The 229715-nt window shown below is 73.0% G+C and carries 188 protein-coding genes and 5 tRNA genes (2 of these 193 only partly in view); 71 read left to right on the top strand and 122 right to left on the bottom strand.

All coding sequences use genetic code 11. The features are described from left to right. On the bottom strand, window positions 1–2339 hold the 5' portion of the coding sequence (gene ppdK / locus ACY0MR_RS24745) for a pyruvate, phosphate dikinase (RefSeq protein WP_361849779.1). 373 nt of this gene lie to the left of the window's left edge; 2339 of the gene's 2712 nt are visible here — the first part of the coding sequence; its start codon is at window positions 2337–2339; its stop codon lies off the left edge, out of view. Between the two features lie 366 nt (window positions 2340–2705). Beyond that, window positions 2706–3842 carry a tRNA dihydrouridine synthase DusB gene (gene dusB / locus ACY0MR_RS24740; RefSeq protein ID WP_361849781.1) on the bottom strand — a complete coding sequence of 379 codons (1137 nt, stop codon included), beginning with the start codon at window positions 3840–3842 and terminating at the stop codon, window positions 2706–2708. Window positions 3843–3894: 52 nt separating this feature from the next. Between dusB and ACY0MR_RS24735 the strand changes: the two genes are divergently transcribed. Continuing rightward, complete coding sequence (locus ACY0MR_RS24735; RefSeq protein ID WP_388799005.1) at window positions 3895–5349, top strand: MFS transporter; 1455 nt, start codon at window positions 3895–3897, stop codon at window positions 5347–5349. On the opposite strand, the gene ACY0MR_RS24730 is transcribed toward ACY0MR_RS24735, so the two are convergent. Further along, window positions 5336–6295, bottom strand: a complete 960-nt coding sequence (locus tag ACY0MR_RS24730) for an MmyB family transcriptional regulator (RefSeq protein ID WP_473561878.1) — start codon at window positions 6293–6295, stop codon at window positions 5336–5338. The genes ACY0MR_RS24735 and ACY0MR_RS24730 overlap by 14 nt on opposite strands. Window positions 6296–6402: 107 nt before the next feature. Between ACY0MR_RS24730 and ACY0MR_RS24725 the strand changes: the two genes are divergently transcribed. Continuing rightward, complete coding sequence (locus ACY0MR_RS24725; protein ID WP_473555411.1) at window positions 6403–7890, top strand: MFS transporter; 1488 nt, start codon at window positions 6403–6405, stop codon at window positions 7888–7890. A gap of 227 nt (window positions 7891–8117) precedes the next feature. Here ACY0MR_RS24725 and ACY0MR_RS24720 read toward each other — a convergent pair whose 3' ends face one another. Beyond that, complete coding sequence (locus ACY0MR_RS24720; RefSeq protein WP_361850443.1) at window positions 8118–8312, bottom strand: DUF6243 family protein; 195 nt, start codon at window positions 8310–8312, stop codon at window positions 8118–8120. A 297-nt stretch (window positions 8313–8609) separates the two neighbouring features. On the opposite strand from ACY0MR_RS24720, the gene ACY0MR_RS24715 reads away from it, so the two are divergent. Beyond that, window positions 8610–9647 (top strand): aldo/keto reductase, encoded by a 1038-nt coding sequence (locus ACY0MR_RS24715; RefSeq protein WP_473555408.1) that lies wholly within the window; start codon window positions 8610–8612, stop codon window positions 9645–9647. Window positions 9648–9663: 16 nt separating this feature from the next. Next, window positions 9664–10251 carry a TetR/AcrR family transcriptional regulator gene (locus ACY0MR_RS24710; RefSeq protein ID WP_388798997.1) on the top strand — a complete coding sequence of 196 codons (588 nt, stop codon included), beginning with the start codon at window positions 9664–9666 and terminating at the stop codon, window positions 10249–10251. A 210-nt stretch (window positions 10252–10461) separates the two neighbouring features. On the opposite strand, the gene ACY0MR_RS24705 is transcribed toward ACY0MR_RS24710, so the two are convergent. Beyond that, window positions 10462–11844, bottom strand: a complete 1383-nt coding sequence (locus ACY0MR_RS24705) for a glycine--tRNA ligase (protein WP_361850449.1) — start codon at window positions 11842–11844, stop codon at window positions 10462–10464. 177 nt (window positions 11845–12021) lie between these two features. Here ACY0MR_RS24705 and ACY0MR_RS24700 point away from each other — a divergent pair, with 177 nt between their 5' ends. From ACY0MR_RS24700 to ACY0MR_RS24685, 4 genes are all read left to right on the top strand, one after another. Then, window positions 12022–13026, top strand: coding sequence for a metal ABC transporter solute-binding protein, Zn/Mn family (locus ACY0MR_RS24700; RefSeq protein WP_473555405.1), 1005 nt, complete (start codon window positions 12022–12024; stop codon window positions 13024–13026). Between the two features lie 26 nt (window positions 13027–13052). Continuing rightward, window positions 13053–13832: a metal ABC transporter ATP-binding protein gene (locus ACY0MR_RS24695; protein ID WP_361850453.1), complete on the top strand. Its 780-nt coding sequence runs from the start codon at window positions 13053–13055 to the stop codon at window positions 13830–13832. 16 nt (window positions 13833–13848) lie between these two features. After that, complete coding sequence (locus ACY0MR_RS24690; protein ID WP_361850455.1) at window positions 13849–14742, top strand: metal ABC transporter permease; 894 nt, start codon at window positions 13849–13851, stop codon at window positions 14740–14742. Between the two features lie 71 nt (window positions 14743–14813). Next, the gene (locus ACY0MR_RS24685) at window positions 14814–15224 is read left to right on the top strand and encodes a Fur family transcriptional regulator (RefSeq protein ID WP_148004192.1); all 411 of its coding nucleotides are present in this window, start codon (window positions 14814–14816) and stop codon (window positions 15222–15224) included. 69 nt (window positions 15225–15293) lie between these two features. On the opposite strand, the gene ACY0MR_RS24680 is transcribed toward ACY0MR_RS24685, so the two are convergent. Further along, the gene (locus ACY0MR_RS24680) at window positions 15294–16118 is read right to left on the bottom strand and encodes an isoprenyl transferase (RefSeq protein ID WP_361850457.1); all 825 of its coding nucleotides are present in this window, start codon (window positions 16116–16118) and stop codon (window positions 15294–15296) included. A 17-nt stretch (window positions 16119–16135) separates the two neighbouring features. Continuing rightward, window positions 16136–16885, bottom strand: a complete 750-nt coding sequence (gene recO / locus ACY0MR_RS24675; protein WP_361850459.1) for a DNA repair protein RecO — start codon at window positions 16883–16885, stop codon at window positions 16136–16138. Window positions 16886–17031: 146 nt separating this feature from the next. Between recO and ACY0MR_RS24670 the strand changes: the two genes are divergently transcribed. Further along, window positions 17032–17304, top strand: a complete 273-nt coding sequence (locus ACY0MR_RS24670) for a hypothetical protein (RefSeq protein ID WP_473555401.1) — start codon at window positions 17032–17034, stop codon at window positions 17302–17304. Between the two features lie 71 nt (window positions 17305–17375). Here the strand turns inward: ACY0MR_RS24670 and ACY0MR_RS24665 are convergent, their stop codons facing one another. After that, window positions 17376–17591: a hypothetical protein gene (locus ACY0MR_RS24665; protein WP_015033506.1), complete on the bottom strand. Its 216-nt coding sequence runs from the start codon at window positions 17589–17591 to the stop codon at window positions 17376–17378. Between the two features lie 835 nt (window positions 17592–18426). On the opposite strand from ACY0MR_RS24665, the gene ACY0MR_RS24660 reads away from it, so the two are divergent. Both ACY0MR_RS24660 and ACY0MR_RS24655 read left to right on the top strand, forming a co-directional pair. Beyond that, window positions 18427–19797, top strand: coding sequence for an FAD-dependent oxidoreductase (locus ACY0MR_RS24660; RefSeq protein WP_388798983.1), 1371 nt, complete (start codon window positions 18427–18429; stop codon window positions 19795–19797). A 63-nt stretch (window positions 19798–19860) separates the two neighbouring features. After that, window positions 19861–21807: a LuxR C-terminal-related transcriptional regulator gene (locus tag ACY0MR_RS24655; protein WP_473555399.1), complete on the top strand. Its 1947-nt coding sequence runs from the start codon at window positions 19861–19863 to the stop codon at window positions 21805–21807. Between the two features lie 78 nt (window positions 21808–21885). On the opposite strand, the gene ACY0MR_RS24650 is transcribed toward ACY0MR_RS24655, so the two are convergent. Both ACY0MR_RS24650 and leuA read right to left on the bottom strand, forming a co-directional pair. Then, complete coding sequence (locus ACY0MR_RS24650; protein WP_361850469.1) at window positions 21886–22578, bottom strand: TerB family tellurite resistance protein; 693 nt, start codon at window positions 22576–22578, stop codon at window positions 21886–21888. Between the two features lie 339 nt (window positions 22579–22917). Further along, on the bottom strand, window positions 22918–24690 hold the full coding sequence (leuA, locus tag ACY0MR_RS24645) for a 2-isopropylmalate synthase (protein ID WP_473555396.1): 1773 nt from the start codon (window positions 24688–24690) through the stop codon (window positions 22918–22920). 294 nt (window positions 24691–24984) lie between these two features. On the opposite strand from leuA, the gene ACY0MR_RS24640 reads away from it, so the two are divergent. Next, on the top strand, window positions 24985–26037 hold the full coding sequence (locus tag ACY0MR_RS24640) for a M4 family metallopeptidase (protein ID WP_473555393.1): 1053 nt from the start codon (window positions 24985–24987) through the stop codon (window positions 26035–26037). Between the two features lie 21 nt (window positions 26038–26058). Continuing rightward, window positions 26059–26322, top strand: a complete 264-nt coding sequence (locus tag ACY0MR_RS24635; protein WP_388798971.1) for a protealysin inhibitor emfourin — start codon at window positions 26059–26061, stop codon at window positions 26320–26322. A 46-nt stretch (window positions 26323–26368) separates the two neighbouring features. Here ACY0MR_RS24635 and era read toward each other — a convergent pair whose 3' ends face one another. From era to ACY0MR_RS24605, 6 genes are all read right to left on the bottom strand, one after another. Beyond that, the gene (gene era / locus ACY0MR_RS24630; RefSeq protein ID WP_373313716.1) at window positions 26369–27319 is read right to left on the bottom strand and encodes a GTPase Era; all 951 of its coding nucleotides are present in this window, start codon (window positions 27317–27319) and stop codon (window positions 26369–26371) included. 21 nt (window positions 27320–27340) lie between these two features. Beyond that, window positions 27341–28309: a COG1470 family protein gene (locus ACY0MR_RS24625; protein WP_388798964.1), complete on the bottom strand. Its 969-nt coding sequence runs from the start codon at window positions 28307–28309 to the stop codon at window positions 27341–27343. A 61-nt stretch (window positions 28310–28370) separates the two neighbouring features. Next, entirely contained in the window at window positions 28371–29702 is a 1332-nt protein-coding gene (locus ACY0MR_RS24620) for a WxL domain-containing protein (RefSeq protein WP_473555390.1), read from the bottom strand. A gap of 214 nt (window positions 29703–29916) precedes the next feature. Further along, window positions 29917–30396: a hypothetical protein gene (locus tag ACY0MR_RS24615; RefSeq protein ID WP_388798958.1), complete on the bottom strand. Its 480-nt coding sequence runs from the start codon at window positions 30394–30396 to the stop codon at window positions 29917–29919. A 326-nt stretch (window positions 30397–30722) separates the two neighbouring features. Then, complete coding sequence (locus tag ACY0MR_RS24610; RefSeq protein WP_361850483.1) at window positions 30723–31085, bottom strand: cytidine deaminase; 363 nt, start codon at window positions 31083–31085, stop codon at window positions 30723–30725. Between the two features lie 52 nt (window positions 31086–31137). After that, a complete protein-coding gene (locus tag ACY0MR_RS24605) occupies window positions 31138–32025 on the bottom strand; it encodes a helix-turn-helix transcriptional regulator (RefSeq protein ID WP_404082351.1) in 888 nt (295 codons plus the stop codon). Window positions 32026–32116: 91 nt separating this feature from the next. Between ACY0MR_RS24605 and ACY0MR_RS24600 the strand changes: the two genes are divergently transcribed. Next, on the top strand, window positions 32117–33541 hold the full coding sequence (locus tag ACY0MR_RS24600; protein ID WP_473555387.1) for an MFS transporter: 1425 nt from the start codon (window positions 32117–32119) through the stop codon (window positions 33539–33541). 51 nt (window positions 33542–33592) lie between these two features. Here the strand turns inward: ACY0MR_RS24600 and ACY0MR_RS24595 are convergent, their stop codons facing one another. The 5 genes from ACY0MR_RS24595 to ACY0MR_RS24575 form a co-directional block, all read right to left on the bottom strand. Then, window positions 33593–33946 (bottom strand): MmcQ/YjbR family DNA-binding protein, encoded by a 354-nt coding sequence (locus ACY0MR_RS24595; protein ID WP_361850489.1) that lies wholly within the window; start codon window positions 33944–33946, stop codon window positions 33593–33595. Next, the gene (locus ACY0MR_RS24590) at window positions 33943–35238 is read right to left on the bottom strand and encodes a hemolysin family protein (RefSeq protein ID WP_404082359.1); all 1296 of its coding nucleotides are present in this window, start codon (window positions 35236–35238) and stop codon (window positions 33943–33945) included. The genes ACY0MR_RS24595 and ACY0MR_RS24590 overlap by 4 nt, the downstream gene beginning before the upstream one ends. A 5-nt stretch (window positions 35239–35243) precedes the next feature. Continuing rightward, on the bottom strand, window positions 35244–35741 hold the full coding sequence (ybeY, locus tag ACY0MR_RS24585; protein ID WP_148004175.1) for an rRNA maturation RNase YbeY: 498 nt from the start codon (window positions 35739–35741) through the stop codon (window positions 35244–35246). 29 nt (window positions 35742–35770) lie between these two features. Further along, on the bottom strand, window positions 35771–36814 hold the full coding sequence (locus ACY0MR_RS24580) for a PhoH family protein (RefSeq protein ID WP_404082363.1): 1044 nt from the start codon (window positions 36812–36814) through the stop codon (window positions 35771–35773). A 141-nt stretch (window positions 36815–36955) separates the two neighbouring features. Then, the gene (locus ACY0MR_RS24575) at window positions 36956–38074 is read right to left on the bottom strand and encodes a carbohydrate kinase family protein (protein WP_388798945.1); all 1119 of its coding nucleotides are present in this window, start codon (window positions 38072–38074) and stop codon (window positions 36956–36958) included. Between the two features lie 269 nt (window positions 38075–38343). On the opposite strand from ACY0MR_RS24575, the gene ACY0MR_RS24570 reads away from it, so the two are divergent. Further along, the gene (locus ACY0MR_RS24570; RefSeq protein ID WP_473555383.1) at window positions 38344–39669 is read left to right on the top strand and encodes an MFS transporter; all 1326 of its coding nucleotides are present in this window, start codon (window positions 38344–38346) and stop codon (window positions 39667–39669) included. A 27-nt stretch (window positions 39670–39696) separates the two neighbouring features. Here the strand turns inward: ACY0MR_RS24570 and ACY0MR_RS24565 are convergent, their stop codons facing one another. The 5 genes from ACY0MR_RS24565 to ACY0MR_RS24545 form a co-directional block, all read right to left on the bottom strand. After that, window positions 39697–40707: an adenosine deaminase gene (locus ACY0MR_RS24565; protein WP_404082370.1), complete on the bottom strand. Its 1011-nt coding sequence runs from the start codon at window positions 40705–40707 to the stop codon at window positions 39697–39699. A 10-nt stretch (window positions 40708–40717) separates the two neighbouring features. Next, the gene (locus tag ACY0MR_RS24560; RefSeq protein WP_388798936.1) at window positions 40718–41620 is read right to left on the bottom strand and encodes a ribonuclease Z; all 903 of its coding nucleotides are present in this window, start codon (window positions 41618–41620) and stop codon (window positions 40718–40720) included. 13 nt (window positions 41621–41633) lie between these two features. Continuing rightward, window positions 41634–41993 (bottom strand): histidine triad nucleotide-binding protein, encoded by a 360-nt coding sequence (locus ACY0MR_RS24555; protein WP_361861860.1) that lies wholly within the window; start codon window positions 41991–41993, stop codon window positions 41634–41636. Window positions 41994–42068: 75 nt separating this feature from the next. Further along, on the bottom strand, window positions 42069–43163 hold the full coding sequence (locus ACY0MR_RS24550; RefSeq protein ID WP_388798933.1) for a tetratricopeptide repeat protein: 1095 nt from the start codon (window positions 43161–43163) through the stop codon (window positions 42069–42071). Further along, complete coding sequence (locus ACY0MR_RS24545) at window positions 43160–44509, bottom strand: ATP-binding protein (protein WP_473555379.1); 1350 nt, start codon at window positions 44507–44509, stop codon at window positions 43160–43162. The genes ACY0MR_RS24550 and ACY0MR_RS24545 overlap by 4 nt, the downstream gene beginning before the upstream one ends. Window positions 44510–44584: 75 nt before the next feature. On the opposite strand from ACY0MR_RS24545, the gene ACY0MR_RS24540 reads away from it, so the two are divergent. Next, on the top strand, window positions 44585–44959 hold the full coding sequence (locus tag ACY0MR_RS24540; RefSeq protein ID WP_388798927.1) for a hypothetical protein: 375 nt from the start codon (window positions 44585–44587) through the stop codon (window positions 44957–44959). Between the two features lie 49 nt (window positions 44960–45008). Here ACY0MR_RS24540 and ACY0MR_RS24535 read toward each other — a convergent pair whose 3' ends face one another. From ACY0MR_RS24535 to hrcA, 4 genes are all read right to left on the bottom strand, one after another. Further along, the gene (locus ACY0MR_RS24535) at window positions 45009–45752 is read right to left on the bottom strand and encodes a 16S rRNA (uracil(1498)-N(3))-methyltransferase (RefSeq protein WP_392042935.1); all 744 of its coding nucleotides are present in this window, start codon (window positions 45750–45752) and stop codon (window positions 45009–45011) included. After that, on the bottom strand, window positions 45749–46828 hold the full coding sequence (locus tag ACY0MR_RS24530) for a nitronate monooxygenase (RefSeq protein ID WP_473555377.1): 1080 nt from the start codon (window positions 46826–46828) through the stop codon (window positions 45749–45751). The genes ACY0MR_RS24535 and ACY0MR_RS24530 overlap by 4 nt, the downstream gene beginning before the upstream one ends. A 167-nt stretch (window positions 46829–46995) precedes the next feature. Then, window positions 46996–48132, bottom strand: a complete 1137-nt coding sequence (dnaJ, locus tag ACY0MR_RS24525) for a molecular chaperone DnaJ (RefSeq protein WP_361849550.1) — start codon at window positions 48130–48132, stop codon at window positions 46996–46998. After that, a complete protein-coding gene (gene hrcA, locus ACY0MR_RS24520) occupies window positions 48133–49152 on the bottom strand; it encodes a heat-inducible transcriptional repressor HrcA (protein ID WP_361849548.1) in 1020 nt (339 codons plus the stop codon). It lies immediately after the preceding gene. A gap of 148 nt (window positions 49153–49300) precedes the next feature. Here hrcA and ACY0MR_RS24515 point away from each other — a divergent pair, with 148 nt between their 5' ends. The 3 genes from ACY0MR_RS24515 to ACY0MR_RS24505 all read left to right on the top strand — a co-directional run bounded on the left by ACY0MR_RS24515 (window position 49301) and on the right by ACY0MR_RS24505 (window position 52518). Beyond that, window positions 49301–50029, top strand: a complete 729-nt coding sequence (locus tag ACY0MR_RS24515; RefSeq protein ID WP_361849546.1) for an MBL fold metallo-hydrolase — start codon at window positions 49301–49303, stop codon at window positions 50027–50029. A gap of 124 nt (window positions 50030–50153) precedes the next feature. Further along, on the top strand, window positions 50154–50954 hold the full coding sequence (locus tag ACY0MR_RS24510) for a DUF3097 domain-containing protein (RefSeq protein WP_361849544.1): 801 nt from the start codon (window positions 50154–50156) through the stop codon (window positions 50952–50954). 328 nt (window positions 50955–51282) lie between these two features. Next, window positions 51283–52518: a Cmx/CmrA family chloramphenicol efflux MFS transporter gene (locus ACY0MR_RS24505; protein ID WP_473555372.1), complete on the top strand. Its 1236-nt coding sequence runs from the start codon at window positions 51283–51285 to the stop codon at window positions 52516–52518. On the opposite strand, the gene hemW is transcribed toward ACY0MR_RS24505, so the two are convergent. The 3 genes from hemW to lepA form a co-directional block, all read right to left on the bottom strand. Next, window positions 52515–53756, bottom strand: a complete 1242-nt coding sequence (gene hemW / locus ACY0MR_RS24500) for a radical SAM family heme chaperone HemW (RefSeq protein WP_473555369.1) — start codon at window positions 53754–53756, stop codon at window positions 52515–52517. The two genes, ACY0MR_RS24505 and hemW, sit on opposite strands and share 4 nt — an antisense overlap. 81 nt (window positions 53757–53837) lie before the next feature. Beyond that, complete coding sequence (locus tag ACY0MR_RS24495; protein WP_403313271.1) at window positions 53838–55715, bottom strand: AMP-dependent synthetase/ligase; 1878 nt, start codon at window positions 55713–55715, stop codon at window positions 53838–53840. A 196-nt stretch (window positions 55716–55911) separates the two neighbouring features. Beyond that, complete coding sequence (gene lepA / locus ACY0MR_RS24490; protein ID WP_473555366.1) at window positions 55912–57777, bottom strand: translation elongation factor 4; 1866 nt, start codon at window positions 57775–57777, stop codon at window positions 55912–55914. A 184-nt stretch (window positions 57778–57961) separates the two neighbouring features. On the opposite strand from lepA, the gene rpsT reads away from it, so the two are divergent. After that, window positions 57962–58228, top strand: coding sequence for a 30S ribosomal protein S20 (gene rpsT, locus ACY0MR_RS24485; protein ID WP_030317512.1), 267 nt, complete (start codon window positions 57962–57964; stop codon window positions 58226–58228). A gap of 770 nt (window positions 58229–58998) precedes the next feature. Here rpsT and holA read toward each other — a convergent pair. Then, the gene (gene holA, locus ACY0MR_RS24480; protein ID WP_388798908.1) at window positions 58999–59988 is read right to left on the bottom strand and encodes a DNA polymerase III subunit delta; all 990 of its coding nucleotides are present in this window, start codon (window positions 59986–59988) and stop codon (window positions 58999–59001) included. Between the two features lie 38 nt (window positions 59989–60026). Between holA and ACY0MR_RS24475 the strand changes: the two genes are divergently transcribed. Further along, entirely contained in the window at window positions 60027–60287 is a 261-nt protein-coding gene (locus ACY0MR_RS24475; RefSeq protein ID WP_388798905.1) for a hypothetical protein, read from the top strand. A gap of 189 nt (window positions 60288–60476) precedes the next feature. Here ACY0MR_RS24475 and ACY0MR_RS24470 read toward each other — a convergent pair whose 3' ends face one another. From ACY0MR_RS24470 to ACY0MR_RS24425, 10 genes are all read right to left on the bottom strand, one after another. Further along, on the bottom strand, window positions 60477–61370 hold the full coding sequence (locus ACY0MR_RS24470) for a YceI family protein (RefSeq protein WP_388798901.1): 894 nt from the start codon (window positions 61368–61370) through the stop codon (window positions 60477–60479). A 99-nt stretch (window positions 61371–61469) separates the two neighbouring features. Beyond that, the gene (locus tag ACY0MR_RS24465; RefSeq protein ID WP_473555364.1) at window positions 61470–62390 is read right to left on the bottom strand and encodes an arylamine N-acetyltransferase family protein; all 921 of its coding nucleotides are present in this window, start codon (window positions 62388–62390) and stop codon (window positions 61470–61472) included. Then, window positions 62387–63691 (bottom strand): MFS transporter, encoded by a 1305-nt coding sequence (locus ACY0MR_RS24460; protein WP_473555361.1) that lies wholly within the window; start codon window positions 63689–63691, stop codon window positions 62387–62389. Before ACY0MR_RS24460 ends, ACY0MR_RS24465 begins: the two co-directional genes overlap by 4 nt. A gap of 5 nt (window positions 63692–63696) precedes the next feature. Then, the gene (locus tag ACY0MR_RS24455; RefSeq protein WP_473555359.1) at window positions 63697–64320 is read right to left on the bottom strand and encodes a winged helix-turn-helix domain-containing protein; all 624 of its coding nucleotides are present in this window, start codon (window positions 64318–64320) and stop codon (window positions 63697–63699) included. A 72-nt stretch (window positions 64321–64392) separates the two neighbouring features. Then, window positions 64393–67005 carry a ComEC/Rec2 family competence protein gene (locus tag ACY0MR_RS24450; protein WP_473555358.1) on the bottom strand — a complete coding sequence of 871 codons (2613 nt, stop codon included), beginning with the start codon at window positions 67003–67005 and terminating at the stop codon, window positions 64393–64395. Further along, window positions 67002–67766, bottom strand: coding sequence for a ComEA family DNA-binding protein (locus ACY0MR_RS24445; RefSeq protein WP_473555356.1), 765 nt, complete (start codon window positions 67764–67766; stop codon window positions 67002–67004). The genes ACY0MR_RS24450 and ACY0MR_RS24445 overlap by 4 nt, the downstream gene beginning before the upstream one ends. 503 nt (window positions 67767–68269) lie before the next feature. Then, entirely contained in the window at window positions 68270–69115 is an 846-nt protein-coding gene (locus ACY0MR_RS24440; protein WP_361849518.1) for a DegV family protein, read from the bottom strand. Between the two features lie 121 nt (window positions 69116–69236). Continuing rightward, the gene (locus ACY0MR_RS24435; protein WP_388798880.1) at window positions 69237–69989 is read right to left on the bottom strand and encodes a hypothetical protein; all 753 of its coding nucleotides are present in this window, start codon (window positions 69987–69989) and stop codon (window positions 69237–69239) included. A 122-nt stretch (window positions 69990–70111) separates the two neighbouring features. Beyond that, the gene (gene leuS, locus ACY0MR_RS24430; protein ID WP_404082410.1) at window positions 70112–72997 is read right to left on the bottom strand and encodes a leucine--tRNA ligase; all 2886 of its coding nucleotides are present in this window, start codon (window positions 72995–72997) and stop codon (window positions 70112–70114) included. 317 nt (window positions 72998–73314) lie between these two features. After that, window positions 73315–73387: transfer RNA gene (locus ACY0MR_RS24425), tRNA-Ala, on the bottom strand. Window positions 73388–73508: 121 nt separating this feature from the next. Between ACY0MR_RS24425 and ACY0MR_RS24420 the strand changes: the two genes are divergently transcribed. Continuing rightward, window positions 73509–74729: a glycosyltransferase 87 family protein gene (locus ACY0MR_RS24420; RefSeq protein ID WP_388798874.1), complete on the top strand. Its 1221-nt coding sequence runs from the start codon at window positions 73509–73511 to the stop codon at window positions 74727–74729. On the opposite strand, the gene ACY0MR_RS24415 is transcribed toward ACY0MR_RS24420, so the two are convergent. Both ACY0MR_RS24415 and ACY0MR_RS24410 read right to left on the bottom strand, forming a co-directional pair. Beyond that, window positions 74708–74941: a hypothetical protein gene (locus ACY0MR_RS24415; RefSeq protein ID WP_017239283.1), complete on the bottom strand. Its 234-nt coding sequence runs from the start codon at window positions 74939–74941 to the stop codon at window positions 74708–74710. The genes ACY0MR_RS24420 and ACY0MR_RS24415 overlap by 22 nt on opposite strands. Window positions 74942–75078: 137 nt before the next feature. Continuing rightward, a complete protein-coding gene (locus ACY0MR_RS24410; protein ID WP_473555351.1) occupies window positions 75079–76512 on the bottom strand; it encodes an MFS transporter in 1434 nt (477 codons plus the stop codon). A 101-nt stretch (window positions 76513–76613) separates the two neighbouring features. Here ACY0MR_RS24410 and ACY0MR_RS24405 point away from each other — a divergent pair, with 101 nt between their 5' ends. After that, window positions 76614–77498 carry a helix-turn-helix transcriptional regulator gene (locus tag ACY0MR_RS24405; RefSeq protein WP_388798868.1) on the top strand — a complete coding sequence of 295 codons (885 nt, stop codon included), beginning with the start codon at window positions 76614–76616 and terminating at the stop codon, window positions 77496–77498. Window positions 77499–77542: 44 nt separating this feature from the next. Here the strand turns inward: ACY0MR_RS24405 and ACY0MR_RS24400 are convergent. The 7 genes from ACY0MR_RS24400 to ACY0MR_RS24370 form a co-directional block, all read right to left on the bottom strand. After that, a tRNA-Ala gene (locus ACY0MR_RS24400) sits at window positions 77543–77615 on the bottom strand. A 94-nt stretch (window positions 77616–77709) separates the two neighbouring features. Continuing rightward, window positions 77710–78363, bottom strand: coding sequence for a histidine phosphatase family protein (locus ACY0MR_RS24395; protein WP_392043425.1), 654 nt, complete (start codon window positions 78361–78363; stop codon window positions 77710–77712). After that, on the bottom strand, window positions 78360–78827 hold the full coding sequence (gene rsfS, locus ACY0MR_RS24390; RefSeq protein WP_361849505.1) for a ribosome silencing factor: 468 nt from the start codon (window positions 78825–78827) through the stop codon (window positions 78360–78362). The genes ACY0MR_RS24395 and rsfS overlap by 4 nt, the downstream gene beginning before the upstream one ends. Window positions 78828–78910: 83 nt before the next feature. After that, window positions 78911–80602: an LCP family protein gene (locus ACY0MR_RS24385; RefSeq protein WP_473555347.1), complete on the bottom strand. Its 1692-nt coding sequence runs from the start codon at window positions 80600–80602 to the stop codon at window positions 78911–78913. Window positions 80603–80621: 19 nt separating this feature from the next. Then, on the bottom strand, window positions 80622–81242 hold the full coding sequence (gene nadD / locus ACY0MR_RS24380; protein WP_361856380.1) for a nicotinate-nucleotide adenylyltransferase: 621 nt from the start codon (window positions 81240–81242) through the stop codon (window positions 80622–80624). A 51-nt stretch (window positions 81243–81293) separates the two neighbouring features. Next, entirely contained in the window at window positions 81294–81455 is a 162-nt protein-coding gene (locus ACY0MR_RS24375) for a hypothetical protein (protein ID WP_361856377.1), read from the bottom strand. Between the two features lie 83 nt (window positions 81456–81538). Then, entirely contained in the window at window positions 81539–81775 is a 237-nt protein-coding gene (locus ACY0MR_RS24370) for a hypothetical protein (protein WP_404082945.1), read from the bottom strand. 127 nt (window positions 81776–81902) lie between these two features. On the opposite strand from ACY0MR_RS24370, the gene ACY0MR_RS24365 reads away from it, so the two are divergent. Then, on the top strand, window positions 81903–83027 hold the full coding sequence (locus ACY0MR_RS24365; RefSeq protein WP_473555343.1) for a M48 family metallopeptidase: 1125 nt from the start codon (window positions 81903–81905) through the stop codon (window positions 83025–83027). A gap of 83 nt (window positions 83028–83110) precedes the next feature. Here the strand turns inward: ACY0MR_RS24365 and ACY0MR_RS24360 are convergent, their stop codons facing one another. From ACY0MR_RS24360 to ACY0MR_RS24330, 7 genes are all read right to left on the bottom strand, one after another. Further along, window positions 83111–84196 (bottom strand): SCO2583 family membrane protein, encoded by a 1086-nt coding sequence (locus ACY0MR_RS24360; RefSeq protein WP_388798857.1) that lies wholly within the window; start codon window positions 84194–84196, stop codon window positions 83111–83113. A gap of 170 nt (window positions 84197–84366) precedes the next feature. Further along, entirely contained in the window at window positions 84367–84927 is a 561-nt protein-coding gene (locus ACY0MR_RS24355; protein ID WP_388798854.1) for an SCO2584 family spore wall biosynthesis protein, read from the bottom strand. A gap of 76 nt (window positions 84928–85003) precedes the next feature. Continuing rightward, entirely contained in the window at window positions 85004–86287 is a 1284-nt protein-coding gene (locus ACY0MR_RS24350; RefSeq protein WP_473555341.1) for a glutamate-5-semialdehyde dehydrogenase, read from the bottom strand. A gap of 113 nt (window positions 86288–86400) precedes the next feature. Then, the gene (locus ACY0MR_RS24345) at window positions 86401–86922 is read right to left on the bottom strand and encodes a hypothetical protein (RefSeq protein WP_355960877.1); all 522 of its coding nucleotides are present in this window, start codon (window positions 86920–86922) and stop codon (window positions 86401–86403) included. Window positions 86923–87076: 154 nt separating this feature from the next. Further along, window positions 87077–88213: a glutamate 5-kinase gene (proB, locus tag ACY0MR_RS24340; protein WP_388798848.1), complete on the bottom strand. Its 1137-nt coding sequence runs from the start codon at window positions 88211–88213 to the stop codon at window positions 87077–87079. Between the two features lie 87 nt (window positions 88214–88300). Further along, window positions 88301–88768: a GtrA family protein gene (locus ACY0MR_RS24335; protein WP_473555338.1), complete on the bottom strand. Its 468-nt coding sequence runs from the start codon at window positions 88766–88768 to the stop codon at window positions 88301–88303. Continuing rightward, complete coding sequence (locus tag ACY0MR_RS24330; RefSeq protein WP_361856358.1) at window positions 88768–89763, bottom strand: glycosyltransferase family 2 protein; 996 nt, start codon at window positions 89761–89763, stop codon at window positions 88768–88770. The genes ACY0MR_RS24335 and ACY0MR_RS24330 overlap by 1 nt, the downstream gene beginning before the upstream one ends. A gap of 290 nt (window positions 89764–90053) precedes the next feature. On the opposite strand from ACY0MR_RS24330, the gene ACY0MR_RS24325 reads away from it, so the two are divergent. The 3 genes from ACY0MR_RS24325 to ACY0MR_RS24315 all read left to right on the top strand — a co-directional run bounded on the left by ACY0MR_RS24325 (window position 90054) and on the right by ACY0MR_RS24315 (window position 95821). Further along, a complete protein-coding gene (locus ACY0MR_RS24325; protein ID WP_473555335.1) occupies window positions 90054–91664 on the top strand; it encodes a hypothetical protein in 1611 nt (536 codons plus the stop codon). A gap of 90 nt (window positions 91665–91754) precedes the next feature. Then, window positions 91755–94625: a bifunctional glycosyltransferase/CDP-glycerol:glycerophosphate glycerophosphotransferase gene (locus ACY0MR_RS24320; protein WP_473555333.1), complete on the top strand. Its 2871-nt coding sequence runs from the start codon at window positions 91755–91757 to the stop codon at window positions 94623–94625. An 89-nt stretch (window positions 94626–94714) separates the two neighbouring features. Then, window positions 94715–95821: a glycosyltransferase gene (locus ACY0MR_RS24315; protein WP_473561876.1), complete on the top strand. Its 1107-nt coding sequence runs from the start codon at window positions 94715–94717 to the stop codon at window positions 95819–95821. A gap of 118 nt (window positions 95822–95939) precedes the next feature. Here the strand turns inward: ACY0MR_RS24315 and galE are convergent, their stop codons facing one another. The 8 genes from galE to ACY0MR_RS24275 form a co-directional block, all read right to left on the bottom strand. Next, the gene (gene galE, locus ACY0MR_RS24310) at window positions 95940–96926 is read right to left on the bottom strand and encodes a UDP-glucose 4-epimerase GalE (protein WP_388798836.1); all 987 of its coding nucleotides are present in this window, start codon (window positions 96924–96926) and stop codon (window positions 95940–95942) included. A 15-nt stretch (window positions 96927–96941) separates the two neighbouring features. Then, the gene (locus ACY0MR_RS24305) at window positions 96942–98591 is read right to left on the bottom strand and encodes a glycosyltransferase family 2 protein (RefSeq protein ID WP_404082443.1); all 1650 of its coding nucleotides are present in this window, start codon (window positions 98589–98591) and stop codon (window positions 96942–96944) included. A gap of 184 nt (window positions 98592–98775) precedes the next feature. Beyond that, window positions 98776–100215: a GTPase ObgE gene (gene obgE / locus ACY0MR_RS24300; RefSeq protein WP_404082445.1), complete on the bottom strand. Its 1440-nt coding sequence runs from the start codon at window positions 100213–100215 to the stop codon at window positions 98776–98778. A gap of 105 nt (window positions 100216–100320) precedes the next feature. Beyond that, on the bottom strand, window positions 100321–100575 hold the full coding sequence (gene rpmA, locus ACY0MR_RS24295) for a 50S ribosomal protein L27 (RefSeq protein WP_073914109.1): 255 nt from the start codon (window positions 100573–100575) through the stop codon (window positions 100321–100323). A 13-nt stretch (window positions 100576–100588) separates the two neighbouring features. After that, window positions 100589–100909, bottom strand: a complete 321-nt coding sequence (gene rplU / locus ACY0MR_RS24290; RefSeq protein ID WP_015033583.1) for a 50S ribosomal protein L21 — start codon at window positions 100907–100909, stop codon at window positions 100589–100591. A gap of 249 nt (window positions 100910–101158) precedes the next feature. Next, window positions 101159–104962 carry an Rne/Rng family ribonuclease gene (locus tag ACY0MR_RS24285; RefSeq protein ID WP_473555328.1) on the bottom strand — a complete coding sequence of 1268 codons (3804 nt, stop codon included), beginning with the start codon at window positions 104960–104962 and terminating at the stop codon, window positions 101159–101161. Window positions 104963–105195: 233 nt separating this feature from the next. Beyond that, entirely contained in the window at window positions 105196–105987 is a 792-nt protein-coding gene (locus tag ACY0MR_RS24280) for a TIGR03936 family radical SAM-associated protein (protein ID WP_361863648.1), read from the bottom strand. Between the two features lie 133 nt (window positions 105988–106120). Then, a complete protein-coding gene (locus ACY0MR_RS24275; protein ID WP_473555325.1) occupies window positions 106121–107263 on the bottom strand; it encodes a hypothetical protein in 1143 nt (380 codons plus the stop codon). Window positions 107264–107487: 224 nt separating this feature from the next. Between ACY0MR_RS24275 and ACY0MR_RS24270 the strand changes: the two genes are divergently transcribed. Beyond that, window positions 107488–109464 carry a glycosyltransferase gene (locus tag ACY0MR_RS24270; protein WP_361859487.1) on the top strand — a complete coding sequence of 659 codons (1977 nt, stop codon included), beginning with the start codon at window positions 107488–107490 and terminating at the stop codon, window positions 109462–109464. A 93-nt stretch (window positions 109465–109557) separates the two neighbouring features. Here ACY0MR_RS24270 and ACY0MR_RS24265 read toward each other — a convergent pair whose 3' ends face one another. Then, window positions 109558–113169 carry a bifunctional glycosyltransferase/CDP-glycerol:glycerophosphate glycerophosphotransferase gene (locus ACY0MR_RS24265; protein ID WP_404082455.1) on the bottom strand — a complete coding sequence of 1204 codons (3612 nt, stop codon included), beginning with the start codon at window positions 113167–113169 and terminating at the stop codon, window positions 109558–109560. 417 nt (window positions 113170–113586) lie between these two features. Between ACY0MR_RS24265 and ACY0MR_RS24260 the strand changes: the two genes are divergently transcribed. After that, the gene (locus ACY0MR_RS24260; protein ID WP_388798819.1) at window positions 113587–115905 is read left to right on the top strand and encodes a bifunctional glycosyltransferase/CDP-glycerol:glycerophosphate glycerophosphotransferase; all 2319 of its coding nucleotides are present in this window, start codon (window positions 113587–113589) and stop codon (window positions 115903–115905) included. Between the two features lie 111 nt (window positions 115906–116016). Here the strand turns inward: ACY0MR_RS24260 and ACY0MR_RS24255 are convergent, their stop codons facing one another. From ACY0MR_RS24255 to folC, 10 genes are all read right to left on the bottom strand, one after another. Next, on the bottom strand, window positions 116017–117945 hold the full coding sequence (locus tag ACY0MR_RS24255; RefSeq protein WP_473555322.1) for a TIGR03960 family B12-binding radical SAM protein: 1929 nt from the start codon (window positions 117943–117945) through the stop codon (window positions 116017–116019). 52 nt (window positions 117946–117997) lie between these two features. After that, window positions 117998–119524, bottom strand: coding sequence for a CYTH and CHAD domain-containing protein (locus ACY0MR_RS24250; RefSeq protein WP_473555319.1), 1527 nt, complete (start codon window positions 119522–119524; stop codon window positions 117998–118000). Window positions 119525–119604: 80 nt separating this feature from the next. Then, a complete protein-coding gene (gene rodA / locus ACY0MR_RS24245; protein WP_388798813.1) occupies window positions 119605–120804 on the bottom strand; it encodes a rod shape-determining protein RodA in 1200 nt (399 codons plus the stop codon). Between the two features lie 4 nt (window positions 120805–120808). Continuing rightward, complete coding sequence (gene mrdA, locus ACY0MR_RS24240; protein ID WP_388798810.1) at window positions 120809–123049, bottom strand: penicillin-binding protein 2; 2241 nt, start codon at window positions 123047–123049, stop codon at window positions 120809–120811. A gap of 19 nt (window positions 123050–123068) precedes the next feature. Then, on the bottom strand, window positions 123069–123737 hold the full coding sequence (gene mreD / locus ACY0MR_RS24235) for a rod shape-determining protein MreD (protein WP_388798807.1): 669 nt from the start codon (window positions 123735–123737) through the stop codon (window positions 123069–123071). Then, window positions 123734–124723, bottom strand: a complete 990-nt coding sequence (mreC, locus tag ACY0MR_RS24230) for a rod shape-determining protein MreC (RefSeq protein WP_361857465.1) — start codon at window positions 124721–124723, stop codon at window positions 123734–123736. The genes mreD and mreC overlap by 4 nt, the downstream gene beginning before the upstream one ends. Window positions 124724–124801: 78 nt before the next feature. Further along, window positions 124802–125821, bottom strand: coding sequence for a rod shape-determining protein (locus ACY0MR_RS24225; protein ID WP_017239313.1), 1020 nt, complete (start codon window positions 125819–125821; stop codon window positions 124802–124804). A gap of 301 nt (window positions 125822–126122) precedes the next feature. Next, window positions 126123–126536, bottom strand: a complete 414-nt coding sequence (gene ndk, locus ACY0MR_RS24220; protein ID WP_361857468.1) for a nucleoside-diphosphate kinase — start codon at window positions 126534–126536, stop codon at window positions 126123–126125. 65 nt (window positions 126537–126601) lie between these two features. Beyond that, the gene (locus ACY0MR_RS24215; protein WP_361857471.1) at window positions 126602–126967 is read right to left on the bottom strand and encodes a DUF4233 domain-containing protein; all 366 of its coding nucleotides are present in this window, start codon (window positions 126965–126967) and stop codon (window positions 126602–126604) included. Window positions 126968–126972: 5 nt separating this feature from the next. Beyond that, window positions 126973–128475, bottom strand: coding sequence for a bifunctional tetrahydrofolate synthase/dihydrofolate synthase (gene folC, locus ACY0MR_RS24210; RefSeq protein ID WP_388798802.1), 1503 nt, complete (start codon window positions 128473–128475; stop codon window positions 126973–126975). 111 nt (window positions 128476–128586) lie between these two features. Here folC and ACY0MR_RS24205 point away from each other — a divergent pair, with 111 nt between their 5' ends. Then, complete coding sequence (locus ACY0MR_RS24205) at window positions 128587–129609, top strand: rod shape-determining protein (protein ID WP_392043022.1); 1023 nt, start codon at window positions 128587–128589, stop codon at window positions 129607–129609. A gap of 58 nt (window positions 129610–129667) precedes the next feature. On the opposite strand, the gene ACY0MR_RS24200 is transcribed toward ACY0MR_RS24205, so the two are convergent. Continuing rightward, the gene (locus tag ACY0MR_RS24200; protein ID WP_473555312.1) at window positions 129668–130807 is read right to left on the bottom strand and encodes a sensor histidine kinase; all 1140 of its coding nucleotides are present in this window, start codon (window positions 130805–130807) and stop codon (window positions 129668–129670) included. A gap of 200 nt (window positions 130808–131007) precedes the next feature. Beyond that, window positions 131008–133656: a valine--tRNA ligase gene (locus ACY0MR_RS24195; RefSeq protein ID WP_473555310.1), complete on the bottom strand. Its 2649-nt coding sequence runs from the start codon at window positions 133654–133656 to the stop codon at window positions 131008–131010. Between the two features lie 137 nt (window positions 133657–133793). Here ACY0MR_RS24195 and ACY0MR_RS24190 point away from each other — a divergent pair, with 137 nt between their 5' ends. Further along, window positions 133794–134732 carry a hypothetical protein gene (locus ACY0MR_RS24190; RefSeq protein WP_392863555.1) on the top strand — a complete coding sequence of 313 codons (939 nt, stop codon included), beginning with the start codon at window positions 133794–133796 and terminating at the stop codon, window positions 134730–134732. 69 nt (window positions 134733–134801) lie between these two features. Here the strand turns inward: ACY0MR_RS24190 and clpX are convergent, their stop codons facing one another. The 5 genes from clpX to ACY0MR_RS24165 form a co-directional block, all read right to left on the bottom strand. Then, complete coding sequence (gene clpX / locus ACY0MR_RS24185) at window positions 134802–136085, bottom strand: ATP-dependent Clp protease ATP-binding subunit ClpX (protein WP_024755522.1); 1284 nt, start codon at window positions 136083–136085, stop codon at window positions 134802–134804. Between the two features lie 156 nt (window positions 136086–136241). Next, window positions 136242–136904, bottom strand: coding sequence for an ATP-dependent Clp protease proteolytic subunit (locus ACY0MR_RS24180; RefSeq protein WP_361851363.1), 663 nt, complete (start codon window positions 136902–136904; stop codon window positions 136242–136244). A gap of 61 nt (window positions 136905–136965) precedes the next feature. Continuing rightward, window positions 136966–137583, bottom strand: coding sequence for an ATP-dependent Clp protease proteolytic subunit (locus ACY0MR_RS24175; protein WP_046905582.1), 618 nt, complete (start codon window positions 137581–137583; stop codon window positions 136966–136968). 239 nt (window positions 137584–137822) lie between these two features. Next, window positions 137823–139208, bottom strand: a complete 1386-nt coding sequence (gene tig, locus ACY0MR_RS24170; RefSeq protein ID WP_473555306.1) for a trigger factor — start codon at window positions 139206–139208, stop codon at window positions 137823–137825. Between the two features lie 169 nt (window positions 139209–139377). Then, a tRNA-Pro gene (locus ACY0MR_RS24165) sits at window positions 139378–139454 on the bottom strand. 132 nt (window positions 139455–139586) lie between these two features. Between ACY0MR_RS24165 and ACY0MR_RS24160 the strand changes: the two genes are divergently transcribed. Further along, window positions 139587–139660 (top strand) — tRNA-Gly (locus ACY0MR_RS24160). Between the two features lie 147 nt (window positions 139661–139807). After that, window positions 139808–140260: an amphi-Trp domain-containing protein gene (locus ACY0MR_RS24155; protein WP_404082481.1), complete on the top strand. Its 453-nt coding sequence runs from the start codon at window positions 139808–139810 to the stop codon at window positions 140258–140260. Window positions 140261–140358: 98 nt separating this feature from the next. Here the strand turns inward: ACY0MR_RS24155 and ACY0MR_RS24150 are convergent, their stop codons facing one another. Beyond that, a complete protein-coding gene (locus tag ACY0MR_RS24150) occupies window positions 140359–140553 on the bottom strand; it encodes a hypothetical protein (RefSeq protein ID WP_015033610.1) in 195 nt (64 codons plus the stop codon). A gap of 155 nt (window positions 140554–140708) precedes the next feature. Further along, complete coding sequence (locus ACY0MR_RS24145) at window positions 140709–141854, bottom strand: PP2C family protein-serine/threonine phosphatase (RefSeq protein ID WP_361851349.1); 1146 nt, start codon at window positions 141852–141854, stop codon at window positions 140709–140711. A gap of 106 nt (window positions 141855–141960) precedes the next feature. Here ACY0MR_RS24145 and ACY0MR_RS24140 point away from each other — a divergent pair, with 106 nt between their 5' ends. After that, window positions 141961–143190, top strand: coding sequence for a GNAT family N-acetyltransferase (locus tag ACY0MR_RS24140; protein ID WP_361851347.1), 1230 nt, complete (start codon window positions 141961–141963; stop codon window positions 143188–143190). Window positions 143191–143215: 25 nt separating this feature from the next. Here the strand turns inward: ACY0MR_RS24140 and ACY0MR_RS24135 are convergent, their stop codons facing one another. Both ACY0MR_RS24135 and ACY0MR_RS24130 read right to left on the bottom strand, forming a co-directional pair. Beyond that, window positions 143216–144025 (bottom strand): Fpg/Nei family DNA glycosylase, encoded by an 810-nt coding sequence (locus tag ACY0MR_RS24135; RefSeq protein WP_473555301.1) that lies wholly within the window; start codon window positions 144023–144025, stop codon window positions 143216–143218. Continuing rightward, window positions 144025–144519 carry a ribose-5-phosphate isomerase gene (locus tag ACY0MR_RS24130; RefSeq protein ID WP_361851343.1) on the bottom strand — a complete coding sequence of 165 codons (495 nt, stop codon included), beginning with the start codon at window positions 144517–144519 and terminating at the stop codon, window positions 144025–144027. Before ACY0MR_RS24130 ends, ACY0MR_RS24135 begins: the two co-directional genes overlap by 1 nt. Window positions 144520–144716: 197 nt before the next feature. Between ACY0MR_RS24130 and ACY0MR_RS24125 the strand changes: the two genes are divergently transcribed. Next, the gene (locus tag ACY0MR_RS24125; RefSeq protein ID WP_361851341.1) at window positions 144717–146171 is read left to right on the top strand and encodes an amino acid permease; all 1455 of its coding nucleotides are present in this window, start codon (window positions 144717–144719) and stop codon (window positions 146169–146171) included. Window positions 146172–146250: 79 nt separating this feature from the next. Here the strand turns inward: ACY0MR_RS24125 and ACY0MR_RS24120 are convergent, their stop codons facing one another. Then, the gene (locus ACY0MR_RS24120) at window positions 146251–146862 is read right to left on the bottom strand and encodes a biotin transporter BioY (protein WP_388798771.1); all 612 of its coding nucleotides are present in this window, start codon (window positions 146860–146862) and stop codon (window positions 146251–146253) included. Between the two features lie 255 nt (window positions 146863–147117). Between ACY0MR_RS24120 and ACY0MR_RS24115 the strand changes: the two genes are divergently transcribed. From ACY0MR_RS24115 to ACY0MR_RS24105, 3 genes are all read left to right on the top strand, one after another. Continuing rightward, window positions 147118–148503, top strand: coding sequence for an amino acid permease (locus tag ACY0MR_RS24115; RefSeq protein WP_388798768.1), 1386 nt, complete (start codon window positions 147118–147120; stop codon window positions 148501–148503). A 117-nt stretch (window positions 148504–148620) separates the two neighbouring features. After that, window positions 148621–150039, top strand: coding sequence for an amino acid permease (locus tag ACY0MR_RS24110; protein ID WP_404082490.1), 1419 nt, complete (start codon window positions 148621–148623; stop codon window positions 150037–150039). Window positions 150040–150276: 237 nt separating this feature from the next. Continuing rightward, window positions 150277–150921 carry a superoxide dismutase gene (locus tag ACY0MR_RS24105; RefSeq protein ID WP_073913969.1) on the top strand — a complete coding sequence of 215 codons (645 nt, stop codon included), beginning with the start codon at window positions 150277–150279 and terminating at the stop codon, window positions 150919–150921. Window positions 150922–151062: 141 nt separating this feature from the next. On the opposite strand, the gene ACY0MR_RS24100 is transcribed toward ACY0MR_RS24105, so the two are convergent. Beyond that, window positions 151063–151698: a mycothiol-dependent nitroreductase Rv2466c family protein gene (locus tag ACY0MR_RS24100; protein ID WP_361851331.1), complete on the bottom strand. Its 636-nt coding sequence runs from the start codon at window positions 151696–151698 to the stop codon at window positions 151063–151065. A gap of 185 nt (window positions 151699–151883) precedes the next feature. On the opposite strand from ACY0MR_RS24100, the gene pepN (ACY0MR_RS24095) reads away from it, so the two are divergent. Together pepN (ACY0MR_RS24095) and ACY0MR_RS24090 are read left to right on the top strand one after the other, a co-directional pair. Next, window positions 151884–154445, top strand: coding sequence for an aminopeptidase N (gene pepN / locus ACY0MR_RS24095; RefSeq protein ID WP_388798763.1), 2562 nt, complete (start codon window positions 151884–151886; stop codon window positions 154443–154445). 188 nt (window positions 154446–154633) lie between these two features. Next, window positions 154634–155638: a hypothetical protein gene (locus tag ACY0MR_RS24090; RefSeq protein WP_473555294.1), complete on the top strand. Its 1005-nt coding sequence runs from the start codon at window positions 154634–154636 to the stop codon at window positions 155636–155638. Between the two features lie 4 nt (window positions 155639–155642). Here the strand turns inward: ACY0MR_RS24090 and ACY0MR_RS24085 are convergent, their stop codons facing one another. The 4 genes from ACY0MR_RS24085 to ACY0MR_RS24070 form a co-directional block, all read right to left on the bottom strand. Further along, window positions 155643–156800, bottom strand: coding sequence for a serine hydrolase domain-containing protein (locus ACY0MR_RS24085; protein WP_473555291.1), 1158 nt, complete (start codon window positions 156798–156800; stop codon window positions 155643–155645). Window positions 156801–156935: 135 nt separating this feature from the next. Beyond that, a complete protein-coding gene (locus ACY0MR_RS24080; RefSeq protein ID WP_404082497.1) occupies window positions 156936–157403 on the bottom strand; it encodes an NUDIX hydrolase in 468 nt (155 codons plus the stop codon). A 9-nt stretch (window positions 157404–157412) separates the two neighbouring features. Next, a complete protein-coding gene (locus ACY0MR_RS24075; RefSeq protein WP_473555289.1) occupies window positions 157413–158117 on the bottom strand; it encodes an HPP family protein in 705 nt (234 codons plus the stop codon). A gap of 34 nt (window positions 158118–158151) precedes the next feature. Continuing rightward, window positions 158152–159057 carry a pyridoxamine 5'-phosphate oxidase family protein gene (locus tag ACY0MR_RS24070; RefSeq protein ID WP_473555286.1) on the bottom strand — a complete coding sequence of 302 codons (906 nt, stop codon included), beginning with the start codon at window positions 159055–159057 and terminating at the stop codon, window positions 158152–158154. 179 nt (window positions 159058–159236) lie between these two features. On the opposite strand from ACY0MR_RS24070, the gene ACY0MR_RS24065 reads away from it, so the two are divergent. The 3 genes from ACY0MR_RS24065 (at window position 159237) to pepN (ACY0MR_RS24055) (ending at window position 163640) form a co-directional block, all read left to right on the top strand. After that, on the top strand, window positions 159237–159779 hold the full coding sequence (locus ACY0MR_RS24065) for a CGNR zinc finger domain-containing protein (protein WP_361861322.1): 543 nt from the start codon (window positions 159237–159239) through the stop codon (window positions 159777–159779). 103 nt (window positions 159780–159882) lie between these two features. Next, window positions 159883–160902, top strand: a complete 1020-nt coding sequence (locus ACY0MR_RS24060; protein WP_473555284.1) for an aspartate-semialdehyde dehydrogenase — start codon at window positions 159883–159885, stop codon at window positions 160900–160902. Between the two features lie 161 nt (window positions 160903–161063). After that, a complete protein-coding gene (gene pepN / locus ACY0MR_RS24055; protein WP_473555281.1) occupies window positions 161064–163640 on the top strand; it encodes an aminopeptidase N in 2577 nt (858 codons plus the stop codon). 200 nt (window positions 163641–163840) lie between these two features. On the opposite strand, the gene alc is transcribed toward pepN (ACY0MR_RS24055), so the two are convergent. From alc to ACY0MR_RS24035, 4 genes are read right to left on the bottom strand one after another with little or no spacing between them, the layout of a single operon-like run. Continuing rightward, the gene (alc, locus tag ACY0MR_RS24050) at window positions 163841–164968 is read right to left on the bottom strand and encodes an allantoicase (protein ID WP_388798740.1); all 1128 of its coding nucleotides are present in this window, start codon (window positions 164966–164968) and stop codon (window positions 163841–163843) included. Window positions 164969–165027: 59 nt separating this feature from the next. Continuing rightward, the gene (locus ACY0MR_RS24045; RefSeq protein ID WP_473555279.1) at window positions 165028–165954 is read right to left on the bottom strand and encodes a LysR family transcriptional regulator; all 927 of its coding nucleotides are present in this window, start codon (window positions 165952–165954) and stop codon (window positions 165028–165030) included. Between the two features lie 10 nt (window positions 165955–165964). Continuing rightward, a complete protein-coding gene (locus ACY0MR_RS24040; protein ID WP_473555276.1) occupies window positions 165965–167002 on the bottom strand; it encodes a DMT family transporter in 1038 nt (345 codons plus the stop codon). Between the two features lie 4 nt (window positions 167003–167006). After that, the gene (locus tag ACY0MR_RS24035) at window positions 167007–167972 is read right to left on the bottom strand and encodes an EamA family transporter (RefSeq protein WP_473555274.1); all 966 of its coding nucleotides are present in this window, start codon (window positions 167970–167972) and stop codon (window positions 167007–167009) included. Between the two features lie 133 nt (window positions 167973–168105). On the opposite strand from ACY0MR_RS24035, the gene ACY0MR_RS24030 reads away from it, so the two are divergent. Further along, window positions 168106–168618, top strand: a complete 513-nt coding sequence (locus ACY0MR_RS24030) for a MarR family winged helix-turn-helix transcriptional regulator (RefSeq protein WP_361858528.1) — start codon at window positions 168106–168108, stop codon at window positions 168616–168618. Window positions 168619–168825: 207 nt separating this feature from the next. Here the strand turns inward: ACY0MR_RS24030 and ACY0MR_RS24025 are convergent, their stop codons facing one another. The 3 genes from ACY0MR_RS24025 to ACY0MR_RS24015 form a co-directional block, all read right to left on the bottom strand. Next, a complete protein-coding gene (locus ACY0MR_RS24025) occupies window positions 168826–169053 on the bottom strand; it encodes a hypothetical protein (protein ID WP_361858532.1) in 228 nt (75 codons plus the stop codon). A gap of 103 nt (window positions 169054–169156) precedes the next feature. Continuing rightward, window positions 169157–171238: a 4-alpha-glucanotransferase gene (gene malQ / locus ACY0MR_RS24020; protein ID WP_473555271.1), complete on the bottom strand. Its 2082-nt coding sequence runs from the start codon at window positions 171236–171238 to the stop codon at window positions 169157–169159. 1 nt (window position 171239) lies between these two features. After that, on the bottom strand, window positions 171240–171437 hold the full coding sequence (locus tag ACY0MR_RS24015) for a hypothetical protein (protein WP_148004101.1): 198 nt from the start codon (window positions 171435–171437) through the stop codon (window positions 171240–171242). Window positions 171438–171676: 239 nt separating this feature from the next. On the opposite strand from ACY0MR_RS24015, the gene ACY0MR_RS24010 reads away from it, so the two are divergent. Further along, the gene (locus ACY0MR_RS24010) at window positions 171677–174859 is read left to right on the top strand and encodes a beta-N-acetylglucosaminidase domain-containing protein (protein ID WP_473555268.1); all 3183 of its coding nucleotides are present in this window, start codon (window positions 171677–171679) and stop codon (window positions 174857–174859) included. Between the two features lie 118 nt (window positions 174860–174977). On the opposite strand, the gene ACY0MR_RS24005 is transcribed toward ACY0MR_RS24010, so the two are convergent. Then, window positions 174978–175541 carry an HNH endonuclease gene (locus ACY0MR_RS24005; protein WP_361859672.1) on the bottom strand — a complete coding sequence of 188 codons (564 nt, stop codon included), beginning with the start codon at window positions 175539–175541 and terminating at the stop codon, window positions 174978–174980. 257 nt (window positions 175542–175798) lie between these two features. Between ACY0MR_RS24005 and ACY0MR_RS24000 the strand changes: the two genes are divergently transcribed. The 14 genes from ACY0MR_RS24000 (at window position 175799) to ACY0MR_RS23935 (ending at window position 194773) form a co-directional block, all read left to right on the top strand. Then, window positions 175799–176860 (top strand): mechanosensitive ion channel family protein, encoded by a 1062-nt coding sequence (locus ACY0MR_RS24000; RefSeq protein WP_404082524.1) that lies wholly within the window; start codon window positions 175799–175801, stop codon window positions 176858–176860. Between the two features lie 214 nt (window positions 176861–177074). Then, the gene (locus ACY0MR_RS23995; protein ID WP_388798720.1) at window positions 177075–178289 is read left to right on the top strand and encodes an ROK family transcriptional regulator; all 1215 of its coding nucleotides are present in this window, start codon (window positions 177075–177077) and stop codon (window positions 178287–178289) included. Window positions 178290–178349: 60 nt separating this feature from the next. After that, the gene (locus tag ACY0MR_RS23990) at window positions 178350–179693 is read left to right on the top strand and encodes an ABC transporter substrate-binding protein (protein ID WP_392863570.1); all 1344 of its coding nucleotides are present in this window, start codon (window positions 178350–178352) and stop codon (window positions 179691–179693) included. 19 nt (window positions 179694–179712) lie between these two features. Continuing rightward, on the top strand, window positions 179713–180672 hold the full coding sequence (locus ACY0MR_RS23985; protein ID WP_392043079.1) for a carbohydrate ABC transporter permease: 960 nt from the start codon (window positions 179713–179715) through the stop codon (window positions 180670–180672). 3 nt (window positions 180673–180675) lie between these two features. Next, window positions 180676–181572 (top strand): carbohydrate ABC transporter permease, encoded by an 897-nt coding sequence (locus ACY0MR_RS23980; protein WP_388798711.1) that lies wholly within the window; start codon window positions 180676–180678, stop codon window positions 181570–181572. Between the two features lie 8 nt (window positions 181573–181580). After that, window positions 181581–182846, top strand: coding sequence for a 6-phospho-beta-glucosidase (locus ACY0MR_RS23975; protein WP_388798708.1), 1266 nt, complete (start codon window positions 181581–181583; stop codon window positions 182844–182846). Beyond that, window positions 182837–183826: an N-acetylglucosamine kinase gene (locus ACY0MR_RS23970; protein WP_361859654.1), complete on the top strand. Its 990-nt coding sequence runs from the start codon at window positions 182837–182839 to the stop codon at window positions 183824–183826. Before ACY0MR_RS23975 ends, ACY0MR_RS23970 begins: the two co-directional genes overlap by 10 nt. Window positions 183827–184108: 282 nt before the next feature. Beyond that, window positions 184109–185569 (top strand): hypothetical protein, encoded by a 1461-nt coding sequence (locus tag ACY0MR_RS23965; protein ID WP_388798705.1) that lies wholly within the window; start codon window positions 184109–184111, stop codon window positions 185567–185569. An 11-nt stretch (window positions 185570–185580) separates the two neighbouring features. Next, window positions 185581–186618, top strand: a complete 1038-nt coding sequence (locus tag ACY0MR_RS23960) for a glutamate ABC transporter substrate-binding protein (RefSeq protein WP_473555262.1) — start codon at window positions 185581–185583, stop codon at window positions 186616–186618. 52 nt (window positions 186619–186670) lie between these two features. Continuing rightward, window positions 186671–187948 (top strand): coiled-coil domain-containing protein, encoded by a 1278-nt coding sequence (locus ACY0MR_RS23955; protein WP_473555259.1) that lies wholly within the window; start codon window positions 186671–186673, stop codon window positions 187946–187948. A gap of 62 nt (window positions 187949–188010) precedes the next feature. Then, window positions 188011–190530, top strand: coding sequence for a serine/threonine-protein kinase (locus ACY0MR_RS23950; protein ID WP_473555258.1), 2520 nt, complete (start codon window positions 188011–188013; stop codon window positions 190528–190530). 2 nt (window positions 190531–190532) lie between these two features. Beyond that, window positions 190533–191945: a PP2C family protein-serine/threonine phosphatase gene (locus ACY0MR_RS23945; protein ID WP_404082535.1), complete on the top strand. Its 1413-nt coding sequence runs from the start codon at window positions 190533–190535 to the stop codon at window positions 191943–191945. A gap of 61 nt (window positions 191946–192006) precedes the next feature. Next, window positions 192007–193341 carry a vWA domain-containing protein gene (locus ACY0MR_RS23940; RefSeq protein WP_388798694.1) on the top strand — a complete coding sequence of 445 codons (1335 nt, stop codon included), beginning with the start codon at window positions 192007–192009 and terminating at the stop codon, window positions 193339–193341. Between the two features lie 40 nt (window positions 193342–193381). Further along, on the top strand, window positions 193382–194773 hold the full coding sequence (locus tag ACY0MR_RS23935; RefSeq protein WP_473555254.1) for an FHA domain-containing protein: 1392 nt from the start codon (window positions 193382–193384) through the stop codon (window positions 194771–194773). On the opposite strand, the gene ACY0MR_RS23930 is transcribed toward ACY0MR_RS23935, so the two are convergent. Further along, the gene (locus ACY0MR_RS23930; protein WP_473555251.1) at window positions 194754–195728 is read right to left on the bottom strand and encodes a methyltransferase domain-containing protein; all 975 of its coding nucleotides are present in this window, start codon (window positions 195726–195728) and stop codon (window positions 194754–194756) included. The genes ACY0MR_RS23935 and ACY0MR_RS23930 overlap by 20 nt on opposite strands. Before the next feature lie 85 nt (window positions 195729–195813). Between ACY0MR_RS23930 and ACY0MR_RS23925 the strand changes: the two genes are divergently transcribed. The 5 genes from ACY0MR_RS23925 (at window position 195814) to ACY0MR_RS23905 (ending at window position 204371) form a co-directional block, all read left to right on the top strand. Next, window positions 195814–196218, top strand: coding sequence for a globin (locus tag ACY0MR_RS23925; RefSeq protein WP_388798685.1), 405 nt, complete (start codon window positions 195814–195816; stop codon window positions 196216–196218). A 219-nt stretch (window positions 196219–196437) separates the two neighbouring features. After that, a complete protein-coding gene (locus tag ACY0MR_RS23920; protein WP_473555247.1) occupies window positions 196438–199791 on the top strand; it encodes an FtsX-like permease family protein in 3354 nt (1117 codons plus the stop codon). Between the two features lie 86 nt (window positions 199792–199877). Next, window positions 199878–202700 carry an FtsX-like permease family protein gene (locus tag ACY0MR_RS23915; RefSeq protein WP_473561873.1) on the top strand — a complete coding sequence of 941 codons (2823 nt, stop codon included), beginning with the start codon at window positions 199878–199880 and terminating at the stop codon, window positions 202698–202700. Continuing rightward, entirely contained in the window at window positions 202697–203683 is a 987-nt protein-coding gene (locus tag ACY0MR_RS23910) for an ABC transporter ATP-binding protein (protein ID WP_392863581.1), read from the top strand. The genes ACY0MR_RS23915 and ACY0MR_RS23910 overlap by 4 nt, the downstream gene beginning before the upstream one ends. Before the next feature lie 97 nt (window positions 203684–203780). Next, window positions 203781–204371, top strand: coding sequence for a hypothetical protein (locus ACY0MR_RS23905; protein WP_473555244.1), 591 nt, complete (start codon window positions 203781–203783; stop codon window positions 204369–204371). Window positions 204372–204438: 67 nt separating this feature from the next. Here ACY0MR_RS23905 and ACY0MR_RS23900 read toward each other — a convergent pair whose 3' ends face one another. From ACY0MR_RS23900 to ACY0MR_RS23870, 7 genes are all read right to left on the bottom strand, one after another. Beyond that, window positions 204439–205113 (bottom strand): DUF8010 domain-containing protein, encoded by a 675-nt coding sequence (locus tag ACY0MR_RS23900; protein ID WP_392204219.1) that lies wholly within the window; start codon window positions 205111–205113, stop codon window positions 204439–204441. Continuing rightward, window positions 205110–205532 carry an acyl-CoA thioesterase gene (locus ACY0MR_RS23895; protein WP_189829675.1) on the bottom strand — a complete coding sequence of 141 codons (423 nt, stop codon included), beginning with the start codon at window positions 205530–205532 and terminating at the stop codon, window positions 205110–205112. The genes ACY0MR_RS23900 and ACY0MR_RS23895 overlap by 4 nt, the downstream gene beginning before the upstream one ends. A gap of 2 nt (window positions 205533–205534) precedes the next feature. Then, complete coding sequence (ettA, locus tag ACY0MR_RS23890) at window positions 205535–207199, bottom strand: energy-dependent translational throttle protein EttA (protein WP_361858088.1); 1665 nt, start codon at window positions 207197–207199, stop codon at window positions 205535–205537. A 294-nt stretch (window positions 207200–207493) separates the two neighbouring features. After that, window positions 207494–208939 carry a Cys-Gln thioester bond-forming surface protein gene (locus tag ACY0MR_RS23885; RefSeq protein WP_388798671.1) on the bottom strand — a complete coding sequence of 482 codons (1446 nt, stop codon included), beginning with the start codon at window positions 208937–208939 and terminating at the stop codon, window positions 207494–207496. Window positions 208940–209174: 235 nt separating this feature from the next. Further along, window positions 209175–209687 (bottom strand): single-stranded DNA-binding protein, encoded by a 513-nt coding sequence (locus ACY0MR_RS23880; protein WP_361858094.1) that lies wholly within the window; start codon window positions 209685–209687, stop codon window positions 209175–209177. A gap of 153 nt (window positions 209688–209840) precedes the next feature. Then, window positions 209841–212087: a GTPase gene (locus ACY0MR_RS23875; RefSeq protein WP_473555239.1), complete on the bottom strand. Its 2247-nt coding sequence runs from the start codon at window positions 212085–212087 to the stop codon at window positions 209841–209843. A gap of 1 nt (window position 212088) precedes the next feature. Next, complete coding sequence (locus ACY0MR_RS23870) at window positions 212089–213699, bottom strand: dynamin family protein (RefSeq protein ID WP_388798665.1); 1611 nt, start codon at window positions 213697–213699, stop codon at window positions 212089–212091. A 303-nt stretch (window positions 213700–214002) separates the two neighbouring features. Between ACY0MR_RS23870 and ACY0MR_RS23865 the strand changes: the two genes are divergently transcribed. Continuing rightward, a tRNA-Arg gene (locus ACY0MR_RS23865) sits at window positions 214003–214075 on the top strand. Window positions 214076–214437: 362 nt separating this feature from the next. On the opposite strand, the gene ACY0MR_RS23860 is transcribed toward ACY0MR_RS23865, so the two are convergent. Continuing rightward, complete coding sequence (locus ACY0MR_RS23860; RefSeq protein ID WP_473555236.1) at window positions 214438–214839, bottom strand: DUF6193 family natural product biosynthesis protein; 402 nt, start codon at window positions 214837–214839, stop codon at window positions 214438–214440. A gap of 104 nt (window positions 214840–214943) precedes the next feature. Between ACY0MR_RS23860 and ACY0MR_RS23855 the strand changes: the two genes are divergently transcribed. Beyond that, window positions 214944–215090, top strand: coding sequence for a hypothetical protein (locus ACY0MR_RS23855; RefSeq protein WP_473555234.1), 147 nt, complete (start codon window positions 214944–214946; stop codon window positions 215088–215090). A gap of 42 nt (window positions 215091–215132) precedes the next feature. Here the strand turns inward: ACY0MR_RS23855 and ACY0MR_RS23850 are convergent, their stop codons facing one another. Continuing rightward, on the bottom strand, window positions 215133–215573 hold the full coding sequence (locus tag ACY0MR_RS23850) for a pyridoxamine 5'-phosphate oxidase family protein (RefSeq protein ID WP_388798659.1): 441 nt from the start codon (window positions 215571–215573) through the stop codon (window positions 215133–215135). Between the two features lie 159 nt (window positions 215574–215732). Then, on the bottom strand, window positions 215733–216710 hold the full coding sequence (locus ACY0MR_RS23845; RefSeq protein ID WP_473555231.1) for a GNAT family N-acetyltransferase: 978 nt from the start codon (window positions 216708–216710) through the stop codon (window positions 215733–215735). Between the two features lie 350 nt (window positions 216711–217060). On the opposite strand from ACY0MR_RS23845, the gene ACY0MR_RS23840 reads away from it, so the two are divergent. The 3 genes from ACY0MR_RS23840 (at window position 217061) to ACY0MR_RS23830 (ending at window position 220410) form a co-directional block, all read left to right on the top strand. Continuing rightward, window positions 217061–217678, top strand: coding sequence for a hypothetical protein (locus tag ACY0MR_RS23840; RefSeq protein ID WP_473555229.1), 618 nt, complete (start codon window positions 217061–217063; stop codon window positions 217676–217678). Window positions 217679–217917: 239 nt separating this feature from the next. Next, window positions 217918–219180: an MFS transporter gene (locus tag ACY0MR_RS23835; RefSeq protein ID WP_473555226.1), complete on the top strand. Its 1263-nt coding sequence runs from the start codon at window positions 217918–217920 to the stop codon at window positions 219178–219180. 285 nt (window positions 219181–219465) lie between these two features. Further along, window positions 219466–220410 (top strand): class E sortase, encoded by a 945-nt coding sequence (locus ACY0MR_RS23830; protein ID WP_473555224.1) that lies wholly within the window; start codon window positions 219466–219468, stop codon window positions 220408–220410. Window positions 220411–220524: 114 nt separating this feature from the next. Here the strand turns inward: ACY0MR_RS23830 and ACY0MR_RS23825 are convergent, their stop codons facing one another. Continuing rightward, a complete protein-coding gene (locus ACY0MR_RS23825) occupies window positions 220525–221868 on the bottom strand; it encodes an esterase-like activity of phytase family protein (protein ID WP_473555221.1) in 1344 nt (447 codons plus the stop codon). 159 nt (window positions 221869–222027) lie between these two features. Here ACY0MR_RS23825 and ACY0MR_RS23820 point away from each other — a divergent pair, with 159 nt between their 5' ends. Continuing rightward, window positions 222028–223179, top strand: a complete 1152-nt coding sequence (locus ACY0MR_RS23820; protein WP_388798645.1) for a winged helix DNA-binding domain-containing protein — start codon at window positions 222028–222030, stop codon at window positions 223177–223179. 21 nt (window positions 223180–223200) lie between these two features. Here the strand turns inward: ACY0MR_RS23820 and ACY0MR_RS23815 are convergent, their stop codons facing one another. From ACY0MR_RS23815 to kdpF, 4 genes are read right to left on the bottom strand one after another with little or no spacing between them, the layout of a single operon-like run. Next, window positions 223201–223872: a potassium-transporting ATPase subunit C gene (locus tag ACY0MR_RS23815; RefSeq protein ID WP_473555219.1), complete on the bottom strand. Its 672-nt coding sequence runs from the start codon at window positions 223870–223872 to the stop codon at window positions 223201–223203. 5 nt (window positions 223873–223877) lie between these two features. Next, window positions 223878–225983: a potassium-transporting ATPase subunit KdpB gene (gene kdpB / locus ACY0MR_RS23810; RefSeq protein ID WP_473555216.1), complete on the bottom strand. Its 2106-nt coding sequence runs from the start codon at window positions 225981–225983 to the stop codon at window positions 223878–223880. Next, on the bottom strand, window positions 225980–227644 hold the full coding sequence (gene kdpA, locus ACY0MR_RS23805) for a potassium-transporting ATPase subunit KdpA (RefSeq protein ID WP_473555213.1): 1665 nt from the start codon (window positions 227642–227644) through the stop codon (window positions 225980–225982). Before kdpA ends, kdpB begins: the two co-directional genes overlap by 4 nt. Window positions 227645–227650: 6 nt before the next feature. After that, window positions 227651–227740, bottom strand: a complete 90-nt coding sequence (gene kdpF, locus ACY0MR_RS23800; protein WP_033204243.1) for a K(+)-transporting ATPase subunit F — start codon at window positions 227738–227740, stop codon at window positions 227651–227653. A gap of 456 nt (window positions 227741–228196) precedes the next feature. Here kdpF and pucL point away from each other — a divergent pair, with 456 nt between their 5' ends. Then, window positions 228197–229114: a factor-independent urate hydroxylase gene (pucL, locus tag ACY0MR_RS23795; RefSeq protein ID WP_361850697.1), complete on the top strand. Its 918-nt coding sequence runs from the start codon at window positions 228197–228199 to the stop codon at window positions 229112–229114. Window positions 229115–229135: 21 nt separating this feature from the next. On the opposite strand, the gene crcB (ACY0MR_RS23790) is transcribed toward pucL, so the two are convergent. Then, complete coding sequence (gene crcB / locus ACY0MR_RS23790) at window positions 229136–229489, bottom strand: fluoride efflux transporter CrcB (RefSeq protein ID WP_404082586.1); 354 nt, start codon at window positions 229487–229489, stop codon at window positions 229136–229138. Then, window positions 229486–229715 carry the 3' portion of a fluoride efflux transporter CrcB gene (gene crcB / locus ACY0MR_RS23785; RefSeq protein WP_388798630.1) on the bottom strand. The gene runs 202 nt beyond the window's last position, so 230 of the gene's 432 nt are visible here — the last part of the coding sequence; the start codon falls outside the window, past its right edge; it ends in the stop codon at window positions 229486–229488. The genes crcB (ACY0MR_RS23790) and crcB (ACY0MR_RS23785) overlap by 4 nt, the downstream gene beginning before the upstream one ends.

Below are 229715 nucleotides of genomic sequence, written 5' to 3'. Positions count from 1 at the left end.
GCGATCTGACCGGCGGTCACGGCGGCGCGCGGCAGCTCGATCATGGTGCCGAGGGCGAGCTTGAGCTCGACGCCGGTGCGGGCCTGGACCTCCGCGATGACCTGCTCGGCCTCCTCGCGGACGATCTCCAGCTCCTGCACGGTGCCGACGAGCGGGATCATGATCTCGACCCGCGGGTCGCCCTTGGCGTCGAGGCGCTGGGCGGCGGCCTCGGCGATCGCCCGGACCTGCATGGTGAACAGGCCGGGGATGACCAGGCCGAGGCGGACGCCGCGCAGGCCCAGCATCGGGTTCTGCTCGTGCAGCCGGTGCACGGCCTGGAGCAGGCGCAGGTCGTTCTCGTGCGGCTCCTTGCGGGACTCGGCGAGGGCGACGCGCACCGACAGCTCGGTGATGTCGGGCAGGAACTCGTGCAGCGGCGGGTCGAGCAGGCGGACCGTGACGGGCAGCCCGTCCATGGCCTCGAAGAGCTCGACGAAGTCCGTCTGCTGGAGCGGCAGCAGGGCCTCCAGGGCCTCGTCGCGCTCGGCGTCCGTGTCGGCCAGGATGAGCCGCTCCACGAACTGGCGGCGCTCGCCGAGGAACATGTGCTCGGTACGGCAGAGGCCGATGCCCTGGGCGCCGAAGCGGCGGGCGCGGTTGGCGTCCTCGGCGTTGTCGGCGTTGGCGCGGACGCGCAGCCGGCGGACGCGGTCGGCGTAGGCCATGATCCGGTGGACGGCCTGGACGAGCTCGTCGGCGTCGTCGGCGCCGGCGTGCATGCGGCCCTCGAAGTACTCGACGACCGGGGACGGTACGACGGGTACCTCACCGAGGTACACCTTGCCGGTGGAGCCGTCGATGGAGACGACGTCGCCCTCCTCGACGACCTGGCCGTCGGACGTGGTCATCCGGCGGCGCTTGGTGTCGACCTCCAGCTCCTCGGCGCCGCAGACACAGGTCTTGCCCATGCCGCGGGCGACGACGGCGGCGTGCGAGGTCTTGCCGCCCCGGGAGGTGAGGATGCCCTCGGCGGCGATCATGCCGTCCAGGTCGTCCGGGTTGGTCTCGCGGCGGATCAGGATGACCTTCTCGCCCGAGCGGGACCACTTGACGGCGGTGTACGAGTCGAAGACGGCCTTGCCGACGGCCGCGCCCGGGGAGGCGGCGATGCCGCGCCCGATCTGCTCGACCTTGGCGGCCTCGTCGAACTTGGGGAACATCAGCTGGGCGAGCTGGGCGCCGGTGACGCGCTGGAGCGCCTCGGCCTCGTCGATCAGACCCTGGTCCACGAGCTGCGTGGCGATGCGGAAGGCGGCGCCGGCGGTGCGCTTGCCGACACGGGTCTGGAGCATCCAGAGCTGGCCGCGCTCGATGGTGAACTCGATGTCGCAGAGATCCTTGTAGTGGGTCTCCAGCGTGTTCATGATCTCCATGAGCTGGTCGTACGAGGTCTTGTCGATGCCCTCGAGGTCGGCCAGCGGCACGGTGTTGCGGATGCCGGCGACGACGTCCTCGCCCTGCGCGTTCTGCAGGTAGTCGCCGTAGACGCCCTCGTGGCCGGAGGCGGGGTCGCGGGTGAAGGCGACGCCGGTGCCGGAGTCCGGGCCGAGGTTGCCGAAGACCATCGAGCAGACGTTGACCGCGGTGCCGAGGTCGCCCGGGATGCGCTCCTGGCGGCGGTACAGCTTGGCGCGGTCGGTGTTCCAGGAGTTGAAGACGGCCTCGATGGCGAGGTCCATCTGCTCCCGCGGGTCCTGGGGGAAGTCGCGTCCGGTCTCGGCCTTGACGATCCTCTTGAAGTGCTCGACGACCCGCTGGAGGTCGGCGGCGTCGAGGTCGGTGTCGCTGGCGACCTTCTTCGCGGACTTCGCCTCGTCCAGCGCGTCCTCGAAGAGCTCGCCCTCGACGCCGAGGACGGTCTTGCCGAACATCTGGATGAGACGGCGGTACGAGTCCCACGCGAAGCGCTCGTTGTCCGCCTGGCGGGCGAGGCCGACGACGGAGGCGTCGGAGAGGCCGATGTTGAGGACGGTGTCCATCATGCCCGGCATGGAGAACTTCGCCCCGGAGCGCACCGAGACCAGCAGCGGGTCGTCGGCCTGGCCGAGCTTCTTCCCCATGCGCTGCTCCAGCGCGTCGAGGTGGGCGCTCACCTCGTCGCGGAGCGCGACGGGCTCCGAGCCGCTCTCGAGGTAGACCTTGCACGCCTCGGTGGTGATCGTGAACCCGGGGGGGACCGGCAGACCGAGGTTGGTCATCTCGGCCAGGTTCGCGCCCTTGCCACCGAGCAGGTCCTTCAGGTCCCTGTTGCCCTCGGTGAAGTCGTACACGAACTTCTGATCATTGTTTTCCGACACGGGTCCCGACTCCTCGATGACTCGGTTGGCTGCCCTGACGGCGAGGAACATACCCAGATCGAAGGCTTCTGGGGAGGTACGCCTAGCGGTCACGTGGCCTTAACCACCCGTCCGCCAGCACATCGAAAGTAACCGAGAAGTAGCTTCCGTTTTCAGACCCCGAAGACGCCATGACCGAAACCAGAGGAAAAACGCTCACATGAGCACCCATCGCGGCACTTGCATTCAAGTCTTGAACGCAAAAAGGGTGGCACCCGGTGCCACCCTTCAGGCGGTGCAGCCGTTCGTAACCTGCTCATCTGAGCGCCACCCCCCTCAAGGGTGGCGAGGATCACTCCCCCGGAACGGCCGATTCACGGCCGGATCTCAGCCGCCGGACGTGTCCAGCTCGGCGTCCTCGCTCACGCCTGAGCAGTCGTAGGGGTCCTTCAACCAGCCGTCCGGCAGGACAACCCGGTTGTTTCCAGACGTACGACCCCGAGGGCCGTCGGCGCCCGTCGGCCACGGCTGGTCGAGGTCGAGCTCGCTCAACTGAGCGCTCAGTTCGTCCAGCGACGAGGTGATCGCCAGCTTCTTGCGCATCTCGGACCCCACCGAGAAGCCCTTCAGGTACCAGGCCACATGCTTGCGGAAGTCGATGACACCGCGTGCCTCGTCGCCGATCCACTCGCCGAGCAGCCGGGCGTGTCGCACCATCGCCTCCGCGACCACCCGCAGACCCGGCGCCGCGTAGGCCCCGGTCCCCTCGAAGGCCGCCACGAGATCCGCGAAGAGCCACGGCCGCCCCAGGCAGCCGCGCCCGACGACCACGCCGTCGCAGCCCGTCTCTCGCATCATCCGCAGGGCGTCGTCGGCGGACCAGATGTCGCCGTTGCCCAGGACCGGGATCTCCGGCACGTGCTCCTTGAGCCGCGCGATCGCGTCCCAGTCCGCCGTGCCGCCGTAGTGCTGCGCCGCCGTCCGCCCGTGCAGCGCGATCGCGGTGACGCCCTCCTCGACCGCGATCCGGCCCGCGTCCAGGTAGGTGATGTGGTCGTCGTCGATGCCCTTGCGCATCTTCATCGTCACCGGCAGGTCGCCCGCGTTGCCCACGGCCTCGTTGAGGATCGCCCGCAGCAGCGGCCGCTTGTAGGGCAGGGCGGAGCCGCCGCCCTTCCGGGTCACCTTGGGGACCGGGCAGCCGAAGTTCAGGTCGATGTGGTCGGCGAGGTCCTCGTCGACGATCATGCGCACGGCCTTGCCGACCGTCACCGGGTCCACCCCGTACAGCTGGATGGAGCGCGGCTGCTCGGTCGCGTCGAAGCGGATGAGCTGCATCGTCTTCTCGTTGCGCTCGACCAGGGCCCGCGTCGTGATCATCTCGCTCACGAACAGCCCCTTGCCGCCGCTGAACTCGCGGCAGAGGGTGCGGAAGGGGGCGTTGGTGATGCCGGCCATCGGGGCGAGCACCACCGGCGGCTGCACGATGTGCGGGCCGATGGCAAGAGGGGAGAACGCGGTCATCGGACCATTGTCGCGCACTGCGCCGGTCATTAGTTAGCCGTACTATCCGAACATGCCAGAGCTCACACGCGCGGAGCTCCCCCGGCGCCGGCAACTCGTCGTCCTGGCGATCTGCTGCACGAGCCTGCTGATCGTCAGCCTGGACAACACCGCGCTCAACGTCGCCCTGCCCTCGCTCCGCGACGACCTCGACGCCTCCGTCTCCGGCATGCAGTGGGTCATCGACGCCTACACCCTCGTCCTCGCCTCCCTGCTCATGCTCGCCGGCTCCACCGCCGACCGGATCGGCCGCCGCAGGGTCTTCGTGACCGGCCTCGTCGTCTTCGCCCTGGGCTCGCTGCTCTGCTCCCTGGCGCCGAACCTGGAGGCGCTGGTCGCCTTCCGCGCGGTGCAGGCGGTCGGCGGCTCGATGCTCAACCCGGTCGCCATGTCGATCATCACCAACACCTTCACCGAACCCGCCGCACGCGCGCGTGCCATCGGCGTCTGGGGCGCGGTCGTCGGCATCTCCCTGGCCCTGGGGCCGCTGGTGGGCGGTGTGCTGGTCGAGTCGGTCGGCTGGCGGGCGATCTTCTGGGTCAACCTGCCGGTCGCCCTCGGGGCCCTGCTCCTGACCCTGCGCTACGTCCCCGAGTCGCGCGCGCCCCGCCCCCGCCGCCCCGACCCGGTCGGACAGCTCCTGGTGGCCGCGTTCCTCGGCTCCCTCACGTACGCGATCATCGAGACCGACCCGCTCTTCGCCGGGATCGCGGTGGCGGCGCTCGCCGGCGTCCTGGTGTACGAGCCGAGGCGCCGCGAACCCCTGATCGACCTGCGGTTCTTCCGCAGCGCCCCGTTCAGCGGCGCCACCGTCGTCGCGGTCTGCGCCTTCTCGGGCTTCGCCGGCTTCCTGTTCCTGAACACCCTGTACCTCCAGGAGGTGCGCGGCCTCTCACCGCTGGAGGCCGGCCTGTACGTGCTGCCGATGGCGGGCATGACCTTCGTCTTCGCCCCGCTGTCGGGCCGCCTCACGGGCGCGCGTGGACCCCGCCTCCCGCTGCTCCTCGCGGGCACGGCGATGGCGGCGGGGGCGCTGCTCTTCGCGGCCTTCGAGGCGGAGACCCGTGATCCGCTGCTCTTCACGGGGTACGTGGCCTTCGGCATCGGCTTCGGGCTGGTGAACGCCCCGATCACCAACACGGCCGTCTCGGGGATGCCCCGCGCGCAGGCGGGGGTGGCGGCGGCGGTGGCCTCCACGAGCCGGCAGGTCGGACAGACGCTCGGGGTCGCGGTCGTCGGCACGGTGCTCGCGACCGGGGTGGGCGCCGGGACGTCCCCCGAGGACTTCGTGGCGGCGGCGCGGCCCGGCTACTGGGTGGTGACGGCCTGCGGCCTCGCCGTCCTCGCGGTCGGCGCGCTGACCAGCGGGACCTGGGCCCGCCGCACGGCGGAGCGGACGGCCCGCTGCCTGGCGGACGAGGGGACGCGTCCGGCGGACGGGGCCGGCCTCCCGCTCAGACGGCGGTGAGGGACCGGTCCCGCGCGCTGCCCCGGCCCTCGCCGGCCCGCCGGTCCTCGTCCGCGGGCCGGTCCCGCGGCGCGCCGTGGGCCGCCGGGGCCCCTCCGGCCTCCTCGCGGACGACGAGCTCCAGGAGCCGTTCGAGCCGGGCCCGGGACTCCTCGTCGATCGGGACGTAGGTGCCGAGGCGCGGACCGGCGGCCGGGCCGAGCCAGAGGTTGGTGTGCTCCAGGTGGAGCACGCCGACCTCGGCGTTGCGGATGACCTTGGCGCGACCGGCGAGGTCGGCCACGTCGCGGCGCTCCCACAGCTCGCGGAACTCCGGGGAGGCGTCCTGGAGGCGCTGGACCAGCGCCTTCCAGGCCGGTTCGGCCAGGTGCTCGGCCATCGAGGCGCGGAGCTTGCCGACCATCGCGCGCAGGACCTCGGGGAGGTCGCCGAAGGCGGCCCGGAAGCGCTCGTCGGTGAAGGCGAGCCAGAGGGTGTTGCGGTCCTCTCGGGGCAGCGCGTCGAGATCGCGGTAGAGCCGTCCGAAGGTGCGGTTGTAGGCGAGGAAGTCGTACCGGCTGTTCTGGACGCAGGCGGGGACGGGCTCCAGCTGGCGGAGCAGGGCGCGGAGTGCGGGGGTGACGGCCGGGCAGGCCGTCTCGGGGTGCGGGTCGCTCTGCGCGGCGAGGGCGAAGAGGTGGCTGCGCTCGGTGGGGTCGAGCAGCAGGGCTCCCGCGAGGGCGTCGAGGACCTGCGGGGAGACCTGGATGTCGCGGGCCTGTTCGAGCCAGGTGTACCAGGTGACGCCGACGGCGGAGAGCTGGGCGACCTCCTCGCGGCGCAGCCCGGGGGTGCGGCGGCGGCGTCCCCGGGGCAGGCCGACCTGCTCGGGGGTGATGCGCTCGCGCCGGCTGCGCAGGAAGGCGGCGAGCTCGTGCCGCCGCGTGCCGGGTTCCGCCGTCGTCATCGTCACGCTCCCAGGGTGCCGGGCCGGTCAGCCCTGTGCCAGGTACTCCTTCTACCAGGATAAAGACACTCTGGTACCAGGCTGAGAGGCGGCGGATCGTCGGATGCGTGACTACGACCTCCGCTTCCCCCCGCTCCCAGGGACCCCAGGGTTCTCCGGCACCCGCCCCGGGCGGCACCCCGCCCGGGACCGGTGCCGTCGTCCACGGCCGGCCGGCACTGGGCCCGCTCGGCCTGTTCACCGTGCTGCTCGGCGCGGCCCTGCCGCTGATCGACTTCTTCATCGTCAACGTCGCCCTGCCGTCGATCGACCACGACCTGGCGGCGGGCCCGGCGCTCCTGGAACTCGTCGTCGCCGGGTACGGGCTGTCGTACGCCGTCCTGCTCGTCCTCGGCGGGCGGCTGGGCGACCTCTTCGGGCGCCGACGGCTCTTCCTCGCCGGCATGGCGGCCTTCGGCCTGACGTCGCTGGCCTGCGGTCTGGCCCCGGACGCCTGGACGCTCGTCGGGGCGCGGGTGGCGCAGGGCGCCGCGGCGGCGCTGATGCTGCCGCAGGTCCTCGCGACCATCCACTCCTCGACGGAGGGGGCCCGCCGGGCCCGGGCGCTGAGCCTGTACGGGGCGACCGCGGGGCTCTCCATGGTCGCCGGGCAGATCCTCGGCGGCGTCCTGGTGGCGGCCGACCTCGCGGGCTCGGGCTGGCGCGCGGTCTTCCTGGTGAACGTGCCGGTGGCGGTGGTCGGCCTGCTCCTGGCCTTCCGCACGGTGCCGGAGACCCGCTCGGACCGCCCGGCGCCGGTGGACGTGCCGGGCACCCTGCTGCTGGGCCTGGCGCTGACCACGCTGCTCGTTCCGCTCACGGAGGGCCGGGCGGCGGGCTGGCCGGTGTGGACGTGGGTGTCGCTGGCCGTGTTCCCTTTCGCGGCCGTGGCGTTCTGGCGGGTGGAGCGGCGGACGGACCGCCGGGGCGGCATGCCGCTGGTCCCGCCGAGCCTGCTGGGGCTGGTGTCGCTGCGGCGCGGGCTGGTGCTGCTGCTGCCGCTGTGCATGGGCTTCGGCGGCTTCATGTTCGTGATCGCGGTCGCGCTCCAGCAGGGGCTCGGTCTGGGGGCGGTCGCCTCGGGGCTGGCCCTGGTGCCGATGGCCCTGGCGTTCTTCGGCGCCTCGCTGGCGGGTCCCCGGCTGGTACGGCGCTGGGGCACGCGCGTGGTGACGGCCGGCGGCCTCGTCCAGGGGGTCGGCATCGCCCTGCTCGCGGTGACGGTGTGGCGCGCCTGGCCGGACCTGTCGGTGGCGGTCCTGCTCCCCGGCATGGCGATCGCGGGACTCGGCCAGGGCCTTCAGCTGCCGGTGCTCTTCCGCGTGATCCTCTCGGAGGTCCCCGGGGAGCGCGCGGGGGTGGGGAGCGGAGTGATGGTGACGACCCAGCAGTCGGCCCTGGCCCTCGGGGTGGCCACGCTGGGCTCCCTCTACCTGGGCCTGGCGGCCTCGCCCGCGGGGGCCGGCGCCGCCCTGACGACGACCCTCGTGGTCCAGCTGGCCATGGTGGCCCTGACGGTGGCCCTGTCCGCCCGCCTGCCGAGGCACGCGGGCTAGTCCCGCGCCGCGCACGGGGGCGGCGCGGGAGCGGGCGAAGGGCAACGGGGCGACGGCCAGGGGCGGGGTGGGGCCCGGACGGGGTGGGGCGTGCCAGGTGGGGCACGAGCGGGGTGGGGCGTGCCAGGTGGGGCACAGGCGGGGTGGGTACGGGCGGGGTGGGGCACGGAACGACGGAAGGGCCCGGGGCGCGACGGCGCTCCGGGCCCTTCCTCGTGCGGTGGTGCCTACTCCTGGCCGGTGGCCTCGGCCTCGCCGGCCTCCCGGGTGCGCTCGCGCATCCGCTTCAGGAGGTCCTGCTTGCGGTCGTCGGCGGACGGCCGGGCCGCGCCGCGGCTCCGCTCGTCGCCGTGCCGGTCGGCGCGGGACAGCTTCTTGCGCTGCCCTCCGACGCCGAGGAGGTTGTTGCGGCTCTTCGCCACGGTGTTCTCCCGTCGATGAGGTGGTCACTGGTCTGACTCGGGCTGCCCATGCGGGAGCTCACTCGTAGATCTGGAAGAACTGGGAGAACGAAGACATGGGGCCGACGCTACCCCCGTCCGGCGGGGCCCGGCACCCGGTTTTCCCCCGCCACGACGCCCCTCTTCCGGCCACCGCGGACCGAGCCCGACCGGCCCGGCACACCCGAGGGAATGACAGATGTTGAAATCTGTCATCGGTCATGCCATGGTTGTTCTGTCCGACCGATCCACCGCTTCCCGGACTCCGAGGAGACCGCCATGACCACCGCCAGCCGCCCCGTCCCCACCCGCCGCCTCGGCGCCACCGGCCCCGAGGTCTCCGCCCTCGGCCTCGGCTGCATGGGCATGTCCGCGCTGTACGGCGAGAGCGACCGCGCCGAGTCGATCGCGACGATCCACGCCGCCCTGGACGCGGGGGTGACCCTGCTCGACACGGGCGACTTCTACGGCATGGGGCACAACGAGCTGCTGATCGAGGAGGCGCTGCGCACGGCCCCCGCGGCCGCCCGCGAGCAGGCCCTGACCAGCGTGAAGTTCGGCGCCCTGCGCACCGTCGAGGGCGGCTTCACCGGATACGACGGGCGCCCGGCCGCCGTGAAGAACTTCGCGGCCTACTCGCTCCAGCGGCTCGGCACCGGCCACATCGACATCTACCGGATCGCCCGCGTCGACCCCGACGTGCCGATCGAGGAGACCGTCGGCGCCATCGCCGAACTCGTCGAGGCGGGCCACGTCCGGCACATCGGGCTCTCCGAGGTCGGCGCCGACACCCTGCGCCGGGCGGCGGCCGTCGCCCCGATCGCGGACCTCCAGATCGAGTACTCCCTGATCTCCCGGTCGATCGAGGAGAAGATCCTGCCCACCGCCCGGGAGCTGGGCATCGGCGTCACGGCGTACGGAGTCCTGTCACGCGGACTGATCAGCGGCCACTTCACCCGCGACCGCGAGCTGGCGGCCGGCGACTTCCGCGGCATGAGCCCGCGCTTCCAGGGCGAGAACCTCCGGCGGAACCTGGACCTCGTGGAGCGGCTCCGCACCCTCGCCGAGGCCAAGGGCGTGACCGTGGCGCAGACCGCGATCGCCTGGGTCCTCGCCCAGGCCGAGCGGCAGCGCGCGGACATCGTCCCGCTGGTGGGCGCCCGCCGCCCGGACCGGCTGGCGGAGGCGCTCGGCGCCCTGGACGTCACGCTCGACGCCGCGGACCTGGCGGCGATCGAGGAGGCCGTCCCGGCGGGCTCCGCCGCGGGCGAGCGCTACCCGGCGGCGCAGATGGCGCATCTGGACAGCGAGCACTGACAGGTACTGTCCTTCCATGGCCGCCACCGAGACCCTGACCGCCGAGCGCATCCTCGAAGCCACCGAGGAGGTGCTGCGCCGCTACGGACCGGCGAAGGCGACCGTCGTGGACGTGGCCCGGGTCCTCGGCGTCAGCCACGGCAGCGTGTACCGCCACTTCCGCACCAAGGCGGCCCTGCGCGAGGCGGTGACGGAGCGGTGGCTCTCGCGCACCGAGACCGCCCTCGCCGAGCTGACGGCGACACCCGGCCTGGCGGCGCCGGACAAGCTCCACGAGTGGTTCGCGCGCCTCTTCGAGGCCAAGCGGCACAAGGCGGGCGACGACCCCGAGCTGTTCGCCACGTACAACGTGCTGATCGACGAGAACAGCGGAGTGGTCGACCAGCACATCGACGTCCTGATCGGCCAGGTCCGGTCGATCGTCGAAGAAGGGGCCCGGGAGGCGGAGTTCGCCGCACCCGACCCCGAGGCGACGGCCCGCGCCCTCTTCCACGCCACCGCCCGCTTCCACGACCCGGGCTACGCCCCGGAGTGGCGGCGCCCCGCGATCGAGACGGAGTTCGAGTCCGTGGTGGGCCTGCTGCTGCGCGGCCTCCGCGCCTGACGGCCCCGCCCGAGGGCGCGGCCCCTCCTGTCGGCCCCTCCTGACGGCCCCGCCCGAGGGCGCAGCCCGACGAGCCCGGCCAGCCCCGGACGCCCGCCCGTCCGGTCCCTCCCCTCCCCCGGCGCCAGGTCGTGCCGGGCGCCCGACGCCACGGGAAAGCCCCCGGTTCCGCGGAGGAACCGGGGGCTTCGCCGTGCGCGGGGAGCGGACTCAGCAGCCGAGCAGGCGGCTGCCCAGGTAGCCCTGGATCTGGTCGAGGGAGACGCGCTCCTGCTTCATGGTGTCGCGCTCGCGCACCGTCACCGCGTTGTCCTCGAGGGTGTCGAAGTCGACGGTCACGCAGAACGGGGTGCCGATCTCGTCCTGGCGACGGTAGCGGCGGCCGATGGCGCCGGCGTCGTCGAACTCGATGTTCCAGTTCTGGCGCAGGTCCGCCGCCAGGCCCTTGGCCTTCGGGGAGAGCTGCGCGTTGCGGGAGAGCGGCAGGACCGCGGCCTTGACCGGGGCCAGGCGGTGGTCGAGGCGCAGCACGACGCGCTTCTCCATGACGCCCTTGGCGTTGGGGGCCTCGTCCTCGTTGTACGCGTCGAGGAGGAAGGCCAGCATCGCGCGGCCGACACCGGCGGCGGGCTCGATGACGTACGGCGTGTACGCCTCGCCGGACTCCTGGTCCAGGTAGGTCAGGTTGGCGCCGGAGGCCTTGGCGTGCGCGTTCAGGTCGTAGTCGGTGCGGTTGGCGACGCCCTCCAGCTCGCCCCACTCGCTGCCGCCGAACTGGAAGCGGTACTCGATGTCGGCGGTGCGCTTCGAGTAGTGGGAGAGCTTCTCCTTGGGGTGCTCGTACCAGCGCATGTTCTCCTCACGGAGACCCAGGCCCGTGTACCAGTTCCAGCGCTGCTCCATCCAGTATTCCTGCCACTGCTCGTCCTCGCCCGGCTTGACGAAGAACTCCATCTCCATCTGCTCGAACTCGCGGGTGCGGAAGATGAAGTTGCCCGGAGTGATCTCGTTCCGGAAGGACTTGCCCATCTGACCGATGCCGAACGGGGGCTTCTTGCGCGAGGTGGTCTTCACCTGGGCGAAGTTGGTGAAGATGCCCTGCGCGGTCTCGGGACGCAGGTACGCGACGGAGCCGGTGTCCTGGGTCGGGCCGAGGTGCGTGGAGAGCAGGCCGGAGAACTGCTTGGGCTCGGTGAAGGTGCCCTTGTTGCCGCAGTTCGGGCAGTTGAGGTCGGCGAAGCCGTTCTCGGGGAGGCGGCCGTGCTTCTCCTCGTACGCCTCCTCCAGGTGGTCGGCGCGGAAGCGCTTGTGGCAGGAGGTGCACTCGGTCAGCGGGTCGGTGAAGGTGGCGACGTGGCCGGAGGCCTCCCAGACCTCGGTGGCCAGGATGACCGACGAGTCGATGCCGACGACGTCCTCACGCGAGGTGACCATGTAACGCCACCACTGGCGCTTCAGGTTCTCCTTCAGTTCGACACCCAGCGGTCCGTAGTCCCAGGCGGCACGCTGGCCGCCGTAGATCTCGCTGCACGGGTAGACGAAGCCACGGCGCTTGCTCAGGCTGACGATGGTGTCGATCTTGTCGGCGGCCACGGTGCTCTCTTCATTACGACGACGAAGTGCGAATGCCTCAGGTTACCGGCGCCCGCACCCCCCGTATCAAATCGGTTCTACGAGCGGCTCCCGCCGCGGCCCTCCCGGGTCCCGCGTGCGGGGAGCCACACGTACGACAATTGACAATCGTTTCCAGTTTTGTTGAAAATGAGTGTCATGAACGTATGTCGCCTCATACCCGCCACCGCCGTCGCCGGAGCCGTCACGCTCGGCATCGTCACCCTCTCCGCCTGCGGCGGAACGTCCGACGCGGCCGACAAGGGAAGCGGCGGCAAGCTGGACGTGGTGGCGTCGTTCTACCCCATGCAGTACCTGGCCGAGCAGATAGGCGGCGGCCACGTCGCCGTCGACACCCTCACCAAGCCCGGCGTCGAACCCCACGACCTGGAGCTCAAGCCGCGGCAGATCGGCGCGCTCGGCGAGGCCGACGTCGTCCTGTACCTCAAGGGCATCCAGCCCGCCGTCGACGACGCGATCGCCCAGGCCGGCGTGAAGAACACCGTCGACGCCGCCACCCTCACCAAGCTGGAGGCCCACGGCACCGAGGTCGGCCACGAGGGCCACGACCACGCCGAGGGCGACCACGCCGGGGACGGGCACGCGGAGGAGGAGGCCGGGCACGACCACGGCTCCGAGGCCGGCGCCGACCCGCACATCTGGCTCGACCCCGTGAAGTACGCCGAGGTCGCCAAGGGCGTCGGAAGCGCCCTGGAGAAGGCCGACCCGGCGAACGCCGCCGACTACCGGAAGAACACCGACGCACTCGTCAAGAGGCTCGGCGACCTGAACACCGCCTTCGCCGACGGCCTGAAGAACACCACGACGAAGACCTTCATCACCACCCACTCCGCCTTCGGCTACCTCGCCGAGCGCTACGGCCTCGATCAGGAGGGCATCTCCGGCATCGACCCCGAGTCCGAGCCGAGCCCCGCCCGGATCAAGGAACTCCAGGACGTCGCGAAGAAGGACGGGGTCACCACCGTCTTCTTCGAGACCCTCGCGAGCGACAAGACCGCGAAGACCCTCGCCGGCGACGCCGGCCTCACGACCGACGTGCTCGACCCGCTGGAGGGAATCACGGACACGTCCAAGGGCGATGACTACATCGAGGTCATGCGCTCCAACCTCGCCGCGCTGCAGAAGGCCCTCGGCGCGAAGTGATCACCGCACAGCAGGAGGTACGAGCCATGGCAGCCCCGACACGTGAACGGGAAGCCGTCATCTCCGTCCGCGGAGCCACCGCGGCCCTCGGCGCCCGGCCCGTCCTCCGCGGCGTCGACCTCACCGTCCGGCGCGGTGAGGTCGTCGCCCTGCTCGGCGCCAACGGCTCCGGCAAGTCCACCGCGGTCCGCTCCGTCATCGGCCAGGTGCCGCTGACCGGCGGCACCATCGAGCTGTTCGGCACGGAGCGGAAGCGGTTCCGCGACTGGGCCCGGGTCGGCTACGTGCCGCAGCGGACCACCGCCGCGAGCGGCGTCCCCGCCACCATCCGCGAGGTCGTCTCCTCCGGCCGCCTCTCCCGCCGCAGGTTCGGCTGGCTGACCAAGGCCGACAAGGCCGCCGTCGAGCGGGCCATCGACCTCGTCGGACTCGCCGACCGCGCCCGGGACTCCGTCTCCGCGCTCTCCGGCGGGCAGCACCAGCGGGTGCTGATCGCCCGCGCGCTCGCCGCCGAGCCGGAGCTCCTGATCATGGACGAGCCGATGGCGGGCGTGGACCTCGCGAGCCAGGAGATCCTCGCCTCGACCCTGCGCGAGCAGGTCGCCGGCGGCACCTCCGTCCTCCTCGTCCTGCACGAGCTGGGCCCCCTGGAGCCGCTGATCGACCGCGCGGTCGTGCTCCGCGACGGCTGCGTCGTCCACGACGGCCCGCCCCCGGAGGCCCTCGGCCAGCACGCGCTGCCGGGCCACGACCACGTCCATCCGCACGCGGCCGGGGAGCCGCTCCGCACGGGTCTGCTGACCTGAGGAAGCTGACCTGATCATGGAAATGCTCGATCTCGCCTTCATGCAGCGCGCGCTCCTCGCGGCCGTGCTCGTCGGCATCACCGCCCCCGCCGTGGGCATCTACCTGGTCCAGCGCCGGCAGGCGCTGATGGGCGACGGCATCGGCCACGTGGCCATGACCGGCGTCGGCCTCGGCTTCCTGCTGAACTCCAGCCCGGTCTGGATGGCGACCCTCGTCGCCGTCGTCGGCTCGGTCGGCATGGAGCTGATCCGGGCGTACGGCAAGACCCGCGGCGACCTCGCGCTCGCGCTGCTCTTCTACGGCGGCATGGCCGGCGGCGTCCTGCTGATCAACCTCTCGCCGACCGGCTCCAACGCCAACCTCAGCTCCTACCTCTTCGGCTCGCTCTCCACGGTCTCCGAGGAGGACCTCACCGCGATCGGCGTCCTGGCGGCCTTCGTCGTCCTGGTCACGGTCGGACTGCGCCGGCAGCTCTTCGCGGTCAGCCAGGACGAGGAGTTCGCCCGGGTCACCGGCCTCCCCGTGCGCGCCCTGAACCTGCTGATCGCGGTCACGGCCGCGGTGACCGTCACGGTCGCCATGCGGGTCGTCGGCCTGCTCCTGGTCAGCGCGCTCATGGTGGTGCCGGTCGCGGCGGCCCAGCAGCTGTCGAAGTCCTTCCGCGCGACCTTCGTCCTCGCGGTGGTGACGGGCATCACGGTCACCCTGGCGGGCACGGTCACCTCGTACTACCAGGACGTGCCGCCCGGCGCGACGATCGTCCTGTACGCGATCGGCGTCTTCGTCCTGCTCACCCTGCTCGCCACGCCGCTCGCCAAGCGCCGGGCGAGGGCGGCCGAGGCGGACGCGGAGAGCTGCGACGCACCGGTTCCGGCGACCCGGCGGCCCTCGGACGACGTGAAGGTCTGATCCGGCCCGGACGCGGGGCCGCGGGGGGCTGGCAGAATGGCGGGGGCAGACAAGGATCCAAGGAGGCCCCCGTGGTGACGGCAGGACCCCCCGTACGAGGCCGCTCGACCAAGCAGCGTGCCGCCGTCTCCGCGGCGCTGAACGAGGTGGACGAGTTCCGCAGCGCCCAGGAGCTGCACGACATGCTCAAGCACCGCGGCGACTCGGTCGGCCTCACCACCGTCTACCGCACGCTCCAGTCCCTCGCGGACGCGGGCGAGGTCGACGCGCTGCGCACGAGCGAGGGCGAGACGGTGTACCGCCGCTGCTCGACCGGCGACCACCACCACCATCTGGTGTGCCGGGTCTGCGGCAAGGCCGTGGAGGTGGAGGGCCCGATGGTGGAGCAGTGGGCCGAGGCGATCGCCTCGGAGCACGGCTTCGTGAACGTGGCGCACACCGTGGAGATCTTCGGCACCTGTGCCGACTGCGCCGGGAAGTGACCCGGCGGGCACCGACCTGACATACGAGAGGGCCCGTACCCCCGGGGTACGGGCCCTCTCGCGTACCGCTCAGCCCTTGTCGAGGACCGCCAGGTCGGCCGGGTCGACGCCGCCGAAGCGGCGGTCGCGCTGGGCGTACTCGATGCAGGCGCGCCAGAGGTCGCGGCGGTCGAAGTCGGGCCAGAGCACGTCCTGGAAGACCATCTCGGCGTAGGCGCTCTGCCAGATCAGGTAGTTGGAGGTGCGCTGCTCGCCGCTGGGCCGCAGGAAGAGGTCCACGTCCGGCATGTCCGGGTAGTAGAGGTACTTCTGGATGGTCTTCTCGGTGATCTTCGCCGGGTCGAGGCGGCCGGCCTTCACGTCCTCGGCGAGGGCCTGCGCCGCGTCGGTGAGCTCCGCGCGGCCGCCGTAGTTCATGCAGAAGTACAGCGTGAGGCGGGTGTTGTCCTTGGTCTGCTCCTGCGCGACCTGGAGCTCCTTCGCGACCGACTTCCACAGCTTGGGCATGCGGCCGACCCAGCGCACCCGCACGCCGAGGGAGTCGAGCTGGTCGCGGGACTTGCGGATGAAGTCGCGGTTGAAGTTCATCAGGAAGCGCACCTCCTCGGGGGAGCGCTTCCAGTTCTCGGTGGAGAAGGCGTAGAGCGAGATCGAGCCCACGCCCATCTCGATCGCGCCCTGGAGCACGTCGAGCACCTGCTCGGCGCCGACCTTGTGGCCCTCGGTGCGGGGCAGGCCGCGCTCCTTGGCCCAGCGGCCGTTGCCGTCCATGACGATCGCGACGTGCTCCGGGACGAGCTCGGACTGGAGCTTCGGCGGGCGGGCGCCCGACGGGTGCGGCTCGGGGGTGCTGTACTCCCGGCGCTGTCGACCGAGCAGTCGTGCGATGGCCATGACGTGGTCTCTCCTACCTAGCTTTTCTCTACGTACCGCAGCGAGCGCAGGCCGCGCTCCAGGTGCCAGTGCAGATAGGCGGACACGAGTCCGCTGCCCTCCCTGACGTGACGCGGCTCGCACGCGTCCGCCGTCGCCCAGTCGCCGGTGAGCAGCGCGCTGAGCAGGCCGATGGCCTCCGCCGAGGGTACGACGCTTCCGGCGACCCGGCAGTCGCCGCATATGACGCCGCCCGCCGCGACCGAGAAGAACCGGTTGGGGCCGTGGATGCCGCACTTGGCGCAGTCCTCGAAGCTCGGCGCGTAGCCGTTCACGGCGAGGGAGCGGAGGAGGAAGGCGTCGAGGATGAGGTGGGGGGCGTGCTCGCCCCGGGCGAGCGTCCGCAGTGCGCCGACGAGCAGCAGGTACTGCTGCACGGCGGGCTCGCCCTCGTGGTCGGTGAACCGCTCGGCCGTCTCCAGCATGGCGGTGCCGGCGGTGTAGCGGGCGTAGTCGGTGACGATGCCGCCGCCGTACGCGGCGATGGTCTCGCTCTGGGTGCAGAGCGGCAGACCGCGCCCGACCAGCTCGCTGCCGCGGGCGAAGAACTGCACGTCCACGTGGGAGAACGGTTCGAGCCGCGCCCCGAACTTCGACTTGGTCCGCCGGACCCCGCGGGCGACGGCCCGCACCCGGCCGTGGCCGCGGGTGAGGAGGGTGATGATGCGGTCCGCTTCCCCCAGCTTCTGGGTGCGCAGCACGATGCCGTCGTCGCGGAACAGACTCATGCGGCCATTCTCGCGCACGCCGGAGGCGGCCCGGGCCGGAGTCGGGAGGCCCGCGGTGCGGGCCGGGGGCGCGCGCCCGCGCGGGAGGCCGAGAGTTCACCTCCCGTCCACCTCGGCGTGGGGGTGCCGGGGCTTAGGCTCCGGGCGTGGACATACCCGTCGCGTTCCGCTGGGTGCTCGCGGCCCTGCTGGTCCTCCAGCTCGTCGCCCTCGTTCCCGTCGCGCGCCGGATGCGGCGTCCCGATCCCGCTGTCAGGACCGACGCCCGGCTCGACCTGCTCGACGCCGTGAGCTCCCTGACGCTCCTGGCCGGCCTCGCCCTGGGCCGGAGCGCGCTGATGCTCGCGGGGTTCGTCCTCCTCGGCGCGGTCATCGCGGTGAAGGGGTTCCGGGCGCTCCGCGTCCGGCGGGAGGTCTGATCCGGCGTACGGCGAAAGCCCGGCCGGGAGGGGCTCCCGGCCGGGCGTTCCGTGTCGCGTGTCCCGGGGAGTCAGGGCACCTCGCCGCGGCTCCGCGCGTTCACGTGCGCCGTGGCGGCGCTCAGCCGCTCGGCCGAGGTCGCCTCGCGGACCCCGTCGGGCTCCACGTCCCACTCCCGTCCACCGCCCAGCGGTCGGATCTGGACGTAGGGCCCTTCGTGGCCCATGACCCTCCCGACCCGTCCGGTGCGGATCTCGACGACGTACGACCCGATGGGCAGTGTCATGACCGGTTCTCCTCCCCCGGCGGAACGGCGTCGGCGGGCAGCCGGGCCGAGTCCGCCGTGCGGCTTCGCAGGGCGACGGGCGGCCACGGAGGACCGGCGGCGAGGGCGACGGCTCCGGGCCCGGCTGAAGGACGCCGGATTCCGGCGTTCGCGAGCGGCTCGCTCAATTCCGTCACCACCTCGTGTGCGACTTCGATGGCCCCCGTGGTCCTCTTCATGATGTCTTCCTCACCAACGTATGCCTTTCTGAATCCATTTCCGGCTTCGCCTCACCAGAGGGGCGCCGGATCCGTAGGATCGACGGATCCGCGGTGCGTGCAACTGGCTCACACGGTCGACGAGTTAACCCCTGGCCGCAGGCGTGCGGCGGGATACGGGGGGCTTTGCCCGGAAGGGCATTCGGTTATCACGGAGAGGCCGCGGGGCCGAATGGAACACGCCGGGCGGACTGGTGTTCGCCCAGGGCGCACACCTCTTCCCGTTCGAATCGGGAAATACGAATGGCGAGGCCGTGAGCGGCCTCGATAATCGACGGGATCCCGCAATGCGACGGCATCGCCGAACGGGTGCGCCGCGCCCTCCCGGCACGCCCCCGCGGGGCCCCCGGATGTCCCACGGCCGCCGCCCGGGCCTACGATCGCGGGCGCACCGGCCCCGCCGTCAGCCCCGGTCCGGCCGCGCGTGACCGGACCCCCCCGGCGGCTCTTATGGAAGTCATAAGTCCGCCTTATGGGCTCATAGACCGGGGGCGGGTACCCGTTCGGCTCGCGCATTATTTAGGGTGACCTAAGTGTCGGCGGCCTCGCCGCCACGTCGCTTGCGAAGGGAACCAGTCATGCCCCGCCCCCTCCGGGTCGCGATCGTCGGCGCCGGCCCCGCCGGAATCTACGCCGCCGATGCGCTGCTGAAGTCCGAGGCCGCCGCCGAGCCGGGTGTGTCCATCGACCTCTTCGAGCGGATGCCCGCCCCCTTCGGCCTCATCCGCTACGGCGTCGCCCCCGACCACCCGCGCATCAAGGGCATCGTCAACGCCCTCCACCAGGTCCTCGACAAGCCGCAGGTCCGCCTCTTCGGCAACATCGACTACGGCACCGACATCCACCTCGACGACCTGCGCGCCTTCTACGACGCCGTGGTCTTCTCGACCGGCGCCATGGCCGACCGCCCGCTCGACATCCCGGGCGTCGAGCTCGACGGTTCGTACGGCGCAGCCGACTTCGCCTCCTGGTACGACGGCCACCCGGACGTCCCGCGCACCTGGCCGCTCGACGCGGAGAAGGTCGCCGTCCTCGGCGTCGGCAACGTGGCCCTCGACATCGCGCGCATCCTCGCCAAGACCGGCGACGAGCTGCTGCCGACCGAGATCCCCGCCAACGTCTACGACGGCCTCAAGGCCAACAAGGCCGTCGAGATCCACGTCTTCGGACGCCGGGGACCGGCCCAGGCCAAGTTCAGCCCGATGGAGCTGCGCGAACTGGACCACTCCCCCACCATCGAGGTCATCGTCAACCCCGAGGACATCGACTACGACGAGGGCTCGATCGCCGAGCGGCGCAAGAACAAGCAGACCGACATGGTCGCCAAGACCCTGGAGAACTGGGCGATCCGCGACGTCGGCGACCGCCCGCACAAGCTCTTCCTGCACTTCTTCGAGTCGCCCGTCGAGATCCTCGGCGAGGACGGCAGCGTCGTCGGCCTGCGCACCGAGCGCACCGAGCTGGACGGCACGGGCAACGTGAAGGGCACCGGCACGACCACGGACTGGGACGTCCAGGCCGTCTACCGCGCCGTCGGCTACCTCTCCGACGAGCTGCCCAAGCTCCCCTGGGACGCCGCCAGCGGCACCGTCCCGGACGAGGGCGGCCGGGTCGTCGAGGAGACCGGCGAGCACATGGCCTCCACGTACTGCACCGGCTGGATCCGCCGCGGCCCCGTCGGCCTCATCGGCCACACCAAGGGCGACGCCAACGAGACCGTGGCGAACCTCCTCGACGACTTCGCGAACGGCCGCCTGCTGACCCCGGACAACCCGGAGACGGACGCCGTCGTGTCCTTCCTGGAGGCCAAGGGGCTCACGTACACCACGTGGGAGGGCTGGTACGCCCTGGACGCCGCCGAGAAGGCGCTCGGCGAGCCGCAGGGCCGCGAGCGCGTCAAGATCGTCGAGCGCGAGGACATGCTGCGCGCGAGCGGCGCCATCGCGTAGGACCGCGCAGGCCCTCGCCCCTTCCCCGGCCTACCCTGAGAGGACCGGGAAGGGGCGAGAGCCATGTCCGTACCCACCACGACCAACCCGGTCGACCGGGCCAGGAGCGCCGCGGCCCGCGAGTCCTGGGCCGAGGCCTACGCGCTGCTCCACGCCAACGACCGGCACCCCTCGCGCGGCCTGACCGCCGACGACCTCTCCGTCCTCGCCGACGCCGCCTGGTGGTCCGGGCACGTCGACGAGTCCGTGGCGGCCCTCCTCCGGGCGCACGCCGCCTTCCTCGCGGCCGACGACCACCGGGGCGCCGGCCTCGCCTCCTGGCGGCTGTACGACGAGTACACCGGCCTCGGACGCCCCGCGGCCGCCGCCGGCTGGCTCCACCGGGCCCGGCACCACCTGGAGGACCTGCCGGACTGCCCCGAGCGGTGCTTCCTGGAGATGACGGCCTCCGAGGAGGCCTCGGACCGCGGCGACCACCGCTCCGCCCTCGCCGCGACCCGTCGCATGACCGCCCTGGCCCGCGCCTCCGGCAGCCCCGACCTCCTCGCCCTCAGCCACCAGGCCGGATCCCGCGCCCTCCTCGCGGCCGGCCGCAGGACCGAGGGCCTCGCCCTCCTCGACGACGCGATGAGCGCGGTGGCCGCGGGCGGACTCAGCGGCATCGTGACCGGCCGGCTCTACTGCCTGGCCCTGACCCGGTGCGGGGAGGCCGCCGACCTCGCGCGGGCCGTCGAGTGGACGAACGCGGCGATGGAGTGGTGCGCCCCGCCGTGGACCGGCCGCCCGCCGGACCGGAGCACGGACCACGGCACGGGCGCGGACAGCCGTACGGGCCCGAGGACGGACCGCGGCACGGATACGGACCACGGCACGGGCACAGACCGCGGCACGGTCCCGAGCACAGACCGCGGACCGGATACGCGTACGCGCACGGCGGAGCCGGAGACGGCCGGCAGCGCCCCTGTCCCCGCCCCGCTCCCCATGACCGTCCCCTCGGGCGAGAACCCCTTCCGTGGCGTCCTCCGGGCGCACCGTGTCGCCGTCCTCGATCTCCTCGGGGCCTGGGCGCTCGCCGAGGCGGAGGCCCGGCAGGCCTGCCGCGAGGTGCCGGTGGACCGCCTGGAGTCGGCCGCCGCCGCGTACTACGCCGCCGGGGACGTCCAGCGCCGCCAGGGCCGCCTCGAAGCGGCCGCCGTCTCCTACGGCCACGCCCACGAGCTGGGCCGGATCCCCCAGCCGGGCCTCGCGCTGCTGCGTCTCGCGCAGGGCCGGGCCGACGCGGCCGTGGCCGGTGTCGACCTGGCCCTGGCCTGCCGGAACGACCCCGACCACGACCTCCTGGGCCGGGCCCGCCTGCTGGCCGCCCGGACCGAGGTGGCGCTCGCCGTCCGCGACCTGCCCGGCGCGGCGCGGGCGGCGGAGGACCTCGACGCCCTCGCGGGGGCCGGCGGCGCGGGCGCTCCTCCCGCCGGGGACCGCGCCGAGGGCGCGCCCGCGGCGCTCGGGCGGCACGAGGACGTCCCCCTGCTGGGGGCCCTGGCCGACACCGCACTCGGCGCGGTGGCGCTCGCCGAGCGGCGCCCCGGCGCCCTGCCGGCCCTCCGCCGGGCCCTGGGCGGATGGCTGGGGCTGCGCGTGCCGTACGAGGCCGCACGGGTGCGGATGCTGCTCGCGGCCGCCTGCCGGGCCGCGGGCGACGAGGAGGCGGCCCGTCTGGAGCTCGGTACCGCGCGGGTGGTCTTCGAGCGGCTCGGGGCCGCACCGGACGCCCGGCGCGCGGCCGCGCTGGTCGCCGGCGGATCGCGCCGGCGGCTCCCGGGCGGGCTCACCGCGCGGGAGGCGGAGGTGCTGCGGCTGGTCGCCTCGGGAGGCACGAACAAGGACGTCGCCCGCGCCCTGGAGATCAGCGAGCAGACCGTCGCCCGGCACCTGAACCACGTCTTCGCCGCCCTGGGCGTCGGCTCCCGCGCCTCCGCCACGGCCTACGCGTACGCGCACGGTTTGGTCTGAACGACCGGTCAGGGGCCTGCGGACCTGGAGCGCGGGATCGTCCGCGGGGTGCGTCCGCGCGCCCCGGGCGGGGAGCCGCTACGCGACCGTCCGGGCCGAGTCCAGCAGCCGCGCGACGTCCTCCGGGGCGAGGGCCAGCGCGTTGCCGACGGTCCCCAGGACCTCGTGCTCGGCCGGGCTGTAGACCCCGTCGGCGAGGGCGATCCGGGCGGCCTGGAGCAGGATCGACTCCCGCCCGGAGGGCGCCAGGTGCGGGGTGAGGGGCTCCAGGGCCTCGTGCAGCTCGATGGCGAGGAGCGCGCCCTCGGGGTTCACCTCGGGCATGAAGCGGCCGGTGTCGGCCTCCAGGGCCTCGACGAGGTCGACGAGCTGGACGGCGGTGCACTCGGCGAAGCCGGCGGACCGGACGGCGCTCACGGCCCGGTCGAGGACCGCGCGGGAGCCGGTGCCGCCGGCCGCGAGCACGGCGAGGGCGACGGTGTGCACGGCGTCCCGCAGCATCGCGGAGAAGCGGCTGGTCGTGGGGTGGTCGAGCACCTCGGTGCCGAAGTGGGTGTGGCAGGCCGCGCACTCGACGACGGGCCCCGTACAGCCCCGGGGCAGGACCGGGACCCCGAGGACGGCGAACCGGCGGCGTCCGGTGCGGCGCCGGTAGTTCCGGTCGCCCCCGCACTCCTCGCAGAAGAACTCGCCGTCTCCGACCGTGTTCCAGGAGGTGCGGATTCCGCAGACGCCCACTTTCCCACCACGTGAATTCCGGGCAGACCGCACACGCACCTCCTCGACGGCCCGGCTGCACTGCCGGCGTTGGCGTGATGTTAGCCACATCCTTGATGTGGCGTCAGCACCCCGTCACGACTTCACCGCGGAGTTGGCCGAGACACGTCATCCTCCGTGCGGCGCGGCGGCGGGGCTTTGCTCAGGCCAGAAAGGCTCCGCCGGGCCCCCGGGCGGGCTCCACCGGGACGGCCGTGCGGGGAGCGATGGCCGAAGCGGTCCTCGCGAGATCACCCTCCGGGGTGGCGGCGGCCCGCGAAACGTCACCCGGCCCGGACGCGGGACGGCCCCCGCCCCCTCGGAGGGGGCGGGGGCCGTCCGCGGCACGCCGGTTCAGCGGACGGAGCGGTTGACCGCCGAGACGACCGCCTTCAGCGAGGCGCGGGTCGTGTTGGCGTCGATGCCGATGCCCCACAGGACCTTGCCGTCGATGGCGCACTCGATGTACGAGGCGGCCTGCGCGGAAGCGCCCTCGCTCATGGTGTGCTCCTGGTAGTCCAGCAGGCGGGCGTCCACGCCGATCTCCTGCAGGGCGGCGAAGAAGGCGGAGATCGGGCCGTTGCCGGAGCCGGACAGGACGGTCTCGGCGCCGTCGACGACCGCCTCGACGGTCAGCGTGTCCGTGCCGTCGGTGTCGGAGGTCGACTGGCCGGAGCGCAGCTGGATGCGGCCCCAGCGAGCCGCGGCGCCGTCGGGGCTGGGCAGGTACTCGTCCTGGAAGACGGACCAGATCGCGGCCGGCGTGACCTCGCCGCCCTCGGTGTCGGTCTTCTGCTGGATGATCTTCGAGAACTCGATCTGCATCCGGCGGGGCAGGTCCAGCTTGTGGTCGTTCTTCAGGACGTACGCGATGCCGCCCTTGCCGGACTGCGAGTTGACCCGGATGACGGCCTCGTAGGAGCGGCCGACGTCCTTCGGGTCGATCGGCAGGTAGGGCACGGCCCACTCGATGTCGTCGACGGTGACGCCCCGGGCGGCCGCGTCGGCCTCCATCGCGTCGAAGCCCTTCTTGATGGCGTCCTGGTGGGAGCCGGAGAAGGCCGTGTAGACCAGGTCGCCCGCGTAGGGGTGGCGCGGGTGGACCTCCATCTGGTTGCAGTACTCGCTCGTGCGGCGGATCTCGTCGATCTGCGAGAAGTCGATCTGCGGGTCGACGCCCTGGCTGAACAGGTTCATGCCCAGGGTCACCAGGTCGACGTTGCCGGTGCGCTCGCCCTGGCCGAACAGGCAGCCCTCGATGCGGTCGGCGCCCGCCATGATGGCCAGCTCGGCCGCCGCGACGGCCGTGCCGCGGTCGTTGTGCGGGTGGACCGAGACGCAGATGTGCTCGCGGCGGGTCAGGTTGCGGGACATCCACTCGAAGCGGTCCGCGTGCGTGGAGGGCGTCGAGCGCTCCACGGTGGCGGGCAGGTTCAGGATGATCTCGCGGCCCGGGCCCGGCTGCCAGACGTCGCAGACCGCCTCGCAGACCTCCAGGGCGAAGTCCAGCTCGGTGTCGGTGAAGATCTCGGGGCTGTACTGGTAGCCGAAGGTCGTCTCCGGGCCCAGCAGCTTCTCCGCGTACTCCATGACCAGCCGGGTGCCGTCCACGGCGATCTGCTTGATCTGCTCCTTCGAGCCGCGGAAGACGACCCGGCGGAAGGTGGGCGCGGTGGCGTTGTACAGGTGGACGGTGGCGCGCTTCGCGCCGACCAGGGACTCCACGGTCCGCTCGATCAGGTCCTCGCGGGCCTGCGTCAGTACGGAGATGGTGACGTCGTCCGGGATCGCGCCCTCTTCGATGATGGAGCGCACGAACGCGAAGTCGGTCTCGCCGGAGGACGGGAACCCGACCTCGATCTCCTTGTAGCCCATGCGGACCAGCAGGTCGAACATCTCGCGCTTGCGGGCCGGGGACATCGGGTCGATCAGGGCCTGGTTGCCGTCGCGCAGGTCGGTCGACAGCCAGCGCGGGGCCTTGGTGATGCGCTGCTCGGGCCAGGTGCGGTCGGGGATCCGCACGGCCTCGTACGGCGCGTACTTGTGGATCGGCATCCCGGACGGCTTCTGCAGCTGCGTCGCGTTGGTGATCGGCGTGGGGCGGCTGACGAACGGTGACTGGGACATGTGCGTTGGGCTCCTCGGGTCCGGCAAGAAGGACGGCCGACTGTCGAACGCAACACCAGGTCCCGCGGGGAGGGGGTCGGCCTACGACTACAGGCCCTCGCCGCGGCAGCTAAGGAGAAGCAGCCCGAAACGCATGATGTGCCGCAGCCTAGCCCAGGGACGCCGCACGCGGACGTCCTGTATCAGTATGCGGGACGACCCCCGCGTCAAGCCCGAACAGTGACGCATCACTCCATTTCGCCAATCCTCGTCTCAGCCGGTGACAGGGCGCTCACGCAGTGCCACATTGCGAGCATGAACCCCCAGACGCCCGTCTTCTGCTCGATCGTCCCCCCGCACCTCCTGGAGCACCTGGCGCATTCCGCGAACCCGGCCGTCGCCCGGGCCGCGCGCCGCACCCTCATCGCCGACGCCTCGGCCCGTACGTTCCGGATCCTGCCGCTGCCGGGCACCGCGCCCACGCTCGGACCCGCCGAGGCCGGCCGCCCCCACCGCACGATCTACGACTGCGAGCGCGGCACCGACCTGCCCGGGACGAAGGTCCGCGGCGAGGGCGACGAGGCGACCGGGGACGCCGCCGTCAACCGGGCGTACGCCGGCCTGGGCGCCACCTTCGACCTGTTCCTGAACGCCTTCGGGCACCACTCGATCGACGGCGCGGGCCTGCCGCTGCTCGCCTCCGTCCACTACGACGAGAAGTACGGCAACGCCTTCTGGAACGGCGAGCAGATGGTGTTCGGCGACGGCGACGACGAGGTCTTCCTCGACTTCACCCTCCCGGTGGACGTCATCGGCCACGAACTGGCCCACGGCTTCACCCAGTACTCGGCGAACCTGGAGTACTTCAGCCAGTCCGGCGCCCTCAACGAGTCCGTCTCCGACGTCTTCGGCTCCCTGGTCAAGCAGTACACGCTCGGCCAGTCCGCGGACCGGGCGGACTGGCTCATCGGCGAGGGCCTCTTCCACCCGAACGTGGAGGGGACGGCGCTGCGGTCCATGAAGGCCCCGGGCACGGCGTACGACGACGACGTCCTGGGCAAGGACCCGCAGCCCGGCCACATGGACGACTACGTCCGCACCGGCCGGGACAACGGCGGCGTCCACATCAACTCCGGCATCCCCAACCACGCCTTCTACCTGGCGGCGACCGAGCTGGGCGGCAACGCCTGGGAGCGGGCCGGGCAGATCTGGTACGACGTGATGACCGGCGGGACCCTCACCCCCGAGGCCCGCTTCTCCGAGTTCGCGGCGGCCACGGTCGCGGCGGCGCGGTCGCGCTACGGCGACGGGGAGGAGATCCAGGCCGTCCTCAAGGCCTGGTCCGCGGTGGGCGTACCGACCGGCTGACCGGGCTGGTAGACAGGTCCCATGCGGATTCGAGTGCGGCGCACGGGCGGCTTCGCGGGCATCGAGCGGTCGGCGGAGGTGGACACCTCCGGCCGGCCGGACGCCGCCGAGTGGCACGCCCTGGCGGGCGCGGTCCTCGCCGACGGCGACGACCGCGCCGAGGGGGTGCCGGACGGCTTCCGGTACGAGATCACCGTCGACGCCCACACGGTCCACTGCGGCGACCCGCGCCTGACGGAGGCCCAGCGGACCCTCGTGTCGAGGGTCCTCAAGGAGGGCGCGTGACCCGCGTGCGCCCGCCGGCGGCCCCGCCCGGGAGCCGGCGGCGGGACTAGAAGCCGAGCTTGCGCAGCTGCTTCGGGTCGCGCTGCCAGTCCTTCGCGACCTTGACGTGGAGGTCCAGGAAGACCGGGGTGCCGAGGAGGGCCTCGATGTGCTTGCGGGACTTCATGCCGACCTCCTTGAGGCGGCTGCCCTTCGGGCCGATGATGATGCCCTTCTGGCTGGGACGCTCGATGTACACGTTGGCGTGGATGTCGAGCAGCGGCCGGTCCGCCGGGCGGTTCTCGCGCGGGATCATCTCCTCGACGACCACCGCGATCGAGTGCGGCAGCTCGTCCCGGACGCCTTCGAGCGCGGCCTCGCGGATCAGCTCCGCGACCATGACCTGCTCGGGCTCGTCCGTGAGGTCGCCCTCCGGGTAGAGCGGCGGGGACTCCGGGAGGAGCGGGATCAGCAGGTCGGCGACGAGCTGCACCTGCTTGTTGCCGACGGCCGAGACCGGCACGATCTGCGCCCACTCGAAGCCCAGCTCCTTGCCGAGCTGGTCGATCGCGATGAGCTGCTCGGCGAGCGTCTTGGAGTCGACCAGGTCGGTCTTGGTGATGATGGCGACCTTGGGGGTCTTCTTGATCCCGGCGAGTTCCTTGGCGATGAACTTGTCGCCGGGGCCGAGCTTCTGGTCGGCGGGCAGGCAGAAGCCGATCACGTCGACCTCGGCCCAGGTGGTGCGCACGACGTCGTTGAGCCGCTCGCCGAGGAGGGTGCGCGGCTTGTGGAGGCCGGGGGTGTCCACGAGGATCAGCTGCGCCTCGGGGCGGTGCACGATGCCGCGGACGGTGTGCCGGGTGGTCTGCGGCCGGTTCGAGGTGATGGCCACCTTCTGGCCGACCAGAGCGTTCGTGAGGGTGGACTTGCCCGCGTTGGGGCGGCCGACGAAGCAGGCGAAGCCGGCCCGGTGGACGGCTTCGGTTTCTTGGTTGCGAGCGCTCATGGGGGCCATTGTCCCCGATGAGCGCCCGCCTCACGTACTCACGTGCGCCCGCGGCTCCGCGCGGGCCGCCCGGTGGCGCCGGATCCGCAGCCCGAAGGCGCCCGCGGCGCCTCCGACGAGCAGGATCGCGGCGGCGAGCCAGGGCAGGGCGAGGAAGGAGGCCGTGCCGGTCTCCCGGACGTCCTTCGCGGTGGCGGTGAGGGTGATGTCGCCCCAGTCGAGCTGCGGGGAGCCGGTCCACCGCGCGGTGAGCCGGATCCGCTGCCGGGGCAGCAGCTCGGACGGCACCTCCGCGAGGTCGCGGTCGAGCAGGGTGCGGCCGAAGAGGCCCTCCGCCCGGAGGGCGACCTTGGGGTTGAGGGTGACGTTGCCCCGGTTGTGCAGGGTGTACGAGACGAGCGCGCTGCTCGTGCCGGTGCCGGGGACCAGCGGCCGGTCCTGGTCGACGGTGACGTCCTCGACGCCGAGGGCGGGGACGGTCGGCCCGTTGACCCGGAGGTAGAGGCGGGCGGCGACGGCGCGCTGGACGCCGACGGCGACGGCGCCCCGCCCGCCGGGGCTGATCCGCTCGTCGAGGGCGACGAGGGCCCCCGGGTGGTCGCCGGGATCGGCGTCGGCGGGGACGGCCAGCGTGTACCGGACGGTGACGGCGGAGCGCGGCGGGACGGTGATCCGGGTCCGCTCGGGCCTGATCCAGGCGCCGGCGCCGGTCTGCCGCTCCCGCTGGGTGCGGACGGCGAAGCCGCCGTCCCGGTCGGTGTTGTAGGCGTCGGCGCCGTAGAGCCGGAAGGTGAGGGGGGCGGCGGTCTTGTTGGCGACGGTGACCCGGTCGGTGAGGGTGGAGCCCGGGTCGGCGGTCAGGAAGAAGTAGGGGCGGCTGCCCGGCCGGGCGGCCGCCGGGTAGACGGCCCACTCGCCGTTCTCGGCGGCCCCGGCCTGCGGGGCGGGGGCCAGGAGCAGCAGCAGGACGCTCAGGAGGAGTACGTAGGGCGTGCGCACGAGTCGGAACCCCCGGGGTGCGGAGCGGGCCGGCCGGGTGCGCGCCCGGCCCGCACGGTGGTCAGGACAGGGTGAGCGTGAGGACGCCCGCGTACGAGCCCGGCGCGGTGAAGGCCGGTACGTCGAGGGAGAGCCCCGCGTCGATCGTGAACTCGCCGCCCGTGAGGGCGCCGTTCGGCGTGGAGGCGAGGGTGGCGCCGGCGCTGCCCACCGGGCCCGGCGAGCCCGCCGCGCAGGCGCTGGGGCTGCCGGCCTTGGCGGTGCAGGCCGGGGTCCAGCTGAGGTTGCCGGCGCCGAGGGAGCCGCCGGTGCCGGTGAAGTCGGTGACCTTGCCGGTGAGGGACCAGCCCGCGGGGCCGCCGCGGAAGTCCTTCACGGTGACGGTCCTGAGGTCGCCGGTGGCCGCGCCGCCCTGGCCGAAGTCGACGGAGGTCAGTTCGACCGCGTCGCCCTCCTGGGTCATGGACAGCTCCCCGGCGGTGACCGCCGCGGTGATCGTCTGGCTGTTCGGCGGCGCCGGGACGACGACCTTGTACGCGGCGGGGCCCGCGCCCTTGTCGGGGTCCCATGCCGCACCCTCGTAGGCCACGATCCCGGTGGTCGCGACGTCGTTGACCTTCAGGCGGGCGGCGAAGGCGCCCTCGCCGTCGGTCGTGACGGTCATCCGGTCGGCGGTCTCCGCCGCTCCGGCGCGGCCGACGACGGTGACCTCGGTGAGCGGGGTGAACCGGGAGCCGTTGACGGCGACCCGGACGCCCGGGTCGCCGGACGCGGTGTCGAGCGACAGCGCCCGGGTGTTGGGGTTGGTCACGGGGCCCGCGACGACCGTCTCGGAGACCGGGGCGGGCGGGTTCAGCACCGTACAGGGGGTGTCCAGCTCCATGAGGTAGCTGGTGTGGATGTTGTAGTCGCCGGGCGAGAGGGTGATCGACCCGGCCTGGGTGACCGTGAAGGTGCCGGTCATCGAGAAGGCCGGGAAGGAGCCCTTGCCGGGGACCGGCGGGTTCTTCTTGGGGCCGTTCACGGTGATCGCGCCGCTCTGCGCCCCGCCGAGGACGACCTTGCCGCTGGGCGTCATGATGTCGGCCGGCAGCGCGAGGTCGACCGGGTTGGACGCGGCGGGCTTGGTGACGGTGTACGTGACCGTGACCGTCTCGCCGACCTTGGGGCTGGACTTGTCGACGGTGATCTCGGCGGTGGTGGTGCCCGTGATGGGCGGGATGCCGGCGATCGGCGGGGGGACGCAGCGGGTCTGGAATTCAACCGGCTGCGAGGTGGTGGTCGCGCCGGCCGGGGCCGCGAGCGCGCCTCCTGCGACCGCGAGGGCGGTGGCGCCGAGGACGGCGGTCCAGCGCCGTCTTCGGGCCGCCGCCCGGGATCGGGTGAGTGCCATGGGGTGCCCCCTCCTGAGGGTTGGGTGGGCGCCATTGACGGCCGCGCGCGGAGAGAAGTCAATGCACGCGGGAGACATCGACTGATGACCCATCAGATACTGTCAAGATCCCCGAATCGGAAGCGTTTCCGCAGGTCAGGGCAGCCCCTGGGAAGCCGGAACACGACGGAGACCGGTGCCGCCCAGGGCGGCACCGGTCCGGTCGGTACAGGGCTCAGCTGAAGACGAACGGCCCCGGCGACTGCGAGGTCACGGCGTCGCAGTTCACCGTGACCCCGAAGATCACCATCTTGAGGGCGACACCCGCGAAGTACGAGTTGAGGCTGTCGCCGGAGGCCACGGTCCCGCTCAGCGGGCCGATGACCACGGAGCCGCCGGCGGGGAGCGCGGGGTTCTTCTTGCCGGTGAAGACCCGTGTGCCGCCGCCGCCCTTCGCGAGGGTGAGCGTGGCGTTGATCTGGTTGGCGCCGACCGCGATCGGCGTCGTCACGGCGGAGGTGACGGTGACGGTCGCGGCCGTGCCGCTCTGCGTGGCGACGAGGGTGGCGCCGCCGCCGCCCCACGAGCCGCAGTCGTACGTCGCCGTCGCCGTGCCCGGCGTGACGGCGGCGGCGGTCGGCGCGAAGGCGAGCGAGGCGGCGGCGAGGCCTCCGGCGAGGACCGCGACGGTCCCTAAGGTGCTTCTGGTTCTCATGGCGAGTTCGAACCCCTTCCGATGGCGAACGCAGGGGTGCGGACACTGCGTGAACGGTGAAGATCTGACGGCCCGTCGGACGAACCGCAGTTCATTGAGACGCAGACGGCATGGGAAGGCAAGAGAAGACGCGGTGATCCTTCACAAGGACACAAGGACACAAGGACACAAGGACACGAGGACGCTAGGACGCTAGGACGCTAGGACGCGAACGCGGGCACACAGGGGCGGGGCGGGCAGGGACGCGACAGGGCGCGGGGGCCCGGCGTGGTCGCCGGGCCCCCGCGCCCTGTCTGTCGCCGCTCCCCAGGGGGCGGCCGTGTCGCTCAGCCCGCCGTGACCGCCACGCGGAGCTGTCCGTCCGGACCGGCCAGCAGGACCGGGGTCTCCGGGCCGCCGAGGTCCCGTACCGCCGCGCGGTCCTCGTCCGATGCGGACGCGGCGCTCGACACGACGGCCGCCGCCTCCAGGGACCGGGCGCCGCTGGCCACGGCCATCGCGACCGCGGTCCGCAGCGCGCTCAGCTTGAGCGACTCCAGCTCCACGGTCCCCGCCACGTAGGTGCGACCGGTCTCGTCCCGTACGGCCGCCCCCTCGGGCACGCCGTTGCGGGCGCGGGCGCTGCGCGCCAGCGTGATGATCTTGAGGTCCTCGGCGCCGAGGTCGCCGTGCTCGCTGCTGAGTGTCATGCCCCTGAGCATAGGTGCGGCCGGCGGCCCGGTCCGCGACGCCCCCGCGGCGTCAGCCCGCGACCGGGTACATCGCCCCGCGGCGCCCCTCGGGCGACACCAGCCACTCCAGCTTCTCCGCCGTGGCCCCTTCGGGCAGCGGGGTGTGGAGCACGATCACCAGGTCCGGGCGGGCCGGGACCCGGAGCTGCGTCGCCTCGACGTACAACGTGCCGACCAGCGGATGCTCCAGCTCCTTGCGGTTCTGCCCGCCGGGCAGGATGTCCCGCCGCTCCCACAGCTCCGCGAACTCCGGGCTCAGCCCCCTGAGCTCCTCCACCACGTGCCGGAAGCCCTCGTCCTCGGGGCTCTCCGAGCACGCCGAGCGGAACTGGGCGACGACCCGGGGCGCCATCTCCTCCCAGTGCCCCATGCGGGTGCGGTACAGCGGGTCGGTGAAGAAGGTGACCAGGCAGTTCGGCGCGCTGTCGGGGCTCATGCCGAGCACGACGGCCGCCGCGTCGTTGTACAGGACGGTGTTCCAGTACGCGTCCATGATGTGCGCGGGGAACGGCATCCAGGCGTCGATGAGCCGCCGCAGACCCGCGCACATGTCCCGGTCCTCGGGGGCCGTCTCCGGCGCCGGCGGGTTCAGCGCGGCCAGGACGTACAGATGGCGCCGCTCCGCCGGGCTCAGCCGCAGCACCCGCGCCACCGCGTCGAGCACCTGCGGCGAGACCGTGATGTCGCGGCCCTGCTCCAGCCACTGGTACCAGGAGACCCCGACGCCCGCGAGGACCGCGACCTCCTCCCGGCGCAGTCCGGGCGTCCGGCGGCGCTGACCGCCGTCCGGGAGACCGGCCTCCGCCGGACTGACCCGGGCCCGACGGCTCATCAGGAACTCGCGCAGCTCCGCGAGTCGGTGCTGCTTCGCCGTGGTGCTCTCGAGCGCGGTGGCCACGTGTGCTTCCTCCCCCTGGATGCCTGGTGGTACGACCAACAGGATAAGTACCCGCTCCCCAGCCTTGTTCCCGGACGCCGAGGGTGGGGGCATGCCAACCCTGACCTCCCCGCCCACCGGCACCGACCCCGACCACACCACCGCCGCCACGGCCGCCGCCGCGCCGGTCCTCACCGGCCGCACCCGGCTCATCCTCTTCGTGCTGTGCGCCGCCCAGTTCATGGTCGCGCTCGACTTCTCCGTGCTGAACGTGGCGCTGCCCGTCCTCGGCGCCGATCTCGAGCTCGGCAGGTCGGCCCTCCAGTGGGCGGTCACCGCCTTCGCGCTGCCCTCCGGCGGCTTCCTGCTGCTCTTCGGGCGCGTCGGCGACCTCTACGGCCGCCGGCGGCTGTTCCTCGCCGGGCTCGCCCTCTTCGGCCTCGCCTCGCTGCTCGCCACCTTCGCCTGGAACCCGGCCTCGTTCCTCACCGCACGCGCCCTCCAGGGCATCGGCGCCGCCGCGATCGTGCCCACCGGCATGTCCCTGCTGACCACGACCTTCCCCGAGGGACCCTTGCGCGACAAGGCGCTGGGCATCTCCGGCACCCTGCTCTCGCTCGGCTTCACCGTCGGCATGGTCCTCGGCGGTGTGATGACGGACGCCCTCGGCTGGCGCTCGACGATGGGTCTGCTCGCCCTCTTCGCGGTCGTCGTGCTGCCGCTGGCGCCCGGCCTGCTCCCCGAGTCCCGCACTCCCGAGCGGCCCCGGCTGGACGTGCCCGGCGCGGTGACCGTCACCGGCGGTCTGCTCTCCCTGATCTACGCCCTGTCGACGGCGGCGGAGCGCGGCTTCGGCGGCGCGGACGTACTGGTCACGCTGGTGGCGGGGCTCGTGCTGCTCGCGGTGTTCGTGCGGGTCGAGTCCCGGCACGCGGCGCCGCTGGTGTCGCTGCCGATGCTGCGGCGCGGCACGGTCGCCTTCGGGAACCTGGGCGGTCTGGTCACCTTCTCGATGATGTCGACCGTCGTCTTCGTCCTCACCCTCTACCTGCAGGAGACGCTGGGCCTGTCGGCCTTCGCGACCGGGCTGGTCTTCGGCGTGCAGGGCGCGGTGTCGGTGCTGGCCGGCATGCTCGCGCCGAAGGTGATCGGCCGCTTCGGGGCCCGCGCCACCCTGGTGGGCTCGCTGGCCGGCCAGGGCGTGCTGACGGCCGCGCTGCTCGGCCTGGGCGAGGAGTCGGGCGTGGTCCTGGCGACCGTCGCCGTCTCGCTGGCCTCGATGTGCCACCTCGGCGCGATCATCTCGTACGGGCTGACCGTCACCTCGGGCGTCCCGGACGAGAAGCAGGGCCTGGCGACGGGCCTGGTGACGACCACCCAGCAGGTCGGCATCACGATCGGCATCCCGCTGCTCGGGGTGCTCGCCACCACCGGCGGCGACCTGTACGGGGGCGTGCGCACGGTCCTCGTCCTGGACGCGGCGATCGTCCTCGGGACGGCGCTCCTGGTCGGCCTCGGCCTGCGGCGCAGGTCCTGAGCCGGCCGAGGGGGCGGCGGCCGGCAGGCCGCCGCCCCCGAAGGCCGGGAGCTACGGCCGGTCGAGGCGGAGCCGTACCGCCTTCGGCAGGCCCGCGACCACCAGGTCGTACGAGTCCTCGACGAGCTCCCGGACCATGCGGTCGGGGAGCTCCCCGACGGTCACCGTGTTCCAGTGCCGCTTGCTCATGTGGTAGCCGGGCGCGATGGCCGGGTGCTCCTCGCGGAGGCGCACCGCCTCGTCCGGATCGCACTTCAGGTTGACCCGCAGCGGGTCGGAGTCCAGCGCCGACAGCGCGAAGAGCTTGCCCGCGACCTTGAAGACGGAGGTCTCCGGTCCGAAGGGGAACTCCTCCGACGCGTCGTTGAACTCCAGGCAGAAGGCGCGCAACTCGTCCGGGGTCATGCCTGCTCCTCCTCGCGTTCCACCGGTTCCACGAGCACGGTGACGATCTTGTTGCGGCGGCCGGCCGGGGATTCGGCCGTGAGCCGGAGCGAGCGCCCGTCCGGCAGTTCCACGACGGCCTCCGCGCCGGCGATGGGGACGCGGCCGAGGGCCTTCGCGAGCAGTCCGCCGACCGTCTCCACGTCCTCGTCGTCGTACTCGTCGGGCCCCAGGCCGTACAGCTCGCCGAGGTCGCCGATGTCGAGGCGGGCGGTGACCCGGTGGCGGTCCCCGCCGAGCTCCTGGACCGGCGGGAGCTCCCGGTCGTACTCGTCGGTGATCTCGCCGACGATCTCCTCCAGGATGTCCTCGATGGTGACGATGCCGGCGGTGCCGCCGTACTCGTCGATGACGACGGCGACGTGGTTGCGCTCCTGCTGCATCTCGCGCAGCAGGTCTCCGGCGTTCTTGGTGTCGGGCACGAAGGTCGCGGACCGCATCGCCGTGGACACCAGGTCCGCCTCGGAGTCGCGGTTGATGTGCGTCTTGCGGACCAGGTCCTTCAGGTACACCATGCCGACGATGTCGTCCTCGTTCTCCCCGGTGACGGGGATCCGGGAGAAGCCGGACCGCAGCGCGAGGGTGAGGGCCTGACGGATCGTCTTGTACCGCTCGATGCTGACGAGGTCCGTGCGCGGCACCATCACCTCGCGCACGAGGGTGTCGCCCAGCTCGAAGACGGAGTGCACCATGCGGCGCTCCTCGTCCTCGATCAGCGACTCCTGCTCGGCGAGGTCGACCATGGCGCGCAGCTCGGCCTCGGAGGCGAAGGGGCCCTTGCGGAAGCCCTTGCCGGGGGTCAGCGCGTTGCCGATGAGGATCAGCAGCTGCGGGATCGGGCCCATGATCCGGGCCAGCGGCAGCAGGACGTACGCGGCGGCGGTGGCCGTGTTCAGCGGGTGCTGGCGGCCGATGGTGCGCGGCGAGACGCCGACGGCCACGTACGAGACGAGGACCATGACGGCGATGGCGACGAGCAGCGCCTCCCAGGTCTCCGGGAAGGCTTCGAGGCAGGCGTACGTGACGAGGACGCCGGCGGCCATCTCGCAGGCGACGCGCACGAGCAGGGCCACGTTGAGGTAGCGGGTGGGGTCGGAGGCGACCTGGGCGAGCTTCTCGGCCCCGCGCCGGCCGGACCGTACGGCCTCGGCGGCGCGGAAGCTGGAGACCCGCGCGAGACCCGCCTCGGCGCAGGCGGCGAGCCAGGCCACGACGACCAGGGCGACCGCCCCGAGGATCAGCGAGACGTCCATCGGGGTCAGGAGACGGTCGGCGCCGGGGACGGGCCGGTCAGGCCCTTCTCCTCGCGCCAGCCGTCGACGATCGCCGCCTGGAGGCCGAACATCTCGGCCTTCTCGTCGGGCTCCTCGTGGTCGTACCCGAGGAGGTGGAGCACGCCGTGGACGGTGAGCAGCTGCAGCTCCTCGTCCATGGAGTGCTCCGTCGGCGCGTCCTTGCCCTGCTGGGTGGCGACCTCGGGGCAGAGCACGATGTCGCCGAGGAGCCCCTGCGGGGGCTCCGCGTCGTCCTTCGCCGGCGGGCGCAGCTCGTCCATCGGGAAGGACATGACGTCCGTCGGACCCGGCAGGTCCATCCACTGGATGTGGAGCTGCTCCATCGCCTCCGCGTCCACGACGATCACCGAGAGTTCGGAGAGCGGGTGGATGCGCATGCGCGCGAGCGCGTAGCGGGCGATGTCGAGGATCGCCTGCTCGTCGACCTCGGTACCGGACTCGTTGTTGACGTCGATCGACATGGTGCGTGTGTACTTCTCTCGTTAAGTCGTCACAGCCCGTTGCGGCCGTTGCGGCTGTCGTACTGCTCGTACGCGTCGACGATACGGCCGACGAGCTTGTGCCGGACGACATCCTGCGACGTGAGCGACGAGAAGTGGACGTCCTGGACGCCTTCCAGGATGTCGCGGACCTGTCGCAGACCGCTCTTCGTCCCGTTCGGCAGGTCGACCTGGGTGATGTCGCCGGTGATGACGATCTTCGAGTCGAAGCCGAGGCGGGTGAGGAACATCTTCATCTGCTCGGGGTTCGTGTTCTGCGCCTCGTCCAGGATGATGAACGCGTCGTTCAGCGTCCGGCCGCGCATGTACGCCAGGGGCGCGACCTCGATCGTCCCGCTCGCCATGAGCTTGGGGATGGAGTCGGGGTCGAGCATGTCGTGCAGCGCGTCGTAGAGGGGGCGCAGGTAGGGGTCGATCTTCTCGTAGAGCGTGCCGGGCAGGAAGCCGAGGCGCTCGCCCGCCTCGACGGCCGGGCGGGTCAGGATGATCCGGGTGACCTGCTTGGACTGCAGGGCCTGGACCGCCTTGGCCATGGCCAGGTAGGTCTTGCCCGTGCCGGCGGGGCCGATGCCGAAGACGATGGTGTGCTTGTCGATCGCGTCGACGTACCGCTTCTGGTTCAGGGTCTTGGGACGGATGGTGCGCCCGCGGTTGGAGAGGATGTTCTGCGTGAGCACCTCGGCGGGGGTCTCCTCGCCGCCCTCCGCGCCGCTGCCGTTCGCCCTGAGCATGGCGATCGAGCGTTCCACTGCGTCCTCCGTCATCGGCTGACCGGTGCGGAGCACCAGCATCATCTCGTCGAACAGGCGCTGGATCAGCGCGACGTCAGCGGCGTCGCCGACCGCGGTGACCTGGTTGCCCCGGACATGGATGTCGGCCTGCGGGAACGACCGCTCGATCACGCGGAGCAGCGCGTCACCGGAGCCGAGCAGGCTGACCATCGGGTGCTTCGCGGGGACGGTGAAGTGGGCGCGGGCCTGTCCGGGCGCCCCGTCCTGGGGCGATCCGTCGTGGGCTGTGGGTGTCTGAGTCATGGGCCGGCACTGGGGCCTGCGCATACCTCCCGTTGCAGGGCCGTCGCCGCTCGACGACCTCTGGGCTACCAAGCCTACGACTTGGCGCGGACAAGCCCGTAGCGGTTTACGGGGCGCCTCGGGCGGCGGACCGCCCGGGGGCTAGGTGTGGGCCGCGCGGAAGCCGATGGTGGGGACGGCCCGGCGCAGCGGCCAGGGGCGGGCGGGGGCGGGCAGGAGCCGCTCCAGGAAGGCGTAGCGGTCGCGCAGCGCCTCGGGGTCCTGGCTCTCGTGGCCCTGGACGCGCTGCCACCAGGCGGCGATCTCGCCCCAGGTGGGGGCGGACAGGGAGCCGCCGAACTCCTGGACGGAGAGGGCGGCGGTGAGGCCGGCGAAGGCGAGGCGGTCGGCGAGCGGCCAGTCGGCGAGGGTGCCGGTGACGAACCCGGCGACGAAGACGTCCCCGGCCCCGGTGGGGTCGAGGGCGGAGACCTGGATGGCGGGGACCTCGGCGGTCTCGCCGGTGCCGCCGTCGACGGCGTAGGCGCCCTCGGCGCCGAGGGTGACGACGGCGTAGCGGACCTTGTCGGCGAGGGCGCGGGCGGCGGCCCGGGGGCAGTCGGTCCGGGTGTAGCGCATCGCCTCGGCGGCGTTGGGCAGGAAGGCCTCGCAGTGCGCGAGGTCGGCGAGGCCGGCCAGGTCCCAGCGGCCGGTGTCGTCCCAGCCGACGTCGGCGAAGACCTTGGCGCCGCCGCGGGCGGCCTGGGCGACCCAGTCCTCCTCGCGGCCGGGGACGAGGGAGGCGACGGCCGCGCGGGCGTGCGGCGGATAGGCGGGCAGGGCGCCGTCGAGCGGGGGCGCCTCGTGTCCGTGGGAGACCATCGTGCGCTCGCCCTCGTAGGCCATGGAGACCGTGACCGGGGAGTGCCAGCCGGGGACGGTGCGGGAGAGCGACAGGTCGATGCCCTCGCCCTGTTCGAGGGCGTCCCAGCAGTACTCGCCGTAGTGGTCGTCGCCGAAGGCGGCGGCGAGGGAGGTGCGGAGCCCGAGGCGGGCGAGGGCGGTGGCCATGTTGGCGACGCCGCCGGGGCTGGAGCCCATGCCGCGGGCCCAGGACTCGGTGCCGCGGACGGGGGCCGAGTCGAGGCCGGTGAAGATGATGTCGAGGAAGACCGTGCCGGTCAGGAAGACGTCGCAGGCGGGGTCGGTGGGCTCCCGCAGGCACACCAACGGGTCGACCCCGGCGTCCTGTTGCGGCTGGTCTCCCCTTGCTGTGGTCACGGCGGACTCCCCGGTCGTGGTGCGCGGCCCGGCACCGCGGTGCCGGTCTGGACAGTGTGCCCGATGGGGCTGGAGAGACGGGGGCGACGCCGCACGACGCTCGCGCGTTACCCGCCTCATCCACCCTCAAACCCATTGTGACCCGTATCACTGGCCGAATCGGGGGATTCCACCTTCTCCGCTCACTCGGATGCTTGATACACATGGTGCCGCGACCCCGTGGCTCACCGGGCGCCGTCTCACTTCCCTGTTCAGTTCCTGGAACGCCCATGTCGTCGCGCCCGCGCGTCCCGGGGGCCCTGGTCGCCCTCGTCTCCCTCTTCACCGCCGGCTACCTCGCCCCGTACCTGCTGCCGACCGTCGTCGGCCGGCTCTCGGCCGGACTCGGCCTCACCCCGGCCCAGGCGGGCCTGGTGGGATCCGTCCTGCTCCTCGGCTCCTCCACCGCCGGCTTCACGCTCGCCGCCCGCGGCGAGCGGATCGGGCCCCGCCGGGCGGCCCGCGCCGGCCTGCTCGCGATGGCGGTGGGATACGGCTCCGCCGCCGCGACCGGCACCGTGCCCCTGGTGGTCGCCGGCGCGGTCCTCGGCGGCCTCGGCTCGGGCACCGCGACCGCGGTGGCCGCGGCCGGGATCGCCGGGCAGCGGGACCCCCACCGGGCCTCGACCCTCGGTCTGCTGTCCGTCTCCGCCACCGCGGGCGCGCTCTTCCTGACGCTCCCGCACCTGTCCGGCGGGCACGCGCCGCCGCTGCTCGCGATCGCCTGCGCGGCGACCCTGGTCTGGCCGCTCACGGGCAGGCTGCCGGGCACGGTCCGGGACACCCGCGGGCCCGCCCCGACCGGCCCGCTCCCCCACCGCGCCGCGGGCGCGGTCCTGGCGGGCTGCATCCTCCTCTGGTCGCTCTCCCAGAACGCCCTGTGGGGCGTCAGCGGCCGCATCGGCCTGACCCAGGCCGGCCTCTCCGAGGTCACCGTCGGCGCGGTCTTCGCGGCGGCGCTCGGCGCCGGGCTCCTGGGCGTCACCGCGGCGGGGGCGCTCGGCTCCCGCCTGGGCCGGGCCGTACCGATCGGCGCGGGCACCGTCCTCATCGCGGGCTGTGTGCTGCTGAGCTCCGCGGCCGGGGGCCTGGCCTCCTTCGCGACCGGCGAGATCCTGTGGAACGCCTGCTACCCGGTGGTCCTCTCCTACCTCCTGGGCCTGGCCGCCTCGCTCGACCCCCGGGGCCGCTGGGCGGTCCTGGTCGGCGCGGCCTCGTCGCTGGGCGTGGCCTGCGGCCCGCTGGCGGGCAGTCTGCTGTCGGAGGGCGCCGGGTATCCGGGCATGGGCGCGGTCCTGTGCGCCCTGCTGCTCCTGGTCGCGGTCCCCATGACGGCGGTGGCCCGGCACGTCTCGGGCCGCCCGCTGGTCCCGGGCTCGGTGCGGCGCAGGGGCGGCGCGGCGGGCGCGGTCCTGGCGGGCACGGCGGCGGCGACACCGCCGACCGTCCCGCAGATGGGCGCCCCCGAGCAGGAGATCGCCCCGGTCCGGGTCCCGGCGGGCCGCCGCCTGGCCAAGTCGGCGTACCGGCTGGCGCGGCCGAGCGACCGGGGGTAGCGCCGCCGGGGCGCCCGGCCGCCCCGGCTACTCCCCGGCGAACTCGTACGCCTCGACCTCGGCCAGGTACCGCGCGCGGCGCGGCTCGTCGTCCTCCAGGAAGGACGCCTCGAAGGAGTTCCGCGCCAGCTCGCGCAGCTGCTCGGGCGTCAGCCCCAGGGCGTCCCGCACGCCGTCGAAGTTGTCGCCGACGTAGCCGCCGAAGTACGCGGGGTCGTCGGAGTTCACGGTGACGAGCAGCCCCGCCGCCATCATCGAACGCAGCGGGTGGTCGGCCAGCACGTCGACGGCCCGCAGGCGCACGTTCGACAGCGGGCAGAGCGTGAGCGGCACCCGCTCCCGCACGAGCCGGTCGACGAGGTCCGGGTCCTCCATGCAGCGCAGCCCGTGGTCGATCCGCTCCACGCCGAGGACGTCGAGCGCCTCGCGGACGTAGGCCGCCGGTCCCTCCTCGCCGGCGTGGGCGACCCGGCGCAGCCCGAGCGCCGCGGCGGCCTCGTACACCTCGCGGAACTCGGCCGGCGGGTGGCCGACCTCCGCCGAGTCCAGGCCGACCCCGGTGATCCGGTCCAGGTACGGCTTCGCCGCGTCCAGGGTCGCGAGCGCCGACTCCGCCGGCTCGTCGCGCAGGAAGCACATGATGAGCCGGGTGGAGACCCCGTACCGCTCCTCGGAGCGCTCCAGGGAGGCGCCGATGCCCTCGATCACGGTCCCGATCGGGACGCCGCGGGCGGTGTGCGCCTGCGGGTCGAAGAAGATCTCGGCGTGCCGGACGCCCTGGGCGGCGGCCCGCTCCAGATAGGCGTCGGTGAGCGCGGTGAAGTCCTCGGCGGTGCGCAGGACCGCCATGAGGCCGTAGTAGAGGTCCAGGAAGGACTGGAGGTCGCTGAAGCGGTACGCCTCGCGCAGGGCGGCGGTGTCGGCGTACGGCAGGGTGACGCCGTTGCGCGCGGCGAGCGCGAAGGCCAGCTCGGGTTCGAGGGTGCCTTCGATGTGGAGGTGCAGTTCGGCCTTGGGGAGAGCCGGGGGGAGGGGCATGGGTGGTGCTCTATCTCTTCGGTACGGGGACCCTCATGAGGTCCTGGGCAATGCTCAGTTCGCCGTCGAACCCGGCCGCCCGCGCCTGCCGCTCGAACTCGGCCGGGTCGGAGTAGCGCTGCGAGAAGTGGGTGAGGACGAGGTGGCGCACCCCCGCGTCCCGGGCGACGGCGGCGGCCTGTCCGGCCGTCAGATGGCCGTGGTCGGTGGCGAGGCGGACGTCCTCGTCGAGGAAGGTCGACTCGATGACGAGCAGGTCGGCCCCCTCGGCGAGCGCGTGCACGCCGTCGCAGAGCCGGGTGTCCATGACGAAGGCGAACCGCTGCCCGCGCCGGACCTCGCTGACCTGGTCGAGCGTGACGCCGTCCAGCACGCCGTCGCGCTGGATCCGGCCCACGTCCGGCCCCTTGATGCCGTGCGCGGCGAGCCGTTCGGGCAGGATGCGGCGCCCGTCGGGCTCGGTGAGCCGGTAGCCGTACGACTCGACGGGATGCGAGAGCAGGCGCGCGTCGAGGGTGTACGCGTCGGTGACCGCCAGCGGCCCGTCGGCGGAGACGGGCGCCTCGGTCAGCCGGACGGTCTCGCGGTACGCCGTGGCGTACCGCAGGCGCTCGAAGAAGTGCTGCCCGCTCGCCGGGTAGTGCGCGGTGACCGGGTGCGGGACCTGGTCGAGGTTGATCCGCTGGATCACCCCGGCCAGGCCGAGCGAGTGGTCGCCGTGGAAGTGCGTCACGCAGATCCGGTCGATGTCGTGCGCGGCGACCCCGGCGCGCAGCATCTGGCGCTGGGTGCCCTCACCGGGGTCGAAGAGGAGGCCCTGCCCGTCCCAGCGCAGCAGGTAGCCGTTGTGGTTGCGGTGCCGGGTCGGGACCTGGCTGGCGGTCCCGAGCACGACGAGTTCCCGTACGGACACGGCGGACCGGGGCCTAGCCGGGAGGCCAGTTGAGGCCGCGGCCGCCGAGCACGTGGGCGTGCGCGTGGAAGACGGTCTGGCCCGCGCCGGCGCCGGTGTTGAAGACGATCCTGAAGCCGCTGCCCTCGGTCTTCTCCTGGGCGGCGACCTCGCCGGCCTCGCGCAGCACGTCGGCGGCGACGTCCGGGGCGGCGGCGGCCAGCGACGGGGCGTCCGGGTAGTGGAGGCGCGGGATCACGAGGACGTGGCTGGGCGCCTGCGGGTTGATGTCGCGGAACGCGAGCGTCGTCTCCGTCTCGCGCACGATCGTCGCGGGCACGTCCCCCGCCACGATCTTGCAGAACAGGCAGTCGCTCTGCGGCTCTCCGGCCATGGCCCTGGGCCTCCTCGCTCGTCGGTCGCTACACGCGCATGCTATCCGCCGCCGGGAGGGCCGCCGTGTCCCTGGTCAGTCCTTCGGCGCGCGCCGGTTGAGGGCCGAGCGGCTCACCCAGTACGTGACGATCACGGCCCAGAACAGCGGCGTGCCGAGCCCGCCGACCACCCCGGCGTCGAAGGACCAGAGGGCCATCGACACCACCGAGTAGAGCGCGAGCAGCCCCACGGCGGCGGCCATCGCCACCACGGGCCGGCAGGAGCGCGCCACCAGGAGCATCGGACGGCGCAGCCGGGGCGGCACCCGGCGGCTCATCCACAGCACCCAGCCGCCCCAGGCGCCGACGATCACGGCCGCGCCGATCAGGAACGGCACGACGGCGGCGGCGCCGGTCTCCCCGTTGCGGGCGGGGGCCGCGCCGAACGTCGAGGCGATGAAGCCGAGCAGGGCGACCCAGCGCGCCCCCGCCACGGTGTTCCAGGCCATGGCCTCCAGGTTGTAGCGGGCCTTGCGGTCCTGGAGGTCCAGCGCGGCCGAGGCGACGAAGCCCTCGGCGGCCTGCGTCCAGGCCCCGCGCCGGAAGCGGCGCCGCCGCAGCTTCACCAGCGACAGGTTGTTGTGCGCCTCGCTGCTCTGCGGGTTGAGCCGGAGGGCGGCCTCGTACGCCCGCTGCGCGGTGGTGTGGTCGCCCCGGCGCTGCGCGGTGAGCCCCACCAGGAAGTGGGCGGCGTCCTCCTCGGGGGCGAGGCTGACGGCGGCCCGCGCGGCCTCGTACGCCTCGACGGTGCGCGCGGGCGTCCGCGCGTGCTCGGCGAACTGCGCGAGGGCGGTGCCGAGGGCGTAGTGCGTGCCCCAGTACTGCGGGGCGAGCCGTACGGAGTACCGGGCGGCGGTCTCGGCCTCGGGGAACCGCCGCAGTTCGAGGAGGATCTGGACGCGCATCAGCCAGGCCGAGAGCAGCTCCGGCTCGGCGCGCAGCGCGCCGTCCACGGCCGCCAGGGCGGCCTGGTGCTCCTCGGCGCGATGGTGGCAGCGGGCGAGGAGGACGAGCGCCCCGGCGTCCTCCGGTTCGCTCGCCAGGTGCTGGGCCACGAGCTCCCCGGCCTGCGCGAACCGCCCCGTGTCGTAGAGCGCTTCGGCGCGCAGGAGCGCCGTAGGCGTGGTCACAGCTTGCGCTTCCGCTTGAGGTGGGCGAGGAGGTCGTCGTACAGGCCGCCCTCGTTGGCGAACATGGCGACGTTCCGGGCGGCCGCGAACCACGGCTCGGTCGACGGCTTGAGCTGCTTGGCCGCGCCCAGCAGGTCCTTGGTGGTGATCAGCCGGACGGAGCCGCTGCGCGCGGAGTCGAGGAGCGCGGTCTCGGCGGCGGTCTCGCAGACGTGGGCGAGGTCGGCGCCGGAGAAGTCCTCGGTGGCCTTGACGAGCCTGCCGAGGTCGACGGCCTCGATGGGCCGCTCCCGCAGGTGGTAGCGGAGGATCGCCTCGCGTGCGGTGGCGTCGGGCGGCAGCACGAGGAGGGTGCGGTCGAGCCGGCCGGGGCGGCGCAGCGCGATGTCCACGTCCCAGGGGACGTTGGTGGCGGCGAGCACGAAGACGCCCTCGTTCCCGGCGCCGCCGGCGATGCCGTCGAGCTCGGTGAGGAGCTGGTTGACGACGTTCCGCAGCCCGCTGTGGTGGGTGCGGGAGCGCTTGGCGCCGAGGGCGTCGAGCTCGTCGAGGAAGACGACGCAGGGGGCCTGGCGGCGGGCCGTCTCGAAGATGTCGTGGATGTTCTTCTCGGACGCCCCGATCCACATGTCGAGGACGTCGGAGAGCGAGACGGTGAGGAAGTTGGCGCCCAGCTCGCCCGCGACGGCCCGGGCGATGAACGTCTTGCCGCAGCCGGGGGGCCCGTAGAGGAGCAGGCCGCCGCGCAGCGACTTGCCGTACAGCCTGCGCAGTTCGGGGTTGCGCATGGGCGCGAGGAAGGCGGCCTCCAGGCGGTCCTTGACCTCCTCCATGCCGCCGACGTCGGCGAGGCGTACGGCTCCGGGCGCGTCGACGTCCCAGGCGTCGGCGTCCCCGCCGGCACCGGCGCCCTCGGCGGCCTGCGGGTCCTCCAGGAAGCGGGGGCCGACGACGTCCTGGACCTGCTGCTCGGCGGCGTCCCAGTCGAAGCCGGAACCGGCGGGGGCCCCGCCCCCGGCTGCCGCGGCGGGCCCGGCGGGCGGCTCCGCGCCCGGCCCGGCCGGCTCGCCCGGCCTCGCCGGTCCGGCGGGATCGGCGGTGGCGGCGGTGGCGGCGGGCCCGGGCGGCCCGGCGGCCGGGGGCAGTCCCATGGCCCGCACCATCAGCGCCCGCGCGTCCGCGTCCCCCGGCGCGTGCTGGAGCGCGGCGGCCGCCTCCGCCACGGCCTCGTCGTTCCGCCCCTCGGCGAGGAGGAGTTCGGCGAAGTGGAGGCGCAGGGGCACGTCAGCGGGCGCGGCGGCCACGGCGGCGCGCAGACTGCGGATCAAGGGGGACTCGTCGGCCATGCGGTCAGCCTAAGGAGGGCGCGGGGCCCGCCGTCCACCGGGTGCGCCCCGGTGCCCCTCCGTACACTTCGCCGGATGAGACGGGACCGCGTGCCGCGCAGACTGACGGTCGGCTCCGAGGTGTGGCTGTGGACGGTCGGGCACCGGCACTCCCCGGGCTGCCTGACCTTCCTCACCCTGCGGCGGGCGGCGGACCGCCACGCCCAGCTCCGCCTGGTCTTCCGGGACGGCCCCGGGCGCATCGTGTCCGGCTACCCCTTCGGCGCCGGCGACATCGCCTCGACGGGCCCCGGCGCCGTCCTCAACCTGAACGAACCGGGGGTCGCCCGCCGCTTCCTCGACGAGGCCGCGGCCCGCGGCCTGCTCCCGACCGCCCACGGCATCCGCGACGAGGACGGCTGGCCCCTCTACGACACCCTCGCGGCGCCGTCCCCGCCCGCGAACGCCTGACTCCGGCATCGGCCCGGAAAGCACCGGCGCGTCCCGCGGGAGGTGCCGCTCAGCTCCAGCGGCCCGTGCGGCCCAGGACGAGGGCCGTCGCCGCCGTACCCGCCGTCGAGGTCCGCAGCACGCTCCGGCCGAGCCGGTACGGCTTCGCCCCGGCCGCCTCGAACGCGGCGAGCTCCTCCGGGGACACCCCGCCCTCGGGCCCGACGACCAGCACGACCGAGCCCTTCGCCGGGAGTTCGGCGGTGGCGAGCGCGCCGCTGGGGTGCTCGCGGTCCTCGTGCAGCACCGCCGCGAAGTCCGCGCCGGCGAGCAGCGCGGCGACCTGCTTGGTCGTCATGGCGTCCGCGACCTCGGGGAACCGGGACCGGCGCGACTGCTTCCCGGCCTCGCGCGCGGTGGACCGCCACTTGGCGAGCGCCTTGAGGCCCCGGTCGCCCTTCCACTGGGTGATGCAGCGGGAGGCGGCCCACGGCACGATCGCGTCCACCCCGGTCTCCGTCATGGTCTCCACGGCGAGCTCGCCGCGGTCGCCCTTGGGGAGCGCCTGGACGACGGTGATCCGGGGCTCCTCCTCCGGGTCCTCGTGGACCTCGTCGACCCGCACGGTGAGCTGGTCCTTGCCCTCGGCGGCGAGCACCGCGCAGGCGGCCCAGCGGCCGCGACCGTCGGCGAGGACGAGTTCCTCGCCGGCCCGGAGCCGCTTCACCGAGACGGCGTGGCGGCCCTCGGGTCCGTCGAGGAGGAAGGTCCCGGGGCCGGGGACGGCATCGACGACGAAGACGGGTGCGGTCATGAGGCGCTCCTGTGGGGCAGCTCGGAGAGAGCGGTGTCGAGTTCGGCGGCCAGCACCTCGACCAGCTGCCCGGCGGGGAGATCGCGGGCGAGCCGATGGCCCTGACCGGCCCACAGTGCCATGCCCTGGGCGTCGCCCGCGGCGGCGGCGGCCTTGCGGAGCGGGGCGGTGAGGTGGTGGATCTCGGGATAGGCCGCGGGGGCGTACGGTCCGTGCTCCCGGACGAAGCGGTTCACGAGGCCCCGCGCGGGTCTTCCGGTGAAGGCCCGGGTGAGGGCGGTCCGGGTGTACAGCGGGTCGGTCAGGGCCCGCTTGTGCAGGGCGTGGGCTCCCGACTCGGGGCAGCGGAGGAAGGCGGTGCCGAGCTGGGCCGCGTCCGCCCCGGCGGCGAGGACGGCGGCGATCTGCGCGCCGCGCATGATGCCGCCGGCCGCGACGATCGGCAGGGAGACGCTCTCGCGGACCAGGCCGAGCAGCCCGAGCAGGCCGGTGCCCGGGGCGTCCTCGGCGGGGTCGTCGCGGAAGCCGCCCTGGTGTCCGCCGGCCTCGGCGCCCTGCACGCAGACGGCGTCCGCCCCGGCCTGCTGGGCGGCGAGGGCCTCGTCGGCGGAGGTGACGGTCACGATCGTGAACGTCCCGACCCGCGCGAAGGAGGCCAGGACCTCGGGCGCGGGGCAGCCGAAGGTGAAGGAGACGACCCGGACCGGGTCCTCCAGCAGGATCGCCAGCTTCGCGTCGTACGCGTCGTCGCGGTGGTCGTCGGTCTCGCCGAGCGGGGTGTCGTACCAGGTGGCCTCGCCCGCGAGCTGGTGCCGGTAGACCTCGACGGCCGCGGGGTCGGCGGGCCGTCCGGAGTCCGGCAGGAAGAGGTTCACGCCGAAGGGGCGCGCGGTGAGTCCGCGCAGCTGCTTGATCTCCTGGTAGAGGCCGCCGGCCGTCTTGTACCCGCCGGCCAGGAACCCGAGCGCCCCGGCCGCGGACACGGCTCCGACCAGCTCGGGGGAGGAGGCGCCACCCGCCATGGGGGCCTGCACGATCGGGAACCGAGAGAGATCGTTCAGTGCGGTGGTGGACATATGGGCATCGTGCCATGCGCCTGCTTCCGGGCCGAATCCGTCCGTCAGGTCACGGAGGGGCCGGCTCCGGCGGCCCGCGGCGGGCGTCCGACCCGTGCCCGGGCCGACGGAAGGGGCGGTCGCCGCGATCCGCGGCCACCGCCCCTTCCGTCCGGAGATTCTCCGGCCTAACGCCCGTTGAACGCGTCCTTCAACCGCGAGAACAGTCCCTGCTGCCCCGGCTGGAACTGCCCGGTGGGCCGTTCCTCGCCGCGGAGCTTGGCCAGTTCGCGCAGGAGGCGCTCCTGCTCGGCGTCCAGCTTGCCCGGGGTCTGCACCTCGACGTGCACGATCAGGTCGCCCCGGCCGTTCCCGCGCAGATGCGTGACGCCGCGGCCGTGCAGCGGGATCGACTGGCCGGACTGGGTGCCCGGCCGGATGTCGATCTCCTCGACGCCGTCGAGGGTCTGCAGCGGCACCTTGGTGCCGAGCGCGCCCGCGGTCATCGGGATGGTCACCGTGCAGTGCAGGTCGTCACCGCGCCGCTGGAAGGTCTCGTGCGGCGTCTCGTGGATCTCGACGTACAGGTCGCCGGCGGGGCCGCCGCCGGGGCCGACCTCGCCCTCGCCCGCGAGCTGGATCCGGGTGCCGTTGTCGACACCGGCCGGGATCTTGACCGTGAGGGTGCGGCGGGACCGGACCCGGCCGTCGCCCGCGCACTCGGGGCACGGGGTCGGGACGACGGTGCCGAAGCCCTGGCACTGCGGGCACGGACGGGAGGTCATGACCTGGCCCAGGAAGGACCGGGTGACCTGGGAGACCTCACCGCGGCCGCGGCACATGTCGCAGGTCTGCGCGGAGGTGCCGGGCGCGGCCCCCTCGCCGGAGCAGGTCGTGCAGACGACCGCCGTGTCGACCTGGATGTCCTTGGTGGTGCCGAAGGCCGCCTCGTTGAGGTCGATCTCCAGCCGGATCATGGCGTCCTGGCCTCGGCGGGTCCGCGAGCGCGGGCCGCGCTGCTGGGACGTGCCGAAGAAGGCGTCCATGATGTCGGAGAAGTTGCCGAAGCCACCGGCCCCGAAGCCGCCCGCGCCGCCTCCGCCGGAGGCCGACAGCGGGTCGCCGCCCAGGTCGTAGACCTGCTTCTTCTGCGGGTCCGAGAGGACCTCGTAGGCGGCGTTGATCTCCTTGAAGCGTTCCTGCGTCTTCGGATCGGGATTGACGTCCGGGTGCAGCTCGCGCGCGAGCCTCCGGAACGCCTTCTTGATCTCGTCCTGGGACGCGTCGCGGCGCACGCCGAGTACGGCGTAGTAGTCCGTGGCCACTTACGACTCCGCCAGGATCTGTCCGACGTAACGTGCCACTGCGCGTACCGCTCCCATCGTTCCGGGGTAGTCCATGCGGGTCGGTCCGACCACGCCGAGTTTGGCGACTGCCTCGCCGCCCGAACCGTAGCCGACCGAGACGACGGACGTGGAGCTCAGCCCCTCGTGGGCGTTCTCGTGCCCGATCCGTACGGTCATGCCCGATTCCTTGGCCTCGCCGAGCAGCTTGAGGAGCACGACCTGCTCCTCCAGTGCTTCGAGCACGGGCCTGATCATCAGGGGGAAGTCGGGGCCGAAGCGGGTGAGATTGGCGGTACCGCCGATCATCAGCCGTTCCTCGTGCTCCTCGACCAGGGTCTCCAGGAGGGTCGCGAGCACGGACGAGACCGTGGCGCGGTCCTCGATCTCCTCGAAGGACTCGGGAAGGTCCTGCACCAGCTGCGGCACGTCGGCGAACCGGCGGCCGACGACCCGGCTGTTGAGCCGGGCCCGCAGGTCGGCCAGCGAGGTCTCGCCGAACGGCGCGGGGCAGTCCACGACCCGCTGCTCGACGCGTCCGGTGTCCGTGATGAGCACCAGCATCAGGCGGGCCGGGGCCAGCGAGAGCAGCTCCACGTGCCGGACCGTCGAACGGGTCAGCGAGGGGTACTGGACGACGGCGACCTGCCGGGTCAGCTGCGCGAGCAGCCGGACCGTGCGGCCGACGACGTCGTCCAGGTCCACCGCGCCGTCGAGGAAGTTGTGGATGGCCCGGCGCTCGGGCGTCGACAGCGGCTTGACGCCGGCGAGCCGGTCGACGAAGAGGCGGTACCCCTTGTCGGTCGGAATGCGGCCGGCGCTGGTGTGGGGCTGGGCGATGAAGCCCTCTTCCTCCAGGACGGCCATGTCGTTGCGCACGGTGGCGGGCGAGACGCCGAGCTTGTGGCGCTCGGTGAGCGCCTTGGAGCCGACGGGCTCCTCCGTCCCGACGTAGTCCTGGACGATGGCGCGCAGCACCTCGAGCCTGCGTTCGCTGAGCATCGCGCGCACCTCCAGCTGTCGACGTCGTTCCGGTTGCTCCGCTTTTGGCACTCGCCCTGTCCGAGTGCCAGCGATCCCCCGGCCAGTGTACGGCGGCGGGCGTCGCTCCTGGCAAGGTGGCGGCGCCCGCACCCGCTAGCGTCGCCCCATGGACATCGATTGGGAAGCGCACGGATGGGAGCGGCTCGCCGACGGGGTGGGGCGGCGACGGCTGCCGGGCTGGGACGCCACCGTGGGGCTGGTCCTGGGCACACGGGCGGTGCTGCTGTACGACACGGGGTCCTCGCTCGCGGAGGGGGCCGGACTGCGGGCACAGATCGCCGCGCTCACCGGTGGCCGAAAGGTGACGCACATCGCACTCAGCCACCCCCACTTCGACCACGTCCTGGGCACGGCCGTCTTCGCGGGCGCCGAGGTCTTCGGCGCGGTGGGCGCGGACGACCTGCTGGGCGGGGCGCGGGCCCGGGAGGAGATGCGTGCGGACGCGGTCGCGCAGGGCATGGACGCGGAGGCCGCGGAGGCGGCCGCGGACGTCCTGGTCGCCCCGCGGCACGTGGTCTCCGGCGAGTGGACGCTCGACCTGGGCGGCCGGCAGGTCCTGCTGGCCAACGTCGGCCCCGGCCACACGGGCCACGATCTGGTGCTCCTGGTGCCGGGCGAGCGGGAGGTGGTCTTCTGCGGCGACCTGGTCGAGGAGTCCGGCGAGCCGCAGGCGGGCCCGGACGCGATCCCCGCCCGCTGGCCGGACGCGCTCGACCGGCTGCTGCGGCTCGGCGGCGAGGACGCGGTGTACGTCCCGGGGCACGGAGCGGTGGTGGACGCCGCGTTCGTACGACTCCAGCGGGAGGAACTGGCGACGCGCTTCTCCGTCGCATAACGTCGCCCGGATGCGCAGCTACAACCCGGATCTGACACCCCCTTGACCGCACCTCCCGGGGGACGACCCCCGGACCCCCGGCAACACCCCTGACACCGCGCCGCCCCGGACAGGAAGCGACCCCATGCGCAGCTACAACCCGGATCTGACACCCCCTTGGAAGCGCTCGGCGCCCGTTCCCGAGGTCCCGGCCGACCGCGACCTGGTCGTCGAGGAGGTCACCACGGGCTTCTGCGGGGCGGTGATCGGCTGCGAGGCGGGGACGGTGACCCTGGAGGACCGCTTCGGCAAGCACCGCGTGTTCCCGCTGGACCCGCGGGGCTTCCTCCTGGAGGGGCGGGTCGTGACCCTGGTCCGCCCGTCGGCCGGGCCGGCCCGTCCCACCCGGACGGCCTCGGGCTCGGTGGCGGTCCCCGGGGCGCGGGCCCGCGTGGCGCGCGCCGGCCGGATCTACGTGGAGGGCCGGCACGACGCCGAGCTGGTGGAACGCGTCTGGGGCGACGACCTCCGCATCGAGGGAGTCGTCGTGGAGTACCTGGAGGGCGTCGACGACCTCCCGTCGATCGTCGCGGAGTTCGACCCCGCCCCGGACGCCCGCCTGGGCGTCCTGGTGGACCACCTGGTCCCGGGTTCGAAGGAGTCGAGGATCGCCGCCCAGGTGACCTCGCCGGACGTGCTGGTCGTGGGCCACCCGTACATCGACGTCTGGGAGGCGGTGAAGCCGGCGTCGGTGGGCATCCGTGCCTGGCCCCGCGTCCCCAGGGGGCAGGACTGGAAGACGGGCGTGTGCGAGGCCCTGGGCTGGCCCGCGAACACCGGCGCCGCCTGGCAGCACATCCTGTCGCGGGTGACCTCGTACAAGGACCTGGAGCCGGAGCTGCTGGGCCGGGTGGAGGAGCTGATCGACTTCGTGACGGCGCCGTAGGGATCCGCCGGAGCCGGCCCCGGGGGGGCTGAGTCCGGGCCCACCGGAACGGGGGTGCCCCGGCGGGGCGCGGTCGGGTAGCGTGCCCGGCATGTCGAGCCCCGAGTCGGACACGTCGGGGGCTTTCGGTCACGCCGTCAGCCCCCTCGCCCCCCGCCTTCTCCCGGACCAATGAGTCCGCTCCGTACGGCCCCGCCCGGGTCGTACGGCCGATGGCTCGCGCCCTCCCGCCGCACCACGCGGCCGGGCGTGGGGCCCGTGGGTGCTGACCGCGGTGACGAGATGCCTCTGCCGTCATTTCCTCACCACGGAACCCCGGAGCCACTCGATGCCCCTCACGCTCCCCCTGCTCGCCCTGGCGGTCTTCGCCATGGGCACATCCGAATTCATGCTCGCCGGCCTCGTGCCGGACATCGCCGCCGACCTCGGCGTCCCCGTCGGCAGCGTCGGTCTGCTCACCTCGGCCTTCGCGGTCGGCATGGTCGTCGGCGCACCGCTCCTGGCCGCGCTCGCCCGCTCCTGGCCGGTGCGCTCCGGCCTCCTCGGCCTCGTCCTCGTGTTCGCCGCGGCGCACGTGCTGGGCGCGGTCACGGGGAGCTTCGCCGTCCTCCTCGCCACCAGGGTCGTCGCCGCCGTCGCGAACGCCGGGTTCCTCGCCCTGGCCCTGACCACCGCCACCCGGCTCGTGCCGCCGGACCGGGCGGGCCGCGCGCTGGCCGTCCTGCTGTCCGGCACGACGCTGGCCACCGTGGCCGGAGTCCCCCTGGGGTCCCTGCTCGGCACCCTGCTCGGCTGGCGGGTCACGTTCTGGGCGGTCGCCCTCCTCTGCCTGCCCGCGGCCCTCGGCGTGCTCCTGGGCCTGCCCGCGCGCGCCGCGCGGGAGGACACGGCCGGGGTGCCGGACCTGCGCGCGGAGTTGGCACGGCTCCGGCGGCCGCGGCTGCTCGTGGTGATGCTGCTCGGTGCCCTGGTGAACGCGGCGACCTTCGCGGGCTTCACCTTCCTGGCCCCCGTCGTGACCGGGACGGCCGGTCTCGACGCGCTGTGGGTGCCGGTCGCCCTGGTGCTCTTCGGGCTCGGCTCCTTCGCCGGGATCACCCTCGCGGGGCGGTGGTCCGACCCGTACCCGGGCCGGGTCGTCGCGGTCGCCGGGCCGCTGCTGCTCGTCGGCTGGCCGGCCCTGGCCCTGCTGGCCGAGGAGCCGGCGGCGCTGCTCGCCCTGGTGTTCCTGCAGGGCGCGGGGTCGTTCGCGCTGGGCGGCACGCTGATCGCCCGGGTCCTGCACGAGGCCGCGGGAGCCCCCACCATGGCGGGCTCGTACGCGACCGCGGCGCTCAACGCCGGGGCCGCCGCGGGGCCGCTCGTCGCCGCCCTCGCCCTCCGGGCCGGAGCGGGCCCGCTCGGCCCGCCGTGGGTGAGCACCCTGCTCGTCCTGGTCGCGCTGCTCGTCGCCCTGCCGTCCCGCCGGATGCTGACGGCGGCCCGAGCGGTGCCGCCGGGTCCGGGGACGGCCGGGCGGGGCCACCCTGCCGCGGACCCGGCGCGCTCGCCGGAACGGCTCTAGTCGACGAGGTCCCGCACCACGGCGTCGGCGAGCAGGCGCCCGCGCAGGGTCAGCACCGCCCGGCCCGCCGCGTAGGGACCGGCGTCCAGGAGCCCGTCGGCGAGGGCCCTGCGGGAGGCTTCGAGGCCCGCCGGCTTGAGGAGGGACAGCTCGACGCCCTCCTTGAGCCGCAGTTCGAGGAGGACGCGCTCGACCCTCCGGTCCTCCTCGGAGAGCAGCTCACGGCCGGCCCCGGGGGTCTTCCCGGCGGCCAGCGCGGCGGCGTACGCCCCGGGGTGCTTGACGTTCCACCAGCGGACGCCGCCGACGTGGCTGTGGGCGCCGGGGCCCGCGCCCCACCAGTCGGCACCGCGCCAGTACAGCTCGTTGTGGAGGCAGCGGCCGGCTTCCGAGGTGGCCCAGTTGGAGACCTCGTACCAGGCGAAACCGGCCGCGGAGAGGACGTCCTCGGCGATCAGGTACCGGTCGGCGTGGACGTCGTCGTCGGTCATGGGGACCTCGCCGCGCCGGATGCGGCGGGCGAGTTGCGTGCCCTCCTCGACGATCAGCGCGTAGGCGCTGATGTGGTCGGGTCCGGCGCCGAGGGCCGCGTCGAGGGAGGCCCGCCAGTCGTCGTCGGTCTCCCCCGGGGTGCCGTAGATCAGGTCGAGGTTGACGTGCTCGAAGCCGGCGGCCCTCGCCTCCCCGACGCAGGCCTCGGGGCGGCCCGGGGTGTGCGTGCGGTCGAGGATCTTCAGGACGTGCTGCTTGGCGCTCTGCATGCCGAACGAGATCCGGTTGAACCCGCCGGCGCGCAGCTCCGCCAGGTAGGCCGGGTCCACGGAGTCGGGGTTGGCCTCGGTCGTCACCTCGGCGTCGTCGGCGAGCCCGAACTCCTCGCGGACGGCCCCCAGCATCCGTACGAGGTCGCCGGCGGCGAGCAGCGTGGGCGTGCCGCCGCCCACGAAGACGGTCCGGACCGGCCGGGGGTCGTCCCCGAGGACCTTGCGGGCGAGCCGGATCTCCTCGACGACCTGGTCGGCGTAGTTGTCCCGGGAGGCGAGCACGCCGCCGGTCCCCCGCAGCTCGCCGGTCGTGTAGGTGTTGAAGTCGCAGTACCCGCAGCGCGTCGCGCAGTAGGGCACGTGCAGATAGAACCCGAGCGGACGCTCCCCGGCCCCTTCCAGGGCGTGCGGGGGCAGCGCCCCGTCGTCGGGGACGGACTCACCATCGGGCAGTACGGAAGGCATGAGCCCCATTGTCCCGTACTGCCCGGGGTGGACGTCCGGCCTGTGGACAACCTCTCCACAGGGGGCGGGCCGGGCCCCGCGCGGGCGGCGTCAGGACTCCCGCGAGCCCGCGTACATCTCCTCGATGAGCGCCTTGTACTCGCGCTCCACCACCGGCCGCTTCAGCTTCAGCGACGGGGTCAGCTCGCCGTGCTCGATGTCGAGGTCGCGCGGCAGCAGCCGGAACTTCTTGATCGTCTGCCAGCGCTGGAGGCCCTCGTTGAGACGGTCGACGTAGCCCTGGACCATCTCGACGGTCTTCGGGTCGGCGACGACCTCGGCGTACGACCTGCCCGCGAGGTCGTGGTCGGCGGCCCAGCCGAGGAGGGTAGGCTCGTCGAGGGCGATCAGGGCGGTGCAGAAGTTCCGGTCGGCTCCGTGCACGAGGATGTTCGAGACGAACGGGCAGACGGCCTTGAACTGGCCCTCGACCTCGGCCGGCGCGATGTACTTGCCGCCGGACGTCTTGATCAGGTCCTTCTTGCGGTCGGTGATCCGCAGGTAGCCGTCGGCGGACAGCTCGCCGATGTCGCCGGTGTGGAACCAGCCGTCGGACTCCAGGACCTCGGCCGTCTTCTCGGGCAGGCCGTGGTAGCCCTCCATGACGCCGGGGCCGCGCAGCAGGATCTCGCCGTCGTCGGCGATCCGGACCTCGGTGCCGGGGAGCGGCTTGCCGACGGTGCCGGTGCGGTAGGCCTCGCCCGGGTTGACGAAGGAGGCCGCGGAGGTCTCGGTGAGTCCGTAGCCCTCCAGGATGTGGATGCCGGCGCCGGAGAAGAAGTAGCCGATCTCGGGGGCGAGCGCGGCGGATCCGGAGATGCAGGCGCGGAGGTTGCCGCCGAAGGCCTCGCGGATCTTGGCGTAGACGAGCGCGTCGGCGACCTTGTGCTTGGCGGTGAGGCCGAAGGGCGCGGAGGCGGTGCCGGTGCGGCGGAAGTTGTCCTGGCTGGTCCGCGCGTACTCGCGGGAGACGCCGGCGGCCCACTGGAAGATCTTGTACTTGGCCCCGCCGGCGGCGCGGGCCTTGGCGGCGACGCCGTTGTAGACCTTCTCGAAGATGCGGGGCACGGCCGCCATGTAGGTGGGCTGGACGACCGGCAGGTTCTCGATGATCTTGTCGACCCGGCCGTCGACGGCGGTGACGTGGCCGACCTCGATCTGGCCGGAGGTGAGGACCTTGCCGAAGACGTGGGCGAGCGGCAGCCACAGGTACTGGACGTCGGCCTGGGTGACGAGGCCGGTGGCGGCGATGGCCTTGGCCATGTACGACCAGTTGTCGTGCGGGAGGCGGACGCCCTTGGGGCGGCCGGTGGTGCCCGAGGTGTAGATGACGGTGGCGAGCTGCGTGGCGGTGATCGCCGCGACCCGCTCCTTCACGGCCTCGGGGTGCTTCTCCAGGTACGCCCTGCCGCGCGCCTCCAGCTCGGCGAGGGTGAGGACGAACTGGCCGTCGCTCTCCACCCCGGTCGCGTCCACGACGACGACGTGGCGGAGGTTCGGCAGTTCGGCGCGGCGCTCGACGGCCTTGGCGAGCTGGGCGGCGTCCTCGGCGATGAGGACCCGCGACTCGGAGTCCGAGAGGATGAACGCCGACTCCTCGGCGTTGGTCTGCGGGTAGACCGTGGTGGTCGCGGCGCCCGCGCACATCACGCCCAGGTCGGCGAGGATCCACTCGACCCGGGTGGAGGAGGCGAGGGCGACCCGCTCCTCGGCGGCGACACCCAGGTCGACGAGGCCGGCGGCGATCGCGTAGACCCGTTCCGCGGCCTGCCCCCAACTGAGCGACTTCCAGTCGTCCGGGCCGGTTCCGGAGGCGGCGGGCACCGGGTAGCGGTAGGCCTCCGCATCCGGAGTCCGCTCGACGCGCTCAAGGAAGAGGGTCGCCACGGAGGGCGGCCGGTTCTCGATCTGGGTCTGTGTGTCGCTCACGACGTCCTCCGGGCGGCGGCGGTGCCTTCTGGCGGTTCGTAACTAACTGGCGAGTAACCTTCGAGCCGGGATCAGACTAAAGGCCCGAGGTCCGGCGCGTAAGGGCCTGCAGCGCGTCGCTTGATAACGAACGGGCCCACGCGCACTAGGCACGTGGACCCGTTGCATGCACAGGGCAGCTTCGTGGGCGCCCCTGCTACTTCTTCTTGCCCGAGGACTCGTCGCTCGACAGGACGGCGATGAAGGCCTCCTGGGGCACCTCCACCGAGCCGACCATCTTCATGCGCTTCTTGCCTTCCTTCTGCTTCTCCAGCAGCTTCCGCTTACGGGAGATGTCACCGCCGTAGCACTTGGCGAGGACGTCCTTGCGGATGGCCCGGATGGTCTCGCGGGCGATGACCCGGGAGCCGATCGCGGCCTGGATCGGCACCTCGAACGCCTGCCGCGGGATGAGCTCGCGCAGCTTGGCGACGAGCCGCACGCCGTAGGCGTACGCGGCGTCCTTGTGGGTGACGGCGGAGAAGGCGTCGACCTTGTCGCCGTGCAGCAGGATGTCGACCTTGACCAGGCTGGAGGCCTGCTCGCCGGTGGGCTCGTAGTCGAGGGAGGCGTAACCGCGCGTCTTGGACTTCAGCTGGTCGAAGAAGTCGAAGACGATCTCGGCCAGGGGCAGGGTGTAGCGGATCTCGACCCGGTCCTCGGAGAGGTAGTCCATGCCGATCAGGGTGCCTCGACGGGTCTGGCAGAGCTCCATGATCGCGCCGATGAACTCGCTGGGGGCGAGGATCGTGGCGCGTACGACGGGCTCGTACACGTCGCTGATCTTGCCCTCGGGGAACTCGCTCGGGTTGGTGACCGTGTGCTCGCTGCCGTCCTCCATGACCACGCGGTAGACCACGTTGGGGGCGGTGGCGATGAGGTCGAGCCCGAACTCGCGCTCCAGCCGCTCGCGGATCACGTCGAGGTGGAGGAGCCCGAGGAAGCCGACGCGGAAGCCGAAGCCCAGCGCGGCGGAGGTCTCCGGCTCGTAGACCAGCGCGGCGTCGTTGAGCTGCAGCTTGTCCAGGGCCTCGCGGAGGTCCGGGTACTCCGAGCCGTCCAGCGGGTAGAGGCCCGAGAAGACCATCGGCTTCGGGTCCTTGTAGCCGCCGAGGGCCTCGGTGGCGCCCCTGTTCAGGGAGGTGATCGTGTCACCGACCTTGGACTGGCGGACGTCCTTCACACCGGTGATGAGGTAGCCCACCTCGCCGACGCCGAGACCGTCGGACGGCGTCATCTCCGGGGAGGAGACGCCGATCTCCAGCAGCTCGTGCGTGGCGCCGGTCGACATCATCTTGATGCGCTCGCGCTTGTTGAGCTGGCCGTCGACCACACGCACGTAGGTCACGACGCCGCGGTACGAGTCGTACACCGAGTCGAAGATCATCGCGCGCGCGGGGGCGTCGGCGACGCCCACCGGGGCGGGGACGTCCCGGACGACCCGGTCGAGCAGCGCGTCGACGCCGACACCGGTCTTCGCGGAGACCTTGAGGACGTCCTCCGGCTGGCAGCCGATGAGGTTGGCCAGCTCCTCGGAGAACTTCTCCGGCTGGGCCGCCGGCAGGTCGATCTTGTTCAGCACGGGAACGATCGTGAGGTCGTTCTCCATGGCCAGGTAGAGGTTGGCCAGCGTCTGCGCCTCGATGCCCTGGGCCGCGTCGACCAGCAGGATCGTGCCCTCGCAGGCCGCGAGCGACCGGGACACCTCGTACGTGAAGTCGACGTGCCCGGGGGTGTCGATCATGTTCAGGATGTGCGTACTGCCCTGACCCGGCCCCTCGGTCGGCGCCCACGGCAGCCGGACCGCCTGGGACTTGATCGTGATGCCGCGCTCCCGCTCGATGTCCATGCGGTCGAGGTACTGGGCACGCATCTGCCGCTGGTCGACCACACCGGTCAGCTGGAGCATCCGGTCGGCGAGCGTGGACTTGCCGTGGTCGATGTGCGCGATGATGCAGAAGTTACGGATCAGAGCCGGGTCGGTACGGCTCGGCTCGGGCACGTTGGTAGGAGTCGCGGGCACGCAGGGTCTCGTCTCGGGGCGATGTCGGATCGATACGTAGGCTCCATGGTCCCATGCCCGTCGCCCGGCGCCCGGTTTGGGCGGGCACGAGAGTGGCTGATACCGTGGACAGCTGTGCCTCGTGTGCCCTCTCAGCCTGCGAGACACATTCAGAAGGAACATCGAACCTGTAAAGGCTCTTTTCGTGGCGAACATCAAGTCCCAGATCAAGCGGAACAAGACGAACGAGAAGGCGCGCCTGCGCAACAAGGCCGTCAAGTCCTCGCTCAAGACCGCGATCCGCAAGGCCCGCGAGGCCGTCGCCGCGGGTGACGTCGAGAAGGCCACCGTGGCTTCCCGCGCCGCCTCCCGCGCGCTCGACAAGGCTGTCTCGAAGGGCGTCATCCACAAGAACGCCGCCGCCAACAAGAAGTCGGCGCTGGCCACCAAGGTTGCCGCTCTCCAGGGCTGAGCTCTGATGTAACCGGCCGCACGGGACCCAGCGGGCCCTCTCTCCCGCTCCCACCCGGCCACCCAGGACTCGCACGCGGACGCGTTCGCCACGCGGGTGCGAGCCCACCGGCTCAACACCGAAGGCCCCGCTCCCTCCTTCCCCAGGAGCGAGCGGGGCCTTCGGCGTGCGCGGGGGAAGACGGGGCGGGGGCGGGCTTCGACACCAGGGAACGCCCCGGGCCGACTCACGGAAACCGGGGGCAGGAGCGGGGCACGGACGGGCCGGGTCGGAGCCGGGGCCGGGAGGCTTGGCGCCGGGGCCGGAAGCGGGGCACGGGCGGGTCGGAGCCGCGGCCGGGAGGCTTGGCGCCGCGGCCGGGAGCCCGCCGGGGCCGGGAGGCTTGGCGCCGGGGCCGGAAGCGGGGCACGGGCGGGTCGGAGCCGCGGCCGGGAGGCTTGGCGCCGCGGCCGGGAGGCCGCCGGGGCCGGAAGCGGGGCGCGGAAGGCCCGAGGCCGGGAGCGGGCACGGAAGGCCGGGGGTGCCGGGCGGCGGCGTTCACGGCCGCCGGAGGCGGACGGCGGCACGCCGACCACCTCCGCACCACCAGCCCCACCGGGTCTCCCAGCCCCACCGGCTCGGCCTGCCCACCGGCCCGACCGACTCCACCAGCCCACCGGCCCACCAGCCCCCGGCAGGGTTTCGGGAAGGGGTGGGGTGGGGAATCCGCCCTGGCCACCGACCGCCCCGCCTCCCACCCCGCACCGAGGCGCCACGCGCCCCGGCACCACCTACCCGCGCCGCATCCTCGCCGCCCGGGCCACCGCGACCACCGCCTTCTCCAGGGCGTACTCCGGGTCGTCCCCGCCGCCCTTCACCCCCGCGTCGGCCTCCGCGATCGCGCGCAGCGCGAGCGCGACCCCGTCGGGGGTCCAGCCCCGCATCTGCTGCCGCACGCGGTCGATCTTCCACGGCGGCATGCCGAGCTCCCGCGCCAGGTCCGCCGGCCGGCCGCCCCGCGCCGAGGACAGCTTGCCGATCGCCCGTACGCCCTGGGCCAGCGCGCTCGTCACGAGCACCGGCGCGACCCCGGTCGAGAGCGACCACCGCAGGGCCTCCAGGGCCTCCGCCGCCCGGCCCTCGACCGCACGGTCCGCGATGTTGAAGGAGGACGCCTCGGCGCGGCCGGTGTAGTACCGCCCGACGACGGCCTCGTCGATCGTCCCGTCCACGTCGGACGTGAGCTGCGCGACCGCGGAGGCGAGCTCCCGCAGATCGCTGCCGATGGCGTCGACGAGCGCCTGGCAGGCCTCGGGCGTGGCCGAACGCCCCAGCGTCCGGAACTCCTGCCGCACGAACGTCAGCCGTTCCGCCGGCTTCGTCGTCTTCGGACAGGCCACCTCCCGCGCCCCCGCCTTCCGCGCGGCGTCGAGCAGCCCCTTGCCCTTGGCGCCGCCGGCGTGGAGCAGGACGAGCGAGATGTCCTCGACCGGGTCGTCGAGGTACGCCTTGACGTCCTTGATCGTGTCGGCGGACAGGTCCTGCGCGTTCCGCACGACGAGCACCTTGCGCTCGGCGAACAGCGACGGGCTGGTGAGCTCCGCGAGCGAGCCGGGCTGGAGCTGGTCGGACGTGAGGTCGCGGACGTCCGTGTCGGCGTCGGCGGCGCGCGCGGCCGCCACCACCGCCTGGACGACACGGTCGAGGAGCAGGTCCTCCTGGCCCACGGCGATCGTCACGGGGCCGAGGAGGTCTTCGGGGGAAGTCTTTCTGGTGGCCATCGCGGTCCAGCATCCCACGGACCACCGACAGCCCCGCGATGCCCGAGAATGACGGGGTGAGCGAACGACACGTACTGGTACTCCCCGACCGCGACGCCGCCGAGGAGGTCGCCGGCGAACTCCCCGACCGCTTCGGCGTCGCCGAGGAGCCGCAGCTCGTCCGAGACTCCCTGGCCGGGGAGGACGACGCCGAGGACGCCCAGTGGCTGGTGGTCGTCGAGGACCCGGACGGCCGGCTCGACCCGTCGGCCCTGGACTCCCTGGCGGCGGAGTACGAGGGCTGGCTGGAAGCCCCCTAGGCCGTCTCTTTCGGATCTTGCCGGTCAAGCCCGCGTCGTCCGGTGCCGTGCATCGCAAGGCGGAGAGGTACCCGCGTACTGGACGTACCCGGGTATCTCGACAACGCGGCGAGGTGCGGTGCCGGGCGGCGCGGGTCAGGCAAGATCCGGAAGAGACGGCCTAGACCATGGGGCGGCCCGCGCCGGCCCTCAGCCCCGCCCGACCCCCTTGGGCACGATCTGGACGTCCAGATCGATGCTGATGCTCGACCCCACCGCCGCGATCCCCCGCGCGAGCAGCGTCTGCCAGGTGAGGGTGAAGTCCTCCCGGTGCAGTTCGGTGGTGGCCCGGCAGGCGCACCGGGTCTCGCCCTCCAGGCCGCTGCCGAGGCCCAGGTACCGGGTGTCGAGGGTGACGGTGCGGCTCACCCCGTGGAGGGTGAGCGCCCCGGTGACGGCCCACCGGTTGCCGCCCCTGTGCGTGAAGCGCTCGCTGAAGAACTCCAGCGTCGGGTACGCGCCGACGTCGAGGAAGTCGCCGGACCTCAGGTGGTCGTCGCGCATCTGCACCCCCGTGTCGATGGAGGCCGCGTCGATGACGACGTGCATCGCGGAGTGCTCCATGCGGTCGGCGATCCGCACCGCACCGGCGAAGTCGTCGAACCGGCCGTGGATCCGCGCGAGTCCGATGTGGCGTGCGGTGAAGCCGATCCGGGAGTGCGTCGGGTCGATCTCCCACTCGCCCGGCTCGGGGAGCTGGGGCAGCGGCGCGACCTGCAGCAGCACGTCGTCGAGGCCGGTGTGCCCGCCCTCGGTGACGACGGCCCTCGCGTGGTGCGGGGTGTACCCCTCGGCGGTGACCGCGAGCCGGTACTCGCCCGCCGGCACCGTCGCGAGCGCGGTGCCGTACGGGTCGGTCTCCCCCGCGACCACCTTGCGCCCGGCGGCGTCGCTGAGGACGAACTCGGCCTGCCGGACGGGTTCGTGCACGGGGTCGAGGACCCGGCAGCTCAGCATCCCCGCCGAGGCGGGGACGGCGAGGCCGGCGAGCGGGCCGCCGCGCAACGCGCCCGTCGGCCGCTTCCCGAAGAGACGATCGAACATTCTTCACGCACCCCCGTGCGACTCGTTCACTATGCAACGAAGTCGCATTCGATCACCGTGGGGGCGTTCGACGCAAACCGGTCATGGGGTGAGCAACAGTTACCGAGGGTTCGAATCGGTAATTCCACCGCGAACGCCCGGCAGCACGTCGAGTTCGATCCCGAACAGGTCCCGGTACGCGCGCCGCGCCTCGTCCTCGCCGTCGAGGATCCGCTCGTCGCGCTCGCCGCCGGCCCGCGTGATCAGCTTCCGGTCGCTGAGGGTGATCCGGCCCTCCTCGGTCAGCAGGGAGCAGACGAGACTCCGCGGGAAGTGCGAGTCGGGCGAGGTCCGGTGGTACCAGGCGCCGGCCGTGAAGTCGGCGAGGCTGCGCGGCCGGACCTCCATCCGGTACTGGGGCTTGCCGTCCCGCAGGACGTCCACGTCGCCCTCGGGGGTGTCCACGAGGCGGAAGACGCCGCCCGGGTCCGCCTGGTCCCCGCGGTCGTCGTACCGGACCGGGAAGTGGCTGTGGTCGCCGAAGCCGACGTCGGCGATCAGGCGTTCCCCGTCCGCCGTCTCCACGAGCAGCGCCATGTGGTCGTACGGGATGCCCGGCCGCCCCTCGGGCCCGAAGACCCGCGCCTGGAGCAGCGACACCCGGTAGCCGAGACCCCGCAGCAGCACGGCGAACGCCGTGTTGACCTCGTAGCAGAACCCTCCCCGGTGCGCCCCGATCACCTTGTCGAGCAGGGCCTTCTCCTCCAGGACGATGTCCTCGCCGAGGTGGATCGAGAGGTTCTCGAACGGCACGGTGCGCAGATGGCGCAGATGCAGGTCGCGCAGGGCGTCCGCGTCCGCGCGGTCGGGTCGCTGCGCGCCGATGCGCCGGAGGTAGGCCAGGACGTCCGCGGGCGCGGGGACGAAGTCCTCGCCGGGAACGGGGGCGGAGGCGGGAGCCGGGGCGGCGGAGGGCGCGGAGGGGTCCGGGCGCCCGGAGGAGGACTCGGAGGGGACGGGAGCCGTCGGTCGCGTGGTCATTCCGCCAGTCTGCCCGGTCGGCCGTCCCCTCCCGCCGCCCGCGCGACGGGCTCCGACTCCTCTTTCGGGGAGGGGAGTTCCCGCATGCGGGGCAGCGGCGAGGGCAGCAGCCAGAGCACGGCGAAGACGGCCCCGACGGTGGCGATCCACAGCGTCGGGCGCAGCCCGATCGCGGTGCCGAGGAAGCCGCCGACGAGCGCGCCGAGCGGTCGGAAGCCGTGGTTGAGCGTGCGGAAGGCGCCCATCACCCGGGCTCGCACGGCGTCGGGTATCAGTGCCATCTGGAACGATCCCGCGGCGATGTCGACGATCATCACGCCGACGCAGGAGAGGAATTCGGCCACGAAGAGGACGAGCACCACGAGCGGCAGCGGCCCGGCGGCGAGGGGGATCAGGACGAGGGGCAGGGTGAACCCGAGGAAGCCGGCGACGAGCGACCCCCCGATGCCGATCCGCCGGACGACGGCCCCGCTGACGACCGCTCCGAGGAGGCCGCCCACGGCGCCCGCCCCGAGGACGAGGCCGAGCAGTCCGGCGCCGAGGTCGAGCGCGGTGGTCGCATAGAGCACGAAGAGGGTGTGGAACATGTAGTTGAAGAACTGGACCGTGCCGGAGGCGGCGAACAGCGCCCGCATCGAACGCTCCCGGACCACCCAGCGCAGCCCCTCCGTGAAGTGCCCCTTGGCCACGGGGGCCGGCGGGGGCTTGACGGGCTTGATCCGGGCCAGGTATCCCGCCGACACCAGGTAGGTCAGGGCGTCCGCGACCAGGGCGAAGGGGGCGGTGAGGAACTGCACGAGCAGTCCGCCGATCCCCGGACCCGCCAGCCAGGCCGTCGAACGGCTGCCGTTCACCAGCGAGTTCGCCTGCACATAGCGCTCGGCGGGTACGAGCGCGACGAACAGCGTGGTGTTGCAGACCTCGAAGAGCACGGTGAGCGCGCCGATCCCGAACGCCACCACGTACAGCTGGGTGAGGGTCAGCAGGTCGAGCAGGTGGGCCGCGGGAAGGCTCAGGACGAGTGCCGCCCGCCCGGCGTCGGCCGCGATCATCGCCCGTCTGCGGCTGGTCTGCCGGTCGGCCCATGCGCCGAACGGCAGGTTGAGCAGCAGCGCCGGCAGGAGCTCGGCGGCCTTGAGCCAGCCCATCGCGGCGGCGTCGGCGCCGAGCACGAGGACGGCGGCGAGCGGTATCGCCATGAGGGATATCTGGTCCCCGGCGAGGGAGACGGTCTGACCGGTCCAGTAGTTCCGGAAGGTCCGCTCGCGGAGCAGTGCCGGTATGCGGTCCACGAGAGCCATCCCGCTCACTCCTTCTCGCTGTCGGGGACGTCGGGGTCCAGGTAGGCGATCCGCAGGACGCTGACGGGTTTGGCGCCCTCCGGGCGGAGGGACGGGTCGGACGCGCGCGCCTCGTACGGCCGGAGCAGCGCGTCGATGCCCGCTCCGAGCTCGGCCAGTTCCTCGTGGGTGAGATGGAGCAGGGAGTCGCCGAACTGCTCGGCCTCGCGCCACTCCCTCGGCAGCAGGTGCCTCTTCTCCATGGCTCGGGCGACCCGCTCGAAGTACTGCTCGGCGACGGCGGCGCTCAGCGCGTCGGCGGCCTGGGCGACCGACGGGTCCTCGCTGTACTCCGGCCACTCCGTGTACCGGGCCGTGGCCTGCCAGGGCTTCTCCCGCCCCCGGCCGCCCGGCGCCTCCTCGACGAGCCCGTACTTGGCGAGTATCCGCAGGTGGTACGAGCAGCTGGCCACGGACTCGCCGGTCAGCTCGGCGGCCCGGGTGGCGGTGAAGGGGCCGCTGCTGCGCAGCAGCCCCACCAGCGACATCCGCAGCGGGTGGGCGTAGGCCCGCAGGGCTCGCGGGTCGGTGAGGCGGACGGTGCGGGGCTTTTCGCCTCCGGATCGCGGGTCGATGATCTCCTCCGGCATGATGAGAAGGTATCTTTAGAAAGACTTCTTTACAAGCATCTGTCCGCGGGACACCGCCCTCCCCGTGGACGGTCACCCTCCCCTCGGCACGGCCACCAGCCCCGGCCCCGCCCCGACGACCGCGATCGCCCCGTCCCGGTCGGTCCGCAGCACCCGTGCCCCGCCGTCCCGCAACGCCGCCACCGTCCGGGGCGACGGATGCCCGTACGGGTTGTCGCGCCCCGTCGACACCAGCGCGAGCCGCGGGCGCACGGCCCGTATCAGCCCGGGATCCTGATGGGCCGAGCCGTGATGGGCGACCTTGAGCACATCCACCGGCGCGAGTCCCGGGTGGGCCCGCAGGAGGTCCCGCTGAGCCGGCGGTTCGAGGTCGCCGAGCAGCAGGAGCGTCAGCCCGCCCGCGGCCCGGACCAGCAGCGCGACGCTGGCGTCGTTCGCCCCACCGGAACCGCCGGAACCGGAGCCACCGGAACCGCCGGGCGGTCGCCCGCGCCCCGCCGCCCCACCTCCCTCGGCGGGCCAGAGCACACTCCACTCCAGCGCCCCCACCCTGCGTCGCTCCCCCAGGCCCGCCCGGATCAACGGCACCCCCGCGGCCGCCGCCGTCCGCCGCACGAACGCCACCTGGGCCGGCGGCTCCTCCAGACCCGTCGTCTGGATCGCCCCCACCGCTCGCCCGCGCAACACCCCCGGCAGCCCGGCCACATGGTCCGCGTGGAAATGCGTCAGCACGAGCAGCGGCACCCTGCGCACCCCCAGGTCCCGCAGGCACCGGTCGACCGGCACGGGATCGGGCCCCGCGTCCACCACGACGGCCGCGTCACCGCCCGCGGCCAGGACCGTCGCGTCCCCCTGCCCCACCTGGCACATGGCGTACACCCAGCCGCGCGGCGGCCATCCCGTGACCCAGCGCGTCAACGGCGCCGGCCGCACGACCGCGAACAGCAGCAGGACGACGACGAGCCCGGCGACCGGCCCCCGGTACGGCAGTCTGCGCGCCGCGACGACCAGCAGCGCGGTCAGCAGGGCGAGCGCGAATCCGCCCCACCAGCCGCCCGGCCAGCTCACCTCCGCCCCCGGCAGGGCCGCACCCGTACGGGCGACCCGTGCGATCCACCCGGCGGGCCACCCCGCCACCCACGCCAGCCCCTCCGCCGCCGGCATCCAGACCGCCGCCGCGGCGAGGGCGGCGAAGCCGAACACCGTCGCGGGCGCCACCGCCAGCTCGGCGAAGAGGTTCGCCGGGATCGCCACCAGACTCACCCGGGCGGCGAACACCACCACGACCGGAGCGCACACCGCCTGCGCCGCCAGGGAAGCCGCCAGGGCCTCCGACAGACCCCCCGGCACCCCGCGCCGCCGCAGCGCCCCGCTCCACCGCGGAGCCACCGTCAGCAGCGCCCCGGTGGCGAGGACCGAGAGCAGGAACCCGTAACTCCGCGCGAGCCAGGGGTCGTAGAGCACCAGCAGCAGCACGGCCGCCGCCAGCGCCGGAATCAGCGACCGCCGCCGACCGGTGGCGATCGCGAGCAGCACCACGAGTCCGCAGGCCGCGGCCCGCAGCACGCTCGGATCGGGCCGGCAGACCACCACGAAGGCGAGCGTCAGCGCTCCGCCGGCCACCGCGGTGCCCCGCAGCGACATCCCCAGTCTCGGCGCGAGCCCGCCACGCTCGACCAGGTGCGCCCGCCCGGGCCTTCCGACCAGCAGGAGCAACACGACCGACAGATTGCTTCCAGAAACGGCCAGAAGGTGGGTGAGATCGGTCGCCACGAAGGCGTCCCGCAGCTCGGGGCCGATCCGCGAGGTGTCCCCGACCACCAACCCGGGCAGCAGAGCCCGGGCGTCCGGGTCGAGACCCTCGGTCGCCCGCCGCAAACCGGCGCGCAACTCCCCCGCCGTCCGCTGCAGCGTGCTCGGCGGCCCGATGATCCGGGGCGGCCCCGCACCCGCCTTGAGCACCGCGGCGAAGGGATCCCCGGAATCCCCGGGCAGCGCGACCCTGGCGGCGACCCGTAGCCGCGTGGAGGGCAGCAGCCGCAGCCACTCGGCCCTCCCCTCGCCCGGCGGCACGATCAGCAGCACCGGCGCCCGCGTCCGGTGGGCCGTCCCGTCCGAGCGCTCGACCCGCGTCACCTCGCCGTCCAGGACGACGGAGACCGGCACCGACTCGCTGCCCCGCACCCGTGGCCGGGTCAGCCGCGGATCGGAGGTCACCGTCACCTCCAGCTGCGCCCGCGCGTACTCCCGCGCCAGGACCGGCACGGGCCCCCGCCGCAGGTCCGCCGCGTGCAGCCCGGCCGAGGCGGCCCCGGCCGCGGCACAGAGCAGGACCCCGGCGAACGCCGTGGCCCCCCACCGCGATCCGCTCGCGCCCCGAAACCCCGTCCCCACCGTCCCGAGCGCCTCAGCGGGCCCGCCCGTCCCGCCGGCCCCGTCGTCGGCTCCACCGGACCGGGTCGCCCCGCCGAACCGCCGCGCCACCGCGGGCATCAGGAGGACACCGCCTCCCACCAGGCAGACCGCGACTCCCGCCACCGTCCACCACCCGGCGACCCCGACCGCGATCGCCGCCGCCGCCCACGCCGCCACCGCGAGCGGTACGAGCCGGAGATCGGCCGGCCCCTCCTCCCGGCGCGGAGGCCCGGCTCCCCGGTCGTCCTGATCCGCCCCGTCCGACTTCACGGCCGCACCAGCCGTTCGAGTTCGGCGAACCGGCGCTCGCCGATGCCGTTGACCTCCCGCAGCTCCCCCACCGAGCGGAAGCCGCCGTGCTGCGCACGGTGGTCGACGATGTGCCGGGCCAGGACCGGGCCGACGCCCGGGAGCGTGTCGAGCTGCTCGACCGTGGCCGCGTTGAGGCTCAACGGCACCCCGGGCCCGCCGCCGGCACCGCCTCCCGGTCCGACGACCCCGCCACCGACGACACCGCCGGAGCCACCGGCCGGCACCCCCGACACCCCCGGCACCCCCGGCACCCCCACGAGTACCTGCTCGCCGTCGAAGAGCACCCGGGCCCGGTTGAGTGCGGTGAGATCGGCCCCGGGCTCGGCCCCTCCGGCGGCCCGCAGCGCGTCCGCCACCCGCGACCCCGCCGGCAGCGTCAGCACCCCGGGCCTGCGCACCTTGCCCCCGACGTCCACGATCACCCGCGCCCCGCCCCCGGCGGAACCCGGCACGACCCCCGCCACCGCCCCCGGCCCGGCCCTCGTGCCAGGAACCGCAGGTGCCGCAGGGACCCCGGGAGCCGCAAGTCCCGTGGGCGCCGCGGCGACCGGCGCGGCCCGCACCACCTCCGGCGCGCGCACCGGCTCCGGCCGCCCCGCCCAGAAGTAGCCGCCCGCGAGCGCCGCGGCCACCACCAGAACCACCGTCAGCGCACCCAGCGCCCTCGGTTCGAGCCCGACCCGGGTCCGCACCCAGACCGGCGTCCGGTCCCGCAGCACCGCCGCCAGTCGGGCCCGCGCCCCGGGCGGCTTCCCCCGCTCCGCGGCTCCCGGCGGAGCCCCCGGCTCCCCGTACGCCGGCCCCTCGGCCCCCTCCTCCGCCGCGGCCGGTTCCTCCGGGGGCGCGGCCGCCGGAGGGAACAGCTCGTCCCCCCGCCGCCGTACGACCGCCTCGGGGGCCGTCCCGACCCTCCGAACCCGGGTCCGCCTCCTCACCCGCCCGGAGGGCGCGCCACGGGCTCCTGGACGGCTCCTCCCGTCGGAGCCCGGCGCCCTGCCTGGACCACTGGTCGGAGCGCCCGGCGCGCCGAGCACACCGGGAGCCGTGGAGGAGACGCGTGCACGGGCGGCGATGCCCGTACGGGATGCGATGCGTGTACGAAGAGTCATGCATGCGACGGTAGGAATCACCGCCGTGCCGTGCGGGCCTCAGCCCCGTTCCGTGGACGGCGCCCCCGCTGTGGACAACTCCGTCACTCCTCCGGGGGGAGGGGTCGCCCGGATCAGCGCGGTGAGACGACGACCGCGAGCAGCCCGGGCCCGGTGTGCGCGCCGATGACCGCGCCCACCTCGCTGACGTGCAGCTCCGCCACCCCCGGCACCCGCTCCCCGAGCCGTTCGGCGAGCGCGGCGGCCCGCTCGGGCGCGGAGAGGTGGTGGACGGCGATGTCCACGGCGCCGGAGCCGGCCCGTTCCACGGCGATCTCCTCCAGCCGCGCGATGGCCTTGGAGGCTGTCCGCACCTTCTCGCGCAGCTCGATGCGTCCGCCGTCGAGTTCGAGGAGCGGTTTCACCGCGAGCGCGGAGCCGAGCAGCGCCTGCGCCGCCCCGATGCGTCCGCCGCGGCGCAGATAGTCCAGGGTGTCGACGTAGAAGTAGGCCGAGGTGCCCGCGGCGCGCTTCTCGGCAGCCGCGACGGCCTCGTCGAGCGATCCGCCCGCCTCGGCGACCTGGGCCGCCGCGAGGGCGCAGAAGCCCAGGGCCATGCCCATCATCCGGGTGTCCACGACCCGCACGGGCACGGGAGCGTCCTTCGCGGCGAGCACGGCCGCGTCGTAGGTCCCGGAGACCTCCGCGGAGAGATGCAGGGACACGACGCCCCGGGCACCGGCCTCCGCGGCCTCGCGGTAGGCCTCGGCGAAGACCTCGGGGCTGGGCCGCGAGGTGGTGACGGACCGCTTCTTCTGCAGGGCCTCGGCGAGCGCCTTGGCCGAGACCTCCGTGCCCTCCTCGAGGGCCCGGTCGCCGATGACGACGGTCAGCGGGACCGTGGTGATCGCGTGCCGCTCCCTGGTCTGGTGTGGCAGGTAGGCCGTGGAATCGGTGACGATCGCGACATGCCGGGACATGAGCGGGAGGTTACCCGCCGAGACCGGCGCACGGGAGTCCGGCCCCCGCCGAGGAGCGTCCGCACGGCACCGGACGGCGCGCCGCTCGGTGTCCCGCCGGTCCGACGCGCCCGTGGTCGGGTCAGGTGGTGGTCTCCGGGCGGGCCGACTTCTCCCAGGGGTAGGAGGTCAGTCGGGGGTCGGGGGCCGTGATCGCGGACGGCTCGCTGCCGGCCGCCGGCGCGGAACTCCCGCTCGCCGCGCCCCTGCCGCCCTGTGCCGGGTTCCCGGAGGCCGCTCCCGGAACCGTCCCCGGGGTGCCGGACGCGGTGTCCGTCCCCGTCGTCGTCCAGTGCCGCAGGGCACCCGCCTCGACGTCGATCTGGGCGCTCAGGGAGGACAGGTCGTCCTCGGCGAACCGGAGCGCCCTCTCACGGGCGGCGCGGCGCAGCGCGTCGGCCGAGCTGGTGATCCGCTCGGTCCGCGCGGTGAGTTCGGGGAGCTGGCCGGCGACCCAGGCGCGGTCGGGCTCCCGCTCGATCCGCTTCATGTCCTCGTCCAGTTCGAGCCCGTGCGCGCTGAGCCGGTGGAACAGTTCCAGCGACTCCTTCAGCGAGGCGTCCTCGTGGACCCCGGCCTGCAGCGCCTCCTGGGTGGCCCGCATCGAGGTGCGCAGCGAGAGCCTCAGCCGGGCCAGCTCGCCCGCCGCCCCGGTCTGGCCGTAGCTCTTGGCGCGGAGCGTGGTGTCCTCGACGGTCCGCCGGGCCTGGTCGATGGTGCGGTCGACGCCGCGCTTGGCGGCCTTGGCCGCCCGCACCGTGGCGTAGACCCCCAGCGCCACGAAGGACAAGAAGAGCAGCGCCATGATCGTGATAATCGCGGCTTCGGCTTCCATGCTCGCCCCTCCGGCGTCCGTCCGGTCCCCACGGATGTGGTTCCTCCACGGTAAACGGAAAGGGCAGGCCGGGGGTTCCATCGGAACCCCCAACCTGCCCGTAGGGGACATCCCTGTGTGGGTCAGCCGGCGACGATGTTGACGAGCTTCGGAGCGCGGACGATCACCTTGCGGATCTCGGCGCCGCCCAGCGCGGCGACCACGTGGGAGTCGGCCAGTGCCAGCGCCTCCAGCTCCGCGTCGGTGATCGACGGGGAGACCTCCAGGCGGGCCTTGACCTTGCCCTTGATCTGCACGACGCAGGTCACGGTCTCGTCGACGACGTACGCCGGGTCGGCGACCGGGAAGGCCTGGTGGACCACCGAGTCGGTGTGGCCCAGCCTGCGCCACAGCTCCTCCGCGATGTGCGGGGCCAGCGGGGCGACCAGCAGGACCAGCTGCTCGGCGACCGGCCGGGAGAGCGCGCCACCGGACTTCGTCAGGTGGTTGTTCAGCTCGGTGATCTTGGCGATGGCGGTGTTGAAGCGCATCGCGACCATGTCCTGCGCGACGCCGTCGATCGCCTTGTGCAGGGCGCGGAGCGTGTCCTCGTCGGCCGCGGTGTCGACGACGGTGACCTCACCGGTCGACTCGTCGACGATGTTGCGCCACAGCCGCTGCAGCAGCCGGTACTGGCCGACCACCGCGCGCGTGTCCCAGGGACGGGAGACGTCCAGCGGGCCCATCGCCATCTCGTACAGGCGCAGGGTGTCGGCGCCGTACTCGGAGCAGATCTCGTCGGGAGTCACGGCGTTCTTCAGGGACTTGCCCATCTTGCCCAGGACGCGGCTGACCTTCTCGCCCTCGTACCAGAAGCCGCCGTCGCGCTCCTCGACCTCGGCCGCGGGCACGGCGATGCCGCGCGCGTCCCGGTAGACGAAGGCCTGGATCATGCCCTGGTTGTAGAGCTTGTGGAACGGCTCGGCCGAGGAGATGTGGCCCAGGTCGAACAGCATCTTCGACCAGAAGCGCGCGTACAGCAGGTGCAGCACGGCGTGCTCGGCGCCGCCGACGTACAGGTCGACACCACCGGTCGGCATGCCTTCGCGGGGGCCCATCCAGTACTGCTCGACGGCGGGGTCGACCAGCTGCTCGGCGTTGTTCGGGTCCAGGTAGCGCAGCTCGTACCAGCAGGAACCGGCCCAGTTGGGCATGGTGTTGGTCTCGCGGCGGTAGCGGCGCGGGCCGGCGCCGTCCCCGAGGTCCAGGGTGACGTTGACCCAGTCCTCGTTGCGGGACAGCGGGGTCTCGGGCTGGGTGTCCGCGTCCTCCGGGTCGAAGGTGCGCGGCGAGTAGTCCTCGACCTCCGGCAGCTCCAGCGGCAGCATCGACTCGGGCAGCGAGTGGGCGACGCCGTCCTCGTCGTAGACGATCGGGAAGGGCTCGCCCCAGTACCGCTGGCGGCTGAACAGCCAGTCGCGCAGGCGGAAGTTGACGGTGCCCTCGCCGATGCCGCGGTCGGCCAGCCAGGCGGTGATCCGCGCCTTGGCGTCGACGACGCCCAGGCCGTCGAGTGCGATGTCCTCGTTGGAGGAGTCGACCAGCTTGGCCTCGTACGACGAGAAGGCGTCGTCCCAGGTCGAGGTGTCGGTGCCGCGCTCGTCGCTCGGCTCGACGACGCAGCGCATCGGCAGCTCGAAGGCGCGCGCGAAGGCGAAGTCGCGGCTGTCGTGCGCGGGGACGGCCATGATCGCGCCGGTGCCGTAGCCCATCAGGACGTAGTCGGCGATGAAGACCGGGACCTGCTCGCCGCTGACCGGGTTGGTCGCGTACGCGCCGGTGAAGACGCCGGTCTTCTCCTTGGCGTCGGCCTGCCGCTCGACGTCGGACTTGGAGGCGGCCTGCTTGCGGTAGGCGTCGACGGCCTCGGACGGGGTGGCGTGCCCGCCGGTCCACACCTCGTGGGTGCCCTCGGGCCAGGCGGCCGGGACGATCTTCGCCGCGCCGTTGACCAGGGGGTGCTCAGGAGCCAGCACCATGTAGGTGGCGCCGAACAGGGTGTCCTGGCGGGTGGTGAAGACGGTGATGGCGTCGCCGCCGCCGACCTGGAAGTCGACGCGGGCGCCCTCGGAGCGGCCGATCCAGTTCCGCTGCTGCAGCTTGATGGCCTCGGGCCAGTCCAGCGCGTCCAGGTCGTCGAGCAGGCGGTCCGCGTAGGCGGTGATCCGCATGTTCCACTGGCGCAGCTTGGACTTGAAGACGGGGAAGTTGCCGCGCTCGGAGCGGCCGTCGGCGGTGACCTCCTCGTTGGCCAGGACGGTGCCCAGGCCGGGGCACCAGTTGACGGGCGCGTCGGAGGCGTAGGCCAGGCGGTACTCGCCCAGGACGTCGGACCGCTCGGCGGCGGTCAGCTCGCCCCACGCGCGCGTGTGGCCGGGGACCTCACGGGTGCCGTCCTCGAACTGCGCGATCAGGTCGGCGATCGGGCGGGCCCTGCCGGCCTCGCCGTCGTACCAGGAGTTGAAGATCTGCAGGAAGATCCACTGGGTCCACTTGTAGTAGTCCGGGTCGATCGTGGCGAACGACCGGCGCTTGTCGTGGCCCAGGCCCAGCCGGCGCAGCTGGACCTTCATGTTCTCCATGTTGGCCTCGGTGGACACACGCGGGTGCGTGCCCGTCTGCACGGCGTACTGCTCGGCGGGCAGGCCGAAGGCGTCGAAGCCCAGGGTGTGCAGCACGTTGTGGCCGCTCATGCGCGCGTGGCGGGCGAAGACGTCCGTGGCGATGTAGCCGAGCGGGTGGCCGACGTGCAGGCCCGCACCCGAGGGGTACGGGAACATGTCCATGATGAACTTCTTGGGCCGTGCGGCGATCGCGGGGTCGCCCGCCAGGTCGCCGGTGGGGTTCGGGGCCTCGTACGTGCCCTCGGCGTCCCAGAAGTCCTGCCAGCGTGCCTCGATGTCGGCCGCCATGGCCGCCGTGTAGCGATGCGGGGCCGCCGTCTCGGCGGCCGTATTGATCTCGGTCATGGTCCTTGAAGCTCCATCGATCGTCTCTGCCCACTGCCACGGACTGCCGTGAAATGAAAAAGCCCCTCGCACAGGAGGGGACGCCGCGCCGACTCCGGCGGATGTCTGTCGTCCGCCGGGACTGATCAGCGCGGCTCGGTAAGCAGAAGGCGTACGGCACGCATGGCGCCAGGGTACCGCAGGGCCCGAGCGGGCCGCACCGACGTTCCACGGAGCGGAGCCGGTGGCGGAGACGGTGGCGGTGCCGTACGGAGTCGGCAGGCGTGTCGGGAACGAAGAAGCGGGCCACCCGATCCGGGTGGCCCGCTTCTCTTCTGTGGAGCTAAGGAGAATTGAACTCCTGACCTCCTGCATGCCATGCAGGCGCTCTACCAACTGAGCTATAGCCCCTTGCTTTCCGTCTCCGTTCCGGTTTCCCTCGCGGCGACAGACAGAACATTAACCGGCTTCCCGGCAGATCTCCAAATCGATTCTCCGGGCCCCCCTGACCTGCCGGGTAGGGTCGCCGACTGTGTCCGTCTCCGTGCTCTCCAAGACCCGCGTCCGGCCGTGGCCCCTGGCCACCGCCGCGGCGATCTGCCTGCTCTCGTTCACGGCCTTCTGGGTGGCGCAACGCCTCGCCCACGTGAACATGCTCGACGTGATGGTCTACCGGGCCGAGGGCGAGACGGTCCGGGCGGGCGGCGACCTGTACGCGATGCGTGCGACCTCGGCGAACCTCGGGATGACCTACCCGCCCTTCGCGGCCCTGCTGTTCGTCCCGCTGACCCTGGTGAGCGTGCCCGTGATGCGGACGCTCGCCACCGCGGGGAACCTGCTCCTGGTGGTCGCGCTGGTGCAGCTCTCGCTCCAGCTGGTCCGCCCGTCCCTGTCGCGCACGGACCTGTGGCGCACGACCCTGTGGGTCGCCGCGGTGGTGGTCTGGTGCGAGCCGGTGTGGACGACGCTGCGGTACGGCCAGATCAACCTGCTCATAGCGGTGGCGGTGCTCTGGGACCTCACCCGGCGCCCGGGCAGCCGCTGGGCCGGCCTGGGCATCGGCCTGGCGACCGCGGTGAAGCTCACACCGGGGCTCTTCGTGGTCCTGCTGCTCGTCGCTGGCGTGCTGCTGTGGCGCCGGGACCGGACCTGGAACACCTGGCTGCGCACGGCGGCCACGGCGACCGGGGTCTTCCTGGGGACGACGCTCGCGGTGGCGCTCGCCCTGCCCGCGGACTCGAAGCGGTTCTGGACCGAGACGCTGTTCGAGACCGGCCGGGTGGGCTTCGCCGAGGAGACCGCCAACCAGTCGATCCGCGGGGTCCTGGCCCGGCTGATGCACACCGACGACCCCGGCATGTGGTGGGCGGTGACGGCGGCCGTCCTGGGCGGCCTGGCGATGGTCCTCGCGGTGCGGGCCGCCGTGCGCGGCGACAAGGCCGTCGCGGTGGTCGTCTGCGCGTTCACGGCGCTGATGATCAGCCCGATCTCCTGGTCCCACCACTGGGTCTGGTGCGTGCCCCTGCTGATCCTGCTCGCGGACCGCGCCACGCGCACGTGGCCGGTGACGGGAGCGGTGGCGCTGGCCTTCGCCTCGTTCGCCCTGTGGTGGGTCCCGCACGACCCGGGCCGGCCGGAACTGGACCAGAACGCGGGCCAGATGGTGCTCTCCGCGGTCTACCCGCTGACGACGGCGGCGCTGCTCGTGGGCTATCTGCTGACGCTCCGGCGTCAGGCCGTGGCGAAGGAGTAGAACCGCTTCAGGGTGCAGTGCTCGTCGAGGAGCCGGCCGTAGATCGGCTCCCCCTCCAGCTCGCGGTACGTCTCGATGGGGTCGCCTTTTATGATCAGCGCCCGCGCGCACTCCTCGCACCAGTACTGGAACCCCGTGTTGACGGGGTCCATGTCGCGCACGATGGGCGTGCCGCTGCCGCACCAGTCGCACTTCCGCCTGTGTGCACCCATCAGTCAGCTCCAGCTGTGGCCGCAGGCCGTGCACCCATAGGACACCCCGCCGTTGTCGCCGAGCACTTGGGCCACCCTCCCGTCCGGATCCTCGTCCCCCTCCGGCCGTCCGATTCTGCCATGGCCCCGCAAGGGGGTCAGCGTGCTCGGCGCCACGGTCCGGCCGACGCGCCGGCCAGGGCGGCGACGGCCAAGGCGATCATGGTCGTGCGCAGCGCCTCGGCCGAGTTCCCGGCACCGGATCCGTCCGCCGCGGAGAGGAAGAGCGTTCCGAACGCGGCGACCCCGATCAGCTGGCCTAGCTGGGTGACGGTGGCGAGCAGACCGCTCGCGTCGGCCGCGTCCTCCGGCCGTACGGCGGCCAGCGCGCCGGTCAGCGCGGGGCTGAAGGCCAGCGCGATCCCGGCGCCGAGCACACCCAGGGCGGGGTGGAGCCCCCAGCCGCCCGAACCGCCGTCCGCGAGCAGTCCGCCGATGGCGAGGGCTCCCGCGGCCGCGAGCACGAATCCGCCGGGGATCAGCGCGCGGTGGAAGCGGGCCGGCAGGCGACGCCAGGTGAGCCCGATGGCGCCGAAGACGACCGCGGCGGGACCGAAGGTGAGCCCGGCACGCAGCGCGCTGTGGCCGAGTCCGCCCTGCAGGTGCAGGGTGAGGGTGAACAGGAATCCGGCGTTGACCCCCATCGACACGGCGATCCACAGCACGGCCCGTCCCATGCCCGGGAGCCGCAGCACGCGCGGGGAGATGAGCGGGGCGCCGCCGCGCCGGGCCAGCCTCGACTCGTACGCGCCGAAGAGGGCGAGGAGCGCCGCGGAGCCGCCCAGCGAGAACCGTGACCACAGCGGCCAGTCCTGCTCCTGGCCGAGGACCAGGGGGACCGTGAGCAGGGACACGGCGCCGGCCAGGAGGACGAGGCCCGGCAGGTCGAGGGCACGCGCACGCGTGGGCGGGGTCCGGTCGTCCCGGGGCAGGACCCGGGCGCCGAGGACCAGCAGGGTGATGCCGATGGGGACGTTGACGAGGAAGACGGGCCGCCAGCCGGTGCCGAAGAGGTCGGCGGTCACCAGGATCCCGCCGACGACCTGCCCGGCGGCGGCGCCGGTGGCCAGGACGGCGGAGTAGGCGCTGAGGGCCCGCACCCGGCGCTCGCCGGCGAACTCGCGCTGGATGAGGCTGAGCACCTGGGGGATCATCAGGGCGGCTCCCGCGCCCTGCACGAACCGGAAGGCGATCAACTGGCCGGTTCCGGCGGCGAGTCCGCAGGCGAGCGAGGCCGCGGTGAAGAGAGCCAGGCCGCCGAGGTACATCCGGCGGTGCCCGAGGAGGGCGCCGAGGCGGGCCCCGGTGATGAGCAACACCGCGTAGGCGACGGTGTATCCGGCGACGACCAGCTGGAGCGCGGCTCCGGAGGCGGAGAGTTCGACCCGGATCGTGGGCACGGCGACGTTGACGATGAAGACGTCGAGGAGCGCCATGAACTGGGCGGCGAGGACCACGCCCAGCAGCAGTCCGGGGCGGTTGTCGGTGCCACCGTCTTTACTGAGTACGGGACGTGTCGTGGTCGAGGTCATACGCCGAGCGTGACCCCGACCGGATACGGGTAACGAGAGCCCGCTGATGCTGGTACTGACACCACCTGGCAGCGGCGGCACGGGGACTCGACCATGGGGGTGTGACGATCGTGGCAGCAGTACCGACACAGCGGCGCCGACGGCCGGAACTGGCCGCGTTCCTGCGCAGCCGCCGGGCCAGGGTGACACCGGAGGACGTGGGGATGCCACCGGGGCTCCGCCGCCGCACTCCGGGGCTGCGCCGCGAGGAGGTCGCCCAGCTCTCCGGCGTCGGCGTCACCTGGTACACGTGGCTGGAGCAGGGGCGCCCGATCAACGCCTCGGCACAGGTGCTCGACGCGGTGGCCAGGACGCTCCGGCTCGACCGGCCCGAGCGGGAGCACCTCTACCACCTGGCCGAGGTGCCGTACGCGCCGGAGCGGTCGGGTTCGGACGCGGCGGTGGTCAGCCCGGAGATCCAGGGCATCCTCGACGCCCTGGACCCGCACCCGGCGGTGCTCTACAACGCGCGGTACGACGTGCTGGCGACCAACGCCATGTACGAGCTGCTCTTCTTCCAGGAGGGCCGGGAGGGCCTGGACACCGGCCCGTACGGCGTACGCAACGTCCTGTGGGCGCTGTTCAGCGTGCCCGGCCCCGTCTGCCCGGTCGTCGACCGGAAGCGGGAGCTGCCGCTGATGGTGGCCCAGCTGCGGGGCGCGTACGGCCGCCACGTCGGCGAGCCCGCCTGGGAGGAGTTCGTCCGGGCGCTCGCGGAGGCCAGTCCGGAGTTCGCCCGGCTCTGGCGCAGCGGCGACGTGGTCCCGCCGGGGACCCGGGTGAAGGTCTTCCGCCACCCTCGGACGGGGGAGATCCGGCTGACCTCGGTGTCCCTCTCGGTGAACGGGATGCCGGAGTGCCGGATCGTGGCCTACACGCCGAACGACGAGGAGAGCCGCCGGGGGCTCGCGGCGCTGCGGGAGGTGACGGAACGGCCCGCCCGGTGAACGACGAATCCCGCCCCCTGCTGGGGACGGGATCCGGGTGATTGTGGAGCTAAGGAGAATTGAACTCCTGACCTCCTGCATGCCATGCAGGCGCTCTACCAACTGAGCTATAGCCCCTCGTGTTCTTCGCGCTCTGCGCTGCGAACAAGAAGAACTTTAGCCTGTGACCTGCCGGAAAGTGAAATCCGGGTCCGGCAGGCCGGTCGGGGGCTCAGTCGTCGTCGCCGAGGACCGGCTCGGGCAGCGTGCCCGCGTTGTGCTCCATCAGGCGCCAGCCGCGCGCGCCCTCGCCGAGCACCGACCAGCAGCAGTTCGAGAGGCCGCCCAGGCTCTCCCAGTGCTGCGCCTCCAGGCCGAGGAGCCGGCCGATGGTGGTGCGGATCGTGCCGCCGTGGCTCACCACGACGAGCACGCCGTCCTCGGGCAGCTTGTCGGCGTGCTCCAGGACCACCGGCGCGGCCCGGTCGGCCACCTCGGTCTCCAGTTCGCCGCCGCCCCGGCGCACGGGCTCGCCGCGCTTCCACGCGGCGTACTGCTCGCCGTACCGCGCCACGATCTCGTCGTGGGTCAGCCCCTGCCACTCCCCCGCGTACGTCTCGCGCAGGGCGGAGTCGTGGGCGACGGCGTGGCCGGTGAGCGCGGCCAGCTCGGCGGCGGTGGCCGCCGCCCGCTTCAGGTCGGAGGCCACGATGGCGTCCGGCTGCAGCGCGGCGAGCAGCCGGGCGGCCCGGCGCGCCTGGGCGACGCCGGTCTCCGTCAGCTCGATGTCGGTCGAGCCCTGGAAGCGGCGCTCCAGGTTCCACGAGGTCTGGCCGTGACGCCAGAGGACGATGCGGCGGCCGGTGCCGCTCTTGCCGGTGCTCAGCTCAGCTCACCATCCGGTCCGTCGGGCAGCCCGGCGGCGTGCGCGGAGAGGTCGACGCCGGTCAGCTCGGCGTGCTCGGCGCCCTTGCCGCGGGTCTTCGCCGCGTCCTCGGGGAGCGCGAGCTCGGGGCAGTCCTTCCACAGGCGCTCGAGCGCGTAGAAGACACGCTCCTCGCTGTGCTGGACGTGGACGACGATGTCGACGTAGTCCAGGAGGATCCAGCGCGCGTCGCGGTCGCCCTCGCGGCGGACCGGCTTGGCGCCGAGGTCCTTGTTGAGGCGCTCCTCGATCTCGTCGACGATCGACTTGACCTGGCGGTCGTTGGGCGCGGAGGCGAGCAGGAAGGCGTCGGTGATCGACAGCACGTCGCTGACGTCGTACGCGATGATGTCGTGAGCGAGTCGGTCGGCGGCCGCCTGTGCGGCGGCGTTGACGAGCTCGATGGAACGGTCCGTGGCGGTCACAAGCAGGCTTTCGTCGGCGGTCCAGTACCCCTCCAGGGTCTCACGGACCGCCGACGGCCCCGCCAACGTTTTCCGGAGCGCCGCTACCGGGCCCCCGGCACCTCGTAGTCACGGCCCAGGACCACGGTCACCGCGGCCGCTCCCGAGGGCTTGCCCTTGGTGACCGAGCCGTCCGGCAGGCCCAGGGTCTTGGCGACCTCGGCGGCCGTCGCCTTCTGGAGGTCGTCGGCGTAGACGACCTGCGACTTCTCCTGCGTGTCCGCCTCGCCGCCGCCCACGAAGGCGTAGCCGCCGTTGATCAGGACGATGCGGGCGGCCTCGGTCGCCTTCTTGCCGGAACCGTCGCGGATCGAGACCCGGGGCACGTCGCCGGCCTCGGGCGCGGTGACCTTTCCGCCGAGGATGTCCTTCACCACGCTGTCGCTCGCGCCCTCGGTCAGCGCGCCGTCCTGCCCCACCGGGAGCAGGGCCGTCTTGTAGTCGCCGACCTTGGCGTGCTCGGCGAGCTTGGCCAGGGCGGCGCCCAGGTCCTTCTCGGAGAGCGAGGGGTCGAAGATCTGCGTGAGGCTCTCGACGGTGACCGTGGCCGACCGGGGATCGTCCGAGATCTTGCGCAGGACCGCGTACATGACCTGCCCGAAGCGCTGGAGCTGCTTGGTCTCGGCCTCGCCAGGCGCCCGGTAGGTCGCGTAGGCGACGGCGGCCCGGCCGTTCAGGGACTGCTTCTCGCCCTTCTTGACCAGCGGGTCCGCGCCCTTCTTCGGGTCGGGGACCTCGGTGTCGGTGTCCGTCTCGATGCCGCTGACGAGGTCGACGAGGGTGTCCAGGTACGGCGTGTCCAGGCGCCAGGTGCCGGTGATGGGGGCGCCGAGGAGGTTGCCGATCGCCTCGCGGGTGCCGCTGGAGCCGTCGTCCTCGACCGACTTGCCGAGGGTGGTCGCGGCGCCCTCGCCGTCGGCGACGACGACGGAGTTGGGGAGCAGGACCGAGGTGCCTTGGCGGGTCGTGGCGTTGTTGACGAGCAGGACGGTGGAGGTCCCGCCGCCCGTGGTGTCGTGGAGGTGGACGACGATCGTGTCGCGCTTCTGCGGACCGGTCGCGGTGCCCCCCTTCTGCTCCTCGGTGGAGGCGCCCGGGAGCATGCCTGCGGACCAGAGGTAGCCGACGCCGCCGACCACCGCGAGGACGAGCACGACGACGAGGGCGACGATCCTGTTGCGGCCCCGGCGCCTGGCCTCCTCGCGCCGCTCGGAACGGCTCTCGGTGAACTTGAGCCAGTCGATGACGTCCTCGGAGTCCTCGTCCGGCTCCTCGATGAACGAGAACTGCTCGGTGCGGTACTCGCGGTCGTCGTCGCCCGCGGGCCGGGCCGGAGCGGGGCGCTCCGCGGCGGGGCTCTCGGAGGCGGGGCGCTGGCCGGGGACGCCGGGGGGCGCCGCGACGGGCGCGGCGGGGGACACGGGGGGTGCGGCCGGGGCGGCGGGCGCGGCGGCCTCGGGCTGGGCGGCCCACTGCTGCCCCGTGTCGTAGGAGGGGTAGGCGTAGCCCTGCTGCCCGTACGGGTCGTACTGCTGCTGGGGGGCCTGCTGCTGCTCCTGGTACGGCGGGGACTGCTGCCCCTGGTACTGCTGCTGCTGGGCGTACGGGTCGTACCCGTATCCCTGCTGCGGCTGCTGTTGCTGCTGCTGCTGGTACACCGGCTGCCCGTGCTCGTCGTAGCCGATGATCTGCGGCTGCGGATAGTACGGGTCGTACGGCTGCTGCTGGTCGTTCACCGGTGGCCCTCCCCGAAGCTCACTCGCCGCGGTACAGCTGGCGCTTGTCGATGTAGCGCACCACGCCGTCCGGGACCAGGTACCAGACGGGATCGCCCTGCGCGACCCTCGCCCGGCAGTCGGTGGAGGAGATGGCGAGCGCGGGAACCTCGACCAGCGAGACGCCGCCCTTGGGCAGTCCGTCGTCGGTGAGGTCGTGCCCCGGCCGGGTGACGCCGATGAAGTGCGCGAGCGAGAAGAGTTCCTCGGCGTCGCGCCAGGTGAGGATCTGCGACAGCGCGTCGGCCCCGGTGATGAAGAAGAGGTCCGCGTCGCTGTTGAGGGAGCGCAGGTCCCGCAGGGTGTCGATGGTGTAGGTCGCGCCGCCGCGGTCGATGTCGATCCGGCTGACCGAGAACTGCGGGTTGGAGGCGGTCGCGATGACCGTCATCAGGTAGCGGTCCTCGGCCGCAGACACGGCCCGGTCGCTCTTCTGCCACGGCTGCCCGGTCGGCACGAACACGACCTCGTCCAGGTGGAACAGGGCGGCGACCTCGCTGGCCGCCACCAGGTGTCCGTGGTGGATCGGGTCGAAGGTTCCGCCCATCACGCCGAGTCGGCGCTTACCGCGCCCGCCAGTAGGCATTTCCTGCTCTCCCATGCGTGCAGAGCCTACTGGCACGGCAGCGGACGCCTGATCAGGGTCGCCGGTTCAGCGGTCGCGGTTGAAGCGGGTGGTGATCCACAGCAGCAGGAGCAGCGCGCCGAGGGCGCCGAAGCCGGTGAGGTAGGGGCTGAGGCTGGCGTGGTTGCCGCCGTGCTCGGCGCCCTCGGCGAGAGAGACCAGGTTGGCGGCGGTGCTGTGGAGGCTCATCTTCGGCAGACCTATCGATCGGGGATGGGAGCGGAGACTTCGCGCACATCGTATGCGGGCGGTGCCGACGGGCTCACGCCGACTCAGGCACTCGCGTCACGGTCCGTGTTGCCGCCGGGGGCGCCGTCGGTGCCGCCGGCGGCCCGGTCGGCGGCGCCGGCGTCCCCCGTGCCGTCGGTGCGGTAGCCGCGCAGCAGGAACCAGGCGAGCAGCGCACCGCCCACGAGCGAGACCAGCAGCACGATACGGAGCGTGTCACCGGGCCCCTCCTGTGCGGCGGCCGCGAGCAGGGCGGCGGCGGTGTCGACGGTGTCCGGCATGTCGGTCGTGCTCCTCGGTCGTCCTTGTGCCCGAGTTATCCACAGGCTCCGGCACACGGTAGCGCCACCGCCTAGGCTGGGGTGCGTCAGGGGGACGAGCACCGACTCGTACGAACAGGGGGCATCCATGACCGAGAAGGACCAGGGGAACGTGCCGAGCAGGCAGCGGAAGCGGTTCCCCGGCATCTCCTCGCGGGCCTACGAGCATCCGGCCGACCGCTCGGCGCTGGTGGCGCTGCGCAAGCTCAGCGGTTTCGACACGGTCTTCAAGGCGCTCAGCGGACTGCTGCCGGAGCGCAGTCTGCGACTGCTCTTCCTCTCGGACTCCGTCCGGGTGAGCGACGCGCAGTTCAGCCATCTCAACGACATGCTGCGGGACGCCTGTTACATCCTGGACCTGGAGAAGGTCCCGCCGATGTACGTGACGCAGGACCCGAAGCCCAACGCCATGTGCATCGGCCTGGACGAGCCGATCATCCTGGTCACCACCGGCCTGGTGGAGCTCCTCGACGAGGAGGAGATGCGGGCGGTCGTCGGCCACGAGGTCGGCCACGCCCTGTCCGGGCACTCGGTGTACCGGACGGTGCTGCTCTTCCTCACCGGACTCGCGCTCAAGGTCGCCTGGATCCCGCTGGGGAACGTCGCGATCATGGCCATCGTCACGGCCCTGCGCGAGTGGTTCCGCAAGTCGGAGCTCTCCGCCGACCGGGCCGGGCTCCTCGTCGGGCAGGACGTGCAGTCCTCCATGCGGGGTCTCATGAAGATCGCCGGTGGCAACCACCTCCACGAGATGAACGTGGACGCGTTCCTCGCCCAGGCCGACGAGTACGAGAAGTCCGGGGACCTGCGGGACTCGGTCCTGAAGATCCTCAACGTGCTGCCGCGTACGCATCCCTTCACCACGGTCCGGGCCGCTGAGCTGCGGAAGTGGTCGGAGAGCCGCGACTTCCAGCGGATCATGGACGGCCACTACCCGAAGCGGTCGGAGGACAAGGACACCTCGGTCACGGACTCCTTCCGCGAGTCGGCCGGGCACTACGCCGACACCGTGCGGACCAGCAAGGATCCGCTGATGAAGCTGGTCGGCGACATAGCGGGGGGCGCCGGCGACCTGGCGGGCGACCTGGGCGGCAAGCTGCGCAGCGCCTTCGGCGGCGGGCAGGGCGCGAAGAAGCCCGACGCCACCGGGCCGGACGACACCACCGGCGACGGCGGAAGCGACCCGGACGGCGCCACCGGGGGCGCCCGGTAGCGGAGGCGGGCGGGCTCAGAGCCTCGGAGACTCAGAGCCTCGGAGCCTCGGAGACTCAGGGGCTCGGAACCTCAGGGGCTGGCTCAGAGGGAGGGCTGAGCGCTCGGTGCCAGTGCTCCGCACAGCGAGGGGGCGGCGGGCCGGGCCGTGGCGTACGGGTCGGTGACCGCGGGGCCGCCGCCCGCCTCGGGGGCCCGCGCTCCGGCCAGGAGCGGCTTCAGGGAGCCGGTGGTGTCCGCGCCGCACGCCTGGGGACCCGCCTCCACGGTGGAGGTCACCAGCTCGGTGCGGTGCATCCGCAGGTCCTCGCGGTCGAAGCGGAAGTGCACCTCGCGGTGGACGGTGAAGAGCGAGGCCTGAGCGACCGGGCCCGCGCCCTGGACGGCCGGCCGGACGGCGTAGGTGTACGTGTGGTCCGCGGTGACGTCCAGGGTGTCCGGGCTGGTCTCCTCGAAGCGGAGGGTGCCCTGGACGCGGGTGGCGGGGTCCGCGAGGACCACCTGGCGCGGGTCGAAACGGACCAGCCAGGCGGCGAGGGCGTGCCGGCCGTCGTCGGCGGGTGCCTCGACGCTCCGGTCGTACTGCTCCAGCTGGTCGGGGTCGAGCAGCAGCCGCGGAGGCCGCACGGTGGCCCCGGACAGCACGTCGGGCTCCAGGGAGGAGGCCACCAGGTACTCCTTGGCGATGCTCAGGGCGGTGACGACCTGGCTCTCGGCGAAATGGGTGGTGCGGCCCGTGAGGGGGAAGTTGATGCCCGCGGCCCCCGTGCGGTACTCGGCGGCCGGGCTGTGGTCGAAGAGCCGGGCGGGCTCGCCGCCGACGACGGCGCCCTGCGGGGCGAGCGGGACCACGGTGGTCCGCAGGGGCTCGGCCCGCTGGTCGGCGGGCGGCTGGTAGGGGTTGCGGACACCCAGATAGATGGCCGTGCCGAAGGCGAGGAGGATCAGCAGGACCAGCAGGATGGCCTGACGGGAGCTGCTGCGGCCCTCCCAGGCGGAGGGGCGGTTGCGGACGGCCTCGGTGTGCTCGCCCAGCCGTTCCCGGGCCGAGAACTCCTGGAGGTGGGCAGCGCGGACGAACGCCTCGTCGAAGACGACGGACCTGTACTCGTCCTCACCACCGGGGACGCCCTCGGGGGTCCCCTCAGGCGGGTCGCCACGCCCTGCCATACCTTCAGGGTAGGTCGGCGGGGGCTTCGGTAAACGCCCAGGTACACGACAAAGTCGGAAGAATTCCGCCGTCGGGGTGTGTGCGTGCCGCCAGGGAGCCGAACGGGCTCCGCCCCCTCGGAGGACACGGGCCGGGAGAGGCGGCGGCCGGGGGTCCCGAGGGGCCGGTGCTAGTTCGGGGACGCCGAGCTCGCCGCGGGCGCGTGGGCCGCGGGAGGGGCGGGGTTCGGGTTGGGTGTGTCGACGCCGGTCGTGGCCGGGGGCGGGACCTGGTCCTGGCGGTTGGCGGCCGCGCCCCGGTAGACGGCGCTGAACGCCAGGGCGACCATGCCGACGCCCATGACGAGGGCGAGGAGCCAGGCGACGGGCCGGTGCCAGCGGGCGCTGCCCCGGTAGGGGCGCAGGGCGCCGCCGTGGCGGCCGTAGGGGCTGGCGTCGTCGCCGACGTCGTCCGGCTCGTAGGTCGGGCCGGAGTGGTCGGGGAAGTCCTCGTAGAGGTCGTCGTCGCCCGATCCGCCGCCGGCTCGGGCGCGGGCCGACTCGGCCTCCGCGCGGGCCTGGGCGGCGGCGAGGAGCCGCTCGACCGCGGTGGGTTCGTGGATGGTCGCGGAACGCACGAAGTCCTCGTCGAACACCACGTCGGCGTAGACCTCGTCGGCGCCTCCGCGGTCGACAGAGTCCTCAGGGTCTCCGCCGTTCTGGAACGGCGTGCCCCCCACGTCGTCCGGCACGGAATCAGAGTAGACCCGCGAGGGGGTTCTGGGCAGGGAGAGTGCGAAGCCTCCCCGCCCGTAACGAAACGAGTGATTACCGCACGTGACCGTCACCGGTGACGATGTACTTGGTCGAGGTGAGCTCCGGAAGGCCCATGGGGCCCCGGGCGTGCAGCTTCTGGGTGGAGATGCCGATCTCCGCGCCGAAGCCGAACTGTCCGCCGTCCGTGAAGCGGGTGGAGGCGTTCACGGCGACCGTGGTGGAGTCGACCAGCTGGGTGAACCGGCGCGCCGCGGCCTGCGAGGTGGTGACGATCGCCTCGGTGTGGCCGGAGGACCAGGTCCGGATGTGTTCCACGGCCTTGTCGAGGGAGTCGACGACGGCGGCGGCGATGTCGTACGAGAGGTACTCGGTCTCCCAGTCCTCCGGGGTGGCCGGTACGACGGTGGCCTTGGAGCCCTCGGAGAGGGCCAGGACCCGCTCGTCGGCGTGGACGGTGACGCCGGCCTCGGCGAGCGCGTCGAGGGCCCTGGGGAGGAAGGCGGCGGCGACGTCCTGGTGGACGAGGAGGGTCTCGGCGGCGTTGCAGACGCTGACCCGGTGGGCCTTGGAGTTGATGAGGATGTCGACGGCCATGTCGAGGTCGGTCTGGGCGTCGACGTAGACGTGGCAGTTGCCGGTGCCGGTCTCGATGACCGGGACGGTGGACTCCTCGACGACCGTGCGGATCAGGGAGGCTCCGCCGCGCGGGATGAGGACGTCGACGAGGCCGCGGGCGCGCATCAGCTCGCGGACCGACTCGCGGGACTCGCCGGGGACGAGCTGGACGGCGTCGGCGGGCAGCCCGGCGCCGCCGACGGCGTCGCGCAGGACCTTCACCAGGGCGGTGTTGGAGGCGTAGGCGGAGGACGAGCCGCGGAGCAGGACGGCGTTGCCGGACTTGAGGCAGAGGGCGGTGGCGTCGACGGTGACGTTGGGGCGGGCCTCGTAGATGATGCCGACGACGCCGAGCGGGACGCGGACCTGGCGCAGGTCGATGCCGTTGGGGAGGGTCGAGCCGCGGACGACCTCGCCGACGGGGTCGGGCAGCGCGACGACGTCGCGGACGTCGGCGGCGATGGCCCGGACGCGCTCGGGGGTGAGGGTCAGCCGGTCGATGATCGCCTCGCTGGTGCCGGCTTCGCGGGCCTTGGCGATGTCCTCGGCGTTGGCCTCGACGATCTCGGCGGTGCGCACTTCGAGGGCGTCCGCGATGGCCAGCAGGGCGTCGTCCTTGGCCGCGCGCGGGAGTGGCGCGATTTCGGCGGCGGCGGCGCGGGCCCGGTAGGCGGCCCGGGTGACCGGGGAGAGGTTGTCGAGGGGCGTGAGCGAGGTCATGCCCGCAGGGTACTGGCACCCCTGCGGACATCCCTCACGTATCCCGCACTCCGAGACGTGCCCCGGCGGTTCCGAGACGCCCCGCTCGGGGAGGCGTCCGGAACCGGCCCGGCTCAGTAGGGGTGGACGCCGACCGGGGCGGCGGGCGGCGGGCCGTAGCCCTCCGCGATCCGCTGGTGGTAGGTCTCGCGGTCGATGACCTCCAGGCCGACGATCTCCCAGGGCGGCAGCTTGGCGGTCTGCCGGTGCTCGCCCCAGAGGCGCAGGGCGACGGCGGCGGCGTCGTGGAGGTCGCGGGCCTCCTCCCAGTACCGGATCTCGGCATGGTCGTTGGCGTAGCGGCTGGTCAGCAGGAAGGGGTGGTCGTGGGCCAGTTGTTCCAGCCCTCGGCGCACCTCCTTCAGCGGTGACTCGACACCCGACACGCTGAGCGTGATGTGCCAGAGTTTGGACACGGGCTGTTCCCTGGCGCGTGCCTCACGCGCCTCGCGAACCTCGCGTGTCTCGGTGGTGGTCTCGGTCTTGGTGTCCGTGGACCTGTCCCGTGCCTCGTCGAAGTCGGCTCCGGCCTCGACACTGGTCAGGGCGCGTTCGGCAGTCCCTCGGGGCGGCGCCCCTGGGCGCGCTCGTCTCACCGGCGGCCTCCTGTGTGATGCGTGTGCTGTACCCCGCCCTGCTCTCTTACCCCCGAGACAAAGTTGACCAGCCCGAGGCGGCACTTGGGGCGGTTTTGGTAAACGTCCCTTCCGGATGGCCGCACTTTCAGCCGTTTCAGCAGGGGCGGGCGGGTCAGCGGATGACGACCAGGTCGTCGCGGTGGACGACCTCGCGCTCGTACTCGGGTCCGAGTTCCCTGGCGAGTTCGGGGGTGGAGCGCCCGAGCATGCGGGGCATCTCCTTGGCGTCGAAGTTGACGAGTCCGCGGGCGACGGCCCGGCCGTCGGTGTCGCGGAGTTCGACCGGGTCGCCCGCCACGAAGTCCCCTTCGACTCCGGCGACACCGGCTGCGAGCAGGGACTTCTTGCCCTCGACGACGGCGTGCACGGCTCCGGCGTCCAGGGTGAGGGAGCCCTGGGGGGTGGAGGCGTGGGCGAGCCACAGGAGCCGGTCGGCGGAGCGGCGGCCGGTGGGGTGGAAGTAGGTCCCGGTGTCGCGGCCGGCGAGGGCGTCGGCGGCGCGGCTCGCGGAGGTGAGGACGACGGGGATGCCGGCGGCGGCGGCGATCCGGGCGGCCTCGACCTTGGTGACCATGCCGCCGGTGCCGACGCCGGCCTTGCCGGCGGAGCCGATCTCCACGTGGGCGATGTCGGCCGGGCCGCCGACCCGGGCGATCCGGGAGGTGCCGGGCTTGGACGGGTCGCCGTCGTAGAGGCCGTCGACGTCGGAGAGCAGGACGAGCAGGTCGGCCCGGACGAGATGGGCGACGAGGGCGGCGAGCCGGTCGTTGTCGCCGAAGCGGATCTCGTCGGTGGCGACGGTGTCGTTCTCGTTGACGACCGGCAGCGCGCCCATCGCGAGGAGCTGGTCGAGGGTCCGGTAGGCGTTCCGGTAGTGGGCGCGCCTGCTGGTGTCGTCGGTGGTGAGGAGGACCTGGCCGACGCGGACACCGTAGCGGGCGAAGGAGGCGGTGTACCGGGCGACGAGGAGGCCCTGGCCGACGCTGGCGGCGGCCTGCTGGCGGGCGAGGTCCTTGGGGCGGCGGGTGAGGCCGAGCGGTGCGAGGCCGGCGGCGATCGCTCCGGACGAGACGAGGACGATCTCCTTCTCGCCGCCGCTGCGGACCTTGGCGAGCACGTCGACGAGGGCGTCGACGCGGTCGGCGTCGAGGCCTCCGGACGCGGTCGTGAGGGAGGAGGAGCCGACCTTGACGACGATGCGGCGGGCCTCCGTCACGTGTCGCCTCGCGTCGTCCGTCTCTCCGGTCATCTGCGCCGTCACCTCTGCCGCCACCTGCGTCGTCCTCACTCGGCTGTCCCACGCGCCGTGTGTTCCCCGCCGCGACTGGGAGGCAATCTACGCGAGCCGGGAGGGCTGCCGCTCGTCCGTTTCGCTCCCTGGACCCGAGCCGCCGGTGCCCCGTCCGGAGTTACGGGGGACGAGGATCCGCTGGGAGATGAGGTAGGTGAAGGGGATGGCGACGACGGCCGCGACGAGTGGCGCGATCCGGTCGTCCAGGCCGGCCCAGGTGACGAGCGCGTAGAGGCCGACGCTCTGCACCAGGTAGTTGGTGACGTTGGTGAGCGGGAAGAGGGCGAACTTCTTCCAGGTCGGCTTGGTGCGGTAGGTGAAGTAGGTGTTGAGGAAGAAGGAGCCGATCATGCTGAGGACGAAGGCGAGGGAGTAGGCGGCGAAGTACGGCATCCACGGGTGGAGGAGCAGGTAACAGCCGAAGAAGGTGCCGGTGTTGACGCCGCCGACGAGGGCGAAGCGGAAGATCTCGGCGAGCCGTCCGCGCCGACCGGTGGGAGATTCCTCCCCCATCAGTGCTCCCCCTCGGTGGCGACGACGCGGATCCGTTCGGCGGCGGCGCGCTCGGAGGCGCCGCGGCCGAAGGAGCGGTGGGTCTCCTTGACGAGGAAGTGCGGCCGGCGCTTCGTCTCGTAGTAGATGCGGCCGATGTACTCGCCGATCAGCCCCAGCATGACCATCTGCACGCCGCCGAGGCCCGCGATGATCGCGACCAGGGTGACGTATCCGGGGGCGGTGACGCCCTGGGTGAGGGCGGCGGCGACGACCCAGACCGCGTAGAGGGCCGCGAGCCCGGTCAGGGTCATGCCGAGCCAGAGGGCGATGCGCAGCGGGCGGTTGTTGAAGGAGATCAGCCCGTCCATGCCGTAGTTGACCAGGGAGCTGAACTTCCACTTCGTCTCGCCGCCCTCGCGTGCGGCGTTCTGGTAGTCGAAGGTGACGGTGTCGAAGCCGATCCAGGAGAAGAGGCCCTTGGAGAAGCGGTTGTACTCCGGGAGCGAGAGCAGGGCGTCGACGGCGGGGCGGGACAGCAGGCGGAAGTCGCCGACGCCGTCGGTGAGTTCCACGTCGACCCAGCGGTTGACCGCCCGGTAGTAGACGCGGCTGAGGGCGGAGCGGAGCTTCTTGTCGCCTTCTCGGGTCCGGCGGGCCATGACCTGGTCGTGGCCCTGGTGGTGCAGGTCGAGCATGCGGGCGAGGAGCTCGGGCGGGTGCTGGAGGTCGGCGTCCATGATGACCACGGCGTCGCCGGTGGACTTGCGCAGGCCGGCGAGCATGGCGGCCTCCTTGCCGAAGTTGCGGCTGAAGGAGGCGTACTGGGTGCGGTGCGGGTGCCGGGCGGCGATCTCACGGAGCTTGGTCAGCGTTCCGTCGGAGCTGCCGTCGTCGACGTAGCAGATCTCGTATCCGACGGGAAGGCTGTCGAGCACCTGGCGCATCCGCGCGTCGAAGCGTTCGACGACGTCCTCCTCGTTGAAGCAGGGGACGACGACGGAAAGCCTGGTCATGAACGGTCACTCCAGTGGGATGGGCAAGAGTACGTCCTGAGGGACCGCCACCGAACTCGCCTTCGAGCAGCGCGGCCACGGTACGAGGGGGCGGTGACCGTCCGGCGTCGCCCGGGTGGCCGCGCCCGGTCGGCATGTCGTCCATGCGGCAAAGCATGCGGGGAAAATAGTGCTGTACGCGGCGTTTTCTGTCGTTTGTCACCCTAGAGACCTGTTGTGCCGATACCTTGGCGACGCCACGGAGGCGGCGCCCTCGTGCCACGGAACTCGGCCCCCTGGAGCAATGCCCCGTGAGTAGAACGACCCTGTCGGACCTCGGTGACGCACGGATGCCGGACGACGACGAGCAGAGCGGCGACGCGGCCCGCGGTCTGCGGCAGGCGGTCCCCTGGATCGCGCTGGTCATCGGCACCGGAGCGGGCGCGCTGCTGTCGGTGGGCGCCTTCCTCGGCCTGTACGTGCGGCCGACGTCGGACGACTGGTGCGCGCTGTGGAAGACCCGCGACATGGGGGTCCTCGGCATCACGTCGGACTTCTACCTGACCCAGAACGGGCGGGTCACCAACGCGCTGCTGACCGGGCTGCTCTACTCCGACGGCATGCGGGGCCCGAAGCTGATGCCGGCCTTCCTCATGGTCGCGCTGGGCGCGGGCCTGTTCCTCCTCGCGCGGGCGGTGCTGCGGGCGCTCCGGCTGCCGTTCCCGGCGGCGGCGACCGCGGCGGCGGTGCTGGTGGTCGAGGCGCTGCTGTTCTTCGCGGGGACCCGTTCGTACCAGGTGCTGCTCTGGGCTCCGGCCACCATCTCCCACACGCTGCCGAGCGTGCTCGGCGTCTGGGCGGTGCTGTCGGCCGTGTGGGCGGCCCGGAGCAGTCGGCGGTGGGCGCGGGGCGCCGCGGTCGGGACGGCGGCGGTGCTGGGCACGGCGGCCGGGATGCTCAGCGAGCCGTTCGTGGCGATGTCCGGGCTCGTCGCCGCGGCGGCGGGCGTGCTCTGCCTGCCGCGGTTCGGCCGGACGCGCGACCGGTTCGCGTCGACGTGGTGCGCGGCCTGGTGCCTGGGCCTCCTGGTCGGCCTGGTGCTGCTGACCACGTCTCCCGGGGCCCGCTGGCGGCGCGCCCAGCAGCCCAAGGAGCCGCTGACGCTGTCCGGGGTCGGGGAGGCGGTCCGCGACTGGTACCGGATCTGGGAGACGATCGGCGGGCAGTGGGCGTACGTGGGGGCGCTGGCGGCGGGGGTGCTCCTGGGCCTCGCGGTGTCGCTCTCGGTCCGCCGGCCGGGCGGCGGGGGCGCGGGGGCGGACGCGGAGGGGGCGGGCTCCGGCCGGGCCTCGGGCGGATCGTTCCGGGTGGCCGTCCTGGCGCTGCCGCTGCCGCTGATCGCGCTCGGGAGCCTGGTGGCGGCGTACGGACTGCGCAGCGGCTACGGGGTGGACGGCTGGACGTACGCCCGCACGTGGACCAGTTTCGTCGTGCCGTTCCTGCTCGCGCTCTGCGGCTACGGGGCCTGGCTGGGGTATCGCCTGGGGCGCGGGCTGGTCGCGTCGCAGGCCGGGGGCGAGGGCGACGGGGAGGGGGCCGGGCGCACGGCGCCGCCCCCCGGGGTGCGCGCCTCCCGGCTGGCGGCCCTGGTCGCGACCGGTGCGGTGGCGGTGGCGAGCACGGCGACCCTGGTGCCCGCGGTGCGGACGCTGACGACGGAGACGGTGGCGCGCAGTCTGGCCTGGGACCGGCAGGACGCGCGGATCCGGGCGGAGGTGGCGGCCGGCCGGAGCGAGGTCGGGTACCGCCCGCTGCACATCGGCAGCCTCGCCGAACCGTTCTTCACGAGGGTGTACGAGAAGGACTGGGCCGCCCGGTGTACGGCCGGGTACTACGGCGTGGACCGGATCAACCGATCCTGACCGAACGGCTCTGCGAGGGGTGACATTGCGTAACGGATCATGAACACCAGGTAGTTTGAGGAGGAGTGGACGCACGACAAGTGAATCGAGGTGCCTGTGCCTGACGTCTCCGTGATCGTCATCGCCTACAACGACGCAGAGCGTCTGCCGACGGCCGTCCGGTCGGTGCTGGAGCAGACCCTGCACGGCGTCGAGGTCGTCATCGTCGACGACTGCAGCAGGGACGACACCTTCACGGTCGCCCAGGCTCTCGCCGCCGAGAACCCGGACCGGGTCCGGGCCTTCCAGCTGCCGGAGAACAGCGGCGGCTGCGGAGCCCCGCGCAACCACGGCATCCGGCACGCCACCGGCACGTACGTCATGTTCCTCGACAGCGACGACGTGCTGGAGCGCAACGCCTGCCGCAACATGCTCGACGCCGCCGAGAGCACCGGCTCCGACCTGGTCTCCGGCCTGTGCGTCCGCGTCCACCTCGACAGCCGGCACCGGAAGACCACCGAGTGGTACCCCTGGCTCTACTCCCGGACCCGCACGATCGAGTCGATCACCGAGCTGTCCGACCTGCTGGTCTTCGACACCCTGTCGACGAACAAGTGCTACCGGCGCGCCTTCCTCCTCGAACAGGGCCTGGAGTTCCCGGTCGGCATCCACTACGAGGACCTGCTCTTCTCGGCCCAGGCCTACGTCGCCGCGCGCCGGATCACCCTCATCCCCAACCACGTCTACTTCTGGAACGTGCAGGAGAGCGCCGCCGCCAAGTCGATCAGCAACAGGCGCCACGAGATCGCGAACTTCGTGCACCGCATGGAGATCCACCGGCGGGTGGACGCCCTCCTGGAGAGCAGGGGGTACGACGAGCTCAAGTACCGCAAGGACATCAAGTTCCTCAAGCACGACCTCGTGCTGCACCTGCGCGACCTGCCGCTGCTCGGCGACGACTACCGGCGGGAGTTCGCCCGGCTGGCCAACGGCTACCTCGCCGAGATCGACCCGCGGGCGTACGAGGAGGTGCAGCGCATGCACGCCGTCTGCGCGTACCTGCTGAGCAAGGAGGACTGGGCCAACCTCCTCCCGGCCACCGACGCGCTCACCAACCCGGGCCGGCTCACCGTCCCGCTCGCCGAGCGGGACGGCCAGGTCTACTGGTGCGCCGAGCACCTGGACACCGAGCAGGGGCGCCAGATCCTGGACGTCACCTCCTCCCGCTACGACTCCAAGCCGCTGACCGCGCTGGCCCTGGGGAACCGGCTGACCTCCTACTCCAGTACGGCCGGGGTCGTCCGCATGGCCGGGCGCGTGGTCAACCCGCTGGGCCGGATCCGCCCGGAGGCCGAACTCGGCGCCGTGCTGGAGTTCTCCGCCCGACGCAGCGTCGGCGGCCGGACGGCCCGCATCCCGATCACCACGCTCCGGCACGCCGGCGCCTGGATCGAGTGGGAGGGCGAGGCGGACGTCGCCCGCGCGGTCCGCCCGCTCGGCATCATCGACGCGGTCTGGGACGTCCGGCTGATCCTCACGGTCGACGGGCAGACCCTCCGGACCCGGGTGTCCGCCGGCGGCACGCCCGTCGACGAGGCCGGCAGCCTCCGGATCCGCCCCCGGCTCACCACCCTGGTCTCCGACCGCTTCATGCCCCAGGTCACCAGGAAGGGCAATCTCTCCTACGTCCTCACCGCCGAGGGCAGGGCCGCCGTGCACACCACGGCGATGATCGAGGGCGCCATGCACGGCCGCCCCGCCCGGCTCGCGAAGACCGGCCTGCGCCGTCTGCTCCGGGCGAGGAAGGAGCTGAACTCGGGCGAGACCAAGCTGCGGGTCTACCACGAGGTGTACAGCCGGCTGCCGATCCGCAAGGGCCTGGTGGTCTTCGAGAGCCACCTCGGCAAGCAGTACAGCGACAGCCCGCGGGCCGTCTACGAGGAGATGCGGCGCCAGGGCGTCTCCTTCGGCGCCGTCTGGTCGTACTCGGGCGCCGCGCCGACCGGCTTCCCCGAGGACGCCACCCTGGTCAAGCGCTGGAGCTGGGCGTATCTGCGGGCGCTGGCCCAGGCCGAGTTCTGGATCGACAACCAGGGCTTCCCGCTGCGGCTCACCAAGCGCCCGGGGACCACGTACATCCAGACCTGGCACGGCACCGCCCTCAAGCGGATGGGCTTCGACGAGCCCCACACCAAGTCCCGCGGCCTCGCCGCGCAGGCCTCCTTCCAGCAGGCCCTGGACCGCTTCGACCACTTCCTGATCCGCGGCGAGCACGACCGGCGCACCCTCGCGCGGGCCTTCCGGCTCCGCGACGAGGTGCTGCTGCCCGTCGGCTACCCCCGCAACGACGTCCTCGTGGAGGCGCGGAGCGCGGAGGTGAGGACGGGCCGCCGGGAGCGCGGACCGCTCGCGGCCGAGCTGGGCATCGACCCCGAGAAGCAGGTCCTGCTGTACGCGCCGACGTTCCGCGCGGCGCCGGGCGGCAAGGTCCGGGCCTTCGAAGCCCCGTTCGACATCGAGGAGTTCGCGGACCGCTTCGGCGACACCCACACCCTGCTGATCAGGACGCACTACCTGAACAGCGTGTCGCTGCCGCCGTCGGTGCGCGGGCGGGTCGTCGACGTGTCCCGGCTGCACGACGTCACCCCGCTGCTCGCCCTCGCGGACGGGCTGATCACCGACTACTCCTCCGTGATGTTCGACTACGGGCTGCTGGACCGGCCGATGGTCTTCTTCGCGTACGACTACGAGGAGTACGCCCAGGAGAACCGGGGCACCTACTTCGATCTGAAGGAGCACGCCCCCGGTCCCGTCGTGGCCACGGAGGAGGAGCTCTTCGGAGTGATCGCGAACCTGCCGGACGAGGCCGACGCCAAGTACGCGGCGGCCCGGCAGCGGTTCAACGCGGACTTCAGCGAGTACGACCGGGGCGACGCGGCCCGCCGGATCGTCGGCACGTTCTTCACCGGGAGCGGGAAGTGACCATCGAGACCCACGAGATCCACGGGACGCCCGAGGCCGCCACGGACGGCGGCCGTGACCTCTTCATCGTCGCCAACAGCGTGGACGAGATGGGCGGGGTGACGACCTGGACGCACCAGATGGCCCGGGCGTTCACCGACCGGGGCCACCGGGTGCACGTCATCGGCATCCGGCCGGCCCCCGAGGGGCGCGAGCACGAGTTCCCCGAGCCCCTGCCGTACCCCACCACCACCCTGTACGACGCGCACCCGCCGCAGGTCCGCTCGCTGCGCGGCCTCCGGGGCCGGCTCAACGCCGCGGAGCGTCGGCGGCACGCGCTCCGCGCCGCCGGGATGCGGGAGCGGGCCGAGCGGATGACGGCCCTGTTCGCCGCCGCCCGGCCCGGTGCCGTCGTGATCGTGACCCAGGTCTGGGCGATGGAGTGGGTGGCCCTCGCCGACACCAAGGGCCTCGCCGTCATCGGCATGAGCCACGAGTCGTACGCGGCGAGCGCGGCCGCCTCCCGGCTCGCCCGGGTGAAGCGGCACTACCGGGACGTCGACCGGCTGCTCGTCCTCACCCCCGGCGACGCGGACCGCTGGATCCGGGCGGGCATGGACAACGTCGGCCACATGCCGAACGCCCTGCCCTTCATGCCCGCGGCGCCGGTGCGCCGCACCGGGAAGGCCGTCGTCTCCGTCGGCCGGCTCTCGCACGAGAAGGGCGTGGACATGCTGCTGGACAGCTGGGCCGAGGTCGCGCACCGCCACCCCGACTGGACGCTGCGGATCTACGGCGCCGGGGACGAGGAGCAGGCGCTGCGGCGGCGCACCACCGAGCTGGGGCTCGACGGATCCGTGGAGTGGCGGGGGCGCACCAACGACGTGCTCGGGGCCCTCGAAGGGGCCTCGGTCTTCGCCCAGGCCTCCCGGGCCGAGGGCTTTCCCATCACCCTGCTGGAGGCGATGGCGGCCGGGGTGCCCTGCGCGGCGTTCGACTGCGCGCCGGGGGTCCGCGAGATCATCCGGGACGGTGAGGACGGCCTGCTGGCCCGGCTCGGCAACACCGTGGAGCTCGCCGCCCGGATCAGCACCCTGATCACCGACAGGGAACTGCGGGACCGTATGGGCGACGCCGCCTTCGAGAACGTGAGGCGGTACTCCGCCGACCGGATCACCGACCGCTGGGAGGCGCTGTTCGCCTTCCTGGAGCGCTGAGCCCGCACCGCACCGGGCGACACGGGAGGGGCCGGGGAGTCGTGACTCCCCGGCCCCTCCCGTGTCGTCCTCCGGCGGCCCGCGCCGCCGGTCGGGCGCCCGTCGTGCTCCCGGCGGGTCAGACCGAGGCGCCGCGGCGGGCGACCCAGCCGGCCCAGGCCGAGCTGATCATGTCGCGCACGTCGTGGCGGGCCTTCCAGCCCAGCTCCGACGCGATGCGGTCGGCCGCGGCGACGACCCGGGCCGGGTCGCCGGGGCGGCGCGGGGTGACGAGCGGCTCGGCGGTGTGCCCGGTGATCTCGTTGATCAGCCCCACCATCTCGGTGACGGAGACGCCCTCGCCGCGGCCGATGTTGACCGTGAGGTCGCGCGGCTCGCCCGCCTCGGCCCACTCCGCGAGCTTCCGCGCGGCGACGAGGTGCGCGTCGGCGAGGTCCTCGACGTGGATGTAGTCACGGATGCAGGTGCCGTCGGGCGTGGCGTAGTCGTCGCCGAAGATCCGCGGGGCCTCCCCCGCGTCCAGGCGCTCGAAGACCATCGGCACCAGGTTGAAGACCCCGGTGTCGGCGAGCTCGGGCGTGGCCGCGCCGGCCACGTTGAAGTACCGCAGGCAGGCCGTGGAGATGCCGTGCGCCGCGCCCGCGGCACGCACCAGCCACTCGCCGGCCAACTTGGTCTCGCCGTACGGGCTCAGCGGCAGGCACGGGGTCTCCTCGGTGACGAGGTCGACGTCCGGCATGCCGTAGACCGCGGCGGAGGACGAGAAGAGGAAGTTGCGGACGCCCGCGGCGGCGACGGCCTCCAGGAGGACCGTGAGGCCGATCACGTTCTCGCGGTAGTAGTGCAGCGGCAGCTCGACGGACTCGCCGACCTGCTTCTTCGCGGCCAGGTGGACGACGCCGGTCACGCCGTGCTCGGCGATCGTGCGGTCCAGGACCTCCCGGTCGAGCGTGGAGCCGACCACCAGGGGGACGCCTTCCGGCACGCGCTCCTCGTAGCCCGTGGACAGGTCGTCGAGGACGACGACCCGCTCGCCGGCCTGCGTCATGGCACGGACGACGTGGGAGCCGATGTATCCGGCGCCACCGGTGATCAGATAAGTCACTGCCCCAAACCCCTTTCAATGAGAGCTGCGGGAGATCCTTCGGAGTTTCGCCCGGATCGCCCGGAGCCCGTCACGGACACCCGGCGCGAGCCGTACCGCCAGCGATCCGTTCGCCGTCGTGTACTGCCGCACCAGCAGTACACCGTACCGGCTGCTCGGCACGAGCGACCGACGCTGCCGTTCCGCCGGCAGCCGGAGGGCCGTCGTGAAGACGGAGCCGTCCGCACAGGTCACCGTCGTCCGGACGTCCCAGAGCTGCACGCCGCGGTTCCCCCGGCGGCGGCCCTCGCGGGCCAGTCCGGTGAGCCCGGCGGGGACCCGGCCGGACCAGCCGACGGGCCCCTCGGTCAGTTCGGTCCGCTCGGTGCGGGCGGGCGTGTCGGCCCCCCGGGGCACGAAGTCGACCCGTGCGGTACGGGGAACGGCGACGCTCAGCCGGCCGTACAGGTCGCGGACGGTGAACCGCAGCGAGCCGCCCGCCCCCGCCCCCGCGCCGCCGGTCGCGCCGGCCCGCAGGTCGCCGTCGACCAGCAGCGGGAGCCCGGCGAGCGGCAGCGTGTCCACGCCGTCCAGCTCCACGGGGAGGTCTTCGGACCAGACCGGGACGTCGCCGCCCAGGGCGTGCGGCGGCAGCAGCCGCGCGGGGTCCGCGGTGAGCCGGGACAGCCGCTCCAGGTCGCGCGGCTCCTCCGCGGCCAGCACGAACCGGGCGGCCCAGCGGGCGGGCGCGGCGGCCGCGGCGATCTCGCCCTCCCCGAAGGTGCCGAGGTACGCCCGGGTGAGCTCCCACCACGCGGCCCGGTAGCCGGCGTCGTGCGCCCGCAGGTCGCGGGCGTACAGCCGCAGGTCGTGTTCGAGGAACTTGGTGCGGCAGGCGGCGGCGAGCTCCTTGCGGCCGGCCGCCTCGAAGGTCTCCACGGCGGTGCGGTGGGCGGCGATCCGGGCCTCCCAGTTCGCGACGGCGTCCCGGTCCAGGGAGATCGACAGCCGGGCGCCGGCCCGGCGCACGTGCCAGATGTAGACGGTGTCGGGGACGACGGCGACGCGGGGCGCGGCGGCCAGGACGCGGGCGGTGAAGAGGAAGTCCTCGTAGACGCAGCGCCCGTCGGGGAACCGGATGCCGTGCTCGGCGAGGAACGCGCGGTCGTAGACCTTGTTGACGCAGAGCGTGTCGTGCACGAGCGGCAGGAGGTCGTCCGAGGACTCCAGGACGGCGGGCTCGCGGTAGAGCGCGGGCTGCCAGCGCACGTCGCGGCCCTCGGGCAGTTCGCGCCGGACGCAGGCGCCGACCGCGACCGGGGCGCCGTGCCGCTCGGCCGCCGCCACCAGCGTCTCGGCCGCTCCCTCGGGCAGCACGTCGTCGCTGTCGAGGAATATCACGATGGGCGCGGTGACCGCCCGGACGCCGTCGTTGCGGGGGGTGCCGCAGCCGCCGCTGTTGACCGTGCGGTGGACCACCCGCAGCCGGGGGTGCAGCGCGGCGAGTTCGTCGAGGACCCGGGCCGTCCCGTCGCTCGATCCGTCGTCGACGGCGACGACCTCGGCGACGACGGGCCCCTGGTCGAGCACGGACCGGATCGCGTCGCCCACCAGCGCCTCGTCGTTGTGCGCGATGACGACGACGCCGAGCTTTCCTGCCACCTCAGTGGACGTGATGCTGCTCACACCGAGGATGCTACGGGCCTCCGGACGGCCGAACGGCCTCTGCCCGGCCCGTCCAACAGGACGGGTGAGCAGAGGCCGTTCGGTTGACGCCGAGCGGGCCCGCCAGGGGGCCCGTCGTCGCACCGCCGCCGCCGGCGCGTGGCCGTCTTCGCCCGGAGGCGGACGGGACGGTGGCGGCAGGACCCTAGAAGGGGTCGAACTCGTCGAAGGCGCGCTGCGCCTCGTCCCGCTCCGCCTCGCGGTCGCGGCGGCGCTGCGCGGCCGGACGCGGGGCTTCGAGGCGGTGGTCCTCGCCACGGCGGCCGAGCATCTCGGCGCCCGCCATCATCGTGGGCTCCCAGTCGAAGACGACCGCGTTCTCCAGGGGGCCGATCGCGACCCCGTCGCCCGCACGGGCGCCGGCCTTCATCAGCTGGTCCTCGACGCCGAGGCGGTTGAGGCGGTCGGCCAGGTAGCCCACGGCCTCGTCGTTGTTGAAGTCGGTCTGGCGGACCCAGCGCTCGGGCTTCTCGCCGCGCACCCGGTACACGTCCTCGGCCTCGTCGTACGTGACGGTGAAGCCCGCGTCGTCGACGGCCTTCGGGCGGATGACGATACGGGTCGCCTCCTCCTGCGGCTTCGCCGCACGCGCCTGGGCGACGATGCCGGCGAGGGCGAAGGAGAGCTCCTTGAGGCCGAGCCGGGCCACGGCGGAGGCCTCGAAGACCTGGTAGCCGCGGGCCTCCAGGTCGGGGCGGATCATGTCCGCGAGGTCCTGGCCGTCGGGGATGTCGATCTTGTTGAGGACGACGATGCGCGGCCGGTCCTCCAGGCCGCCGTACTGCCGGAGCTCCTCCTCGATGATGTCGAGGTCGCTGACCGGGTCGCGGTCCGATTCGAGGGTCGCGGTGTCCAGGACGTGCACCAGGACCGAGCAGCGCTCGACGTGGCGGAGGAACTCCAGGCCCAGGCCGCGGCCCTGGCTGGCGCCCGGGATCAGGCCCGGCACGTCGGCGATCGTGTAGACGGTCGAGCCGGCGGTGACGACGCCCAGGTTCGGGACGAGGGTGGTGAAGGGGTAGTCCGCGATCTTCGGCTTGGCGGCGGAGAGGACCGAGATGAGCGAGGACTTGCCGGCGCTCGGGTAGCCGACGAGCGCCACGTCGGCGACGGTCTTCAGCTCCAGGACGATGTCCCGGGCCTCACCGGGCTCGCCGAGGAGCGCGAAGCCGGGGGCCTTGCGGCGGGCGGAGGACAGCGCCGCGTTGCCGAGGCCGCCGCGGCCGCCCTGGCCCGCGACGAAGGTGGTGCCCTGGCCGACGAGGTCGGCGAGGACGTTGCCCGCCTTGTCGAGGACGACGGTGCCGTCGGGAACGTTCAGGACGAGGTCCTGGCCGTCCTTGCCGGAGCGGTTGTCGCCGGCGCCGGGCTGGCCGTTGGTGGCCTTGCGGTGCGGCGAGTGGTGGTAGTCGAGAAGCGTGGTGACGGCCTGGTCGACGACCAGGATCACGTCGCCGCCGCGGCCGCCGTTACCGCCGTCGGGGCCGCCGAGCGGCTTGAACTTCTCCCGGTGGACGGAGGCGCAGCCGTGGCCTCCGTTACCCGCGGCGACATGCAGCTCGACGCGGTCCACGAAGGTGGTCATGGGTGTGCCTCCATCAGATACGTGCGGAATGTCTATCTAGTAACACGCGAAAGGCGGACCCGCTTCCCGAACGGGAAGTGAGGTCCGCCTCCGCAGTTGAACCGATCAGGCGACCGGAACGATGTTCACGACCTTGCGGCCACGGTGGGTGCCGAACTGCACCGAACCGGCCTGCAGGGCGAACAGCGTGTCGTCGCCGCCACGGCCGACGCCGGAGCCCGGGTGGAAGTGCGTGCCACGCTGGCGGATCAGGATCTCACCCGCGCTGACGACCTGACCGCCGAAGCGCTTCACGCCGAGCCGCTGGGCATTCGAGTCGCGCCCGTTCCGGGTGGACGATGCGCCCTTCTTGTGTGCCATGTCTCAGTCCCTCTTACTTCGCAGCCGCGGGGATACCGGTGACCTTGATCGCCGTGTACTGCTGGCGGTGACCCTGGCGACGGCGGTAGCCGGTCTTGTTCTTGTAGCGCAGGATGTCGATCTTGGCGCCCTTGTGGTGGTCCACGACCTCGGCCGTGACCTTGATGCCCGCCAGGACCCACGGGTCGCTGGTCACGGCGTCGCCGTCGACAACGAGCAGGGTCGAGAGCTCGACCGTGTCGCCAACCTTGGCAGTGGAAATCTTGTCAACCTCAACGATGTCGCCGACAGCAACCTTGTGCTGGCGACCACCGCTGCGCACGATGGCGTACACGCGGATCTCTCTCTCACTCGGGATCGAAACCTCTGAAGCCAGCCGCTCACACGGACCCGAGGGCCCGCGGCGTTCCGGAATCGGACGAGCGGCCTCTCCCGGCGAGCGGGAGGGAGGTGCTCAGAGGCGCGACGCGTCGATAGACACGCCGACGGTCTAGGTTACGGGCGGCTGCCTCGGAGGGTCAAATTCGCCCGTTCGGCACGGGCCGCCGCCCCGACGTGCGGAGCGGCGGCCCGTACCCACCGGTCAGTCCTGGGCCGGGGCGGCGGTCTTCTCGACCGCCTTCTTGGCCGTGGCCTTCTTGGTGGTGGTCTTCTTCGCCGCGGTCTTCTTGGTCGCCGCCGTCTTCTTGGTGGCGGCCTTCTTGGCCGTGGTCTTCTTCGCCGCGGTCTTGCGCGCCGCCGTCTTCTTGGCAGGGGCGGGCTCGGCCTCGGCGGCCTCGGCGCTCTCGGCGGGCGCCTCGGCCGGGGCCGCGGTCACCACGACGACGGCCGCGTCCTCGGCGCCCGACGGCGAACCGGCGGGAGCCGTGGCCTTGCGGACCACCCGGCGGCGGGCCCGCGGCGGGGCGGCCACGGGGGCCTCCTCGGCGACGGGCTCGGCGACCGGCTCGGCGGCCTCGGCGACCGGCGCCACGACGGGCTCCGGCTCCGGCGCGGCCTCGACGACCGGCTCGACGACGGTCGGCTCGGCGGCCGGCTCCGTGGTCGAGACGACCGGGGAGGTCACCCGGCGGGTGGCACGGCGGCGGGCGCGGGGGGCAGGGGCGGCGCTCTCCTCGACCACCGGCTCGGCGGCCACGGCGACCGGCTCCGCGACCGGCTCCGCCACGGGCTCGGCCTTGGGCTTCGCCTCGAACTCGACGGACTCGGTCTCCACGACCGGCCGCGCGGTGGCCGGCGCGGACACCCGGCGGGTCGCCCGGCGGCGGCCGCGACCGCGGGTCGCGGCCGCCTCCGCCTCGGCGACGGAGCCGTACAGCTCCTCGTCCGCGGCGATCGGCTCGGGCAGCGCCACCGGCGCGGCCAGCTCCGCTGCGACCTCGGCCTCGGTCTCGGTCTCGGCGGTCTCGGCGCCGGTCTCCGCGACCTCGGCGTGCTCGTGCTCGTGGAGGTGCTCGGCGCCGCCGCGGCCGCGCTTCTTCGAGCGCTTGCCGCCGCCACCGCCGCCGGCGGTGGTCGGCTGCTCCATGTGCACGATGACACCGCGGCCGTTGCAGTGGACGCAGGTCTCGGAGAAGGACTCCAGGAGGCCCTGGCCGACCCGCTTGCGGGTCATCTGCACCAGGCCGAGCGAGGTGACCTCGGCCACCTGGTGCTTGGTCCGGTCCCGGCCCAGGCACTCCAGGAGGCGGCGCAACACCAGGTCGCGGTTGGACTCCAGGACCATGTCGATGAAGTCGATGACGACGATGCCGCCGAGGTCGCGCAGGCGGAGCTGGCGCACGATCTCCTCGGCCGCTTCGAGGTTGTTCCTCGTCACGGTCTCTTCGAGGTTGCCGCCCTGGCCGGTGAACTTGCCGGTGTTGACGTCGACGACGATCATCGCCTCGGTCTTGTCGATCACCAGCGAGCCGCCGCTCGGCAGCCAGACCTTGCGGTCGAGCGCCTTCATGAGCTGCTCGTCGATCCGGTACGTCGCGAAGACGTCGACCTCGCTCGTCCACTTGGACAGGCGGTCGGTCAGGTCCGGGGCGACGTGGTGGACGTAGCCGTGGATGGTCTCCCAGGCGTCGTCACCGCTGACGATGACCTTGGAGAAGTCCTCGTTGAAGATGTCGCGGACGACCCGGACGGTCATGTCCGGCTCGCCGTAGAGCAGCGTCGGGGCGTTGCCGCTCTTCGCCTTCTTCTGGATGTCCTCCCACTGCGCCTGCAGACGCTCGACGTCGCGGCGCAGCTCGTCCTCGCTCGCGCCCTCGGCGGCGGTGCGCACGATGACGCCCGCGTCCTCGGGGACGATCTTCTTGAGGATGGTCTTGAGGCGGGCGCGCTCGGTGTCCGGGAGCTTGCGGCTGATGCCGGTCATCGAGCCCTCGGGGACGTACACGAGGTAGCGGCCGGGCAGCGAGACCTGGCTGGTCAGACGGGCGCCCTTGTGGCCGATCGGGTCCTTCGTGACCTGGACGAGGACCGACTGGCCGGACTTGAGGGCGCTCTCGATGCGGCGCGGGCCGTTGCCCATGCCGAGGGCCTCGAAGTTGACCTCGCCGGCGTACAGGACGGCGTTGCGGCCCTTGCCGATGTCGACGAAGGCGGCCTCCATCGACGGCAGGACGTTCTGGACCTTGCCCAGGTAGACGTTGCCGACGTACGAGGTGGCCTGCTCCTTGTTGACGTAGTGCTCGACGAGCACGTTGTCCTCGAGGACGCCGATCTGGGTGCGCTCGCCGCTCTGGCGGACGACCATGACGCGCTCGACGGCCTCGCGGCGGGCCAGGAACTCGGCCTCGGTGATGATCGGGACGCGGCGGCGGCCCTGCTCGCGGCCCTCGCGGCGGCGCTGCTTCTTGGCCTCCAGGCGGGTCGAGCCCTTGATGGACTGGACCTCGTCGGCGCCGGTGCCGGGCTCGCTCTTCTCACGGGCCGGGCGGGGCTCGCGGACCTTGACGACCGTGCGGACGCCCTCCTCGTCGGTGCCCTCGGCGTCGGCGGAGGCGTCCCCGCTGCGACGGCGGCGGCGACGGCGGCGGCGGGAGCTGCTGGAGCCGCCGGCGAAGGCCTCGGACTCCTCGTGCTCCTCCTCGCCGTCCTCGGCGTTCTCGGTCTCGTCCTCGGCGTGCGGCTCCTCGCCGTCCTCGGAGTCGGCGAGCTCGCCGCGGCGACGGCGGCGGCCGCCACGACGGCGGCGCCGGGACGGGCGGTCCTCGTACTCGTCGTTCTCCTCGGCCTCGTCCGCCTCCTCGGCCTCGTCGGCGGCGGCCTCGACCTCGGGCTCGTCGGCGACGGTGGCCGGGACGGGCTCGACGGCGACCGGCTCGCCGCGACGGCGGCGGCGACGGCGGGAGCCCTCGGGGCGCTCGGCGGGCTCGGGGGTCTCCTCGACCTCGGTCACGGCCTCGACGGTCTCGGTCTCCTCGACCGTCTCCTCGTCCTCGGGCTCGACCGGGGCGGCCGCGGCGGCCGCGGCGGCGGTCTCCGGGGTCTGGAACATCGGCTCGGTGAAGACCGGGGCCTGGAAGACGGCGACCGAGGGGCGCGCGGCACGGCGCGACTCGCGGGCCGGGGCGGCCTCGGAGGTGAACTGCGGGGAGGTCGCGCGGCGGCGGCCGCGGCCACGGGTGGCGGCGGTCTCGGCCGCGGCGACCTCGGCCTCGTCGGCGGTGATCTGCGCGACGGCGGCCGTCGGGAGGGTCTCGCCGGTGGCGGCCTCGGGGGCCGTCTCGGGCGAGGCGGTCTGGCGGGTCGCGCGGCGGCGGGTGCGCGGGGCGGGCGCGGCGGTCTCCTCCGCGGCCGGAGCGGGCTCGGCGGCGGGAGCGGCCTCGACGGCGGGCGCCTCGGCAGCGGCGGCCGCGGGCTCCTCGGCGGCGGCCGGGGAGGTGACCGGCGAGGTGGCCTTGCGGGTGGCGCGGCGGCGCGGACGGGCCGGAGCGGCCTCGGCGGCCTCCTCGGCGGCGGCCGGCTCGGGCTGCGCGACCGGGGCGGTCTCCTCGGGGGCCTCGGCGGCGGCCGGGGCGGTCACCGGCGAGGTGGCCTTCCGGGTGGCGCGGCGGCGCGGACGGGCCGGAGCGGCCTCCTCGGCGGGCGCGGGGGCGGCCGCCTCGGCGGCGGGGGTCTCCGCGACCGGCTCGGAGGTCTCCGCGGCGGGTGCCGCGGCCTCGGCGGCCGGTGCGGTGGCCTTGCGGGTGGCCCGGCGGCGGGTGCGGGGCGCGGGTGCGGCCTCGGCCGGGGCGGCCTCGGCGGGTGCGGTGGTCTCGGCGGCCGGGGCGCTCTCGGCGGCCTCGGCGGTGCCCGTCACCGGCGGACCGGCGGGGCGGGAGGCTGCGCGGCGCCTGCGGCGGGGCGGCAGCTTGTCACCGGGGGCGTTGGTGTCTTCGTTGGACTCGAGCATGCGGGGTTCTCCCGTCACGCTCCCGGGCGCCGCGCCTTGGTCCGGTCCGGCGGCACGGCCGCGCCTGGGGCGCGGTGCCGCCGTCCGGGGCGCGGGCGCCGCACGGGAGCTCTGTGTCTGGCTCGCCGGTTCCGTCCGCACGGTGCGGACGGCCTGGCGAAAGTCTCCTGGTCAGTGCGCTGCCCGACCCAGGTGGCTCCCGAGTACCAGGGCGGCGCTACGACGACCGCTCCCTACGCGGTGCCGGCACCCGGCGCCGTCGCTGAGGCGGTCGCGGCGGCCGTGCTTGATGCGGCCTTGACTGCCTCGCGGTCGGGCGCGAGCGGGTCGGTCACCGTGCCGGACTCCTCGTCGAAGAGCCCCTGCGCCAGCCTGGTCACCGCTGCGGGGACCGGCGGCGCCAGGTCGGCCACAGCTCGGAGACCGGACAGGACGTCGTCGGGTCGTACGGCAGGTGTCACGTGCCGAACAACCAGCCGCAGTATCGCACAGGCGCTGTCCAGCGGCCTATCACCCTGGGGATCGCCCTGGGGAGCGGCTGCCGTCAGCTCGGTGACCGCGGAGCGCGCGTCGAAGGTGCGGACGCCGTTCTTGGTCTTGCGCTGTACTTCCACGGTCTCGGCCGCGAGAAACGCGTCGGCGGCCTTCTCCGCGGCCTCGGGGGTGACGCCCTCCAGGCGCAGCTCCCAGACGGAGGCGGTGAGCCGGTCGGCGAGGCCCGAGGTCCGGGCCTCGACGGCGTCGGTGATGTCGAGGCCGGCCGGGAGGGACTCGTCGAGCAGGACCCGCAGGGTCTCCGGGTCGCGCGTCTCGGTGAGGGCGATCTCCAGGTACTCGGCCTCGGAGCCCGTACCCGTGGGGGCGGCGTTGGCGTACGACACCTTGGGGTGCGGGGTGAAGCCGGCCGAGTACGCCATGGGCACCTCGGCACGGCGCAGCGCGCGCTCGAAGGCGCGCTGGAAGTCACGGTGGCTGGTGAACCGGAGGCGGCCGCGCTTGGTGTAGCGCAGTCGGATGCGCTGCACCGCCGGTGCGGGCGGCGGGCCTTCGGGCTGTCGCTTGCCCAGTGGTTCTTCTCCTCGGTGCGGGGCGGGCGCGGGGGGCGCGCCGCCCTCGAATGTACGGGGGCTCTCTCGGGGGCAGCCGGCTCGTCCCCCCTTACGGGGAGATCTCGGACTCGGCCGCCGCGCCGGGAACGGTCTGTCGTGATGCAGCACCTCCCAGGTTACGCGCCCGACCGGGGATGGCGGGCACGGGCTCGGGCTCCCGGGGCACGCCGAAGAGCGCGCGCCACGCGTCGCGGCGGGCGGCGGTCACGGTCGCCCGGGCGGCGGCGAGGGCGGCGGACACCGCCCGGCCGGCCTCGGCGGCGGCCTTCCGGGCGGGTCGCCACAGGGCGTCGCGGACGAGGTGTCCGACCGGGGTGCAGACGCTGCGGTAGAACCAGGCGGCGGGTCGGCCGATCAGGTTGTGCGCGAGCAGGCGCAGGACGCGGCCGACGGCGCGGGAGACGTGGCCGGCGACGCGCCAGGCGACCGCGAGCGCGTCGACGAGTTCGCGGCCGAGCACGGCGAGGATCCGTCCGAGGGGGGCGAGGACGACGCGGTACAGGAGGACGGCGGGGGTGACGAGGAGGGTCCGCAGCAGCCACCCGACGCCCCGGGCGAGGAGCGGGAGGCCGCGGCCGAGCAGGACGAGGGCCTTCCCGGCCCCCCGGGCGAGCAGGGCGAGGCCGTGGCCGAGCGGGGTGAGGACCCAGCGGTGCGTCCCGGCCGCGACGGGCACGGCCACGTACCGCCACAGGGCGGCCCACGGCCGGACGAGCAGGGCGCGGAGCAGCGCTCCGGTGCCGCGGCCGAGCGGGGCGAGCAGCCGGGTGTACGCCCAGGCCGTGGCGCGGGCGAGGCCGCGGCCGAGGGGCGCGAGGAGGGTCCGGTAGAGCCAGGCCGCCGGGGTCGCGACGCCGTGGGCGGCGAGCGGCACGACCAGGTGGCGCCAGAGCAGGATCCAGGGACGGAGGAGGAGGGTCCTGAGCAGCCACCGGCAGGCGGTGACGAGGCCTTCGGCCGTCAGGGCGACGGCCCGGCCCAGGGGGGTGAGGACGTGGGCTCCGCACCAGCCGAGCGCGCGGCCCAGCGGGCGGAACGCCCTGCGCAGGAACGCGCCGGCCAGGACGAGCGCGTCCCAGGCGAGGCGCAGGGGGACGACGAGGACCAGCACCACGATCCGTACGGGGATCCTGACGGCCGCCGTGAGGCAGCCCTCGGGCTCCGCCGGTCGGGCTGCTTTCTCCGGATGCATGTGCGGGGAGACGCAGGGGGGCCACCTGTGGTTTCGTCCGGGTCCATCCGGGGTTCGCCCGCGGCGGCGCGGCCCGGGCGACCCGGCAACCGGACGGACGGACACCGCCTGGGGGGACGGCCCCGTAGCCTGAGTCCGTACGTCCGTCCCGCATACCCCCCGACACGCTGAGGCTTGGTATGAAAATATCCTTTCTTCTGGTCGATCGCTGCCACATCGGAGGCGTGGTCAGCGCGATCCACAACCTGGCCAAGGCACTCGCGGACCACCACGAGGTCGAGCTCGTCTCCCTGCGCCGCAACCGCGACCAGGCGTTCTTCCCCCTCGACCCCCGGGTGAAGACCCTCGCGCTCAGCGACATGCGGAAGCACTCGCACACCTACGACGGCGACGACCCGATGATCGAGGCGTTCCCGCACATCTACCCGAACGAGCCCACGGACAAGAAGCCGTGGATCAGCCGCCTGGCGGAGCGGCGCCTGATGGAGTACCTGGCCACCACCGACGCCGACGTCGTGGTCAGCAACAACCCCAAGATCACCATCATGCTGGCCTACGCGGACCGCGACTTCCTCAAGGTCGCCATGGAGCACTCGCGCCCCGCCCAGTACGGCCCGCACATCCGGGACGCCCTCTTCCGGGACGCGTACCCGAAGATGGACGCCATCACCGCGCCCACGCCGGACGAGTGCGGCACCATCTCCCGGGTCGTCCCCGGCGTGAGCCACCTGCTCTCCCCCATGCCCAACTGCATCCCGGCCCACGAGGGCCAGATGTCCACCGGCGACAACAAGATCGTCGTCACGGCCGGCCTGCTCAAGCCGCACAAGGGCTTCGACGACCTCATCGAGGCCTTCTCCTCCGTGGCACCGCGCCACCCCGACTGGAGCCTGCGGATCTACGGCTCCGGCCCCGAGCACGGCAAGCTGCGCAAGAAGATCAACGACTCGGGCAGCAACAACCAGGTCTTCCTCATGGGCCCCGCCACCCCGGTCACCCCGGAGTTCGCCAAGGCCTCCGTCTTCGTCCTGCCCTCGCGGCTGGAGGCCTTCGGCAACGTCACGGTCGAGGCGATGGCGGCCGGACTGCCGGTGGTCGCGTACGACGCCCCGCACGGTCCGCGCAACATCATCACGCAGGGCGAGGACGGCTACGTCGTGCCGCTCGGCGACAAGAAGGCGCTCGCCGAGCACATCGAGAAGCTGATCTCCGACGAGGACCTGCGCCGGAAGATGGCGGCCGCCGCGGTGGCCAACGTGGTCCGCTTCCAGGAGGCCGCGACCGTCGCCCGCTTCGAGCAGCTCGTCGAGACCATGCGCGCCCGCCGGGCCGTCCCCCGCTCGGCCGCCGCCGTGGTCACCCCGCAGGGCGACGTCCGGGTCCGGGTCGAGGGGCTGCCCGCGGGCAGCGACGCCGAGCTGGTCTGCAAGGACATCCGCAAGAAGGCCGACGAGGTCGTCCTCCCCTTCATCGGCGGCGAGGCCCTGATCGGCTCCGTCGGCAAGCTCGTCGAGGGCGACTGGGAGCTGGCCATCCGCTCCGCCGGCTTCGACCTGCCGCTGCGCTCGGCCGGCTGCGACACCCTCCACATGCTGGCGCTGCAGCGGCCCCGCACCGAGGGCCCCGCCCTGTCCCTGCTGCTCCCGCACGGCCACACGGACGGCACCCTGCGGGTGCAGAGCCGGGTGCGCGCCCAGCACGTCGAGGTCGCCGCCCTGAACGTGGGCGCCACCGAGATCGTCGTCGACGCCGCCGCCTGGGGCGTCGAGCCCGGCAAGGGCAGCGTGATCGAGGCCGTCCACCGCAAGCAGGCCGACAAGAACTTCAGCGTCCCGGTCGAGGCCGGCGCCGACGGCCGCTTCACGGCCTCCCTGGACAACGCCGCCGCGGCCCGCCTGCACGAGCCCGGCGGGGAGGACATCTGGGACCTCTGGCTGCTGCCGGACCGCGACTCCGCCCGGATCCGCGTCTGCAAGCTGGCCACGGACGTGCTCACCCCGATGAACGTCTTCACCTACCCGTACCCGGTGGTGAACGGTTCCGGCGCCCCGGTCGCGCCCGCGCAGCCCAAGGCGAAGAGCGGCTGGCGCGGACGCCTGTCCGCGTCCGTCCCCGCGGCCGTCACCGGTGCCAAGCACGAACTCCGCCCGTACTTCTCCAGCAACGGCCAGCTCTCACTGAAGATCATCGACAAGAAGTGACCGGCGGGCGTCGGCCGCCCCGCGCACGACGGAGCCCCGGCCCGCAGGGAGACCTGCGGACCGGGGCTCTCGCGTACTACCCGGGGGCACCGCCTAGAGCGGCGCACCCTCCTCGGCGATCTTGAACATCAGGTCGGCGAGACGGGCGGAGGCGTGGCCGTCGTCCAGGTCGCAGAACTGGTGGTGGAACTCGTCGTACTTCTCCTGGTACTCGGCCGCCACGTCGTCGATCTCGCGGATCGCGCGGAGCAGGTCGTCGGAGTTGTCGACCAGCGGTCCCGGCGCGTCGTTCTCGAAGTCGAAGTAGAACCCGCGGAGCTTGTCGCGGTAGTGCTCCAGGTCGTACGTGAAGAACAGCATCGGACGACGCAGGTGCGCGTAGTCGAACATGACCGAGGAGTAGTCCGTGATCATGATGTCGGCGGCCACGTAGAGGTCCGCGATGTCCGGGTACTCGGAGACGTCGTAGACGAAGCCGTTCCCGGCGCCGGGGATGCTGTCCACGATGTTGGAGTGGCGCCGGATGAGGAAGACGTGGTCGTCCCCGAGGCGGCGGCGGGCGTCCTCCAGGTCGACCCGGAGGTCGAACTTGAACTGGCCGCGGCTGTGCGACAGGTCGTCGCGCCAGGTCGGCGCGTACAGCACGACCTTCTTGCCCTCGGGCAGACCCAGCTTCTCCCGCACCTCGCGGGCCCGCTCGTCGCGGTCCTCCGCGTACAGGTAGTCGTTGCGCGGGTAGCCCGTCTCGGCGATCAGCCCGTTGTAGCCCATGGCGCGCTTCAGGATGGGGGTGCTGAAGCGGTTCGACGAGACGAGGATGTTCCAGTTCGCCGCCTCCTGGACCAGCCGCTCGTGGTAGTTCGGGTCGAACTTCGGCGCGTCGATGTCCAGGCCGATCTTCTTCAGCATCGTGCCGTGCCAGGCCTGCACGATCACCTGGCCCTCGCGCCGCTTGATCCAGTGCGGGAGGTGGGCGTTGGTGACGATGTAGCGCGAGCGCGCCAGCGCCTCGTACCAGTCGCGGCCCTGGAACTTGACGGCCTTGACGGTGTCGGGCAGCTCGACCTGGCCGTCCCGGACCAACCACAGGTGCTCGACGTCCGCACCCCGGCGGAGCAGCTCCTCGTGGACGGCGCGCGGGCTGTCCGAGTACTGCTTGCCGTTGTAGCTGATGTACAGCACCGAGTCGCGCAGCGGCAGTTCGCGGCCGGCCTCGTAGACCTCCTGGCGCAGCTGGTACTGGCGGTTCGCGCCCTTCTCCATGGCCGTGAGGTCGGTCATGCAGTTGAGCTGCGGGTGGTCCTGCCAGTGGACCTCCAGCTGGTACTCGCGGCCGTTGTGCGTGCCCTCCAGCGGGAACTGGGTCGCGGCGAGGCGGTCCACGACGAGCGGGATCGACGGCTCGTCGCCCGAACCGTCCAGGCGGAACACCCAGCGGCCGGCCTTCAGCGGCAGCCGGCCGCCGGAGCCCGACATCGTGGAGGGGCGGAAGGAGACCTCGAAGCCGCCGTCCGGGAGGGCGGTCAGCGGGACCGTCTTCTCGTCGAAGCGGTTCTTGGCACTGACCACCAGATGGTGCCCCGACAGGTCGACGGCGGCGACGCCGCGGATCGTGAAGGTGCCCTCGGACTCCGAGATGCCGGTGATCTTGGCACGCAGCGGGCGGCCGGAGAACTTCAGGTAGCCGTTGGCGCCGGAGAGGACGGCGACCTCGTTCAGCGGGGCGTCCTCGCCGAAGGATTCGGGCAGCCGGACCTGGAGGTCCTCCAGGCCGTCCCGGACGACGACCCGGACCTTGCGCGGCTCCTCCTTCGAGGGCTCCGCGATCTCGATCTGGGTGCTCCAGTTGCGGCGCATCAGCTTCGCCGGGTCGGCGCCTCCGGCGGCGCGGGCCTCGGCGGTGTCCAGGTGCTCCGGCAGCAGGGCGATGTCGCGCAGGGGCACGCGGACCCGCAGCGGGGTGCGGCCGCCGGAGGCCAGCAGGGTCTCGACGGGGTACTCGAGCTCCTCGCCGCTGTTCTGGTTGCTGACCCGGAAGAGGATCTCGGTGCCGGGTGCGACGGTCTCGCGGAGGTCGGCCTCCAGGAGGATGGCGTCGCCGTCCTGCTCGAAGCCGGTGATCAGGACGGGGACCTTCTCGATGCGCAGCTTGAGGGCCGCGCGCCGCATCTCCGGGACCATCCGGTAGTTCTCGTCGAGCCACTGGTAGGGCGGGTAGGTGAGCCGGTCGGAGCCGTACGAGTGCACCGAGCGGGAGCGCACCAGACCGCCGGACAGCACGCGCATGCCGACGTGCCAGAGGCCTTCCTGCCAGCCGTCGCCCTTGCGGAACCGGGCCGGGTCGATGACCGTCTCCCAGCCGGCCCAGTCGAAGCTGTGGCCGCGTCCCTTGTGGCCGGAGCCGGTGGTGGCCTCGGGGTCGAAGACGTTGCCCAGGGGCACCAGCATGCGGCGCTGGGTGCCGTCCTTCTTCAGCTGCAGCAGCTTCACGACGCTGCGCTTGCCGGTCTGGTCGACGTGGTCGATCCAGGCGTGGCCGGCCAGCCGCAGCTTGCCGTCCTCCCAGGACAGCTCCTTCAGCGGGGAGCGCAGCTGGAGGTCCCGGTCGACGCGCAGGACCTTCTTGGGCACCAGGTCCCCGTGGGACTCCAGCGAGGGGTACTTGGCGTACTTGCGGATGACGCCGCCGAGCTCGACGGGCTCGCCGAGCCGCTCCGCCTCGATGAACTCCAGGATCTCGGTCATCGCGTGCTTGCGGACGAGCAGCCACTTGACGCGGAGCGCGGTGGGCAGCCGGTCGAGGGTCTTGAGGTCGACCTGGTCGAGGTACTTGTTCGCCACACGGAGGAACTCGGTGCGGTACTCGTCGTCGCCGTCGGGCAGCACGTTGAGGAAGATGCGCAGGTCGCCGGTGAGGACGGTGTGGTCGTACTCACGCTTCAGCGAGTCGGCGAGGGGCTCCTTCTGCTCGGCGAAGAAGCGGCTGACGGACTCCACGGCGGACGCGCGGTCGCGGGCGGCCTTGGGCTCGTTGCGGCGCTGGGTGATCGAGGGGCTGGCCTCGCCCTCGCGCAGGCGCCAGTAGTACGTGGCCTGGCTGATGATGTCGACGGACTCGGCGAGGTACTGGGCCGGCACGATGACCGGGGTGTCCTCGTACAGGACGCCCTCGGGGAAGCGGAACGCGTGGCGCTCCCAGAAGTCGCGGCGGAAGATCTTGTTGCAGGCGATCCGGTCCGTGAGGAGCTGGCGCTTCTTGCTGACGTGCGTCCGCTTGACCGCGCCCCGGGAGAGGAACCGGTGCATCGGGGACTGCCACACCTTGGTCGAGTTGATGTGCTCGACGTTGCCGGTGGCGAAGGAGGAGCCGGTCTCGTCCAGGCTGCTGATCATCATCCGGTAGGCGTCCGGCGGGATCATGTCGTCGCTGTCGACGAACGCCAGGAACTCGCTCTCCGGGGCAAGGCTGTCGAGGCCCGTGTTGCGGGCGGCACCCAGGCCGGCGTTCTCCTTGCGTATGAGCCGGAAGCGGGAGTCCTTGGCCGCGAACTCCGCGGCTATCGCGTGGGACTCGTCCGTGGAGCCGTCGTCGATCATGAGGACTTCCAGGTCCTGGAAGGTCTGCACGGCCAACGAGTTGAGGCAGGCGGGCAGGTACTGCGCCACGTTGTAGATCGGGACGATGACGCTGAGCCGGGGTGCCATGTAGTTCTGCGTTCCTTTCCGTTTCAGACCCGCTCGACGAATGCGAGCGCCTGAGGATGACGGGGCGTGCTCTTCGTTTCTCCTGCGGACCGACGAGGACGTCTCCGTCCTCCGGGAAAAACCCGCCCAGCCCTCGGCAAGACCTGGTTCCGCTCGGCCTAGACGACTCTGCGGCGACCCCCCGGCCGCCGCAGCGCTCCAGAATAGTCGATCCGTACCACAGCGGTTTTCCCGCCGTTGTGTCCGGCATCACCCCCGCGACGCCATACCACCGATCGGACAGAGGGTCCCGCAGGGGGTGAAAACGGCGCTGACGTGGGCGGGAGCGGTGCAGGGGCGGCCGCCCGCGCTCCGGAGGCCGCGGAAGCGCTCCTGTCATACTTCATCTGAGCGGTTCGACTGAGGAGACGACAAGGCATGCCGGCTGCAGCTACCCCCAGATTCAGCGTGATCATCCCTGTCTACGGGGTCGAGGGCTACATCCGTGAGTGCCTCGAGTCGGTGACGTCCCAGGGCTACGAGAACTTCGAGATCATCGCCGTCGACGACTGCTCGCTCGACAGCAGCGGCGCCATCGTCGACGAGTTCGCCGCCCGCGACCCGCGGGTGCGCGCCGTCCACCGCGCCGAGAACGGCGGCATCGGCGCCGCCCGGAACACCGGCGTGGAGCACGCCCGCGGCGACTACCTGCTCTTCATCGACGGCGACGACTCGATCCGCCCCGGCTCCCTGCAGGCCATGGCCGACCGGCTCGACACCGCCGAGGACCCCGAGATCCTGCTGTTCGACCACGTCCGCACCCATGTGGACGGCAGCGTCGAGACCAGTAAGACCGGCCCGTACCTGGCCGCGATCCGCGACCGGGTGGTCCGGCCGGTCGACGAGCTGGAACTGCTGCGGATCTTCGCCGTGGTGTGGAACCGCGTCTACCGCCGCGACTTCTTCACCGGCGAGGGCTACACCTTCACCGACGGCCTCTACGAGGACGCGCTCATGGTCTACACGACCATGGCCGCCGCCGAGCGGGTCGCGGGCCTGGAGTACGTGGTCGTCGAGTACCGCCAGCGCCGCCAGGGCAGCTCGATGCGGAGCAGCTCCCCGCGCAAGCACTTCGTGATCTTCGATCAGTACCAGCGGGTCTTCGACTACCTGGAGGGCCGCCCCGGCCTCGACGCGTACCGCCGGCTCGTCTTCGAGCGGATGGTCGCGCACTTCCTCTTCACCTTCGCCCGCGGCTTCCGAATACCCCGTAGCCACCGGCGCGCCTACCTGAAGCAGGCCGGCAAGACCTACCGCCGGAACGAGCCCGCGGGCTTCACCCCGCCGCCCGGCATGCTCGGCCTGAAGTTCAAGGTGATGCGGACCGGTTCGTACGCCGCGTTCGAGGCCCTCAAGACGGTGAACGGCACCCGTGAGACGGCCTTCGGCGCCCTCGGCCGCACGAAGCGCTGGGGCGGCCGCAAGGCCCTGCGCGCCTACTACGGCGTGCAGCGCCGCCTCCCCCTGGACGAGAACCTCGCCGTCTACTCGGCCTACTGGGGCCGCACCCCCGGCTGCAACCCGCTCGCGGTGCACGAGGCCGCCAAGAAGCTCGCGCCCGCCCTGCGCGGTGTGTGGGTCGTGAACCAGGCGCACGCGGGCGGCGTGCCGGCCGGTCTGACCCGGATCGCCCCGGCGACCTTCGGCTACTGGAAGGCGCTGGCCCGGGCCAAGTACCTGGTCAACAACGTGAACTTCCCGGACTCGGTGGTCAAGCGGCCCGGGCAGGTGCACCTGCAGACCCACCACGGCACCCCGCTCAAGCGGATGGGCCTCGACCAGCAGCAGTACCCGGCCGTCGCCCGGAGCATGGACTTCGACAAGCTCCTGGAGCGCGTGGACCGCTGGGACTGGAGCGTCTCGTCGAACCTGCACTCCACCGAGCACTGGGAGCGGGTCTACCCGGCCGCCTTCCAGACCCTGAACACCGGCTACCCGCGCAACGACGTCTACTACCGGGCCACCGCCGCGGACGTCCGCCGGATCCGGGGGGAACTCGGCATCGGGCAGGGCAAGAAGGCGGTCCTGTACGCCCCCACCGTGCGCGACCACCAGAAGGACGCGTTCGTCCCGCGCCTCGACTTCGCCCGCTTCGCCCGCGAACTCGGTCCGGACTTCGTCCTGCTGGTCCGCGCGCACTACTTCTACGGCGGCGACCCGGAGCTGAACGCGCTCGCCGAGCGGGGCGCGCTGATCGACGTGTCGGGGCACCCGTCGGTGGAGGAGCTCTGCCTGGCGTCGGACGCGCTGATCACCGACTACTCGTCGATCATGTTCGACTACGCCAACCTCGACCGGCCGATCGTCACGTACGCCGACGACTGGGAGATGTACCGCACCTGCCGCGGTGTGACCTTCGACCTGCTCTCCGGCGAGCCGGGCGACACCCCCGGTGTGATCACCACCACCGAGGACGAGCTGATCGAGGCCTTCCGCGGCGGTGCCTGGGAGGGCGAGCCGGCCGCGGCCCTGCGGCAGGCCTTCCGGGAGCGGTTCTGCTCCTGGGACGACGGTTTCGCCGCCGAGCGGGTGGTCCGCCGCGTCTTCCTCGGCGAGGAGCGCCTGCGGCCGGCCGTGGTTCCCGTGGCCGAGCGCAGCCCGGCCCCGTCGCCGCGGGTGGCCGAGGCGTCGGTGCCGCGTCAGGCGGACGCGCAGGCGGACGCGGACACGCGCGCGGTGGCGCGGGCCGACCACTAGCGACCCCCGGCGGCCCCGCGGGGCCGGCCGCGGGCCGTGCGGACGAGAGAGGCGCCCGGAGCGGATTCGCTCCGGGCGCCTCTTCGTCGGTCCCGCGCGCGGGACCGGGGGCTACTTCACGACCGTCAGCGGCAGCAGCTTCTTGCCGGTGGGGCCGATCTGGATGTGGGTGTCCATCTGCGGGCAGACGCCGCAGTCGAAGCACGGGGTCCAGCGGCAGTCCTCGACCTCGGTCTCGTCGAGCGAGTCCTGCCAGTCCTCCCAGAGCCAGTCCTTGTCGAGACCGGAGTCCAGGTGGTCCCAGGGCAGGACCTCCTCGTAGGTCCGCTCGCGGGTCGTGTACCAGGCGACGTCGACGCCCATCTCGGGCAGCGTCTTCTCCGCGCAGGCCATCCAGCGGTCGTACGAGAAGTGCTCGCGCCAGCCGTCGAAGCGGCCGCCGTCCTCGTACACCGCGCGGATGACCGCGCCGATGCGGCGGTCGCCGCGGGACAGGAGCCCCTCGACGATGCCCGGCTTGCCGTCGTGGTAGCGGAAGCCGATCGAGCGGCCGTACTTCTTGTCGCCGCGGATCTTGTCGCGGAGCTTGCGGAGCCGCTCGTCCGTCTCCTCGGCCGACAGCTGCGGGGCCCACTGGAACGGGGTGTGCGGCTTGGGCACGAATCCGCCGATGGAGACGGTGCAGCGGATGTCGTTCTGGCCGGAGACCTTGCGGCCCTCGGCGATCACGTTCATCGCCATGTCGGCGATCTGGAGGACGTCCTCGTCGGTCTCCGTCGGCAGGCCGCACATGAAGTACAGCTTCACCTGGCGCCAGCCGTTGCCGTAGGCGGTGGAGACGGTCCGGATGAGGTCCTCCTCCGAGACCATCTTGTTGATGACCTTGCGCATGCGCTCGGAGCCGCCCTCGGGGGCGAAGGTGAGGCCGGAGCGGCGACCGTTCCTGGTCAGCTCGTTGGCCAGGTCGACGTTGAAGGCGTCGACACGGGTGGACGGGAGGGACAGGCCCACCTTGTCCTCCGTGTACCGGTCGGCGAGGCCCTTGGCGATGTCGCCGATCTCGGTGTGGTCCGCCGAGGACAGCGAGAGGAGGCCGACCTCCTCGAAGCCCGTCGCCTTGAGGCCCTTCTCGACCATCTCGCCGATGCCGGTGATGCTTCGCTCCCGCACGGGGCGCGTGATCATGCCGGCCTGGCAGAAGCGGCAGCCGCGGGTGCAGCCGCGGAAGATCTCGACGGACATGCGCTCGTGGACGGTCTCCGCGAGCGGCACGAGGGGCTGCTTGGGGTACGGCCACTCGTCGAGGTCCATGACGGTGTGCTTGGAGACGCGCCACGGCACGCCGGACCTGTTGGGCACGACGCGGCCGATGCGGCCGTCCGGCAGGTACTCCACGTCGTAGAACCGCGGGACGTACACCGAGCCGGTCCTGGCGAGGCGGAAGAGGACCTCCTCGCGGCCGCCCGGCCTGCCCTCGGCCTTCCAGGCGCGGATGATCTCGGTCATGTCGAGGACGGCCTGCTCGCCGTCGCCGATGATCGCCGCGTCGATGAACTCCGCGATCGGCTCGGGGTTGAAGGCCGCGTGGCCGCCCGCGAGGACGATCGGGTGGTCGACGGTCCGGTCCTTCGACTCCAGCGGGATGCCGGCCAGGTCGAGGGCGGTGAGCATGTTCGTGTAGCCGAGCTCCGTGGAGAAGCTCAGGCCGAACACGTCGAACGCGCCGACGGGGCGGTGGCTGTCGACCGTGAACTGCGGGACCTTGTGCTCCCGCATCAGCTCTTCGAGGTCCGGCCAGACGCTGTAGGTGCGCTCGGCGAGGACGCCCTCCCGCTCGTTGAGCACCTCGTAGAGGATCATGACGCCCTGGTTGGGCAGACCGACCTCGTACGCGTCCGGGTACATCAGCGCCCAGCGGACATCGGCGGACTCCCACGGCTTGACCGTGGAGTTCAGCTCTCCACCGACGTACTGAATCGGCTTCTGCACGTGCGGGAGCAGAGCTTCGAGCTGCGGGAAGACAGACTCGGCAGCAGACATCTCGAACCTTCGTGAGCTGGCAGGGGGGCGACTCTCAAGCGTACCCCGGTGCTCAGCGGGTCAGGGACGCCAGGAGTTCCGGGGCCGAGGCCCGGGCCCAGACCTCGGGGAGCCGGCGCTCGGCGTCCGCGGCGGCGGCTTCCTCGCGGCCGAAGAGAAGTCCCCAGGTGAAGGCCGATTCGCCGGCTCCGTGGGCGACGGCCGCGAGCTCGCGCAGGGCCTCGCGGGTGACGACCGCGTCCTGGTGCTCGCCGAGCAGGCTCTGGACGGCCTTCACCCGCTTCGCGAGCCGCTTGGCGGACTTCCCGAGGGTCGGGCGGGCCGCCTCGGCCGCGTAGCGGGCCCGTTTGGCGGCCTTGCGGGCCTCGTGGAGGGCGAGGTCCCGCTCGTGCCCGGGGTCGAGGCCGAGGGCGTGCCCGATCCGGTCGCCGAGCCGGTCGTGGTCCTTGCGTACGGCGCGGGCGAGGACCTCCGGGGCGTCCCCGGCGGCGTCCGCGCGCAGCGGCGGGTCGGCGAGGAGCGCGTCGAGGGCGCCGAGGAGGGCGAGGTGGCGTGCGGAGTCGAGGGCGGCGAGGGCCTGGCGCCGGGCGCTCCGGCCCAGCGCGGCGTCGCGGCGGCGCAGCCGGGCCTTGACGGGGCCGAGGGCCAGGGTGCGGGGCAGCGCGCCGATGCGGGCGCGCAGCCGTTCGTCGAGGACCTCCTGGTCGCGGGCGACGCCGAGTTCTCCGGCGAGCCACTTCAGCTCCTCGCCGAGGGGGTCGGTGACCTCGCGGTCGAGGACCTTCCGGTAGGTCTTGAAGGCGCTGCGCAGCCGGCGGCAGGCGACGCGCAGCTGGTGGACGGCGTCGGGCAGGTCGCGCCGGACGGCGGGGTCGTACGTGACGATCGCCTCGACCTGTTCCCGTACGTAGGCGAGGACGGCGGCGCCGGCCGTGCCGGGTCCGCCGGCCGCGTCCGTGGCGGCGGCGTCCTCCTGGGGACCGGCGCCGGTCTCGGCGAGCGCGCGCGACAGCTTCGACGGGGAGTCGGAGGGATGGATGCCGGCCTTCCTGAGGCGCTTCTCGACGGCGTCGAGGACGGCCGGGTCGGTGTCGTCGGCGAGTTCGACCTCGATCTCGGTCCAGGCGGCCTCTCCCCCGCCGGTGAGGCCCTCGGCGTGGACGGTGTCCACGGAGACCTCGGCGAGGACGGTGCCGTCGCGGTCCCGGAGGTGGCGGACGTCACGGGAGGAGCGGAGGCGGACCACGGGGACGACCTCGCCGTCCCGGACCCGGGAGCGCAGGAGCCCCGCCAGGGACCGCGGGAGCGTGTCCGAGAGCGGGGCTCTGATCTCGTCGCGGATGCCGGGGGCGACGGGGAACTTGAGGTGCCAGCCGGCGTCCGCGCCGCCGGTGCGGCGGCGCAGGGTGAGCGCGTCGGCGGCGAGCCGCAGGTCGGGGGTGTCGTAGTAGACGGCGTCGAGTTCGGTGACGCCCTCGTCGGTGACCGAGGCCACCCCGGCCGCCCGGGCCAGGTCCGGCAGGCCGGTCCGGGGGGTGGCTTCGTACTTCCGCTCGATCTCTCGCTTCGTGTCCGCCATGCAACGAATCTAGACGGGATGCCCACTCCGCGGGAGTACGCCCGGCGGCCCGGCCGGAAACCGGCCGGGCGGCGGGGCCGCTATGCCGTCATGGGCCGCTGGACCTTGATCGACTGGAGGAGTCCGATCGCGACCCAGACCGCGAACATCGACGAGCCGCCGTACGAGACGAACGGCAGCGGCAGGCCGGCGACCGGCATGATGCCGAGCGTCATGCCGATGTTCTCGAAGGACTGGAAGGCGAACCAGGCGATGATCCCGGCCGCGACGACGGTGCCGTAGAGCTCGGTGGTCTCGCGGGCGATCCGGCAGGCCCGCCAGAGGACGACGCCGAGGAGGACGAGGATGAGGCCGGCGCCGACGAATCCCAGCTCCTCCCCCGCCACCGTGAAGACGAAGTCGGTCTGCTGCTCGGGCACGAACTGGCCGGTGGTCTGGGAGCCCTTGAAGAGCCCGGCGCCGAGGAGGCCGCCGGAGCCGATCGCGATCCTGGCCTGGTTGGTGTTGTAGCCGACGCCGGCCGGGTCGAGGTCGGGGTTGGCGAAGGCCGCGAAGCGGTTGATCTGGTACTCGTCGAGCATGCCGAGCGCGGTGACCAGGACGGCGCCTCCGATGCCGGCGCCGATCAGTCCGAGGACCCAGCGGTTGGAGGCGCCGGAGGCGAGCAGCACGCCGAGCACGATGACCGCCATGACCATGACCGAGCCCAGGTCCGGCATCAGCATGACGATGCCCATGGGGAGCGCGGCGAGGGTGAGGGCCTTGGCGACCGTGCGGTGGTCGGGGTGGAGCTGGTCGCCGGCGTCGACCTTCGCGGCCAGCAGCATCGCCATCACCAGGATGATCGTGATCTTCACGAACTCGCTGGGCTGGAGCGAGAAGCCGCCGCCGACGACGATCCACGCGTGGGCGCCGTTGATGGTGGCGCCGAGCGGGGTGAGCACGGCGAGGATCAGCACGATCGAGAGGCCGTAGAGGACCGGGACCGCGCCGCGCAGGGTGCGGTGGCCGAGCCAGATCGTGCCGATCATCAGGGCGACGCCGATGCCGGTGTTGAGCACGTGCCGGAAGAGGAAGTAGTACGGATCGCCGTTGTTGAGCTCGGTGCGGCCGCGGGTCGCGGACCAGACGAGCAGCGACCCGATGAAGGAGAGCGCGAGCGCGGAGAGCAGCATCGGCCAGTCGAGCCGGCGGACCACCGAGTCGCGGGCGGCCAGCTTGGCGAGCGTGCCGCGTTCGGGGGCGTACCGGGAGACGGAGAAGCCGTGGGGTGCGGTCATCGTTTCAGTCCCTCCGCCAGGCGGCGGGCGGGCCCGCGAGTTCCTGCTGGTCGGGCTGGTCGGGGTCGGCCTGGCCGGGATCGGCCGGGTCGGGCTGCTGGGTGCCCGCCGGGGCGTCGGGGTCGACCTTGCCGACCTCCGGGTCGTACGGCGTGACCTTCGGGGCGTCGATGGAGCCGTCGGCCTCGATCTTGGGGAGGCTCTTCTGCGGCTGCGGCAGCAGGGCCCGCTTGAGGTCCTGGTTGCCGGCGTCGTCGAGTCCGTAGAGCGCGTCGTAGATGTTGCGGACGGCGGGGCCCGAGGCGCCGGAGCCCGTACCGCCCTGGGCGATCGTCATGACGATCGAGTAGTCCTTGGTGTACGTGGCGAACCAGGAGGTCGTCTGCTTGCCGTAGACCTCGGCGGTACCCGTCTTGGCGTGCATCGGGATCTTGTCCTGCGGCCAGCCGCCGAACCTCCAGGCGGCGGTGCCGCGGGTGGCGACTCCCGCGAGGGCCTCCTCTATCAACGCCTGCGTCTTGCTGTCCATGGGCAGCCTGCCATGGGACTTGGGCTTGATCTCGGTGACCTTCTTGCCGTCGGGGCTGATGATCGCCTTGCCGACGGTCGGGTTCCAGAGGGTGCCGCCGTTGGCGATGGCGGCGTAGATGGTGGCCATCTGGATGGGGGTGACGAGGGTGTCGCCCTGCCCGATGGAGTAGTTGACCGAGTCACCGGCGCGCATCAGGTTGCCTTCGAGGCAGTTCTCGTAGGAGAGCTGCTGCACGTAGGTGCCGCCGCGCTTGCCGATCTTGCACCAGTAGTCCTTGTTGGCCGCCCAGAAGTCCTGCTTCCACTTCCGGTCGGGGACCCGGCCGGTGACCTCGTTGGGGAGGTCGATGCCGGTCTCGGCGCCGAGGCCGAACTGGTGGGCCGTCTTGTAGAACCAGTCGTTGGCGTTCTTCTTCGGCTTCATCCCGCCGTCCTTCTGCCACTGCTGGTGGGAGAGGGCGTAGTAGACGGTGTCGCAGGAGACCTCGAGGGCCTGACCGAGGGTGATGGAGCCGTGGCCCTGGGACTCGAAGTTCTTGAAGACCTGGTTGCCGATGGAGTACGAGGACGGGCACGGGTAGCGCCCGTTGAAGTCGTATCCGGCGTTGACGGCGGCGGTGGTCGGGATGACCTTGAAGATGGAGCCGGGCGCGGCCTGGCCCTGGATGGCCCGGTTGAGGAGCGGGAAGTTGGAGTCCTTGCCGGTGAGGGCCGCGTAGTCCTTGGCGGAGATGCCGCCGACCCAGGCGTTGGGGTCGTAGTCGGGCTGGGAGGCCATGGCGACGATCCGCCCGGTCTTGTTCTCCATGACCACGACGGCGCCGGAGTCGGCCTTGTAGTTCTCGCTGGTGTTCTTGTCGTAGACCTTGCGGGCCTCGACCATCGCGTTGTGCAGCTCCCACTCGGCGACCGCCTGCACGCGGGCGTCGATGGAGGTGACGACGTTGGAGCCGGGGACCGCGGGGTCGTTCTTGGCCTGGCCGATGACCCGGCCGAGGTTGTCGACCTCGTAGCGGGTGACGCCGGCCTTGCCGCGCAGTTCCCTGTCGTAGGTGCGCTCGATGCCGGACCGGCCGATCTGGTCGGAGCGGAGGAACGGCGAGTCGGTGTCCTTGGCCTTCTCGATCTCCGCGTCGGTGACGGGCGAGAGGTAGCCGAGGACCTGCGAGGTGCGGGACTTGCCGGGGGCCGGGTAGCGGCGCACGGCGGTGGGTTCGGCGGTGATGCCGGGGAAGTCCTCGGCGCGTTCGCGGATCTGGAGGGCCTGCTGGGTGGTGGCCTCGTCGGTGACCGGGATCGGCTGGTAGGGCGAACCGTTCCAGCAGGGCTTCGGGGTCTTGGAGTCGCAGAGCCGGATCTTGTTGATGACCTCGTCGGGCTTCATGTCGAGGACGTCGGCGAGCCGGGTGAGGACGGCCTTGCCGCGGTCCTTCATCTTCATCAGCTCGGTGCGGGACGCGGAGACCACGAGCCGGGTCTCGTTGTCGGCGAGCGGGACGCCGCGGGCGTCGAGGACGGAGCCGCGCACGGCGGGCTGCACGACCTGCTGGACGTGGTTGTTCTTCGCCTCGTCCGTGTACTCCTTGCCGTTGCGGATCTGGAGGTACCAGAGCCGGCCCCCCAGGGTCAGCAGCAGCGAGAAGACGAGGATCTGGATGACGACGAGCCGGATCTGGACCCGGGGGGTCCGCCCTGTCTCGGGGATGTTGCTCATACGGCCGGGGCCCCCTCGATCACAGTCGCTTGACTCCCTTGATGCGTCCGGCCCGTGCGGCGCGGTTCCGGGCGGTCTTCACGCGCAGGCCGCCGCGCTGGGTCCCGATCCTCAGGCCGGTGCCGGAGGAGAGCCAGCCGGAGGCGACGTCGGTGCCGTTGCCGCCGCCGGCGTCCGCGAGCGGATCGTTCTCCGCGCGGCGGGCCAGCGCCATGATGAGCGGCACCGTGAAGGGCGCGAGGAGCAGGTCGTAGACGGCCGCGGTGAACAGCAGGGACCCCAGGCCGACATGGCGGGCGGCGGTGTCGCCGACCAGGGCGCCGACCCCCGCGTAGAGCAGGGTGGAGCCGACGGCGGCCGCGACGACGACGGCCATCGGGCCGGTCGCCGAGGTCAGCCGGCCGTTCTCCGGGCGGGCGAGGCCGACGAGGTAGCCGATGACGCAGAGCACGAGGGCGTAGCGGCCCGCGGCGTGGTCGGCGGGCGGGGCCAGGTCGGCGAGGAGGCCGGCGGCGAAGCCGATGAGCGAGCCGCTGACGGGTCCGTAGACCAGGGCCAGGCCCACGACGGTGAGCAGGACGAGGTCGGGGACGGCGCCGGGGAGCTGGAGCCGGGCGAGGACGGAGACCTGCACGACCAGGGCCACCACGATCAGGGTGGCGGAGAGGAGGATCCGGTTGAACTTCACGGTGTGGTGTCCCCCTGGTCCTGGCCCTGCTGGTTCTGGCCCTGCTGGTTCCGCTGTCCGTCGGCGGCCTGCTGTCCGTCGGTCGGCTTCGGCGTCACGGTGACCGTGACGGTCGGCGCCGGCTTGGGCTTCTGCGGCAGGACGGTGTCCCGCGGGTCGGCCGGGGGCGCCTGGACGACGACGCCGACGATGTCGAGCTTGGTGAAGCCGACGTAGGGGCGGACGAAGATGTTGCGGGTCAGGCCGCCGCCCGCCGGGTCGACGCGGACGACCTCGCCGACCGGGACGCCCGGGACGAAGGGCTTGTCGGCGCGCGAGCCGAAGGTGACGAGCCGGTCGCCGGGCTTCACCTTGGCCTTGCCGTTGAGGAGCTGCACGACCAGCGGGCGGTCGCCCTGCCCGGTGGCGAAGCCGAGTTCGTCGGACTTCTCCATGCGGGTGCCGACGGTGAAGTCGGGGTCGTTGGCGAGCAGGACCGTGGAGGTCGACGGGCCGACGGTGGTGACGCGGCCGACGAGTCCGGAGCCGTTGAGCACGGTCATGTCCCGCTTGATGCCGTCGCGCGCGCCGACGTCGACGGTGACGGTCCAGGAGAAGCCCTGGGCCGCTCCTATGGCGATGACCTGGGCGCCCTTGATGCCGTACTGCCCGGCGCCGGCGGTCTTCAGCATGGCGTCGAGCTCGCGCAGCCGGTTGCGGTTGCGGTCGTCGCTGCCGAGCTCGGCCTTGAGCTCGGCGTTCTCCTTCTCCAGGGCGGCGATCCGGGTGTGCCGCTCGCCGGAGTCCCTGACCGCGCCTATGGCGTTGCCGATGGGGTCGACGGCGGCCGCCACACCGTTCTCGACCGGCCCGAAGACCGCCGCTGCGGCCTGTCGGGCACCGTCGACGGGTGACTCCTGGCCGCCGCGGATGTCCACCGTGATCAGTGCGAACGCGATGGCGATCAGCAGCACCAGGAGCAGCCGGCTCTCTCGTGTGTCCCTCACGTGCGGCGGCCGTGCCTTTCCTCGTGGTTCGGTTGTTCGGCTGTGCGGTGGTGCTCTCGTGGGGCTGTACGGGTGGTGCTAGCGGCGCGGCTGGGCGTCGAGGACCTGCTGGAGGGCCTCGAACTCCTCCACGCACTTGCCGGAGCCGAGGGCCACCGAGTCCAGCGGGTCCTCGGCGATGTGGATCGGCATGCCGGTCTCGCGGCGGAGGCGCTCGTCGAGGCCGCGGAGCAGCGCGCCACCACCCGTGAGAACGATGCCGCGGTCCATGACGTCACCGGACAGCTCCGGCGGACACTTGTCGAGGGTGGTCTTCACCGCGTCGACGATGGCGTTGACCGGCTCCTCGATGGCCTTGCGGACCTCGGCGGCCGAGATGACCACGGTCTTCGGCAGGCCGGAGACGAGGTCGCGGCCGCGGATCTCGGTGTGCTCGTCCTTGTCGAGGTCGTAGGCGGAGCCGATGGTGATCTTGATCTGCTCGGCGGTCCGCTCACCGAGGAGGAGCGAGTACTCCTTCTTGATGTGCTGGATGATCGCGTTGTCCAGCTCGTCGCCGGCGACCCGGATCGACTGTGCCGTGACGATTCCGCCGAGGGAGATGACGGCCACCTCGGTGGTGCCGCCGCCGATGTCCACGACCATGTTGCCGGTGGCCTCGTGGACCGGGAGGCCCGAGCCGATGGCCGCCGCCATGGGCTCCTCGATGATGTGCACCTGGCGGGCGCCGGCCTGCGTCGAGGCCTCGATGACGGCGCGGCGCTCCACCCCGGTGATGCCGGAGGGCACGCAGACGACGACGCGGGGGCGGGCCAGGTAGCGGCGCTTGTGGATCTTGAGGATGAAGTAGCGGAGCATGCGCTCCGTGATCTCGAAGTCGGCGATCACGCCGTCCTTCAGTGGCCGGACGGCGACGATGTTGCCGGGGGTCCGGCCGATCATCTTCTTCGCCTCGGCTCCCACGGCGAGGATGCCACCGGTGTTGGTGTTGATGGCGACGACGGAGGGCTCGTTCAGAACGATGCCCCGACCCCTGACGTACACCAGCGTGTTGGCGGTCCCGAGGTCGACAGCCATGTCACGGCCGATGAACGACATTGAGTTCCCCTTGTTTCCCATGAGGATGCTTCGGGCCTTCCCCAGCGAGCGTTGACGGCTTCTCAGGTAGGCGAAACGTTGGCTGAAGTGGGTGGCTGAAGGTGGTGCGGCGTGGAGTTTTCCATCGTAGTGCCGCCCGCCCGGATACCGCGCGGTGGTCCACCTCTGTACAGGTGACGGTAGGACGCGGCGATCCGTTCCCGGGATCGGCGTTCATATGCCTGGGGGCGACCGAATTCCTTCGGTCGCCCCACAGGCTGCTGCTTTCGGCTGACGCCGGGTCAGCGCATCCGGGTGCGGCTCAGACCAGACCCGGGAAGAAGATCTTGAGCTCGCGCGCGGCCGACTCCTCCGAGTCGGAGGCGTGGATCAGGTTCTCCCGGACGATGGTGCCGAAGTCGCCGCGGATCGAGCCGGGCGCGGCGGCGATCGGGTCGGTCGGACCGGCCAGCTGGCGGACGCCCTCGATGACCCGCTCGCCCTCGACGACGAGCGCGACGACGGGGCCGGAGGACATGAAGCCCATCAGCGGCTCGTAGAAGGGCTTGCCCTTGTGCTCGCCGTAGTGCTGCTCCAGGGTCTCCTGGTCCAGCGCGCGCAGCTCCAGGGCCGCCAGGGTCCAGCCGGCCTTGCGCTCGATACGGCCGATGATCTCGCCGATCAGGCCACGGCGGACGGCGTCGGGCTTGAGCAGGACGAGCGTGCGCTGGCTCACGGGGGAACTCCTTCGGAAAAGCGGTGTGCGGGCCTCCGAGGCTACAGGCCCCGCACGCCCCTCGATTACGCAGCGTCAGGCCCTGCCGAGGCCCCTGCGGCCTGGGACTCGGCCCACCGTGCCTTGATGTCGTCGATCCGTCGCCCATAGTGAACGGAGGCCCACCACAGACCGGCGAAAACCGCCCCGAGGAAGAACATCGTGGGCACGAAGAAACCGCTCAGGATCAGACCGATCTGGAGGGCCCAGCCGAGCTGCACGCCGCCGGGGCGGGTGACCATGCCGCAGAGCAGCACCGAGAAGAGCATCGCGACGCCGCAGACCCACCAGACGGTGGACATCGCGAGGCCGTCGTCCTTCATGGCGACGAGACCGGCGAAGCCGATCACGAAGAACTCGCCGATCAGCGTCGAGGAACAGAGCGTACGCATCGGGTTCAGCCCCTTCGCAGCAGCAGCCGGGCGTCGCCGACCGTGAAGATCGAACCGGTCACCAGGACTCCGGCACCGCCGTACTCGGCCTCCTCCTCCGCGAGGGTGATGGCCGTTTCGAGGGCGTCGGGCAGCCGCGGCTCCACGACGACCCGGTCCTCGCCGAAGACCTCCACCGCGAGGGCGGCGAGCGCGTCCACGTCCGTGGCGCGGGGGTTGGAGTTCGCCGTGACGACGACCTCCGCGAAGATCGGCTCGAAGGCCTCCAGGAGGCCCTTGGCGTCCTTGTCGCCGCTGGTGGACACCACGCCGACGAGCCGGGAGAAGCCGAAGGCCTCGCTGACGCCCTCCGCCGTCGCCCGCGCGCCGTGCGGGTTGTGCGCGGCGTCCAGGATCACCGTCGGGGAGGAGCGGACGATCTCCAGCCGTCCGGGCGAGGCCACCTGGGCGAAGGCCTGCCGGACCGTGTCGAGGTCCAGGGTGCGGGCGTGCTCCGAGCCGATGCCGAAGAAGGCCTCGACGGCCGCCAGCGCCACGGCCGCGTTGTGCGCCTGGTAGGCGCCGTGCAGCGGCAGGAAGACGTTGTCGTACTCGCCGCCCAGGCCGCGCAGGGTGAGGAGCTGGCCGCCGACCGCGACCTCGCGGGCGACGATGCCGAACTCCATGCCCTCGCGGGCCACGGTGGCGTCCGCCTCCACGGCCTTCTTCAGCAGGACCTGCGCCGCGTCCACCGGCTGCTGGGCCAGGATCACGGTCGCGCCCTGCTTGATGATCCCGGACTTCTCGCCGGCGATCTCGGCGGTCGTCCCGCCGAGCCGGTCCGTGTGGTCCAGGTCGATCGGGGTGACGACGGCGACGGAGCCGTCGATGACGTTCGTCGCGTCCCAGGTGCCGCCCATGCCGACCTCGACGACGGCCACGTCCACCGGGGCGTCGGCGAAGGCCGCGTACGCCATTCCGGTGAGGACCTCGAAGAAGGAGAGCCGGTACTCCTCGCGGGCGTCGACCAGCTCCACGTACGGCTGGATGTCCCGGTACGTCTCGATGAACCGCTCGGCGGAGATCGGGGCGCCGTCCAGGCTGATGCGCTCGGTGATGGTCTGCACGTGCGGCGAGGTGTACCGGCCGGTGCGCAGCTCGAAGGCGCCGAGCAGGGCCTCGATCATCCGGGACGTCGACGTCTTGCCGTTGGTGCCGGTGACGTGGATCGACGGGTAGGCGCGCTGCGGCTCGCCGAGGACGTCCATCAGGGCCGCGATCCGGGTGACCGAGGGCTCCAGCTTGGTCTCGCCCCAGCGGGTGGACAGCTCCGTCTCGACCTCGCGCAGCGCCTTGTCGAGCTCGGGGTCCTCGGGACGGCTCGGCACCGGGTCGCCCTGGGGCCGGCCGCCCTGGGTGCGCAGGGTGCGGCTGCCGGCCTCGATCACCGCCAGGTCGGGGTCGCGCTGGGTCTCGGTGTCGACGATGTCGTCGAACTGCTCGTCGCTCTGGTCGCTCGGCTCACTCACGGGCCCAGTCTACGGACGGCCTCCGGCGTCACGACCGACAGGACCATGGACCCGCCCTTTCGGGACCTTCGGTCCGCCGTCCGCGACGGCGGCCGGGCAAACTTGGCGATCATGGACATAGGGATCGACCTCGGCACGGCCAACACGCTCCTCTACGCACGGGGCCAGGGCATCGTGCTCGACGAACCGTCCGTGGTGGCGGTCCAGGAGGGCTCGCGGCAGGCGCTCGCGGTGGGTGCGGAGGCGAAGGAGACCATCGGACGCACGCCGGGTTCGATCACCGCGATCCGTCCCCTCAGGGACGGGGTGATCAGCGACTACGAGGCGGCCGAGGAGATGATCCGGCACTTCGTGCGCAAGGCCGTCCCGGGCCGGCGGCGGCCCAGGACCCGGATGGTGGTCTGCGTGCCGAGCGGGGTGACCCAGGTCGAGCGGCGGGCCATCGTGCACGCCTCCCTCTCGGCGGGCGCGCGGGCGGTCCATCTGATCGAGGAGCCGATGGCGGCGGCGATCGGCGCCGGGCTGCCGGTCTCCGACCCGCGGGGCTCGATGGTCGTCGACATCGGCGGCGGGACCACCGAGGTGGCCGTGATCTCGCTCGGCGGGATCGTCACCGCCCGGTCGCTGCGGGTGGGCGGCGACCGGCTCGACGCGGCCGTGACCGACTTCGTCCGCCGGGAGTACGGACTGCTCGTCGGCGAGCGGACCGCCGAGGACGTCAAGATCGCGATCGGCACGGCCTGGCCGGTGCCGGGCGAGGAGGAGCGGGAGGGGCGGACCTTCACCGTGCGCGGACGGGAGCGGGTCGGCGGGCTGCCCCGGACGGTGGAGCTGACCGTGCCGGAGGTGCGGGAGGCGCTCGACGAGCCGGTCGAGGCGATCATCGCGGCGGTCCGGGCCACGCTGGAGGAGTGCCCGCCCGAGCTGTCCGGCGACGTCATGGAGCGCGGGATCGTGCTGACCGGCGGCGGGGCGCTGCTGCCGGGGCTCGACCTGCGGATGGCCTCGGCCACGGGCATCCCGGTCTTCGTCGCGGAGCGACCGCTGGACTGCGTGGTGCTGGGGTCGGGTCGGTGCGTGGAGGACTTCGACGGGCTGCAGCGGGTGCTGGGCAAGGCGGAGTCGGTGCGCTGAACTCGCGGGGGCGCGGACCGCGCGCCGGGGCCCCGCGGGGGGCATTCCCGGCGGGCCGTCAGCGCGGCAGACCGGCCGGCAGGAGGGCCGTCACCCGGTAGTCCCCGCCCTCCCGGCGGGCCTCCAGCGTGCCGCCCATGCTGGTGACCCGCTCCCCCATCGAGAAGAGACCGGTGCCGGTGGACACGGGCGCCGGGTCCGGCGGGCTCTTCGGCAGCGGGTTGCGGACCTCGATCCGCAGATCGGGCCCCTCCACCGTGATCGCGACCGTCACGGGCAGCCCGGGGGCGTGTTTCGCCGCGTTCGTCAGGCACTCCCGCACGACCCGGTGGACGGCCGCCTGCCGCAGCGGCGAGAGGGCCTTCGCCTCCTCGGCCACGGCCAGCCCGACGGCGCTGCCCATCCGCTCGCCCTCCAGGGCGAGCGCGGCGAGCCCTTCGAGGCCGGGGGTGTCCGCGTCGCGGTCGGCGCGGCGCACGATCGTCTCGTTCAGCATCAGATGGGCGCGCCGCGCGGTGTCGGCGAGCTCCTCGAAGTCCTTCCGGTGGGCCTCGCCCCTGGCCCGTACGGCGAGGACCTCGGCACGCACCGCGAGCACGGTCAGCTCCCGGCCGACCAGGTCGTGGACGTCCCGGCCGACGGAGATCCGCTCCTCCTGGACGGCCTGCCGGGCGGCCGCCTCGCGCCGCTGGACCTCCAGGGCCCGGACGAGGTCCTGCCGGTACGCCGCGATGCCGACGCCCGCCGCGAGGACCCCGATCGGGACCACCAGGCTCAGGAAGTCGCTGAGCGTGTCGCCGTGCCGGGCCGGCCACCCGGGCGTCTGGAAGAGTCCGTAGGCGACGCCGACGTACAGCAGGGTGGCGAGCACGGCGGCGCGCCGGCCCCGGTACCGGCCGATCGAGTACAGCGCGAACTGGATCATGGTGAGTTCGTGCAGCCAGCCCATCAGCCCGAGCGCCACCAGGTACGGGACCCAGGGCAGCCCGCGGCGGAGCACCAGGGTGGCGGCGCCGGCCGCGAGGACCAGGGTGGCGGTGACGCCGGTCAGGGAGTTGTCGGCGCGGGCGAGTCCCGGCACGTCCAGGCACATGAGGCCGAAGGCGCTGAGCGCGGCGACGGCGTCGAGGGCGCGGGGCGACACCGCCCACCGGTCCACGCAGCGGCGGAGCGCGGGGACGGTGGGGAGGCGGAGCATGCGTTCCATCATCCAGGGTCTTTCGTCCCGGCGACGGGGACCTGAAGTCCCGTCTGATGTGACATCGGGCACTTCGTCCGCTTCTGCTCCGGGCGGGTCCCGGCCGGTCCGCCGTCCGCCGCGCCCGGTCCCGCCGCGCCCCCGGCGGAAACGCAGGGGGCCCGGAACCGGCCGGCGGTTCCGGGCCCCCTCCGTACGGGTTACGCCTGCGGCAGGTTCGCCAGCTGCGTCTGGATGCGGGCGATGTCCTCGTCCGCCTTGGCGAGGCGGGTGCGGATCTTGTCGACCACGTTGTCCGGGGCCTTGGCCAGGAAGGCCTCGTTGCCGAGCTTGCCGTTGGCCTGGGCCTTCTCCTTCTCCGCCGCCGCGAGGTCCTTCGCGAGGCGCTTGCGTTCGGCGGCCACGTCGATCGTGCCCGACAGGTCGAGCGCGACCGTGGCGCCGGCGACCGGCAGGGAGGCGGTGGCCGAGAAGCCCTCGCCCTCCGGCTGGAGGCGCAGCAGCTGGCGGATGGCGGCCTCGTGCGGGGCCAGCGCCGTGCCGGTCACGTCGAGGCGGGCCGGGACCTTCTGGCCGGGCTGGAGGCCCTGGTCGGAGCGGAACCGGCGGACCTCGGTGACGACCCGCTGGACGAGCTCGATCTCCTTCTCGGCGGCCTCGTCGCGGAAACCGCCCGGTGCGTCGGCGCCGGGAACGGACACGGCCTTCGGCCACTCCGCGACGACGAGGGACTCGCCGCCGGTGAGGGTGGTCCAGAGGGTGTCGGTGACGAAGGGGACGATCGGGTGGAGCAGGCGCAGGGTCACGTCGAGCACCTCGCCGAGGACCCGGGCCGAGACCTTGGCCTGCTCGCCGCCGTCGAAGAAGGTCGTCTTGGACAGCTCTACGTACCAGTCGAAGACCTCGTCCCACGCGAAGTGGTAGAGGGCGTCGGCGAGCTTCGCGAACTGGTAGTCGTCGTAGAAGGCGTCGGCCTCGGCGACGACCTTGTCGAGCCGCGACAGGATCCAGCGGTCGGTCGCCGACATGTCCTCGACGGCCGGCAGCGGGCCCTCGACCGTGGCGCCGTTCATCATGGCGAAGCGGGTCGCGTTCCAGATCTTGTTGGCGAAGTTCCGGGACGCCTGGACCCAGTCCTCGCCGATCGGGACGTCGACGCCCGGGTTGGCGCCCTTGGCCAGGGTGAACCGCAGGGCGTCGGAGCCGTACTTGTCCATCCAGTCCAGCGGGTTGACCGTGTTCCCGAACGACTTCGACATCTTCTTGCCGAACTCGTCGCGGACCATGCCGTGGAACGCGATCGTGCGGAACGGCGGCTGGCCGTCCATCGCGTACAGACCGAACATCATCATCCGGGCGACCCAGAAGAACATCAGGTCGTAGCCGGTGACCAGGACGGAGTTCGGGTAGAACTTCTCCAGGTCCGGCGTCTGCTCGGGCCAGCCCATCGTGGAGAACGGCCAGAGGCCGGACGAGAACCAGGTGTCGAGGACGTCGGTGTCCTGCGTCCAGCCCTCGCCCGTCGGCGGCTCGTCGTCGGGGCCGACGCAGACCAGCTCGCCGTCGGGGCCGTGCCAGACGGGGATGCGGTGGCCCCACCACAGCTGGCGCGAGATGCACCAGTCGTTGAGGTTGTCGACCCAGTCGAAGTAGCGCTGCGACATGTCGGCCGGGTGGATGTCCACCCGGCCGTCGCGGACCGCGTCACCGGCGGCCTTGGCCAGCGTCTCGACCTTGACCCACCACTGCAGGGACAGCCGGGGCTCCAGCGTCGTCTTGCAGCGCGAGCAGTGCCCGACGGAGTGGGAGTACGGACGCTTCTCGGCGACGATCCGGCCCTCGGCCCGCAGGGCGGCGACGATGGCGGAGCGGGCCTCGAAGCGGTCCAGGCCCTGGAAAGGACCGTGGACGGTGATGACACCGCGCTCGTCGAGGACCTCGATGGACTCCAGGTCGTGGCGCTGGCCGATCGCGAAGTCGTTCGGGTCGTGGGCCGGGGTCACCTTGACCGCGCCCGTGCCGAACTCCGGGTCGACGTGGGTGTCGGCGACGACCGGGATGGTCCGGTCGGTCAGCGGCAGCTTGATCTGCTTGCCGATGAGGTGCGCGTAGCGCTCGTCGTCCGGGTGGACGGCGACGGCGGTGTCACCGAGCATCGTCTCGGCGCGGGTGGTGGCGACGACGATGGTGTCCTCGCCCTCGCCGTACTGCATGGAGACGAGCTCGCCGTCGTCGTCCTGGTAGTCGACCTCGATGTCGGAGATGGCCGTCAGACAGCGCGGGCACCAGTTGATGATGCGCTCGGCGCGGTAGATGAGGCCGTCGTCGAACATCTTCTTGAAGACGGTCTGGACGGCACGGGACAGGCCCTCGTCCATGGTGAAGCGGTCCCGGCTCCACGCCAGGCCCTCGCCGAGGCGGCGCATCTGGCCGGCGATCTGACCGCCGGACTCGGCCTTCCACTCCCAGACGCGCTCGACGAAGGCCTCGCGGCCCAGGTCGTGACGGGACTTGCCCTCCTTGGCGAGTTCGCGCTCGACGACGTTCTGGGTGGCGATGCCGGCGTGGTCCATGCCGGGCTGCCACAGCGTCTCGAAGCCCTGCATCCGCTTGCGGCGGGTGAGGGCGTCGATCAGCGTGTGCTCGAAGGCGTGGCCCAGGTGGAGCGATCCGGTGACGTTCGGCGGCGGAATGACGATGGTGTACGCCGGCTTCTCGCTCTTCGCGTCCGCCTCGAAGTAGCCGCGCTCTACCCAGCGCTCGTACAGCGGCCCCTCTACCTCGGCCGGCGCGTACTGGGTCGGCAGTTCGGTGGTGGGCGCTGTCTGCTGCTGAGTGTTCTCGGTCACGGGCCCAGTTTAGGGGTGTCTTCGCCTTGTCCTGAAACGCTTTGGTTCGGTAACGGTGTGGCCCCCGCCGCACTGAGGCCCCCGCCGTTCCGCCAGGATGTTCGGAGGCATAAACATCCTGTGAGGGGAACCAGTCGATGAGCTACAACCAGCCGGGGCCGTACGGCCAGCAGCCGCAGCAGCCCGGGCCCTACGGCCAGCAGCCGGGACCGTACGGCCAGCAGCCGCAGCAGCCGGGCCCGTACGGCGCGCAGCCCGGCTACGGCTACCCCCAGCAGGCCCCGCAGGGCGTACCGCCGCAGCAGCCCCCCTACGGCTACCCGCAGCAGCCCGGCCCCTACGGCCAGCAGCCCCCGTACGGCGCCCCCCAGGGCCCCGGCGGCTACGTCCCGCACCCCCCGGCCCCGAAGAAGTCCAAGACCGGCTGGATCATCGGTGCGGTCGCGGTCGTGGCGGCGCTGGGCGTGGGCGCGTACTTCGTGCTGGGCGGGGGCGGTTCGTCCGTCGCGGACGACGGCCCGCACAAGCTGATCACCCCGGAGACGGTGCTCACCGAGTACAAGAAGGCCCCGGACAGCGGCAAGGCCAGCGGCGACGACTCCCTCAAGGAGGCCCAGCAGAAGGGCGTCAAGAACGCCCAGCAGGTGCGCGCCTCCTACAAGGTGGAGGACAAGGCCAACCCGCTCGCGGGCAAGTTCATCTCCTTCAACGGCCTCTACGGCGAGATCGACGACCCGGAGGCCGTCGTCGACGGCGTCTTCGCCAGCGCCAAGGCCGAGGCCGACAAGGACGCGGGCAAGGCGGACGCGCCGCAGCTGATCGGCAGCCCGCAGGAGTACACGCCCGCCGAGCTCGACGGTGCCGTCCTCAAGTGCCAGCAGGCCCAGGGCAAGGCGGACACCTCCCAGGGCGTGCCCGCGTTCACCGTGACGATGTGCGTGTGGGCCGACCACAGCACGGTGGGCTTCGTCGTCCCGACCGACGCGGGCGCGCTGCTCTCGGGCAAGGCCGGCACCGCCGAGGACGCTGCCGCCCTGACCGCCAAGCTCCGCAAGGAAGTCCGCGTCAAGGCCTGATCCGGACCCCGCGCACGCGGAAGGGGCGCCCCGCCGACCGGCGGGGCGCCCCTTGCGTGTCCGTGCGCGTCAGGCCGACTTCTCGTGCCTGCCGTCGTTCTTCACGATCCGCGGGACCAGCGTCGGGTTGACGTTGTTGCGGACGACGTCCGCCGTGATGACCACGCGGGCCACGTCCTTGCGGGACGGGACCTCGTACATCACCGACTGGAGGACCTCCTCCATGATGGCGCGCAGACCGCGCGCGCCGGTGCCGCGGAGGATCGCCTGGTCGGCGATGGCCTCCAGCGCCGGGCGGTCGAAGTCCAGCTCCACGCCGTCCAGTTCGAAGAGGCGCTGGTACTGCTTCACCAGGGCGTTCCGCGGCTCGACCAGGATCTGGAGGAGCGCCTCGCGGTCCAGGTTGTGGACGGAGGTGAGGACGGGGAGGCGGCCGATGAACTCGGGGATCATCCCGAACTTCACCAGGTCCTCCGGCATGACCTCCTGGAACTGGTCGCTCGCCTCGATCTCGCGCTTGGAGCGGATGGTCGCCCCGAAGCCGATGCCCTTGGCACCCGCCCGCGACTCGATGATCTTCTCCAGGCCGGCGAAGGCGCCGCCCACGATGAAGAGCACGTTCGTCGTGTCGATCTGGATGAACTCCTGGTGCGGGTGCTTCCGTCCGCCCTGCGGCGGGACGGAGGCCGTCGTGCCCTCCAGGATCTTCAGGAGGGCCTGCTGCACGCCCTCGCCCGAGACGTCGCGCGTGATCGACGGGTTTTCGCTCTTACGGGCGACCTTGTCGATCTCGTCGATGTAGATGATCCCGGTCTCGGCCTTCTTGACGTCGTAGTCGGCCGCCTGGATCAGCTTCAGCAGGATGTTCTCGACGTCCTCGCCGACATAGCCGGCCTCCGTCAGCGCCGTCGCGTCGGCGATGGCGAACGGGACGTTGAGCATGCGCGCCAGCGTCTGGGCCAGGAGCGTCTTGCCCGAGCCCGTGGGGCCCAGCAGCAGGATGTTGGACTTCGCCAGTTCGATGGCGTCGTCCCGCCCCGCGCCGCCGCCGTTCTCGCCGGCCTGGACGCGCTTGTAGTGGTTGTACACCGCGACCGAGAGGGCCTTCTTCGCGGGCTCCTGCCCGACGACGTACCCCTCGAGGAACTCGTAGATCTCGCGGGGCTTGGGGAGTTCCTCCCAGCGCACCTCGCTCGTCTCCGCGAGTTCTTCCTCGATGATCTCGTTGCAGAGGTCGATGCACTCGTCGCAGATGTACACACCGGGACCCGCGATGAGCTTCTTCACCTGCTTCTGGCTCTTTCCGCAGAACGAGCACTTGAGCAGGTCGCCGCCATCACCGATGCGTGCCACGAGGTGCTTCCCCTTCGCCTGGGAGCGCCTGGTTCAGCGACTCCTGGTGCCTCATATTCGACGGTACCTTGCCGGGCCCCCCGTTCGGGCCCCCCTTGGCACGGTTCACATGGTCGCGATTCGGCCACGCGCACCGTGCCACGGGAAGGTCGGGCGTCAGTGCGCCGCGGCGGCCGTGCTCTTACGGGTCGAGACGATCTGGTCCACCAGGCCGTACGCCAGGGCGTCCTCGGCCGTGAGGATCTTGTCGCGCTCGATGTCGTCGCGGATCTTCTCGATCGGCGTCGAGGAGTGCTTGGCCAGCATCTCCTCGAGCTGGCTGCGCATGCGCAGGATCTCGTTGGCCGCGATCTCCAGGTCGGAGAGCTGCTCACGGCCGGTGCCCCCGGAGGGCTGGTGGATCAGCACACGGGCGTTCGGCAGGGCCATCCGCTTGCCGGGGGTGCCGGCGGCGAGCAGCACGGCCGCGGCGGAGGCCGCCTGGCCCATGCAGACCGTCTGGATGTCCGGCTTCACGAACTGCATCGTGTCGTAGATCGCCGTCAGCGCGGTGAAGGAGCCACCGGGGCTGTTGATGTAGATGGAGATGTCGCGGTCCGGGTCCATCGACTCCAGGCACAGGAGCTGCGCCATGACGTCGTTGGCCGAGGCGTCGTCGATCTGCACGCCGAGGAAGATCACGCGCTCCTCGAAGAGCTTGGCGTACGGGTCGTACTCGCGGATGCCCTGCGAGGTGCGCTCGACGAAGCGCGGCACGACGTAGCGGTTGTCCATCGGCGCGCCGGTGTAGAGGCCGCTCGCGGAGAGGTTGTTCTGCATCTGGGTGTTCACCGTCCTGGTGGCGTTCGGTGGGCTGGGGCTCTTGGGCGGGCGGTCGGGCTCAGGCGCCCGTGCCGCCGCCGCCCGGAACACCTGCGGCGTGGGTGATGATGTCGTCGATGAGGCCGTACTCCTTGGCCTCGTCCGCGGTGAACCAGCGGTCGCGGTCGCCGTCGCGGATGATCGCCTCGACGGTCTGGCCGGAGTGGTGCGCGGTGATCTCGGCCATGCGCTTCTTCGTGCGAAGGAGGTACTCGGCCTGGATCTTGATGTCGGATGCGGTGCCGCCGATGCCGGCGGAGCCCTGGTGCATCAGGATGTCGGTGTTCGGCAGCGCGAAGCGCTTGCCGGGGGTGCCGGCGGTGAGCAGGAACTGGCCCATGGAGGCCGCCATGCCCATGCCGATCGTGACGACGTCGTTCGGGATGAACTGCATGGTGTCGTAGACCGCCATGCCGGCCGTCACCGAGCCGCCGGGGCTGTTGATGTACAGGTAGATGTCCTTCTCCGGCTCGGCGGCCAGGAGGAGCATCTGGGCGGTGATCTTGTTGGCGATCTCGTCGTCGACCTGCTGGCCGAGGAAGACGATGCGCTCGCCGAGCAGCCGGTTGTAGACATGGTCGCCGAGGCCGCCACCGATGGACGGCTCACCCGCGGCGTAAGGCTTCAGATTCGTCACGTATCCACCTGCTCGTCTCCGACGGCCAAGCCGTCTCAGCGTCTCGTACCGAGGGCACTGCCCTCTCTTCATGGACCCTAACGCGCAGGTAGGACAACGCCATCCCGCTTCCCTGACTGTTCGCTGGGAGCGCAAGGTAGTTGGGGGCGCATGGACGGGTCCTCGTACGTCCACGGGCCCGTACGCACTGGAGTGCGTACGGGCCCGTGGAACGGGGTCCGCGCGGGGCGGAGGGCCCCTTACTTGTCCTCGGAGACCTCGGCCTCGCCGGTGACGGCCTCGACGGCCTCGGCGGCGGCCTCGACCTCGTCCTCGTCGTCGGAGAGGTCGACGACCTCGCCGTTGCTGTCGACGACCTTGGCGGCCTCGACGACGACCGCGAGGGCCTTGCCGCGGGCGACCTCGCCGACGAGCATCGGAACCTGGCCGCCCTCGGCCACGGCCTGGGCGAACTGGTCGGGGCTCATGCCGGAGGAGGCGGCACGGCGGAACAGGTGCTCGGTGAGCTCCTCGCGGGAGACGTCGAGCTTCTCCTTGTTGACGAGCTCATCGAGGATGAACTGCGTCTTGATGCCCTTCTCGGCCTGCTCCTTGGTCTCGGCCAGGAACTCCTCCTCGGTCTTGCCCTGGATCTCCAGGTACTTCGCGAGGTCGAGGCCCATCTGGCCGAGCTGGTGGTGCTCCAGGTTGTGCTTGCGGGTGTTGATCTCGTCCTCGAGGAGCTTCTCGGGCATCGGGACCTCGACCAGCTTGAGGAGCTCGTCGAGGACGCGCTCCTGGGCCTGGGTGGCCTGGTCGAACTGCTTCATGTTCTCGAGGCGCTTGCGGCTGTCGGCCTTGAGCTCGTCGAGGGTGTCGAACTCCGACGCCATCTGCGCGAACTCGTCGTCGAGCTCGGGGAGCTCGCGGGCGGAGACGGCGGTGACCTTGACGGTGACCTCCGCGTCCTTGCCCTCGGCGGAGCCGCCCTTCAGCTGCGAGGTGAAGGTGGCCTCGCCACCGGCCTCCAGGCCCTTCACGGCCTCGTCGATGCCGTCGAGCAGCTCGCCCGAACCGATGGTGTACGAGACGTCGCTCGCGACACCGTCGGGCAGGACCTCGCCGTCGACCTTGGCCTCGAGGTCGACGGTGACGACGTCGCCGTCCTGGGCGGCGCGCTCGACCGCGGAGGTCGAGGCGAAGCGCTCGCGGAGCTGCTCCACGGACTTCTCGACGTCCTCGTCGGTGACCTCGACCGCGTCGACGGTGACCTCGATGCCGGAGTAGTCCGGGATCTCGAGCGCCGGGCGGATGTCGACCTCGGCGGTGAAGGCCAGCAGCTCGCCGTCCTTCAGCTCGGTGATGTCGACCTCGGGCTGGCCGAGCGGGTTGACCTCGGCCTCGTTGACGGCCTCGGTGTAGAACTTCGGGAGCGCGTCGTTGACGGCCTCTTCCAGCACGGCGCCGCGGCCGAACCGCTGGTCGATCACGCGAGCCGGGATCTTGCCCTTACGGAAGCCCTTGACCGTGACCTGCTGGTTGATCTTCTTGTACGCCGCGTCGAGGCTGTCCTTGAGCTCCTCGAAGGGCACCTCGACAGTGAGCCGAACCCGGGTCGGGTTCAGGGTCTCCACGGCGCTCTTCACGGTTCGGTCTCCTTGTGGCTGATTCCTGGAATCCACCGGCTCCGCGTGTGGCGGTCCCGGCGGGTCGGCCCGGTCAGAAAGACACACAGGCACGCAGCTTGCATAGTAACCGCAAGCGGGATGACGCCCACAACGTGATCAAGAGCGCGGGCTGTGCGCGTGATCGTCATGGTCGGGGTGGCGGGATTTGAACCCACGGCCTTCCGCTCCCAAAGCGGACGCGCTACCAAGCTGCGCCACACCCCGTCGGTGCGACACGTAGGGTACATGGACGGAGACTGTGCGGCGCCCCCTGATTTCGGGGTGTGCGCGAAGGGCTCCCGAACCGCTACCATGCTCTTCGTGCCGCGGTCCCCGTGACCTGCGGCGCGATGCTGTGCGGGTGTAGCTCAATGGTAGAGCACTAGTCTTCCAAACTAGCTACGCGGGTTCGATTCCCGTCACCCGCTCCAGGTGCCCCGGGGCCGGTCAGGATTCTTCTCCTGACCGGCCCCGCGGCGTTCCACGGGTCCGGCCCGGGGCGCGCGAGATGCCGGGGCGGGCGGGCGGCCGCAGACTGGGCGGAGAGCGACCCGCCCTCTCCGCACCGGAGGCCGTCCATGAAGGACCTGAAGTTCGAGCAGAAGCGCTCGCTGTCCCGCGCCGAGGCGGCGGACCAGCTGACGGCACTCGCCGACGCCCTGCGCCGCGGCGGGGAGGCCGAGCTGGAGATGGGGGCGGGCACCCTGAGCCTCCGCATCCCCGAGGAACTCCGCTGCGAGCTGGAGTTCGAGGTGTCGGACGGGGAGATCGAGCTGGAGATCGAGTTCACGTGGCCGACGGGCCGGGCCCGGCGGAAGGCGGCCGAGCGGCCGGCGAGGAGCGCGTCGGAGTCGGTGGAGAGCAAGGCCGAGGGCACGGGGAAGACCGCGGCCAGGAGCGCGAAGAAGACGGCCGCGCGGTCGGCCGGGGCCGCCGCTTCGGGCACGACGAAGCGGGCCACGGCCGGGACGGCGGCCTCCGGTGGCGGCCGGAGGACGAAGCGGACGGCGGCGAAGAGCGCGACGGGCTGAGGCGGGTCCCCGCCGGGGTCCGGCGCGGCCCGGGGCGGGTCCCGCTCAGGATCCGGCCGGGGGCCGGCCCGGCACCGTCGTGGGGGCCGGGCTCCGCGTCAGAACTTGATCGAGGCGACCGTCTGCGTTATCGAGTCCAGGAAGCGCTGGATGTCGTCCGCCATGCCGGTCGAGGCGAGGAAGAAGCCGAAGAGGACCGCGACCACGGCCGGGCCGCCCTTGAGGTTCCCCCCGCGGATCAGCACCACCAGGATGATTGCCAACAGCAACACCACAGACAGTGAAATGGCCACAACTGATCACACCCTCGGTCGGTCCCGCCTTGCCCACCAGGGAGCCCGTGTCCCGGAACACCCCCCGCTGCCACCATCGTGCCACCAACCTCCCTGCCCCCGCTGCCTGGTGACGAATCGTCGTGGACAAGATCACGTCGCCGCGGGGCGGCCGGTCAGGCGCGTCGGGAGATGAGGAGCAGCGCCCGGTCGTCGTTGACGTCCTTGGCGACGGCCTCGATGAGGTCCCAGGCGACGCCGTCGAAGCCCTCGACGACGCAGCGGTCGGCCTCGCCGGTGAGGCGGTCGATGCCCTCGGCGATGTCCCGGTCGGCGGCCTCGACCAGGCCGTCGGTGAAGAGCATGAGGACGTCGCCGGGGCGCAGGTTGCCCTTGTCCGGGTGGAACTCGGCGCCGTCGTAGACGCCGAGGAGCGGTCCTTCGGCGGCCTTCTCCTCCCAGCGTCCGCTGCCGGCGTGGAGCTGGAGGGCGGGGAGGTGGCCGGCGGAGAAGAGCTCGTAGTCGCCGGACTCCAGGTCCAGGACGAGGTGGACGGAGGTGGCGAAGCCCTCGTCCCAGTTCTGGCGGAGGAGGTAGCCGTTGGCCGCGGGCAGGAAGCCGTGCGGCGGGAGCGAGCCGAGGAGTCCGCCGAAGGCGCCGGAGAGCAGCAGGGAGCGGGAGGCCGCGTCCATGCCCTTGCCGGACACGTCGGTGAGGACGACCTCCAGGGTGCGGCCGCCGTGGGTGCGGGCGGCGACGACGAAGTCGCCCGAGAAGGACTGGCCGCCGGCCGGGCGGAGGGCCATCTCGCGGTGCCAGCCCTGCGGGAGCCTCGGCAGCGCGCTCTGGACGCGGATGCGTTCGCGGAGGTCGAAGAGCATGGTGCCGCCGCGTCTCCAGGGCACGCCGACCCGGGCGCGGAACTGGGCGATGAGCAGTCCGAAGAGTCCGCAGGCGGCGACGACCAGGACGGTGCCGGGGGTCACGCGCGCGGGGCCCTGGGTGTAGGGGCCGAGGACGACGGACTCGACGATGAGGGCGCCGGCGGCGGCCGCGTACAGGCCGAGCAGGCTGGCGGGGCGCAGCAGGAGTCCGCCGGCCACGATCGGCAGGACGAGGGCGGCGGGTGCGCACCAGACGGGGTTGAGGACGGTTCCGAAGGCGATGGCCGGGATCATCAGCAGGAGTCCGGCGAAGGCGAGCCAGTCGGAGCCGTCCCCGCGGAAGTAGTCGACGCCGGATCTGCGCAGCGCGATGCGGGCCCGGCGTACGCGTCGGCGCATCCGGGCCGCGTACGTCTTCACTCCGGCGCGCTGTCCCATTGGCCTGGACCCTATCCATCCCGCCCGGGATCGTGCAGGGGTACCCCTGTGACAATGTGCGCGAAATCGGGTCGCCCCGGGCGGACGCCGCTGATATCGATGTCATATGACTACTGAACTGCGGGTTCTCGACCCGACCGAGTGGGACCGCTGGTACGGAGTCCTCGAACTCGCCTTCGGGGGTGTGGCCGAGGCTCCGGAGGAGCAGCGGCTGTGGCGCGACCTGACCGAGTTCGACCGGTCGCTCGGGGTGTGGGACGGGGATCTGTGCGTCGGTACGGCGGGGGCGTTCACGTTCCGGCTGACGGTGCCGGGCGGGGCGTCGGTGCCGGTGGCGGGCGTGACGATGGTGAGCGTGGCGGGCACGCACCGGCGGCGCGGGATCCTGACGTCGATGATGCGGCGGCAGTTGGACGACCTGCGGGCGGGCGGGGAGTCGATCGCGGTGCTCACGGCCTCGGAGCCGGAGATCTACGGGCGTTTCGGCTACGGCCTGGCCGTGTACACGGCGCGGGCGACGATCGACACCACGCGGGTGCGGCTCGCGGTGCCGGAGGGTACGGACGAGGTGCGGCTGCGGCAGGCGGATCCCGCCGAGTCGGCGGCGGCGTGCGAGGCCGTGTACGCGCGTCTCGTGCCCGGGCGGCCGGGGATGCTCGCCTCGATGCCCGGCTGGGAGCGGCTCGCGCTGATCGACCCGCCGGCCGACCGGGAGGGCGCGTCGCCGCGGCTCTGCGTCCTGGCCGAGCGGGACGGGGAGGTCGTGGGGTACGCCCATTACGCGATCAAGCCCGACTGGTCGTTCACGGGGTCGGCGGGGTCGGTGATCGTGCACCGGCTGTTCGGTCTCGATCCGGCGGCGGAGGCGGCGCTGTGGCGGTTCCTCTGCTCGGTGGACCTGACCTCGGAGGTGCGGATCCTCAGCAGGCCGGTGGACGACGGCTGGCAGCACCTGGTGAGCGACGTGCGGCGGTGTGCGCCGCGGCTGCGGGACGCGCTGCACCTGCGGCTCGTGGAGGTCGGGGCGGCGCTGGAGGCGCGGACGTACCAGGCGCCGGTGGACGTGGTGTTCGAGGTCGAGGACGCGTTCTGCCCGTGGAACGAGGGGCGTTGGCGGCTGGTCGGCGACCAGAAGGGTGCCACCTGTTCCCGGACCGCGGATCCGGCGGATCTGGCCCTGACCGTACGGGAGTTGGGCGCGGCCTATCTGGGCGGGGTCTCGCTGGCGTCGCTGGCGGGGGCCGGGCGGGTGCGGGAGCTGCGCGAGGGGGCGCTGGCCGAGGCGTCGACGGCGTTCGGGTCGACGGTCGCGCCCTGGCTGCCGCACGGGTTCTGAGGAGGGGGCTCCGGGAGGCCGCGCGTCAGCGGGACTGGCAGTCCGGGCACCAGAAGAGGTTCCGGGCCGCCAGGTCCGCGGTGCGGATCTCCGCGGCGCAGAGGTGGCACGGCTGGTGGGCGCGCCGGTAGACGTAGACCTCGCCGCCGTGGTCGTCGACGCGGGGCGGTCGGCCCATCGCCTCGGGGGTGTGCTCGGGGCGGACGGTGTCGATGCGGTTCAGGCGGACGCCCTCGCGCATGAGCGCGACGAGGTCCGCCCAGATCGCGTCCCATTCCCGGCGCGTCAGGTCGCGGCCGGCGCGGTAGGGGTCGATGCCGTGGCGGAAGAGGACCTCGGCGCGGTAGACGTTGCCGACTCCGGCGATGACCTTCTGGTCCATGAGCAGCGCGGCGATGGTGGTGCGGGACGCCGAGACGCGGCGCCAGGCCCGGTCGGGGTCGTCGCCGTCGCGGAGCGGGTCGGGGCCGAGGCGGTCGTGTATCGCCTGCTTCTCGGCGTCCGTGATGAGCGCGCAGGTGGTGGGGCCGCGGAGGTCGACGTACGACTCGGGGTTGGCGAGGCGCAGCCGGACGGTGTCGGCGGGCGGCGGGGCCGGGGCGTCGCCGAAGGCGACCTTGCCGAAGAGGCCCAGGTGGACGTGGATCCAGCCGGCGCCGCCGAAGCCGAGGAAGAGGTGCTTGCCGTGGGCCTCGGTGGTGTCGAGGACGGCTCCGTCGAGCAGGGCCGCGGAGTCGGTGAACCTGCCCTGCGGGCTGGTGACGCGCGCGGACCGGCCGCCGAACCGTTCCCGGTGGTCGGCGGCCAGTCGGTGGATCGTGTGCCCCTCGGGCATCAGGCGGTCGGCTCCTGCGGGTGGTGGGCCGGGATCGGGGGGAGCTCGCCGGTGGTCTCGTAGGCGGTGAGCATGTCGATCCGGCGGGTGTGGCGCTCGTCACCGGAGTAGGGGGTGCTGAGGAAGATCTCGACGAACTTCGTTGCCTCCTCCTGCGTGTGCATCCGGCCGCCGACGGAGATCACGTTGGCGTTGTTGTGCTCGCGGCCGAGGGCGGCGGTCTGCTCGCTCCAGGCGAGGGCGGCGCGCACCCCCTTCACCTTGTTCGCGGCGATCTGCTCGCCGTTGCCCGAACCGCCGATGACGATGCCCAGGCTGTCCGGGTCCGCGGCCGTCTTCTCGGCGGCGCGCAGGCAGAACGGCGGGTAGTCGTCGAGGGCGTCGTAGATGTGGGGACCGCAGTCGACGGGCTCGTGGCCGTGAGCCGTGAGCCACTCGACGAGGTGGTTCTTGAGTTCAAAGCCGGCGTGGTCGGAACCGATGTAGACGCGCATGGGACCGAGTGTGGCACGTCGGGGACCGGGTAGCAGGCAGCGGGGGTCGGGACCTTCGTCCGGTCTGGTACGGACCTTCGACTCTCGCGAAGTGGTCCACGCAACGTTCCGGAATGAGGTCTTCCGATCACCCCCGTTCCCGGTGTTCAATGCTCGGGCTCGCGATCCGAGCGACCCCCACACGCAAGGAAGCGTTCATGAACACGCAACCGACCCTGACCAAGGACGGCGAGGAGACCGGTACCCCCGGGGCACCGCACTCCGCCGACGGCCTCAAGGCCGGTCTCAAGAACCGCCACCTCTCGATGATCGCCATCGGCGGCGTCATCGGCGCCGGGCTCTTCGTCGGCTCCGGCTCCGGCATCGCCGCGGCCGGCCCGGCGATCCTGCTCTCCTACGCCCTCGTCGGCGCGATGGTCGTCTTCGTGATGCGGATGCTGGGCGAGATGGCCGCCGCGCGGCCGTCCTCCGGCTCCTTCTCCGCCTACGCCGACCAGGCGCTCGGCCGCTGGGCCGGCTTCAGCATCGGCTGGCTGTACTGGTTCTTCTGGGTCGTCGTGCTCGCGGTCGAGGCGACCGCGGGCGCGGTGATCCTGGAGGGCTGGGTGCCCGCCGTGCCGCAGTGGGCCTGGGCCCTCATCGTGATGGTGGTGCTCACCGCCACCAACCTGGGCTCGGTCGCCTCCTACGGCGAGTTCGAGTTCTGGTTCGCCGGCATCAAGGTCGTCGCGATCGGCGCGTTCGTCGTCATCGGCCTGCTCGCCGTCTTCGGCGTGTTGCCCGGCTCGGACAACGCGGGCGCCGGGTTCGCGCACCTCACCGACAGCGGGGGCTTCTTCCCGATGGGTGCGGGGGCGATCCTCACCGGTGTGCTGATGGTCGTCTTCTCCTTCATGGGCAGCGAGATCGTCACCCTGGCCGCCGGCGAGTCCGAGGACCCGCAGAAGGCCGTCACCAAGGCCACCAACAGCGTCATCTGGCGCATCGGCGTCTTCTACCTGGGTTCGATCTTCGTCGTCCTGACCCTGCTGCCGTGGAACGACAAGTCGATCACGGAGAAGGGCTCGTACGTCGCGGCCCTGGACTCCATCGGCATCGCGCACGCCGGTCAGATCATGAACGTGATCGTCCTCACGGCCGTGCTCTCCTGCCTGAACTCGGGCCTCTACACCGCCTCCCGCATGGCCTTCTCGCTCGGCCGCCGCGGTGACGCGCCCAAGGCCTTCGCCAAGGTCAACAAGCGGGGCGTGCCGGTGGCCGCGATCCTCGGCTCCGTCGTCTTCGGCTTCGTCGCGGTCTTCTTCAACTACAAGTGGCCGGACACCGTCTTCGCGTTCCTGCTGAACTCGTCCGGCGCGGTGGCGCTCTTCGTCTGGCTGGTCATCTGCGTGACCCAGCTGCGGATGCGCGGCATCATCCTGCGCGAGTCGCCGGAGAAGCTCGTCGTGAGGATGTGGCTCTTCCCGTACCTGACCTGGGCGACGATCGGCATGATCGTCTTCGTCCTCGGCTACATGCTGTACGACGGCGGCAGCGCCCGCGAGCAGGTCGTCCTGTCGCTGCTGGTGGCGGCGCTGGTGATCGTGGTCGCGCTGGTCAAGGAGCGGTTCGCGAAGCCCTCCCCCGAGGCCGAGCCGGCCGAGCGCGTCTAGCGCCGGGGCACCCGCACGAGGAGGGCCCGCCGTTCCCCGGGGAACGGCGGGCCCTCCTGGCGTCCGGACGGGCGGCGGATCAGCCCTTGCGGTCGAGCAGCTTCCAGGCGGTCGGCAGGACGCCCATGGCGAGCGCCGCCTTGAGGGCGTCGCCGATGAGGAAGGGGGTGAGGCCGGCGGCGACGGCCTGGCCGAGGCTCATGCCGGTGGCGAGCGCCAGGTACGGCACGCCGACCGCGTAGATCAGCGCGGAGCCCAGGACCATGGCACCGGCCGTGCGGAGCACCGAGCGGTCCGCGCCGCGGCGGGCCAGGGCGCCGACGACGGTCGAGGCGAGCAGCATGCCGAGGACGTAGCCGAAGGACGGCATGCCGTAGCCCGAGGTGGCCTGCGCGAACCACGGCACGCCCGCCATGCCCGCCACGGCGTACAGGGCCAGGGCGAGGAAGCCGCGGCGGGCGCCGAGCGCGGTGCCGACGAGCAGGGCGGCGAAGGTCTGGCCCGAGACCGGGACGGGGGAGCCGGGGACCGGGACGGAGAGCTGGGCGGCGAGGCCGGTGAGGGCGGCGCCGCCGACGACCAGGGCGATGTCGCGGGCGCGGCTCGCGGCCACGCTCCCGCTCGCGGGCAGCAGGTCGGCGAGGACGGTTCCCGCACGGAGGGAACGGACGGGGGCGGTGGCGGTGCTCATCGGTACTCCGCGGGGGGTGAGGGTGGGTGGGACGCCTTGACGGTATGCCAGGAGTGAACGCTCGATCACCGTCAGCCGCCGACAAAGCGACGGCCGACTGCTTCGTGGAGATCGAACAAACCCCGCCGGTCACCCTTCTCGCCACGTGACGCTTGTCACTGGGAAGTCCTGCATGGAGGTCCCTTTTGCGCCAGGGGTCCTTCACTGGAGAGACTGTGGGGTCTCCATAAACCGTCAGAGAGCACGAGCCCCCACATGCACGACTCCCTCGCCTCCGAACCGGAGCCCCTCTCCCCCGGTCTGAAGCAGCGTCATCTGACGATGCTGGGGCTCGGCGGCGTGATCGGCGCCGGGCTCTTCGTCGGCTCCGGCGCGGGCATCGCCGTCGCCGGGCCCGGCATCGTGGTCTCGTATCTGATCGCCGGCGCCCTCGCGATGCTGGTCATGCGGATGCTGGGCGAGATGTCGGCCGCCATGCCGGCCTCGGGGGCCTTCTCGGTGCACGCCGAGCGGGCGCTCGGCCGCTGGGCCGGCTTCTCGGTGGGCTGGCTGTACTGGTTCCTGCTCGTCGTCGTGCTCGCCGTGGAGGCGACGGGCGCGGCGCAGATCGCCCACGGCTGGGTGCCCGACGTGCCGCAGTGGGGCTGGGTGCTGGTCTTCATGGTCGTGTTCACCCTCGCCAATCTGGCGGCGGTGAAGAACTTCGGCGAGTTCGAGTTCTGGTTCGCCGCGCTCAAGGTCGGTGCGATCGTCCTCTTCCTGGTGCTCGGCGTCCTCGCGATCGTCGGCCTGCTGCCGGACACGGATCCGGTGGGCCTGGCCAACCTGACCGGGCAGGGCGGCTTCCTGCCGCACGGCTGGTCGGGGGTGGTCTCCGGCGTCCTCGCCGTCGTCTTCGCCTTCGGCGGTCTGGAGGTCGTCACGATCGCGGCGGCCGAGTCCGACGATCCGGCGCGGAACGTGGCGCGTGCGGTGCGCAGCGCGGTCTGGCGGATCCTCCTCTTCTACGTGGGCTCGATGCTGGTCATCGTGACGCTGCTGCCCTGGACGGCGATGCGACCGGGCGAGTCGCCGTACGTCGCCGTCCTGGACGCGATCGGGGTGCCGGCGGCGGGCCAGATCATGAACGTGGTGGTGTTCGTGGCGCTGCTCTCGGCGCTGAACGCGAACCTGTACGGCTCCTCGCGGATGGTGTTCTCGCTGGCCGAGCGCGGCGAGGCGCCGAAGGGCCTGCTGCGGGTCTCCGGCGGCGGGAACGCCTCGGGGGTGCCGCGCCGGGCGGTGCTCGCCTCGGTGGCCTTCGGCTTCGTCTCCGTGCTCCTCAATCTGAAGTGGCCGGACTCCGTCTTCCTCTACATGCTCAACGCGGTCGGGGCGGTGCTGCTGTTCGTGTGGGCGCTGATCGCGGTCTCGCAGCTGCGGCTGCGGCGCCGGATCGAGCGCGAGGCCCCCGAGACGCTGACCCTGCGGATGTGGGGCTTCCCGTGGCTGACCTGGACGGCGCTGGCCGCGATGGGCGCGGTTCTGGTCCTGATGCTGACGGACGAAGCGGCCCGGCCCCAGGTGCTGTGGTCGGGGGCGGCGACCGGGGCGGTGCTGCTGGTGGCCTGGGTCAGGGAACTGCGTACGAAGCGGGGTTAGATCTTCACCTTGTGTGAAGCTCGTGCCCGTATAGCGGACATGCGTTCCCTGTGAGCGGTCGTGGCCCACAGACTGTGGGCTTCCTCCCCCGTCTCAGCTAGTGAACAGGGCTCGCCCATGTCTCGGACCACCGCGCCCGCGCCGGACGACCGCAAGGACGGCGCGACCTCCACGGCCGAGGGCCTCGGCCACGGCCTCAAGCAGCGCCATCTCTCGATGATCGCCCTCGGCGGCGTCATCGGCGCCGGACTCTTCGTCGGCTCCGGCGCCGGCATCGCCGCCGCCGGGCCCTCGATCGTGATCGCCTATGCGATCTCCGGCATCCTCGTGATGCTGGTGATGCGGATGCTCGGTGAGATGTCCGCGGCGAACCCGGCCTCCGGCTCGTTCTCCGTCCACGCGGAGCGGGCCCTCGGCCCCTGGGCGGGGTTCACCGCCGGCTGGGCGTTCTGGTTCCTCCTCTGCGTCGCCGTCGGCCTGGAGGGGATCGGCGCGGCGAAGATCATGACCGGCTGGTTCCCGGGCAGCCCCGAGTGGGCCTGGGTCGCGCTCTTCATGCTGGTCTTCTGCGGCACCAACCTGGCGGCCGTGAAGAACTTCGGCGAGTTCGAGTTCTGGTTCGCCGCGCTGAAGGTCGGCGCGATCGTCGTGTTCCTCGGCATCGGCGTCCTCGCGATCGTCGGCGTCCTGCCCGGCACGGACGCCCCGGGCGCCACCCACCTCACCGGCGAGGGCGGCTTCTTCCCGCACGGCTCCGAGGGCCTGATCGTGGGCCTGCTCGCCTCCGTCTTCGCGTACGGCGGTCTGGAGACGGTCACCATCGCGGCGGCCGAGTCGGAGCACCCGGTGCAGGGCGTCGCCAAGGCCGTCAAGACGGCGATGTGGCGGATCGCGCTCTTCTACATCGGCTCGATGGCGGTCATCGTCACCCTCGTCCCGTGGGACGACGCGGCGGTCGTCGAGAAGGGCCCGTACGTCGCGACCCTGGACCACCTGGGCATCCCGGCGGCCGGCCAGATCATGAACGTCGTCGTGCTCGTCGCCCTGCTGTCGGCGATGAACGCCAACATCTACGGCGCCTCGCGCATGGCCGGCTCGCTCGTCTCCCGCGGCCAGGGTCCGAGGGCGCTCGGCCGCACCTTCGGCGGCGTCCCCCGCCCGGCGGTGCTCGTCTCCTCCGTCTTCGGCTTCGCCTGCGTGCTGCTGAGCTACTGGCGTCCGGACGACATCTTCGTCTGGCTGCTCAACACGATCGGCGCGATCATCCTGGTCGTCTGGTTCTTCATCGCCGCCTCCCAGCTGGTGCTGCGCCGCCGCACCGAGCGCGAGGCGCCGGAGAAGCTGGTCGTGCGGATGTGGGCCTTCCCGGTGCTGACCTGGGTGGCACTGGCCGGCATGGCGGCGATCTTCGTCCTGATGGCCCGCGAGGAGGGCACCCGGGTGCAGCTGTACTGGACGGGCGGCCTGACGCTGCTGCTGGCCGTCGTCGGCTTCGCGCGCCAGAAGCTGCGCGGGCCGGTGGCCGAGGACGCCTGACCCGCCCCCTCCTCCCGTTCTCACCTCCCCGAGCGCCCCGCCGAGCTTCCGCCCGGCGGGGCGCTCTGCCGTCTCCGTACGGGTGGGGCCCGTTCGGCCCAGGGCGTGGAAGCCGTACGAACGAACCAGGGACGTAGGACCGGCTTAGGACCAAGGGCTGATCAACTTCCGACGCACCTGCTGTTAGCCTGCACTTGCATAAGGGTTGCAAGAAGAGGTCAGGCGAAGGGCTCGGCAATGGCGATCTACACACTTCCGGAGCTGCCGTACGACTACGCGGCGCTGGAGCCGGTGATCAATCCGCAGATCATCGAGCTGCACCACGACAAGCACCACGCCGCGTACGTCAAGGGCGCGAACGACACGCTGGAGCAGCTGGAGGAGGCGCGCGACAAGGACCAGTGGGGGTCGATCAACGGCCTGGAGAAGAACCTGGCCTTCCACCTCTCCGGCCACATCCTCCACTCCATCTACTGGAACAACATGAACAGCCCGAAGGACGGGGGCGGCGGCGAGCCGCTGGCCGCCGACGGCGTCGGTGACCTCGCGGACGCGATCACCGAGTCCTTCGGCTCCTTCGCCAAGTTCAAGGCCCAGCTGACCAAGGCGTCCGCGACCACCCAGGGCTCCGGCTGGGGCGTCCTCGCGTACGAGCCGATCAGCGGCCGCCTGATCGTCGAGCAGGTCTACGACCACCAGGGCAACGTGGGCCAGGGCTCCGTCCCGGTCCTCGTCTTCGACGCCTGGGAGCACGCCTTCTACCTGCAGTACAAGAACCAGAAGGTGGACTTCATCGAGGCCATGTGGCAGGTCGTCAACTGGCAGGACGTGAGCAAGCGCTACCACGCCGCCAAGGCCTCGGTGCCGCTCATCTCCTTCTGAGGACCGGAGCCCGGCGGGCTCCCCCGACGTCCCACTCGTGATCGTCTTCTCAACCTTCACGTGCGGGCGGAATGACGAAGAACCCCCGTGATGACGTGAATCACGGGGGTTCTTCCATGCGGCCGGAGCGGCCGGAGCGGCCTACCGGAAGCTGGGCGCCTCCGTGCGCGTGCGCTTGATCTCGTAGAAGCCCGGCGTCGACGCCACGAGCAGGGTGCCGTCCCAGAGGCGGGCGGCCGCCTCGCCCCGCGGGGTCGGGGTGACGACCGGGCCGAAGAAGGCGACCTCGTCGCCGTCCGCGCCGGGCACCGCGATGACCGGGGTGCCGACGTCCTGGCCGACCTTCTCTATGCCCTCCGTGTGGGAGGCGCGCAGCTCGGCGTCGTAGGTGTCCTTGTCGGCGAACTCGACCAGGTCCTCGGGCAGGCCGGCGTCGGTCAGGGCTCCGACGATCGCCTCGCGGGTCGGACCCTCGCCGTTGTTGTGGAAGCGGGTGCCGAGCGCGGTGTAGAGCTTGCCGACGACCTCGTCGCCGTGCAGCTGCTGGGCGGCGATCACGACCCGGACGGGGCCCCAGGCCTGCGTCTCCAGCATCTCCCGGTACTCGGCGGGGACCTCGTCGAGGCGGTTCTCGTTGAGCACGGCCAGGCTCATGACCTTCCACCGCACGTCGACCGGGCGGACCCGCTCCACCTCCAGCATCCAGCGGGAGGTCATCCAGGCCCAGGGGCACAGCGGGTCGAAGTAGAAGTCTGCGGTGGTCCTGCTCTCGGACATGTCACTCCTCGGTACGGCCGTGGGGGCCGGCACGGGCCGGCTGATTCAGGAAAGACGGCGGAAAGACGACGGTGGTGCGCCGAAAGGAGGGAACCCCCGGAGCTCCGACGGCATTCCCGTGTCCCGGGTGACATCCGCACATGGGAGGATCGGTGCTGTTTCGAACGTGCCACGAAGGAGTGACCGTGCCCGGTGAGAATCTGTCCCGCGACGAGGCCCACGAGCGGGCGGCGCTGCTGTCCGTCGACGGGTACGAGGTCGTCCTCGACCTGCGGTCGGCGGTCGGCGACCCGACCGGGGCCGTGCGCACCTTCCGCTCCGAGACGACGATCCGCTTCCGCCGCACCGGCGCGGGCACGAGCACGTTCGTGGACCTGATCGCCCCGTCCGTGACCTCGGTCACCCTCAACGGGCGCCCCCTCGACCCGGCGGCCGTCTTCGACGGATCCCGGATCGCGCTCGACGGCCTCGCCGACGAGAACACGCTGGTCGTGGACGCGCAGTGCGCCTACAGCCGGACCGGCGAGGGCATGCACCGCTTCGTCGACCCCGAGGACGGCGAGGTCTACCTCTACACGCAGTACGAGCCGGCCGACGCCCGCCGGGTGTACGCCACCTTCGAGCAGCCCGACCTCAAGGCCCCGCACCTGTTCTCGGTGACCGCGCCCGAGGGGTGGACGGTCTGGTCGAACGGCGCGGGCGAGCGGGACGCCGACGGCGTGTGGCGGTTCGCCGAGACGGCGCCGATCTCCACGTACATCACCTGTGTCGTGGCGGGCCCGTACCACTACGTCACGGACGCGTACAAGCGGACGCTGGGCGACGGGACCGAGCTGGAGATCCCGCTGGGCGCGATGTGCCGCAAGGGGCTCGCGAAGCACTTCGACGCGGACGACGTCTTCCTGGTCACCAAGCAGGGCCTCGACTTCTTCCACGACAACTTCGACTACCCGTACCCCTTCGGGAAGTACGACCAGGCCTTCGTCCCCGAGTACAACCTCGGCGCGATGGAGAACCCGGGCATGGTGACCTTCCGCGAGGAGTACATCTACCGGGGCAAGGTGACGCAGGCGGCGTACGAGCGCCGGGCGAACGTCATCCTGCACGAGATGGCCCACATGTGGTTCGGCGACCTGGTCACCATGGTGTGGTGGGACGACCTGTGGCTGAAGGAGTCCTTCGCGGACTTCATGGGCTCCTTCTCGCTCGCCGAGGCGACCCGCTTCACCAACAGCTGGGTGACCTTCGCCAACAACCGCAAGGCCTGGGCCTACCGGGCCGACCAGCTGCCCTCCACGCACCCGATCACGGCCGACATCCGCGACCTGGAGGACGCCAAGCTCAACTTCGACGGCATCACGTACGCCAAGGGCGCCTCGGTCCTCAAGCAGCTCGTCGCGTACGCCGGCCGGGACGCGTTCCTGGAGGGCGCCCGCCGCTACTTCAAGCGCCACGCGTACGGGAACACCCGGCTCGCCGACCTCCTCACGATCCTGGAGGAGACCTCCGGCCGGGACATGAAGGCCTGGGCGAAGTCCTGGCTCCAGACCTCCGGCGTGAACACCCTGACCCCGGCCGTCACCTACGACGCGGAGGGCCGGATCACCGAGCTCGCCGTCCTCCAGGAGGGCGACGAGCTGCGCCCCCACCGGGCCGCGGTCGGCCTCTACCGGCTCGCGGACGGGCAGCTCACCCGGTACGCGCGCGCCGAGGCCGACATCACCGGCGCCCGGACCGTCGTCGCCGACCTGGCGGGCGCGGAGCGGCCCGACCTGGTCCTGGTCAACGACGACGACCTCACCTACTGCAAGGTCCGCTTCGACGAGGGCTCCCTGGCCGCCCTCCGCGCCCACCTCGGCGGGATCACCGACCCCCTGGCCCGCGCCCTGTGCTGGTCGGCGCTGTGGAACCTCACCCGCGACGGCCTGATGCCCGCCCGGGACTTCGTCTCCGTGGTCCTCGACTTCGCGGGCCGCGAGACGGACATCGGCGTCCTCCAGATGCTGCACGCCTGGGCCGGCTCGGCGGTCACCCACTACGCGGCCCCCGCGTGGCGCGAGGAGGGCGGGCGGCTGCTCGCCGAGGGCGCCCTGCGCGAGCTGCGGGCGGCCGAGCCGGGCAGCGAGCACCAGCTGACCTGGGCGCGGTTCTTCGCCGCGACGGCCTCCTCCGACGCCGACCTCCAGCTGCTGGAGGGACTGCTGGACGGCACGGCGAGGATCGACGGGCTCGACGTCGACCAGGAGATGCGCTGGTCGCTGCTCTCGCCGCTGGCCGTGCGCGGCCGCGCGGACGAGGCCCGGATCGGCGAGGAGCTGACCCGGGACGACACGGCGACGGGCAAGCGCCACCAGGTCCGCCTGCTGGCCGCGCGGCCCTCGGCGGCCGTCAAGGCGCAGGCCTGGGCGCAGGTCGTCGAGTCGGACACCCTGTCGAACGCGCTGGTCGAGGCGACGATCGCGGGCTTCGTGCAGCCCTCGCAGCGGGAGCTGATCGCCCCCTACGCGGAGAAGTACTTCACGGTCATCGAGCGGCTCTGGGCCGAGCGGTCCATCCAGATCGGCATGGACGTCGTCCGCGGCCTGTTCCCGGGGCTCCAGGACGACCCGGCGACGCTGGCCGCCACGGACGCCTGGCTGGCGGAGCACGCGACGGCCGCCCCGGCCCTGCGGCGCCTGGTCCTCGAATCGCGGGACGACCTGGCGCGCGCCCTGCGGGCGCAGGAGTGCGACCGCCTGGCCGGCTGACGCCCGGACGGAACGGCGGCGGGGGTCGCGGACGTCGGTCCGCGGCCCCCGCCGTGCCGTCCGGAGGGGCTCGGGGCGCGCCCCTCATCGGCACTCGAACGCGCGTACTTTAGGACGGTGTTGTCCCGTATTGTCGACGGGCGTGTAACAGGGGTTAGGGAGGCCTTCGGCAGCGGAAGACCCCCGGCATGAACCACAACGCCCCCATCACCCCCCGCCCCCTCCCCCTCTCCCCCCACACCGGCCGAGCGCAACGCCTTGCCTCCGCCGACCAGTTGAGGGCCCAGGGCATCCCCGCCGGCGAGGTGGCCGCGCAGTGCGCGCCCGGCTCCTGGCAGCAGCTCCTCCCCGGCGTCTTCCTGCTCCAGCCGGGGGCGCCCACCGGCGAGGACCGGCTCCACGCCGCCCTCCTGTACGCCCGCAGGAACGGGGCGGTCCCCGCGCAGGGTCCCGACCCGATGATCACCGGACTCGCCGCGCTGGCCCTGCACCGCTTCTCCGCCGCCCCCGTCCTCACCGCCCTGGAGCGGATCGACGTCCTGGTCCCCCGGACCCGGCGGCTGCGCTCCACCGGGTGGGTGCGGGTGGTGCGCGCCGCCGACTCCCCCGAGCCGGTGGAGCTGACCGGTGTCCCCGTGGCCCCGGTCGCCCGGGCCGTCGCCGACGCGGTGTCCGGGCTGTCGGACGCGGAGACCGTACGCCGGCTGCTGACCGAGGCGGTGCGCGGCGGGCACTGCGAACCGGGTTCGGTGGTACGGGAGTTGAGCCGCGCCCGGCTGCTCACCCGGCCGCACGTGGTGGACGCGGTGGACGCGCTGCTGGCCGAGGGGCGCTCGTGCTCCGAGGAGCGCCTGTACGAGATGGTGCGGGACTTCGCGCTGCCGGACCCGGTGTGGAACGTGGACCTGCGGCTGCCCGGCGGCCCGCACCTGGGCGGGGTGGACGCCTACTGGCCCGACCAGGCCGTCGCCGTCGAGCTGGACACCCGGGCACCGCGGCAGGACGAGGACGCGCTCTGGTCCGAGTACACCCGCAAGCGCGAGCACCTGGAGCGGCTCGGCATCACGGTCGTCCACCTCACCCCGCGCAAGCTGCGCGAGGCGATGGAGCAGCAGGCCACCGTGGTGCGCACGGCCCTGATGGCCGCGTCCGACCGGCAGCCCGCCGCGTACGTCGTCGTCCTGCCGCGGTGAGGGCTCAGCCCTTCGGCCGGACGCCGCAGAACTCGGCCTCCAGGACGGCCGTGCTGTCCCCCGCCCAGTCGGCGTTGAAGTTCATGGCGAGGGAGTGCTCGCCGTCGCGGGTGGTGTGGGCCTCGGAGAGGGAGCCGTGAATGCCTCCGCCGTGGCCCCAGACCTCCTTGCCGCAGCTCAGCCTCTGCTTCATGAGTCCGAGGCCGTAGCCGGCGCCGGGGAGTTCGGGGGAGATCGGGAGGGTGGTGGTCATCTCCCGCAGCTCGGCCTTCGGGAGCAGCCGCCCCTTGAGCAGGGCGCGGTAGAAGGTCTGCAGGTCGTTGGAGTCGGAGATCATCTCGCCGGCCGCGTAGGCGAGGGTGGGGCTCAGTTCGCTGACGTCGTGGACCGGCCCGCTCCCGTCGTCGGTGAGCTTGGACCAGGCGGGCGAGCTCGGGCGGGGCATGGTGACGTCGGTGCCGGGGACGCTCGTGGCGCGGAGCTTGAGCGGCTTGACGATGCGGTTCTCGACGGCCTTGCCGTAGGGGCGTCCGGTGACCTTCTCGATGACCATGCCGGCGAGGACGTAGTTGGTGTTGGAGTAGTTCCACCCGGCGCCGGGGGCGAAGTCGGGTGCGTGGGTCATGGCGATGCCGACCAGCCCGCGCGGGGTCCAGCGGTCGTAGCGGTGCTGGAGGAAGGCGGGGCCGAAGACCTTCTCCTGGAAGCCGGGGTCGGAGGTGACGTTGTAGATGCCGCTGGTGTGGTTGAGCAGCTGGCGGACGGTGATCCGCCGGCCGTCGTGGCCGTTGCCGCGGACGACTCCGGGCAGCCACTTCTCGACCGGGTCGTCGAGGTCGATCCGCCCTTCGGCCTGGAGCTGGAGCAGGACGGTGGCGACGAAGGTCTTGGTGATGGAGCCGACGCGGAAACGGTCCTTCCCGCCCCGCTCGCCGGCGGTGCCGGTCCAGTCGCCCCGGCCGTCGCGCGCCTGGGCGACGGCCCCGGGGACCCCGGCGTCGACGGCGGCCCGGAGCGCCGCCCGGGTGGCGGCGTGGTCGCCCGACGCGGCGGGGGCCGTCGGGGCGGGGGCGGCCAGGGCCGGGGTGGCGAGGGCCGTGGCGGTGAGCCCGGCGACCAGGACGGCGGCGAGGACGGTGCGGGTCGTGCGTACGGCTGGCATGCGGGCTCCCCTGGGATTCTGCTGCGGCGCGTGTGCCGCGGTCGGCGGGGAGGACCGCGGGGGCCTGCGGGACGGTTGACCGGGCCCGCACCGGTTGAGCGGTTTCCGGCCGATCCGGGGCGGCGCGGGCGGCGCTCAGGTGATCGACGGATCGGTGAGCCGGGATCGGCCCGCGGGGGGACGCTCGCGCCACAGGTCGAGACCGACGTCGACGAGGGCGACGCGGGGCAGTGCGGGGACGGCGTCGAGCGGGTGCCAGGCGGCGAGGTCGGTGGACCCGCCGGTCTCGTGGCGCAGTTCGCCGCCGGTGATGCGGGCCTCGTAGATGATCCCCAGGCCCTGGAAGTCGCCGGGGGCCCCGAGGCGGCGCAGCCATCCGCGGCGGATCGTGTCGACGCCGAGGAGGACGGTGGGTTCGGCCCGGTAGCCCGTCTCCTCCTCGACCTCGCGGACCACGGTGTCCACGGGCTCCTCGCCGTGGTCCATGCCGCCGCCCGGCAGCGTCCACCGCCGGGTGCCGTCGCCCGCCACCCAGCGGGCCAGCAGCACCTGCTCGTCGCGGACGCACACGGCGTAGGCCGAGACCCTCAACTCCTTCTTCATGGAACGAGGTTAGAACCAGTACGCGGGGTACGTCCGGCCGGTGGCGCGGGCGGCTCCGAGGCCGACGGCGACGAGGAGGAGGCAGGCGAGCGCGAGAAGGCCGAGAAACGACCAGAAGGCGGGTGCGGTGAGGGCGACGATGACGGCGGTCGCCGCGGCGGGCGAGTGCGGGCTCCGCGCCGCGGCCATCACTCCGAGGGCGAGGCCGCCGGCGACGGCGGCGGCCCAGGGGCCGGGACCCGCCACAGTGAGGACGGCGAAGCCGGTGAGGGCGGACAGCAGCTGGCCGCCGATCACCGAGCGCGGCTGGGCCAGCGGCAGGTCGGGGGCCCCGGCGACCAGGGCCATGCTCGCGGCGAGCGGCGGGACGAGCAGGGGGTGGCCGAGCACGGTGCCGACGGCGACCAGGAGGAGCAGCCCGGTGACGGCGGCGGCGGTGGAGAGGAGGAGGACCCGGGGGCGCGGTCGCGGGGGCGGGCCGGGGCGGCGGGGCGGTGCGGCGACCGCCGCCGGAGCCGTGGAGGGGGCGACTCCGGCGGCGTCGGGCCGGCCGGTGCCGGACAGGTCGGTGCCGGACACGTCGGCGTCGGGCCGGCCGGTGCCGGACACGTCGGCGTCGGGCCGACCGGTGCCGGACAGGTCGGTGCCGGAGAGGTCGGTGCCGGTCCGGTCCGTGGCGGGGAGGTCGGTGTCGGGGGCCGGGGTGGTGGTCACGGGGCGGTCCTCGGGGTGTGGGCGACGGGTGGGGTCAGGTCGCGGACGGGTTGGCCGGGGAGTACTCCGGCGGGGACCAGCGCAGCGGGCTGCCCGCCGGGGTCTCGGCGGTGCGCTCGACGCGGAAGCGGGTGACGCGTCCCTCCGGGCCGTACTCGGTGTGGGCGAGGCCGCTGAGCTGCAGCGTCGTCCCGGTCTCCCAGTCGAGCAGGAGCAGCCCCGCGCGGCCGTCCGCCTCCAGGTTCCCCAGGGTCAGGAACATCGCGTTGCCCGGGTAGTCGCGCCAGCTGAGCTCCCGCGGCGCGTCGACCCGGAGGAACCCGGGGGTGCCCCCGCGGTGGCTGGTGTCGACTCCGTCGGGTCCGGCGCTGGCGACGAAGAAGGTGTCCGCCGCCCGGACGCGGCGCACCTGGTCGGGGGTGAGCGTCTCGCCGTGCCGGACGGCGCCGGTTCCGCGGCCGGCCGGATCGGAGCCGTACCACTCCCTCTTCTGCAGGTACTTCGGGCAGTTCGAGAACACCCGCTCGGCCTCGACGGTGAAACCGCGGGCGCTGGGGCGTGCGGTGCCGTTGAGGCGCATGCGGCGGCGGGTGCGGGGGTCGAGGGCGAGGGTGCCGACGGGGGTGCCGTCCGGGGTGATCGCGTCGGCGAGCGGGTCGTCCGCGGGGACGCCGCCGGCGACGGAGACGGTGTGCGGGCCGACGGCGCGGGTGAAGCCGGGCGGGCCGGTGAGGAGGCTCGCCCAGACCCGGCCCTCTCGGTCGGCCGCGCCGATCGCCAGCATCGGCTGGGCCTCCAGGAAGGCGGCGGCGACGGGGCGGATGCCGGGGGCGATGGAGCGGCCGACGTGGGCCGCCAGGTCCTGGACACCGACGCGCTCCTGGACGTCGATCGAGCCCTGGTGGTAGGCGACCACGGGGTGCGGAGGACGGACGTTCATCGCGGGCCTCCCGGGGCGCGGGTGGCCAGTGCGCCGATCGCGGTCATGGCGGGTCCCTTCCGGAGGCGGCCGGCCCCCTTTCGAGCTAACCTCTCATCGAGACTTTAGAGGTTAGACAGAGAGGTCGTCAACCGCTCACGTACCCTTGAGGGGTTAGTTCATCGAGGAGGGTGAGCCCCATGACCGCCATCGACCCCCGGCCGCTCGTCGGCGAGCCCGTCTCCCTCGACCTGCTCAACACCCGATGGAACGAGGAGGGCGTCCGGCAGGACCTGCTCTCCGGCGTCGAGGGCCTCGCCGTCTGGCTCGCCGCCAACGGCCTCGACGAGCGGTTCGCCGCCGACGCCACCACCCTGCGCCACACCCTCACCGCCCGGGACGCGCTCCGCGCGCTCGTCGACCGGCCGGGCGACTCCGCCGCCACCGCCCGCGTCGACGCCGTCCTCGGCCACGGCCGCATCCGGGCCACGCTCACCGCCGAGGGCCCCGGCGAGCGGCCCGAGTTCGCGGACCCGGCCTGGGGCCCGGCCTGGACCGCCGCCCGCGACTACCTCGACCTGCTGCGCACCGCCCCCGACCGGATCCGGGCCTGCGCCCACGAGGCGTGCATCCTGCACTTCTTCGACACCTCGCGGAACGGCACCCGCCGCTGGTGCTCGATGGCCGTCTGCGGCAACCGCGCCAAGGCCTCCCGCCACTACGCCCGCACCAAGGAGGGCTGACGCCCCCTCGTCCCGTCCCTTGGACAATGGATTGGACAAGGCGACCCGGGACATACGCATCATGGACCGGCAGCAACCTGCACATACGTACGGAGGAGTCCCCGTGAAGGTCGGAATCGTCGGAGCCACCGGTCAGGTCGGCACAGTCATGCGCAGCATCCTGGCCGAGCGCGGCTTCCCCCTCGACGAGCTGCGGCTCTTCGCCTCCGCCCGCTCCGCCGGCACCGTCGTGGACGGCGTCACGGTCGAGGACGCCTCCACCGCCGACTACACCGGCCTGGACATCGTGCTGTTCTCCGCCGGCGGCGCCACCTCCCGCGCCCTCGCCGAGAAGGTCGCCTCCCAGGGCGCCGTGGTGATCGACAACTCCTCCGCCTGGCGCGGCGACCCCGAGGTCCCGCTGGTGGTCTCCGAGGTCAACGCGCACGCGATCAAGGACCGCCCCAAGGGCATCATCGCCAACCCGAACTGCACCACCATGGCCGCCATGCCGGTCCTCAAGCCCCTCCACCAGGAGGCCGGCCTCACCGCGCTGATCGCCACCACCTACCAGGCCGTCTCCGGCTCGGGCGTGGCTGGTGTCGCCGAGCTGCGCGGCCAGGCCTGCGCCGTGGCCGAGACCGCCGACCGGCTGGCCTTCGACGGCGAGGCCGTCGAGTTCCCCGAGCCCGGCGTCTACAAGCGCCCGATCGCGTTCAACGTGGTCCCGCTGGCCGGCTCCCTCGTCGACGACGGCTCCTTCGAGACCGACGAGGAGCAGAAGCTCCGCAACGAGTCCCGCAAGATCCTGGAGATCCCCGGACTCAAGGTCTCCGGCACCTGCGTGCGCGTCCCGGTCTTCTCCGGCCACTCCCTCCAGGTGAACGTCCGCTTCGACCGCCCCATCAGCGTCGAGCGCGCCTACGAGCTGCTCAAGGACGCCGAGGGCGTCGAGCTCTCCGAGATCCCGACCCCGCTCCAGGCCGCCGGCAAGGACGCCTCGTACGTGGGCCGCATCCGCGTGGACGAGACCGTCGAGAACGGCCTCGCGCTCTTCCTCTCCAACGACAACCTTCGCAAGGGCGCGGCGCTCAACGCCGTGCAGATCGCGGAGCTGGTCGCCGCCGAGCTCAAGGGCGCCTGACGCCCGGAGGCGGTACGAGGGCGGCCACCCGGAGACGGGTGGCCGCCCTCGCGCGTTCCCCCGGACGGCCGCCCGTGTTCGCCCTGGGAAATGTCCCGTGCGCTGCCGACTCACCCCGTGGAAGGATGGGCCAAACATCACAAAACCGAGGAGTTGACCGGGTGCCTGGCACGAACCTGACCCGTGAAGAGGCTCAGCAGCGGGCAGCGCTGCTCACCGTGGACGCGTACGAGGTCGAACTCGACCTCACCGGTGCGCAGGAGGGCGGCACCTACCGGTCCGTCACCACCGTCCGCTTCGATTCCGCCGAGGCCGGTGCCTCGACCTTCATCGACCTGGTCGCCCCCGCCGTCCACGAGGTCGTGCTGAACGGCCACGCGCTCGACGTCGCCGCCGTCTTCCGCGACTCGCGGATCGCGCTGGCCCACCTGGCCCAGGGCCGCAACGAGCTGAAGGTCGTCGCCGACTGCGCCTACACCAACACCGGCGAGGGCCTGCACCGCTTCGTCGACCCGGTCGACGACCAGGCCTACCTGTACACGCAGTTCGAGGTCCCGGACGCGCGCCGCGTCTTCGCCTCGTTCGAGCAGCCCGACCTCAAGGCCACCTTCCAGTTCACCGTGAAGGCCCCGGCCGGCTGGAAGGTCATCTCGAACTCGCCGACCCCGGAGCCCAAGGACGACGTCTGGGTCTTCGAGCCGACGCCGCGGATCTCCACGTACATCACCGCGCTGATCGTCGGCCCCTACCACTCGGTGCACTCCTCGTACGAGAAGGACGGGCAGAGCGTCCCGCTCGGCATCTACTGCCGTCCGTCGCTCGCCGAGTTCCTCGACGCGGACCACATCTTCGACGTCACCCGCCAGGGCTTCGACTGGTTCCAGGAGAAGTTCGCGTACGACTACCCGTTCGCGAAGTACGACCAGCTCTTCGTGCCGGAGTTCAACGCGGGCGCCATGGAGAACGCGGGCGCGGTCACCATCCGCGACCAGTACGTCTTCCGCTCGAAGGTGACGGACGCCGCGTACGAGCGCCGGGCCGAGACGATCCTCCACGAGCTCGCGCACATGTGGTTCGGCGACCTCGTCACCATGGAGTGGTGGAACGACCTCTGGCTGAACGAGTCGTTCGCCACCTACACCTCCGTCGCCTGCCAGGCCTCGGTGGCGGGTACCCGCTGGCCCCACGCCTGGACCACCTTCGCCAACGCGGAGAAGACCTGGGCCTACCGCCAGGACCAGCTGCCGTCCACGCACCCGATCATGGCCGAGATCAACGACCTGGAGGACGTGCTCGTCAACTTCGACGGGATCACGTACGCCAAGGGCGCCTCGGTCCTCAAGCAGCTCGTCGCCTACGTCGGCCAGGACGAGTTCTTCAAGGGCGTCCAGGCCTACTTCCAGGCGCACGCCTTCGGCAACACCCGCCTCTCCGACCTCCTCGGCGCCCTGGAGGAGACCTCCGGCCGCGACCTGAAGACCTGGTCGAAGGCATGGCTGGAGACGGCCGGCATCAACATCCTCCGTCCGGAGATCGAGACCGACGAGAACGGCTCGATCACCGCCTTCGCCGTCCGCCAGGAGGCGCCCGCGCTCCCCGCCGGCGCCAAGGGCGAGGCCGTGCTGCGCCCGCACCGCATCGCGATCGGCTTCTACGACCTCGACGAGGCCGGCAGGCTGGTCCGCGGCGAGCGCCTCGAACTCGACATCGAGGCGGCCGGGCTGACCCCCGTGCCGCAGCTCGTCGGCAAGGCCCGCCCGGCGGTCGTCCTCCTCAACGACGACGACCTGTCGTACGCCAAGGTCCGCCTCGACGACGTGTCCCTGCACAACGTCACCGCGCACCTCGGCGACTTCGCCGAGTCGCTGCCGCGCGCCCTGTGCTGGGCCTCGGCCTGGGACATGACCCGCGACGGCGAGCTGGCCACCCGGGACTACCTGGACCTCGTGCTCTCCGGCGTCGGCAAGGAGTCCGACATCGGCGTGGTCCAGTCGCTCCAGGGCCAGGTCAGGGCCGCCCTGGAGATGTACGCGGCGCCGGAGTGGCGCGAGACCGGTCTGGCCCGCTGGACCGAGGCCACCCTCGCCCACCTCCAGGCGGCCGAGCCGGCGAGCGACCACCAGCTGGCCTGGGCGCGCGCCTTCGCGGCGACCGCCCGCACCCCGCAGCAGCTGGACCTCCTCGCCGCCCTCCTGGAGGGCCGCGAGACGATCGAGGGCCTGGCGGTCGACACCGAGCTGCGCTGGGCGTTCGTCCAGCGGCTCGCGGCCACCGGCGTCTACGACGAGACGGAGATCGCCGGCGAGCTGGAGCGCGACCGCACGGCGGCGGGCGAGCGCCACGCCGCCACCGCGCGCGCGGCCCGCCCGACGGAGGCGGCCAAGGCGGAGGCCTGGACCACGGTCGTCGAGGAGGACAAGCTGGCGAACGCCGTGCAGGAGGCCGTCATCGGCGGCTTCGTCCAGTACGACCAGCGCGAGCTGCTGGCCCCGTACACGGCGAAGTACTTCGCGTCGATCAAGGGCGTCTCGGAGACCCGCAGCCACGAGATCGTCCAGCAGATCGTGGTCGGCCTGTACCCGAGCCTCCAGATCTCGCAGGAGACCCTGGACGCGACGGACGCCTGGATCGCCGAGCACGACCCGGCCCCGGCGCTGCGGCGCCTGGTGACCGAGAGCCGCGCGGGCGTGGAGCGCGCGCTCCGGGCCCGGGCGGCGGACGCCGCCGCGGCGAAGTGACGCACCCGTAGGCAAGGGGCCCCGGATCGCAGCGGTCCGGGGCCCTTCGTCCTGTCGGCGGCCCGGTCCGAGGGCGTGTCGGCGCCCGCCGGCCCCGGGCCGCCGCGTCACGTCCCGGTCCCGGAGGACCGGCCGTGGTGTCCGCCCGGCGGGCGGGCGTCGGCGCGCTGCCGCGCCGCCGGGCGGAAGTGCGGGACCGCTCAGCCGCCGAGCGCCGCGAACCGGGCGCGCAGATCGGCCGCGCCCTGCTCCGTCAGGGCGCCGTGCAGGCGCATCCGGGCGACGCCGCCGTCGGGGAAGGCGTCCAGGCGGACGTGGGTGACGACGGCCTGCGCCGGGAGCTTGAAGCGGTGCAGGGTGTCGGGCTGGAGGCGGGTGCGGGGGATGATCTCGAACCACTCCCCCGTCGCGCCGTTGCGGCCCTGGAGGGCGATCCAGCCGGCCGAGTTGCCCTTGAGGTACGCGGTGTCGATCTCGACGGCGCGGACCGCGCCCTGCGCGGCGAGCCGGAAGCGCACCCAGTCGTTGGTGCCGCGGACCCGGCGGCGCCGGTTCTCCCAGCCGTCGTCCATCTTGCGGGAGGTGCCCGGCAGGATGATCTGGGTCGGCGAGGAGTAGAACCTGTCCGAGGCGTCCTCGTACGAGCCGCCGTTGAGCACGGAGATCAGGTCGAGGGTGCCGAGCAGCTCCAGCCACTCGGGGTCCGGCACGACCTCGCCGTGGACGCGGAGGCGGGCGATGCCGCCGTCGGGGTGCTGGCAGACCCGGAGGTGGGTCCAGCGGCGCTCGGCGGTGACCGTGAAGCCGTTGGCGGCGTGGCCCCGGACGGGGGTCGGCGGGACGAGCTCCTCCCACTTCGCGTCGAGCAGCTCCGCCGGGCTCGGCGAGCCCTCCACCGCGGTGGCCTGGATGCTCACGCGCTGCGGGTAGTTGCCGCGGAAGTGGGCGGTGTCGACGATGATGCCGCGGATCACGCCGGGGGCGCCCAGGCGGACGATCGCCCAGTCGTGGTCCCCGGGGGCGGGGAAGACGTTCTCGGCGTCGGCGCCGCGGCGGCGGCGGGTCTCCCAGCCGTCCATGATCTTGCCCTTGTGCCCGAAGTGCTCCGGGTCGAAGACGGCCCGCTCGCGGACGAGGAGGTTCTCCCGCTCGGCGAAGAACTCGTCGTTCGCGGCGACGACCCCGGCGCCGAGGCGCCGGTCGGCGAGGTCGACCAGCTCGGTGAAGGGGAAGTCACCGGTCCGGTAGTCGGCGTACGGGTCGCCTCCCGAGTAGGGGGCGGCGTCGTTGGCGTGCGGGTCCTGGTCCTGGCTCGTCTCGAAGGTCATGGACCGACTGTGCGCCCCCGACACCTGACGGGTCCATCGAATGTTTTCGACGAATGGGTTCAGTTCTGCTGAACGGTATCCCGCTGGGCCGCCGCCTGGCGGAGCGCGGCGAGCACCCGTGCCACCGCCGGGCCCTCCTCCGCCCCGCGCCGGACCGCCGCGACGACGTGGCGGCGCGGCTGGTCGGCCGCGAGGACGCGCATGACGACCCCGGCGCCGCCCCGCCGTTCCGCGGACGCCATCCGGGGCACCAGGGCGATGCCCATCCCCGCCTCGACCATGGCGAGGATCGCGGTCCAGCCCGAGGCGCTGTGGGCCTGTTCGGGGACGAAGCCGGCGGCCTCGCAGGCGGCGGTGGTGATCTCCGACCAGGGGCCCGAGCCGCCGAAGATCCAGGGTTCGGCGGCAAGGTCGGCGAGCCGCAGCCCGGGCGCGTCGGCGTGCGGGTGCCCGGCGGGCAGGGCCACGTCAAGGGGGTCGGCGAGGAGCGGGATCCGGCTGAACTTGGGGTCGCGCACGGAGGGCGCGTGGGCGGCGAGCGAGAGCGCCAGATCGACCTCGCCGGCCGAGAGCAGCTCGTACGCCTCCGCCGCCTCGGCCTCCCGGATCCGGACGTCGAGCCCGGGGTGCGCGCTCCGCAGCTGCCGGACGGCGGGGACGAGGAGCGCGGGCACGGCCGTCGAGAACGCCGCGACCCGCACCTCGCCGGCCTCGCCCCGCAGATAGCCGTCGAGTTCGGCGTCGGCGCGCTCCAGCTGGGCGAAGACCGCCTCCGCGTGCCGCAGCACGAGGTGCGCGGCGTCGGTGAGCCGGACGCGGCGCCCCTGGGCCTCCAGGACCGGTACGCCGAGCTGCCTGGCGAGGTTGGTGAGCTGTTGCGACACGGCCGAGGGGGTCATGAGCAGCGCCTCCGCGGTCGCGGTGACGGTGCCGCGGTCGCGGAGGGTGCGGAGGATCTGGAGCTTCTTGATGTCCCACTCGGTCATGGGGCGCAACCTATCCGGCCGCGCGCGTCCGGGTCGCCGACGCCAGGGCCACCCCGCCGAGGACGAGGGCCATGCAGACCGCGCCGAGGACGCCGAGCCGCTCGCCGAGCAGGGTGGCGGAGAGGAGGGCGACGCAGACGGGCTGGAGGTAGTAGACGACGCCCGCGCGGGCCGCGCCGATGAGGGAGACCGCCTTGTTCCAGGCGAAGAAGGCGACGGCGGAGGACGCGACGCCGACGTAGAGCAGCGGGCCGACGGTGCCGGTGCGGGCGGTGAACCCGCCCTGGACGGCGAGGGACGCGGCGTAGCAGGGCGCCAGCATCAGCGCACCGAGCAGGAAGGTCGCGAAGAGGAAGGCGAGTCCGTCGATCTCCGCGGGCCTGCGCCGGAGCAGGGCGCTGTACGAGGCGAAGGACAGGGCCGCGGCGAACATCCAGAGGTCGCCCGCCGCGAAGTCGACGGCGAGGGAGCCCTTGCCGACGAGCAGCAGGACGCCGACGACGGCGGTCGCCATGCCCAGGACGCGGCGGGCGCCCAGGCGTTCGCCGCCGAGCCGGGACCACAGCGCCATGATCACCGGGGAGGCGGCCATGATCATGCCCATGTTGGTGGCGGAGGTGGTCAGTCCCGCCTGGTGCACCAGGGTGTTGTAGAGCGCGACGCCGAGCAGCGAGGCGAGCGCGACGAACCCGAAGTGCCGCCGGATGACCTTCCGCTGCCGCCAGAAGGGGCGGGCGGCGAACGGGGCGACCGCGACGAGGGCGATGACCCACCGCCAGAAGACGGCCTGGACGGGCGGGACCGAGTCGGCCATGCCCCGGGTGGCGACGAAGCTGCCGGACCAGACGACGGTGGCGAGCAGGGCGAGGAGCACGCCGACGCCGGCGCCTCGGGAGGGCGCCGGCGGGCGGGGGGCGGGGGTCGGCGGGTGGGTGGCGGCGGGGATCGGGGTGGCGGGTGCCGGGGTCGGAGTGGTGGGTGCCGGGGTCGGAGTGGTGGGTGCCGGGGTCGGAGTGGTGGTCGGGTGACGTGCGGTGATCGGGCTCATGGAGCTACCGTCGCATCGCCGCACCTTCCAGGTCCATCGAAACTTCCTGACCGTTCTTTTCAGTCGAACTGAACGGTTCACCCTCGGTCCCGGCGGTCGGCACGGGCTTCTCGGCGGTGCGGGGTGCCAGCTGGCCCGCCAGGGTCGCACCGAAGGCGATCACCATGCCGAGGAGCTGGACCGCGCCGAGCGCCTGGCCGAGCGCCGCCCAGCCGATGATCGCCGCGGTGATCGGCGAGAGCGGGCCGAGAAGGGTGGCGGAGGAGGCGCTGAGCCGCTCGATGCCGCGGAACCAGAGGAAGTACGAGATCGCGGTGTTGCCGAAGGCGAGGTAGGCGTAGCCGGCCAGGTTCACGCCCGTCAGGGCCGGCGGGGCGCCCTCGACCAGGAAGGCGATCGGCAGGATGACCAGGCCGCCCGCGGTGAGCTGCCAGCCGGTCAGCGCGAGCGCGCCGACCCCCTCGGGGCGGCCCCAGCGCTTGGTGAGGACGACGCCCGCCGACATGGAGAGCGAGGAGAGCAGCCCGGCGAGCACGCCGACGGTGTCGAACGCCGCTCCGGCCTTGAGCACCACGAGGCTGACGCCGAAGGCGGCGGCGATCGCGGTGAGCAGGGTCCTGACCGTGGGCCTCTCGCCGAGGAGGAGGGCGGCGAGGCCGACGACGAAGAGCGGGCCGACGGAGCCGACGACGGCGGCGACGCCGCCGGGGAGCCGGTAGGCGGCGAGGAAGAGCAGCGGGAAGAAGGCGCCGATGTTGAGGGCCCCGAGGACGGCGGACTTCCACCACCAGGCGCCCCGCGGGAGCTTGCGGGTGAGCGCCAGGAGCAGGAGTCCGGCGGGCAGGGCGCGCATCAGGCCGGTGAAGAGCGGCCGGTCGGGCGGCAGGAACTCCGTGGTGACGAAGTAGGTGGAGCCCCAGGAGATCGGGGCGAGGGCGGTGAGTGCGACGACGGCTGCCTTGCGGGACATGACGGTTCCCCCTTGCTGCGGATGCCGGTCCGGGCGGGCCGGACTGGCTTGGCGGTAATTAACTTAGCACTAAGCTACTTACTTGCAAGTGGCTTTCTTGCCATCGAGTCACGGGGGCGGGGAGACTGCCCGCATGGACACGAAGACCCCCGGCCCCGCCCATGACGCCGTCGACGCCATCGCCGACCAGTGGGCGGTGGTCCGCCCCGACCTGGACACCGTCCCGATGGCCGTCTTCGGGCGGATCTACCGGCTCGCGAACGCCATGCGCGGGCGCGTCGACAAGGCGTACGCGCCCTACGGCCTGGCCCTCGGGGAGTTCGACGTGCTCGCGACGCTGCGCCGTTCGGGCGAGCCGTACACGCTCTCGCCGCGCGAGCTGACGGCGACGCTGATGATCACCACCGGCGGGATGACCGGCCGGCTGGACAAGCTGGAGAAGGCGGGGCTCCTCACCCGCAGCCCCGACCCGCACGACCGGCGCGGGCTGCGGGTCACGCTGACCGAGCACGGGCGGGAGCTGGTGGACCGGTCCGTGTCGGCGGGGCTGGAGCAGCAGCGGGAGGCCCTGGAGGGCGCGCTCAGCGAGGAGGAGGCGGCGCAGCTGGCCGGCCTGCTGCGCAGACTGCTGGCGACGACGGCCTGAGCGGCCGACGCGGCGCCACGCGCGCGTGAGGCGTCACGGGAGGCACGGGCGCGGGGCGGGGACGCGGGCCCGGCACGGCCGGACGCCGGGACGGCGGAGGCGGCGGCGCGGGGCGGCGCCTCCGCCGGAGGGTGTTGCACGCACGCGAGGGCGCCGCACGGTACGGCGTACCGTGCGGCGCCCTCGGCGGAGCGGAGGAGGAGGCGGTCAGGCCTTCTTGGACTTGTCGAGCAGCATCACCAGGCCGACGATGACCAGGAACAGCACCAGCGGTGCGGCCACGAACAGGCCGAGGGTCTCGATGACCTCCAGCTTGGGGGCCGGGTCGTCGCCGTCGTCGCGGGTGAGCGCGAGCGCGGGGGACGACATGAGCAGCATCATCAGCGTCGTACCGGCCGCGATCGAGCCGGCGCGCAGTGCGTTCTTCTTGTCCACGGTGCAAACGTAGCGAACACCCGATCGGCCCGCGCGCCCGGGGGTGCCGTACGGGGGTCGGGGGGCCCGGCGCGGGCGGTCCGGGAGGCCCGCGCCGCACCCGTCAGACCGCTCCGTCCGCCTCCTGGACGGCCGTACGGGCGTGGAGTTCGCGGAGCAGGGCGTGCGCCCGCGGGGAGGCGGCGAGGCGCTCCAGGGACATCGGCTGCCCGTCCGCGTCCGCGAGCGGGAGCCGCCAGTTGGGGTACTCGTCCCAGGTGCCCGGCAGGTTCTGCGGCCGCCTGTCCCCCACCGCGTCCGGCAGCCAGACCCCGACCATCCGGGCCGGGGTGCCGAGCAGGAACCGGTGGACGGCGCCGATCGCGGCCTCCTCCGACCCCGGCCCCTCGGGGAGCAGCCCGAGCCGCTGGAACAGGCCCAGCCACTCGGCGGTCTCGGCCGCGTCCGCGGCCCGCTCGCGCGCCAGGTCGCCGGGGAGCAGCCCCAGGCGGTGGCGCAGGGCGACGTGGTCGCCGGAGAGGCGGGCGGCGGTCGGGGGCAGGTCGTGGGTGGTGGCGGTGGCCACGCAGTCGGCCCGCCACTCGGCCGGGGCCAGCGGGCGGCCGGAGTCCGCCCAGTCCCGCTCGAACCAGAGCACGGAGGTGCCGAACACCCCGCGGGCGGCGAGTCGCTCCCGTACGCCGGGCTCGACCGTGCCGAGGTCCTCGCCGATGACGAGGGCGCCGGCGCGGTGGGCCTCCAGGACGAGGACGGCGAGCATCGCCTCGGCGTCGTGGCGGACGTAGGTGCCCTCGGTGGGCTCGCGGCCCTCCGGCACCCACCAGAGCCGGAACAGGCCCATCACGTGGTCGATGCGCAGCGCGCCCGCGTGGCGCAGGAGTTCGCGCAGGAGTCCGCGGTACGGGGCGTAGCCGGCGGCGGCCAGGGCGTCGGGCCGCCAGGGCGGCAGGCCCCAGTCCTGGCCGCGGGAGTTGAAGGCGTCGGGCGGGGCGCCGACCGACATGCCGGCCGCGAAGGCGTCCTGCTGGGCCCAGGAGTCGGAGCCCTCCGGGTGGACGCCGACCGCCAGGTCGTGGACGATCCCGATCTCCATCCCGGCCTCGCGGGCGGCCGCGGCGGCGTCGGCGAGCTGCCGGTCCGTCAGCCAGGCCAGCCGGCAGTGGAAGTCGACGCGGGCGGCGAGGCCGGGGTCGTCGCGGACGGCAGCTTCGGCCGTGCGCGGGGTGCGCAGCTCCTCGGGCCAGGACCGCCAGTGGTGGCCGTGGCGCTCGGCGAGGGCCTGGTAGGTGGCGTGGTCCTCCAGGGCTCGGCCCCGCGCGGCGAGGAAGTCGTGGAAGTCGGCGCGTCTGCCGGGGCCGGGTTCGACGCCGGCCACGACGAGTTCGAGGGCCCGCCGCTTGACCTCCCACACGGCGTCGCGGTCGATGGCCGCGCCCTTGCCGAGGACCCGCTCGCGCAGGTCGGCGGCTTCGGCGAGGATCAGGTCGAGCTCCTCGCGGCGCTCGGGGCCGAGCAGCGCGTACTCGGGGATCGCCTCGATCCGCAGATGGACCGGGTCGGGGAAGCGGCGCGAGGACGGCCGGTACGGGGACGGGTCGCTGGGCGCCCCGGGCACGCCCGCGTGGAGCGGGTTGACCTGGATGAAGCCCGCGCCGTGGGTGCGCCCGGCCCAGGTGGCGAGTTCGCGCAGGTCTCCGAGGTCGCCCATGCCCCAGGAGCGGCTGGAGAGCAGCGAGTAGAGCTGGACGAGCAGCCCGTAGGCGCGCCGCTCGGGGGCGGGCACGCGCGCGGGGGCGACGATCAGGGTCGCGGTGGCGGTGCGGCCGTCGGGGGCCTCCGCCTCGGCCGTGTGGACGCCGAGCGGCAGCCCCTCCCAGTCGTCGCCGGTGACGACGGCGCCGTCCTCGGTGGTGACCCGGAGCCGGGTGCCGTCCGGCAGGTCCGCCGGCGGGCGGGCGGGTTCCGTGCCGCGCCACCGGACCAGGGTGGGGGCCAGCAGGCGCTCCCGGTCGGTCCGTTCGGCCGCGTCGAGGGCGGCGGCGACCGCGTCCGGGGTCGTCGCGTCCACGCCGAGCGCGCCGAGGACGGCCACCACGGTGGCGTCCGGCACGGGCACGGTGACGCCCGCGGAGGGGCTGTAGGCGGTGGCGACGCCGTGACGGGCGGCGAGGCGGGCCAGGGTCACTTCACACTCCGGGGGACTCCGTGCCCGCACTTCCTGGGGCGCTGGGTTCGCTGGTGAGGGGGGCCGCCACGGTCAGCGGCGGTTCGCTGGTGAGGGGCTCGGCGTCGGGCAGCGGCGGCTCGCTGGTCAGCGGTTCGCCGGCCGGTGCCGTCTGCTGCGGAATCCGTATCCGTCCGAGGTGCTGGGCGGTCGTGGTCACGGGGATCTCCCGGTTCGTCTCGACTGGTGGGATCTGGGTAACGACTGAGCCCTACCCACCGCATCTCGTTTTACCGGCGGAATGTGGCGGAGTGACGTCACCTCGCCGTCGAACGGCCGGGCAAAGCCGACACATCGGCCATGTGCATTGACACCCCAGTGCGACGGGTGGTGGGGTCGTGACCCAGTCGTTACCGAACCGGCGGGCGGCCGGCGGCCTCCGGTCGAAGGGAGACACCCGTGCACCTCGGGCACCTCGGGCGCAGCAGGCGCGCGGCGACGGCCGTCGCCGCCGCCGTCATCGGAGGGCTCCTCGGAGGCGCGGTGCCGGGAGCGGCGCAGGCGGTCCCGGGGGTGGTCCCGGCCGGGAGTCCGGAGGCGGCGCCGTTCGCGCCGGGAGACCCGGTCGCGCCCACGGCCTCCTCGACCCGGGCTCCTTCCGCGGTCCCCCGGACCGACGCCTCCGCGCGCGTGCCCGCGGTCTGGCCGCGTCCGCAGTCGCTGACGGCCTCCGGGTCCGCGGTGCCGCTCGGGGACGAGGTGACGCTGCTCGCCGACGAGGGCGCCGATCCGTACGCCCTCGCCGCCCTGCGCGAGCTGCTGCGGTCCGCCGGGGTGCGGACCGTCCACACCGGGCTGCCCGGCCGCGGACCGGTCCTGCGGGTCGCGGGCCCCTCCGGCGAGGGCGCCGAGGACGTCCTGAGCGCCCTGCGGGTGCCCGACCGCCTCGACCTCCCGCGCGGCGGCTACCGGCTCGCCACGGGCCGTCCGGGCGGCCGGGACACGGTCGTCCTGGACGGGGTGGGCGGCGACGGGCTGTTCCACGCCGTGCAGACGCTGCGTCAGCTCCTCGGCACCGGGCGGGAGGTCCCCGGCGTGGTCGTCCGCGACTGGCCCGGCACGGCCGAGCGCGGGATCGTCGAGGGGTTCTACGGGACCCCCTGGACCGCCGCGCAGCGCCTCGCGCAGATCGACTTCCTGGGGCGGACCAAGCAGAACCGCTACCTGTACGCGCCGGGCGACGACCCGTACCGGAAGGCCCAGTGGCGCGACCCCTACCCGGCCGAGCAGCAGGCCGGGTTCCGGGCCCTCGCGGAGCGGGCCCGGGCCAACCACGTGACGCTGGGCTGGGCCGTGGCGCCCGCCCAGTCCATGTGCCTGTCCTCGCGGGCCGACCTGGCGGCGCTGACCCGGAAGATCGACGCGATGTGGGAGCTCGGGGTGCGCTCCTTCCAGCTCCAGTTCCAGGACTCCTCGTACGACGAGTGGCACTGCGACCGGGACGCCGACGCCTTCGGGCGGGGGCCCGCGGCCGCGGCCGCCGCCCACGCGCGCGTGGCGAACACGGTCGCCCGGCACCTCGCCGAACGGCACCCGGACGCCGAGCCGCTGACGGTGATGCCGACGGAGTACTTCCAGGACGGCGCGACCGAGTACCGCAGCGGGCTCGGCGAGGAGCTGGACGCGGACGTGCGGGTGGCGTGGACCGGGGTCGGCGTCGTGCCCCGCTCCATCACCGGCGGCGAGCTGGCGCGGACCCGGGCGGCCCTGGGGCGTCCGCTGGTCACCATGGACAACTACCCGGTCAACGACTACGCGCAGGACCGGCTCTTCCTCGGGCCCGCGCGGGGCCGGGAGCCGGCCGTGGCCGCCGGTTCGGCGGCCTTCCTCGCACTCGCGATGGAGCAGCCCGCGGCCTCCCGCGTCCCGCTCTTCACCACCGCCGACTACGCCTGGAACCCGCGCGGCTACCGGCCGGCGGAGTCCTGGCGGGCGGCCGTCGACGACCTCGCCGGACCGGAGCCCGCCGCCCGCGAGGCGCTGCGGGCGCTCGCGGGGAACGGCGCCTCCTCCGTGCTCGACCCGGCGGCCGAGTCGGCGTACCTGAAGCCGCTCCTGGCGGCCTTCTGGGCCTCCCGTACGAGCGCGTCCGCCGACGCGGGCCCCGGGCGGGAGAAGGCGACCCGGGACCTGCGGGCCGCGTTCACCGTGATGCGCGAGGCCCCCGGGCGGCTCAAGGACACGGCCGGCGGCGCCTTCGACGACGAGACGGGCCCCTGGCTCGGCCGGCTGTCGCGCTACGGCCTGGCCGGCGAGACGGCCGTCGACATGCTGGTCGCCCAGGAGTCGGGGGACGGTGCGGCCGCCTGGCGGGCCCAGTTGGCCCTGGAGTCGCTGCGCGAGGAGCTGTCGGCCGGCCGGGTGACGGTCGGCGCGGGAGTGCTCGACCCGTTCCTCACACGCGCGGTGGACCGGGCGAAGGCCTGGACCGGTGCCGACCGGACGCCCCCGGCGCGGACCGACCGCGCCGCCGACTCGTACACCGTGCGGCTCGACCGGGCGCGGCCCGTGGAGACCCTGACGGTGATGACCGAGCCGGGTGCGGACGGCGCGGGGGACGCGCGCGTGGAGGCCTACGTCGAGGGCGAGGGGTGGCGGCCGCTCGGTCCGCTGTCGGCGTCCGGCTGGACGCAGGCCGAGCTGAAGGGGCTGCGGGCGGAGGCGCTGCGGGTCGTGTGGAGCGGCGGGGGTCCGGCCCCCTCGGTGCGCTCGCTGGTGCCGTGGTTCGCGGACGGGCCGCGCGCGGCGCTGGACCTGGCCCGGACGGAGACGGACGCGGAGATCGGCGGTCCGTCCCAGCGGGTGGACGTCGAGCTGTCGGGTGTGCGCGCGGGCGAGGTGCGGGGGCCGCTGTCGGCGAAGGCCCCCCGGGGGATCACCGTCCGGCTGCCGCGGCAGGCGGTGGTCGAGCGCGGCGCCCGGTCGACGGTTCCGCTGGAGGTGTCGGTGGCGGCGGACGCGCCCGCGGGCACGTACCGGGTGCCGGTGACGTTCGCGGGCGAGGAGCGGGTGCTGACGGTGCGGGCCTTCCCGCGCACGGCGGGCCCCGATCTGGCACGCACGGCGACGGCCTCCTCGTCAGGCGACGAGACGCCGGACTTCCCGGCGGCCCTGGCGGTGGACGGCGATCCGGCCACCCGCTGGTCCTCGCCGGCGGAGGACGGCGCCTGGTGGCAGCTGGAGCTGCCGGAGCCGGCCCGGATAGGGCAGGTGGTGCTGCACTGGCAGGACGCGTACGCCTCGCGGTACCGGGTCCAGGTCTCGGCCGACGGGCGGATCTGGCGCACGGCCGCGACGGTGGCGGAGGGCCGGGGCGGCCGGGAGTCGGTCCGGATGGACGCGGCGGACACGCGGTTCCTGCGGGTGCAGGGCGAGGAGCGGGCGACCCGGTACGGGTACTCGCTCTGGTCGGTGGAGACCTACGCGGTGGCCGGGGCGGAGCGGCCCGCGGGCGGGAAGCCGCCGGAGCGGCCCGCCGGGGAGCCGGCGGAGGGGTCGGCGGGCGGGTCGGCGGGCGCCGCCGCGGGTGCCGGACCGGGCGGTGCGCCGGCGGGCACGGCGGAGGAGCGGCCCGCCCCCTGAGGGGCGCACCGCTCCCTGTCGCACCCGGCCCGCGTCGCACCCGGCCCGCGTCGCCGCCCGCCCGGCCCCCGCGCCCGCGGGCGGAGGTCGGGGCGCGCACGGACGCGAAAGGCCCGGCTCAACCCGTCGCCAGCGCCCTCGCGGGGGCGTCGGCGGCGGAGTCGATCCGGGCCATCACGTCGTCGGCACCGTACGGCTGGAGGTAGGGCAGCCAGCGGGGGTCCCGGTGTCCGGTCCCGATGATCCGCCAGGCCAGACCGGTCGGCGGGGCCGGTTGGTGGCGCAGCCGCCAGCCGATCTCGCGCAGGTGCCGGTCGGCCTTGACGTGGTTGCAGCGACGGCAGGCCGCCACCACGTTCTCCCAGGCGTGCGTGCCCCCGCGGCTGCGCGGGATGACGTGGTCGACGCTGGTCGCCACACCCCCGCAGTACATGCAGCGCCCGCCGTCACGGGCGAAGAGCGCCCTGCGGGTCAAGGGAACGGGCCCCCGGTAGGGGACCCGCACGAAGCGCTTCAGTCGCACCACGCTGGGCGCGGGGACGACTTGGGTCTCGCTGTGCAGGAAGGCGCCGGATTCCTCGAGGCAGAGAGCCTTGTTCTCCAGGACGAGGACGAGTGCGCGGCGGAGCGGTACGACGCCGAGCGGCTCGTACGACGCGTTGAGGACCAGGACATGCGGCACGGATGCCTCCTATGACGCCGGCGGCGCGTGGCTCGCGCCGGGACGAACTGCTCTCAGTCTCCCCTCATGCCTGGTCGGAACGCCACCACGTGCCGGGATCGGGGTGACGGCCCCGGCGTGTTCTCGACCACATCGGCATGTCTTCTCTCTGTCTGCCCGGGTGAGGTCCGTCTCTCCCTCGAACAGCGCTACGGGACCACGTCCGACGCCCCGTTACTGTGGATGCTCTGCGTACGCGATGCCCTGGAGGTCCACCCGTGTCCTGGTCCGCCCTTGCGGCTGCCACCGAACCCGAGCCCATTCCGGTGACCCTCGACGAGGCGGCGGAGAAGGCCACGAGTGCGGCGAGCTGGGTGGAGGAGAACTGGTCCACCTGGCTGAACACGGGGCTGCGCATCCTGCTGATCCTGATCGTCGCGCTGCTCCTGCGGATGGCGGTCCGGCGGGCCCTCACGAAGCTGATCGAGCGGATGAACCGCTCGGCGCAGGCGGTGGAGGGGACGGCCCTCGGCGGACTCCTCGTCAACACCGAGCGGCGGCGGCAGCGCTCGGAGGCGATCGGCTCCGTGCTGCGCTCGGTGGCGTCGTTCCTGATCCTGGGCACGGCCGGGCTGATGATCCTGGGCGCCTTCAAGATCGACCTGGCACCGCTGCTGGCCTCGGCCGGTGTGGCCGGTGTGGCGATCGGTTTCGGCGCGCGGAACCTGGTGACGGACTTCCTGTCGGGTGTCTTCATGATCCTGGAGGACCAGTACGGCGTGGGCGACTCGGTCGACGCCGGCGTGGCCTCCGGCGAGGTCGTGGAGGTCGGCCTGCGGGTGACCAAGCTGCGTGGCGTGGACGGCGAGATCTGGTACGTGCGCAACGGCGAGATCAAGCGGATAGGGAACCTCAGCCAGGGCTGGGCGACGGCGGCCGTGGACGTGACCGTCCGGCCGACCGAGGACCTGGAGCGGGTGCGGGCCGTGATCGTCGAGGCGGCCGAGTCCATGGCCAAGGAGGAGCCGTGGAACGAGCGCCTCTGGGGCCCGGTGGAGGTGCTCGGGCTGAGCGAGGTGCTGCTCGACTCGATGACCGTCCGGGTCTCGGCGAAGACGATGCCGGGGAAGGCGCTGGGCGTGGAGCGCGAGCTGCGCTGGCGGATCAAGCAGGGCCTGGACCGGGCCGGCATCCGGATCGTGGGCGGGCTCCCGGCGCAGGCCGAGGAGGCGGCGGCCGATCCGACCGCGGGGATGGCGGCGCCCTCGGCCTTCGCCTCGGCGACCTCGCCGCAGTCCGCGGCGGCCACCCCGCTGCCGAAGACCGACCTCAACAAGTAGCAGCGCGCGGGAACGCGCACCCGGGACGCCCCCGGAGGTAACGCTTTGGTTGCCTTCGGGGGCGTCTCGCGTGCCCGGGTATTGACGCCCCCGTGACGGCCGCCTTATTTTCCTCTCACCAAATAGGAAACTTTCCTAACAGTGAAGTGGGAGAGGCGGGCCGCCGCGAGGCAGCACAATGGCCCGACCAGCAGCCGAAGGCAGGTGCGACCTCATGGCCGGTACGACCCCGGGAACCCCCGGCACGCCGCGCGTGCTCCGCGCCATGAACGACCGGGCGGCCCTGGACCTGCTCCTAGAGCACGGGCCCCTCTCGCGGACCCGGATCGGCAAGCTCACCGGCCTGTCCAAGCCGACCGCCTCCCAACTGCTCGCCCGCCTCGAAGCGGCCGGCCTCGTCGTCGCCACCGGCACCACCGCGGGCCGACCCGGACCGAACGCCCAGCTCTACGCGGTGAACGCGCGGGCCGCGTACGCCGCCGGACTCGACGTCAACCCCTTCCGCATCCACGCCGCCGTCGCCGACATCACCGGCGAGATCGTCGGCGAGTACGAGCTCCGCACCCCCGGCCGCGCCGCCTCCGGCGTCGTCCGCCAGGTCACCGACGCCCTCGACGGGGCCGTCAAGGCCGCCGGCATCACCCGCGAGGACGTCCGGCGCCTGGTCATCGGCACCCCCGGCGCCTTCGACCCGGCCACCGGACGCCTCCGGTACGCCTCGCACCTGCCCGGCTGGCACTCCCCCACCCTGCTGGAGGAGCTGGCCGCCGTCCTGCCGATGCCGTTCGAGTACGAGAACGACGTCAACCTCGTCGCCGTGGCCGAGCAGCGCGTCGGCGCGGCCCGCGGCCACGCGGACTTCGTCCTGCTCTGGAACGAGGAGGGCCTCGGCGCCGCCCTCGTCCTCGGCGGGCGGCTGCACCGCGGCTTCACCGGCGGCGCCGGCGAGGTCGGCTTCCTGCCCGTACCCGGCACCCCGCTCGTACGGCAGGTCACCAAGGCCAACTCCGGCGGCTTCCAGGAGCTCGCCGGCGTCCAGGCCGTGCCCCGGATCGCCCGCACCGTCGGGATCGACACCCCCGAGCAGCCCTACGTGCCGGTCGCGAGCGGGCTGCTCGCCCGGGCCGTCGAGACCCACGGCGAGGACCCCCGGTACGCGGACCTGCTCGACCGGTACGCCGAACGCGTCGCCATCGGGCTCTCCTCGATCGTCGCCGTCCTCGACCCCGAACTCATCGTGCTCTCCGGCGACGTCCTCGTCGCCGGCGGCGAACCCCTCCGCGCGCGCGTGCAGTCCGAACTGGCCGACCTCGCCGCCTCCCGGCCCCGGCTCGTCCTCTCGGCCGTGCCCCGGCGCCCGGTGCTGCGCGGCGCCCTCGAAAGCGCCCTCGCCACCACCCGGGCCGAGGTCTTCGACACCTCGCGCTGACCCACCGACCCCCGCGTTCCCCCTTCCCCCGTAAGCCCTCCGCCACAGGGAGACTCCGTCATGCCCGCACGTCCGCGCAGAGCAGCCGCAGCGCTCGCCGCCACCGCCTCGATAGCCCTCTTCGCCTCGGCCTGTACGGGCTCCGCGAACAACGCGGCCTCCGACGACCCCAAGGCCGAGACGACCATCACCTTCTGGCACGGCTGGTCGGCGCCCGCCGAGGTCAAGGCGATCCAGGACAACATCGACCGCTTCACCAAGGCCCACCCGAACATCAAGGTCAAGGTCGTCGGGAACATCAACGACGACAAGCTCAGCCAGGCCCTGCGCGCGGGCGGCTCCAACGGACCGGACGTGGCCGCTTCCTTCACCACGTCCAACGTCGGCAAGTTCTGCCACTCCGGCGCCCTGGCGGACCTCAAGCCCTTCCTGGAGAAGGACAAGGTCGACCTCGACAAGACCTTCTCGAAGGTCCTCCAGAACTACACCCAGTTCGAGGGCAGGCGCTGCTCCCTGCCGCTGCTCTCCGACGCGTACGGCCTCTACTACAACAAGGACGCCTTCCGGAAGGCCGGCCTCGACCCCGAGGCCCCGCCGAAGACCTGGTCCCAGTTCGCCGAGGTCGCCAAGAAGCTCACCAAGGCCAAGGGCGACGGCTACGAGCAGCTCGGCTTCATGCCGAACTACCTCGGCTACGAGACCGTCCCCAGCCACTACATGTCGCAGTGGAACCACCGGTACTTCGACGAGGACGGCAAGTCGCTCCTCGGCAAGGACCCCGGCTTCGCCGAGATGCTCACCTACCAGAAGTCGCTGGTCGACGGCCTGGGCGGATTCGCGAAGCTGGACAGGTACCGCACCACCTTCGGAGACGAGTGGGGCGCCAAGCACCCCTTCCACACCGGTCAGGTCGCCATGCAGCTGGACGGCGAATGGCGGCTCAACTTCATCAAGGACGCCGGCGTGACCTTCGACGTCGGCGTGGCGCCGCTGCCCGTCGCCGACGACGAGGCGGCCGAGTACGGCAAGGGCTACCTCTCCGGCACGATCATCGGCATCGCCCCGCAGAGCAAGAAGCAGAACGCGGCCTGGGAGCTCGTCAAGTACATGACGATGGACACCGAGGCCGTGGTGAACTTCGCCAACGACATCGGCAACGTCCCCTCCACCCTGGAGGCCCTCAAGTCGCCGGACCTGAAGTTCGACGCCCGCTTCAAGACCTTCCTCGACATCGCCCGCCACCCCGCGTCCACCACCTCGGACGGCGCGGTCAACGGCAGCACGTACCAGGACACCTTCCAGGACTTCGCCCAGAAGTACGAGAAGGGCCAGGTCCCGGACCTGAAGAAGGGCCTCGCGGACACCGCCGCCCAGATCGACCGCGACATCGCCCAGGCGAAGTAAGACCCGGGGCCGGTATCTCATGTCCGACACCCTCGCCGGGCGTCAGGCGGCGCTGCGGTCGAAGCGCGTGCGCAACGCGCTTCGCACCGCGGCGTTCATGTCGCCCTGGCTGATCGGCTTCAGCGTCTTCTTCGCGTACCCGCTCGTCTCCACCGTCTACTTCTCCTTCATGCGGTACGACGGGCTCAACCCGCCGACCTGGCGCGGCCTGGAGAACTGGGACTACGTCTTCTCCGACCTGCCGAAGTTCTGGCCGGCGATGCAGAACACCCTCTGGCTCGCGGTGGTCATGGTCGCCTGCCGGGTCGTCTTCGGCCTCGGCATCGGCCTGCTCATCACCAGGATCAAGACCGGCGCGGGGGTCTTCCGCACCCTGTTCTACCTGCCCTACCTGGCCCCTCCGGTGGCCGCGACGCTGGCCTTCGTCTTCCTGCTCAACCCGGGCACGGGGCCGGTCAACTCGCTCCTGGAGGGCATCGGGATCCCCGCCCCCTCCTGGTTCAACGACACCGCGTGGGCCAAGCCGGCCCTGACCGTCCTCGCCGTGTGGGGCGTCGGGGACCTCATGGTCATCTTCATGGCCGCGCTGCTCGACGTGCCGAAGGAGCAGTACGAGGCGGCGGAGCTGGACGGGGCCTCGGCCTGGCAGCGCTTCCGCTACGTCACCCTGCCGAACATCTCGCCGATCATCCTCTTCGCCGTGGTCACCGGGATCATCGGCGCGATGCAGTACTACACCCAGCCGATCGTGGCCGCGAAGGTCGCCTCGGGGGTGATGGGCGGCTCGGGCCAGACCTTCGAACCGGGCTACCCCGACGACTCCACGCTCACGCTGCCGCAGCTCGTCTACAACCTCGGCTTCGGCCGCTTCGACTACGGCGCGGCCAGCGTCGTGGCCCTCGTCCTGTTCGCCCTCTCCATGGCCTTCACGGCGCTGCTCATGCGCCGGCGGGGCGGCCTGATCGGCTCGGGTGACTGATCCATGACCTCCACGACCACCCTCGACCGGCCCGTCCGCCGGACGACCGCCGGCGCGGCCGAGAAGACGGCCCGCCGCAAGGCGCTCCTGCACTGGATCGCCGTGCACTCCCTCGGGATCGCCGCGGCCCTGTTCTTCGTGCTGCCGTTCGTCTTCGTCTTCCTGACGTCCCTGATGAGCGACCAGCAGGCCCTCACCCGCGACCTCACGCCGAACAGCTGGCACTGGGACAACTACGTCCGGGTCCTCCGGACCCCGGGCTTCCTGGACTGGTGGAGGAACTCGCTGCTGTACGCCGGACTCGGCACCGTCCTCGTGGTGGTGTCCTCGGTCCCGGTGGCGTACGCCCTCGCCAAGTTCCGCTTCCGCGGCCGGCACCTGTCGCTGCTGCTCGTCATCTCGATGATGATGCTGCCGCCGCAGGTGGTCATCATCCCGATGTACCTGTTCTGGGCCAAGCAGATGGACCTGTCCGGCACGCTCTGGCCGCTGATCGTCCCCATGGCGTTCGGCGACGCCTTCGCGATCTTCCTGCTGCGCCAGTTCCTGCTGACCATCCCGAACGAGTACATCGAGGCCGCCAGGATCGACGGGTGCGGCGAACTGCGCACCCTGCTCAAGGTCGTGCTTCCGATGGCGAAGCCCGGCATCGCCGCCGTGGCCCTGTTCCAGTTCTTCTACTGCTGGAACGACTACTTCGGACCCCAGATCTACACCTCCGAGAACCCGGCGGCCTACACGCTGAGTTACGGCCTGGAGTCCTTCAAGGGCGCGCACCACACCGACTGGAATCTGACCATGGCCGCGACCGTCCTGGTCATGGCCCCTGTGATCCTCGTCTTCTTCTTCGCCCAGAAGGCGTTCGTCGAGGGAGTCACACTGACCGGAGTGAAGGGCTGACTCACACCATGAAGCTCACTGTCGTAGGGGGCGGTTCCACCTACACCCCCGAACTGATCGACGGATTCGCACGACTGCGCGACACCCTGCCCCTCACCGAACTCGTCCTCGTCGACCCGGCGGCCGACCGGCTCGACCTGGTCGGCGGCCTGGCCCGGCGGATCTTCGCCCGGCAGGAGCACCCGGGGACGATCACCACCACCTCCGACCTCGACGCCGGGGTCGAGGGCGCCGACGCCGTCCTGCTCCAGCTGCGGGTCGGCGGGCAGGCCGCCCGCGAGCAGGACGAGACCTGGCCGCTGGAGTGCGGCTGCGTCGGGCAGGAGACCACCGGCGCCGGCGGTCTCGCCAAGGCGCTGCGCACGGTCCCGGTCGTCCTGGACATCGCCGAGCGGGTCCGGCGCACCAACCCGGACGCCTGGATCATCGACTTCACCAACCCCGTCGGCATCGTCACGCGCGCGCTGCTCCAGGCCGGCCACAAGGCCGTCGGCCTGTGCAACGTGGCCATCGGCTTCCAGCGGAAGTTCGCCGCCCTGCTCGGCGTCGCCGCGGCCGAGGTCCACCTGGACCACGTCGGGCTCAACCACCTCACCTGGGAGCGGGCCGTACGCCTCGGCGGCCCCGAGGGCGAGAACGTGCTGCCCCGGCTGCTCGCCGAGCACGGCGACGCGATCGCCGACGACCTGCGGCTGCCGCGTCCGGTCCTGGACCGGCTCGGCGTCGTCCCCTCGTACTACCTGCGGTACTTCTACGCGCACGACGAGGTCGTCCGGGAGCTCGGCACCAAGCCCTCGCGGGCCGCCGAGGTCGCCGCGATGGAGAAGGAGCTCCTGGACCTGTACGGGGACCCGGCGCTCGACGAGAAGCCGGCCCTGCTCGCCAGGCGGGGCGGCGCCTTCTACTCGGAGGCGGCCGTGGACCTGGCCGCCGGCCTGCTGGGCGGCGGCGGTTCGCCGTACCAGGTGGTCAACACGTACAACAACGGCACGCTGCCGTTCCTGCCGGACGACGCCGTCATCGAGACGCAGGCCGCGATCGGCGCGCAGGGCGCCGTGCCGCTGCCGGTCGCGCCGGTGGACCCGCTGTACGCCGGTCTCGTCGCGAACGTCACGGCCTACGAGGACCTGGCGCTCGAAGCGGCGCTGCGCGGCGGCCGGGACCGGGTGTTCAAGGCCCTGCTCGCGCACCCGCTGGTGGGTCAGTACGCCTCCGCCGAAGGGCTCACCGACCGGCTGATCGCGCACAACCGGGAGCACCTCGCGTGGGCGTGAACCTGGACGGCGTCCTCCTCGCGATCGACGCGGGGAACAGCAAGACCGACGCCGCGGTCCTCGCCCAGGACGGCACCGTCCTCGGCGCGGCGCGCGGCGGCGGGTTCCAACCGCCGGTGGTGGGGGTGGAGACGGCCGTCGACACCCTGGCGGAGATCGTCGGGCGCGCGTGGACGGAGGCCGGCGGAGCCGGGTCCTCCCCCGCGTTCGCCCATGTCGCGGCCTGTCTCGCCAACGCGGACCTGCCCGTGGAGGAGACCGCCCTCCGGGCCGAGCTCCTCCGCAGGGGCTGGAGCCGGTCGGCGCGGGTGCACAACGACACCTTCGCGATCCTGCGGGCCGGGATCGACGAGCCGCGCGGGGTCGCGGTGGTCTGCGGGGCGGGCATCAACTGCGTCGGCATGACCCCGGACGGGCGGACCGCCCGCTTCCCGGCGATCGGGAAGATCTCCGGGGACTGGGGCGGCGGCAGCGGCATGGCCGAGGAGGCGCTCTGGTTCGCGGCGCGCGCCGAGGACGGGCGCGGGGAGCCCTCCGAGCTGGCCCGCGCGCTGCCGGCGCACTTCGGCCTGGAGACGATGTACGCGCTGATAGAGGCGCTGCACCTGGGGCACGTGCCCTTCGAGCGGCGGCACGAGCTCACCCCGGTCCTGTTCCGGGTGAGCGCGGACGGCGACCCGGTCGCGCTGTCCCTGGTGCACCGGCTCGCCGAGGAGGTCGTGGCGCTGTCGGCGGTCGCCCTGGGGCGGCTCGGCCTCCTGGAGGAGGAGACGCCGGTGATGCTGGGCGGCAGCGTGCTCGCCGCGCGGCATCCGCAGCTGGAGTCGAGGATCCGCGCGCTCCTCGCCGAGCGGGCACCGAAGGCGGTCATCGGCTTCGTGACCGCCCCGCCGGTCCTCGGGGCGGGGCTGCTGGCCCTGGACGAGGTCGCGGCGGGCCCGGTGGCCGCGGCCCGGCTGCGGGAGCACTACGGGGCCTGAGGCGCCGACGGGTGCGGTCGCGGGGCGTCCCCTCCACCGGAGGGGGCGCCCCGCCGGCATGTTCACCTGTTCGAGCGATGCCCGGAACGGAACCGATCACGGCCGGGCGACGTATCCAGAGTGAGGGGGTTCGCCCCGCGATGCGAGGGGGTTCGCCCGCGGATGTGCCGGGGGCATACGGCACGATAAGAACAAGATCCAGTCAATCCCGGTGTGCGGACGGCCCCCTGCGGCCATACTGCAGGCCGGACCGGCCGATGTCGGCGACCAGGGGGAGGTCACGTGACACACCCGCCGAACGCACCCGCCGCACCGGCGGGCAGCGCGGCGCAGGCGCCCGCGCGCCCGGCCGGCGTGCCCGCGCAGCCGTCGCCCGCGCCGGGTGCCGCCCCGCCCGCGGGGCGGAGCGCCTGGTCCGTGGGACGGGAGCGGCTGCGGGTCGCCACGACGACCGAGCCCGGCCGGCTGCAGATCCTCGGAGCCGTCCTGGCGCTGCTCGTCGTCGCGTTCGGCGCCGTCACCGCCCTGCAGGTCGACGACCGGACCACCGCCGCCGACGACGTCGTGAGCCGCAGCCAGCCGCTGTCCGCCGACGCCGCCGCGATCTACCGCTCCCTCGCGGACGCGGACACCACCGCGGCGAGCGGCTTCCTGGCGGGCACCCTGGAACCGGCCGCGTCCCGCGCGCGGTACGACCGGGACATCGCCACCGCCGCGCGGCTGCTGGTCAAGGCCGCGGCGAGCACCGACGGTTCGGGCGCCTCGGCCCGCGAGATCGCCACGCTCAACGAGCAGCTCCCGCGCTACACGGGCCTGATCGAGCGGGCCCGCGCGGCCAACCGGCAGGGCCTGCCGCTGGGCGGGGCCTATCTGCGGTACGCGAGCCAGCAGATGACCAGCACGCTGCTGCCCGCCGCCGAGCGGCTGTACGAGGCCGAGACCGTACGGCTCCGGGAGGACGACGAGTCGGCCCGCACCTGGCCGCTGCTCGCCCTGGGCGTCGGCCTGCTGACCCTCGCCGTCCTGGTCTGGGCCCAGCGCCGCACCTACGCGCGGACGAACCGGGTCTTCAACCACGGACTGCTCGCGGCGACCGCGGCGACGGTGGCCGTGCTGCTCTGGCTGCTCGCGGCGCACACCGTCGCCCGGGCCGGGCTCGACACCGCGCGGGCGCAGGGCCAGGAGTCCCTCCAGGCGCTCAACACGGCCCGGATCGGCTCGCTCACCGCCCGCGCCAACGAGAACCTGACCCTGGTCGCCCGGGGCGCCGTCCTCACCGAGGACGGCAAGAACGACAAGTACGAGGCCGCGTACACGTCGAGCATGGACACCCTGACGTCCGCGCTCGCCACGGCGCGGGAGCACGCGGACGACGACGCCGGCCGCGGCCCCGTCGACGAGGCTGCCTCCCGCACGGCCGAGTGGAAGGAGCGCCACCGGGACGCCCGCGCCAAGGACGAGGCGGGCGACTTCGAGGGCGCCCTCGAACGGACCGTCGGTTTCGGGGAGTCGGGGTCGGCGGAGCAGGCGGAGCAGGCGGAGAAGTCGACGGGGCGGTCCTTCGACCAGGTCGACGCCGCCCTGGACCGCGCCCTCGCGCACGAGCAGGCCGAGTTCACCCGCGCCGCCGGGGACGCGAGGGACGCCCTGACCGCGCTGCCGCTCGGCGCCGCGGTCCTCGGGATACTGGGCGCGGCGGGTGCCGTGCTCGGCATCAACCGCAGACTGTCGGAGTACCGGTGAGAGGGGGCGGGATGCCGAACGGCACGTACCCGCTGGTGCGGCGGACGGCGCAGCGCTTCCGGGGCTGGGGCGGGGTGGCCGCGATGGCCGTGGCCTGCGGGCTCACCGCCTCGCTCACCCTGCTCCCGCTGGCCCACGACGGCGCCGACGCGGCGGCCGCCCCCGGCGCCGGGGGGCCGGGACCCGGCATCGGCACCGGGGTGCAGATCAAGGCGGACACCTGCGACCGGCCCTGGGCCTCCCTGCCCCCCTCGACGGCGGACGGACCGGCGATCGAGGCGATCAGGAAGCGCGGGAAGCTCGTCGTCGGCGTCGACCAGTCCAGCTACCGCTGGGGCTACCGCAATCCGGAGACGCGCGCGCTCGAAGGCTTCGACATCGACCTGGCGCGGGCCGTCGCCGAGGACCTGCTGGGCAGTGGGGACGCCGTCATCTTCCGGGCGATCCCCACGAACCAGCGGATCGCCGCCCTGGACAGCGGCAAGGTCGACCTCGTCGTGCGCACCATGACGATCAACTGCAAGCGGATCCAGCAGGTCGCCTTCTCCACCGCCTACTTCCAGGCCGGCCAGCAGGTCCTGGCGCCCAAGCTCGCCACCGACATCACCGGCTACGACACCTCGCTGAAGGGCAAGCGGGTCTGCACCGCCGAGGGCTCCACGGCCTACGAGGCCCTGGAGGAGAAGTCGTTCGGCGCCCTCTTCAAGGACGAGGGCGACGGCACCAAGGACGACAAGGACCTGCTGACCGTGCCCAACCAGCTGGACTGCCTGGCCAGGCTCCAGATGGGCGAGGTCGACGCGGTCGTCACCGACAACGCGCTGGCGGCCGGCCAGGCCGCCCAGGACCCGGCGGTCGAGCTCAAGGGCAGACCGTTCACCACCGAGTTCTACGGCGTGGCCGCCAAGCTCGGCAACGACGACCTGGTCCGCCGGGTCAACCAGGTCCTCGTCGGCTACCGCAAGGGGCCCTGGCAGCAGGCGTACCGCACCTGGCTGGAGAAGGACCTGCCCGGGATCACCGGACCGCCGGCCCCGCTGTACAAGTAGCGCCGGGCACCCCGTACGACCAGCCCCGTACACGGAGAGGAAGAGGTGATCGATGGGCGTCACGGGACCCCCTGGGCCGGTGATGGACCGGGACGAGGCGGACCGTGCGCTGGCGCGCCTCGGAGCCGAGCACAAGGCCGTCGAGGACTCGCTCCTCGCACTCCAGGACCACGCGGGCCGCAGGCTGCTCGAAGGGGCGGAGCTCACCGGCACCACCCGGGACCGCTGGGCGGCCACCGAGCGGACCATCACGCTGCTCTGGACCTGCTTCGACGTGTACACCGGGGCCCTCCGGGAGGCCCGCGAGGTGCGCGCCCGGCGGCGCTGGCCCGGCCGTGACGAGCTGGTGGAGCTGACCGACCGGCTGCGCGGGGAGAGCGTGCACGTCGCGGGCGGGACCGGCGAACAGGGGCTGCTCACCGAGCGGTTCACCCTGGAGGGCCTGGTCCGCCGGATGAACGAGCTGTACGCCTCCTCGCTCGACGTGGTGGTGACCGCCGACGCGGTCTGGTCCGCGCTGCCCGCCCGGATAGACCTCCTCGCCGCCGAGCTCGGCCGGACGCGCTCGCTCGCGCACTCGGTCGGGGTGCGGCCCGGGGAGCACCCGGCCGGGGACGAGCTGGAGGACATCACCACCGAGCTGGGCGCGCTGCGCTCCCAGGTCGTCACCGATCCGCTGGCGTTCTGGCGTCCGGCGACGGGGAGTTCGGCGCCCGGCGGAGGGCGTCCGGACACCGAGCGGTACGACCGGGCGGCGCTGGCCCTGGAGGACATCCGGCGGGAGATCGAGGCCGTGCTCGCGGTCCGGCAGGACTCCGAGGACCGGCTGCTCCGGCTGCGGGACGTGCTGTCCCGGGCGGACCGCACGCTCGCCGAGGCGCGGGCCGCGCGCGGCGAGGTCCTGGCGAAGATCGCGGCCTCCGAGGTGCCGGCGGTCAGCGGGCCTCCGACGGCGCTCCAGGAGCGGCTGGTGGCCGCCGCCGAGTACCGCAGGCACGCCCAGTGGCACCGGCTCTCCCCGCTCCTGGAGTCCCTGGAGCGGGACGCTGAGGACGAACTGCTGCGGGCCCGCGAGTCGCTGACCGCGGTCACGGCCCCGCTCGCGGTCCGGGCCGAGCTGCGCGGCAGGCTCGACGCGTACAAGGCGAAGGTGGCGCGGCTCGGCGCGGCGGAGGACCCGCTGCTGGTGGAGCGGTACGACGCGGCCCGCCGGATGCTGTGGAGCGCGCCCTGCGACCTGCGGGTCGCGGAGCAGGCGGTGCTGCGCTACCAGCAGGCGGCGGCGGACGTACTGTCCGGCCCGAGGGACGCGGAAGGACGGCAGTGGTGAGCGGCGGGGAGACGGGTGTGGGGAGCTGTCAGCGTCCTTCGTGCGAGGGGTCGTACGAGGACATGGGAGGCGGCGAGCTGTACTGCGACACCTGCGGCCTGGCCCCGGTGGTCGCGGCCGGCGGGCTGATCGGCTCGACGCCCACGGGGGTGGCCGTGCCGGGCCGGAACCCGGGCGGGGGCGGTGGCGCCGTCGGGGGGCCGGACTCGGCGTCCTCGCGGAGCAGTTCGCGGGCGTCGTCGCGGGCCTCGTCCCGCTCGTCGACCTCCCGCCGTTCGGTCTCCGGGCGGCTCTCGCGCTCGCTGTCCGGGGCCTCCGCGTCGCGTTCGGTGTCGGTGCGCAGCTCCGGCACCTCGACCGGCCAGTCCGCCCGGAACCGGCTGGGCGCCGGTCTGGTGTCGATCCCGGAGGTGCCGCGGCCGGACCCGCGGGCCGCGGTCATGGAGAACCCCGAGGTCCCCGAGCGGAAGCGTTTCTGCTCCCGCGCGGACTGCGGTGCGCCCGTGGGCCGTTCGCGGGGCGAGCGACCCGGCCGCACGGAGGGCTTCTGCACCAAGTGCGGGCACCCGTACTCCTTCGTACCGAAGCTGCGCGGCGGGGACATCGTCCACGGCCAGTACGAGGTCGCGGGCTGCCTCGCGCACGGCGGCCTCGGCTGGATCTACCTCGCCGTCGACCGGGCCGTCTCCGACCGCTGGGTCGTCCTCAAGGGCCTCCTCGACACCGGCGACCAGGACGCGATGGCCGCCGCGATCTCCGAGCGCCGCTTCCTCGCCGAGATCGAGCACTCCAACATCGTCCGCATCTACAACTTCGTCGAGCACCTCGACCAGCGCACCGGCTCCCTGGACGGCTACATCGTCATGGAGTACGTCGGCGGCAAGTCGCTCAAGGAGATCGCCAACGAGCGCCGGACCCCCGACGGCCGCCGCGACCCGCTGCCGGTCGAGCAGGCCTGCGCGTACGGGATCGAGGCCCTGGAGGCGCTCGGCCACCTGCACAGCCGCAACCTGCTGTACTGCGACTTCAAGGTGGACAACGCCATCCAGTCCGAGGACCAGCTGAAGCTCATCGACATGGGCGCGGTCCGACGGATGGACGACGACGAGTCCGCGATCTACGGCACGGTCGGCTACCAGGCGCCGGAGGTGGCCGAGGTCGGGCCGTCGGTGGCGAGCGACCTGTACACGGTGGCGCGCACCCTCGCGGTGATGACCTTCGACTTCCAGGGCTACACGAACGTCTTCGTGGACTCGCTGCCCGACCCGGGCAACATCCCGGTCTTCCGGACGTACGAGTCGTTCTACCGCTTCCTGGTCCGGGCCACCGACCCGGACCCGGCGCGGCGGTTCTCCTCCGCGCAGGAGATGGCGGAGCAGCTGACGGGCGTGCTGCGGGAGGTCGTGGCCCTCCAGTCGGGGCGGCCGCGGCCCGCGCTGTCGACGCTGTTCGGCACGGAGGTGCGGGTCACGGACACGGCCCTGTTCGCCGAGCAGACGGACGACGTGTCGCTGCTCGGCGCGCGGCGGGGCCGCAGGCAGCCGGTGGCGCCGGCGCCCGCCGCCGCACCGGGGGCCGCGGCCGGAGCCGTCCCGCCGGGCGGGCCGCGGGGCACGGGTCCCTCCGCTCCCGCCGGTCCCGGGCTCGGGGCCCTGCTCGCGCCGCTCGACACGCCCGCCGTCGCACTCGCCCTGCCCGTGCCCCGGGTCGACACGGGCGACCCCAACGCCGGTTTCCTCGCGGGTCTCGCCGCCGCCGCGCCCGGTGAACTGCTCGCCGCGCTGCACGCCGCGCCCGCCCCCTCCGCCGAGCTGCGGCTGCGGACCCTGCGGGCCGAGCTGGAGCTGGGCGACCTGCCGGGCGCCGCACGGACCCTGGCCGGTCTGGAGGAACGCGACCCGGACGACTGGCGGGTCGTCTGGTACCGGGGGGTGGCCTCCCTGGTGACCGGCGATCACGAGCACGCGGCGCTCTCCTTCGACGCGGTCTACGACGCCTTCCCGGGCGAGCCCTCGCCGAAGCTGGCCCTCGGGATCTGCGCCGAGGTGCTGGGCCAGCTGGACAACGCCGCCGAGTACTACCACCTGGTGTGGACGACGGACCCGAGCTTCGTCAGCGCGGCCTTCGGTCTGGCACGGGTGCAGCTCGCGGCCGGGGACCGGGCCGGGGCCGTAGGGACCCTGGAGTCCGTGCCGGAGGCCTCGATCCACTACACCCCGGCCCGGGTCGCGGCCGTGCGGGCGCGGCTGCGGCGGCGTCCGGCGGGGGATCCGCTCGCCGCCGACCTGACGGCGGCCGCGGCCCAGGTCTCGGCGCTCCAGGGCTTCGGTCTGGACGCCGTGCGTCGCGAGCAGTTGTCGACGGAGGTCCTCGGCACCGCCCTCGACTGGGTACTCTCCGGTAGTCCCGGTGCGGAACCGGGCGGCGGCGCGCTGCTGCTCGGAAGTGAACTGGACGAGCGCGGACTGCGCTTCGGCCTCGAACGCTCGTACCGGGTGCTGGCCCGGCTCGCCCAGCGGGGCGAGGAGAGGATCGAACTGGTGGAGCGGGCCAACCGCTTCCGCCCCCGGACGTGGGTGTGAGGATGTCCCAGAAGCCGAAGCCGTCGCACGGCCTCACCGTCTGCCCGGACTGCGCGGAGCCCCTGGAGTCGGGTGACCGGTTCTGCGGGGCGTGCGGCCACGACCTGGCGGCCGTGCCGGCCGCCGGGGTCGAGCCGGACCGCCCGACCGTGGCCATCGTCACCCCCGTGGCCTGGCCGGACGCCCCGTCCCGCGACCCCGGTTCGCTGTCGACCGCCACCCAGCACCCCGGCGACCTGCCGGGCACCGACTCGGGCGGCAGGGACCTGCCGACGATGGAGGTCCGCACGGACGGGCCGGTGCCCCCGGCCGCCGGACCCGCCGGCCGGACCGCGGCGGGCGGCGGCGACTTCGAGCTGGCCGCGCCCGACCCGCGGACGGCGGTACGGGCCGACCCGGCTCCGGCGGCCGCGGCCGCCCCCGCACCGCAGGCGGAAGCGGTGTCCGGACCGCCCGCCGGGGATCCGGCACCGGCCGCCGCCGCACCCGGCTCCGCCCTGTGCGTGGCCTGCCGGGCCGGGCGGGTCGACACCGACGGCTACTGCGAGAACTGCGGCCACGCGCAGCCCCGCGAGCGCGACCACATGGAGCGGGAGCTCGGCGGCGTCGCCGCCGTCTCCGACCGCGGGCTGCGCCACCACCGCAACGAGGACGCGTTCGCCGTGTCGGCGACCACGCTCCCCGACGGCTCCCCCGCCACGCTCGCGATCGTGTGCGACGGCGTGTCCTCGGCCACCCGGCCCGACGAGGCCTCCGCCGCGGCGGCGGAGGCGGCCGGCGCCTCCCTACTCGCCGCGCTGCCCCGGGGGACCCACCCGCAGCAGGCGATGCACGAGGCGATCGTGGCCGCCGCCGAGGCCGTGAACTCCCTCGCGGAGGAGCCGGGCGAGGACGGCGCCGAGCACGACCCGCAGCGCCACCGCAACGCCCCGGCCTGCACCATCGTGGGGTCCGTCGTCGCCGACGGCCTGCTCGTCGTCGGCTGGGTCGGCGACAGCCGGGTCTACTGGGTGCCGGACGACCGGGCCACCCCGGCGGCCCGGCTCACCGAGGACGACTCCTGGGCCGCGCAGATGGTCGCGGCCGGCCTGATGAACGAGGCGGAGGCCTACGCGGACGAGCGTGCCCACGCGATCACCGGCTGGCTCGGCGCCGACGCCTACGAACTGGAGCCGCACACGGCCGCGTTCAAGCCGGACCGGTCCGGCGTGGTGGTCGTCTGCACGGACGGCCTGTGGAACTACGCGGAGGGGGCCGAGGACATGGCCCGGGTCGTCCCGGCCGACGCCTCCGACCGGCCGCTGCACAGCGCCCAGGTCCTCGTCGGCCACGCCCTGGACGGCGGCGGCCACGACAACATCACGGTCGCGCTGGTGCCGTTCACCGCCGTCCCCCCGGGGGCAGGACCGGCCTGAGCGGCCTCCGGTGCCCCGTCCCTCCGTCGTCCGACCGTCGTTGCCCGAGGAGCCGTAACGAATGGCCAACTTCTCCAAGTCGACCGTGCCGCAGTTCTCGGTGGACGTCTACCAGAACGAGTTCCTGCCCGAGGGCGGCCGGGACGTCAGCGCGATCGTCACGGTCACCTCGACCGGCGGCGGCACCACCGGCCGGCAGCCGCTCACCCCGGCGGCCGGCAGCGCCGCCGGTGTCGTGATCATGGTCGACTGCTCCGGCTCGATGGACTACCCCGCCACCAAGATGCGCGGGGCCCGCGAGGCGACCGCCGCCGCCGTCGACACCCTGCACGACGGCACGTCCTTCGCCGTGGTCGCGGGCACCCACCTGGCGAAGGAGGTCTACCCGGGGAACGGCCGCCTCGCCGTCGCCGACGCCCGGACCCGGGCCGAGGCCAAGGAGGCCCTGCGCCGGCTCAGCGCGGGCGGCGGCACGGCGATCGGCACCTGGCTGCGGCTCGCCGACCGGCTGCTCTCCTCGGCCGACCACCTCACGATCCGGCACGGCATCCTGCTCACCGACGGCCGCAACGAGCACGAGTCGCCGGAGGAGCTGCGGGCCGCCCTCGACGCCTGCGCCGGCCGCTTCACCTGCGACGCGCGTGGGGTGGGCACCGACTGGGAGGTCAAGGAGGTCACCGGGATCGCCTCCGCGCTCCTCGGCTCGGCCGACATCGTCGCCGACCCGGCCGGCCTCGCCGCCGACTTCACCGCGATGATGGAGCAGACGATGGGCAAGGGCGTGGCCGACGTCACGCTGCGCCTGTGGACCCCGGTCGGGGTGGAGATCGCCTACGTGAAGCAGGTGGCCCCGACGGTCGAGGACCTGACCGCGCGGCGTACGGAGGCCGGGCCGCGTGCCGGGGACTACCCGACGGGCTCCTGGGGCGACGAGTCCCGCGACTACCACGTGAGCGTGCGGGTCCCGCAGGCCGCGATCGGGCAGGAGATGCTCGCGGCCCGGGTCTCGCTGCTCGCGCCGGACCCGCTGGGCGGCGACCCGAGGCCACTGTCCCAGGGACTGGTACGGGCGGTGTGGACCGACGACCTGGCGATGTCGACCTCGATCAACCCCCAGGTCGCGCACTACACGGGCCAGGCGGAGCTCGCGGACGTCATCCAGCAGGGGCTGGATGCCCGCAAATCGGGCGATCACGACGGCGCGACGGCGAAACTGGGCCGCGCCGTGCAGCTCGCGGCGGCCTCCGGCAACGCGGATACGGCGAAACTGCTTTCGAAGGTGGTCGACGTGGTCGACGCGGCGACCGGTACTGTGCGTTTGAAGGCGAAGGTCGCGGAAGCGGACGAGATGACACTCGAGACCCGCTCCACCAAGACCGTTCGCGTCAAGAGGTAGCCCGGCCAGGGGCCGGACGACGAGAGGGGGAAGCACCGACATGCCGACCTGCCCGAACGGACACCAGTCGGTCTCCGACGACTGGTGCGAGGTCTGCGGCCACCGCATGGCCGGGGCGGGTGCGCCGACGGGTGCCGTACCGCCGCCTCCCCCGCCGCCGCCCCCCGCCTACGGATACCCCGGCCCGGCCGGATCGAGCGGCCCCGGAGGCCCGGGGGGCTACGACGCGCCCGGTGCTCCCGGCGGCTTCGGCCCCGGTGGCGACCCGAACGCGACGGCCCAGGCCGAGTTCTGCCCGCAGTGCCGGACGCCGCGCGAGCACATGGCGCCGTTCTGCGAGGAGTGCCGCTGGAACTTCCTCACGAACACCGCGACCTCGTACACGCCGGTGGCCCCGCAGAACGTGCCGTCGGCGCAGCGCCCGTCGGGCCCCCCGCCCGGCCTGAACCTTCCGCCGGGCTTCCAGTCCACGCCGCCGGGCCGACCGGACCCGCAGGGACCGCCGGGGCCGCCGCCGGGCCAGGACCCGTTCGGCTACCAGGGTTCGCGGCCCTCGCAGGTCAACCGCCCGGCCGAGCCGCTGGGCGGTGAGCCCACCCACCACCAGGCCCCGCCGCAGCGCCCGCCGGCGCAGCAGCCGCCCGGCCCGCCCGGTCAGGGCGACCCCTTCGGTCCCCCCGGCGGGCAGCCGCCGGCGCCTCCGGCGTACCTCCAGACGCCGTCCGCTCCTCCGGGGGCCCCCGCCCAGGCCCCGCCGCCGCCCGCGCCGCCGCAGCCGCGCGCGGACGACGACTGGGTCCTCTCACCGCCGTCGCAGCACCAGGCGCCGCCGCAGCCTCCGCAGCACCAGGGGCCCCCGCCGCAGCAGCACCAGGCACCGCCTCCGCCACAGCAGCAGCACCAGGCGCCCCCGCAGGCTCCGCAGCACCAGGGCCCCCCGCCGCACATGGCACCCCCGCCGCCGCCCCAGCAGCAGCAGCAGTTCCAGGCTCCCCCGCAGCAGCAGTTCCCGCCGCCGCGGCAGCCCCAGTCCTGGACCGCGGTCATCGGCCCGGACCGCGAGTACTTCATGGCGATGATGCAGCGCAGCGGCCCGGAGGCCGGTGGGCTGAACCTGCCCGCGTACTCGCCGGACAAGCACCTGCCGCTCCGGGGCAACCAGGTCTCCATCGGCCGCCGCCGGCACTCGACGGGCGAGTCCCCGGACATCGACCTGGCGGTGCCGCCGGAGGACCCGGGCGTCTCGCACCAGCACGCCGTGCTCGTGCAGCAGCCGGACGGCTCGTGGGCGGTGGTGGACCAGAACTCCACCAACGGCACCACGATCAACGGCGGCGAGGAGCCGATCCAGCCCTACGTCCCCGTCCAGCTCCAGGACGGCGACCGGGTGCACGTCGGCGCCTGGACGACGATCACGATCCGGGTGGGCTGAAACCGCCGGCGGGCAGCGGCCAGGCGTAGGGCCCTCCGGGGTCGTCCAGCCAGGCCCACTGCCGCTCGCCGCTGACCGTCACACCGAAGCGCTCCCGCTCCGGCCGCCCCTCGCGCAGCCAGAGCGAGAGCGCTTCGTTCCGGTCCAGGGCCCGGTCGACCAGGCCCTGGAAGAAGCGGAAGCGCTCGTCGCCCGCCGGGCCGTGCCGCGGGACGCGGCCCGCCGCGCCCCGCAGGGCCACGAAGTAGGCGGAGGTCGCGAGGAACCGTCCCTCCGCGTGGCCTCCGTCGTGCACCCGCAGCAGCAGGAGCCCGGTGGAGACGGGGGCGAGCACCAGGGCGCCCGGCCTGCACTGGGCGAGCCACGGGGGCGGGACCGAGGGCATGGCGCAGGTCGCCACCACGCGGTCGAAGGGGGCGCGCTCGGGGCAGCCGCGGGCGCCGTCGGCGGCGACCACGGCCGGCCGGTGGCCGGCGGCGGCCAGATGGGTCCGGGCGGACTCGGCGATCTCCGCGTCCAGGTCGACGGTGGTGACGTGTTCCGCGCCGAGGCGGTGGCAGAGCAGGGCGGCGTGGTAGCCCGTACCGGCGCCGATCTCCAGGACGTCGTGGCCGTCGCGGACGTCGAGGGCGTGGAGCATCAGGGCCATCAGGGAGGGCTGGCTGGCGGAGGAGACCAGTTCGCCGTCCCGGACCCGGGTGGCGAGGGCGGTGTCCGCGTACGCCCCGCGCAGCCAGCGGTCCCGCCGCTCGGGGTCGGGGTCGCCGGACCAGAGCCGCTCGTATCCGCCGGTGCCGGGGACGTAGTAATAGGGCACGAAGAGATGGCGCGGGACCTCGGCGAAGGCCCGCCGCCAGTGGTCGTCGCCGAGCACGCCCTGGGCGTCGATCTCCCGCACGAGCGCCCGCCGCGCCCGCGCGCCGGCCTCGGCGAACTCGTCCCGCCGCTCACCCATGCCTCCACTCTCCCGCCGCCGGGGGGCTCCGGCGAGCGGTCCTGGACCCCCGGTCCTAGGACCGGGCGTCTGAGACGATGGAACGGTGAACGAGATTCCCGGGGAAGCAGTGCAGGAGCAGACCTTCTACGAGCAGGTCGGGGGCGAGGAGACCTTCCGCCGCCTGGTCCGCCGTTTCTACGAGGGCGTCGCGGGGGACCCGCTGCTCCGCCCGATGTACCCGGAGGAGGACCTGGGCCCGGCGGAGGAGCGGTTCGCGCTCTTCCTGATGCAGTACTGGGGCGGCCCCCGCACCTACAGCGACCACCGCGGCCACCCGCGCCTGCGGATGCGGCACGCTCCGTTCGCCGTGGACCGCGCGGCCCACGACGCGTGGCTCCGCCACATGCGCGCGGCGCTGGACGAGCTCGGTCTGGCCCCGGAGCACGAGGCCGAGCTGTGGCGCTACCTGACGTACGCGGCGGCCTCGATGGTGAACACGGCCGGCTGACGGCCCCTCACGTCCCCTCGTTCGCCCCCGTTCTCACGTCCGCCCCACGGACGGACACATTCCGGAGCAGGAACGCCGAATAACGGTCACGATCGGGTCAAGGTCGGACCGTAAGCGGTTTCCAGCGGCACATGCACTCTGAAAGCATCCAGGGGAAGTTTCGGAGCGTTCGGCACCCGCTCGACGTGCGCACCGTGATCCGGATGGCCAGGGGGATGGGTGACGGGGTTCGTATTTCTGCGTGTCAGGGCGCACCGGCTGCTGCTCGCCGCGGCACTGCTCGCCGTGCTCCTGACGACCTCGGTGCTCGCCACCCTCGCCTCCTTCTCCGGGGCGATCGGGGACGCCGCGCTCCAGGCGGGCCTGCGGGGGCGCTCCGCGGCCGCCGCCTCCGTGCTCGTGAGCGGGCAGGTGCCCGCCGCCAAGCGGGCCGAGGCCGAGCAGGCCGTCCGGGAGGGCATGCGGAAGACCTTCGACGGGCTGCCCGTGGACCTGCGCCGGCTGGAGCGCTCGGGGCCGTACGCGCTGCCCCGGAGCCTCCAGCCGCCCGCCGCCCGCAAGGGCGACCCCGATCTCGCCCACTTCGCCGCCGTCGACCGCTCGCGGCTCTCCCTCGTCCGGGGCGCCTGGCCCTCGGCCGCCGTCTCCGACGGGGTCGTGGAGACGGCGCTGCCCGAGGAGGCCGCCCGGCGGCTGAACGTCGCCCCCGGGGCCGTGCTCGACCTCACCGACCGGCTCGACGCCCGCAAGGTCAGGGCCCGGGTCACCGGCGTCTACCGGCCCGTCGACACCGGCGACCTGTACTGGCAGCTGGATCCCGCCGCCGGCCGCGGGGTGCGGACGGTCGCGTTCACCACGTACGGACCGCTGCTCGTCGACCCGGCCGTCCTGCGGGCCGGGGCCCTGACCACCGGCGAGACCGCCTGGCTGGGCTCCGCCGACTTCACCGGCCTCACCACCGACCGCATCGACGCCCTGCGCGCCGCCGCCACCGAGGGACCGAAGGCCCTGGCCGCCGACAGCGCCGCCTTCGGCACGACCGTCGCGGCCTCCACCGCGCTCCCCACGGTCCTGGAGCAGACCCAGCGGGCCCTGCTCGTCTCCCGCTCCACCCTGCTGATCGTCGCCGTGCAGCTGATCCTCCTCGCCGCGTACGCGCTGCTGCTCGTCGCCCGGCTGCTCAGCACCGAACGCTCCGGGGAGACCGCGCTGCTCCGGGCCCGCGGCGGTTCGCGGCGCCGGATCGCCGGACTCGCCGCCGCCGAGGCACTGCTCCTCGCCCTGCCCGCCGCGCTCGCCGCACCCCTCCTGTCCGGTCCGCTCACCGCGCTCTTCGCCGAGCGGTCCGCGCTCTCCGCCCTCGGCGTACGACTGGACACCACCCCCTCGGCCCAGGTGTGGCTGGTGGCCGCCGTCGTCGCCCTGTGCTGCGCCGCGGCCGTCGTCGCACCCGCGCTGGCCGCCGGGGACGACGCCGCCGTCTCACTCCGCACGGCCCGATCGGCCGGCCTGCCCGGCCCCGTCCGGGCCGGCGCCGACCTCGGACTGCTGGCCGTCGCCGCCGTCGCCTACTGGCAGTTGCAGCGCCCGGCGGCGTCCGGCGGCACCCTCGGCACGGACGAGCCCGGCGGCGGCTCCATCGACCCGGTCCTCGTCGCCGCCCCCGCCCTCGCCCTGCTCGCCGGCACCGTCCTGACCCTGCGGCTGCTCCCGCCCGCCGCCAGGCTGGCCGAGCGGCGCGCGGCCGGCGGGCGCGGGCTCTCCGCCGCCCTCGCCGGCTGGCAGTTCAGCCGCCGGCCGCTGCGCGGCGCCGGTCCCGTCCTGCTGCTCGTGCTCGCCGTGGCGATGGGCATGCTGGCCATCGGGCAGAGCGGCTCCTGGGAGCGCTCGCAGCGCGACCAGGCCGACTTCCGGGTGGGCGCCGCCGTCCGCGTCCTCGGCGCCGGGCCGGGCGAGCCCACCCAGACCGAGCAGCTGGGATCCGTCCCCGGCGTCCGCTCGGCGGCCCCGGTGCACCGGGCCTCCATGGACGTGGCCGGGAAGAACGCGACCGTCCTCGCCGTGGACACCCGCGCCGCCGCCGACGGCCTGCTGCTCCGCCCCGACCTCGCCGACGTCCCCGTCCGCTCCCTGCTCAGCCCGCTCGCCCCCGCGGCCACCGCCCGTCCCGGCCTCCCGCTGCCCGCTGGCACCCGGACGCTCACCGCCGACCTGCGGCTCGCCGAGCCGAAGGTCGCCGCCCGGGTCACCGCCGTCCTGGAGGACCCGAACGGCGTCCCGTACCGCCGGGCCGTGGGCCCGCTGCCCGCCGACGGGCGCACCCACCGGCTGTCCCTCGACGTCGGCGCCCTGGCCGCGGCCCCCGGCGCCGGCGGCGACCGGGGCTCCGCCGGACTGCTCACCCTCACCGGCCTGGAGATCACCGGCGAGGTCGCCGAGGGCGCGAAGGGCACCCAGACGCTCCACGTGGAGCGGTTCGGCGTCACGGGCGCCGACGGCGGCGAGACGGTCCACTCCCCCGCGACGGTCCTCGGTCCCTGGGCGCACTCCTTCGAGCAGACCTCGCAGGGCGACGCGCAGCGTCCCGTCCCCACCTCCGGTGTCCCCGGCGCCGCGGGGCCGGGCGGCCGTCCCGCCCCGTACGTCCTCACGTTCGCCGTCTCCGGCACCCCCGCCGGCGAGGTGTACTGGGGCGCGGAGGAGTTCGCCGTACGGATGAAGGCCCCCGGACCCAAGCCGCCGAGCCGCCTCTCCGCCGTCGCCACCCGCACCTTCATGACCGCGTCCGGCGCCGCGCCCGGCGACCGCGTCGAGGTCCCGCTGGGCGGCCGCCGCGTCGACGTGACCGTCGACCGCGTCGTCGACGAACTGCCCACCACCGGCCCGGGCGCCGCCGCGGCGGCCGCGGGCGCGCCGGCCGCCACCCCCGAGGACGGCGGCGCGATCCTCCTCGACCTCGCCTCCGTCAACCGGTACCTCTCCACCGACGAGGCCTCCACCGTGCCGGCCACCGAGTGGTGGCTGACCGTGGCGCCCGGCCGGGCCGGCGAGGTCGCCGCCGCCCTGCGCGCCCGCCCGAACGCCGACCCCGCCCAGGTCCTCGTCCGGGACGAGGTCGCCGCCGAACTGCTCGGCGACCCGCTCGGCGCCGGACCCGACGCCGCGCTCATGGCGGTGGCCGCCGCGGCCGCCGCGCTCGCCGCCGTCGGCTTCGCGGTCGGCTCGGCCGGCGCCATGCGGGAGAGGTCCGCGGAGTTCGGCGTGCTCAGGGCGCTGGGCGCGCCCCGCCGCCGGCTCGCCCGGCTGATCGCCGCCGAACAGGGCCTGCTCATCGGCATCGGCCTGCTCATCGGGATCGGACTCGGCGCCGTCCTGGCCCGGGCCGTCGTGCCGCTGGTCGTCCTGACCGGTCAGGCCGCCCGGCCCGTCCCCCCGGTCCTGGTCGAACTGCCCCTCGGCCAGGTGGCCCTGCTGCTCGCCGGCGTCGCCGCGCTGCCGCTCGCCATGGTCGCCGCGATCGCGCTGCGCCGCACCGACCCGGCCGTGACGCTGCGCCACCAGGCGGTGAACTGATGCCCGGCACCGCCGGGGAGCGCCCGGACGCGCACGAGCACCGGCAGCACCCCGAACCACCCGCCGTACGCAGGAAGGCACCCGACATGCCCCGGTCCCGGTCCCCCCGGTCCGAGAAGCCTGCCCGCGCCGTCGCGCCCTGGGTGCGGACCCGGCTGCGGACCGCGCCCTGGGCCGCCGTCTCCCTCACCCTCCTCGTCCTCGCCACCGCCTACCTGGCGGCCGCGCTGCCGCGCGCCGTCGACGCGTACGAGACCGAGGGGCTGCGGCACGACATCCGCACCGCCGCACCGCGCAGCAGCGTCCTCGAACTGACCGCCGAACCGCCGGGCCTCGAACTCTCCCCGCAGGTACGCGAGGCGGGTCTGGCCCCCGCCGTACTCGGGAAGCAGCGGGATCAGGCACGCGCCCTGCTGCCCGCCCCGCTGCGGACCGACCCCGAGCAGAGCGTCCACGGCGTGCGCACGGTCAAGCGGGTCGAGGGACTCGACCCGTGGCTGCCCCGGCCGGACGGCATCTCCCCCGAGTTCGTGCTCTCCTCCCCCTCGGACCTGGCGGAGCACGCCACGCTCCGCGCGGGCCGCCTCCCCGCGGGCTCCGCCCGCGCCCCCGAGGCCGTGGTCACCGCGCAGACCGCCGAGGCCCTGCGGATCAAGCCAGGCTCCGTCGTGCACGTGCCCGGCCGGGTCAGCGCCGAGCCCCTCGCGCTCACCGTCACCGGCATCGTGGAGCCGCGCGGTCCCGAGGGCCCGTACTGGGCGGTGGAGCCGCTGCTCCGCACCCCGGCGCTCGCCCCGCTGGTCGGCCAGGAGGTCGCGTACTACTGGCAGGGCGCGCTGCTGCTCTCCCCCACTTCGGCGCCCGCGCTGCTCTCCACCACCGGGGAACCCGAGGTCTACTTCCGCTACCTGCCCACCGCCGGCCACCTCACCGGCCGGGACGCCGGGCGCCTCGGCGCCGCGCTCGCCTCGGCGTCGGGCGGCCCCGACCTGGTGAGGCTGCGCGAGGTCGTGGGCCCCACCGGCGCGCTGACCACCGAACTCGACACCATCGTCGGCGCGTACGGATCGATGCGCGGGGCCATCGATCCGGTCGTCGCCGTCGCCGTCTTCGGGATCGGCGCGGTCGCGGCGGTCGTCCTCGCCATGACCGGCGGGCTCTTCGTCGCCCGCCGGGACGGCGAACTGGCGCTGATCCGCTCCCGCGGCGCCTCGCTCACCGGCATCGGACTGCGCCTGCTCGGCGAGACCTCCACGGTCGCCGTACCCGCCGCGCTGCTCGCCCTGGTCCTCGCGGTGCTGACCGTACGGGGTCCGGACGGCGGCTCCGGGAGCGTACTCGGCGGGATCCCGCTGCTGCCCTCGGTGCTCGCCACCGTCGCCGTCGCCCTCGTGGCGATGCTCGTCCTGCCGCTGCGGGCCGTCGTCCTGCACCGGCGCCCGCGCCTGCACGGCGGCCGCGACGACCTGCTCACCGCCCGCCCGTCCCGGCGCCGCACGGTCCTCGAACTCACTTTGCTGGTCCTGGCCGTGGGCGCGGTCGCCTCCCTGCGGCTCCGCGGCACCGGCGACTCCGGGGACCACCTGGTGAGCGCCGCCCCGGTGCTCGTCGGTCTGATCGCCGCCATGGTCCTCGTCCGGATCTACCCGCTGCCGCTGCGGTGGGCGGCCCGCCCGGCCCGCCGGCTGCGCGGGGCGGTGGGTCCGCTGGCGCTGGCCCGCGCCGGACGCGCCTCCTCGGCGGGCACCCTGCCCCTCCTCGCGCTCGTCCTCGCCCTGACCACCGCGGCCTTCGGCGGCTCCGTGCTGGCCGGCGTCGCCGCCGCCCGCGACCGGGCCGCGCTCCTGGCGACCGGCGCGGACGCCCGGATCGACGGCTCGGTCGAGTGGACCCCGCTGCCGGCCGGCCTGGTCGAGGCGGTGCGCGGGACGCCGGGCGTACGGGACGTGGCGCCGCTGCAGATCGAGTACGGGGTGTCGCTGCCGTCCCCCGGGAGCGACACCGCCCAGCCGATGAGCTCGGCCCTCGTGGGCGTCGAGCCCGAGACGTACACCCGGCTCGCGCGGCGGACCGACTTCGGCCCGTTCCCCGCGGCGCTGCTGGCCACGACGGGCAAGGGCGGCAAGGAGGTGGCGGCGGACACGGAGCGGGTGCTGCCGGCGATCGCCTCGCCCTCGGTCGCCGCGCGGCTCGGCGGCACGCCGCAGGAGATCGTGTCGGCTGCCGGGGTGTTCCGGGTGAAGGTCGTCGCCGTCCGGCCGGCCACCCCGGCCCTGCAGGGCGCGGACTTCCTCGTGGTCAACGCCGCGGACCTCACGCACCGGGCGGACACGGCGCTGCTCGTCACGGGCCCCTCGGACGGGGCCGCGCTGCGGGCGACGGTGAAGGCACGGTCCGACGCGCTGCTGGTGTCGACGCGGACCGAGGAGCGGGCCGGCTACGTCGACTCGCCGCTCCAGTCGGGCGCCGAGCGGATCTACCTGGGCGCGATCGGCGCGGGCGCCGGGTTCGCCGTGGTGGCCGTGCTGCTCTCGCTCCTGCAGAGCGCGCCCGAGCGGACCACGCTCCTCGCCCGGCTGCGCACGATGGGCCTGACCCGTCGGCAGGGACGGCGGCTGCTCGGCCTCGAAGCGCTGCCGCAGGCGGTCCTCGCGGCCGTCGGCGGCACGCTCGTCGGCTGGGCGACGGTGCCGCTGCTCGCCCCCGGCATCGACCTGTTCCGGCTGGCGCTCGCGACGACCCCGGGATTCGCCCCGCTGGACAGCGCGCCGCTGCGGGTGGACCCGTGGTCGCTGGCGGTCCCGGCGGTCGCGGTCGTGCTGATCACGGCGGTGGCGGCGGCCGGACAGGCCTGGTGGGCGGGACGCAGGGGCTCGATCAGGGAACTCAGGGCAGGAGACGCACGATGACGAGGACCGACACGCAGAGCCGGGCCGGCGCCGCCGGGTCCGCCTCCGACCCCACCACCCTGGAGGAGCTGGAGCGCCGGGCGACCGCGCGGCGCGACCGGCCCGACTACGGCCACGACGCCCTCATCGCCTGCGACCGCCTCGTCCGGATCTTCACCACGGACGGGGTGGAGGTGCAGGCCCTCCAGGGGCTCGACCTCCTGGTGAAGGAGGGCGAGCTGATGGCCCTGGTCGGCGCGTCCGGCTCCGGCAAGTCGACGCTCATGAACATCCTCGCCGGCCTGGACGTGCCGACCGCCGGCGCCGCCCGGGTCGCCGGGGCGGACCTGCTCGCGATGGACGGCAGGGCGCGGCTGCGCTACCGCCGCGAGGTCGTCGGCTTCGTCTGGCAGCAGACCGCCCGCAACCTGCTCCCCTATCTGACGGCCGCCCAGAACGTGGCGCTGCCGATGCAGTTGAAGGGCCGCGCGAAGCGGAAGGCGGAGCGCGCCGAGGAGCTGCTGGCCATGCTGGGCATCGCGGACGCCCGCGACCGGCGGCCGCACCAGCTCTCCGGCGGCCAGCAGCAGCGGGTGGCCATCGCGGTCGCCCTGGCCAACAACCCGGCCGTGCTCCTCGCCGACGAGCCGACGGGCGAGCTGGACTCGGCCACGGGCGAGCAGGTGTTCGCGGCCTTCCGCCGCGCCAACGAGGAGCTGGGCACGACCATCGTGATCGTCACGCACGACCAGGCGGTCGCCTCCGAGGTCCGCCGCACGGTCGCCATCCGCGACGGCCGCACCTCCTCGGAGGTCCTGCGCCGCACGGAGGTCGACGAGCAGGGCCAGGAGTCCCTGGTGGCGCGGGAGTACGCGATGCTCGACCGGGCCGGCCGGCTCCAGCTCCCGGCCGAGTACACGGAGGCGCTCGACATGCGGCACCGGGTGGCCCTGGAGCTGGAGCAGGACCACATCGGGGTGTGGCGGGACGACGCCGAGGGCTGAGGGGTACGCGGTTCCGTGAGGGTCGGCGCAACCGCGCACGCGCCCCGGGCGTCCCCGCCCACGGAACCGGCTGTCGATGTCGTCACGGGGGTGTCCGATGCGCAAGGCCGTGCCGTACGCCGGGGCGCTGCTCGTGCCCGCCGTCGCCGGAGTGCTGCTGTGGCGATGGGCCGCCTGGAGTCTCGGCGGACCGCACGGGCCGCCGACCGCCCTCGCCGTGGGCGGCGGCGTCGTGCTGGCCGCTGTCGCGCTGGTGGCGCACAACGCGCTCTTCCGCGAGGGCGGGAGCATCGCCGCGGCCGTCCTGATCCTGGCGGGCCTGACGGCGGTCTGGGTGGAGGCGCGGGACGACGCCGTCCGCGGCGCCGTCGCCGACTGCGTCGTCGTGGGGAAGCCCCGGGTGACCCACCACCCCACCTTCGGCGAGGGCGCGCCGGCCGCCAAGACCCTGTTCCACCACACGCTGAGCTGTTCCGGCGGCTACCCCACCGAGTTCTCCGCCGAGGAGCGGATCGCCGAGCCGGGCGGCGCGGTCCGCATCGCGTACGACCCCGCCCGCCGCATGGACCCCGTGCTCGAACGGGACGACGAGGCTCACGGCTCCGCCGTCGTCCCGGCCTCGCTGTTCGTGCTCTCGGCCGCCCTCTCGGCGGCGGCGATCGCCCGCGAGGGCCGCGGGGAGCGATGAGGAGGCGGGCTCCGGAGCCCCGGCCGCAGGGCCGGGTCCGGGTCGGCTCAGGCCGTCGGGGCGCCCGTCACGCCGGGCCGCCGGGGGTGACCGTCAGCGCCATCGACCCGGTGCGGACGACGATCGAGCCGTACGGGGTGCGCAGCCGCAGCCACGGGCCGGAGGCCAGGAGCGCGACCGGTGCGTCGGTGTCCGCGGGCGGCAGGAAGCCCAGCGACTGGGCCGCGTGCACCGCGCGCAGCGGGAGGCCGGTGGTGCCGAGGGTCCGGGACCAGATCTCGCGGCCGATGCCGTCCCGCTCGGCCCTGGTGCGCCGCTCCGCGGGCAGTTCCTCGTCCCGCGCACGGAACTCGGCGACGGCCGCGGCGACCGCGGCGCGCATGTCCGCGGCTCCCGGCAGTCCGGGCACCGGCCGCCAGCCGACGCGGGGCGGGAGGACGCCGGTCCACGGCGGCCCGGTGACGGAGTCCGGGACGACCGCCTTGCCCGCGGACTCCTCGACGCCGTCGAGGAGTTCACCGGCGGAGACGGTGACGTCGAGGTCGACGGCGTCCACGAGCCGGGCCGTCCGGACGGCGAGCACCTCGAAGGACGGCGGCCGGCCGAAGACGGCCAGTGCCCCGCCGCCCGCCTGGAGGCGGACGGCGGCGGCCCGGTCGTAGTGCACGAGCCGCGCCAGGAAGGCGGCGAGGGCCGCCGCCTCCCTGGCGTCGGCGAAGTGCAGCGGTGCGAGCACGGTCATGCGGCGGACGTCATCCCGTCGTCGACGTACTCCTGGAGGAACTCGCGCTCCTCGGCGGAGATCCTGCGCGGTCGCTGCGCCTCCAGGTCGAAGGGCACGACGACCGTGGACGCCCGCACGTAGGTGACCTCGGGGTCCTTGATCTCGTACGCGATCGTCAGCGACGCCGCGCCTATCTTCGTCACCCAGGACTCGATGGTCACCGGCTGGTGCCGGTGGACCAGCGGCCGCACGTAGTCGATCTCGTGCCGGGCCACGACGGACCCGCCGGAGAACGAGGGGGAACCGTCCCCCGGCGCGAGCCGGAACATGAAGTCGATCCGCGCCTCTTCCAGGTACCGCAGGAAGACGACGTTGTTGACGTGCCCGAAGGCGTCCATGTCCGACCAGCGCAGGGGACAGCTGTAGATGTGGCGCACGCTCAGCCTCGGGTCAGCTTCTTGTACGTGGCGCGGTGCGGACGGGCCGCGTCCGGGCCGAGGCGCTCGATCTTGTTCTTCTCGTAGGACTCGAAGTTGCCCTCGAACCAGAACCACTTCGACTCGCCCTCGTACGCGAGGATGTGCGTCGCGACCCGGTCCAGGAACCAGCGGTCGTGGGAGATGACCACCGCGGCGCCCGGGAACTCCAGGAGCGCGTTCTCCAGCGAGGAGAGGGTCTCGACGTCGAGGTCGTTGGTGGGCTCGTCGAGGAGCAGCAGGTTGCCGCCCTGCTTGAGGGTGAGCGCGAGGTTCAGGCGGTTGCGCTCACCGCCGGAGAGCACACCGGCCGGCTTCTGCTGGTCCGGGCCCTTGAAGCCGAACGCGGAGACGTACGCGCGGGAGGGCATCTCGACGTGGCCGACGTTGATGTAGTCGAGCTCGTCGGAGACGACGGCCCACAGCGTCTTCTTCGGGTCGATGTTGGCGCGGCTCTGGTCGACGTACGAGATCTTGACGGTCTCGCCGACCTTGACGGTGCCGGAGTCCGGGGTCTCCAGGCCCTGGAGCATCTTGAAGAGCGTGGTCTTGCCGGCGCCGTTCGGGCCGATGACGCCGACGATGCCGTTGCGCGGGAGCGTGAAGGACAGGTCGTCGATGAGGACCTTGTCGCCGAAGGCCTTGGAGAGGTTCTCGACCTCGACGACGATGGAGCCCAGGCGCGGGCCCGGCGGAATCTGGATCTCCTCGAAGTCCAGCTTCCGCATCTTGTCGGCCTCGGCCGCCATCTCCTCGTAACGCGCGAGACGGGCCTTGGACTTGGCCTGGCGCCCCTTGGCGTTCGACCGGACCCACTCCAGCTCTTCCTTCAGACGCTTCGCGCGCTTGGCGTCCTTCTGTCCCTCGACCTTGAGGCGGGTGGCCTTGGTGTCGAGGTAGGTGGAGTAGTTGCCCTCGTACGGGTGGGCGCGGCCGCGGTCGAGCTCCAGGATCCACTCGGCCACGTTGTCGAGGAAGTAGCGGTCGTGGGTGACGGCGACGACGGTGCCGGGGTACTTGGCGAGGTGCTGCTCCAGCCAGTTCACCGACTCGGCGTCGAGGTGGTTGGTGGGCTCGTCGAGGAGGAGCAGGTCGGGCGCCTCCAGGAGCAGCTTGCAGAGCGCGACGCGGCGCTTCTCGCCACCGGAGAGGTTGGTGACGGGCCAGTCGCCGGGCGGGCAGCCCAGGGCGTCCATGGCCTGCTCCAGCTGCGTGTCGAGGTCCCAGGCGTTGGCGTGGTCCAGGTCCTCCTGGAGCTTGCCCATCTCGTCCATGAGCGCGTCCGAGTAGTCGGTCGCCATGAGCTCCGCGACCTCGTTGAAGCGCTTCAGCTTCCCCATGACCTCGGCGGCGCCGTCCTGCACGTTCTCCAGGACGGTCTTCGACTCGTCGAGCGGGGGCTCCTGGAGGAGCATGCCGACGGTGAAGCCCGGCGACAGGAACGCGTCGCCGTTGGACGGCTGCTCGAGGCCGGCCATGATCTTCAGAACGGTGGACTTACCGGCACCGTTCGGGCCGACCACACCGATCTTCGCGCCCGGCAGGAAGCTCAGCGTCACGTCATCGAGGATGACCTTGTCGCCGTGCGCCTTGCGCGCCTTGCGCATCGTGTAGATGTACTCAGCCAAGAGAAACCGTCCGGCAAAGAGTGAGTGGGCAGATACACCCATCTTGCCTGACCGGAACCCCCGGGCGGAAACCGGTGAGGCGCGGGCGGGGCCCGACGGGGGCGGGGCGGGGGGGCCGCGGTGGCGCCGTACCGGGCGGTAGGGGGCGGAATCGAGCCCGGGACGTGCGACGACCCCGGACGCTGACGCGTTCCGGGGTCGTGCGGTGGTCACGGGGCGATCGCGCTGTGACGCGGATCACTCACGGGACCGGTGGCCTTCCGGTGCCGGCGGGGCCGGCACCGGGGCCGGGGATCAGGCGCCGGCGGTCTTCTTCTTGCGGAGGAAGAACACCGCGCCGCCGCCGATCACGACGAGCGCGGCGGCGATGCCGGCGATCATCGGGGTGGCGTTGGAGCTGCCGGTCTCGGCGAGGTCGCCGCCACCGGTGGTGCCGGTGGTGCCGGTGGTGCCGCCCGTGGTGTCACCGGTCGAGGGAGCGGTGGTGGACGGGGCGGGGCTCGACGGCTCGGTCGAGGGCTCCTTGGTGGGGGTCTCGGACGGCTTCGGGCCGGGGGTGGCCGTCTTGCAGTCCAGGACGCCCTCGAAGGTCTCCTCGAAGCCGTTCGGGCCGGTGATGGTGAACTTGTAGGCCTCGTCCTCGGCGAGCGGGACCGGGATGGTCTTCTTCTCACCGGCGGCGACGGTGTACGAGGTGCCCTTCAGGTCGAAGGTCCAGGCCTCGTCGCCCTCGTTGGAGGCGATGACCTCCAGGCCGCCCTTGGCGCAGTCCTTGGCGACCGTGACGGCCGGGACGGCACCCTTCTTCGCCCACGTGGCCGAGGCCTCGGCGGTGACGGTCGACTCGCTGGAGCCGGCCAGGATCAGGGTCTGGGACGGGCCGTCGATGGAGACGAACGCGCGGCCCAGGGAGACCTTGGTCGAGGCCTCGGCGGTCAGACCGGCGGTGCCGTCGGCGGTGCCGGCGGCGACGTCGAAGTAGACCTGGTCGCCGTTCTTGGCCTCGGTGACGGGCTTGCCGTCCTTGTCGACGATCTTGACGCCGTCCGGGGTGCCCGGGGCGGTCGTCAGCTTCGCGATCTGGGCGTTGGTGGAGACGGTGATCGGACCGAGGCGCTCACCGGCCTTGCCCGCGACGGTGGACGGGGAGAGCGAGAGGGAGGCCTTCGGCTCCTCCAGCTTGACCGCGTCGTTCAGGAGCTGCTTGGTGAGCTTCCGGGCGTCCTTGCTCTTCGGCGTCGCCTTCACGTCGTCCGAGAGGGTCCAGATGGCGGCCTGGGTGGCCGCGGCCGCCTCGCCCTTGGACAGGTCGACGCCGAGCTTCTGGCCGAGCTCCTCCGCGGAGCGCTTCGGGTAGCCGTTCTCGAGGATCCAGAGGATCTTCCCGGCGTTCTCGTTGTTGTGCAGGGAGGACTGGTCCCAGCCGACTTCCTTGTAGTCGAAGTCGTGCTTGGCCGGCGTCCGGAGATCGATGCAGTAGGTCTGGAGCGTGCCTCCGCCCTCGACCTGCATCTTGAAGAGGCCGCCGTCGACGCCCCACTTCTCGCCGTTCTTCTCGGCGATGACGACGCTGTCCCACTCGGTCATGCCACCGAGCTTCGCCGTCACGCCGCCGGTGCCCGGGGCACCGTCATCGGCCAGCGCCGGGCCGGCGGTCGCTATCGCACCGGCCATGACAAGGCCGGAGACGAGGGCGGCTGCGGCGAGGCGGGCAACGCCTCGTCCACGAACTGAATACATTGCTTTCCCCTCCGGGCGAGTCGCTCCACGAACAACGCACGAACAACGTCGGTTCGCGTGGGGGGAGCGCACGCCAGCAGATCACAGACCCGATGGGCTCACGTGCCACATGAGTACCCGGGAATCCTAGGGATGCGGAACCCCCCGGTGCCCGGCCATACGGTCAGATAACCATTCCGAATCGGAATCGTTATCACCCAGGGCGAGTTGGTAGACAAGTCGACACAACTCATGGTCAGGGCACCGTCACCAACCGCTCCGCCGGACCCTCCGCGGCCTCCGCGGCGATGGCCCACGGGTCCCGCGCGGGGGCCTCCACGAGCCCCGGCCCAGGCTCCTCCGGTGCCCCAGGGCCGGGCTGCGCCCCGGGTCCCTGATCGGCCCCGACGGGCCGCGCCGCACGGCGGAAGGCCGCCGTGCCACGGCTCAGATCATGGCCCACGGCCAGCGCGGCCACGTCGACGAAGGTCGTGCGCCGGCCGTCCCGCTCGTCCTCACGCACCCTCAACCGGCCGTGCACCACGAGCGGTTCCCCGACGGAGACGGAGGCCGCCAGGTTGGCCCCGAGGGAGCGCCAGGCCGACACCGTATAGAAGCTGGTGGGACCGTCCGACCAGAGGCCCCTCTCGCGGTCCCAGCGGCGCGCCGTCACCGCGAAGCGGAACCTGGCGACGCCTCCCGTCGCCGTGTCCCGGTACTCCACCGCCGTCGCCACGTTGCCGACGAGCGTCACCGTCGTGTCGTTCATGGTCCGTCCCCCCACCCTGCGTTCACGCTGCCGTGTCTTCACCGGTCGGGCACCATCGTGGCGCCCCGGAGGAGAAGCCGCCGGGGGCTGTGGACAACGGCGGTCATGGGGACGACTCCCCCACCCGGACGGGCGTACGACTCCGGCGCAGAACTACCTGCCCCGGGCCCCCGCACGGGTCGCGCCGAGCCGGCCCGTGCCGCCGCGGGCACCGCCGACGATCCGTGCCGACGGGCGCGCGCCCACCACCGTCGCGTACTGCTCGCGCACCTCGCGGTAGCGCACCAGTTCCGCCGCCACGGGGTCGAGCACCCGCGCCCGGCCGCAGGCCGCGGTCGCCTCGCGCAGCGTGCGTTCGGCCTCCTGCCCGTACCGCCGGGCGGGTCCCTTGACGGCACCCTCGCAGGCCCATTCGACGAGCGGTCCGCCGATGATGCCGCCGAGCATGACGAGGACCGGCGGGAGCAGCCCCGGTTCGACGACGCCCACGATCTGGCCCACCAGCCACAGCGCGCCGAAGATCTGCAGGAGCGTCATCACGGCCTGGGCGAGGACGGCGGCGGGCCACCACGCGGGGCGGGGAGGCCGGGCGGCCGCGTCGCCGATGCCGGCCGTGAGTTCGTCGAGGGCCTCGGGCAGCCCCTCCGCCCCGCGTGCCGCCGCCTCGCGGACGGCCTGCGCCCAGGGGGCGGGCAGGCCGCGGGAGGCCTCGTCGGCGACGATCCGGACGGCCTGCTCCACGCGTTGGCGGGCCGTCAGCTCGTCCTCGACCGGCGGGGTGGGGTGGGGGACGGCGGAGCCGTGCTCGCGGATCCGCTCGTACCAGCGGTAGAGGCGCAGCCAGGGGGTGCCGCAGGCGCGGATGGCGCCGCGGCGCCAGACCCGTTCGGCGGCCTCGCCGGCGGCCTGGGCGCCGACGGCGACGGCGAGCCGGTCGGCGAAGGCCTCGCGGGCGCGCTCGTCGAGTCCGGCGCGGCCCTCGGCGAGGTAGGCGGGGCGGAGCCGGGCCGCGGCGGCGTCGACGTCGGCGGCCAGCCGCCGCTCGGGAGCGGTGCGTTCCTGGACGAACCCGGCGATCATCTCCCGCAGTTCGGGGACGCCGTCGCCGGTGAGGGCGGAGACGGCGAGGACGGTGGCGCCGGGCTCGCCGTGCTCGCCGAGGGCCACGCCGTCCTCGTCGAGGAGGCGGCGGAGGTCGTCGAGGACGAGGTCGGCGGCCTCGGTGCCGAGCCGGTCGATCTGGTTGAGGACGACGAAGGTGACCTCGGCGTGTCCGGCGAGCGGCCGGAGGTAGCGCTCATGGAGGGCCGCGTCGGCGTACTTCTCGGGGTCGACCACCCAGATGACGGCGTCGACGAGGCCGAGGACCCGGTCGACCTGGTCGCGGTGGGCGGTGACGGCCGAGTCGTGGTCGGGGAGGTCGATGAGGACGAGTCCCTGGAGCGCGGTGTCGGCTGCGCCGCCCGCGAGGGGCCGGCGGCGCAGCCTGCCGGGGACGGCGAGCCGGTCGAGCAGTCCCGCGGCGCCCTCGGACCAGCTGAGCGCGATGGGCGCGGAGGTGGTGGGGCGGCGGAGCCCGGTCTCGGAGACGGGGACGCCGGCGAGGGCGTTGAAGAGGGTGGACTTGCCGCTGCCGGTGGCGCCGGCGATCGCGATCACGGTGTGCCGTGAGGAGAGCCGCTGCCGTGCTGCGGCCTCGTCGAGCACCCGCCCGGCCTCGGCGAGGGCCTCGCTCTCGACCCTCGTGCGGGAGAGCCCGACGAGTTCGTGGAGGGCGTCGAGACGGGCGCGGAGCGGTCCACCGTAGCTCCCGCCGAGGGGCGGCAGGGTGTCGGGCTCCCGGGACTCGTCCGCGCCGGGCAGGACGTCGGCGACGGCGGCGCGTTCGGCGGCGCGCCGGGCGATCAGCCCGTCGTCCCAACGGCCCGCCTGCTCACGGTCGTGGGGGTCGCCGGACCCCCGGGGGTCGCCGGCCGGGTGGGGGGCGCCGGCCGGGTGGGGGGCGCCGGCCGGGTGGGGGGCGCTGCTCCCTCCGACGCGGCGGTCCTCGGGGGCGTCGCCGCCGCCGGTGCGGCCGTCACCGCGGGCGCGGCGGTCCTCACGGAGGCGATCGTGCTGGCGGAGGCGGTCGTCGTCGCTGCGGCGGTCGTCCTCGCTGCGGCGGTCGTCGTCGCGAACCCGCCCATGAGTACCGGCGCGCCCCTGCGTGTCGGCGCGTCCACGCGCGTCGCCGCGTCCCAGCGCATCGGCGCGTCCCGGCGCGCCGGGGGTGTCCCGGTCTCGGGGGCCGCCCGAGGCGCCGGCACCGGGCGCGCCCGGGGTCTCACGGCCGCTCAGGGCGCCTGCGGCGGCGTCGGCGCGGGGGCCGTCGCGCGACGCGTCGTCGTCCACGTGCACCACGTCACTTCTCCTTCTGCAGTACGGAGAGCGCGGCGATGAGCTCCGCCTGCGGCTCTGGGGTCACGTCGAGCGCTTCGAGGGGCGCGAGGCGCCGGTCGCGTTCGGCGTGCAGGACACGGTCGACGTACGAGAGGACGAGGGCGCCGCCCTTGTCGCGCAGGCGCAGGGCGGCCTGGGCGCCGAGGAGTTCGGCGAGGCGCTCGCCCGCGGGCCGGGCGCGGCGGCCGCCGAGGAGGGAGGCGGCGAGGAGGGCGGCGACGGTGTCGGACTCGGGGAGGGCGGTGCGGGGGGCGGGGGGCCGGTCGACGGTCCCCGCCTCCTCGTCGGCGAGCTCCTCCAGGACGCGGCGCCAGCGCCGTACCTCCACGCCGATCCGCTCGGCCGCCTCGCGGTCGCCGCCGGTCCGGACGGGGCCGAGGGCGGCGGCCGCGGGTTCGCGGCGCCAGGCGTCGCGGACGCGCTCCTCGGCGGCGGAGACGGCGCAGTGGAGGAGGGCGGCGAGGGATTCGGCGAGGGCGTCGAGGAGTTCGTCGGCGGTGCTGTCGCGGGGGTAGGCGCGCCAGCGGGTGCGGGCGTCGCCGGCGAGGACGGCGCCGCGGCCGAGCTGTTCGCGCACCCGCTTGGCCTGGGCGCCGTAGGCGGCCGTGACGGCGCCGCCGAGCCGGACGGCGGCGGCGTACTGCGCGGCGACCGCGCCGGCCAGTTCGGGGAGCCGGGCGTCGAGGGAGTCGATGACGCCGGTGGCGGTCCGCTCGGCGGCCTGTTGGCGGGCGGCGGGGTCCTCGGCGCGGTGGGCGAGCCAGCCCCGGAGGGCGGCGACGGCGGAGTCGGGGAGGAGCCCGCTGGCGCCGTCGGCGGACTCGGGGAGCTCGGGGATGGTGAAGCGGGGCACGTCGCCGAGACCGGCCTTGTCGAGGAGTGCCTCGTACTGGCGGGAGACCTCGCCGATGACCTGGTGGGGCACCCGGTCGAGGACGGTGACGAGGGTGGCGTCGTACTCCTTGGCGGTACGGAGCAGGTGCCAGGGCACGGCGTCGGCGTAGCGCGAGGCGGTGGTGACCATCACCCAGATGTCGGCGGCGCAGATCAACTCGGCGGCGAGGAGACGGTTCTCCACGACGAGGGAGTCGATGTCGGGCGCGTCGAGGAGGGCGAGGCCCCGGGGGACGGAGGAGGCGGTCTCGACGCGGAGGGCGTTCTCCTCGGGGGGCGGGGCGTCGTCGGCGTGCTCGTCGTCGGCCTGGGGCAGCCAGACGCGGGTGAGCTGCGGGAGGACGCGCATCCCGGCGAACCAGTGGTGGTCCTCGGGGTGGCAGACGAGCACGGGGGTGCGGGTGGTGGGCCGGAGCACACCGGACTCGCTGACGCGCCGCCCGACAAGGGAGTTGACGAGGGTGGACTTGCCGGCCCCGGTGGATCCGCCGACGACGGCGAGCAGCGGGGCGTCGGGATCTTTCAGCCGGGGCACCAGGTAGTCGTCGAGCTGGGCGAGCAGCTCGGCCCGGGTCTGCCGGGCGCGTGGTGTGTCGGGGAGGGGGAGAGGAAGGCGCACGGCGGCGACACGGTCGCGCAGGGCGGAGAGTGCGTCGATCAGCTGAGGCCGTTCGTCCAAGGTCACCACATGCGAAGAATGCCCAATTTATGAGTGTTTTTGAAGCCTATTGCGGCCCTGCGCGCCGAAGAGAAGGGTGGTGGCGGGAAGCCCCAGGCATAACGAGTGCACAACACCCGCCGCGAGGGGCGTGAAAACCGCTGCGCGAATCGCACCTGCCTGCGATTATCGTTCCGCTTCACCGAACCTCCACATCGTGCCACGCAGGTGAAGCAACCGGGCCAAGGCGATCGGAGCCCTATCCTTGTCCCGGCAGGCCACACCCCACCCACAAGGGGCTCCTGGCCACACGGCCACCACCCGGCCCCCGTAGCTCAGTGGATAGAGCAGGTGCCTTCTAAGCACTTGGCCGCAGGTTCGAGTCCTGCCGGGGGCGCAAGACGGGACCCTCCTTCGGGAGGGTCCTTTTTGCTGGTCAGAGCGGGTTTCCGGAGAGCCGGGCGGAGCCGGATACGCCCCCTGGCGGGCAGCGGACGTGTCCGGCCGGCTCCGGCTCATCCCGCGTTTCTGCGGGTGGCCTCGGTCGACGCGCGTGCATCCTCTGCACGCGGCCTTCTTCATCAGTGTGCGGCCAGCAGGGTGGTGCTGGTCTGGATCAGTTCAGATCTGCACCCCAGATCTGTGCTGTTCCAGTGATCGGCAGGTTCGACCCGAGGTCCGTCCCATCGCCTGTCCCCTGGCTCTCACGGTCAGGCCCGTGCCCCACCCGTACGCACCGCGCCGGACAAGCCGGCCGACTCAGCTGAGCGGTTCGAGGACGTCGGCCGTGCCGTCCACAGCCGGGCCGCAGCCTGCGGGAAGGTGCGCGGCCACGAGCCTGACGGCCTCTTCGGCGGTGTCGGCTTCGCCGGCCCGCTCCCTTCCCGAACCTGCCGATCCATGCAGTCCCCACACCCTGAACCGTTCGCCGAGGAGAGGAAAGATCGACGGCAGGTCTTGCGACCAAGGGAAGCGGGTGCACCGACTGAACTGCAGCGACCCATGACTCACCAGCGGAAACAGGGCCCGAAGTTCAGGGATTGCGTATGCCGCCTCTACCAGGGCCTTGTCGATGAGCTTCTCGTCCATCTCCCGCACGACCTGCCACTTGGCGGCCACGGGGTCGTCAGACGCTGTCGTGAGGGTGCCCTTGTCTGTCATGCCGGGACATTAACCGACTCCGCAACCGCCGGTTCGTTCCTCGTCATTCGCCTTGCTCGCCGAGGCGGCTGACCGCTACCACGGGGTCGCTAGAGTCGCCTGGCATGGGGGATCGGACACGCGTCAAGCGCTGCAAGCAGTGCCATCGACCGCTCGACGAGGGGCGGCGGCGGGGGCCCAAGCGGTTCTGCAGTCGCCGGCATCGGCTGCGGTACTGGGTCGGCGAGGTCATGGAAGCCGTCCTCAGCTGACCGTCGCGGCCGCTGCCGGGGCGAAGAGCCCGCGCAGCGGGCTCAGTTCCCGGACGGGACGTCCAGGGCCGTCCCGTACAGGCGGGACACCCGGACGAGGATGACCACGCGTCGGTCCGGCAGCGGCTGCTCCCCTGCGGGCGCGTCGTCGGCCGGGTCCACGATCTCCGCCTCGCCCTCCGCCACCGCGAACGACCAGACGTCGGGCCCGTTCACATGCAGGGCCACATGCGGGTCGCGGCGCAGTTGGCGGACCTTGAGCCGGTCGGCGGTGGAGGAGATCCTCAGGACGCGCTCCTCCGCGCTCCATTCGTGGAGGACCGTCGACAGGTGCGGGTGACCGGTGCTCCTGACGCTCGCGAGGACGCCGAACCGCTGCCGCGACAGCAGCCGGGACAGCTCCCCGTCCGTCAGCGCGCGGGGCGCCGGGCCGTCGTTCGGGGTGGTGCCGGCGGGTGCGTCGACGACGGTGCGCTCACTCATGGGGCAGCCCTCTTCACTGGTCGGGGCGATGCGGCCGAGCGGGCGTGCGCCGTCAGCGCCGGCACCCGCCCCGCCGCACGGATACAGAAACCGTAGCAGATAGTTTCGTTGCAGACTATCTTTCACGGTTCCAGTCGTCGCCCCTTCCGCTCCGCTCCCTCAGTCGGCGAGGAGGTCCAACTGGTACTCGTGCGTACTGCGGTGGAAGCGGAAGCCCAGTCGCCGGTTCACGGCCAGCATGTGCGTGTTCTCCTGCGCGTTGTCCGTCTCGACCTCCCCGATCCCCGGGTGCTCGGCCCGGAGCCTGCGCACCATCTCCGCCTTGAGCCACAGCCCGAGCCCGTGACCGCGGTGGGCCGGCGCCACCGCCGTGTCGTACTGCTGCGCCCGCCGGGCCTCCCCCGACCTGATGACGATCTCCGTGTACCCCGCCATCTCCCCCTTGCCCAGCGCCGCGGTCGTCAGCAGCAGGTCGCCGCGGTCGGCCAGCACCTCGGCCATGGCGCGGACCCGGTCCGCCGTCCAGGTCTGGCTGCCGTAGTCCATGTCGCCCGTCGGCATGTCGTTCATCGCGTTCTTCGCCGCGGCGAACGCCTCCGCCAGCCCGTCCGGAACGGTCCCGGTCCAGCCGACCAGTTCGTACCCGGGATGCGCCGCGTCCGCCTCCGCGGTGTCCGCGTGCGCCACGTCCAGCAGCAGGTGGTCGAAGGCCAGCACGCGCCGGAAGCCGCGGGCGGCGCAGAAGGCGCTCGCCGGTCCCTCCCCCGGCGCGGCGGCGACCAGGCTCCGCCGCCCCTCGTCCCGCGCCGCCCGCACGGCCGTCGCCAGCAGGTGCGAACCGACGCCCCCGCGCCGCCGGCCCGGAGCCACGTGCAACTCCAGTTCCGCCAGGTGCCGCTGACCTGACGGGGTGAACAGGCGCAGTCCGGCCACCCCCACCACGGTGCCGTCGGCCTCGGCGGCCAGCCACAGCAGACGTCGGTTGTCCCGGCCGGTGACGGCGAGCCGGGCATGGGTCTGCTCGAACGTGGGACGGGGCTCCTCGGGCAGATCGGCGGCGAGCGAGGCCGCCACGACCGCGTGCCACGCGGTGGCGTCCTCGGTCGAGACCTGGGTGAGGGGGACTGCGTCGATCAAGTGGGCTCCTCGGTGAGGTGGGTGTGTGCCGAACCGCTGCTGTGAAGTGGGGGGGTGCTGGAGTGGGTTGTTGCTGGAGTGGGGGGTCTGGAGTGGGTCCCTGCTGTGAAGTTCGCTGGTCCTGCGGTGCGTGTTGTCGCTGCGATATCGGTTGTCGCGGTGCGTTCGGACCGTTGCGGTCCGAACGTTGCGGTGCCCTGCGGTCGGGCCGCCGTGTCGCGGACCCGACTGTGCCATCGCTCGCCCTCCCACCGTCGCGATTTATCGCCGGTCCCGGCCGCCCCTTTGTCGATCTTGATAGGTTCGAGAGGCCTCCCCGACCCGCGTACTCGTGACCCCGGAGTGACGGAATGCCGCGCACCTCCCCCGGCCCCGACGAGCCGACGAGCCCTCCCGCCTGGCGGGTGCTCGTCGTCGGGGGCGCCTCCGGGATGGGCAAGACCGGTGTCGCACGGGCCCTCGCGCGCCGGTACGACGTCCCCGTCGTCGAGGTCGACGACATCGTGGAGGCCCTCCTCGCGGTCACGCGCCCCGAGCACCTCCCGGAGGTCCACTTCTGGCGCACGCACCCCGAGGCCGCCCGGTGGGCTCCCGAGGCGGTCGCCGAGCGGCAGATCGCGGTCGCCGAGGCTCTGGCCCCGGCGGTCGAGGCGGTGGTCGCCAACCACGTGGGCACCGACACCCCGGTGGTCCTGGAGGGCGACTACCTCCTGCCCCCGGCGGTGACACCGGGAGGGCCGGTCCGCGGGCTCTTCCTCCACGAGGACGACGAGGCGCAGGTGACGGCCAACTACCTGCACCGCGAGCCGGAGGCCGGACCGCAGCGCCATCGCGCCCGCGTCAGCGTGCTCTACGGCCGGTGGCTCGCCGCGCGGGCCCGCGCGGCCGGCGTCCCCGTCCTCGCCCCGCGCCCGTGGACGGACCTGGCCGAGCGCGCCGGGAGGCGGCTCGGGGAGACGGTCGCGTAGCCCGCGACACGTGTGGTTCCCGCGCGCTCGACGCGTGGAGGCCTTTGTCCGGCGCGCGCCCCCTCCGCCCAGCACGCGCCGTCCCCGTCCGACGCATGTCGCCCTCCGTCCAGCGCGCGTCGTCCCCGCCCAGCGCGTGCCCTCCTCCACCCGCCCCGCGTCGCTCGCCGCCCGCTGCCGCCCGTCGCCCTCCCCGCTGCCCCGCCGCCCCTCCCGAGGCCGCTGTTAGCCTGCTGGACATGATCAAGGGGGGTCCGGTCGATCGCACGGCCCGCTTCGCGCGCGTCGCGGGGAACAACGGGCCCGAGCGCGTGCTCATCGCCGCCAGTTTCGTCAACCGGGTCGGCAACGGCCTCTTCAACGCCGCGTCCGCGCTCTACTTCACCCTGATCGTCGGCCTGCCCGCGGCCCAGGTCGGATCCGCGCTCACCATCGCCGGGCTGATCGGCCTGGCCGCGGGGGTACCCGGGGGCCGTCTCGCCGACCGCCGCGGCGCCCGCACCGTCATGATGGCGGCCCTCGCGGTCCAGGCGGTCTCGATTACGGCCCTCGTCCTCGTCGAGAGCTGGACCGCGCTCACCCTCCTCGCCACCCTCGACCAGCTCGCCGCCGCGGCCGGCGGGGCCGCCTGGGGCGCCCTCGTGGCCCGGGTCGGGACCGAACGCCCGGCCCTGTTCCGGGCGAAGCTGCGCACCTTCGTCAACCTCGGCGTCATCTTCGGCACGGTCGGCGCCGGCCTCGCCGTGGCCGCGGACACCCGCGGCGCCTACGTCGCCCTCATCTTCGGCAACGCCGCCAGCTTCGCCCTCTGCGCGGTCCTCCTGCTCCTCCTGCCCTCGTACCCGCCCCTGCCCGCGCCCCCGCGGGAGCGCCGGCTGCCCGCCCTGTCGGACCGCCCGTACCTGACGTTCACCGTCCTCTACGGCGCCATGGGCCTGCAGTACCCCGTGGTGTCCCTGCTCCTGCCGATCTGGATCTCCCAGCACACCGAGGCGCCCCGCTGGACGGTGGCGGTGCTGTTCGCCGTCAACGCGGCCTTCTGCGTGCTGCTGCAGACCAGGCTCGGCTCCCGCATCGAGACCCCCCGGCAGGGCGGCCGGGCGTTCCGCGACGCGGGGCTGCTCTTCCTCGTCAGCTGCCCGCTGATGGCCCTGGCGGGCCACACCCCGGTCTGGGTCGCGGCGGGACTGCTCCTGACCGCGATCTTCCTCCACAGCCTCGGGGAGATCGGGGAGTCCTCGGCGGGCTTCGCCCTGGGCTTCGGCCTCGCCCCCGACCACGCCCAGGGCCAGTACCAGGGCCTCCTCGGTCTCGGCTTCTCCGCCGGACAGGCCTTGGCCCCCGCGATCCTCACCACGGTGGTGCTCGGCCTCGGCACGGCGGGCTGGCTGGTCCTCGCGGTGTTCTTCGCCGGGATAGGCGCGGCCGGTCCCGCGGTCGCCCGCTGGGGCCTGCGCACCCGCCCCCGCCCACCGGCCGTCCCCGCGGACACGCCGGCCTGAGCAGGGGCCGAGCCGACCTGAGCAGGGGACACGCCGGCCTGAGCAGGAGCCGAGCCGACCTGAGCAGGGGCCGAGCCGGCCTGAGCAGGGGCCGAGCCGACCTGAGCAGGAGCCGAGCCGGCCTCAGCACAAGGAGCAGCAGCGAGGCTCATCGGCGCCCGCCCGACGCCCGGGGGCTTCGGACCGCAGGCCGTACGCCCCGGGACGCGGGCCGTCGGCCGTACGCCCGCACGGGTGAGGGCCGCCGTGGGTGCCGTGGCGGCCGAGGTACGTCATTCTGGGGACATGGCTGCCGTACGTGGCGGGTCCCCGTGGAAGGGGCGGAGCAGAGGCCGAGGGCCTCGCTCCGGTCTCGTCGCCGCCGTCGCCGCGGCCGTCGCGGGCCTCACCGCCGCGACCGGGTGCGCGACCGGCGCCGACACCGGAGCCGGTGCCCCGGCCGGGGCGCACGGACCGGTGACGCCGTCCGCCCCGCCGACCTCGTCCCCCGACCCGGCGCAGCCCCCGTCCGCCCCGCCGACCTCGTCCCCCGACCCGGCGCAGCCCCCGTCCGCCGCGCCGACCTCGTCCCCCGACCCGGCGCGGCCCGCGGCCGGCGCGCCGGCCCCCTCCCCCCTCCCGGCGAAGCCCCCCGGCCCCGCCGCGCCGGCCGCCGTCGGCGCCGCTCCCCCCTCGCCCTCCGGTACGCCCGCGACGCCGCCGCCCCCCTCGCCCCGCGGGCCCGTCGCCGCCGAGCTCTCCATCCCCTCGATCGGTGTCGAGGACCTGGACGTCCTGCCGTACGAGGGGACCACCGACGACCGCGCCGGCACCGTCATCCAGGACCGCGGTGTGGCGGCGAGTCCGCACGGCGCGCGCGGCGGCGTGGGGCCGGGGCAGGTCGGCAACTACCTGGTGACCGCGCACCGGCTCTCCGCGGGCGGACCGCTGCGCGAGCTGCCCGCGGTCGAGAAGGGGGACCTCGTGCACGTCACCGCGGGCGGCACCGTCTACACGTACGAGATCGTCGAGACGCGCTCGACGTCCTTCCGCTCGGCCCGTTCGCTGGCCGAGCAGCGGGCCGCCGTGCCCGGCGAACCGGGCCGGGAGCCCACCCGGGCCATGATCACCCTCTCCACCTGCGCGACGCCCGAGGACAACGCGGCGGGCAACTACTGGCGGGACGCGCAGAACAATCCCGAGCACCGCATCGACAAGATCGGCGTCCTCACGTCCGCGCGGCCCGCCTGAGCGACCGCGCGCCCCACCCGCGTCCCCGGAGATGCCTTCAGCATGCCCTCAGCCGCGGGTCGGCCTGGTAGTCGGTCAGCGCAGCCGGTCAGCGCAGCCGGTCGACGCAGTCGGTCAGCGCAGCCGGTGCGGCAGCCGGACGCGGACCAGGGTGGTCTCCACTCCGCTGTCGACCAGACGGCCGTTCGCGTCGAAGGCCCCGGGACCGTCCGTCATCCCGAAGTCGTTGTCGTTGAGGAGGACCAGGGTCGAGGAGCCCTCCACGGCGATCCCCTCGATCTTGCCGGGGACGCCCGCGACCGTGTTCAGGTCGACGACCAGGCGCTTCTCCAGGATCGGTGCGTCGGCGGCCGCCTCGTCGTCCAGCTGCTCCAGGGTCGGGCTCGCCGTCCCGTCCCACCGGGAGCCGAGGATGTCGGCGCCGCGACGGAGCCGTACCTCGTAGAGTCGGGAGGCCTTGTCCGTGCGCTCCTGGACCAGCAGCCGGTCGCCGCCCAGGGCGACGACGGAGGAGATCTTCAGCTCCGAGGTCTTCGTCTGGCCGGGCTCCACGACGCCCACCGGGTCGAAGCGGTACGCGTACTCCGCCGTGACCCGGTTCTTGCGGGGCGAGAAGCGCAGCAGGCGCGTGGTGCGGGAGTCCTCGCCGGCCGCCTTGTCGGGGTGGAGCAGGGGGCTCTGCAGCGCCATCACCAGGTCGCCGTCGGGCAACAGGGCCAGCCCCTCGAAGCCTCGGTTGATCTTGCGCTTGAGGAAGACCGACGGGAGCGACTCGACCACCGGGTAGTCGGCGCCGGTCAGGGCGAGGCCCCGGGGGACGTGGCGGGCCAGGACCCGGCCCGCGGCGGAGACGTGCACGAGGGACGGACCGTACTCGTCGACCAGCCAGAAGCCGCCGTCGCGGTCGCGGACCAGGCCCTCGGTGTCGAGGCCGTTCGGGTCGTACGCGAGCGGGGTCGTGGCGCTGTGGTCGTACGGGGCCTCGTCGCGGCCCGGCTGGTTGGGGAGACCCGTGACGGGCGCGCCGGAGGCCGTGGTCAGCGGGATGGACTTCAGCACCCGGATCCGGTCGCCGACCGCGCGGACCTTGACGATCGCCGGGTCGAAGCCGGGTACGGGGAACGTGCGCCGCTTGTCCTTGCCGACCGCTATCTGGCCGTTGGGGCCCCGGTCGGTGACAGTCCAGTATTCGCCGGGCCGCTCGGCCGGGTACAGGTCGCTGCCGATGCCGCCCAGGTCGACGTCCCGGTCGTCGTCGACGGTGCCGGGCAGCAGGGCGTTGCTGAAGGCGGCCAGCGGGATGTCCGGCAGGGTCGAGGTGGAGACGACCCGGGCGGCGGCGGAGCTGCCGTGCCGCGCCGGCTCGGCCTCGGCCGTCCCCACGACCGCCGTCAGCGCGAGCGCGGCGGACAGCGGCAGAACGACGGCGGCGGGCCGGCGCAGGAGGCGCGGATTCATCTGAACTCCCTTTGAACACCTGGAAAGTCGCCCGTGGAGGCGCCTCATGGTCCGATTCCGGCCACAACGGTGGGCGTCGGGTGGGCGACACGGGGGCGAGCCCTCGGTGAACGCACGGCTCCGCCCCCGGATGTCGGTACCGGGGAGGACAATCGCGCCATGGTGATCACCGCACGCGCCCTCAACCGTTCCACTCTCGCCCGGCAGCTCCTCCTCGACCGGGCGCCGATCGGCGTCGGGGACGCCGTGCGGCGGGTGGTGGCCGTGCAGGCGCAGCAACCGGGCTCGCCCTACGTGGCGTTGTGGAACCGCGTCGCCGGCTTCGACCCGGAGTCGCTCGACAGGGCACTGGCGGACTTCGCGTTGGTCAGGTCGACCCTGATGCGGCTCACGCTGCACCTGGTGCACGCCGGGGACTACCGGGCCTTCCGGGAGGGCATGGAGCCGGCGCTGCGGGGGTCGCGGCTGCACGACCCCCGGTTCAAGGCGGCGGGGTTCACCGCCGAGGACGCCGACGGGCTGCTGCCCGGCCTCCTCGCGTACGCCGGTGAGGCGCGGACCGGGGCCCGGCTGCGGGCGCACCTGGAGGCGGCGCGGGGCGGGCCGGTGGAGGCCGTCGTGTGGCGGATGATCCGGCAGTACGCGCCGCTGTGGCACGCGCCGACGGGGCCGCCGTGGTCGTTCGGCACGGCCCAGTCGTTCGTGACGGCCGAGGCGCCGCTGCCGGTGCTGGGCGATCCGGAGGCCTCGGCGGCCGGTCTCGCGGTGCTGCTCCGGCGCTATCTGGAGGGCTTCGGTCCGGCGTCCCTTGCGGACATGGCGCAGTTCACGCAGGCCCCGCGGGGGCGGGTGCGCGAGGCGGTGCGGCTGCTGGAGGACGGGCTGGAGCAGGAGGAGGGGCCGGGCGGGACGGTGCTCCACGACGTGCCCGGCGCGCCCCGGCCGGACGAGGACGTCCCGGCGCCGCCCCGCCTGATGGCGATGTGGGACAGCGTCCTGCTGGCCTACGCGGACCGCGGCCGGGTCATCCCGCCCGAGTACCGCGCGCGGGTGATCCGGGTGAACGGCGACACGCTGCCGACGGTGCTCGTCGACGGGTACGTGGCCGGGGTCTGGCGTCCGGTCGGGGAAGGCGTCGAGGTCTCGGCCTTCCGTCCGCTGCCCGCCCGCGTCTGGGCGGAGCTGGCGGAGGAGGCCGCGGCCCTCGACGGCTTCCTCGCCGCCCGGGACCGCCGTGTCTACGGCCGCTACGACCACTGGTGGGTCAAGGGGCTTCCCGCGGCGGAGACCCGGGTCCTGCCGGGGGCCTGACGGCCAGGCGCCTCCGGCAGGTCACCCCTTCTCCGCCACCAGCTGCCTGAGCGCGATGTTGAGCTGGAGGACGTTGACGCGGGGTTCGCCGATGAAGCCGAGGATGCGGTCGTCGGTGTGGTCGGCGACGAGCTTGTCGACCCGGGCGACGGGGAGGTCGTTCTTCTCGGCTACCCGGTGGACCTGGAGCTTCGCGTACTCCGGGGAGATGTGCGGGTCGAGGCCGGAGCCGGAGGAGGTGACGGCGTCGGCGGGGACGTCGGAGGGCCTGACCGTGTGGTCGGCCGTCGAGTTGTCCTTGACGACGGCCGCCTTGGCGTCCGTCACCCACCGGATCAGCTCCTCGTTGTCGCCGGAGCGGTTCGTGGCGCCGGAGAGGATGATCGAGTACCGGGTGTTGACGCTGTTGGCGCCCAGGCCGTTGGACGGGCGGGGCTGGAACCACCTCAGGTCCGGGGCCGCCGTCTCCTCGCCCTCCTTGAGCGGGAGGTCGTAGGTCTGGCCGATGAGTGCGGAGCCGACGACCTTCCCCTCGCTCGTGATCTCGGACCCGTTCGCCTTCCCGGGGAAGGCGACCTGGGCGATCCCGGTGACGGCGAGCGGGTAGACCACGCCGCAGATCACGGTGAGGACGAGGAGGGCGCGCAGGCCGGCCCAGAGCACGCGGCCGGTGTTCGCTGCGGAGTTGTTCATCGTGGTCAGCCGATTCCGGGGATGAGGGAGAGGAGGAGGTCGATGATCTTGATGCCGACGAACGGGGCGATCAGGCCGCCGAGTCCGTAGATCCCGAGGTTGCGCCGGAGCATCGAGTCGGCACTGGAGGGCCGGTAGCGGACGCCCTTGAGGGCGAGCGGGACGAGGGCGACGATGATCAGCGCGTTGAAGATCACGGCGGAGAGGATCGCGGACTCGGGCGAGGCCAGGCCCATGATGTTCAGCCTGTCCAGCGACGGATAGGCGACGGCGAACATCGCGGGGATGATCGCGAAGTACTTGGCGACGTCGTTGGCGATCGAGAAGGTCGTCAACGCACCCCGGGTGATCAGGAGTTGCTTGCCGATCTCGACGATCTCGATGAGCTTGGTCGGGTTCGAGTCGAGGTCGACCATGTTGCCGGCCTCCTTCGCGGCCGACGTGCCCGTGTTCATCGCGACACCGACGTCGGCCTGCGCGAGCGCGGGGGCGTCGTTGGTGCCGTCACCGGTCATCGCGACGAGCTTGCCGCCCGCCTGCTCCCGCTTGATGAGGGCCATCTTGTCCTCGGGGGTGGCCTCGGCGAGGAAGTCGTCGACCCCCGCCTCCTCGGCGATGGCCTTCGCGGTCAGCGGGTTGTCGCCCGTGATCATGACCGTACGGATGCCCATGCGGCGCAGCTCCTCGAACCGCTCCCGCATGCCCTCCTTCACGACGTCCTTCAGGTGGATGACGCCGAGGACACGCGCCCCCCTGTCGTCCTCCACGGCCACCAGCAGCGGGGTGCCGCCGGCCTGGGAGATCCGGTCGGTGAGCTCCTGGGCGTCCGGCGCGACCCGGCCGCCCCGCTCCTTCACCCACGCCACGACCGAGCTGGTCGCGCCCTTGCGCACCCTGCGTCCGTCCGCGTCGACACCCGACATGCGGGTCTGGGCGGTGAACTCGATCCATGCGGCACCGGCCAGTTCGCCCTGGTGACGCTCGCGCAGGCCGTACCTCTCCTTCGCGAGGACCACGATCGAGCGGCCCTCGGGCGTCTCGTCCGCCAGCGAGGAGAGCTGGGCGGCGTCGGCGACCTCGGCCTCCGTCGTCCCCTTCACGGGGACGAACTCCGAGGCCTGCCGGTTGCCCAGGGTGATGGTGCCGGTCTTGTCGAGCAGCAGCGTCGACACGTCACCGGCGGCCTCGACCGCCCGGCCGGACATCGCGAGGACGTTGCGCTGCACGAGCCGGTCCATGCCCGCGATGCCGATCGCGGAGAGCAGTGCCCCGATCGTGGTCGGGATCAGGCAGACCAGCAGGGCCGTCAGGACGATGAGCGAGGTCTGCTCGTCGGCGCCCGCGTAGATCGCGAACGGCTTCAGGGTGACGACGGCGAGGAGGAAGACGATGGTCAGCGAGGCGAGCAGGATGTTGAGGGCGATCTCGTTCGGCGTCTTCTGCCGGGCCGCGCCCTCCACCAGGCTGATCATCCGGTCGATGAAGGTCTCGCCGGGCTTCGTCGTGATCTTCACGACGATCCGGTCGGACAGCACCTTCGTGCCGCCCGTCACCGCGCACCGGTCGCCACCGGACTCGCGGATCACGGGGGCCGACTCGCCGGTGATCGCGGACTCGTCCACCGAGGCGACGCCCTCGACGACGTCACCGTCGCCGGGGATGACGTCGCCCGCCTCGCAGACGACCAGGTCGCCGATCGTCAGGTCGGTGCCGGGCACCTGCTCCTCGCCGGTCTTGGTGATCCGGCGGGCGACCGTGTCGGTCTTGGCCTTGCGCAGGGTGTCGGCCTGCGCCTTGCCGCGGCCCTCGGCGACCGCCTCCGCCAGGTTGGCGAAGATCGTCGTCAGCCACAGCCAGGCGGTGATCGCCCAGCCGAACCAGTCCCCCGGGTCCTGGACCGCGAGGACCGTGGTGACCACGGATCCGACCAGCACCACGAACATCACCGGTGACTTGATCATCACGCGCGGGTCGAGCTTGCGGAGCGCGTCGGGGAGGGACGCGATCAGCTGCCTGGCGTCGAACAGGCCGCCGCCGACGCGTCCGGCCTCGGCCTGCGGGCCGCCGGGCGCCCCGGACTGCGGGGGCCGGGTGGGAGTGATGGTGCTCATGCTGCGAGCCCTTCGGCGAGCGGTCCCAGCGCGAGGGCGGGGAAGTAGGTGAGACCGGTGATGATCATGATGGTGCCGACCAGCAGGCCCGTGAACAGCGGCTTCTCGGTCCGCAGCGTGCCCGCCGTCTCCGGCACGGGCGTCTGCTCGGCGAGCGAACCCGCGAGCGCGAGGACGAAGACCATGGGCAGGAACCGGCCGAGCAGCATCGCGATGCCGATGGTCGTGTTGAACCACTGGGTGTCGGCGTTGAGTCCGGCGAAGGCCGAGCCGTTGTTGTTCGCGCCCGAGGTGTAGGCGTAGAGGATCTCGGAGAAGCCGTGCGCGCCGGAGTTCGTCATGGACTGCGCCGGGGTGTCCAGTGCCATGGCCACCGCGGTGAAGCCGAGGACGAGCGCGGGGGTGACGAGGATGTAGCAGGCCGCGTAGGTGATCTGGCGGGTGCCGATCTTCTTGCCCAGGTACTCCGGGGTGCGGCCGACCATCAGGCCGGCGATGAACACGGCGATGACCGCCATGATCAGCATGCCGTAGAGGCCCGAGCCGACGCCGCCGGGCGCGATCTCGCCCAGCTGCATGCCGAGCATCGTGATGCCGCCGCCGAAGCCGGTGTACGAGGAGTGGAAGGAGTTCACGGCTCCCGTGGAGGTCAGCGTGGTGGCGACCGCGAAGATCGACGAGCCGGCGACGCCGAAGCGGGTCTCCTTGCCCTCCATGGCGCCGCCGGCGAGGTCGAAGGCGGGGCCGTGGTGGGCGAACTCGGTCCACATCATCAGCGCGGTGAAGCCGACCCAGATCGCGGCCATCGTGCCGAGGATCGCGTACCCCTGCTTCAGCGAGCCGACCATCCGGCCGAAGGTGCGGGTCAGGGCGAAGGGGATGACCAGGATGAGGTAGACCTCGAAGAGGTTGGAGAGGCCGTTGGGGTTCTCGAAGGGGTGGGCCGAGTTGGCGTTGAAGTAGCCGCCGCCGTTCGTGCCCAGCTCCTTGATGACCTCCTGCGAGGCCACCGCCCCGCCGTTCCACTGCTGCGTCCCGCCCGTGAACTGGCCCACCTCGTGGATGCCGGCGAAGTTCTGGATGGCGCCGCAGGCCACCAGGATCAGCGCGCCGACCACCGAGATGGGCAGCAGGACGCGGACGACGCCCCGGACCAGGTCTGCCCAGAAGTTGCCCAGCTCACCGGTACGGGACCGGGCGAAGCCGCGGACCAGGGCGACCGCGACCGCGATGCCGACGGCCGCCGACACGAAGTTCTGCACGGCGAGGCCGCCGGTCTGGACGACGTGGCCCATGGCCTGCTCGCCGTAGTAGGACTGCCAGTTCGTGTTCGCCACGAACGAGGCGGCCGTGTTGAACGCCTGGTCGGGGTCGATCGACACGAAGCCGAGCGAGCCCGGCAGCGAGCCCTGGACCCGCTGGAGCAGGTACAGGAAGAGGACGCTCACCGCGGAGAAGGCCAGCACCCCGCGCAGATACGCCGGCCAGCGCATCTCGACCGACGGGTTCGCGCCGATCGCCTGGTAGATCCACTTCTCCGGCCGCAGGTGCCGCTCCGAGGAGTACACCTTCGCCATGTGGTCGCCCAGCGGCCGGTACGACAGGCCCAGGGCGACGACCAACGCCAGGAGCTGGAGCACTCCGGCAAGAACGGGACTCATCTGTTCTCAGAACCTCTCGGGCTTGACGAGGGCGAGGACGAGATAGCCCAGCAGGGCGGCGGCCACGAGCAGGCCGACGATGTTCTCGGCACTCACGGCTTGGCCACCCCCTTGGCGATGAAGGCCACCAGCGCGAAGACCGCGATCGTGGTGACGACGAAGGCCACGTCGGCCATCGTGAGCTCCCGGATGCAGGAAGAAGGAAGAACGGATTCTCGGACGAGACGAGGAAACCTCTCCCCCCGGGCCCCGCGGCCCCCGTTGACGGGCCCCTAACGCCGCCCCCGGCCGTCTTGACGCGTCCCGTACGGCCGGGTGACGTGGCCCACGGCCCGCGGGTCCCCGCCGGGTTCGGCGCCCACCCATTGCCAGTGGCCGGAAGGGGACATATCTTCGAGCGACACCTACGGACCGGGATGCTCGTCAGTCCCGGGGCGGTCCGCCGTTCACGGGCCGGACGGCGGGGAGCGGAACCCTCGGGGACGACGGGGACGCTGGACGCCGGGCGTACGGGATATCCGTATCCACGTACCCGCAGGAGCTGAGCAGCACATGAGCAAGCACGTCCTGGCGCAGAACCAGTACGGCAAGGCCGAGAACCGCATCGTGGCCGTGACCCGCAAGGGCAACGACGGCGCGTGGCACGAGATCCGCGACCTGAACGTGTCGGTGGCGCTGCGCGGTGAGTACCGCGACGTCCACCTGACCGGGGACAACGGCAACTGCCTGCCGACGGACACCACCAAGAACACGGTCTACGCCTTCGCCAAGGAGCACGGCGTGGCCTCCCCCGAGGCCTTCGGCATCCTCCTGGCCAAGCACTTCGTGACCTCCCAGGCGGTGATCCACGAGGCGCAGATCCGGGTGGAGGAGTACGCCTGGGAGCGGATCTCCGTCCCCACCCGCAAGGAGCAGCACTCCTTCGCCCGCAAGGGCCAGGAGGTCCGCACCGCGCAGATCACCTACTCGGCGAACACCGGTCTCCAGGTCATCTCCGGCCTCAAGGACCTCACGGTCATGAACTCGACGAACTCCGAGTTCCACGGCTTCATCAAGGACGAGTACACGACGCTCCAGGAGGCCTACGACCGGATCCTCGCCACCAAGGTCACCGCGCGCTGGGCGAACTCGGCCCCGGCGGCCGCGGACGAGGAGCACGACTGGGACCGCTCGTACCAGAAGGTGCGCCGTCACATGCTGGAGGCGTTCGCGGAGACGTACAGCTACTCCCTCCAGCAGACGCTGCACGCGATGGCCGACCGGGTCCTGGACAACGTCTCCACGGTCAACGAGGTGCGGCTCAACCTGCCGAACAAGCACCACTTCCTGGTCGATCTGGAGCCCTTCGGCCTCAAGAACGACAACGAGGTCTACTTCGCCGCAGACCGGATGTACGGCCTGATCGAGGGCACCGTCCACCGCGACGGCGTGCAGCCGGTGATCGCGACCAGCGACTGGATCACCGCCTGACCCCCACCCAGCCGCCCCGGGTCACAGCGGCCCGGCCGCCCGGACTCCCAGCCACACGGCGCCGAGTCCGGCGGCCAGGCTCGCGGCGACGTTCAGCACCGCGCGCCCCCGCGTCCCGCCCTCGTACAGCTTCAGCGTCTCGTAGGAGAACGTCGAGTACGTCGTGAGCGCCCCGCACAGGCCGGTGCCGAGCAGCAGGTGGACCTGGGCCGACGCCACCCCGGTGAGCAGGCCGAGGAGGAACGAGCCGGCGGTGTTGACCGCGAGGGTGCCCCACGGGAAGGCGGGGCCGAGGCGGGCGCGGGCCGCGCGGTCCGTGAGGTAGCGCAGGGGCGCGCCGACGGCGGCTCCGGCGACGACGAGGAGCCAGTTCACGCCCGCCCCGTCCCGGCGCGTACGGCGGCCCTGGTGACGGCGACCCCGGCCCAGACGGCGGCGAGCGCGGTGACCAGGGTGCCGCCCAGGTAGAGCAGGCCGCGGGTCGGGTCGCCGCCGTCGAGCAGCCGCTCCGTCTGGAGGGCGTAGGTGGAGAAGGTGGTGAACCCGCCGCAGAACCCGGTGCCGAGGAACGGCCGGAGGAGCGGGTGCGGGGGCGCGGAGG

Source organism: Streptomyces sp. JN8, from assembly GCF_055808075.1.
Note: the sequence above shows the minus strand (reverse complement) of the source record. Positions and strands in the feature narration are given on the sequence as shown.

Bases quoted from the DNA above. Each gene is read 5' to 3' on its own strand.
- ACY0MR_RS24475 (WP_388798905.1), top strand. From the start codon at position 60,027: ATGCCCGAGAATGACGGGGTGAGCGAACGACACGTACTGGTACTCCCC.
- ACY0MR_RS24250 (WP_473555319.1), bottom strand. From the start codon at position 119,524: ATGGCGGACACGAAGCGAGAGATCGAGCGGAAGTACGAAGCCACCCCC.
- mrdA (WP_388798810.1), bottom strand. From the start codon at position 123,049: ATGAGCAACATCCCCGAGACAGGGCGGACCCCCCGGGTCCAGATCCGG.
- dusB (WP_361849781.1), bottom strand. From the start codon at position 3,842: ATGACCGCGTTCTCCCCTCTTGCCATCGGCCCGCACATCGTGCAGCCG.
- ACY0MR_RS23930 (WP_473555251.1), bottom strand. From the start codon at position 195,728: ATGGGTGAGCGGCGGGACGAGTTCGCCGAGGCCGGCGCGCGGGCGCGG.
- ACY0MR_RS23840 (WP_473555229.1), top strand. From the start codon at position 217,061: ATGCCGCGCACCTCCCCCGGCCCCGACGAGCCGACGAGCCCTCCCGCC.
- ACY0MR_RS24470 (WP_388798901.1), bottom strand. From the start codon at position 61,370: ATGTTCGATCGTCTCTTCGGGAAGCGGCCGACGGGCGCGTTGCGCGGC.
- ACY0MR_RS24635 (WP_388798971.1), top strand. From the start codon at position 26,059: ATGCGGATTCGAGTGCGGCGCACGGGCGGCTTCGCGGGCATCGAGCGG.
- ACY0MR_RS24410 (WP_473555351.1), bottom strand. From the start codon at position 76,512: ATGACCTCGACCACGACACGTCCCGTACTCAGTAAAGACGGTGGCACC.
- ACY0MR_RS23935 (WP_473555254.1), top strand. From the start codon at position 193,382: ATGCCGACCTGCCCGAACGGACACCAGTCGGTCTCCGACGACTGGTGC.
- hrcA (WP_361849548.1), bottom strand. From the start codon at position 49,152: ATGCTCAGCGAACGCAGGCTCGAGGTGCTGCGCGCCATCGTCCAGGAC.
- ACY0MR_RS24135 (WP_473555301.1), bottom strand. From the start codon at position 144,025: ATGCCCGAGGGGCACACGATCCACCGACTGGCCGCCGACCACCGGGAA.
- ACY0MR_RS24615 (WP_388798958.1), bottom strand. From the start codon at position 30,396: ATGAGAACCAGAAGCACCTTAGGGACCGTCGCGGTCCTCGCCGGAGGC.
- recO (WP_361850459.1), bottom strand. From the start codon at position 16,885: ATGAGTCTGTTCCGCGACGACGGCATCGTGCTGCGCACCCAGAAGCTG.
- ACY0MR_RS24225 (WP_017239313.1), bottom strand. From the start codon at position 125,821: ATGTCGTTCATCGGCCGTGACATGGCTGTCGACCTCGGGACCGCCAAC.
- ACY0MR_RS23850 (WP_388798659.1), bottom strand. From the start codon at position 215,573: ATGAGTGAGCGCACCGTCGTCGACGCACCCGCCGGCACCACCCCGAAC.
- ACY0MR_RS24440 (WP_361849518.1), bottom strand. From the start codon at position 69,115: ATGTCCCGGCATGTCGCGATCGTCACCGATTCCACGGCCTACCTGCCA.
- ACY0MR_RS23955 (WP_473555259.1), top strand. From the start codon at position 186,671: ATGGGCGTCACGGGACCCCCTGGGCCGGTGATGGACCGGGACGAGGCG.
- ACY0MR_RS24110 (WP_404082490.1), top strand. From the start codon at position 148,621: ATGTCTCGGACCACCGCGCCCGCGCCGGACGACCGCAAGGACGGCGCG.
- ACY0MR_RS24200 (WP_473555312.1), bottom strand. From the start codon at position 130,807: ATGCTCCGCCTCCCCACCGTCCCCGCGCTCCGCCGCTGCGTGGACCGG.
- ACY0MR_RS23835 (WP_473555226.1), top strand. From the start codon at position 217,918: ATGATCAAGGGGGGTCCGGTCGATCGCACGGCCCGCTTCGCGCGCGTC.
- ACY0MR_RS24285 (WP_473555328.1), bottom strand. From the start codon at position 104,962: ATGCTCGAGTCCAACGAAGACACCAACGCCCCCGGTGACAAGCTGCCG.
- ACY0MR_RS24190 (WP_392863555.1), top strand. From the start codon at position 133,794: ATGAGCTACAACCAGCCGGGGCCGTACGGCCAGCAGCCGCAGCAGCCC.
- ACY0MR_RS24130 (WP_361851343.1), bottom strand. From the start codon at position 144,519: ATGCGCGTCTACATCGGTTCCGACCACGCCGGCTTTGAACTCAAGAAC.
- leuS (WP_404082410.1), bottom strand. From the start codon at position 72,997: ATGACCGAGATCAATACGGCCGCCGAGACGGCGGCCCCGCATCGCTAC.
- ACY0MR_RS24350 (WP_473555341.1), bottom strand. From the start codon at position 86,287: ATGACCTCGCTCACGCCCCTCGACAACCTCTCCCCGGTCACCCGGGCC.
- ACY0MR_RS23905 (WP_473555244.1), top strand. From the start codon at position 203,781: ATGCGCAAGGCCGTGCCGTACGCCGGGGCGCTGCTCGTGCCCGCCGTC.
- ACY0MR_RS24435 (WP_388798880.1), bottom strand. From the start codon at position 69,989: ATGGAAGCCGAAGCCGCGATTATCACGATCATGGCGCTGCTCTTCTTG.
- ACY0MR_RS24695 (WP_361850453.1), top strand. From the start codon at position 13,053: ATGGCAGCCCCGACACGTGAACGGGAAGCCGTCATCTCCGTCCGCGGA.
- ACY0MR_RS24335 (WP_473555338.1), bottom strand. From the start codon at position 88,768: ATGGGGGAGGAATCTCCCACCGGTCGGCGCGGACGGCTCGCCGAGATC.
- ACY0MR_RS24330 (WP_361856358.1), bottom strand. From the start codon at position 89,763: ATGACCAGGCTTTCCGTCGTCGTCCCCTGCTTCAACGAGGAGGACGTC.
- ACY0MR_RS24610 (WP_361850483.1), bottom strand. From the start codon at position 31,085: ATGACACTCAGCAGCGAGCACGGCGACCTCGGCGCCGAGGACCTCAAG.
- ACY0MR_RS24205 (WP_392043022.1), top strand. From the start codon at position 128,587: ATGGACATAGGGATCGACCTCGGCACGGCCAACACGCTCCTCTACGCA.
- ACY0MR_RS24045 (WP_473555279.1), bottom strand. From the start codon at position 165,954: ATGACCGAGTGGGACATCAAGAAGCTCCAGATCCTCCGCACCCTCCGC.
- ACY0MR_RS24140 (WP_361851347.1), top strand. From the start codon at position 141,961: ATGACTACTGAACTGCGGGTTCTCGACCCGACCGAGTGGGACCGCTGG.
- ACY0MR_RS24565 (WP_404082370.1), bottom strand. From the start codon at position 40,707: ATGCCCCTCCCCCCGGCTCTCCCCAAGGCCGAACTGCACCTCCACATC.
- rodA (WP_388798813.1), bottom strand. From the start codon at position 120,804: ATGACCGCACCCCACGGCTTCTCCGTCTCCCGGTACGCCCCCGAACGC.
- ACY0MR_RS24080 (WP_404082497.1), bottom strand. From the start codon at position 157,403: ATGAAGAAGGAGTTGAGGGTCTCGGCCTACGCCGTGTGCGTCCGCGAC.
- ACY0MR_RS24100 (WP_361851331.1), bottom strand. From the start codon at position 151,698: ATGTCCGAGAGCAGGACCACCGCAGACTTCTACTTCGACCCGCTGTGC.
- ACY0MR_RS24455 (WP_473555359.1), bottom strand. From the start codon at position 64,320: ATGCCGGAGGAGATCATCGACCCGCGATCCGGAGGCGAAAAGCCCCGC.
- hemW (WP_473555369.1), bottom strand. From the start codon at position 53,756: ATGGGGCTCATGCCTTCCGTACTGCCCGATGGTGAGTCCGTCCCCGAC.
- ACY0MR_RS24555 (WP_361861860.1), bottom strand. From the start codon at position 41,993: ATGGCCGGAGAGCCGCAGAGCGACTGCCTGTTCTGCAAGATCGTGGCG.
- rpmA (WP_073914109.1), bottom strand. From the start codon at position 100,575: ATGGCACACAAGAAGGGCGCATCGTCCACCCGGAACGGGCGCGACTCG.
- ybeY (WP_148004175.1), bottom strand. From the start codon at position 35,741: ATGTCGATCGACGTCAACAACGAGTCCGGTACCGAGGTCGACGAGCAG.
- ACY0MR_RS23880 (WP_361858094.1), bottom strand. From the start codon at position 209,687: ATGAACGACACGACGGTGACGCTCGTCGGCAACGTGGCGACGGCGGTG.
- ACY0MR_RS24735 (WP_388799005.1), top strand. From the start codon at position 3,895: ATGCCAGAGCTCACACGCGCGGAGCTCCCCCGGCGCCGGCAACTCGTC.
- ACY0MR_RS24600 (WP_473555387.1), top strand. From the start codon at position 32,117: ATGCCAACCCTGACCTCCCCGCCCACCGGCACCGACCCCGACCACACC.
- ACY0MR_RS24535 (WP_392042935.1), bottom strand. From the start codon at position 45,752: ATGACCGCACCCGTCTTCGTCGTCGATGCCGTCCCCGGCCCCGGGACC.
- era (WP_373313716.1), bottom strand. From the start codon at position 27,319: ATGGCCCCCATGAGCGCTCGCAACCAAGAAACCGAAGCCGTCCACCGG.
- ACY0MR_RS24700 (WP_473555405.1), top strand. From the start codon at position 12,022: ATGAACGTATGTCGCCTCATACCCGCCACCGCCGTCGCCGGAGCCGTC.
- ACY0MR_RS24105 (WP_073913969.1), top strand. From the start codon at position 150,277: ATGGCGATCTACACACTTCCGGAGCTGCCGTACGACTACGCGGCGCTG.
- ACY0MR_RS24365 (WP_473555343.1), top strand. From the start codon at position 81,903: ATGACCGAGAAGGACCAGGGGAACGTGCCGAGCAGGCAGCGGAAGCGG.
- holA (WP_388798908.1), bottom strand. From the start codon at position 59,988: ATGGCCACCAGAAAGACTTCCCCCGAAGACCTCCTCGGCCCCGTGACG.
- ACY0MR_RS24070 (WP_473555286.1), bottom strand. From the start codon at position 159,057: ATGAACGTCCGTCCTCCGCACCCCGTGGTCGCCTACCACCAGGGCTCG.
- ACY0MR_RS24065 (WP_361861322.1), top strand. From the start codon at position 159,237: ATGACCGCCATCGACCCCCGGCCGCTCGTCGGCGAGCCCGTCTCCCTC.
- ACY0MR_RS23950 (WP_473555258.1), top strand. From the start codon at position 188,011: ATGGGAGGCGGCGAGCTGTACTGCGACACCTGCGGCCTGGCCCCGGTG.
- leuA (WP_473555396.1), bottom strand. From the start codon at position 24,690: ATGTCCCAGTCACCGTTCGTCAGCCGCCCCACGCCGATCACCAACGCG.
- ACY0MR_RS23820 (WP_388798645.1), top strand. From the start codon at position 222,028: ATGGTGATCACCGCACGCGCCCTCAACCGTTCCACTCTCGCCCGGCAG.
- ACY0MR_RS23825 (WP_473555221.1), bottom strand. From the start codon at position 221,868: ATGAATCCGCGCCTCCTGCGCCGGCCCGCCGCCGTCGTTCTGCCGCTG.
- ACY0MR_RS23910 (WP_392863581.1), top strand. From the start codon at position 202,697: ATGACGAGGACCGACACGCAGAGCCGGGCCGGCGCCGCCGGGTCCGCC.
- ACY0MR_RS24090 (WP_473555294.1), top strand. From the start codon at position 154,634: ATGAACCACAACGCCCCCATCACCCCCCGCCCCCTCCCCCTCTCCCCC.
- ACY0MR_RS23940 (WP_388798694.1), top strand. From the start codon at position 192,007: ATGGCCAACTTCTCCAAGTCGACCGTGCCGCAGTTCTCGGTGGACGTC.
- kdpA (WP_473555213.1), bottom strand. From the start codon at position 227,644: ATGAGTCCCGTTCTTGCCGGAGTGCTCCAGCTCCTGGCGTTGGTCGTC.
- ACY0MR_RS24590 (WP_404082359.1), bottom strand. From the start codon at position 35,238: ATGGACGTCTCGCTGATCCTCGGGGCGGTCGCCCTGGTCGTCGTGGCC.
- ACY0MR_RS23855 (WP_473555234.1), top strand. From the start codon at position 214,944: ATGGGGGATCGGACACGCGTCAAGCGCTGCAAGCAGTGCCATCGACCG.
- ACY0MR_RS24530 (WP_473555377.1), bottom strand. From the start codon at position 46,828: ATGTCCACCACCGCACTGAACGATCTCTCTCGGTTCCCGATCGTGCAG.
- ACY0MR_RS23980 (WP_388798711.1), top strand. From the start codon at position 180,676: ATGACCTCCACGACCACCCTCGACCGGCCCGTCCGCCGGACGACCGCC.
- ACY0MR_RS24115 (WP_388798768.1), top strand. From the start codon at position 147,118: ATGCACGACTCCCTCGCCTCCGAACCGGAGCCCCTCTCCCCCGGTCTG.
- ACY0MR_RS23885 (WP_388798671.1), bottom strand. From the start codon at position 208,939: ATGTATTCAGTTCGTGGACGAGGCGTTGCCCGCCTCGCCGCAGCCGCC.
- ACY0MR_RS24040 (WP_473555276.1), bottom strand. From the start codon at position 167,002: ATGAGCCCGATCACCGCACGTCACCCGACCACCACTCCGACCCCGGCA.
- ACY0MR_RS23815 (WP_473555219.1), bottom strand. From the start codon at position 223,872: ATGAACAACTCCGCAGCGAACACCGGCCGCGTGCTCTGGGCCGGCCTG.
- ACY0MR_RS24315 (WP_473561876.1), top strand. From the start codon at position 94,715: ATGGGCGGGGTGACGACCTGGACGCACCAGATGGCCCGGGCGTTCACC.
- ACY0MR_RS24255 (WP_473555322.1), bottom strand. From the start codon at position 117,945: ATGTCTGCTGCCGAGTCTGTCTTCCCGCAGCTCGAAGCTCTGCTCCCG.
- ACY0MR_RS23985 (WP_392043079.1), top strand. From the start codon at position 179,713: ATGTCCGACACCCTCGCCGGGCGTCAGGCGGCGCTGCGGTCGAAGCGC.
- ACY0MR_RS24660 (WP_388798983.1), top strand. From the start codon at position 18,427: ATGCCCCGCCCCCTCCGGGTCGCGATCGTCGGCGCCGGCCCCGCCGGA.
- ACY0MR_RS24275 (WP_473555325.1), bottom strand. From the start codon at position 107,263: ATGCATCCGGAGAAAGCAGCCCGACCGGCGGAGCCCGAGGGCTGCCTC.
- ACY0MR_RS24035 (WP_473555274.1), bottom strand. From the start codon at position 167,972: ATGTCCCGCAAGGCAGCCGTCGTCGCACTCACCGCCCTCGCCCCGATC.
- ACY0MR_RS24680 (WP_361850457.1), bottom strand. From the start codon at position 16,118: ATGGCCATCGCACGACTGCTCGGTCGACAGCGCCGGGAGTACAGCACC.
- ACY0MR_RS24260 (WP_388798819.1), top strand. From the start codon at position 113,587: ATGCCGGCTGCAGCTACCCCCAGATTCAGCGTGATCATCCCTGTCTAC.
- ACY0MR_RS24125 (WP_361851341.1), top strand. From the start codon at position 144,717: ATGAACACGCAACCGACCCTGACCAAGGACGGCGAGGAGACCGGTACC.
- ACY0MR_RS23830 (WP_473555224.1), top strand. From the start codon at position 219,466: ATGGCTGCCGTACGTGGCGGGTCCCCGTGGAAGGGGCGGAGCAGAGGC.
- ACY0MR_RS23945 (WP_404082535.1), top strand. From the start codon at position 190,533: ATGTCCCAGAAGCCGAAGCCGTCGCACGGCCTCACCGTCTGCCCGGAC.
- kdpB (WP_473555216.1), bottom strand. From the start codon at position 225,983: ATGAGCACCATCACTCCCACCCGGCCCCCGCAGTCCGGGGCGCCCGGC.
- ACY0MR_RS24265 (WP_404082455.1), bottom strand. From the start codon at position 113,169: ATGGCACCCCGGCTCAGCGTCATCGTCCCGATCTACAACGTGGCGCAG.
- ACY0MR_RS24375 (WP_361856377.1), bottom strand. From the start codon at position 81,455: ATGAGCCTCCACAGCACCGCCGCCAACCTGGTCTCTCTCGCCGAGGGC.
- ACY0MR_RS24465 (WP_473555364.1), bottom strand. From the start codon at position 62,390: ATGACCACGCGACCGACGGCTCCCGTCCCCTCCGAGTCCTCCTCCGGG.
- ACY0MR_RS23860 (WP_473555236.1), bottom strand. From the start codon at position 214,839: ATGACAGACAAGGGCACCCTCACGACAGCGTCTGACGACCCCGTGGCC.
- pucL (WP_361850697.1), top strand. From the start codon at position 228,197: ATGAGCAAGCACGTCCTGGCGCAGAACCAGTACGGCAAGGCCGAGAAC.
- ACY0MR_RS24570 (WP_473555383.1), top strand. From the start codon at position 38,344: ATGTCGTCGCGCCCGCGCGTCCCGGGGGCCCTGGTCGCCCTCGTCTCC.
- nadD (WP_361856380.1), bottom strand. From the start codon at position 81,242: ATGGGAGAGCAGGAAATGCCTACTGGCGGGCGCGGTAAGCGCCGACTC.
- ACY0MR_RS24595 (WP_361850489.1), bottom strand. From the start codon at position 33,946: ATGACCCCGGACGAGTTGCGCGCCTTCTGCCTGGAGTTCAACGACGCG.
- ACY0MR_RS23960 (WP_473555262.1), top strand. From the start codon at position 185,581: ATGCCGAACGGCACGTACCCGCTGGTGCGGCGGACGGCGCAGCGCTTC.
- ACY0MR_RS24510 (WP_361849544.1), top strand. From the start codon at position 50,154: ATGCGCAGCTACAACCCGGATCTGACACCCCCTTGGAAGCGCTCGGCG.
- ACY0MR_RS24690 (WP_361850455.1), top strand. From the start codon at position 13,849: ATGGAAATGCTCGATCTCGCCTTCATGCAGCGCGCGCTCCTCGCGGCC.
- ACY0MR_RS24360 (WP_388798857.1), bottom strand. From the start codon at position 84,196: ATGGCAGGGCGTGGCGACCCGCCTGAGGGGACCCCCGAGGGCGTCCCC.
- ACY0MR_RS24540 (WP_388798927.1), top strand. From the start codon at position 44,585: ATGAGACGGGACCGCGTGCCGCGCAGACTGACGGTCGGCTCCGAGGTG.
- ACY0MR_RS23900 (WP_392204219.1), bottom strand. From the start codon at position 205,113: ATGACCGTGCTCGCACCGCTGCACTTCGCCGACGCCAGGGAGGCGGCG.
- ACY0MR_RS24545 (WP_473555379.1), bottom strand. From the start codon at position 44,509: ATGGCCGACGAGTCCCCCTTGATCCGCAGTCTGCGCGCCGCCGTGGCC.
- ACY0MR_RS24370 (WP_404082945.1), bottom strand. From the start codon at position 81,775: ATGCCGGACACCGTCGACACCGCCGCCGCCCTGCTCGCGGCCGCCGCA.
- ACY0MR_RS24620 (WP_473555390.1), bottom strand. From the start codon at position 29,702: ATGGCACTCACCCGATCCCGGGCGGCGGCCCGAAGACGGCGCTGGACC.
- ACY0MR_RS24715 (WP_473555408.1), top strand. From the start codon at position 8,610: ATGACCACCGCCAGCCGCCCCGTCCCCACCCGCCGCCTCGGCGCCACC.
- ACY0MR_RS24515 (WP_361849546.1), top strand. From the start codon at position 49,301: ATGGACATCGATTGGGAAGCGCACGGATGGGAGCGGCTCGCCGACGGG.
- ACY0MR_RS24730 (WP_473561878.1), bottom strand. From the start codon at position 6,295: ATGACGACGGCGGAACCCGGCACGCGGCGGCACGAGCTCGCCGCCTTC.
- alc (WP_388798740.1), bottom strand. From the start codon at position 164,968: ATGACCTTCGAGACGAGCCAGGACCAGGACCCGCACGCCAACGACGCC.
- ACY0MR_RS24215 (WP_361857471.1), bottom strand. From the start codon at position 126,967: ATGCGTACGCTCTGTTCCTCGACGCTGATCGGCGAGTTCTTCGTGATC.
- ACY0MR_RS23975 (WP_388798708.1), top strand. From the start codon at position 181,581: ATGAAGCTCACTGTCGTAGGGGGCGGTTCCACCTACACCCCCGAACTG.
- ACY0MR_RS24155 (WP_404082481.1), top strand. From the start codon at position 139,808: ATGAAGGACCTGAAGTTCGAGCAGAAGCGCTCGCTGTCCCGCGCCGAG.
- ACY0MR_RS24580 (WP_404082363.1), bottom strand. From the start codon at position 36,814: ATGACTCAGACACCCACAGCCCACGACGGATCGCCCCAGGACGGGGCG.
- ACY0MR_RS24085 (WP_473555291.1), bottom strand. From the start codon at position 156,800: ATGCCAGCCGTACGCACGACCCGCACCGTCCTCGCCGCCGTCCTGGTC.
- ACY0MR_RS24640 (WP_473555393.1), top strand. From the start codon at position 24,985: ATGAACCCCCAGACGCCCGTCTTCTGCTCGATCGTCCCCCCGCACCTC.
- ACY0MR_RS24460 (WP_473555361.1), bottom strand. From the start codon at position 63,691: ATGGCTCTCGTGGACCGCATACCGGCACTGCTCCGCGAGCGGACCTTC.
- ACY0MR_RS24710 (WP_388798997.1), top strand. From the start codon at position 9,664: ATGGCCGCCACCGAGACCCTGACCGCCGAGCGCATCCTCGAAGCCACC.
- obgE (WP_404082445.1), bottom strand. From the start codon at position 100,215: ATGACCACCTTCGTGGACCGCGTCGAGCTGCATGTCGCCGCGGGTAAC.
- ACY0MR_RS24030 (WP_361858528.1), top strand. From the start codon at position 168,106: ATGGACACGAAGACCCCCGGCCCCGCCCATGACGCCGTCGACGCCATC.
- proB (WP_388798848.1), bottom strand. From the start codon at position 88,213: ATGACCGGAGAGACGGACGACGCGAGGCGACACGTGACGGAGGCCCGC.
- ACY0MR_RS24145 (WP_361851349.1), bottom strand. From the start codon at position 141,854: ATGGGACAGCGCGCCGGAGTGAAGACGTACGCGGCCCGGATGCGCCGA.
- ACY0MR_RS24120 (WP_388798771.1), bottom strand. From the start codon at position 146,862: ATGAGCACCGCCACCGCCCCCGTCCGTTCCCTCCGTGCGGGAACCGTC.
- ACY0MR_RS23995 (WP_388798720.1), top strand. From the start codon at position 177,075: ATGGCCGGTACGACCCCGGGAACCCCCGGCACGCCGCGCGTGCTCCGC.
- ACY0MR_RS24655 (WP_473555399.1), top strand. From the start codon at position 19,861: ATGTCCGTACCCACCACGACCAACCCGGTCGACCGGGCCAGGAGCGCC.
- ACY0MR_RS24415 (WP_017239283.1), bottom strand. From the start codon at position 74,941: ATGGGTGCACACAGGCGGAAGTGCGACTGGTGCGGCAGCGGCACGCCC.
- ACY0MR_RS24665 (WP_015033506.1), bottom strand. From the start codon at position 17,591: ATGACACTGCCCATCGGGTCGTACGTCGTCGAGATCCGCACCGGACGG.
- ACY0MR_RS23915 (WP_473561873.1), top strand. From the start codon at position 199,878: ATGCCCCGGTCCCGGTCCCCCCGGTCCGAGAAGCCTGCCCGCGCCGTC.
- ACY0MR_RS24180 (WP_361851363.1), bottom strand. From the start codon at position 136,904: ATGCAGAACAACCTCTCCGCGAGCGGCCTCTACACCGGCGCGCCGATG.
- ACY0MR_RS24505 (WP_473555372.1), top strand. From the start codon at position 51,283: ATGCCCCTCACGCTCCCCCTGCTCGCCCTGGCGGTCTTCGCCATGGGC.
- ACY0MR_RS23990 (WP_392863570.1), top strand. From the start codon at position 178,350: ATGCCCGCACGTCCGCGCAGAGCAGCCGCAGCGCTCGCCGCCACCGCC.